The sequence below is a fragment of the Urechidicola vernalis genome (genome assembly GCF_031846385.1).
Lineage (GTDB): Bacteria > Bacteroidota > Bacteroidia > Flavobacteriales > Flavobacteriaceae > Urechidicola > Urechidicola vernalis.
In genome coordinates this window covers 1-230,686 of the sequence record NZ_JAVRHV010000001.1, presented here as the reverse complement: position 1 = coordinate 230,686, position 230,686 = coordinate 1, and the positions used below count along the sequence as shown (strand labels likewise).

Sequence of the window (230,686 nt, the reverse complement as noted above, 5' to 3'; positions counted from 1 at the left end):
TTAATATTCAATTCTTTTGGAACACTATTAAATTTCCCTTGATTATTACTAGCCTTTACTTTTAAGGTGTAATTACCTGGCCTTACTTGTGTATATGAAACTCCGTATTGACCGTCATTTAGAGTTTTCCATTCATAATCATAATTCTCTAAAATATATTGATATTCTACAGTAGATTGTGCACTATAAAACAATGAAGAAAATTCTAATTGGAACGAATTTTCATCATAATTCAATGAGATTGATTCTGTATCATCTATTGAATTTGTACTAATAAACCTTGAATCTATTTCTTTATAAGGCTTCACTACCTCATTACCAATTTTTAAATTTGTCCATCGAACAGTTGTACTGTCTGGCACAACATTTAAATCATTTGAATTAAATGTTGTAAATCCCGTTTTACCTGTCACAAGCAAATTTTTATTTGCCATTAACTCTATTTGCTTTGGATTATCTATGCCCAACAAGTGATTTGGAACAGCCATCAATTTTTCAGAAGCGGAATCATAAATGTAGAATTTATTTTGTGCAATAAAATATACCATGGACCCAATTACTGCGGCACTCGAAAAATTAGTCAAAGATTCTTCTACTCTAGAAAAACTCTTATTAAAACTATTCCAATGAATCAATCCATTATAGGTAGCTGCCCAAAGGTTATTTTGAGCATCGAAAAATAATTGGTTAACGCTTGAAGACAACTCCTCTAGCCCCCCTTCTTCAAATCTGTCAACGACTCCGTTATGCGCATAAATACAGTTAAGTCCAGAACTTGTTCCTACCCAAATATTATCATTTTTATCAATTACAATATCTAAAATAGTGGTGGATGATAATGAATTTACGTTCGCTGAGTTATAGTCGAAATTTATAAAATCTAATTCTCCATTTTCATTTTCAATAACTTTAAACACTCCATTATTTGCTGTCCCCAACCAAACAGAACCTTTTGAATCCATTGCTAAACATGTTAGATAATTGGACTTCAACACATTTTCTCCTGTAGATTTAGATACATGATTCGTAATTTTTCCAGTTTTACCATCATAAATATTTAGGCCTCCAGAAGTTGCAATCCAAGTTTTTCCATTTTTCCCAATAAGAACGTCTTGTACCTTATTATGTAAAATTTTTGGTGGTAAAAATTGCTTAAAATTATTTTTTGCAAAACTATATTGAAACGCGCCTTGTTGGCTTGCGAACCAAATATCTCCATTTTCGCTTTCTGAAAAACCATTAATAATTATACCATCTCTAAATGGAGTAGTAGTATTATTGAATTGGTTGATTAAAATGGCCTCTGATTTCAAATAAATTAAATCAACTCCAGCATCTGTTGCAACCCATAAATTTCTATTGCTATCTAGATAAATATTATTGATAACATTATTACTAATAGAATTTGAATCATTATAATTATAAAATAAATTAGTAAATTTATTCTCCTCTACATCAAATATGTTCAATCCTAAATCGGTTCCTAACCACAATTGATTGCCTACAGGCTGCACAGTTTTAACAACATTGTTACTAATTGAATTCTGAGTGTCAGAATGATTGAATTGCTTAAAATCTTTAGAATATCTATTAAACAAACACAATCCTGTTTCCGTACCAATAGCAAGAATACTATCGTTAGTAGAATCTATAGGTTGTATACTTAAAATAAGGTTATTAGAATTTAATAAAACATCTCTACTTTGCAATTTAAAATGATCAATTTTCTTTTTTCCACGATCTATTAGGTTTAATTGATCATAGGTACCAACCCAAATATTTCCATCGCTATCTTCATAGGAGGTTCTAATAACTTTATTACTTAAACTTTCTGACATTGATGGCTGATGCCTATATAATTCTTTAAAAACACCATCAATGGAATAAATCAAAAGTCCCGTTACGGAACCAATTATAATTTCATCGTTTTTAGTTTTATTCAAGCTTCTTACACTAGCCCCATTTATAAAGTCATCTTCTACATAAATGCTTTTTTCACTTTTAGGGTTATATATATATTGTCCATTTGATGTTCCTATCCATATCTTTCCTTCAGAATCTTCAATTAAAGAAGAAATACTTCCAAATGATCTCGATTCTATATCACTCTTAACATAGAAGATTTCTACTCCTTTATATCCATTAAATAAAATTAGGCCTCCATCAAATCCAAACCACATAAAACCTTTTGAATCTTCAAGAATAGCATTTGCTCTTGTATTCTCAAATTTTGATGGTAACTCTATATTCTTAAATTCGTATTTTCCTTGCGCCAGGGAATGAAATGACACAATTAATAACAAATTAATAATCAAAAAAGTTAATCGATTTTTCAATACTGTAAAAGGTTTTTAAAATTAAACAAACTTAATTCTTAATTAATCAAGGCTAAAATTAAGAATATACTCCATTTCACGTTTTAAACGCTTCTTTATTTTTACATATGTTTTATCTGAGGCCAAATTATTCCATTCAAAAGTATCATTTTTATGGTCATACAATTCTTCTTTACCATTTGAATATCGAATATATCTATAATCGGCAGTTCTATAAGAGAAATTCTGCTCATTCAATGATTTATTATTGCCATAATTCCCTACCATAGTCAGTGCGCCGTTCGGTCCCTTCCAATCTTTAGAGTTTGTATTTTTTAAAAATGGTTTTAAACTATAGCCTCCAAGTTCTCCTCCTAAATCGTTTTTCTTATTAGATCCTTTTAAATTACACAATTCTATTAATGTTGGGTAAATATCTATTAAAGATACGGGTTGAGTTACTTTACCAATAACAGGAGAGTTACCCCTTTTAATTAAAAGCGGAATTCGAGTACTTTCTTCCCAAGGTGAATTCTTAAACAGGTACTCTTTTTCTCCCATTTGCCATCCATGATCACTTGTAAAAACAACAATTGTATTTTTACTTAACGGACTTTGCTCAAGAGCATTTATAACCTTACCTATTTGCTCATCTACAAAGGTTACACAAGCTAAATAGGCCTGTAAAAAATGTTTTAATGCTAATTCTCTATCACCGTTGTATGATTCTAAAAGCGTTCTATAGAGTTTTGGCCCCTTATTTTTTTTATTAAAATTCTCTAACCAATGTAAATCATCTATATCATTTTGCATCCAAGGGCTCAATTCCAATTCTTCAATCGGATACAAATCAAAATACTTATCTGGAGCGTGCAAAGGCGTATGAGGTCTCACAAAACCAAGTCCCATAAAAAAAGGTTGATTAGTCTTTTCTAATTTTTCTAACTTCTCAATAGCCCATTTTGCATGCTTTTCATCTTGCAATAAATCCCTGTCATTTTCATTTATATATCTAAATGGTTTTTTATCCCATCCGTTAACCCAACCAGGTTTTCCTCTTTCTCCTGTTGATACACCTGCTGTAGAAAGCCTTCCATACGAACCATCCACAGAACCAATAGAATTATAAGGTGCCGGAACTTTCGGGTGTGCAACATTATTTTCTCCATCATTATAAACAGGACCATAATTGTGCTTATAGTTTGCTCCCCATTCATCCCATTCCTCTGGAGGTTTTCCATGAGTTAGTTTCCCTGAACCCAAAGTTTTATAACCATTTTCTTGAAACAACTGCATCATCGTTTTATTGTTCTTTAAAACTGGTTGATTATGCAAAGGTGTCCATCCAAAATCTTTAGAATCATGTGCATAAACTCCAGTAAAAAGGCTATTTCTTGAAGGTTGACACACAGGAATATTCGTTTGTGCATTTACAAATTGGATACTAGATTTTGCCAATTTATCTAAGTTAGGAGTAATGGCTTGAGGATGTCCTCCAAAAGAGCCTAAATAATCATTCAAATCATCGCACATAATAAAAATCACATTTGGTTTTTTATCTGATTGTGCATTGACAGAATTAGAAATTATAAAACTTATACTTATAAATAAAAAGCACTGAAATTTAAATATCCTCATTTATTATTGATTTTCTTACAGGAGATGTTAATTCTTCAAAAATAATAGAAAAACGACGAGATAGTTGCACAAATACAACGAACAATAGCACAAATTATACATGGCTCGATCCATTTTATAAATACTCTAACACTTCGTTTTAAACTTTACTTTTTTACATTTTATAGGCCAGTATTGGGTGTTCACTTTTCTGCCGAGACTCCAAATATCATAACAATAATGTTCTTGGAGTTAATTTCTACTCTAATTCGGGTAATTAATTAAGATGCTATTACTTGGTAAGTTTATTATATTAGCCACTTTTACAAAACACATAACACTATAGTATCAATGCGAAAAATTAAATCATCTTCCTTATTCGCTATTTTGTTTGCAAGTGCAACTTTATTCTCTTGCCAAAACAAAAGTGATAAAAAGGAGACAACACAAAAAACAAATAATAAACCAAATATCGTTTTTATTTATACTGACGACCTTGGTTATGGAGATATAGGAGCCAATGGCGCTACAGAAATAAAAACCCCCAATATTGATGATTTAGCAAATGGCGGTGTTAGATTTACCAATGGTTATGCAAGTTCTGCTACATGTACTCCAAGTAGATATGCCTTATTAACAGGTGTTTATCCTTGGAAAAACAAAAGAGCAAAAATATTACCTGGAACTGCACCATTAATTATAGATACGGAACAAATGACGGTTCCAAAAATGTTAAAAGAAAAAGGATACCATACAGGAATCGTTGGAAAATGGCATTTAGGATTAGGAACAGGTAATGTAAATTGGAATGAAACTGTTACTCCTGGCCCGAATGAGGTTGGGTTCGATTATTCTTATATTATGGCAGCAACTCAAGATAGGGTTCCTACAGTGTATATTGAGGACGGAGATGTTGTAGGATTAGATCCTAACGACCCTATTGAAATTAATTACAAGAAAAATTTTGAAGGACAACCGACTGGAAAGAAAAATCCAGAATTACTTTCAATGAAATGGCATCATGGTCATAACAGTAGTATTGTAAATGGTATTCCAAGAATTGGTTATATGAAAGGTGGTGAAGCCGCTAAATGGAGTGATGTTGATATGGCAGATCATTTTTTAAAAGGTGCACAAGACTATGTTAAGAAACATAAAGATGAACCTTTCTTTTTATACTATGCATTACAACAACCACATGTACCAAGAACACCACATCCACGTTTTGTTGGGTCGTCAGGAATGGGACCAAGAGGAGATGTTATTGTTGAGGCTGATTGGGTTATTGGTGAATTTATTAAAACGCTAGAAGCGGAAGGCTTATTAGAAAACACTTTAATTGTATTCTCTAGTGATAATGGTCCTGTACTAAACGATGGATATTATGATAACGCCGTTGAAAAATTAGGAGACCATACACCAGCAGGTGGCTTAAGAGGAGGTAAATACAGTTTATTTGAAGCAGGTACAAGAGTTCCTTTCGTAACTTATTGGAAAGGTAAAATACAGCCTACTGTTTCGGACGCTTTAGTTTGTCAATTAGATTTATTGTCATCAGTTGCAAAACTTGTTGATAGTGAAACACGCGTAGATGATAGTAAAGAATTACTAGATGTATTTTTAGGAAAAAGTAACGAAGGGCGTGAGTCATTGGTTATTGAAGCAACTTCTAGGACTGCATTTAGAAAAGGTGATTGGGCAATGATTCCTCCTTACGATGGTGCCGCTAAAAACAAATTGGTAAACATAGAGTTAGGGAATCATAAAAATTATCAATTATACAATCTTAAAACAGATTTAGGACAAGAAAAGAATCTTGCAAAATCTAATCCAGAGAAATTAGCTGAAATGATTAAAGATTACGAAGCCATATTGGGTGATAATAAATCTAAAGCAGAAGCCTTAGAATTACATTAATAGTAGAATTTCAATTATTAAAAAAGCTGCTTAATTCATTTTAAGTAGCTTTTTTTTATTAGAAATGATTTCGAATATTGAAATTATTCTTTTTAGAATTCAATTTTGTAAGCCCCAGAATTCAACATTAATTGAGTTTCTTCCGCTATAAATTTTCCGTTTGTCTTAATTCTCTTAGAGTTTAAACTTTCAAGATCCAATAAAACTTTTGTGTTTTTTGGTATAGAAATTTCCAGTTCGCTGCTACCTGTAAGATTCCATTTAATAGTTAAACTTCCTTTTGGTGTTGGAAATGCTCCTTCAATGGTTTTTAAACTCGTGTCCGGTTTTTCTAAAGATATGATTTTCATACCTGGAACTATTGGCTTCAATCCAAATACAAATTCCGCTATTAATGCCGGAGGAAATACACTTTCCGTTTGTGCATCACTCCGTGTTCTTCCTCCAACAAAAGTTCCAGAACGACCAGTACCGTCTAACCACCATTCTTCCCATAATGTTTGATTTGTACTCGGGTTAAGCATATGTTTAAAACGATTATAAAGCATTTCTAAAGATTGCGCTTCATATCCATAATTTGCAATCCCTTTATGCAAAAAGTATGACATTGCTGGACTTACCATTGTCACACCATTTGCTCTTTTAATGAAATTATGATTATCTTTTTGTAGCAATTGGGTTATAACTCTTTTGGCTTGAACATCCGTTGCTACATCCTCTGCCAACATCATAGCATTTGCATGCTCGCTAAACTGAGTCGATTGTTCTCCATTTTTAAAAGCATCAGAAAAAAGCCCTTTCTCCTCATTCCATAAATTAGATTGTAAAGATGCAGCGAGCAATTCCGCTCTACTTTGATACTTCATTTCATCATTGTATCCTAACCACTCCAATATTTTTTTAAAGTCTTTTAGAGCCCCTAAATAATGGCCATTTAGGTTTGTATTTGCTCCCGTTCTATCATTTAAAGTATGATCTAACCAATAAGCATAAGGTGGATTATCAATCATTCCATATTCATTTGTAAAACCATGAAGCAATTCCATTAATTCTATGGCGTTGGGAAGTAATTGCCTAACCGTTAATTCGTCACCAGAATACAAGTAATAATTATATAAACTACGAATCCACAAGCAATTAGAATCGAGTATAACCATATAATCCTCCTTAGCAAGCGGTGCATAGGCAGGCATTAAGCCGTTAGGTTCTTGTTCTTGAGCCGTTTGGATTAAATATCTACGTTGAAGTGAGTGATCTCCAAATGTGAAATAATTTCCGAGTGCTGCATAATAACCCGTTTGCGCATATTGTCGGCGCTCTCTATAGTTATCTGTATATGCATCTGTAGTTGCAACATCTATGGTTTTAGCAGAAGCTTTCCAAAGATCTTCTAACCAAGTTGCTTCAGGTATATGAATAGAACCTTTTAAACTAAATGGATATTTTATTGTGTGCACTCCAACTTTGGAAATTTCAACTTCTGAATTATTTTCAATTAAAACTGCTAAATATCGGGTTGGCTTAAAATATAAAGCTTGCCATTTATCTTGCTTTCCGGAGAGCCTAATTTGGTCATGATATTTAGATGCTATAATGTGCTGAGAAAAAACATCATTAACCATATAAGGGGCTGAAAGAATATGAATTTTACTTCCTTCCTTTCCTTTAATTTCTAATTTAGGCATTCCGTTTTGAACCGTTCCAAAATCATATAAGATGAAGTTATGCATATTAGAACTTGAAACCCGCAAGGGAAAAACACTTTCAGTTGGCTTATCTAATTCAATCTTAAGTCCTTTATTAGACATCAAATTATTGAATTCATTCATAGATAAACTTTGACGTTTTACTATTGAGGGTGCTTCAACATAATCTTCTATTAAATAAGGAATATCTCTTGGGATTAAAGAAATCCATGGGTTAATAAATGTCGAAGGAGGATCGCTTTTCTTAGGTGCTGGCCAACCATCATTCCTTTTTAAAGGTGCTGCTTGCTTCCAAGAACTATCGTCAAAATCAATTGCGGTCCAATTTCCTATATCTTTTCTAAAATCAACTTGATCATTCACATCCATTTGAAATCTACTCATCAAATCTTCTTGAAAATTCCAAGTTGGATCAGCAAGTACTTTCCATGTATTATCCGTTTGTAAAACTTTAGCGGCCATATTTAATTGAGCTAACAGCCCTGCTCTACCTTTTTGATGATACGAAAATTTACTGTTCTGAAAATGAACTTTTATGGCGATGGTATTTTTACCTTTAACCAAAACAGAAGAAACATCTAAAATATCAAACGATTGATGATGTGGTGCACTTCTAGCTGGTCCTTGATTAATTGATTTATTGTTTATAACTAATTCATACTTATAACTTGCTGTTAATCGAAGTAATGCTTTTTGAGGCACTTCATCAAGTTCAAAAGATTTCCTCGCCAACATTAATGTAGCTTCATTGTTTTTAGGGAGCCAAATCCAATGTGCCTGCCAATTAAAATCCGGTTCCTCCGACGCATTTGGCAATTTCCAAATTCCTTGAACACCATATGGTAATTCCGAATTTTGAGCATTTAAAGAACTAAAACACCCCACAATTAATAACGCCGCACATAATATTTTAAGTCCTAAAGGATGCTGTAAAGAACTTAAACTATTGTTTAGATGCATAATCAATCATGTTAATTAATACCTTATCTGCAACTGGATCTTTTCCTAAAAATTCTAAGATCTGAAGTGTAGAAAGCAAGAGCATTCCTTTACCCATTGGTGCTTCTAAAACATCGGCGGCATACCAAACATCACCTGTTCCATTAAAATGACGGACCATCAAATCCATACCTGGAAAGTGATCATACCCAATCATTCCTGCAATGTAATTACCTTCTTGCATCGCCATAGAATTCTTTGGGTGTATGTTTTCATATACCCCATGCATAATCTGATTTGTAGGTAACCCCATAAAAATTGGATGTTCAGTTGTGATATGTGATTTAGCGGCCCACCCTCCTCTGGTATCCCAAGGCTGTAATAATTTTATATCAAAAGGTATATTCTCCAACCCATTTTTTACCAATATTCTATCTCTTGCACCAATTGGAGTACCCATTACATCTAACATAATTGCATATCCGCCTTTTTCAACAAATTTATTTACCGAATTCACCAACTCTTTATGTGCTTCGTTTTTCTTTTTAAGATTTCCAACGATAACGGTGGTATTTATGTCTGTACCTTTGGAAAAAAATTCGAATGCAATCCCTTCGTTTTTTAAAAACGGGGCCAATGAATTTTCTGGATCTACAATTGCTACTTTTTCTTTTGCAACGCTTACACTAATTTTCTTAAACACATCAAAAGACTGGTTATTTGAAACGATCAATTCTCCTTTATCGTTCTTAATTGTAACAAAAACCTCATAGGCTCCATCCATGTCTGAAGTGTTTAATTTAGTTGAAAACAATTCAGAAATTCCAGTATTAAAATCTTTTGTTATCGAGTTTTTGAAAACCCTTTTCCCTTTCTCTGATTTAATAGCAATACCTAAAGTTACATTCTCAGACTCCAATTCGCTTACTCCATGAATCTCTATATAAGCACCTTGTTCGGCATAAACATTTCTTGGTAAAATACGAATTGGCGCAATTTGAGGCTGATTGGCTTCCTTGGTTAAATCGTATACCAAAGTTTTAGGGTTTCTCCATAAATCTAGCAATCCTGCGCCTAATACCCAATCACCTCCAGTTAATGCATGTACACAGTACCCACCTACCATATTATTTAAGCGCGTAGCCTCAATCATTCTTTTATTAGCAATGCCATGCATCTTCTGTTGCTCTAAATAGAAATCAGTTACATCTGGGTAAATTTTATCAAAACCTGTTTCTTTTAGAATATTTCTATAGCCTTCATCCAATTCAAAATGATCTCTATAAACAGCAGTAATCGGATTTCCTTTCTTTTTAAATTCTCTTAGATTCTCAGTTAAATTCGGTGTACTTCCATATCCAAGTTCCGAAATATAACTCATAATACCAGGAACTACATTTTTTCCAAATCCTTTTTGAAGGCCATATTTTTTTGCTTCTTCTTTTGTTTTTCCTGTTACCAAATAACCATTGAATTCCTTTTCATTTACTTGTGACCCACTGTAATGATGAATATCATTAAACTTAGTTGGAGTCCTTTCAAAAGGTAGGTAAATATTTGCTCCTTCTCCCCATCCACCAGATTCGTCTAAAATCATTCTAGTTGGATCTAACTCTCTTGCCAAAACAGACATAGAATTAAGCATTTGTGCTAGAATTGGCCTGTTTATCTCGTTAAATAATTCCCACTGGACAATACAAGTTCTATTACGATTACTCAAAATTGTTTGTCGTAGTTCATTCTCCACTACAAAAGGTAATCTTGGTGTAGAAATAGGGCGATGCATACATTCAACAGCCAAACTACCAACCGTTAATACTCCCATTTCATCACATAAATCTAACCACATTTTAGGTGCAGGTTTACGCCAAGGTCTGATCATGTTAAAACCAGCCTCCTTCGCCAGTTTTATTTCTTTTATTGCCATTTCCTTACTGTCTGGATATGCCAAGCCTATAGGGTATAAACCTTCAAAAAACGCTGCCTTTAAATAAAGGGGGTTGTTATTCAAATAAAACTGATTGTTTTTAACAGTAAATTCTCGCATACCAAATCTATGTGACCAAGAATCTGATATTTCATTTTCTTTAATCAAATAAACTTTGGCTTTATATAAATAAGGATTTTCAACATCCCAGTAAATTGCATTTTTAATATTAAAGTTCCAATTCACCACATTCTTACCCGGAAGAGCGGTTAGAGTTCCCTCTTTACGACCGACAATATCACCCTCTTTGCCACTTATTTCTACCACAACCTTTGTATCTTCAGATTGTGCCTTTACGTTTTCAATTTCAATGTTAAACCTTGCTGAATTATTCGAAATATTTGGTTCTATAAATACATCTTTTATACCAACTGTACCTTTCGCCTTTAAACTCACATCTTGCCAAATTCCTCCATTAAGGGCACCACGCCACATCGGAACTTCTTGCCTCCCTAAGCCATCAATATTTTTATCGGTAAGAATAATTGGGCTTATAACCCTTACAATTAAAACATTTTCTTTTCCTGGATTTAAAAGTTTATCAATTCGAAAACTAAAAGGAGTATATCCTCCTTCGTGAAATCCAACCACTTGATCGTTAATCCAAATTTCTGATTTATAATTAACGGCTTCAAAATGAAGTTCCACTATTTTATTTTTCCAATTTTGAGGAGTTTTGAATTTTGTTCGGTAAATACCAACGCCTTCATAATCTTGTTTTATTTGTTCCCAACAACTAGGAACCGCAATTTGTTCTTTGCTTGGATTTTCCTCGAAATTCTCATTTAAAAACCATTTCTTAGAAATGCCTTCATTATTATCATCAAAAATTATATCCCAAGTTCCATTTAAGGAAAATTCATTTTCAATATTAGTTTTTTGACTCATTGCAAAAAAGGGAATTGCAATGAAAAGGGCTAATGCTGTTCTAATGTGTTTCAATCTAGGTATATTCAAAAAATTAAATCTCATTTATGTTGTTTAAATGCTAATTGCAACAAATATGCTAATAATGAAAAAAAACGCACCTTCAAATACTACCAGAACACTTTCAAAAATTAACAAAGCTAAGTTAAAATTAAAGTCTTAATCAGAGACATAAATTAATCTACATTCTAAATTTTCAATTATTTATGTACCTTCCACTTTCTAAAAAACTAGTTCATTTCAGTTTATGATCATTACGCTTTCTTCTATTATTGTTGTTTTAATTTTACTAATTATTTCTATCTCAAAATTCAAGTTACATCCATTTATAGCGCTAATTTTAGCATCTGTAGGACTTGGTTTACTTATAGGATTTGATGGCGTAAAAACTATAGAAGTTCTTTTGAATGGATTTAGCGGCACCTTAAAATGGATCGCTATTGTTGTTATTTTAGGAGCATTTATTGGTGAAGTCTTAAATGAAACTGGGGGTGCAAAACGAATTTCTAATGCAATCTTAAAATTGGCAGGTCAAAAAAGAATTCCTTGGGCAATGGGAATTACGGGATACATTGTCTCAATTCCCGTTTTTGTAGATGTGGCATATATTCTCTTTCATCCTATAGTAGAAGCCCTATCTAAAAAAAGTAAAACACCCGTAATCGTAATCGGGTTGTCGTTGGCCGCTGGTTTAACGGTATCACATACTTTGATGCCGCCAACACCAGGTCCATTGGCTGTTGCAGCTTTGTTAGAAGCGAATTTAGGTAGAATGCTTCTGATTAATTCAATTGTGGCGGTTTTTGCTGTAATTGGCGGGGTACTTTGGGCAAAAACTTATTGTAGAAAATTTACAATTGACTTTGATAAAAACAATCTAAACGAAGAATTAGAAGTCGTACAGAATGAAAGTAAAAAACAACTTATTTTATTGGATCTGCTACCCATTCTCGTTCCCATATTATTAATGGGAATTGGCGCATTTATAGAAAATAATGAAAGTGCATTAGGAAAAATATTTGCCTTTGTTAGTATTCCGATGGTTGCCGTATTCATCGGTGCATTTATTGCAATGCTAAATTATTTATGGAATCATAAAAAATCAAATGTAAATAAACTTGTCGATGCTGCAATTGTAAAATCGGCATTGGTAATAATGATTACAGGAGCCGGAGGTGCTTTTGGATATATTATTAGAGAATCTGGAATACAAGATTCCTTAGGAACTTACTTTGTAAGTATGCCCTATTTGAGTTTTTTACTCCCTTTTATTCTTGCAGCGGTGCTTACTACTTCTACAGGTTCAATCACAGTTTCACTCATTGGTGCAGCCTCGATTCTAGGTCCAATGTCTCATATGATGCCGTATTCTCCTGAACTGATGGGCGCACTTATTGGTTGTGGAGCATTCTGTGTTTTTCATGCGAATTCAAGTTTCTTTTGGCTTTTAAATAGATTACACAATATTCCAGTAAACACCTTGTATAAAACCTATACCCTTCAATCATTAATTATGGGACTTTCAGGATTCATTGGAGTCTGTTTATTATATGCTCTTGGAGTTCGGTAAGAGTAGAAATTTGTCTTTCATACATAAATAATCTCTTTACAAGTCTTACCAAGTAAAGTACTGCTTCATTTTTAATAAGCTAGGGCAGGCCATGTCGTCTTTAAAACAAATCATTGGAAGTAATTTTGAAATCTCAATAAAATCGAAAATGACCAATGGAAAATAAAAACAACATATCAATGGATTTTAAAAAAGATACTGAATTAATTCAACAATCAGGAGACAAAACGGTTTATGCAACCGATATTAAATTTATTGTGTTTATTTTTTTAACAATTCTAATGGGTTTAACCATTTATTCCATCATATAACATTTGCTTCAATAATAGTTTTTTCCGTTTCATGAATTAATTAGGAAGGTTCATCTTAATTCTATCGAGACAAATTCTTGTATTAATTAATATTTGCAAGACGAAACAAACTATTTATATTCGGAAATCATTAACCCCACCGCATATATAGTTTCTTGAGCCTCCTAATTTGGAGGCTCTTTTTTTTTCATTACATTTATACAAACAATTAAAACTTTATTATGAAAATTCGTTTTACACTACTATTCACCTTTATTTGTACCACTTTTATTTTTGCTCAAGAAAACAAACAAGATAATACTACAATTGACAATCTTATTTCTAACCTATACGGCGTAATTTCTGGCGAAAAAGGAGAAGCTAGAGATTGGGATGCTTTTAATAACCTTTACTACCAAAATGCCCGACTAATTCCATCTGGAAAAAATAAAGATGGGATAACTGGAGCCAGATACATGACGCCACAAGATTATATTGATGGCTCTGGAAAATGGCTGGTGGAAAACGGCTTTCATGAAATTGAAATTAGTAGAGAAGTTCAACAATTTGGAACTGTAGCACATGTATTTAGCACTTATGAAGCAAAAAAAAGCAAATCGGATACCGAACCATTTATGCGAGGAATTAATAGTATTCAACTCTTAAATGATGGAACTAGATGGTGGATCTTAAATATTTATTGGACCCAAGAATCTGAAGAGAATCCGATTCCTGAAAAGTATTTGCCTAAATAATTTTTAGACAAATTTAACTTAGATATTTTTCGATTTTATATTCAAATTGTATTTTTGTATCCGAAATGAAGCAAACCTTCCATAAAATATTGTCTACCCTAATGGCTGTTGTAGTATTACTCTCTACAATGTCCTTTACGGTTAGTAAACATTATTGCGGAGACATTTTAGTAGATACTGCCATTTTTGAAGAACTTGAAGGCTGTGGCATGCAAATGGCTATGGAAGAAACTGAAAGCCATAGTGAAGAAGAGAAGTCCTGTTGCATCAATACAGAAGATTTTGTAGATGGCGAAGAAACCGAACAACTTCCGATACAAAAAGTATCAGCACTAGATGTTTTCTTTGTAGCTGCTTTCATTCTAACTTATCAAGAACTAGAATTAACCGATAATTCTAATCTTTATTTTACGCCCTACATCTCCCCTCCTAATCTCGAGGATAGAGTCGTATTATTCGAGAATTTCAGAATCTGATTTTTATTAAACCTTGTTAATCCTCTTTTACGTATACGTAAAAGAAAACGTAAACGTCCTGTTTACAAAACATGTGTATTAATAAAATTTTAAAAATGAAAAAAAACATAATTATATTATTTGTGCTACTTCCTTTGGTATCATTTGCACAAGATACCTTAAAGGGAATGGCAATGATCCAAGAAAATGGACAAATGAGTGGCTTACCAGGGGCTACAGTATATTGGTTAGATACTGATATTGGAACTACTACCAACGACAAAGGTTGGTTCACTATTAAGTACAAACCCGAATACAAAAAACTGGTTATTAGCTATATTGGCTATAGAACAGATACTATCGAAGTTACTTCAGCAAATCAAGAAATTCATCATATTCTTAAAGATGAAAGCGAATTGGAAGAGGTGGTTTTAAACGCAAAAAAGAAAACTACAAGTGTTTCCTATTTATCTACTGCTAACATTTCAACTATTACATCAGATGAATTGTTAAAGGCTGCTTGTTGTAATCTTTCAGAAAGCTTTGAAACGAATCCTTCTATAGATGTGAATTTTTCTGATGCTGTAACCGGTACAAAACAAATTCAAATGTTAGGCTTAAACAGTCCTTATTTATTGATTGCTCAAGAAAACATTCCAACCGTTAGAGGTGCATCACAAGCATATGGCTTAACTTTTACACCTGGAACATGGATAGAAAGCATCCAAATAACAAAAGGTGCTGGGAGTGTAGTAAATGGATATGAAAGTATTGCAGGTCAGATTAATGCTGAATTGGTGAAACCACTTACGGATGATAAATTATTTGTAAACCTATATGGCGCGAATAACGGAAGATTGGAGTTAAATACCCATTTCAATCAAATACTATCTGATAAATGGAGCACTGGTCTTTATATTCATGCAAATGACAGATCTAAAAAGAATGATCAAAATGATGATAATTTTTTAGATATGCCTATTGGAAGCCAGATTAATGTTATGAATCGTTGGCAATATCAGAATGTAGAAACTGGTTGGGTTGGTTTTCTAAATCTTCGATATTTAAATGATGAAAAGCAAGCAGGTGAAGTAGATTTTAATCCTGACACGGATAAAATGACGACCAACGCTTGGGGAAGTGAGATTGAAACGAATCGTTTTGATACTGCCTTAAAATTAGGATATGTTTTTCCTGAAATCCCTTTTCAAAGTGTTGGGTTTCAAACAGCATATAGTAAACACAATCAAGACTCTTATTATGGCTTAAGAACTTACAATATTGAGCAAGAGAGTGTGTACTCTAGTTTAATTTTCAATTCAATTATAGGCGATACAAGAAACAAGTTTAAAACTGGTTTTACTTTTACTTATGATACCTATAAAGAAATGGTAGAACTTGTTGATTACGGTAGAAATGAAAACTCTATTGGGGCATTTTTTGAATATGCTTTTGATAATTTAGATGAATTTAGTTTTACCGCTGGCTTAAGAGCAGATCAACACAATAAATTAGGATTCTTTGTAACACCTAGATTTCATTTAAGATACGCCCCTTGGGAAAAGGCAGTAATTAGAGGTTCCTTTGGAAGAGGAAAACGAAGTGCTAATGTATTCGCTGAAAATCAACAATTATTTGCATCAAACAGAAGTATTAATCTAATTGATGCTGGTGGAAAAGTTTATGGATTAGATCCGGAAACTGCGTGGAATTATGGTGTTAGTTTTTTACAAGGATTCAACCTTTTTGATAAAAAAGGTGATGTGCTTATTGATTTTTTTAGAACTGATTTTACCAACCAAGTCGTTGTAGATTGGGAAAACCCGCAGGAAATTGCATTTTACAATTTAGACGGAAAGAGTTTTGCAAATAGTTTTCAAACAGAAATTAACTATAATGTTATTGAGAATGTAGATGTAAGACTATCCTATAAATTTTATGATATTTCTACCGATTATAAAGATGGAACAAATAGTAAACCTTTGGTGCCTAAACATCGTTTTTTCGCAAATGCAGGATACAAAACAACTGTAAGAAACAATAGTTATTGGATGTTTGATTTAACTTATAATTTAGTAGGGAAACAACGTTTTCCATTCACTGGAACGAACCCTACAGAATATCAAAGGCCAGAATATTCACCTTCAACAAATTTGTTAAATGCACAAATTACTAAGATTTTTTCTCCTAAATTTGAGGTGTATATAGGTGGAGAAAATATTACAGGTACTACACAAGATAATCCTATTATAGCATCGGAAAATCCGTTTAACCCGTATTTTGATAGTACTCTGGTATATGCTCCAATTAATGGAGCAAACTTTTATACAGGATTAAGATTTAAACTTTAATATTATGAAAAAAATAATTTTATTTATTGGAGCAGTGCTTATGGCAACATCCATTTCAGCTCAGAAACCAAAGAAAAACGCAAAAGTATCTTTTGAAGTTGATGGCATTTGCGGAATGTGTAAAAAAAGAATTGAGAAAGCTGCCTTGAATACTAAAGGTGTAAAGTTTGCTAGTTGGGATGTTAAAACTCATGAATTATCATTGATAATTGACGAACGTAAAACCACCGTTTTAAAAGTTCATGAAAGTGTTGCGGCTGTTGGACATAGTACAAAAGAAGTGACGACTACACCTGAAGTGTATAACAAATTAGATCCATGCTGCTTATATAACGATGAGCAAGTCATAAAAGACCATCAAAATTAAAACACTAAATAAAATATGAGTATTCAAACACCTCGTCTGAAAACTCATATTTTTATTTTTCGTATGTTTGTGCATAATATGAAACAAATCATCCACAAAATAATATCACTATCCTTGGCCTTTGTAGTACTAGTGTCTACAATGTCATTTACCGTGAATATGCATTATTGTGGAGACAATTTGGTTGATACTGCCATTTTTGTAGAAGCAGAAACCTGTGGCATGGAAATGGACACTACTGCTGCTGATTGTTCTGTAAAAAAGAAAAATTGTTGTACTAAAAAACAAGTTATTGTAGAAGGTCAAGACGAATTAAAAATTTCTTTTGATACCTTATCTTTAAATCAACAATACATTATTTCATCATTTGTATACACTTTTGCACAACCTGTAGAAATTTTAGATGAATCACCTTTAGTATTCAATAATACATCACCACCCAAAGTCGTCAGGCAACTCTTTAAGATTGACGAATCTTACTTAATTTGATTTTTAAACAATAGATTGTATTATCCTATGGTAATTCCATTAGGATAATTTCGTGCATTCGGTGTTTTACACCTATTCTAATTGTTTAAAATCAAGATCTATGCTAAATAAAAGCATTAAATTTTTAATAGAAAATAAACTTGTTGCAGTACTATTACTCCTTCTATTTATAGGATGGGGAACTGTAAATGCACCTTTTTCTTGGGAAACCGGTTTCTTACCTAGTAACCCAGTCTCAGTTGATGCGATTCCTGATATTGGGGAAAACCAACAAATTGTATTTACCAAATGGAATGGTCGTTCTCCGCAAGATATTGAAGACCAAATAACCTATCCCTTAACCACTTCCCTATTAGGAATACCCGGTGTAAAAACTGTTCGTAGTTCTTCAATGTTTGGATTTTCAAGTATCTATATCATTTTTGAAGAAGATATCGAGTTTTACTGGAGTCGCAGTAGAATCTTAGAAAAACTAAATTCCCTACCGAGCAATTTATTACCAAATGGCGTGAGTCCAACATTAGGGCCAGATGCCACAGGATTGGGACAAATTTTCTGGTATACACTTGAAGGTCGCGACGAGGAAGGGAATGTAACCGGAGGTTGGGATTTACACGAATTACGAAGTACCCAAGATTACTATGTAAAATATGCGCTTTCATCTGCCAGTGGTGTTTCTGAAGTGGCGTCAATTGGAGGATACGTGCAAGAGTACCAAGTAGATGTGAATCCTGAATTGCTACGTCAATACAATATTGGTCTTGATAAGGTTGTAAAAGCAGTAAAAGAAAGCAATTCAGATATCGGTGCCCAAACTTTAGAAATTAATCAAGCAGAATACCTCGTTCGTGGCTTAGGTTATATCGAATCTATTGAGGATATAGAAAATGCAGTAGTTACCTCAGAAGAATTTACCGCCATCAAAATAAAAGATATTGGAAAGGTTTCATTAGGTCCTGCGGCACGTAGAGGTATTTTAGACAAAGAAGGTGCCGAAGTTGTTGGCGGTGTTATTGTGGCTCGTTATGGTGCAAACCCTATGGAGGTTATCAATAATGTAAAAGAAAAAATTAAAGAATTAAGTGCCGGATTGCCATCTAAGGTATTACCAGATGGTAGAACTTCCCAAGTAACCATTGTTCCTTTTTATGATCGCACAGAATTGATTCAAGAAACTTTGGGAACTCTGAATGAAGCCTTATCGTTAGAAATATTAATTACCATTTTAGTAATTATTGTAATGGTTTTTAATTTACGTGCTTCCGTATTGATTTCAGGCTTACTTCCTGTAGCAGTTTTAATGGTATTTATAGCAATGAAACTATTTCATATAGATGCAAATATTGTTGCCTTATCCGGAATAGCCATTGCCATAGGAACAATGGTTGATGTTGGCGTTATTTTGTCAGAAAATATAATTAGACATCTTGATGAAAACAATAACGTCATTCCAACAGAGCTAGGAACGGGAGATGAGAAATCTCATAAAAAGATTCTTCACAATGTTCAGAATGACAAATTACCAATAAACCAAATAGTTTACAACGCAACTTCTGAAGTATCTGGAGCTATTTTAACAGCGGTTCTTACTACTGTAATTAGTTTTATCCCGGTCTTTACTATGATTGGTGCAGAAGGGAAACTTTTTAGACCCTTAGCATTTACGAAAACATTCGCCTTAATTGCCTCTTTAGTGGTTGCATTGTTTTTAATTCCGCCTTTTGCAGCTTATTTATTCAATAAAAAATCTATCAAAAAAACAGGAGCCCTTATGGTTCACGGTGCATTAGTTCTTACTGGAATCATTGCTTTAGTTTACGGACATTGGATTGGAATCGCCCTAATTTCTTTTGGAATTTCTGCAATATTAAAAAGAATCGATATTCTCACAGAGAAACACGCAAACCTAAGCAATATTGCCATTTCTGCGATTACCATTGTCATTTTATTGGCAAGTTATTGGCGTCCTTTAGGCGTAGATAAATCCATCTTTTGGAACTTACTTTTTGTTGGTTTGATTTCCTTTGGTCTATTAGGTGTTTTCACCCTATTTAGAAGACAATATACACGAATTTTAAATTGGGCTTTGGCTAATAAAATCCTTTTTCTATCGATTCCAACAACTATCGTTGTTTGCGGGTTCCTAATTATGAAAAATACTGGGAAAGAATTTATGCCATCATTAAACGAAGGATCTTTCTTATTGATGCCAACCTCTATGCCACATTCTGGTATTGAAGAAAACAAGCGTGTATTACAACAATTGGATATGGCTGTGGCCAGTATTCCTGAAATTAAAACCGTTGTTGGTAAGGCCGGTAGAACAGAATCTGCCTTAGACCCTGCCCCACTTTCTATGTATGAGAATGTGATTCTGTACAAACCCGAATATATGTTGAATGAAGATGGCCAACGTCAACGCTACAAAGTGAATGATGACGGAACATTTTTGTTGAAAAACGGACAGTCATTGCGAGTTGAACAACGTGAAACGTGGCAATCTCTTAATTTAAATCAGCAACTTATTCCTGATTCCAATGGAGAATTCTTCCGTAATTGGCGACCAGAAATAAAAACACCTGATGATATTTGGAATGAAATCGTAAGAGTTACCAAATTACCTGGAGTTACTTCTGCACCCAAACTGCAACCCATAGAAACTAGATTGGTTATGCTGCAAACTGGTATGCGAGCACCTATGGGAATTAAAGTTAAAGGACAAGATTTAAAACAAATTGAGGCCTTTGGTATTGAACTTGAAAGCATTTTAAAACAAGTTGAAGGTGTAAAAGTAGAAGCCGTTTTTGCTGATAGAATTGTTGGAAAACCCTATTTACTTATAGATATTGATCGTGAAAAAATTGCACGCTATGGAATCTCTATAGAAACAGTCCAAAATACATTGAAAGTGGCTGTAGGTGGAATGCAAATTACCCAAACCGTTGAAGGCAGAGAACGCTATGGTGTTCGAGTACGTTACCCAAGAGAGTTGCGATCTGACCCTACCGATTTAAGCACGATTTATATTCCATCAGAAAAAGGTAGTCCTGTACCATTAGGAGAATTGGCAACCATTAAATATGAACAAGGACCACAAGTAATTAAGAGCGAAGACACCTTCTTAGTCGGTTATGTATTGTTTGATAAACTGAAAGGTTTTGCAGAAGTGAATGTGGTTGAAAATGCACAAAAAATCATTCAGAATAAAATTGACACCGGAGCATTGACTGTTCCAAAAGGAATTAATTATCAATTTACAGGAACCTATGAAAATCAGATAAGGGCAGAGAAAACATTATCTATTGTAGTACCGTTGGCACTATTAATCATCTTTTTGATTTTATATTTCCAATTCCGATCTGTATCCACTTCGTTAATGGTTTTCACGGGAATAGCAGTAGCCTTTGCTGGGGGGTTTATCATGATTTGGTTGTACGGGCAAGATTGGTTTTTAAATTTCGATGTTTTTGGGAAGAACCTTCGAGAATTGTTTCAAATGCACACCATAAACTTGAGTGTTGCTGTTTGGGTCGGTTTTATTGCCCTGTTTGGTATAGCAACTGATGATGGTGTTGTTATGGCAACTTATCTAACACAGACGTTTGATCGCAACAAGCCTACCAATAAACAAGCCGTTAGAGCATCTATTGTAGAGGCTGGCGAGAAACGTATTAGACCCTGTTTAATGACCACAGCAACAACAATACTTGCATTACTACCTGTATTAACATCAACAGGAAGAGGAAGTGACATCATGATTCCAATGGCCATTCCTAGTTTTGGAGGAATGTTAATTGCATTGATAACATTATTTGTAGTACCTGTTTTATTCAGTTGGAAGAAAGAGTTGAAAATGAAAAATGAAAAACTAAAAGTGAAAAGTTATGAAGATAAATAATCCTTACATCCAGAAGAACTTCATCCTAATTCTTTGTACTTTGTTCTTTACTCTTTCGGTGAAAAGTCAGGAATTGCAGCGTTTAATTGAGGAGGCATTGGCAAATAATCCTGAAATTCAACAATTTGAAATGCAGTTTACTATTGCTACGGAAAAAGTAAATGAAGTAAATACTATTCCAAACACCGAGTTTTCTACAGGTTATTTTGTGAGTGAACCAGAAACAAGAACTGGTGCTCAAAAAGCAAAATTTTCTGTAAAACAAATGCTACCATGGTTCGGAGGAATTTCAGCACGAGAAAATTATGCTACGGCTTTGTCCGACGCTAAATATGAAGATGTCGTAATTGCAAAACGAAAGTTAATTGCATCAGTATCTCAATCGTATTACAACTTAATTACGATAAAAGACAAACAAGACATATTGGTAATAAACATAGACCTATTAGATACTTATGAGGCTTTAGCCTTGACTTCAGTTGAAGTGGGAACAGCCTCTGCAGTTGATGTATTAAAATTACAAATGCGTCAAAATGAAATGGAGCAACTGCAACAAATTCTTGAACAAAACTACAATGCGGAACAATCGTTGCTTAATAACTTGTTGAACAGAACTACTTCTACCAATATCGTATTAACTCAAGAATTAGAGATTCCATTTCAAGATGAAATTACAAATTCAGAAGATTTAGTGGTTCATCCAGAATTAACCAAATATGATAAGATTTATCATTCGGTAGAACAATCAGAATTATTGAATCAGAAAGATGCGGCTCCTATGATTGGTTTTGGATTGGACTATGTAATTGTTCAAGAAAGACCAGACATGAATTTTAACGATAATGGGAAGGATATTTTTATGCCAATGGTTTCATTGTCCATTCCAGTTTTTAACAAAAAATACAACTCAAAAACAAAACAAAATAAATTAAAACAGGAAGAAATTTCTTTTCAAAAGCAAGACCGTAAAAACAAATTAAAAACAGCACTAGATAAAGCAATTTCTGAACGAAACTCGGCTAAAATTAGTTTTAACACTCAAACAAAAAATTTAGTACAGGCTAACAATGCTGAAGATATTCTAATGAAAGGATATGAATCTGGAATGCTAGATTTTACACAGGTATTAGATATTCAAGAGTTGCAATTAAAGTTTCAAATGAATCAAATTGAGGCAACCAAGAACTATTTTATTCAAAGTAGTATTATTAATTATTTAAGCCACCATAGAAATGATTAAAAGACAAAACGCTTTAAGGATACGTAAAATCCATCGCTATTTAGGGTTATTTATTGGTATTCAATTTTTAATGTGGACTATAAGTGGTCTATATTTTAGTTGGACAGATTTGGACAATATCCATGGAGACCAATTCAAAAACATGAATTATGAAAAAACTCAATTTGATAATTTGATAAGTCCAAGTACGCTAGATTTTAAAGAAGATATATATAGTATTGACTTACGAGATATTAGTAAACAGCCCTATTATTGGGTAAACAACTCCCAACTATTTAACGCACAAACGGGGAACCCCTTGAATGAAATATCAAAAGAAAATGCGTTAGATATTGCAGCCAAAAGAATGAATAGCGGTTTAGAAGTAAGTGGTATCGAAAAAATTTCATCAACAGGGAAACACCATGAATACAGAGAGAAATTATTACCTGCTTATGTAATTTCATACACCGATAACAACGAAGTAAAATCTTATGTATCAATAACTGATGGCAAATTTCAAACTGTTCGTCACAGAGATTGGCGCTGGTTTGATTTTTTATGGATGACTCATACTATGGATTACGAAGGTCGAGATGATTTCAACAATCTTATTTTGAGAATATTTTCGCTATTAGGTTTGTTAACTGTTTGTAGTGGCTTTTTACTTTGGTACACCTCTTCCCTCACAGTTAGAAAAATTTCAAAAAATATTAAAACATCAAAAAAATGAAAAAATACAGCATTTATATTGGCATTTTAGCCATTGGACTATTTATAGGCTGGTTGCTGTTTGGAGGTTCCTCTACAACAGAACCTACACATAATCATAACAAATCAGCACAAGAAAACAAACAATGGACCTGTTCTATGCATCCTCAAATTCTACAACCAGAAGTAGGCGATTGCCCAATTTGTGGCATGGATTTGATTCCTGCAGAAGCCGGAGCAGATGGTCTGGCTGCAGATCAGTTTAAATTAACCAATAATGCCATGGCCCTTGCCAATATTCAAACTACCATTATTGAAGGAGGTAATAGCACTACAAATGCTTTGAAGTTATCTGGAAAAATTGTTGAAAATGCCGATGCTACAGCAACACAGCCTTCGCATTACACAGGTCGTATTGAGAAACTATATGTAAACTCGGTTGGAGAAACTGTAAAATTATATCAGCCTATTGCTTTAGTCTATTCTGCCGATTTAGTTACTGCACAACAAGAGTTACTAACAGCTCATAAACTTAAAGAAACACAACCAAAATTATATGAGGCTGTTCGAAATAAATTTAAAAACTGGAATATTTCAAATTCAGAATTGGATGAAATAGTACGCTCAGGGAAAATTAAAACACGGTTTACACTTCATTCTCATATTGCTGGGACAGTCTCTGAAATTAATCTTAATGTGGGGTCACATATTATGAAAGGACAAGCAATTTTTAAAGTTTCAAATCTAAAAAGCGTTTGGGCAAATTTTGATGTATATGAAAACCAGATTGATCTATTTAAAGTAGGTCAATCTATTTCGGTAACAACAAAAGCCTACCCTAATGAAGAGTTTGAGGCACAAATTAGTTTTATAGACCCTATATTGAATAGTAGTAAAAGAACGGTAAACATAAGAGTGGTCCTAAAAAATAAAGACGGACTTTTTAAGCCAGGAATGTTTGTTGAAGGTCTTGTTGCCAATGAAAATCCTGTAGAAAACACTACCGTACAAATTCCTTCGTCGGCAATTATGTGGACTGGAAAGCGATCTATCGTTTATATAAAGCCAAATTCAAAGGAGCCCGTTTTTGAAATGCGAGAAATTACACTTGGTAATAAATTTGGAGATCTTTACGAAGTAACAAGTGGAGTAAAGCCCGGTGAAGAAATCGTAACTAATGGCACATTTACCATAGATGCTGCGGCGCAATTGAATGGTAAAAAATCTATGATGAACAATTCAAACAGCACAGAAAGTACAGAAGAAACTATTGAACGAATAGAAGTTTCAACAAAATTTCAAGGACAGTTAAAAACGGTGTTTGATAATTACATTGTACTAAAAGATGCTTTGGTACAAGATGATGCGTCAACAGCAAACTCTAATGCTTCTATCTTACTAGAAAGTCTTAAAAAGGTAAACATGAAATTGTTACCCAATTCAAAGTCTCACAAACTATGGATGCCATTAGAAAAAGAAATGAAGGCAATGGGGCAAACAATTGCTTCAACAACTGACATTGAAAAACAGCGCGTACATTTTATGTTATTATCCGATGCTATTACAAAAGCAGTACAAACCTTTGGTATTAATCAATTGGTTTATCAACAATTTTGCCCTATGGCAAATGATGATAATGGTGCCCATTGGTTAAGTTTAGAATCAGAAATATTAAACCCATATTTCGGAGATATGATGCTAAACTGTGGAAGTGTAAAACAAGAAATAGAATAATAAACAATAATTAATTTAAATTTAAAATGATGAAAAAAATAATTTTAAGTATTGCAGTAATTGCAACAATGGGATTGTCTAATGCGGCAATTGCAAACAATGGATCAACTACAATTGAAACTGTAAAATTTAGCGACACAGACATCAGTTTTGGTGTACGCGGTAATTGTGGAATGTGTAAAAAGACCATTGAAAAGGCCGCTTTAGGTGTCGAAGGTGTTTCAAGTGCAAAATGGGATAGAGAAAAAAAGAAAATTAATGTTTCTTTTGATTCTTCCAAAACAGATGAATTAACGATTCATAAAGCAATTGCTGCTTCTGGATATGACACTGAAAAAGTAAATGCACCAGAAGAAGCATATAATTCTTTACCTGGATGCTGCTTATATGACAAAGATATGGTAATGAATCAAACAGGAAACTAGTTTTATTCTAAATAATTTAAAACGCTCTCATTAATTTGGGGGCGTTTTTTGTTTGACTGCATTTAAAGTACGTCTCAACCTAATAAAAAGTTATTTCACTTTAATTGTATGAAAATGAGTGTTTTTACGAACTAATTTTATGTCATTAATAAAACAAATAATCATGACAACAGAACAAAATTCAACTAACACTAATAGATTTTTTAAAAAATTAGATTTTAAAAGAAAATTAAGAACCATCTGGAACAAGGGAAACTTTATTAATTCTCATATAACAAGTGTGGGAGAATCTGAAATTATTAATTTCTATAAACTAAATGATTCTCATGTGGAAATTGTGTATTCAGGAATTGGAACGAAAATAAAGAAAGTTAACTTTTATGAAAAAGGAAAAAGTATGGAAACATTTTTCCCTGTAATTTCGACTTCTTAAGTCTAATTTTTCCATTCTATACTTACAAACTTAATTAAGATGATTAATTTTGTAATATGGATATTCAATTAATCTGCTCCGATATAGACGGTACGCTTTTAAATAAAGATAGAGAACTGTCTAAAGTTACAATTGAACAGGTTAAACGCCTTTCTAGTATACCCTTTATATTGATTTCTTCACGGATGCCAAGAGCAATGACGCATTTGCAAATAGAGTTTGGAAATGAGCATTTACCACTTATTGCCTACAACGGAGGTTTACTTATTGATAATGGGAAAATTATTGATAGTACTGAAATTAATGTAGACATTATTAAAGATTTAAATCGATTTATAGACGGTACTTCCTTACACTTAAGTTTGTATCATAACGACGAATGGTATGTTCCAGAAATGGATTTTTGGGCCAACCGAGAATCGAACAATACCAAAGTAATTCCAATTGTACAAAATATAGATATTACAATTAACAACTGGGAATTATCTAATAAAGGAGCCCATAAAATAATGGTAATGGGCGATGCTTCTTTCTTGGATAATTTGGTTACATATATTACTAAAAACTATTCTGAAGAATTAATTGGATATCGCTCTAAAGACACTTACTTAGAAATAGCGCATAAATCTATTTCTAAAAAAACTGCTATTGAAGTTTTATTAAAAAGTCATTTCCCTGAATTAACAATGGAAAATGTTTTGGCTTTTGGAGATAATTTTAATGATATTGAAATGCTTGATGCCGTAGGTATTGGTGTGGCGGTTGCTAACGGAGTTAAAGAAATTTTGGACATTGCCGATACAACCACTGATACAAACAAAGAAGATGGTGTAGCTAAGTATCTTAAAACTCACTTATAATATGGCGAAATCTGGAAAAGAAAAAAACACAAAAAATAAGGCGAAGCATTCTAGACTTATGGCTCAAAAGAAGAATAAGTTAAAGCGAGAAAAAGCCTTAACTGCTGCACGAAAAAAGGAATTAATTCGCAAAATAAACAAGCAAGAAAAAAACGACTAATGTCAAAAAAAAATAAGAATTCTCTGCATTCAAAAAACCTTCATAATGCTGGTTACGAAATGGAAACGCTATTAGAGGCCTATCCAGAATTAAGCGAGTTCGTTTTTATAAACAAGTTCCAAACAAAAACGATAGATTTTTCAAATCCGAAAGCCGTTAAAGCATTAAACAGTGCACTATTAAAATGCTATTATGGAATCGATTCTTGGACTTTTTCTGATGAAAATTTATGCCCGCCCATTCCAGGGCGCGTAGATTATGTTCATCATTTAAAAGATTTAATAAATGAAAATTCTAATCAACCAACACGTATTCTAGATATTGGCACGGGCGCTACTTGTATTTATCCATTACTTGGAAATTCCGTGTACAAATGGTCTTTTGTTGGTACCGATATAGATAAAGAATCACTTAACAATGCTCAAAAAATTATAGATTCTAATAATCTTTCAAAATCTATTCAATTAAAATTTCAACAAAACAAAGAGAACATTTTTCAAGGAGTTATAGAGCCTGACGAAATATTTGCAGCAAGTATGTGTAATCCTCCTTTTTATGGAAGTCAATATGAAGCTGTTGAAGCCAATGCTAGAAAGTTAAAAGGATTAGGTATAGAAACAACGAAACGTAATTTTGGTGGCAACCAGAACGAATTATGGTATAAAGGTGGTGAAAAAGCTTTTTTACACAACTACCTCTATCAAAGTTCATTAATTAAGGAACAAGTTAAATGGTTCACATCTATAGTATCAAAAAAAGAAAATGTTGCTAGTATGCAAAAGTCTTTAACTAAATTAGGGGCTGAAAAAATTAAAGTGATTCCTATGCATCAGGGTAATAAAGTAACCCGAATTGTTGCGTGGACATTTATAAAATAAGAACGGGCATGAAAAAATCTATTTTGCTAATTACAATTTACGCTATGCTACTATCGTGCAGTGCAGAAAAAGAAAACGAATGGAAGATCTTATTCAATGGTGAAAATTTAAATGGTTGGGTAGAAAAAATGCAACATCATGAATTGGGTGAAAATTACCGTGACACCTATCGTGTTGTTGATGGAAAAATTCAGATTAATTATGATGGCTATGATAAGTTTGAAAATCGGTATTCACACCTATTTTATAAAGAATCGTTTTCTTCCTTCCATTTAAAATTTGAATATAAATTTACAGATCAATGGTTAGATGATGCTCCAGGGTACACTTATAGAAATAGTGGTGTAATGTTTCACTCTCAGGCCCCAGAAACAATTTTAAAGGAGCAAGACTGGCCAATTTCTGTGGAATATCAAATGCTGGCTGAAGCAGAAAAAGGAAAATCAAGACCAACTGGCAATATGTGCTCACCTGGGACTGAAGTAATTTTTGAAGGACAAATGGATCCAAGACATTGTATTAGTTCCTCCTCTCCTACTATCAAATGGAATGAATGGGTACAGTCTGATTTAATTGTTTATGGAGATTCTTTAGTAATTCATAAGGTAAACGGCAAGGAAGTATTACGTTATACAAACCCTCAAATTGGTGGTGGTGTTGCAAACAGGTTCGATTCAATCCAAAAACAAGACGGAAAATTACTAAGCGAGGGATATATCGGCCTACAATCTGAAGGACAGGGAATTGAATTCAAAAACATTAAAATAAAAGAACTTTAAATTTCAATTTCAAACGGGGTCTAGTCCCTTTTTCAACTCCTTAAAAACAGTTTTCTCAAATAGTTTTAATGATGTTTGCTTCATTATTAACACTAAAATTTAAATTATGAGAAAAATTGTAATGATTGCATTATTGCTAGTATCTACTGTAATGGTAGCACAAGAAACTGCTAAAACAGGTGTATTTGAATTCGAAAAGGAAACTGTAGATTATGGTGCTATTGCCAAAAATTCTGATGGGAATCGTGTTTTTACATTTAAAAATGTAGGAGAAGCACCAATTGTAATCAGTAAGGTAAAAGTAAGTTGTGGATGCACTGTTGCATCAAAACCTACGGCGCCTGTCTTACCCGGTGAAACAGCCGAAATTTCGGTTGGTTATGATACCAAAAGAATTGGTGGATTTTCTAAATCTATCACCGTAACTTCTAATGCAAGTGAGGTAACCAAAGTTTTAAGAATAAAGGGAAACGTGCTTAAAGAAGAAAGAAATACTATTGCAAAAAACTAGTAACTAATTTATGAGAAGGAGATTTCAACTCCTTCTCTTTTTTTATAAATTAAGTTTTATATTTGTTTCAGCCAGACCCTTCTATGAAATTTAAAATCTTACTTCTTTTCGTTTTATCTATAACAATTCAAAGTTATAGTCAATTCAAGTTTTCTGGAGAAGTAAACGAAGAATTTTATCATTCAAATGTATACCTAAGCATTATAGATAATTACAAACAAGGAGAAATATTCTTAACCGAAAAAATAATTCAAGAAGTACAAGTTGATGCTACTGGTTATTTTGAGTTTAAAGGTGATTTTCTAGCATCAGAAAACAAGTTCTACAAAATATACATAGACAAATGTTCTAGTGATGTAACGGACTACAATCACTTATTAAATCATTGTAGCAATAGTAATTACCGTGTTTTCATTGCAAATAACAAAGACAGCATTCATTTTCCTCTAAATAATTTGAATCAGATGTTTTGTTCATTTAGTTATTCCAGAATACAAAATGTGGCAACCTTTAAAATTGATTCAATTCAAGAAGTGCTATTACTTAATTTACATGAAGCAAAGAGTGATGAACAACGAAAAATAATTTATAAAAATTACAATGTTGAATTACAGCGCTTTAGTCGCAGTTTAAACGAACCTTTGGCCGAATTGTACAGTTATCAATTATACACCAACGAATCGTCTTTCTCTAGGCCCTATTATTTAAAGGACCTAGAAACCTCGGATTATTATGAAAGATTGCTGCTAAAACTTGAAAAATCATATCCAAACACTTCGTATTTGGATCAATATGAGAATGATATAGCCCGAGACAGGTTATTATTTACAAAAGACAAAGTAGACACTAAGTATTTAATTATTGTTATTCTACTAGTTATTTCTGTTAGTATCAATTTTGTTCTTATCAGGAAAAGGAAACCTAAAGGCACCAAAATTAAATATAGAGAAGTACTATCTAGTCAAGAATTGAAAGTTTTTGAATTGATGAAACAAGACCTAACAAACAAAGAAATTGCAGAGCGGCTTTTTGTAAGTATAAGTACGATCAAAAGCCATATTAATAATATCTACTCTAAACTTAAAATTTCATCAAGAAAAGACATTGTAAAATTTAAATAAGGGCAACAATCTTTAAAACAGCGATTTACGTCAGCTTAAGTTTTGTGATTTTGAAAAAATTAAATTATATTTGTACTGCTATTGAAAAATCTCCACTCTAATATTATCATAATATTAGCATTTTTCCAATTTTCATACCCCTAATAATTAACCTCAACAATTAGAAGCCAAGCCTATTTATTGGGTTTATTTATATTGTTACTAACTAAAATTAATTATTATGAAAACAAAAAAAATCAGTTCTGTAGTTCTAATTGCATGTTTAATTTCTCTTTATGGGTTTGCTCAAGAGTCGAATACAGATTATCAAATGGCATCCATTGTATTTATTGATGCAAAAATTGGGCATGAAAAAGATTTTGAAAGCAAAGTAATTGAGCACAATAACAAATTTCACAATGAGGCACCTAATAAGGGTTATTTGGACCAAGTAATTAGTGGAAAAAATGCTGGTACCTATGTTTGGGTAATGGGACCTTGCACGTTTACCGATCTAGAAAATATGAATCCAGGTGACGGACATGAAGAACATTGGGATACAGAAGTAGTACCTCTTATAAAAGGTTATGGAGCCCAAGAGTACTGGAGATTTAATGAGAAACTTTCTTATTATCCTAATCCTGTTGTGAACAGAAAGTTCGCTAATCTTTGGTTAATTGATTTGAAAAGAGGAGACTACTATAGATTCAAAACTTTAATGGGAAAGATTGCGGAGGCATATGAGAAAAAAGGCACCGGAAATATGCGTGTTTATGACAATCAATTCAATGCTGATGATGGGCGTGATGTTGTGATAATTTGGGATATGGAAAATATGGCTGAATTAGATATAATGGATCCTATAAAACCTGCTTATGAAGAAGTTAATGGAGAAGGTTCTTGGGATACTATGCTAGAAGAATGGGAAGAGATAACATTAAAAATAGACAGCCAATTATGGCGTGTCAACATTACTAAGTAACAATAGTAAGATAGTTACTTAGACTTAATAGGGGTGCCGTTTATGATGGCATCCCTATTATTAATTTTTATAAACGGTATTTAACTGAATCGAAGTCGCTACAGACGCTGCTCTCATTTTTGCTAACTCTGCTTTTTCGCCAATAAATAATTCATCGACAGTTCTTTTAAAAAGAACGAGCCAGTCATCAAAATTTTTCTTTTTCAACTTCTGTAATGAATGTAAATGCAAATGTACTTTCATTGGATTACCTTTATAAGCAGCTTTATGAAAAATCAAAGTCTCCCAAAAGTCATACATTTTTGGTAAATGTGACTCCCAATCTACTTTAGCAACATCATTAAAAAGAGTGTTTAATTCTTCACTTTCGTTTTGTAATGCGTTGTAAAAAGTGATTACTAACTTTATGATATCTTCTCTACTTTCTAAATCTTTCATATTCTATAATTTCGATAATTTTTCTAATATTTCTGCACGTTTTCTAACCGAAACCGGAATATTTACACCGTTACTTAAAATTAAATAACCTCCATCTGATTTTATATATTCCCGAATATAACTTTTGTTAATTAAATGACTTTGATGCGTTCTTATAAAACCGCACTCCAATAATAAATCAGTAAAATATTTTAATGTTTTTGTCACAAATATTTTTTGTCCAGAGCTAAAGTAAAACATAGTATTGTTGTTATCTGATTCGCATCTAATAATGTCTTTAATTTCTACAACACTAATTTTATCCAGTGTACTCAATGAAATCCTTTCCGGAATTTCTGTTGGCTGCTCCAACGTTTTTTTCAAAATACTTAACCGCTGTTTGTCAATACTCAATTGACGTTTTGCCTTTTCAATAGCATTGCTTAAATCTTCGTCCGTATACGGTTTTAAAATATAATCTATTGCAGCAAACTTAAATGCCCTTAATGCAAACTCATCACTTGCCGTTACAAAAACAACCTTTGATGATAATTCTGGTACAATCTCAAGTAGGTCGAATCCGGTTCCATCTCCAAGCATAATATCTAAAAATAAAATATCCGGAGTTTCTATTCTTAATAATTTTGCAGCTTCAATTACACTAGATGCAGTTCCAATAATAGAAACTTCAGGATGATTCAACGCTATGTCGCTTTGTAATAATTCTAAAGCGTTAGACATATCATCAACTAAAACGGCTGTCAACATAATTTAATAATCTGTTATTAGTGGAATTCTAAATATTACTTTTGTTCCGACAACATTAGAATTCAAATCTTTTAACTCTACTATTTTTGTAGTGTTCTGTCCTGCTAATGTAGTAATTCTTTCCTTTGACAAGGCTACTGCAACTGATTGGTGAGAAACATTTTTTAATTTCTTTTTAGAACTATAAAAACCAATCCCATTATCAATAACCTCTATCTCTAGTTCTTCACCTATTTGATTAAAATTAACTTCTATTTTACCTTCATCCTCCTTTGTAGAAATTCCATGTTTAACCGCATTTTCTACAAACGGCTGAATAAGCATACTTGGCAATAAAATTTCTTCAGAGGCCTCTTTTAAATTTAAATTAACGTCAAATTGAAAAGGAGTCTCTCGCATTAATTGTTCAATTTTTATGTAATCGTTTAAAGAACTGATTTCTTCTTCAAGAGAGATTAATTCCTTTCGAGAATTCAATAAGGTATTTCGAAGCAATGTTGAAAATGTATTTATGACTTCGTCCATTTTCTTTGTATTTGTTCTACTCATGGCTTTAATTCCGTTTAACACGTTAAAAATAAAATGAGGATTCATTTGTAATTGTAATGCTTTATGCTCTAAAGAAATTAAATAATTTTCTAGTTCTAATTGCTTCTGTTTGGTTTGAACTCGCTTTTTATAATTTATAAAAATTCGCCAAATACTAAATGAAAGAATTAAAAATACACTAATAAGAACTCCTATTTTAAACCACCAAGTTTCAGTAATTCTTTGGGCAATAAAAAATTGAAAATGAATAGGATCACTAGCTCTATTATCCATAGATTTTGACTCCACCATAAACGTGTAGTAGCCAGAACTTATATTCGGAAAACTAATAGAATTATTTTTAGACCATGAACTCCAAGACTCAGAATTCAATTTCCAACGGTACAAAACTTCATTTGGTCGATCTATATCAACCGAACTATATTCAAACGAAATATGATTTTGATTTGGTTTTAAATACAGTACCTTGCTACTGTTTTCCCAATTTTGTAAATTAATTGTATCTACGGATTCATAAACAACATCCACCTTTTTAAAACCTAATGGTAGTTTAAATTTGGATCCATCATTTGAATAGTATTTATTTACCATTAGGCCATTTCTTGTCCCAAAATACAGATTTCCGAATATATCTAAAGTCGAAGTATTTGCCGTCGTTTCCAAACCAATAAATCCCTCATTATACCCATAATGAGTTGTTGTTTTGACTTTGAAATCAACATGAAATTCAATCTTATAGACACCGTTTAGAGTACCTACCCACAAAGAATTATTTAAATCAAAAACTAACTGTTGACTGTTTTTATAATTCAACGGAGTATCTTCTGTAATATTCACAAAATCTAAATCATCAGAAATACTACTTTTCCAAATACCATTACCTCTAGTATTTATAAACAAAATATTGTCGTGGATTAATAAAGATTGAATCTTTACTTCCTTTGGTAATAGTCTACCTAAATGTTTTAACCTCTTACCCTCAATAAAGCCAAAAAAACCCTGCCTAGACACGTACCAAAGTTTATCATTTGCATCAACATTAAAATCAATTATTTGCACATCATACAATCCGTCATTTTTATCATAAAATATATAATTGTAAACTTCTTTTCTTTCAAGGTCATAAGAAAAACTTGAAATCCCTCCAGTTTTAAAAAGCAGCCAAATCTTTCCATTTCTTTCTAATACTTTCTTAATGTTTACAGATGTTAATCCTTCTTCAATTCCAATGGTATCCTTAATTCCTAATGAATCTAATACCAGCAATCCATTCGAGGTACTCGCTAAAATATTTTTTTTAAATCTTGCAAAAGAACTAATCGGTTCTTTAATAGGAATATTGTCTATTCCTTTGTTTGATACCTTAATGATTTCTTTAGGCGTTGATAGCAACATAAATTCTTTATCATACAACAAACTTTGAATCTGTTTCCCTTTAAATAAATACTCAAATTGATGTTCTCTTAATTTGAAGGCTCCATTCCTTTTTGTTCCTATCCAAATATTCTCTTGATGGTCTTTAAATACTGAAAGTACTCCGTTATTTGGAATACCTGCCGATTGGTTATACCTTCGTTTAACTGAAAAATTTGGAAGTTCAATTTGATGTAAACCTTTATTGACAACCGTAATCCATAATTTGTTATTTATTAGATCAATACTGGAAATCCCCTCTCCTTTAAATAAAGTATCAACTAATATATAGTCGCTATTAAATTTAGAAACACCCCCAGAGTTGTCAATGACATACATATATTCTCCTGAAATTTTAATATCAGAGAAATTTCCAGCTATTATAGGTTTAGGAATCTTCGAAATCGAATCTCCTATATAAATATTAGATATTCCATTATTCGTAACAATCCATAATTTATCATCAAATACTTGAATATCACGAATAGACTTATGTAATATGTAATTCTTAATATCGATACCATCATAAATCATAACCCCTTCAGAGGTTACTAAAAAAACGTCCTCTTTATGCGCCTCTATTTTGAAAACTTTTGAAAAAGGAACATTTATAAAATACCTCCCTTCTTTTATGGACAATCCCTTATCTGTCGCAATATGCAGTCTTCCATTTATCCATCGTAAGTCATTAATAAAATTGGATTGTAAGCCGGTCGAACGGTCAAACTTATTGAAATAAATACCATCAAAATAAGCAATCCCTCCTCCTTCTGTACCAAACCACAAATTTCCTAAATTGTCTTGTTCAATAGAATTTACTTGCGATTGAGGTACCCCTTCTTCTAAACTAAAATTTGTTAACTGAAAGTTTTGTGCATTGCTTGCACATGAAACAATTAATAAAAATGAGAAAACTATTCTAAATATATACATAGACTCAGTGGGCACACAAATATAACTTAATGCTTTGTTGTTTTATTTTAAATTCAATTATTTATAGCAATAAAAATGCCATTCCCGTTTCAATTAAATTACTTCCAGACCAAGGCATGTAATTTAATATCAACAGGAACAACAACGCTTAACTTACTACTACTTTCTTTTAAAAGACAGAAAGGAATGTCGATTTATCTTCCACCATAATTTCAGATCCCTTCTGTCATAAACTAACCACTAATTATAGGTTATTATACAATCTTAAGTTCTCTATGGTCGGTATCATATAATCACTTGGATATGCTGGATTCATTACAGGTTCTAAAACACAAACCACCGTAACCTTACCCTTGATTATAAGCGTTTCGTTTCTAACAGTTTCGTATAATCTAAATTTTTCTAAAGGAATACCTAGTACTTCTAAATCTTTTGAAATTTTCTCATTGTCTTTCATCCACGCTTTTAAATCTTCGGTAGAATTGAAATTTGGTATTTCTTCATCACTCTCAAAATCAATTTCATAGTTTAACGGAATATTGAATTTATAACTGTAAATATCTCCTTGGTACCTTTCTGTTTGATTATTCATAACTGATAACCAATCAACTTCTGCGTTAGGGTACGCTTTTTTAAATTGCTTTGCCAAATCAACTCTACCCGGAGAGTTGGCAGTTGGGTAAAATGTATAATAAGGTTTTGCTAAATAATGTGATGTAAACTCACTGCCAAATACACTCACCATTTCTGCCGCAACAACTGTTGGTGAAACTTCTGTACTAAAGGCCTGTTTAAATCCGTCTAAAAGCGGTGTGTTAGCCCCCAAATTCGACGCATGTAATATTAATTTTGATGCAGGTTGTAATACATTGGAGTTTAAAACTGGTAATGCCCCTGAACTAATTATTTTTTGAATTGATTGAGCATTTACACGCTCACCTTTTATGGTTGTTTCTAATGGCAATTCAGTCCATTTATTATTACTTACAATATGAATTTCACTATACGGTTTATCGTTATAGTTAATATTCAACCATAAAAGCATTTCTTGAAGTGAGTAAGCAGTATCTACAATTTCTACATCTTGACTGGCAAAGTATTCTTTAGCATCGGTATAATACGTTTTACTTCCTGTATCATACCCAGTAATAAATACAACTGATCTGTTTTCAAATGTAACATTATTAGAGCCGTTCTCTACAATTGGGTTTTCGATTGCTTTGTTAATTGCAACGCGGTGTGGTTCTTTTTTTTGAGAGCAAGCCATTAAAATTATGCCTGCCATCAATACGGAAATTTTTACTGAAGTTCTCATATATTATAGGTTTTTGGAATTAATGATACTCCAAAACTACTATGAGACTTCAGTTAAATTTTGACTAAACTAGAATTCGTAGAACCTTATCTAGAATTCGTTAAAAATAAGATTAGATTTTTAAAATTTCTTTCAATGCCACTATTACTTGATCAATTTCATCTTTTGTATTAAACTTACTAAAAGAAAATCTAACTGATGTCTTTTTCGCTTCGTTCTGAGATAATATTGCATTTAAAACATGTGAACCTCCACTTGCTCCACTTTGACAAGCACTCCCTCCAGATGCAGAAATACCTTTAATATCTAATGAGAATAAAAGCATATCACTATTTCCAGGGAATCTAACATTTAGCAAACAATAATTACTTCGTTGCTCATCCTCCGGGCATCCATTAAAAGCCACTCCAGGAATTTCTTCCTTCAACCTTTGTAAAAAATACTTTTTAATATCATTTATATAAGCTGCTTCTTTATCGATGTCTTTATAAACAATTTCTAAAGCTTTGTCCATACCAACAATTCCATGAACATTTTCTGTGCCAGCTCTAGCACCTCTTTCCTGTGCGCCACCTGTTAATAATGGTTTTATACCTATTCCTTTCCTAAAGTAGGCAAATCCAATACCCTTAGGTCCATGAAATTTATGTGCACTTGCTACAATAAAATCAATAGGAATTTCTTGTAAATCTAAATTATAATGACCTATAACCTGCACAGCATCTGAATGAAACAAAGTATCATATTGCTTACACAAATCAGAAACTTTTTTAGCATCTAAAACAGTTCCTATTTCATTATTTACATACATTAAACTCACTAAAGTTTTATGAGTTGTATCAGAAATTAACTGCTCAAAATGATTCATATCCACAGAACCATCTTCATTTAAATTTACATAATCTAATTGTAATTCTTCATCTTCTTCAAGCACATCTAAGGTATGTAGTACAGCATGATGCTCTATTTTAGAAGATATAATTCTTTTTACTCCTAAATGACAAACCGCGTTGCGTAAAATCATATTATCAGCCTCACTTCCTCCTGCCGTAAATACAATTTCACTCGGAGTTACATTTAACAACTTTGCTATGTTTCTACGGGCGCGTTCTATTTTAGATTTAGCCGCCCTTCCATACTGATGTGAAGAAGAAGGGTTACCATAAATTTCGGCCATAGACGCAGACATTGCCTCAATTACAGCACCGTCCATACGACTCGTTGCTGCACTATCTAAGTAAATTCTATTCATGGCACAAAGTAACTAAAATTTATCCAATCAATAAAGGCTAAAAACTGTTAAAAACTATTACTTTTGTCTTCATTAAATAATAGTGATGAAAAAATATATTACCCTTCTTTTATGTCTTGTGTTTGTTGCTTGTGATGATGGAGATATAGCAATTCCGGCATTTGAATTTGAAGATGAAGTTCATAATTGCGAAGTTAGAAATGGTAATTATACATTGTTTAGATTAGGAATAGCTGAAGGCTTGATCGTTACTATTGCCGAAACATATTTTAAAGAAGAAGAAACATCTACAGAATTAGGAATAACTTCTGAAAATGTTATTTATAGAACGTTTAGCAGTGAAGTTTCACCTGCGTATTTCTGCTCAGACATCCCTCCAACTGAACCTACAATTCTATCCAATTGGACAGGTGTTTCTGGTGTTAGCAATCTAATTTTAATCGATACAGTAGAAGAATTGGATGATATGGGTATATTAATTGGATATACACATCATATCTCTTTTCAAAATTTAAAAGTTGAGAAAGGTGAAAATTATTTGGCCTTTGAAGAAGGGACCTTTGGGGAGTTCTTTATTCCATTAAACTAAACACTTTTATTCTGTAAAATATATACCTCTGTTGCTCCCATTCCATATTTTTGATAGGAGGCCTCAGAAACAGATACTGGATATCTATTAAATAAATACATCAATTCATTTTTTAACACTCCTTCACCCACTCCATGAATAAATACTATTCTAGGAATTCTATTTTTTATGGCAAATTCTAATTTGTGCTTTGCCGTATCTATTTGAAAACTAAGCATATCATACTTATCCATACCACGAGTAGATTTTACCAACTTTTGAATGTGAAGGTCTACCTCCATTCCCGGCACCAAATCCTTTGTTTTCTTTTTCCTCGATAGTTTACCTTTTTTATTGCAATCATTCTTTAGTCCTAACTTTTCAGATACAATTACTTTTTTAGCAATTTCAGACTGCTCTTCACGAATTAGTACTAAATCACGCTCTTCAAATTTTAAACTAAAACCATTATCCGAATTTATCGTTATTAGCAAACCATTTACACTTTCTACAACCCCGCTTATGGCATCATCCAGCACTGCAACCTTATCTCCTATTTTAAAACGCATTTATAACTATTTCTTAATTTTCACTTTACCTAATATCGATATATTCTGAACAATTTTGAACAAAAATAGTTCTATGTCTCAAATCATCAAGCAAAAGCCTAAAAAATTCTTTAAAACATCTACTAAAGAAACTATAATATCAAACGACAAAAAGAAAATTCTATCTGAATTAATAGATGTTATAATTATCGAAAGAAAAAAATTAAAGAAGGTAAGAATTAATTATATCTCTACACAAAATTCAACATCTAGCCAATTATATCAAATCTGGACGCACTTCGCTATTCATTTTTTCAAATTAAAACGCATAAAAAGTTATTCGGGAGGATTAACTGTCTCTTCTATTAACGCCGAGGTTGTGAGTATTCTTCAATCGGTAGGGTTTTGCTTTAAACTACTTGAATTTGATCACCAAAACCCAATTTATGAAGTGTCGTACAAGAATATGAAGAAACCACTGGTTATATATTCGAAACTATATGACAGTCTCATCTCGAATAAGCCATTCATAGCTGTATCTTTATCAAAAACTATTGACGAATATTGCCTCTATATACCAGAGGTTATTTCAAAAGTTTATCTCCCATTAAATAATCTTGAAAACACCTATAAATCAAATAAAAGTTTGAAATATTACGCTGATTTAAATCAACAAATTGCTGCTGAAGTATATTTTGTTTTTGAACAAGTTCAAAAGTTATCATAATTGTAGTATTTTTAGCTTTCTAAAAAAATAGATGAGTTTTATAAACTTTCTTGAAAGGAATCTTCTTAGTTGCCCTTGGAAAAAATACCTGGAAGTAGATTGTATGGGATGTGGAATGCAGCGTTCAGTAATCTATATTTTAAAAGGTGATTTTGAAGCAGCTTTTTATATGTATCCTGCAATTTACACGTTAATTTTCATGTTTAGTTATCTTCTTTTACATCTAAAACTCAATTTTAAATTAGGAAGTAAAATACTACTCTATCTATTTATTTTAAATGCACTAATCATTGTAACAAACTTTATAATTAAATCAATTAATTAAACAAATGGAAAAACAACAAGCACCTGGCGCTAAAGCCTCGTTAATTTTAGGGATCTGCTCAATTGTAACGGCGTGCTGCTGTTACGGTATTCCCGGAATAATTTTGGGAATTGTCGGCTTAAATAAAGCAAAAAAAGCCAGAACAGAATTTGCAAATAACCCAGATGTATATTCTGGCATTGGAAATGCTGAAACCGGAAAAATTACCTCTATCATCGGTATTGTTTTAGGGGCCTTGATCATTATCTATACTATTTTCATTGTCTCATCGGGGCAATGGGCTGCTCAAATGGAAGAATTCAGAACGATAATGGAAGACCTGGAGTAAATTAGAAAAGGAGCAATTTTCAATTGCTCCTTTTTTTATATTTCTAATTCCTTATCGTAAGGAATTACTTTTAATATGTGTTCTATTACTGCAATTCTTGCCGAAGTTTTTCGATTGGCCTGAATTATTTTAAATCGAATGTGGTCCTTGGTTAAGTCAAACATCTTTTTCTTATAAAACGTATACTTATCCCATAAAACTTGAGCCGCTTCATCTACAGAAGACATTTTCCATTGTTTTAACGGATCCGATTTTATTTCATTAAATCGTTTTTCTTGTTCCTTTTTAGAAATAGACATATAAAATTTTACCAAACGAACTCCAGATTCTGTAATCATACGTTCAAAATCGTTGACCTGGTTCATGAATATTTCATGCTCCTCATCTGTACAAAACCCATTAACCGGCTCTACTACTGCCCTATTATACCAACTTCGATCAAAAAAGACGATTTCACCTTCTTTTGGAAACTGATTTACATATCGCTGAAAATACCATTGCGTGCTTTCTTCTTTTGTAGGTTTTGGTAAGGCGACAATCCTAAAATTACGCGGATTTATTCTCTCGGTCGCTCTTCTTATAGCACCTCCCTTACCAGCAGCATCTCTACCTTCAAAAAGAATGATAATTCGTTCATTATTCTGAATAGCCCAAGTTTGCAATCGAACCAATTCAACTTGCAACTTTTTTAACTTCTTTTCGTAATCTAAAAACCGAATTGTTTTAGGATAATTAAGCGTTTCTCTAGACAATAGCGCAAACATTCCTTTTTTTGAGTTCAGTTTTTGAACTTGCGAATCTTTAAATTCAAACTCTTCCATATTAATCTAATTGATGGTTAGAACGGAAATACCGCATAACTATATTCGGGTCTGGATATAAGGTTGTAAGCGAGTCATCTTTTCCGTCATAATCAAATTGAGAAAGTACATATCTCATCGCTTCAAGCCTAGCACTCTTTTTATTATTTGCCTTTACTGTTATCCAAGGGCTATAAGAAGTATGTGTCCCACTAAACATTTTCTCCTTAAATTTGGTGTATTCCACCCATTTTTCCTGTCCTTTTTCATCTACTGGGCTGTATTTCCAACGCTTTAATGGGTTCTGCAATCTCGCTTCAAATCTTCGTTGTTGTTCTTCTTTAGATATAGAAAACCAAAATTTAATAATCTTAATTCCATCTTCGTACAACATATGCTCAAATTCAGGCACTTGCGTCATAAACCGCTTATACTGATCAAAAGTGCAAAACCCCATTACCGGTTCTACCACAGCCCTGTTATACCAACTTCTATCAAAAAAAACAATTTCACCTGGGTTTGGTAATTCTTTAATATAACGCTCAAAATACCATTGGCCCAACTCTATTTCGGTTGGTTTTGTTAACGCTACGGTTCGCATAGAACGAGGACTTAAATGTTCTGAAAAACGACGAATATTCCCTCCTTTTCCTGCAGCGTCTCTCCCTTCAAAAATTACTACAATCCGCTTTTTGTTTTTTGAAATCCATTGCTGCAATTTTACCAGTTCTATTTGAAGATTTTTTAATTCTTCTTCGTATTTAACCGATTCAAGAACTCCTTCAATTTCTATCCCTTTTGCTTCAATTTTAGATAGTAATTCTGATTTTGTAGTTATTTCTACAAAGTCCTCCTTTAAAATTTCAGAAGAATTTATTTTTGATTTATTCGTCATAAAACAAATATAAAGAATGTATTTGTATTTATTCAACCAATAACCGCCCTAATAAAAGGAAATTATCTATTTGTAAATATGCTTTATGTCTGGCAACTCAGTACAGTAGTAATGCACCCAAATATAGACATGGCTAAAAAGAGCCACAATTAATGCCAATTCTGATGACCAAATAACTCCAGGCACATAAAAAAAGAGGAACGCAAATTTGTACATGCCATTACTAGTATATTTAAATATGCCTCTTTTTACAAATGGTTCTTTGGATATTTTTTTATCAAAATGATCTAAACCTGCTGCTCTATCAAATCCAAAAAAAATTTTAACCGAATAAAATGCATACAATGCCGGAATAGTTAATAAAACGATTAAACTTACTTTAGCCCATATATCAATTTCAAAACTATTTGCACTAGATAGTGCTAATAATATAACGGTAAAAAAACGTGCAATAAATAACACGAAAAATCCTGTTTTGTACATCTTAAACCCATTGGCACGAAACCTAGTAGTAATGCTTTTATAATACAACTCCAAGCGCCAACAAATAAGGACATATACTTGGTGAATAATAGGAATTAACAATGCAAAAACAAACCAACCATATGTTGTTATTCCAAATAGAGAGCCTTCCAAAACTAGGACTCCCATTTCAATTAAATACCATAGTACACCGCAACTAATTACTAAAAACAACAGGTGCCAAGCTTGGTATTTAAGAAGTTTCATATACTATTTTAATTTAGGATTTATATCGAGGATATTTTCATTTCTATAGGCTTTAATAAACTCATCTGTAAAATAATCGCCCCCAACAATCTTTTCTTTTTGCAACATTTCTTTAATATCCATAGCTTTATATTGCATTAACATTTTTTGAGAAATAGGCTTATAACTAAAATGCCATGGTTCATATTTAAAACCCTTTCTTCCATCAACGCTTGTATAGACCAAATAAAACCCAAAATTATTGGCATTCGCGTCCATCCATTTTTTAAAATTATAAAACACTTTTCCTTCTGAAAAATGGCTAGGTTCTAAAACACTTTTTGGTTGTGGCATACCCCCATCTACAATATCTATATCGGTTCCCCAATGATGGCGTGACGTACCGGGTATTGTAGAATATTCAATAATTTTAGAAATGGCTGTTTGAGGAGACATTCCTTGTTTTGTAAATCTATTGTATTTTCTTGTCCAAATCCCTTTTTGATGTTCAAAGCCTCTATAACTAGAAACAACTCTTATTTTTATGCCATCTTTTAAAGCGGCATTACGCATTTTTTCAAAAGCTTCATGAGCTTCTTTTTGTAGTTTATGATCATCTCCATGAAAAATTGGATTTCCTTTTCCTATAAGGTCTGCTTTTGAATACTCAGATGCCCCTTGGCTATAGCCATTGATTGCAAATAATAAAAACAATATAATAAAACTCTTAGGCATCTTTTAATTTTTTAAACATTACATAATGTGGTCCAACCAAATGGACATCAAACTCTTCTCCTACAATTGACCAACCAGATTTTTTATAAAAATTTAAAGCAATAACACGGGCATTGCACCAAAGTACGTCTACGCCTTTTTTTGTCAAAATGGCTTCGGCGCTGGTTAAAACTGCTTTTCCAAATCCTTTATGCTGATGATCTCTATGAGTACCCATACCTCTTAATCTATATTGAAAACCTTTAAAATGAAAACTTTCATGTGGCATAAAAGTGGCTACGCAACCCAATTCACCATTTTCAAATAAGCCTAAATGCAAGGTCTCCTCGTCAAAATCTCCTTCCATTTTTTCAGTTAACGGAATATTTTCACGTAAAACATCTTTTCGAATGGCATAAGCTTCAGGTGCTGAAATTTCTTTGATTTCGATCATTATATATTATAACTTTACCCAAAAATACTACTTAATGGAAAACATCAAAATAAAAATAATAGAGAAAGATAGAATTCTTGATATTGTTCCATTGATTCAACAGTTAAATGATCAAACTCCCTTTGAATTGTTGAAAGAACGCATTTTGGAAATGATTGAACAAAATTATGAATGCGCTGTTATGTATGATAACGAAAAACTGATAGGTGTTTGTGGTATTTGGTATATGACAAGGCATTATATTGGTAAAAGTATGGAAGTAGATCATGTGATTATTGACAATACTTACAGAGGTCAAGGTTTGGGTCGACTTTTCTTTGATTGGATTTACAAACATGCCAAATCAAAAGGTTGTGAAGCCTCAGAATTAAACACTTACACCGGTAATCCAAAAAGCCATAAATTTTATTACAATGAAGGATATGAAATTAAAGGATTCCATTTCTTAAAAGTAATGCGAGAAGACGGTAAATTTTATTAATTTTTATTCGAAAAATACTTGTTATAGTTTAAACTACTTGTATATTTGTAGCCGGAAATGCGAAAGTAGCTCAGTTGGTAGAGCGTCAGCCTTCCAAGCTGAATGTCGCCGGTTCGAACCCGGTCTTTCGCTCAAAAAAAAGCACTGAAAAATCAGTGCTTTTTTTTTATGCTATAAATTCAATTTCTTTGCAAAAAGGAATATTAACACTATCGGAATTCCTAAAATCACTACTAAAGATAGATTTGTTGTTAATACTTCAGGAGTTAAGGCAATTGTTATTGCATAACCACCAATTGCCCCGCCTAAGTGTGCACTATGTCCAATATTTCCAATACTCTTTTTCATTCCATATACAGAATAAATTAAGTACCCTAAACCGAATACATAACCAGGGATATCTACAAAAGGAAAGAAAATAAAATTCAATTTCATTCCTGGATACAACATAATGGCCGCATAAATAATTCCCATTACGGCACCAGATGCACCAACAGCACTATAGTATAATTGGTTCTTATGATAGGCCAACGAAAACAATCCTCCAAAAAGTAAACATGCAAAATAAATAATTAGAAAATAAGGAACTCCGACTATAGCTATTACATTATCTCCAAAGAAATAAAGCGTAAGCATATTAAAAATCAAATGATTAAAATCTACATGTAGAAAGCCCGAACTTAATAATCTGATATAATCGCCTTGCCGAATTGCTCCGACCTGAAACTTATACTTATTAAAAAATACTTGGTCGTTAAACCCCTTGTATGAAAACAATACGTTAGCAACAATAATTAATAATACTACTTGGCTCATTTTATATTTTTATGCTTTCAAAGATAAAATTATATCCGATATTTGCATCCGAATTATATGCAATTACTCGTTTACATTATCGTTTACCCTCTACTTTGGCTTCTTTCGATTTTGCCTTTTAGAGTCCTTTATATCATTTCAGATTTTCTTTCAATAATCCTCTATTATCTTATTGGTTATAGAAAAAAAGTAGTGATAGAAAACTTAAAATTGGCTTTTCCAGAGAAGTCTGAAAAGGAATTATTAAGTATTCGGCGCAAGTTTTACACGCACTTTACCGATGTGTTTATGGAAATGATTAAATCTATTACCATTAGTAAAAAAGCGGTAAACAAACACTTTGTTTTTGAAAATATTCACTTAATTAATGATTTAGCAAAAAAAGGGAAAAGTATTGTAGTTTTAGGTGGACATTATGCAAATTGGGAATGGCTACTGACTTTAGCCGATAGAATTGAACACCATGCATTCGCCGTTTATTCGCCTATTGGGAACAAATACTTTGATAGAATGATGAAAAAAAATCGTTCTAAGTTCGGGACTAATCTTATAAAACCAAAACTTGCCCGTAAAACGTATCGAGACAACAAGGCAAATGGTGTACTATCTTTAAATGGATTGGTAAGTGATCAATCTCCATTATTAAAAAAAACACGCTATTGGGCCACATTTTTAAATGTAAAAGTTCCTATTCATGTTGGCGCTGAATTGATTGCTAAAGAATTAGATCAATCTGTTATTTTTTATGAAGTTACTAAAATTAAAAGAGGCTATTATAAATGCACCTTTAAAGTTCTCGCAGAAAACCCGAATGAATTTCCAGATTATCAGATTACAGATATGTTCTTACGCGAGGTTGAAAACCAAATAAAAAGAGCACCGCAATTCTACTTTTGGACTCACAAACGTTTTAAACACAAAGATAAGTTTGATGAGTTTTTAACAAACAATCCCTCTTACCCCCATTAATACATGCAACTTCTTATATATATTTTAGTATTCCCTATTCTATGGTTCCTTTCTATTTTACCATTTAGACTCCTTTATTTAATTTCCGATTTCTTATATCTTATTTTATATTATGGTATTGGGTATCGAAAAAAAGTAGTCTATGACAACTTAAAATTAGCACTTCCTAACAAATCTGAAAAAGAACTTTTAAAAATACGAAGACAGTTTTACGTTCACTTTACGGATGTTTTTATGGAGATGATTAAATCTATTAGTATTAGTGAAAAAAACGTACATGAACGATTTGTCTTTGAAGATGTAGATGTTTTACGAGAACTAGGAAATAAAGGAAGAAGTATTGTACTTGTAGGCAGTCATTATGCTAATTGGGAATGGATGGTATCTATGAATAACCTTGTTGACCATGAAGCTTATGCTGTATCTACGCGAATCGGAAATAAATACTTCGATAAAATGATGCTGAAGTATAGAACCAAATATGGAGGACAATTTGTAACTCCAAGAATGGCTAGAAGGACCTATGAGCAAAACTCAAAAAATGGTATCCTTGCCCTAAATGCATTGGTTAGTGATCAATCTCCTCAATTGAGTAAAACACATTATTGGGCTCCCTTTTTAAATGTTAAAGTTCCTGTTCATGTTGGTGCGGAACAAATTGCAAAAAAACTGGATCAGTCTGTTGTATTCTATGAAGTTTCAAAAGTAAGACGTGGCCATTACAAATGTACTTTCAGAGTATTAGCTGAAAATCCTAATGAATATCCGGATTATCAGATCACTGATATGTTCTTACGCGAGGTTGAAAAACAAGTACAAAAAGCCCCTCAGTATTATTTCTGGACGCACAAACGCTTTAAACATAAAGATAAGTTTGAAGAGTTCTTAAAACAAAACCTAGATTATAAATTCTAACCATACTTTTTTTTGATTGTTTACTGAGAAAATTTTCAACCATAATGGAAAATAAAAGGTTTATAAGTTTCGAGAGCGGTAAGATTACGATAATTTAATTAAATGTTACATTTATAGTTTTAATACGTCTATTAACCATAGATTAGAAGATTTTAAACTAGCGATTCTATTATGAACAAAACATTAGTTAAACTATTTCTAAGAATAGGACTTGGAGCCGGATTCTTATCTGCTGTTGCTGACCGCTTAGGTTATTGGCCTGCTAATATTTCGGCTTGGGGAAATTGGGAAAGTTTTATTTCATATACAAGAATTATCAATCCTTGGTTACCTTCTTCTTTTATAGAACCTGTCGGGCTTATTGTTACAGCTTTAGAAATTCTTTTTGGTGTTTTTTTAATAATTGGGTTTAGAACCGGATTTATAGCAAAATTAAGTGGTTATCTTATTTTAATCTTTGGTTTATCTATTGCCCTTTCCACTGGAATAAAAGGGGCTTTTGACTATTCGGTTTTTGCGGCTTCTGGTGCAGCCTTTGCACTTTCTAAAATGAAAGGTAAGTTTTTAGAAATTGATGCTATTCTCAAGATTAATCCATAAAACATGAAACAACAAAATAATGGCTCTTGGAGGCCTATAATTCTATTCTTATCTCTTTTAACCATTTTAAGTGCGATACCTTATATTGCAATTGTAAATTTATATCCTTCTAGTTTATATATCGGAGCCTTAATGTGGTGTCCTACATTTGCTACATTTATAACCTTAAAACTATTAAATAGAAACCTAAAAACGCTTCCTTGGCAATGGCCAAATAAACGGATTCTCTTAAGGGCTTACGGCATTCCTTTACTTTATGTTACCGTTACTTATTTCCTTATATGGATGCTCGGTCTTGGCTCAATTGTTTCTAAAGAAGAAATAAGCATATGGGCTACGGAAATCGGAATTGTTGGAATTGGAACGCTCCCTCCTTATATTTCTCTTCTTATAGCAATTGTACTATTAGCATCTGTTGGTGTTTTAAAATCAATGGCTACGGTAATAGGCGAAGAAATTGGCTGGCGTGGATTTTTTGTTTTTGAATTGCGTAAAAATTTATCATTTACAGGTGTTTCATTATTTAGCGGGTTTATATGGGCCTTATGGCATTGGCCGCTTATTTATTACTATGGCTCTAATATAGTCTTAGAATTCACCACCTTTTTTATCGTAATAATTTCAATGTCATTTGTAATGACCTATTATACTTTTAAGTCGAAGAGTTTATGGCCTGCAGTTATATTTCATACGGTTAGCAATGTATTCATTCAAAAGGTTTTTCCTCCGATAACAAATTCAGTCAAAGAATTTGAGTATTGGCATGGTGAATATGGAATTATGTTTGCTATAGTTACTTGTACATTTGGAATTTACTTTTTGCTAAAAGGTATAAAAGAACAATTATAATATGAAAGCTGCCATCCATAAAAAATATGGTTCTCCAAGTAATTTAAAAATTATTGACCTAAAAAAACCTGCGCCTAAAGAAGATGAACTCTTAATTAGAGTCATGGCAACAACGGTTAATAGAACGGATTGCGCTATGCTTAGAGCAAAACCGGCCATAATCCGATTGATGCTAGGGCTTTTGAAACCTAAAAACCCTATTTTAGGAACTGACTTTGCAGGAGTAGTTGAAGATATAGGTCATAAAGTAACTCGATTTAAAGTTGGCCAAGCGGTATTCGGATTCAATGACACGGGTCTTAGTTCTCATGCAGAGTATTTAACAATTAGACAAAACGATTTTTTGGCAACCATTCCTAGTAAATTTTCTTTTGAACAAGCCACTGCTAGTATTGAAGGGGCTCATTATGCACAAAACTTTATTAATAAAGTTAATTTTAAACCAAACGCTAAAGTATTAGTTAATGGCGCTACAGGAGCCATAGGGTCTGCACTTGTTCAATTATTAGCAGCAATGAAAATTGATGTTACAGCAACGGCAAACACAGAAAATATTAATGTAATTAAAACTTTAGGTGTTACACAAGTAATAGACTACACCAAGATAGAATTCACTCAATTAAATGAGAAGTTTGACTTTGTTTTTGATGCCGTTGGAAAAAGTGCTTTTGGTAAATGCAGGCGTATTTTAACAAAAAAAGGCATTTATATTTCATCAGAAATGGGGCCTTGGGGTCAAAATTTAGTCTTTGCTATTTTCACTCCTCTTTTCAAAGGGAGAAAAGTCGTATTCCCTTACCCAAACAAGCATCAATATAGCATTGACTTGGTAAAACGATTAATGGAAGAAGGTAAATTTAATCCACTAATTGATCGGATATACGCTCTCGATAATATTGCATCTGCCTTTTCTTATGCAGAGACTGGTGAAAAAGTTGGAAACCTTGTCATTAAAATGAAAAATGAATAGCGCCTTTTTTTTTATAAATTCTTAGTTCTTCTTGTAACAAAAATTATCTTTATACTACTTATACATAAATCTCTTAACCAGTGACGCAAGCTTTAGAGCAGCAATTTGTACAACAACTCGAAGAAAACCAGAACATTGTTCATAAGGTTTGCCGTGTATACACTACAAATTCAGATGCACATAAAGACCTTTTTCAAGAAATCACTATTCAACTTTGGAAAGCTTATCCCAAATTTCGTGGTGAAGCTAAGTTTAGTACTTGGATGTATCGAGTTGCGTTAAACACAGCAATTACCTTATATAGAAAATCGAAACGTCAAATTAAAACAAATGATATTTCTGATTTTCATTATAAACTAGAAAGTGAGGAATATGATGGCGAGATTGAGGAACAAATGAAGTTACTCTATCAAGCAATACATCAATTAAGCGATGTAGAAAAAGCCTTAATCTTACTTTATTTAGAGGACAAACCATATAAGGAAATTGCAGAGACAATCGGTATTACTGAGGTAAATGCTCGTGTTAAGGTGAATAGGATTAAGACAAAATTAAAAACAATATTAAATCCGTAAGTATGGATGATTTAGATAAGTTAAAAGGAGCCTGGAAAAAACAGGACTATTCCAAACATAAAGTTTCGATCAACGAAATTTATAAGATGTTACATGCAAAATCTTCTTCTTATGTAAAATGGATATTCTATATAAGTATAATAGAATTTGTGCTTATGAATTCAATTATGTTTTTTAGAGATATGGATAAAGACATGGCTTTCTACAAAGAAATAGGATTATATGGATTCATATCCATTTCGTCTTATGCAACCTTTGCTGTGGTTATTGGCTTTATTTATGCTTTTTATAAAAATTACCGTAGTATAAAAGTAGATAGTAATGCTAAACTTCTAATGGCTAACATTTTAAAAACTAGAAAAACAGTTAAATATTATATTTATTTTAATGTTGGTGCCATGACTATACTAATGGGTATCATGTTTTATTATATTTTTTCAAACCCAAATAGCATTGCATTATATAAAGAAATAAGTAATATTCCTCAAGACTTTGACTCAAATACATTTTTAATTTTCGTTGTTGTCTTTACGGCGGCATTAATTGGAGTTGTTTTACTTATTTACAGAGTTATTTATGGAATTCTTTTAAGACGCTTAAACAGAAATTACAGAGAGTTGGAACAATTAGAAAGTTAAGATGTTATTTCTTTGTTAAACAGTCTTTTTAAATCATTTAAATTTATGTTTATTTAACATAAGTACTATCTTTGCAAACTCAATAAAAAAGATAGAAAATGAATAACGGATTATACGCAAAATTCAACACTTCAAAAGGTGAAATTTTAGTGAATTTAGAGTTTGAAAAAACTCCTGGAACAGTCGGTAACTTTGTTGCTTTGGCTGAAGGAAATATGGAAAATGATGTTAAGCCTCAAGGCACTCCATATTACGATGGTTTAAAATTTCATAGAGTTATTGCAGATTTTATGATTCAAGGTGGTTGTCCACAAGGAACCGGAACAGGAAACCCTGGATACAGTTTTGATGATGAGTTTCACCCTGAATTGAAGCACGATAAGCCAGGTGTTTTATCTATGGCAAATTCTGGACCTGCTACAAACGGATCTCAATTTTTTATTACACACGTTGAAACTCCTTGGTTAGATAACAAGCATTCCGTTTTTGGAAATGTAGTTGAAGGACAGGATATTGTTGATGCGGTTGCTCAAGGAGATGAGTTAACATCAATTGAAATAGTCCGTGTTGGTGATGCTGCAGAAAAATTTAATGCTATTGAGGCTTTTAGAAAATTTGAAGGAGCACGTGAAGCAAGAATTGCTGAAGCACTAAAGGAACAAGATGAATTATTAAATGGTGTATCAGCTGGCTATACAATTACAGAGAGTGGTTTAAGATATACAATCCTTCAAAAAGGAGATGGAAAACAAGCAACAAAAGGTGTGATGGTTTCTGTTCATTATAAAGGACAATTATTAGACGGAACTGTATTTGACTCTTCTTACAAAAGAAAACAACCTATCGATTTTAACGTTGGTATTGGTCAAGTAATTTCTGGTTGGGATGAAGGAATTCAATTGTTAAAAGTTGGAGATAAAGCTAGATTTGTTATTCCATCTGAATTGGCTTACGGTAGTCGAGGTGCTGGCGGTGTCATTCCACCTGATGCTCCATTAATTTTCGATGTAGAACTGATGAATGTTAAATAATACAAACGCTCCTAATAAGGAGCGTTTTTTTTTACTTTTTTTGTTACCTTTATCATAACTTAAACAATACCAAAATTGCCATGAAATATTTCGTTTCATTAATTGTTGTTACTTGCTGTTTGATTTCTACAAATCTATTGGCGCAAGATTCACTTGCCAAACATCCAATATTAACTAAGAAGTTTTTCATTAGTACAGGCGTTTTTCTTCCTTCTAAAAATATTAAAATTAAAGCCAACGGTAGCACACCTAATGAAGAAATTGATTTTGGAAAAACATTTGATTTTAATGATAGTGAAATAACCTTTGCAGCGTCCGTGAAATGGCGCTTTGCTAAAAACTGGAATTTAGGAATGGAATATTATAGCATCAAGAATGGCGCTACGCGTTCTATAGAACAAGACATAGAATGGAATGATTATACTTTTAAAGCAGGCTTAAGTGTTGGTGCAGGGTTTGATCTAGATTTATATCGGGTTTTCTTTGGTAGAAATATTTCAACCGGCCCTAAACATGAATTAGGCGGAGGAATAGGTATTCATGCTATGGATATCACAACATATCTAGAAGGTGAAGCGTTTTTAGACGATCTAAACACTGGATTTAGAAGAGAATCCATAACTGCGCTTGCCCCTCTTCCAAATATTGGTTTTTGGTATTTTTGGGCCCCCTCAGAAAAATTCTTAGTAACGGCAAGATTGGATTGGCTTTCCGTAAAAATTTCAAATATAAAAGGGTCTTTGCTAAATCTCGCTCCAGGTATACAGTATCAATTGTTTAAAAATATTGGTGTCGGAGCCAGTTATCGCTATTTTAATTTAAACGTAGATATTGAAGATAATAATTGGGATGGTGGAGTTGCCCTGAGTTTCCATGGCCCTATGTTTTCTCTTACTGGTAATTTTTAGGATTATGAAAATGAAATTTTTTAGTTGCGCTCTCTTGCTATTATTTATATGTTCTTGTGGCTCATCAACGGAAGACCCTGCCTTTTTAAATGATATATCTGGTAGATACCTTTTTAACGCAGATGAAGAATTAGAAATTTATATTGAAAATGATTCCTGGTTTATGAAATGGCGTGGTGCTACAAAAATTAAACCTTTAAAAGTAGGTGATGGTGTTTATTTTGTAAAAGAAATGAATGAGAAAATTCAATTTAGAAAAAACCCTACAGATAATAAATATTATATCTGTTTGGTTCCAAAGACAGATGACTCTCAAATGGCATATGATTTTATGAAATTAGAGAAAGACGAATTTACAGCGAGTTATTATTTAAAAAATGGACAATTTAACAAAGCCTTAGAAGCATATAAATCTATTAAAAGTAACGATTCTTTAAGCCCAATAATTGAAGAAGCACATTTAAACAGAATGGGGTATCGAGTTATGAATAATGAAAAAAATATGGTTCATGCAATTAGCATATTTAAATTAAATGCGGCTTTACATCCTGAAAGTGACAATGTTTATGATAGTTTGGGAGAAGCCCTTTTAAGAAATGGAGACACTCTTGAATCAATTACAAATTATAAAAAATCTCTTGAGATAGATTCTGGAAATAGACGGGCTCAACAAATTGTAGAAAAATACGGTAATTAAAATGTACGCATTAAAGTATCCTATTGGTATTGCAAATATCCCAGAAGATATTTCGACTGAGAATATTCAGGATTGGATTCAAATTATTGAAGAACTACCTAAAAAGCTCAAGGACCTTACTTCAACATTATCTGAAAACCAATTAAATACTCAATATAGACCAGACGGCTGGACTATAAGACAGGTTTTGCACCATATTGGTGATAGCCATACAAACAGTTATATTCGTTTTAAATGGGCCTTAACCGAAGATAAACCAATTATAAAAGCCTATTTTGAAGAGCGTTGGGCCGAATTGGATGACACAAAGAATGCTCCAATTACTTTGGCATTGGACCATATTACTGCACTACATGCAAAAATGGTTTATCTTTTTAAAAATCTGTCTCCTGATCAATTAAATAAAACTTTTATTCATCCAGAAACAGGAGATAAAATATCCTTAAAAAAGAATATCGGAATATACGCATGGCATAGTGAACATCATTATGAACATATCAATCAATTATTGATTCGAAATAACTGGAAATAATGATTCGTAAGGTTCAACTAAAAGATGCCAAACAAATTGTTGCTATTTACAATTACTTCGTTCTAAATTCTATTGTTACGTTTGATAAAACTCCTTTCTCGGAAAGTGATTTTGTAACCAGAATAAAAAATATTCAAAAGAAATACCCTTTTATAGTTTTTGAAGAAAACGGCGCCATTCTAGGATATGCTTACGCCAACAAATGGAGGGAAAAACCGGCATACAAACAAACAATTGAAAGTACCGTATATGTTAAACACAACATACACAACAAAGGGATTGGCTCTAAATTATATAAAGAATTATTAAATAATCTTCGTGAAAATAATTACCATACCGTTGTAGGTGGCCTATCTTTGCCGAATGATGCAAGTATAAAATTGCATGAAAATTTCGGCTTTAAAAAAGTGGCTCATTTTAAAGAAGTAGGATTTAAATTTGGTGATTGGGTTGATGTTGGTTTTTGGCAATTAAAACTTTAAAGCACAAATTCCTTATACTAACTACATTTTCCACTTTATATTACAGCCTATACTTGGTTTTTGGGGCTTTGTGTTCTCTTTTTCTGCTAATAAACAATCCAATGCATTTCGCATATCTACTCCCGTAACTGGCATTCCGTTTCCCGGTCTTGAATCGTCCAATTGTCCTCTATATACTAATTTTAATTCGTCATCAAATAAATAACAATCCGGTGTACAAGCGGCATCATAGGCCTTAGCCACTTCTTGTGTTTCGTCATATAAATAAGGGAACGGATATTTTAATATATCTCCTTGCATTTTCATTAATTCTGGACTATCCTGTGGGTAATTCTCTACATCATTAGAAGAAATGGCAACAAATTGAATTCCTTTTACCAGGTAATCATTCGCCAATTTTACCAATTCATCATTCACATGAATTACAAATGGACAATGATTACAGATAAAAAACAAAACCGTTCCTTTTGGACCCTTCAAGTTATTTAAATCTTTAAATTCACCCGAAATTGTGTCTAGTAAATTAAAATTTGAAGCCATCGAATTTAATGGAATCATATTTGATGGAGTTCTAGCCATTATAAGATTTTATTTGTAAGTTTATATCATCAAAATTAAGAAATAATGAAGACTCTCAATCAATGGTTTGATGAATATGCAGTTAGTCATCAAAATAAAACAAATCAATTAATCCATTTTGTTTGTGTACCGGTTATTTATTTTAGTATAATTGGTTTGATCATGTCGATTCCTGCCGGAATAATTGAGAATACTCTTAATTTAAATTTACCTGTTTTTGAAAATTGGGCAGTCGTCTTTTTAGTTTTTAGTTTGTTTTTCTACTTACGACTATCATTTAGTATGTTTTTAAAAATATTAGTGTTTTCTATACTTTGCCTCTATGGAAATTATTATCTGAGTACTGTAGCCAATTTATTATACACGTCACTCGCTCTTTTTGTAATTGCATGGATTGGACAGTTTTATGGTCATAAAATAGAAGGTGCAAAACCTTCATTTTTACAAGACCTTCAATTTTTATTAATAGGTCCGGCTTGGGTTATAAAAAAGGTGACCAATAAAAAATGAACCAGATAAAAATTGCTTGCTTTTGTAGCACCCTCCTATTCTTTGTTGCGGTTAACAGTCAACCTTTGAAACCTCTCGAGGTTAATAACCTTTCTGTTAATTCTGAGTACGCAGAATTAGGAGTTAAATTTTACAAAAATGGAAAAGTAATTTTTGCATCATCTAAAATTAACAAAACTGAAAATAAAAGAGATCGAAGAAACAACCGTCAAATGGGACTTCGATTGTATTCAGGTGAGATTTCAAATGATGGAACCATAAACAATGTGACTCTTTTTAGTACAGAAGAATTCAATCCAATTTTAGAAGCCAATCTTGCGTTTACATCAGATTTTAAAACAGTATACTTTACACGAAACGGCTACATCCAAGACGATTATAGAAAGTATTTCAAAAAAGAAGCGAAAAAAACTCACTTTCTAAAAATTTACAAAGCTAATATTAATGAAAGTGGTGTATTATCTAATGTAACACCACTTCCTATAAATAGTGACTCACATTCCGTAACAAATCCCGTTTTAAACAAATCAGGAAACAAATTATATTTTGCATCAAACATGGAAGGTTCCTATGGTGAATTCGACTTGTATGCAATTTCCATTAATTCAGATGGGAGCTACGGAAAACCAGTAAATTTAGGAAGTAAAGTAAATACGAGTAGAAATGAGTTATTTCCATTTATTAGCGAAGATGACTTCCTATATTTTTCATCTGATGGTCATGGTGGTATAGGTGCGCTAGATGTGTTTAGAATTCCAATATATGAACTCTTTACAAATACATCAAAAAATTTGGGAGCACCAATAAACAGTGAGGCTGATGATTTTTCACTTATATACAGCAATTCAAAAAACATTGGGTACTTAACCTCTACCAGAAAAGAAAGTGTAGGTGATGCCGATATATACACTTTTAAGTATACAATTAATGAGGAACCAATTCTAGAAGAGAAAGAAGTTGAGGAAATTGTGAGTGCTGAAGATATAACTGCGAATACTATTGTAGAAATTGAAGATTTCAAAACGATTGATGAGGAATCAAATGTTGCGATCCTCACTAAAGAAGCACAATTAGATACAATAAAGGTAGACACGGTTTCTATAGCTAAAAAACAGGATACTGCGGTTACTAAAATAAATTCAGATAGCATTACGCCTACTGTAATTGTTGCTACTGCAGTGAAAGTTGAAGATGATAATGAATGTGTACAAACCGTTGAAGGGACTATTCTAAACGAAAACAATAGTATTATGGCGGATGCTAAAATTACGCTCTATGAAAATGGTCAAAACATTGGAACCTATGATTTAAAACCGGATGGAAAATATTCGTTTCAATTAAAATGTAACAACCATTACCGTGTTACAGCACGCCTTAACAATTTTGAAGAATCTTATTTTGAGTTAAAAACTACACGTTTTACAGGTGGAAAAACTACCCAAAATATAATAATGCCTAAAATACCATGTGATGTTATTCTTCTGGGAACACTTAAAGATATTAATTCTAAAACAGTTTTAGGCGGAGTTAAAGTTTATTTGGTTGAAAATAACAAACAGATTAACGCCACAGAAACAAATGAATTAGGTAACTATACTTTTACAGCCCCTTGTGATGGTAATTATAAAATTGCTACGGAAAAACTTGGATATGAAGAAATTTTAGTCAGCGTTAGTAAATCTCCGATACACAATGAGAAATTCTTTTTAGGTAATGAATTAACCCCTATTGCTTGCGAACAAATTGTACGGGGAAGAATTAACAATGAGTTGGATGGATTACCTATAGTTAATGCAACGGTAAATTTATATGACGAAAGTAGTAATATCATAACCACTGTCAATTCAAATTCAAATGGAAACTTCCATATTAATATTAAATGTGAAACCGATTATAGATTAGAAGTCTCTATGACCGACTTCGAAACTGGCATTACTGAGTTTACTTCTACAGATGTACAAAAGGAAAATCACCGAATTGATTTTAACTTGAAATCTACTATTTGTGCACAAACAATTACTGGAATGGTTACCAACTCAAGAACAAAAATACCTATGTCTAATGTAAGCGTGGACCTTTTAGAAAACGATCAAGTAATTTCTAATTTAACAACTGCTTCTGATGGAACTTTCAGTTTTGAAGTAGATTGTAGTTCTAATTATAAAATTAGTGCAACAACCAAAGATTATTCTATTGACTCAAAAATAATAAATACCGATAATGTCCATGGGGCAAATACAACAGTTTCCATAATATTAGAAACAAAGTTAGATTTTGAAATGGTCCGTGACAACCTTATGATAATAACAGATCAAATAGATTTTGACTTAAATGAATCTGACATACGTGAAGATGCGGCAATAGAACTGAATAAAGTGGTTGCCATAATGAATAGAAATCCAGAAATAAAAGTAGATATCGGTGTTCATACCGATAGTCGTGCACCAGATAATTACAATTTAACCCTATCTGAACAAAGAGCGCAATCTATATTATCATTCTTAATTGAAAGAGGTATAAATTCTGACAGACTAACTGGCAAAGGATATGGAGAAACGGAATTGCTAAATAGATGTGCCAATGGTGTAAATTGTAGTGAAACGGAGCATTTAGAGAATAGAAGAATTGAATTTATTGTAACGAGATAAGAACTTATGAAACCAATTATTTCATTTGAAGATTTCACAAAAGTGGATATAAGAATTGGCACAATTCTGGAAGTGAATGATTTTCCTAAGGCAAGAAAACCTGCCTATCAATTAATTATTGATTTTGGTGCATTAGGTATTAAAAAATCTAGTGCGCAAATAACAACCTTATATTCAAAAGAAGAATTGATTGGCAAACAAGTATCAGCAGTTGTAAACTTTGAGCCTAGGCAAATTGCTAATTTTTCTAGTGAAGTTTTAGTGTTAGGAATACAAAATGGTGCCGATGTTATTTTATTGCAAAGTGCAACACTACAAATTAAAAATGGAGAACAAATAACCTAATGAAATACGTATTATACATTACTACACTCCTAATTTTTGGGTGTGCAAGCGGTAAACAGCAAAATTACCCACAAAAAGTACAATTTGAGACTTTAGTTCAAGGAAGTAATGGTGGCTATTTAAATAGTCAATTCATTGTTGTTAAAAATCAAGATGAATTAAAAACCGTTTATACACAAATAAATAAAGTTCGTAAACCTGGCTTTCCAATTCCTAAAATTGATTTTGAAAAAGAATTAATTCTTGCCTTATTTTTAGGAGAAAAAACAACAGGCGGTCATTCTATTTTAATTTCGAAAATTATAGAAACTAAAGATGAAGTTCAGGTATTTGTACAAACAAACGCACCAGATGGCATGGCTACTAGTGCAATGACACAACCTTATTACTTTTGTAAAATTCCTAGAACTGAAAAATCGATTGTTTTTAAATAGTTGTTTATTTTTACCCAATGCAAAGCAACGACCATTTATCACAACTTTCTGCTAAACTTCGGGGAGAATTACATTTCGACAATCTTCATAAGGCTATTTATGCTACCGATGCTTCAGTTTACAGAAAATTACCATTAGCAGTTGCTTATCCTAAAAACAAAGAGGACATTAAAATCTTAATTGCTTTTGCGCATCAAAATGAAACAACACTAATTCCTAGGACGGCAGGAACTTCTCTTGCAGGGCAATGTGTAGGAGATGGAATTATAGTTGATGTTTCTAAGCACTTCACTAATATAATTTCAGTAGACAAGGAAGCCAAAACTGTAACGGTTCAACCTGGAGTAATTCGTGATGACCTTAATAGATTTTTAAAGCCATTTGGATTGTTTTTTGGACCAAATACTTCCACATCAAACAGATGTATGATTGGCGGAATGGTAGGTAACAATTCATCTGGAACAACTTCTATTCAGTATGGAACTACTCGAGATAAAGTACTCGCATTAAAAACTATACTCTCGGATGGCTCTGAGGTAACCTTTGAGACTATTTCGAATGAAAGGCTCATCTCCAAAATAAAGGGAAACACTCTTGAAAATAAGATTTATAAATCCATTCATGATGAATTAATTGTTGAAGAACATCAAATAGAAATAAAAAAAGAATTCCCTAACGAGCCCATTCATAGAAGAAACACAGGTTATAATGTAGATGGTCTATTAAAGTCATCTTTGTTCGGAGGTTTAGAACCAAATGTAAATCTTTGCGATATATTATCCGGAAGCGAAGGCACATTAGCATTCACAACAGAAATTACACTGAAGTTAGATCCTCTTCCACCTACTCAAAGTTTATTGGTTGCGGTACATTTTGAAAGTATCCATGAAAGCATGGAGGCCGTAGTTGTTGCAATGAAGCACAATTTATACATGTGTGAATTAATGGATAAAACCATTTTAGATTGCACCAAAAACAACAGAAAACAATTAAAAAATCGTTTTTTTATTGAAGGAGATCCAAAAGCGGTATTAATGCTAGAGGTATCTTCTGATAATATGGGAAAAACCAAAAAACTTGCCTTAAAACTAATTGATGATTTAAAAACACATAAATTTGGATATGCATTTCCAGTTCTAAAAGGAAATGATATTGCGAAGGCCTTTGAATTAAGAAAAGCTGGCTTAGGGCTATTGGGTAATATTGTTGGAGACGACAAAGCTGTGGCGTGTATTGAAGATACTGCCGTTGAAGTAAGCGATTTACCGGAATATATTGCAGAGTTTTCTAAAATGATGGAAGACTATAATCAAGAGGCAGTCTATTACGCGCATGCAGGAGCTGGAGAAATTCACCTGAGACCTATTCTAAATTTAAAGAAGAAAGAAGACGTTGTTTTATTTAGAGAAATAACTACAAAGACCGCAAAACTTGTTAAAAAATACGGTGGCTCTTTTAGTGGTGAACATGGAGATGGTATTGTACGAGCGGAGTTCATTCCTTTAATGATTGGTTCTAAAAACTATGAATTGTTAAAGCGCATAAAGCATAGTTTTGATCCAGATAGTATATTTAATAAAGGGAAGATTACAGATGCCTTCCCAATGGATCAGTCTTTCAGATATAAAGTTGGAAGAGAAGAACCAACAATCGCGACTATATTCGATTTTTCTGATTCTGAAGGAATTCTAAAGACAACTGAAAAGTGCAATGGGTCAGGTGATTGTAGGAAATCTGTAGAAGCAGGAGGAACCATGTGTCCTAGTTATCGTGCCACAAAAAATGAAAAAGACACCACAAGAGCTAGAGCAAATACTTTGCGAGAATTTTTAACCAATTCTAATAAAACCAATAAATTTGATCACAAAGAACTCAAACAGGTGTTTGATCTTTGTTTAAGTTGTAAGGCTTGTGCTAGTGAATGCCCAAGTAATGTAGATGTAGCAACTTTAAAAGCGGAATTTTTATTTCAATATCATAAAGAAAATCGCCCAAGTTTAAGAGATAAATTATTTGCCTTTAACAACAAATACAATCAACTAGGAAGCAAATTTCCAAATATTACAAATACCATATTACAAAGTTCAATCTCTAAGAACTTACTTGGTTTACCGAAAGGTAGAAGTATTCCAAAACTAGAAAAAACTACTTTTAAAAAATGGCTTTCTAAACAATCAACTTCTAGTCCTTCGAACAAACAAGTATATTTATTTGTTGATGAATTTATCAATTATAATGAAGTTCAAATAGGAATTGACACGTATAAATTACTTAGTAAATTAGGTTATAATGTTTTAACCGTTCAACATGAAGAAAGTGGAAGAAGTTTGGTTTCAAAAGGATTCTTGAATGAATTTAAAAAGGTAGCCAACACCAATGTTTCAATTTTTAAAGAACTCATTTCAGAACGGACACCTTTAATCGGAATTGGTCCATCGACCATACTTACGTTTAGAGATGAATATCTTCGAATAGTAGATGATAAAGCTACTGCAGAAAAATTGGCAAAGCATTGTTTAACTTTAGAAGAATTCCTTTCTAAAGAAATCGATAACGACCAAATATCTCCTACCCTGTTTACTACAGAAAAAAGGGAAATTAAAATTCACGGTCACTGCCATCAAAAATCATTAGTTGGTATGCGTCCAGCATTTAATATGTTAAACCTTCCAGCCAATTATAAAGTGTCTATTTTAGCAACAGGGTGCTGTGGTATGGCAGGATCTTTCGGATTTGAAAAAGAACATTTCGATATCAGCATGCAAATTGGAGAAGATTCTTTATTTCCTAAAGTCAGAAATCTTCATGAAGACGCTATTTTGGTTGCGTCTGGTACAAGTTGTCGCCATCAAATAAAAGATGGAACGCAACAAAAAGCCGTTCATCCTGCTACGGTTTTATTAGAAGCTTTGCTGTAGTATTTTTTGTATATTTACAACTACCACTAGAAACCGTAGTTAACCTAACGAAACTAATTGAACTATGCATCAAGATAAGCTATGTCTTTGCACATGCTATTCTACCATATTTTCAGATCGAATTTATAACTGTTTCCAAAACCCAGTAAAATGAAAGAACAAGACGAAGGTCTAAAAAGGTTCGTTGGTCCCTTAGGACTCGCCGCTAATATTATAAATATCATTGTTGGAGCAGGAATTTTTGTAATTCCGGCCATTGTTGCAGAAAACATGGGAGCAACAAGTATTGTTGCTTATCTCTTTTGTGGAATATTGATCGGTTTAATTATGCTTTGTTTTGCAGAAGCAGGTAGTAAGGTGACCACTACTGGTGGTGGATTTGCTTATGTAGAAGCCGCTTTTGGTAAATATCCAGGCTTTATTGTTGCTATCATTGCAATAACAGGAAGTTTACTTGCAGGAGGTACAGTTGCAAATGCTCTTGTTGACATCCTAAGCAATACTTTCCCTGTTTTTGAAAATGGAGTTGTACGCATATTATTCTTTGCACTTGTCTTCTTTGGATTGGCTTTTATCAACATTCTTGGCATTAAGCAAGGGATTGGAATGGTAAAAACAATAACACTTTTAAAATTATCGCCATTATTGCTGCTTATTATAGTTGGTTGGAAGAATGTTGATTTTGCCAATTTGGTTTGGGAATCTGCACCTACAATTAGTGAAATTGGTGCCACATCACTCTTTCTTATTTTCGCTTTTCAAGGTGGAGAAACTGGACTTGTTATTGGAGGTGAGATTAAGAACCCAAAAAAAACTGTTCCTAAAGGTGTATTTATAGCGATTGTTACAGTGCTTATTTTATACATGTTAATTCAGGGAGTTGCACAAGGAGTTTTAGGAGATTCCTTGGCCAATTATACCGAGGCTCCTTTAGCAGAAGTTGGTAATGTTATTTTTGGTCCAATAGGTTTCTCTATATTATTCACAGGCGCAGCAATATCAATGTTCGGTTACTTTATTGGAGACCTTCTAAATTCTCCACGCCTATTCTTTGCACTCTCTAAAGATAAAGTGTTGCCCGCTCCTATTCTTGAAAAAATACACTCAAAATTTAAGACTCCTTATGTAGCCATATTACTCTATGCTACAATCGGCTTTTTGATTGCCTCCTTTGGAGGCTTTAAAACACTAATTAATATTGCAAGTGCTGCTATTTTACTCGTTTATTTAGGAGTTGCATTATCTGTAATACAACTAAGGCGAAAAAACAAAACAGCACCTGAGGAGTTTGAAATTCCTGGAGGAATTACAATTCCAATTTTGGCCTGTATAATTATACTATACCTATTATCACATTTAGATAGCAAACAACAAATAGGAATTTTAATGTATATCGTAGGCCTTTCCATAATTTATTGGATAATCGAAAAAATTCCGAGAACTAAATCTTAGTTTTAAAATTAATTAATCGAAATATTAAGAAATCACCTTGATACTTGAATTAAAAGAATAAATCCATGATTAAAATCCTTCAAAAAACAAAACAATTCATATTGTTATGTACAGTGTCGATTGTCTTTTATAATTGTAATCAAAATTCTATCGAATGTGTTATTGAAACCGATAAAGGAGATATCATTATTGAACTTTACCCCGAAAAGGCACCTATTACCGTTGCTAATTTTCTAAAATATGTAGATGCAAACAAATATGAGAATAGCGCTTTTTTTAGAGTCTGCAACACACAAAATGAAGCTGAAAGAACTATACCTATTGAGGTTATTCAAGGTGGATTAGACGAGAATGCTGGCGGATTCCCTCCCATTAAAATAGAAACAACAAAAGAAACTGGATTAAAGCATGAAAACGGGACTTTATCAATGGCTCGGCTTGAACCAAACACAGCAACTGATAGTTTTTTTATTTGCACAGGAAGCCAACCTGAATTGGATTTTGGAGGAAAACGAAACCCAGACGGACAAGGATTTGCAGCCTTTGGAAAAGTTACAAAAGGAATGGACGTAGTAAAAGCCATTCAACGAATGAAAGATACATCACAATATTTAGTGGAACCGGTTGTAATAAAAAACATAAAACGAATTCAATAAAATGATTTCTCTATTCAGAAAAATTAGGAAAAAATTGGCAGAAGAAAAAAAATTCAAACAGTACCTTCGCTACGCTATTGGTGAAATTATTCTTGTTGTAGTAGGTATCCTTATCGCGCTTCAAATTAATACATGGAATCAAGATCGCATCAGTAATAACGAAGAAAAAGCAATACTTAAAAATATTTATACTGAATTTTCTAAAAACAAATTGGAAATTGACGAATCCGTTATTTCGCTGTCTGAGTGTATTAAAACCAACAAAGTTTTAATGTCTCTATTTGGAATAAATTATGAAGAATTAAAAAAAGAACAGACTGATAGTCTTATTTTTTATTCTTTTGAACAAAGAAGATTTACCCCATCAGAAAACGCTATTCAAGATTTAATTCAATCCGGTAAAATGAGAAGTCTAAATAATGAAAATTTAAAATATCTTATTTACGAATGGTCTAGTCGTAAAGATGCAATGATAGAATCTTATAACGACATGGATGATAAAATAAATAATTCCATTGTTCCGTTCCTAGCAGATAAATACCCCCTTAAAGATATTGACATCTATTCTAATATTGGTTGGGGAAAACGGTCAACACTAAATCATGATAAATTAACCATTTTTCATAATTTAGAATATGAAAGCCTAGTAGATGATTTCTTATACCATCTTTTAGAATATGAAACGGATTTAATTAACCTACAACAAACGATTGATAAAATTATTATAGAGACTAAATAAATGGAAGGATTTGATATTGTTATGGTTATTGCCATTATTTTGTTTGCTCGTTTAGGCGTTCGTTTGTTTATTGGGTATAAAAACTCTAAAAAAGAGGATGAAGATGACTAAACCCCAACTCTATTTCGAAAGGGATATTGAATGGCGAAAATGGTTGCATGAGAACCATAAGAAATCAACGGGTGTTTATTTAATTTTCTACAAAGTTTCTAGCAGCAAACCAAGTATGCGTTGGGAAGAAGCTGTAAAAGTTGCCTTGTGCTATGGTTGGATAGATTCTACGGTAAAACGTTTGGATGACGAACGTAGACAACAATATTTTTCGCCACGCAAATCAACAAGTGTTTGGAGTAAATTGAATAAAACATACATAAAGGAATTAACAAAAGAAAAACTACTGCAATCCAGTGGAATAGAAAGTATTTCTATTGCAAAACAAAATGGAAGTTGGGACGCGTTGAATGATGTAGATAATGAAGTAATTCCTCCCCTTTTATTAGCAGCATTTAAAAACAATCCGATTGCCTTCAGCAATTATAAAAATTTCGCACCTTCCTATAGACGAGGGTATTTGTATTGGCTGTATGCCGCAAAAAGAGAAACTACCCAACAAAAAAGAATTTTAGAAATAATAAAATATTGTTCTACTAATAAAAAACAGCGTGATGGGAATTGGTAATTCTCCCCTAAATATGCCATCTTAAAAGAATCTTTTTTTTAAGTAAATTCGCTTCATGAATTTCACAAAGTTTCAGCAACTATTACCAAAATTAAAATCGGCAAAATTACCTGGATTAGATGCGCAGTTTAAACTAGCTCCAGAAATTAGAAAGCGCTATTCTGAGGATATGATTCAACTTAAAAATCCAAGGCAAGCTGGTGTATTGGCCCTATTCTATCCTGATGTACAAAATGAAACAAGGTTTTTGCTGACATTAAGAGCAAGTTACAATGGCACCCATTCTGCACAAATTAGTTTCCCTGGAGGAAAAATAGAGGAGCAAGACAAAAATTTAGAACAGACTGCTACTAGAGAGACTTATGAAGAAATTGGTATCACTGTTGATTCCATAAAGGTTATCAAAGAATTTACGGATGCCTATATTCCGCCTAGTAACTTTCTAGTTACTCCTTTTTTAGGGTATTTAGATTATATCCCAAAATTTAAAAGCAATCATGAAGTTGCCGAAATAATTGAGGTCAAACTTTCCGATTTATTAGATGAATCCAAACTTGTTATGCGTAAAAGGGACACCTCTTACATGTCTAATGTTGAGGTTCCCTGTTTTCAATTTGAGAAACATATAGTTTGGGGAGCTACAGCAATGATCCTAAGTGAAATCAAAAGTACATTCGAAAGGCTATAGCCAATAATTTTCGTAAATTTGCAATCCTAATAAAGATTATGGGCCTATTTAAAAAGAATCCTTTTGGACATATATTATTCATTAAAAAATGGATTATTCGTGTATTCGGTGTGATTTCTCACGGAAGGTACCAGCGATTCAATGATTTAAAGATTGAAGGTTCTGAAATTATAAGAGATTTACCCGAATCAAATGTACTATTTGTTTCAAATCATCAAACATATTTCGCTGATGTGGCGGCTATGCTTCATGTATTTAATGCATCTTTAAAAGGTCGAATAGATTCTCTTAAAAATGTAGGATATATCTGGAATCCAAAACTGAATATCTATTATATCGCGGCATCTGAAACGATGAAATCTGGATTACTTCCTAAAATTTTCGCTTATACAGGTTCTATTTCTATACAACGTACATGGAGAAGTGCAGGTAAGGATGTAAACAGACAAGTTAAAATGTCTGATATCACTAATATTGGAACTGCTTTAAACGATGGCTGGGTAATTACCTTTCCTCAAGGTACTACAACCCCTTTTAAGCCTATTCGTAGAGGAACAGCGCACATTATAAAGACTTATAAACCCATAGTAATTCCTATCGTTATTGATGGATTCAGAAGATCTTTTGACAAAAAAGGATTGATGATTAAAAAACGTGGAGTACTACAATCATTTGTTATTAAGAAACCTATTGAGATTGATTATGAGAATGACTCTATGGATGAAATTGTGAAACAGATTGAGCATTCTATTGAGCAACATAAATCATTTTTAAAGGTTGTTTCTGAAAAGGAATATCAAAAGTCTGAAGAAGAATTGAACAAACAACGAACATTCTGGAGAGATTAAATAAAAAAGGCTACCAAATTGGTAGCCTTTTTTATTAATTATAATCCTAGTTTATCCCAACCAAGATTGTAACATCCAAATCGTTTTTTCTTGTTCTGCTATAAAATCGCTCATCATAGAGTTTGTACCTTCATCTTCAGCATCATCAGATAAATTCAATATTTCTCTCTCTATTTTTAACAATTCACTTAAAGAATTCATTACCAAAGTAACAGCTGCAACATCCTCACTTACGTTTTTACCTATGGGAACTTTTGCTTTAGCACTATAATCACCAAAAGTATGTAATGGTGTTCCTCCCAATGTTAAGATTCGTTCCGCTATCATATCAATTTTCTCCTGTGAATCGGTATAATACTCTTCAAACTTAACGTGTAATTCAAAGAAATTCTTTCCTTTGATATTCCAATGCAAACCTCTTAAATTCTGATAATACACTTGAAAGTTTGAAAGCAATCCATTTAAATTTTCAACTAATACTGTCGACTTTTCTTTATCTAATCCTAAAATTGTAACGCTCATTTCTTTTGTTTTTAAGTTCTAAACAAATTTACCTTAAAAAAGAAGGGATTTATTATAATTACAATTGATAGTTTTAATATCTTTATCATCAAAATTTATACAAATGACGATTACTCAATTAAAATATGTTTTGGCTGTTGCAGAGCACAAAAACTTTACCATTGCTTCTGAGCATTGTTTTGTCACCCAGCCCACATTAAGTATGCAAATACAAAAATTAGAAGACCAATTAGATGTAAAAATATTTAATCGAAACAAAAAACCTATACAACTTACTCAAGTCGGAGAAAAAATTGTAGAGCAGGCGAAAATAATAGTTGATGAAAGCAATCGAATTACAGATATAGTTGATCAACAAAAAGGATATATAGGTGGTGAATTTAAATTAGGGATTATACCTACGGTAATGCCAAGTTTATTACCTATGTTTCTAAAAACTTTTGTAAAAAAGTACCCTAAAGTAAACTTGATTATTGAGGAGTTAACTACGGAAGAGATCATTAAGAAATTAACAGACGGCCACATTGATGCCGCTTTGGCTGCAACTCCTCTAGAAAATGAAGCTATTAAAGAACGTGTAATATATTATGAACCTTTTGTTGGGTTCATACCAAAAGGGCATCGTTTACATGATCATAAAACAATTGATGTTAATGAATTAGAATTAAATGACATATTGTTATTAGAAGATGGGCATTGCTTTAAAGAAAGTGTTTTAAATTTATGTAGAACATTTAAGAATGAAACTGGAAGTCATTTTAGATTAGAAAGTGGAAGTTTTAATACCTTAATTAAACTAGCGAAAGAAAATTTAGGAATGACGCTACTACCCTATTTACACACATTAGATTTAAGTGAAAATGATCAAACATATTTAAGGGAATTCAATGCTCCAGTACCAGCCAGAGAGGTGAGTTTAATTTACCATAAATCGCAACTTAAAATGCAATTGATAGAAGCTTTAAAGGATGTAATAGATAGTTTAGTAAGAGGTGCAATTGCCTTTAATGATGTCGAAATAATCAGTCCTTTACAACACAAAAAAGGAGCCTAAGTCTCCTTTTTTTTAATTTTTAATAAGTAGTAAACATCCGTTTAATTCAGGCTTTCCATGCACGAATTCATTCAACCAAATCTTCAATTCATTTATTTCGTGTGGAAGCAATCTTTTTACAGCTTTTTTTAGTTCTAAACAGAACAATTCTGAATTAAAACTAACTTTTTTAAGTACCGTTTTGGTGTACTCGAACATTGCTCTTGCCATTGTAATATAAGTAGTTTTAAGGGTTCAACATTTATAAAACGGATAGTATCCGTTTTTAGTATAAACTGTTTTATAGTTTATTTACTTTGTCTAGTAAACCACCAGCCAAAGTTTCTAATTCTGCCTTTACAGCTTTAAAATGTGCCTTTTTATTTTCCACATCTTTTGCGTGTAATTTTGCTATTAAAGTATCAAAAGTATTAATCGCTTCATCAACTATTGCAGACGATTTTTTTGTGTCAGAATCAGGATTCATTAATTCCCATGAATAGCATTCTTCAATAACATCACCTAATACAAAGTTTATATCTTTCTTCAAATTCTTTACACTTGCCATTGTTTTATTTTTTTAGTTCGTTGCAAATTTAAGTAAATTATATCTAGAGAAAATCTAAAATTTCCGTTAAATTATTAACGGTTTTATAATTTTTATTAACCAAATCGGATCGTTTCACTTCTTCATGTGCCCAAGTTGTGTGATAAGGTACATGTATAGCATTTGAATTAAGCGCTACCAATGGCAAAATATCAGACTTTAAAGAATTACCTATCATTAAAAACTCCGAAGGTTTTACATCTAAAAAATCAATCAATCTTTTATAATTCACTTGTTTTTTCTCACTCAAAACTTCTATATGGTCAAAATAACTTAACAATCCAGACTTTTCCAATTTTCGTTCTTGATCTAGCAAATCTCCTTTTGTAGCGACAATAAGTCTGTACTTCGGACTCAGTGTTTTTAAAACTTCTTCCACTCCATTTAAAAGTTCAATCGGTTTTTTAAGCATCGCTTTACCAATTTCCAAAATTTTACCAACTTCATTGGGCGTGATTGAGTTGTTAGATAATTCTAAAGCTGACTCCATCATAGAAAGTACAAAGCCTTTTACACCATAGCCATACAATTCCAAATTTCGTAATTCAACTTTAAGTAATTCCTGATTGATTTTATTCTCTGTTTCAAAAGATGCTAATAATTGAGCAAATTCATGTTCTGCCTCTCTAAAATAGGGTTCATTCACCCATAAGGTGTCATCAGCATCAAAGGCTATAACTTTTAAGTTTTTGTACATTGATTCAATTTTGAATTCAAATTTAATCAAATAATGTAACACCCTAATCAATTGATATTATAGCAATTAGTAATTTTAATTCTAAATTTTTCCGATATTTGAATGAAATACTACGAACAAAAAACCAAACACTATGAAAATTTCAAAAGGAATACTACTCGTTTTTTTTGCGGGCTTATTAGTAACTGCATGTAAAAAAGAAAAAAAATCTGAAGAACATTCAACCAAAGAACATATTGAGTTAGTTGAAGATCATTCAGACAATTCAGAAACACATTCTAATTCAGAATCAAAAGCACCAAAAGAGCATAGCAAGTCGAAATCTGATAGTTCAATTGAACATCCAGAATCTAATGAAGAACATAAAAATAGTGAAGTTCATAAAGTTGAAGAAATTGAAAGCGAAAGTGCCGAAATAAGTACCATTGATACTGAAGAAAAAGAACCTCGATTATCTGTTAAAACAGTAGAGCAACCTCCTGTTTATCCAGACTGTAAAGGAAATAATGACCAATTAATGGAATGCTTTAATAAAAAGATAGTTGAATTTGTCGACAAACATTACAATCCTATTGTTTCAGCAGAAGATGGAATTACAGATGATAATTATAAAGTAGTTGTACAATTTGACGTGAATACTTCTGGTGAGATTGTAGATGTGCATGCACAAGGCCCGAATAAAGAAACATCTGACGAAGCAGTTAGAGTTATTAAGTTACTCCCAAAAATGGAACCCGCAACGCATAATGGAAAGCCAGTTAGAGTCGTTTACAATGTTCCTATTAAACTTAAGGTTAGAACATAAACCAATTTGATTTTGGAAGATTATTAGAAAATTAACTTGGTTTGCAATAAAAAAAGTTTAATTTTGATTCATCAAATGAATAAAATGCAACACATTATTTCAACAATTATTATCACGTCCAAAACGATTCTTCGTAATCTATGGGCAGATATGTGTATGCATAAAGTGCAAAAGCAATATATCTATGTAGAAAAGAGCACCAGAAATCATTTGAAAAAACGATGAAAAACCAAAAATAATCAATAACTATTCAAAGGTGCTTTTTTAACAAAAAGCACCTTTTTTTTATTTCAATAAATAACAATTTAATCATTAAACAGTAACATTATGAAAACCATGAAATCCATTATTAGAATTAGCTTAGTCAAACGCTTAAACAACATGAAACTAAACAATAGTTCACTTTTATTTAAAAATCCAATACCATTGAATATTAATCCATAGCGTTATGAAAAACAGTAAATTAAACACAATAAAAAACACAGAATTTATAGTAGCAGTAGATCAAATAAATAATAGCAGAGCGCTATTACCATTTGTCTTATTTAAAAAAATGGAGAGTTATTCTCTTTATGCTACTCTTCCCTATAAAGAATTCATTAGTTCTAAACCAAACCTTACAAAATTAGAAATATTGAAAAATGCATTTTTAAATGACAAACTTCAAATAAAAAGTCATCTTAAAAAATTAAATGAAAAAGAAATTCATCTATCTGTTCAGGTAGTAAAAGAATTAAACGATTGCACAGATATCATATGTAAAGCCACATTTAGTTTTACCGTAAATGGGTTAAACTTATATAAGGCATCGTAAACAACTTGGTTAGTTGGTAGGCTATGAGGATAGCCACTACGGCAGGTTTTCTAATCTTAGAAGGCCTGTTTTTTATTTTCTGTTTTTCCTAAATTCTTCAAAAATCTCTTGACAAATTCTACATTATTCTCCTGAATAAACTACGTAGTTCCTTGGTGTTTCGTAAAGTGTAACTGCCAATTCTAAATCTGTCTCAATCTTTGCTCTTAATATGTTCCAAATGACTACAGCAATATTCTCAGCCGTAGGATTCAAATCCTTAAAATGTGAAACTTCTTCGTTTAAGTTTTTATGATCGAATTCTTCTTCTATTTCAATTTCTACTAATTTTTTCAACACCTTCATATCCATTACAAATCCGGTTTCAGAGTTAATTTCACCTTTAACAGCAACTATTAATTCATAATTGTGACCATGATAATGAGGGTTGGCACATTTACCAAAAACGGTCGCATTTCTCGCATCGCTCCATTCGCCATTATACAACCTATGTGCCGCGTTAAAATGAGCTTTTCTATGAACTGTAACTTTTGCCATTAATTTCGAATATGTGAATAGTATTTTTGAAATATAATTTTAAACCATGCCGTATACGTTTCTGGATGCAATTCCATGTCATTTTTCACGTGATCAACAGTCATCCATTTAAACGCTTCTACTTCGTCTCTGTTTATTACAGGATCATTTTCATAACTTCCTACCATCACATGATCTAATTCATGCTCTGTTAAGCCATTATCAAATGGTGCTTTGTAAATAAAAGAAAATAACTCTTTTAATTCACAAACAAATCCCATCTCCTCACGCAATCTGCGCTTACCTGCTTCAATATTACTTTCTCCATCTCGTTGATGACTGCAACATGTGTTTGTCCATAACAACGGCGAATGATATTTACTTGCTGCTCTTTGTTGCAACAACAATTCACCTTTCTTATTAAATGTAAACACTGAAAACGCTCTATGCAACAACGCTTTTTCATGAGCTTCCATCTTCTCCATCAAGCCTATTTGCTCGTCCTTTTCGTTTACTAAAATTACTTGCTCTTGCATCTACTGTAAATTAAATATATTCTTTTTTAGAGGACGTGAAATTACAAAGAATTGGTCGAATAATTTATCTTTGCTTTTCAAAATAATTCTTGTTTAGTTTCTTATGAAATCAATTTATGCATTGTTAAGTTTATTTGCAATTTTTGCAATATCATGTAGTAAGCCTGTAAAAAAGAAGGCTAACCCAATAATTCAAATTGAAGAAACCATAAATGAAGAAGTTGTAGAAAAAAGATGGGATAGTTTAAAACATCACAACGTTGTTCCTTTTTTTGAAACCTACGGGCCAATGAACAAGGAGACAAAAGTGAAGATTTCTACCAAGTTTGGGGACATTAAAATTAGATTGTATGAAGACACTCCAATACATCGAGCAAATTTCATCTTTTTGACTAAAATCCGTTATTTTAATACAACCGTGTTTTACAGAGTAGCTCCAAATTTTGTAATCCAAGGAGGGAATTCAGATAATATGGATACACGCAGAATTCGATATAATTATGGAAACTATTTATTGCCTCCTGAATTTAAAAAACATAGAAAGCACAAATACGGAGCATTAGCGGCTGCCAGAGATTGGGAGAGAAACCCAAATAAGTTATCAAGTCCTTTTGAATTTTATATCATCCAAAACAAGAATGGAGGTCATCATTTAGATATGGAACATACCGTTTTTGGAGAAGTTTATTCAGGGTTTTCTGTAATGGATAAAATTGCAAATTTAGATGCAGGATTAGACGAATGGCCTAAAGTTGACGTGTATATGAAAGTTGAGATAATAGATTGAAAATTGCCGTTATAACGGTATATTTGCCAACTAATTTTTAAGAATGGAATTTTTAGACGAATTACAACGTAGACGAACCTTTGGAATTATTTCTCACCCCGATGCAGGTAAAACAACATTGACTGAAAAGTTACTGCTTTTTGGAGGTGCAATTCAAGAAGCTGGTGCCGTAAAAAGCAATAAAATCAAAAAGGGAGCAACTTCTGATTTTATGGAAATTGAACGTCAGCGTGGTATTTCTGTAGCAACTTCCGTATTAGCCTTTATTTACAAGGATAAAAAAATTAATATTCTTGATACGCCTGGACATAAGGATTTTGCAGAAGATACTTTTAGAACATTAACAGCTGTAGACAGTGTAATTGTTGTGATAGATGTTGCAAAAGGAGTTGAAGCACAAACTGAAAAATTGGTCGAAGTTTGTAGAATGCGTAATATTCCAATTATTGTTTTTATCAACAAATTAGATAGAGAAGGAAAAGATGCTTTTGACTTACTAGATGAAGTAGAGCAAAAATTAGGATTGAAAGTTACACCTTTAAGTTTCCCTATTGGTATGGGGTACGATTTTAAAGGTATCTACAATATTTGGGGAAAGAAATTGAATCTTTTTTCAGAAGAAAATAAACAGACCATTTCTGAAGGAGTTGAGTTTAGTGACTTAGATGATCCTGAATTGGATAGAATCGTTGGTGAAGATGCCGCAGAAACGTTGAGAGAAGAATTAGAATTAGTATATGAAGTTTATCCTAAGTTTGATAAAGAAGAATACTTAAACGGAGCTTTACAACCTGTCTTTTTTGGATCTGCCTTAAACAACTTTGGGGTAAAAGAATTACTAGATTGTTTCACCGAAATTGCTCCTACTCCACAGCCTAAAATGTCTGAAGAGCGTTTGGTAGATTCTAAAGAAGATAAATTAACAGGGTTTGTATTTAAAATCCACGCCAATATGGATCCTAAACACAGAGATCGTCTAGCGTTTGTTAAGATTGTTTCTGGAACGTTTAAAAGAAACGCACCTTATTTACACGTGCGTAACGGTAAAAAGATGAAATTCTCAAGTCCCAATGCTTTCTTTGCAGAGAAAAAAGAAATTGTGGAAGAATCATTCCCAGGAGATATTGTTGGTTTACATGATACCGGCAATTTTAAAATTGGAGATACATTGACGGAAGGAGAAAATTTAAACTTTAAAGGGATTCCAAGTTTCTCTCCAGAACATTTTAGATATGTAAACAACGCCGATCCAATGAAATCTAAACAATTACAAAAAGGATTGATACAATTAATGGACGAAGGTGTAGCGCAATTGTTTACATTAGAAATGAATGGTCGAAAAGTAATTGGTACTGTTGGAGCATTGCAATATGAGGTGATTCAATATCGATTAGAACATGAGTATGGTGCCAAATGTACTTATGAAAACTTACCTATGCATAAGGTTTGTTGGGTAGATCCAGAAGACGCCAAGAATGACGAATACAAGGATTTTAAGCGCACCAAGCAACGTTATTTAGCGAAGGATAAACAAGGACAACTGGTATTCTTTGCAGACTCAGCGTTTACAATTCAGATGACGCAAAGCAAATACCCTTCTGTGAAATTGCACTTCACGAGTGAGTTTAAATAAAAATTATGCAACAAGAGCAACCAAATAATCCATTACATGGTGTAAAACTATCTGAAATACTTCAGTATTTGGTTTCTTATTATGGTTGGGAGGAATTAGGCAATCAAATTAAAATCAATTGTTTTAGAAGCAACCCTACTATTAAATCGAGTTTAAAATTTTTACGTCGTACACCTTGGGCTCGGAAAAAAGTAGAAGACCTTTATTTAAAATCAATAGATTAAGTAATTTCTTAATAACTCGTTCATATCTTACCATTTTGATAGCATGTAAATATTCGTGATTTCGCAAAAAAATTGTACATTGTAAACGAACCCTAATATTGATATGCTATGACATCAACTATTAACGACACTAAAAAACTTCGAAAAGCACATAGAGCAGAATTAAAAATAATTGTGTCTTTGGCTAATAAAACTTTCAGTACTTTTTATCGCCCATTTCTTGGCGATCATAATGTAGACTGGTATGTAAATAGTGGAGAATTGAAACGAGAAATTGTTAAACACGCAAACGACTTATACGTTCTAGAAATGAATGAAGAAATCAATGGATTTATTATATATTTTGATGATTTTATTCATATAATGATGGTAGACGAAGATGCACATCGCGCTGGAATGGGCTCTTATATGCTAGCCGCAGTTGAAAAAATCTTGTTTAAAAAGAACGATACTATAAAATTACAATCGTTTGCCAATAATGAAATCGCAACAAAATTTTATCTTAAAAATGGATGGAAAAAGGGTCAAATTAATAACGCCCATAACAATGTTGCAATGATGTATTTTGAGAAATCTAAGTAGTTATTTTATTTCAAAGTCAAAATAGGTATCTGGAAAAGGCTCTTCCTTTAACGTAAAATGCCACCATTCCTTATCGTATTTTTTAAAATTATGTTTTAACATTACTTTTTGCAATTGCTTACGATTCTTTTTTTGCTTAGGCGTAAGTCTTTTATTTTCAATCCAAGATTCCACTCCAAAAAAATCCCAAGGAGAACCCATATCTATTTCTTTTCCTGTTTTTAAATCGATTAATGTAATATCAACAGTACTTCCTCTCGTATGTCCGGATTTATAAGCTATATATCCTTCCTCAAAAAGATTCGATTTTCTAACACTTGGATAAAACTGCTTTTTCATTAATGTGTCATTCAATTTCAATGCCCATTCGGCAAAATGATTCACAGCTCGCTGCGGTCTATACGCATCAAAAACTATTAACCCCAATCCTTTTATATTTAATTCCAACTGAACACTTTTTAACGCTTCAGTTGCTTTTTCCGAAAGAATTAATTTATCAGAGTTGTAGCCTCTAATGGTATCACCTACAAAATTATTTGAAGAAAAATAACGCAAATCAACCTTTACAGATGGAATTGCCTCTTTTACATAAACAAAACCATCTTGCAATTGACCAAATGAACTAACAAAACAGAATGTTAGCATACTGAAAACAATTTTTCTCATAATGTGAAAATACAAAAATACCGCCTATCACTCTAAAAATTTAAATTGTATTTTTATAGCAATTAATTAAAATTGTATACATGAACAAAAGACTTATTTTCATTTTCTTTATAATAAATTCATTTTGTTTTTCACAAAAAAAAAATATATCCAATACTTCTGCATATATAAAAAAGAACAAATTAGACAAAGCACAACTGGAAATTGATGCAGCAGTCCTACATGAAACTACTAAAAATCTAGCCAAAACATGGATGTATTATGGCGATGTTTATTATCGAATTTCAACTTCCAATGAAAATCACTTTAAAAATTTAGATCAAAACCCAGGTATAAAGTCGTTAAAAGGCTATCTAAATACAATGAACCTAGACACGAAAAAAATCAACACAGTTCGCATCGAAAAAAATATAAAGCTACTTCAAAAAATGCTTCTAAATTCAGGTATTCAATATTTTAATGAAAAAAATTATATGGTATCTGCACAAAAATTTGAAGCAAGTTTGGAGGCATCTAAATATTTTAATCAAACTGATTCTATCGCCATTTACAACACAGCATTAACATATGAACGTCTTAAAAAATTCGATCGCGCAATAAATTATTACGAAAAATTAATATCGATCAATTACAAGGCAGAAACATCTTGCAATGCAATAGTCAACAGTTTAAAAAAGCAGGAGAAAGATGAAGAGGCTCACGAAATTGTTAAACAATGTAGAATTCAATTTCCAAAAAATCAATCACTATTAATAACCGAATTAAACTACTATTTGACTAAAAATGATACTGAAAGCGCACTCACTGTTGTTTCTTTGGCGCTAGAAAATGATCCGAAAAACGCACAATTAGCTTTTACTAACGGAACACTTTTAAGCCAATTAAATTACGTCGATAAGGCGATTCAAAATTATCAAAAAGCGGCTGATTTGGACCCTAATTACTTTAACGCCTATTACAATTTAGGGACTTTATACTTTAACCTAGGTATAGATAAAATGAACGAGGCTAGAGAAATTGATGATGATAATGAATATGATCAAATTAAGAATGAAGCGGTTTTAATTTTTAAAAAAGCAATTATACCATTAGAAAAAGCATTTCATCTAAGACCTAAAGATGTTAATACAATGAATAGTTTACGTCAATTATATGCAAAAACTGGACTAAACCAGAAATATAAAGAAATGACATCAAAACTTGACAATCAATAATTCAAATTCTAAATACTTTATCAAAATTTAAAAAATATAACATATGCTTACCAAGAAAAAATATTCTATTAAAGACATGGTAAAATGGACTCGTTGGGAAACTGCGTCTTTTCTAGCCCATACTGCCATTGTTGTAATCCTATTTCACGTATTAGAATTTTCTTTTTTACATGTTCCTTGGACTCCGGTAGCATTGGTAGGTACTGCGGTAGCATTTATAATTGGTTTTCAGAATAGTGCAGCCTATGGACGAATTTGGGAGGCTCGCAAAATTTGGGGAGGTATTGTAAATTCTTCACGTACTTGGGGAATGAAAGTAAAGGATATGGTTACCAATGAATATGCTAGCGATAAAGTAAACCAGGAGGAATTAGATAAGCACATTAAAGCCCTTATTTATCGTCATATTGGCTGGATAACTTCATTACGATACGCTATGAGAGAACCTAGAACTTGGGAAGTATTTAGTCAGCATAGAACCAATAAGGAATGGTCTGATGCCATTTGTATACCAGAGGTAGTTCAAGAGCAAAGCAAAGAACTCTCTAATTATTTAAGTGATGAGGAGCTAAAATATGTATTGAGTAAGAAAAACAAAGCTGCCGCTTGTTTATATTTACAATCAACGCATCTTAGAAAGTTAAAAGAAAAAGGCTTGATTTGGGAATTTTCTTTTTTAGAATTGGAAAATTTATTAGAAGAGTTTTTCACATTACAAGGAAAGTCAGAACGCATTAAAAATTTCCCTTACCCAAGACAATATGCTACGCTTTCTTATTATTTTGTTTGGATGTTTTTGATATTGATTCCATTTGGGTTGGTTCCAGAATTTGCTGAAATAGGTAGAAAAATGACGTCTAGATTTCCAGAAATTGGCCAATATTTCATTTGGGCAGCAATTCCTTTTTGCGGTATTGTTTCATGGATATTTCATACCATGATGCGAATTGGAACGGTTGGTGAAAACCCATTTGAAGGAACTGCGAATGATGTTCCTATTTCTACAATATCTAGAGGGATTGAAATAGACTTAAGACAGTTAATGGGTGAAGAAAATGAAAGCATCCCAGATCAATTCCCTCAACAATATGATGTTCAGATGTAAAAAAGTAGCATTACCAATTTACTTCTTTTAACCCATTGGACTTTAAATAAGCATTCGTCTTAGAAAAATGTTTATTTCCAAACCAGAATCCTCTATTAGCACTTAATGGTGATGGATGTCCTGTTTCTAGTACTAAATGTTTAGTCCTGTCTATTTTCTTTCCTTTTTTCTTAGCATATCCTCCCCATAAGAGAAATACAACATTTTCTTTTTGATCAGATATTTTCTGAATAACAGCATCGGTAAAAGTCTCCCACCCTTTCTTTTGGTGACTACCAGCGTTACCCGATTCTACAGTAAGTGCTGCATTTAATAACAAAATACCCTGATCTGCCCAATGCCTTAAATTACCACTAATAGGATACGGTTTTTGTACGTCCATTTCTAATTCCCTATAAATATTTTTTAACGATGGCGGAAATGTAATTCCATCATTAACGGAAAAACACAAACCGTGTGCTTGTCCTGCTACATGGTATGGGTCCTGACCAATTATGACTACTTTTGTTTTATAGAAAGTGGCTGCTTCAAACGCAGCAAAAATTTCTTTAAAAGGCGGATAGCAAATAGAAGTTTCATACTCTTTCGAAATAAATTCGGTCAAATCATTAAAATATGATTTCTCAAATTCATCTTTCAATACTATTTGCCAACTAGGGTGTATGTCTTTGTTCATAATTATTTGATTGAGATTTTCTTCACTCCCAACTCTGAACAACTCTAAAAAAATGTCAAGTTGAGTAAGTTTGAGCCCTATTAAATTTAATTAATTCTAACTACATTTGTCTGCGATTCAAAAATACAATTTTGGCAGTTAGCATTTCAGAAAAAACCTTAGACGATTTAGAGTTTGACACTATTTTACAACGTGTTCAATCTTTCTGTATATCAGATTTGGGAAGAGAACACAGTGTTCGAATAAAACCCTTTGAATCGAAAACCAAATTATTGTCTTCTCTGAAGAAAACGGATGAATATTTAACTTCATTCGAAAACGATAACCGCATTCCAAATCACTATTTTGATGAAATTTCTAAGGAGATTAGCCTGTTGCATGTAGAAAACTCATACATTGTACCTGAGGGTTTTCTAAAAGTTCTTAATACAACAGAAACAACCAATGAATCTCTCAAGTTTTTTAAGAAATTCAAAGAGATTTACCCTATTCTATTCGAATTTTCGAAAGAAGTTGAATACACTACAATTGTAGCCGATTACATCAAAAAAGTTATTACTCCGTTTGGTGAAGTTGATGATAAAGCATCTGTGCAATTAAAGAGCATACGCAAGGAAATTGCAGAAGTTAGAGCGCTTATTGACTCAAGCTTTACAAAGGCCATGAATAAATTTCATAGTTCTGGCTATCTTGATGATATCAGAGAATCTGTTGTTGAAAATAAACGTGTATTGGCTGTTCAGCCTATGTATAAGCGCAAAATAAAAGGAACCCTTTTAGGAACATCTAAGACAGGAAGTATATTATTTATTGCTCCGCAAGCAACGCTACAACATGCAAGGGAACTTGAGAACCTTTTGTTTGAAGAGAAGCAAGAAGTTATACGTATTCTAAAAAAACTTACAGAGGAATTAAAACCATTTCAAGTACTATTAGTTGCCTATCAAAGATATTTAGTTGGACTTGATATAATTGGTGCAAAAGCCAAATACGCTTTAGATATTAAGGCTGTACTTCCTAAAATATCAAAAACAAAGACAGTTTCATTAATAAATGCCTACCACCCTATTCTTCTTGAGAAGAATCGAGAAAAGGAAATTGAAATCATTCCTCAAACTCTTTCTTTAAATGAAACCCAACAAATTATTGTCATTTCTGGACCGAATGCAGGTGGAAAAAGTATCACATTAAAAACTATTGGCTTACTGCAAGTAATGCTTCAAAGTGGTATTCTAATTCCTGTTAACGAAAAAAGTGAAGTCTTCTTATTTGATAGAATCTTAACTGATATTGGCGACAATCAATCTATAGAAAATCAATTAAGCACCTATAGTTATCGCTTAAAAAACATGCGTCAATTTTTAAAAAGATGCAATGAGAACACCTTGTTTTTAATTGATGAATTTGGAACAGGATCTGACCCGGAGTTAGGTGGTGCTTTGGCCGAAATTTTTCTCGAAGAGTTTCATGCTAAAAAAGCATTTGGAATTATAACAACTCATTATGCGAACTTAAAAGTTTTGGCAGATGAACTAGACAATGTTTCCAATGCAAATATGCAGTTTAATGAACGAACTCTAGAGCCCATGTTTCAATTATTTATTGGACAAGCCGGTAGTTCTTTCACATTTGAAGTAGCACAGAAAAACGGGATTCCATATAGTTTAATAAATCGCGCTAAAAAGAAAGTAGAACGGGAAAAAATACGCTTGGATAAAACGATTTCTAAATTACAGAAAGAGCGCAACAAATTGCAGAAAAGCACTGAAGATCTAGAAAAAGAGCAAACAAAGGCAAAAGAACAAACAGAGAGTTTATCTGATAAGCAATCTAAAATTGAATTAAAACTATCTCAGTTTCAAGAATTGTATGATGGAAATCAGAAAATGTTAGTCTCCGGTAGAAAGGCAAATGATTTATTGAACAAGTATTTCCAAACAAATAATAAAAAAGAGTTAATTGCTGAATTCTTAAAATGGGCTACTATAGAGCGTACCAAGCATTTAAAGAAGAATCCTCCAAAAAAGAAAACCAAGGCTGAAAAAAAGCAACAAAAAGTTGTTGCTAAAAAGAAACAAGAGGTCATTAAAAAAGTTGAAAAAGAAGTATTACAAAAAGTTGAAAAAGTGCGTGAAGTTAAAAAAGTAGAAGCAAATAAAATTGCAAAAGCAAAAGCAGACTACGTTTTTAAAATAAATGATCGCGTAAAAATTCTTGATGGAAATACAGTTGGAACCATTGAATCTATTGAAAAGAAAACCGCTACTATTAACTTTGGATTCTTAACTACCAAAACAAATGTCGCTAAACTAGAGTTGGTAGAAAAAGGGAAATAAAACTTCTACTCCTCTTGGTAACGTTCCATTTCTCGATCATAAAAGGCACTGGCATCTTCAATTAATCTCGCTACTTCACCTGCTAATATATCTTCATCTGCCTCTTTAAACACTTCTAACCATTCTATTTCATCATCAACCAAATTGATAATAAATCTTGGGTATTCAGTATGTATTACAAAAATATCGTCCTTATGATCTGTATTGTCTCCCATTAAAAATTTAGGTAGTTCCATGATGTTCTCTAATTAGTTTATTTGTTAAATAATTGAATCTCCAAAATAATAAAATTCCTGCTGCTGTTAGGCCAGCTAATAATCCTATCCATATTCCAAAACTTCCATAACCTGCCTTTAAACCCAAATAATAACTTACAGGAAAACCTATTGCCCAATATGATATAAATGTTAACACAGTTGGAATCATAACATCTTGCAATCCTCTTAAGGCACCTAGCGCTACAACTTGGAGTCCATCTGAAATCTGGAATATTGCCGCTGCTAATAATAATTTGGCAGCTATAGACACTACTTCTGTATTATCCGCCAAATTCATAGCATCGCCCATATCTACATATAAAGTTGGAAGTATTTGATGGAAGGCCAAGAAAAACAGTGCAAAAATCACTTCAAATATGGTGGTCAAAAAGAAAATTGAAAAGGCTATTCTTCTTAAATCTTTATAATTTTTAAACCCTTTCTGGTTCCCCACTCGGATCATTGCTGTTACACTTAATCCCATAGCGACCATAAAGGTCATTGACGCCATATTCAATGCTATTTGATTTGCTGCTTGTGGATTTTTTCCAAGAACTCCACTCAACCATATGGCAGCAGTAAAAATACCTACTTCAAAAAACATTTGCATTGCACTTGGAAACCCAAGGCTTAATATTTTTTTTATCATGCTTAAGTCTAACACAAACAACTTAATATTGGTAACCAATGCTTTTGATTTTTCTTTACCACGAAGCAACCACCAAAGATAGAACCACATTACAAATCTCGAGACTAATGTTCCAACAGCGGCCCCTACAATTCCCATTTGTGGTAATCCAAATTTCCCAAAAATTAGTGCATAGTTTAATGCTATATTAACAATGTTCGCTAATAAGGTAGCATACATTGGGTATTTTGTCAACGACAATCCATCAGAAAATTGCTTTATTCCTTGAAAAACAATTAATGGAAATAAAGAAAATGCAACTAATTCTAAATATGGTATTGCCAATGCAACAACTTCTTCTGGTTGCTCCATATGATACATTAATGGCTTGGCCAATAAGGTCATTAAAAACAAAGCTATTCCCAAAGCGGAACAAAGAAACAATCCATGTTTAAATGCGGATTTTGCTCGTTTGGGGTCGTTCGCAGCATCAGCCTCCGCAACTAAAGGTGTTATGGCTGTCGAAAAACCAATACCCAATGACATTGCGACAAAAATGAAACTATTCCCTAAAGACACAGCTGCTAATTCTGCAGTACCAAGTTGACCAACCATTATGTTATCTACCAATCCTACAAATGTATGTCCCAGCATTCCTAACATCACTGGCGATGCTAGTTTTAGATTTGCTTTAAATTCTGACGTGTATTGTCTTAAATTCAAGATAGAATGGTTTAGGACTTGCGAAAATACAACTATTCTATGAAGTTAATTAAACTATTATTTACTTCGTTTAAAACCTAAGTAAAATCAGACAAGCCAAATGAACATGCTAAACTAAAAACCGACTCTAAATGCCGTGTTTTTAAAGAATATAAATGGTTATTTTTGTAGTATAATCTTAAATAATAGTTAGCACCCATTGCAATAAATAATATTTATAATTAGATAAAATATTAGAATGAATACAAAAGATAAATACTAGAGATATTAAGTAAATTTGCAGTAGAAAAATTATAAATCATTAAAATATAAAATTATGGCATTAGTTGGTAAAAAATTTCCAAACATTGAAGTAGACGCAATCTCAGAAATGGGTGATAACTTAAGAATCAATGTTTTTGAAGAAGCGACTAAAAAAGGTAAAAAAGTATTATTGTTTTGGTACCCAAAAGATTTCACTTTTGTTTGTCCGACAGAATTACACGCATTTCAAGCAGCTTTAGGTGAATTTGAAAAAAGAAATACGATTGTTATCGGTGCTTCTTGTGATACAAATGAAGTTCACTTTGCTTGGTTAAATACTGCAAAAGATAACGGTGGAATTGAAGGTGTAACTTACCCATTATTAGCAGATACAACTAGAAACTTATCTAGCGTTTTAGGAATTTTAGATATTGAAACTGAAACTTTTGATGAAGAGTCTAACACCATCCAAATTTCTGGTTCTAATGTTACATTTAGAGCAACTTATTTAGTTGATGAAGATGGAAAGATTTTCCACGAAAGTGTAAATGACATGCCACTTGGAAGAAATGTAAACGAATACTTAAGATTGATCGATGCATATACACATGTTCAAGAAAAAGGTGAGGTTTGTCCTGCAAACTGGGAAGAAGGAAAAGATGCTATGAGCGCAGACAGAAATAGTACTGCTGAATATTTAGCAAGTCACTAAAAATAATTATTGCCAAACTCTTGGTTAAACAACCAAGAGTTTGGATTCGATACATCGAAACAACCCTTAAAATTAAAAATTATGTTAACAGAATTGAATCAAGATAATTTAGAGCAAATCATTTCAGAAAATGATAAAGTAGTTGTGCAATATTCTGCCACCTGGTGTGGAAATTGTAGAATTATGAAACCAAAGTTTAAAAAATTGGCTTCAGAAAATGAATCTACAACTTTTGTAATTGTGGATGCCGAAAAATTTCCAAATTCACGAAAGTTAGCATCTGTAGATAATTTACCAACTTTTGCAACATTTTCTAATGGTGCCAAAGTAAATCAAATTCAAACAAACAAGTTTGATGTATTGAAAGAATTAGTTACAGAAGTTGTTTAATTTATAAATTAGGAACGATGAAAATACCAGTAATAAAACATTTAACAACTTTTATTGAAAATAATGACGAGGATTATATCAAAGAAACCTTAGAAGTTCTAGAAGATTTGACAGAAGTATCTTCTTTAAAAGATGAGGAATTGGATGTAATTGGAGAATTGATATCTAATATGTATGGAGCCTTAGAGGTTCATGGAGAAATGAAGAATGGAGTATCAAAACGTGATGCGATGAATGGTTTTATGAAACGTGTATTGGGTTCTATAGATCAGTAATATTTGATTAAAAAAACTTTAAAACTCTCAAAGAAATTTGGGGGTTTTTTGGTTTAGGTCAGACCCGAAACATTAACGATTCAATCTAAAGATATCTAATTTAATATCGTCCAACCCATTATCATCAAAGGGATATTCTAATTGATCCTGGATATTATACAATGAAATCAAAATATATTCCGTTACCAAAACAATAAAATACACAATCCATTGCGACTTGTCTAAGCCGACATTATCTATAATTATTGGAGCATAAATTAAAGGGAAAATATAAATGAATATTTTGCAGTATGCTTTTAAACTAATCGGTGTTCTATGAACGTGAATAGCATGTAAATTATCTACCGCCTCGTGTAAATCACTCATAAATCTAAAGATCTTACTTCTAAATCTTTCACTAATTACTTCAGCCCTTCCGTTGATAAAAATAGTTACTTTATGCAGCGTCTCATCAAGTTGTGAAGTATCATAACTACTCCTCTTAAGATGTTTTATTGTTTCGTCACTAATTTCTTGTAGCACATTTATTATCCGTGTTTTCTCCTCTTCATTTAAAGAATTATTTTCTTTTACTAAATAATTAAGCGTTTTAAGTGCACTCCTAAACTGGCTTAAATGCTCCAATGCTTTTTCCCTTCTTCTAAAAGAACCTCGAATGGTAAATACCAAAGGGAAAATGATTGCAATACTTATCAAAGTAATGTCAATATTAAAATGAATGTTTAATTCAAACGCAAAAAAAGTCGTGGCAATTGCCATAACCATTGCAATAATCGTTCTATGGTTTAATATGGAAGTATATCTATTAATAACAATGTAGTTTGGTGACATTAAATATAGGAAATATTTTAAAACCTTGTTTTATTGGTAATTAACTCTACTAATTTAATAGAATAGATTCAATTGAAATTCTGATTATAAAATACTACTTTGCACGTATCAAATAATTAAACAAATGAAACATTTTATCCTAAGTTTATTTTCGATACTTCTATTAATTAGTTGCGCGGAAAATGAAACCAAATCAAAACCAAAAACAAACAAAGAAGCATTCGGAATTGTAATTCATGGTGGTGCCGGAACCATCTTAAAAAAGAACATGAGCGATTCTTTAGAAACTGCTTACAAAAACAAACTTAAAGAAGCCATAACAACCGGTCATGCTATTTTAGAGAATGGTGGCACCTCTGTTGATGCAATTACTGCCACAATTAATGTCATGGAAAATTCTCCATTATTTAACGCCGGAAGGGGAGCCGTATTTGCAAATGACGAAACTAATCAATTAGACGCTTCAATTATGGAAGGACATACATTGAACGCCGGCGCCGTTGCTGGAGTTAGCAATGTTAAAAACCCAATTAATTTGGCTGTTTCTGTAATGAACGATTCACCTCATGTAATGCTTGCAGGCAAGGGCGCAGAAACTTTTGCTGCGGAACAAGGTGTTGAGCAAATCAACCCTTCTTATTTTTATACCGAGCGACGATTTAATTCATTGCAACGAGTAAAGGAAAAAGAGAAAACATCAAACGCCAAAGAAATTGCTTTTATGGATCCATTTATTAAAAATAACAAGTTTGGAACTGTAGGTTGTGTGGCGTTGGATAAAAATGGAAATCTTGCTGCTGGAACTTCAACAGGTGGAATGACAAATAAAAAATGGGATAGAATTGGAGACGCACCAATTATTGGAGCAGGAACTTATGCCAACAACGCAACTTGTGCCGTATCATCTACCGGTTGGGGAGAATATTTTATAAGAGGAATGGTAGCATATGATATTTCTGCAATGATGGAATATAAAGGAAGTACCTTACAAAATGCCGCTTCAGAAGTAATTCAAGAAAAATTGACTAAACTAGGTGGAACTGGTGGAATTATTGCAATTGATAAAGATGGTAATGTTGCTATGGAGTTCAATACAGCAGGAATGTACAGAGCACATATGAATGCACAAGGTGAGATTGAAATTGCTATATACAAGTAAACTCTATCAAATATTAAAAAAAAAAGCATCCAAATTGGATGCTTTTTTTTTCCAAAAAACTAAACTAGTTATTGTTATTATCGTTGTCTTTTGATGCTTTATTCCAAACTTTAATTTCATCCTCTTCAGTAACACCGCTAATTAATTCGGCGTTTATACCATCCGACAGGCCAATTTCTACATCCCTTCTTTCAAATACACCTTCTCCAGTTTTAATCTCAACATATGGCTTTTCCGTTTTTTTGTCAAATTGTAAAAGCGATTCCTTTATTGCTAAAATACTATCCTTTTTTTCTAAAACAATATCAGCATTTGCACTATAATTAGCACGGACAAAGTAGTCCTCATCTAATTCAACATCCGCTTTAATCTTAAATTGTACTGCACCATTTTCCTCAGTTCCTTTAGGAGCAATAAAAGTTAATTCTGCCGGGAATTTTTTCTCTTCAATAGCCCCTAATCCAACTTCTAAATCAATTCCTACAGAAAGTTTACCTACTTCAGCTTCATCAACTTTTCCTTCAAAAATCATTTTACTCATATCTGCAATAGAAGCTATCGTAGTTCCGGCATTAAAATTATTTGCTTGAATAACTTGATATCCTTCCTTTACTGGGATTTCTAAAATCATCCCCGTTGTTGTAGCTCTTATATTAGTGTTTGCCATACCAGAAGAACCAGCCGACCCTTTTAGAATAATCTGATAATCTGATTGAGCATTGGCTAAATCTTGTTTAGAACGGTCGTAGGCCAATTCTGAATTTTCAAATTCTTGACGGGGAATTACACCTTTATCAAATAATGACTTACTTCTTTCGTAAGAGATTCTTGCATTATTAACTTGAATTTCAACACTACTAATTCTTCCTTTTGCAGCATTTAAAGACTGTTCGTTTGGAACGACTCTAACCGTTGCAATTAAATCACCTTTTTTCACGATAACACCTTCTTCTAAGAAGATTTCATCAATAATTCCTGAAATATTTGGCTTTATCTCCACTTCCTCTAAAGGAACAACTTTACCAGTAGCAACTGTTTTATTCTCTATTGTAGCAGTTATTAATTTATCTGTAGTATATTCTATAACAGAGGCTTTATTCTTTTTTCCAAACCAAAGAAGTACGACTATTAACAATACCGCAATTGTACCAAAGATTAAAATTTTTTTCATGTGCTTGATTATTTATTCTTGTTGATTATTTATATTCAATTTATATTTATTCGTCTCTTAAGGCTTCTATTGGCCTAACACTTACAGCAACTTGAGCAGGAATTAGACCTATCATTGTTCCCATAACTACTAAAAATCCATAGGCAATCATTACTACCGGTATGTTCACTGTTGGGTTGTTTAATACAGGGTTTTCTCCTCCAGTTAATGTCGCATCAATTATCATTAAAATTAACCCTCCAAAAATAATTCCTAACGATCCGGCTATTGTTGTCAAAAAAATAGACTCCAAAACAATTTGCTTTCGAATCTCTCCAGGCTTTGCTCCTAAGGCTCTTCTAATCCCAATTTCCTGGGTTCTTTCTTTAACCGTAATTAATAATATATTTCCAATGGCAAATACACCTGCTATTAAGGTTGCTATACCAACAAACCAAGTAAGAAATTGCATTCCAGTTAAAAAACCAGTTATTTTCTTGATTTCATTTCCTAAATTAAAACTACCAAATGCGCGCTCATCTTCTGGATGCACTCTATGCAAATTTCGCAACATTAACTTAGCGTCGGCTTCCATTTGCTTAATATCATAATCCATTTTCCCTGTTACCATCATCCATCCAATACCATCTCCTCTATTGTAAACTTGACTGAATGTAGAAAATGGGATGTGAATACCACCTCCAGGGCCTCCCATTTGCATTTTATTTTTGTAATGACCTACAACTAAATAATTTACATCATTAATTTTTATGTATTGTCCAATCGCTTGCTCTCCAACGTCAAACAATTGCTTATACGTTTCATCCTCAATAACACAAACTTTTCGTTTATTTAAAATATCATCATCATTAATAAATCGACCATATTCTAAATTTACCTTTTGAACCTTGTCAAATTCTGGAAAATCTCCAAAAATCCCAATATTTCCTGATTTAAAGTCCTTTACAACTAAACTTTGAGAACGATGCCTCGGAACTACCATTTCAATACCGTCAATTTCCCTTCTTAAGTTTTCTACATCAGACATTTTAAGGTCAATCCTTTTACCCGCTTGAAATCCTTTAAAAGGCTCACTGGTTTGCTGTCCCCAAATAAAAACGCTGTTAGTAGCAAAATTTCCGAACATTTTATTGAAATTATTCTCCATTCCTTTTGCGGCTCCTAAAAGAACAACTAAAAGAAATATTCCCCACATTACACCAACGATCGTAATTCCTGTGCGCAATTTATTTTTACGAATACTTCCGTAAATTTCTTGCCATGTATCTCTGTCAAAAATAAATATCTTCATACTACTCGTCTCTTAAGGCTACAATTGGTTTAATTCTGGCCGCTCGTTTTGCAGGTATATAGCCAGCAATCATTCCTGCAATTATCAATACTATTGTTGCTCCAACAACAACATATGTTTCTACACTTGGATTTATTATAAAATACGATTCTAAACCATTTCCAATACTTTCTAAAATTGTAGTTCCAATTAATAGCCCAACATACCCAGCAATTGCCGTAATTAGAACCGACTCCATCATAATCATAGTTATTATAGATCTAGGAGTGGCACCCAATGCCTTTCTGACACCTAATTCCTTAGTTCTTTCTTTAACTATATAAACCATAATATTACTAATGCCAATTACACCGGCTATTAGTGTTCCAATTCCAATAAACAAAATAATGAAATTTAATACCATCATAAATTGTGATACATTTCGATTTCCTTCGGCATAGTTATTCACCCTAATTCCTCTATTATCATTAGGACTTACCATGTGCCTCTCCTTCATTTTCCTCTCCAATCTATTACCAAATGTAATCGCTTCATCAACACTCATTTTTGGATTATAAAGTAACCCGAAAGCATCAACATGATCAGTATTCCCGTATAAATGCTGAATAGTAGAGAAAGGCGTATAAATATAGCGTTCATCATTATCTCCTCCCGGGTCTGTAAATACACCTATAACTTTAAATGAAATTCCATTTACATTTATGTTTTTACCCATACCGCTTAATTGGCCGAAAAGATCAATCTCTACTAACCTTCCGATTATGGCAACCTTAGACCTTCTATCCAAATCTAACATATTAATAAATCTACCATCTCTCATCTCTAAAGACTCCAATCCCTGATAACTCGGGTAAACTGCTCTTACTTGATAAGAGTTCTGATTATTTTGATACGTAACTTGGGATTGTCTTATAATTCTAGGACTCATGGAATTGATACTGCTTTCATATTCATCCATAATAAATTTATAATCATCATTTCTAAATTGAATACGTCTTCCACTTTGTAATCCTTTATATGGCTTAGTGGTTCTACCTGGCCATAAATAAATTGAAAGCATGGAGTCCCCTGCAAACTCTCTTTCAAAAGTATGTTTTAATCCATTTCCAATTCCAAAAAGTAAAGTGAATATTAGGATTGCAAATGCGATTGTAAAACCAGATAAAATGGTTCTAAGTTTATTCTTGTTTATGGCTTCAAAGATTTCTCTCCAGCGATCTATATCGAACATAACTAAACGGTTACTTTTGGCGTTATAACTTCATCACTTATAATTACACCATCTTTTAAACGAACCACTCGTTTCGTCTGTTCCGCTACCTCTTCTTCATGCGTAATTACAAACACGGTCATTCCTTCATCATTAATCTCTTTTAACAAATCCATTACAGAATCTGTAGTTGTTGAGTCCAATGCTCCAGTAGGCTCATCAGCCAAAACAACTTTAGGCTTTGTAACTAATGCCCTAGCAATTGCTACACGCTGCTTTTGTCCTCCAGATAGTTCATTTGGCAAATGATTTGCCCATTCTTTTAATCCAACTTTGTCCAAATAATCCATTGCCGTCTTTAATCGTTCTTTCCTACTAACTCCTGCATAATACAAGGGTAAAGCAACATTTTCTATAGCAGATTTGTAAGAAATCAAATTAAATGACTGAAATACGAACCCCAAGAATTTATTCCTAAGAATTGCTGCCTTTTTCTCATCTAATTTTTCGATAAGTTGACCATTTAGATGGTATTCGCCTTCATCATGAATATCTAATAATCCAACAATATTTAAAAGTGTAGATTTTCCAGAACCGGAAGAACCCATAATAGAAACAAACTCCCCTTCTTTTATATGTAAATCCAATCCTTTTAATACATGTAAAGAATCTTTCCCCATTGGGTAGGATTTATGAAGTCCTTTTATTTTGATCATAGTTGATTAGTTTATTAAAAAACGAAAATAATATTTCGAACCTCACTTTATATTAAGGTTTTGTTAAAAGACGAATGGAAAAAGCTTTTGTAACTTTGTAATGTGAAAAAAATTACTCCACAACCATTAATCCTCTTTGACGGTATTTGCAATCTTTGCAATTCATCCGTACAATTTGTCTTAAAAAAAGACAAAAACAAACAATTTATATTCGCTTCTATACAATCAGACGCCGCGAAGGAAATATTGTTACAGTTTTCAAAAAATAATTCTGATTTAGGTTCGATTTTTTTAATTCATAAGGACCACCTTTACACAAAATCATCTGCCATATTAAGAATTGGCAAACTTTTGGGTAGGTTTTATTCTTTAGCAATTATCTTTTGGGTTGTGCCTAAACCAATTAGAAATTGGGTATATGACTATATTGCTAAAAACCGATACAAGTGGTATGGTAAAAAAGATGAGTGCATGATACCAACTCCAGAAATAAAGAGTCGATTTTTAAATTGACCTACTTAAAATTATCTAATATATAGGTTAGTGTTTCCTTACTGTTGTCATTTTTAGCGTAAGAATCAGTAATATGTATAGACTCTTTAGCATAGGAGTTTTTGATTAAATAGTTAATCTCATTCAAGTATTCCAACGTTACCTTACCCGTTAAAAGAGGACTTAAATCTTTACCTGATTTATAATATGCGTATACTTTTTGCAACCCCGTTAGATACAAATAGTCTTTTGTAAATCCACCTCCTCTATGAACGCGAACACTAACGGTAAAGGCATCTTTCTTTTTCATACCATAATTTCTAAGCATTCTAAAAGTTTCTGAAAAAGAATACCCTTTAGCCAAAGAATCCACAGCCAAAACGCGATAGGCTATGCGCTTTAATCTTCTCATATTTAAACTGTCTGACATGTATTCTGAGAACACAGCCAAGCCTTCTTGCGTCTCCGTATTATTTGGAAATCCATGTGAAAATATCTTTAATGGATTTAGAAGTCCATTCATAGTGGTTACCATATGCACCCCTATTTCATGATTGGTTAAGATATCAATGTCATTTTGTGTAAATAAATGCCCTGAATTTAATACTAAGGTCTGGTCATTGTTTAATACCATAGCAATAGCTGATAATTTATCAGAATGTTTTATGGTGTAGGTGAAATCATATCGCTCTGAGTAATTTCTAAACTGTTCTTCCGTTTTGCAAACATCGAAAGTAGCCTCTTCATTTTCAGCTTCTTCATCTTTAAAATGAAGGATGAATTTCGCGTTTTCTACATCCTTTTCAGTAGGAGTTCCGAAACTTCTTAAACTGTTATAGTAAAACTTCTTGCCTTGCCCAATTGTATCTATACACTCAATTAAACCAGAATATTCATAAATAATATCTTCATATAACTTCCTAACAACCTCATCTTCAATATCATTTATTTCAATTGCAAATAAAGAACGTTGCAATTCAAATGTGTCAAAATCGACTTTCGGATATTTGAACTTTGGCTCAATTGTGAAATTTGACTTGAAGAATTTCTTTCGTTGTTTTTCAATATTTAGAGGATTGATATAGTTGAGTAATTCAATTTTCTTAACCAATTCATCAATCTGCTTATCAATTTTCAGTAATACTTTTTCCTGTGTCATACTCATATAATCATCCTTGTTTCAACCTAAAATCGGAAACAAACTTAGGTAGTATTTCTTTCAATCCCTCTTCAATACCACGTACCACTTCAGGAAACATAATTTGATCTAATTCGTCACAATAAATCTTCTTAACTTCCGTCGCTAAGACTAAACTATTGCTGAAATTTGACGTAATATATTTCAAAAAATAACCATTACCTTGAAAGGTGTCATTAATTAATGAAGTACTTTTAATTCCATTTGGTAAAATCATTTTACTCAATAATTCTCTCCATAATTGAACATCTTCACCAAAGCGATCGTTATCCACATTAGCAGAACCAATATTAAAAGTAGGTACTTCCCTATCCCATCGTTTCCAATTATAAGAATGCATATCTACCACTAAAACAGACTGAAACATCATTTCTAATTGATTCAATAATGCGTGAACAACTTTATAAAAACTAGTATGTTTTGCCAAACTCAAGTCTCGTTCCTTTATTGGAAGTTGCTTTTTCCAAAGTTTTTTTCCCCAAGCATCATCATAAATTGCTGCTTCCGGTGCCCTATTTAAATCATATTCGAACCTAGAATCACAACCGGCAATTACAATAGGAAATGTTTGAATCATTTCTTTAGTGCATGGATCTTCTTCGAACCAACGATCATATTCAGAATGCAAACAATTACTCCATAAAGACTTCCTAAACTGATGGCCATCATGTACAGCAGCGCAAACTAAATGAACGTATTGTTCAATTTTAATAGTAAACGAATAATCATCAGTTACAGCCTCAAAAGTTTCTTTTGAGTTAATTTTATTAATGATCTCATTTATTGAAAGGCGTAGCATATTATGGAATTTGTCAGTTTTAAGTCTAACAATTATTTTTCAATTGGTAATTCAGTTAAACTCCCCCATTCTGTCCAAGAACCATCATAAACAGATTTGTTTTCAATTCCTGCTATTTCAGCTCCTAAAGCCAAAACACAGGCGGTTATACCAGAACCACAAGAAAAAATTATCTGTTTATTCTTTACCATTCCAAACAATGTTTTCAATTCGTTTTCTGATTTCATTTTAACTCCATCTAACAAATCGGTATAAGGTAAGTTCTTTGAGTTTGGAATATGTCCACTTCTTAATCCTGGTCTAGGCTCTTCAACCAGGGCATTAAAACGACTTGATCCTCTTGCATCAATTATCCCTATCCCAAAATCATCTATTGCTTTTAAAACAGGTACATGATCATGAATCATTCCTGGTTTATATTTTGCGATAAAATCTCCTTTTTTAATAGCAGTATTCGCTTTACTTTGAATAGGTAATTTGGCTTCATTCCAAGCCGGTAAACCACCATCTAATACGGCAATATTTTCAAATCCCATAGACTTAAACATCCACCAAACTCTTGCGCATGAATAATATCCATACCTATCATATACAACTATGCAACTGTCATTATTAACGCCGTATGATCTAGACTTCTCTTGAAATTCCTTAGCAGTTAACATTGTATTTGGGAATGCTACTCCTTGTACCGAAAATTCTTTTTTAATATCGAAAAACAGTGCGTTTTTTATATACGACAAGTCACCATTTGTACTCGATTTATCGGTAACTTTTTGAATAGTGGCATCAAATACAATCAAGTTTGGTTGATTCAAGTTCTTTGACAACCATTCTACAGAAACTATTGGAGACGACACTTTAAGCATCCTCTACTGTTTTTCTTAATCTTGAACGCCTGTCAAATGCCTGTAGTTTATCCAATACTTTGCTTTCTACAAAATCTACCACTTTTATCTGTAATTTTGTTTTGTATACTTTATTGATATAAGTTATTCCGCCTGGACTCATTACGTTAACTTCTACTAATTTCCCACCAATCACGTCAATCCCAACAAAATACAATCCATCATTTACAAGTTTTGGGCCTATTTGCTTGCACAATGCTTTTTCTTCTTTTGACAATGCATGCTTTTGCACCGAGCCACCTGCCGAAACATTTGATCGATGATCGTCTGATCCAGGAACTCTTCTCATCGCACCAATTGGCTCGCCATTTAACAATAATATTCTAATATCTCCTAATTCGGCTCCTTCAATATAATCTTGCAGAATCACGTAATTAGACTTTCCGTCAACGCTGTTTATATAAAAATCTAATAAAGAGTTGATATTTAACTTTGCAGATTTTTCGATTAGAATAACACCAGAACCACCAAATCCATTCAATGGTTTTAATATCATTTTATCAGATTTCGACTCCTTAATTTGCCTAATTAAATCACGCTTATTTTTAGATACATGCGTGGGTGGTATTATATTGCTATGTGAATCTCCAAATGCGGCTGTATACAATTTGTTATTTGCTTCTCGCATTCCTTGTAAAGAATTTACAATAAATACATCGTCCTTTACAGAGTCTAAGAAATTAAGCATGATTGGGTCTAGCGGAGGATTTGCCCTAAAAAATATGACATCAAAACCAGCCAAAGGCAGCACTTCTTCTCTAAGTTTTGCTTTATTGTAAAATGATTTCATAGAACCTGGAATTTTATCCATCCTATTTACCACATTGCAAAAAGCATTGGTAACACTATTCTGAATCATTAAACTTTCTGGAGTGCACATCGCAACTCCATGATTTCGTTTTACACATTCATGTATAAGTGTTAAACTCGTATCGTTTTCCGGGTCAATGTCTTCCCAAGGATACATCAAAAAGCAAATATTCATAATCCTTAAATTTTGTTCTTTTTATCTTTTATTTCACTGCATCATAATTATCATCCCACTCTTCAACATGAGGATCACCTAATTTACCTACAGATTTGGCAACCAACATAGAAACCGTTGCATCACCAGTTACATTAATAACTGTTCTTAACATATCTAACGGTCTATCAACTGCAAAAATTAATGCCAATCCAATCGCTAGTTTTTCTGGAGGAAACCCAACAGATTCTAAAACTATTACCAACATCACCATTCCTGCTCCAGGAACTGCGGCAGAACCAATAGATGCCAATAGGGCGGTTAATATAATTGTTAATTGATCGGCAAAGGTTAAATCAAAACTTAAGGCCTGAGCTATAAACACCGCCGCCACAGCTTGGTACAAACTAGTTCCGTCCATATTAATTGTAGCTCCAACAGGCAATACAAAACTCGACACTTCTTTATCTACGCCAATATGTTCCTCTACACGTTCCATTGTTACTGGTAACGTTGCTGCACTAGAACTTGTAGAAAATGCTAACAATTGCGCTGGAGATAATTCTTTTAAAAACCAAAATGGATTTTTCTTAGTAATTACTCCCACTAAAATACAATAGAATACTATCATCAACAGTAATCCTCCAACAACAGTTAAAGCATACCATAACAAGGCTATTAAAATATCCGGATCATCTGACGACACAACTACGTTAGCCAATAAGGCAAAAACTGCAATTGGTGCTGACAACATAATTAAATCAACCATTTTTAACACCACATCATTCATGGAGTCAAAGAAATCCTTTAACGGTTTTGCGCGTTCTTCTCCAATTAATAGCATTGAAATACCTAAGAAAATAGTAAAGAAAATAACTTGTAACATTAACTTATTTTCGCTCATGGCTTTCATAGCATTGTCCGGAACCATGTCTTCCAAAAACTGTAATGGGCCTGAGCTAATTTGTTTGGATGCCTCTGCAATTTTTGCTTGCACGCCGCTATTGTTTGCGTATGTATTGGTTAATTTTGTTATTGTTTCTTCCGAAATTCCATTACCAGGCTGCACTACATTGACCAACAACAAGCCAATAGAGATCGCAATTACTGTCGTTCCAATATAAATTGAAATGGTTTTAAGACCAATATTCTTAAACTTAGATATATCCTTTAAATCTGAAATTCCTTTTACTAAAGAAGCGAGAATTAACGGAACGGCAATTAACTTTAAAAGTTTTACAAAGATGCTTCCTATTGGTTTAATCCAATCAGAAACAAATCCTTGCCCCCAATCGAATGATGTCATTAACAATCCAAAAAGGATTCCTAGTACCATCCCAATCAATATCTTCCAATGTAGTGCCATTTTCTTCATTCCGTTGTTTATTTATTTTAAGCCTTGAAAGGTAACAAAATATTTAAAATTTCAGATAGAATTGAAACTAAAAAAGGTTGACGAAATTCTTTCAATATTTATTTGAAATCGTATTTTTGCGCATCAAAATTTATCAATGGAAAAATTAAAACAACGTTGGGGTATCACATCTAATTTGCAAATCATCGCAATTTTAGTCGTTTTTTCAATCAATGGTTCATTTGCTGCTTGGGTCGCTGGCCCTGTTACAAATTTTTTCGGAATAAATGCCGAAACCACGCAGCCATACGCTTGGTATATATTTTTAAGAATTGTTTTAATATTCCCAATTTACCAATTGACCCTTCCATTAGTTGGTTGGTTATTTGGTCAGTTTAACTTTTTCTGGAGTTTTGAAAAGAAAATGTTACGAAGAATGGGCTTTAAACGCTTTTTTCCTGAAGAGGAAGATTAACACGCTCCTAATTTCTTCCTCAAGAGAGAACCCTAGAGTAAAATACCTTGTCTTTCCTGCAATACTAGGAATCTTTATTTTTTCCTTAATTAATACCATTTTTTTGCGTTGAACTATTGTCACCTTGAGCGCAGTCGAAAGGTCTCATTACATATAAGGAAAATACAATTATCAAATCTAAAGGGGTTGAAATTTACATTAAGTTGTTTGAAACATCCACCTCAATCCTCCCTAGAGGGAGGAAACTTGAATATTATATTTCATCACTTTTATGTGCAATTCTTCTTACTCTTCTATTAAAGGAGGTGTTTTATTTACAAAGACCTGTTCATAAATCCATGACAATGTAAAAGTTGGAATGATATCCGTTCCAATAAACCCGGCTTCTTCGCCAAATGAAATAAGACTCGCTACTTTTGCAAAGGTGCCTTTATATAATTTTAAAATCAGATATGCTGATAACGGCGCCCAAACAATATCCATAAATTCACCTGCACCTGGAATTACGAAAGACAGCATACCAATACCATCTAATAAAATACTAAGTAAGAGTTTTTTGTATTTCGGATTCATATTAGAATAAAAACGAAAAGTACTGTTATTAATTGTACTCTACAGACATCCATTTAACTAAATTTCTCAAACTAAAAATCCAACAACATCCAACTACACTATTGTTTCTTCAACTTGTCTTTGTATTGCTTTTGAAACTTCTCTAATTTCGGATTGATAACATATTGGCAGTAAGGTTGACTTGAGTTGTTAATGAAGTAATCTTGATGGTAATCTTCCGCAACATAAAAGTCATCAAATTCCGTTACTTCAGTAACAATCTTATTTGGAAAGACCTCTGCATCATCCAAAGCCTTAATCATTGTATTCGCAGCCAATTGCTGTGCTTCATTATGGTAAAAAACAGCAGATCTGTATTGTGTACCTTTATCATTTCCTTGCCTGTTTAGCGTTGTTGGATCGTGTGTGTTAAAGAATATCTCTAACAATTCTTCAAAAGATAAAACAGTTGGGTCATATGAAATCTGAATTGCTTCTGCATGTCCAGTCCTACCCGACACTACTTCTCTATAAGCCGGATTTTTTATATGCCCTCCAGAATAACCAGACTCTACTTTAAATACCCCTTCTAATTGTTCAAAAATTACTTCTGTACACCAAAAGCATCCTCCGCCGAAAGTGGCATACTCTATATTCTTCATAAATTTATTGTTTGCTTCAATTACTTCCTTTTTCAACTCTTTTTCGCTCGATAATCCAAAACAAGAAATCGTTAAAAAGGCTATTAATAAAATTGATACGTTTTTCATTCTAATAAGATTTCGTCATTAAGTCGATAAGAATTACACCATATTACAAACTTACATTTAAATTAGCAATGCTGTTTCAAATTCAAGCGGAGTTCTAATCTGTTCTCGATACATTTCCCCTAGGAAAACACTAGAACTGACGGTTAATTTTGAGATATTCATTTTCATTAACTGAATAATTGTATTTTTAATCCCCAAACTTTAACAATTCATGGAAAACTCAATTCTAACTACTGTTGTTCTACCTATTTCACTTGCCATTATAATGCTTGGCATGGGACTCTCTTTAACCATCAACGATTTTAAAAGAGTTTTTAAGCACCCAAAGGCTGCATTACTAGGCTTAACAAATCAAATGATCGTATTGCCAATAATTGGATTTTCAATGGCCCTTTTATTTGATTTAGACCCTGTTTTGGCCGTAGGTTTAATGTTAATTGCCGCTTGTCCAGGTGGTGCTACTAGTAATTTAATTACCCATGTAGCCAAAGGAGACATTGCCTTATCTATCTCTCTAACTGCAATTACAAGCATTGCTACGGTATTTACGATTCCTATTATTTTATCCTTTGCTTTAAACTATTTCATGAATGAAACTGGAACCAACATAGAATTACCAATAGGAGAAACCATGCTGCAGATAACCGGAATTACTATAGTACCCGTTACCATTGGAATGCTAATAAAACATTATAAACAAGACTTTGCGCTTAAAATGGAAAAATCGATGCGTATTGCATCAACTGTCATATTTGTTGCGGTACTTCTAGGTATTATAATGGCAAATAAAGAAATAATTGTTGATTCTTTTAAGCAAATTGGGCTTGTTGCTTTAGGCTTGAATTTAGCTACGATGGCAGTTGGTTATTTCTCGGCAAGAGGATTTAAACTTGACCTAAAACAATCTATTTCTATTACTATAGAGAGCGGCATACAAAACGGAACCTTAGCCATAGTAGTAGCGCTTTCTATTTTGGGCAGATTAGAATTAACTGTACCAGCGGTAGTTTATTCATTAACTATGTTCTTTACCGCTGGATTCCTAATGTGGTATTTTGGAAGAAGAAAAGATTAATTTCAAAATAAGTGTAAACAATAAATGCCCATTTCTGGGCATTTATTGTTTCAATATGTAAGAATTCAATTAATTACTACCGTGCCATTGCGCCCAATCTTTCATATCCCCAAATAAAACATTTCTACCTGATTCTCCATTTGTAAGAATAATAATTCCTGATTTGGATTCAAAGTCAAGCATGAAACCAGCATGCCAGCCTTCGTTAGACCCCCCATGCCCGTGTAAGGTAAAATCTCCAAAACGATTCATTTCCATATACCCCATTCCGTAATTTCCTTTAGAAAATTCAGTTGGATTTGTTAAAAGTTGTATACTTTTTTCAGACAGCACTGGATTGGGAGCATAAGATGTCTTTGCAAAAATAATTAGATCGTCTAGTGTTGTATGTAACCCGGCTGCTGCTTGTGCATTAAATGAACGTAACGCAATTTCTTTTCCGTTCTCATCATATGGCTTGGCAGATTTTTTTAACAACTGTTTATTTATATTAAAACTTGTTTGGTTCATTTTAAGAGGTGTAAAAATGGTTTTTTGCATATAGTCTGCAAAAGACCTACCGGTAACTTCTTCAATTACCAATTGTAAAATAGTATATCCTCCTCCAGAATATTTCCATTCGCTTTCAGGTTCCATAATTTGTATTACTGCCTCCTCTTCACGGCTCGTACCTAAAAGAGATTCAACTGTAGAGCTTAACTCTTTTCTAGACTCATAACCATTATATCCATGAACAGATAATCCTGCTGTGTGCTGCATTAAGTTTCGAATCGTAATTTTATCCGTATCAAACTCGCTTTCTGGCAGTTGCCATTTTGTAATATAGGTTGCTGCAGGTGCATCCAAATCTAACCTTCCGTCCTCTACCAGTATCATTATACCCCATGCGGTGAACATTTTAGAAATAGAACCAATATTAAAGCCAGTTTCACTATTAACCTCAATTTTCGCTTCCACATCAGCAAATCCATAGCCTTTTTTAACAATCACTTTTTCATTTTTAATAACTGCAATTGCCAAACCTGGCACTTTATGTTCTTTTAACGCCTTTGGTGTATTTTCATCTAAAGTACTTAGCAACTCTTTTTCAGATGCTGACTTTTGTGCATTGGCAAATGAGATGCTTAATGCCATTGTAATAATTGTAATTAAAGTTTTCATATGTATTATGTTTTAAATTTGATGCAAACCTAGAATGGTCACTCCATCATTTCTAAACATTTTGACAAACCCTACCAATGACATGACATACGTTTATTTATGATATTTAAAGTACCTTTATCATCTCATTGGAATCGTTTACATTAAAAAAAGTGACGTTCATAAAATAAAAGTAATCATCTTGAATTCACACCATAGCTTTGTGTCAAAATCATAAACAATTAGAAGACATGACACACAAAAAACTATTTAAAAACGCGGCTATATTATCAGGAATAATCATTACATTAATGATCATTTTTAGATATTCTCAGAGTGAACTTTATACAGTACTTTCAGCATCTCTAGGCCTAGTTATCTTTTACACCATTTTGTATTATTTATTTCAAACAGAAAAGGTGAAATTTGGAAACTCTACCCCAATCCTTAAATACTTGTTTTTAGGAATTAGTATCCCCGCATTGATTTTTGCAGTACAAATAACAAGCGGAACTGACGGGTTTATTACAAATGCGGTTAGAATCCTTTTGGCAATTGAAATTGCATACTTAATATTTTACTGGGTTTACACATACAGAAAGGGTATTCAAAAACTTAAAAGCGATAAATTAGAGGCTGAATTAATGCTTTTAAAAAACCAGATAAACCCTCATTTTTTCTTTAATACTTTAAACAATTTATATTCTTTAATAAAGAAAGATACTGATGTAGCACAGGACTATGTATTAAAGTTATCAGACTTAATGAGATTCACCATCTATGATAGCGGAAAGGAAAAAGTACAATTAAAAGATGAAATTCAATATTTGATAAATTACATCGAATTACAAACTGCTAGATACCATAAAGAAATTGATGTCAATTTTGAAAAGACCATTCAAAATTCAGAGACAATGGTTGCTCCATTATTGTTTATTATCTTATTGGAAAATGCGTTTAAACATGGTGTAGAAAAAGCAACTGAAAATGCATTTGTTCATATCCAATTAATTGAAGATGATCAAAAAATATGTTTTACGGCTAAAAATAATTTCGATTCAGAAGAGTCTACAACAAGCAATGGCATTGGATTGAAAAACCTAAAAGATCGTTTAGACTTATTATACCCTAACTGTTATAAGTTAGATGCGAGTTCGAAAGAAAACGTATATTCAACAACCTTGGAAATAGTAAAGCAATGATAAAATATATAATTGTTGATGACGAAACGGCCTCGCATGATAACATCAAAGATTATGCGAGCAACCTTTCGTATCTCTCTTTTCAAAAAAGTTGCTACAATGCTTTTGAGGCATTAGAATTTCTAAATAAACACGCAGTCGATCTAATTTTTCTAGACATTAATATGCCAAAACTTTCAGGTCTAGATTTTTTGAAAACACTCTCTAATCCACCTAAAATAATTATTACAACAGCATACAAGGAGTTTGCTTTAGAAGGCTACGAACTAAATATTGACGATTATTTATTAAAACCATTTAATTTCAGTCGCTTCTTAAAAGCGGTAAGTAAAATTTCCGATGCATTGGCCATTAATTCCAATCCTATTCGACATTCTGAAACGGTAGCAGACAAAAAGATATTTGTAAAGGAAGACAAGAAATATTATCAAATTAAACTACATGACATTCTTTTTATAGAAGCCTATGGAAACTATGTAAAAATCAATATGGCTGATAAAATGATCGTTTCGCATCAAACCTTAACTTCCCTATCGCATCATTTACCCGAAAATGAATTTATAAGAGTCCATAAATCGTTTATCATTTCTATTGATAAAATTGAACTTATAGAGGGTAATAGAATCCATATAACGCATCACAAATTACCAATAGGTAAAATGTACAAACTCAATGTAAACCGATTGATAAAATAGAGATCGCACATTACAAATTGAATCCTTACATTGACAAACTTCCACTAAAACACAATTAAATGTGTTTCTAAAGGGATAAAGTCACTTTGTACCCATATACTACTTTTGTACCCCTAATAGTTTTGTATTCATCCCTGTTGTTCAAATAAAAAGTAAACTAGATTTAGTTTTGTCACATCAATTTTAAAAATCGATAAAGATGAAAACCAAACTATTCAATTATTTAAACAAACCATATGCAGTAGTATTTATAATGCTCATTGCTCCTCTATTTGGGTTCATGGACCGGAACTTTGTTTTTTTCTTCGGCCTTGGCGTTGTTTTTCTATTATTAAAAGGAAGCAAGTATGACTGGTCAAAGTTTGGAATTGGTGAGAAAATCACCAAAAAAACCATTACAAAGAGTATCCTTATAGCACTCGTTCTTTTTCTTGTCTTTACAGTTATTATAGATCCCCTACTTCAAAATTTACTAGGCACATATGATTTATCGTCTATTGATGATATTAGAGGAAACCTTTCCGGATATGTTATTTTAATGCTTGTGATGTGGGTATTTGCTGCCTTTGGAGAAGAAATTCTGTTTCGAGGATATTATATGAAAGGATTGGCGGAATTATTTGGCAATAGTAATAAGGCTTGGATGTACTCAGCAGTAATCACCTCGCTTTACTTCGGAATTTCTCATGCATACCAAGGATTTATTGGTGTTGTGTCCGTATTTTTATGGTCTTTGCTTATTTCATTGCTCTTTAATAAAAACAGAAACAATCTATTGCTATTGGTATTGATCCATGGTATTTATGATTCTATTGGAATTACGCTCATCTATTTAAATAAAGACACTGTTATAACTGATTGGCTATTGCAATTACTTTAACAAGAAGCAAAAGAAATTGTTAACATGTTTATAAGTTCATTTGATTCGTGTACTTAATTTGACGAACTTCGCTTTACGCTGATGTAATATTTTAAACAGTAGAACATCAACCAATTATATCGTCATCAAAAAATCAGTACTAAAGAAAAGGTCGAATGAAAAAATTAAAAAAAGAAGACATTCATCAAGAGGTTTTTGACTTGTACGATGAGTATGCTCATAACAAAATTGAAAGAAGGCAATTTGTAAAGAAATTATCAATGTACGCTGTTGGTGGTATAACAGTTTCTTCATTGCTTAGTTTTATCATGCCTAACTATGTTGAGTCTGTTACTGTTAATCAAGATGACGAAAGATTAGATTCAAAGTTTATTACCTACAATTCTAAGAAAGGTAACGGAGAAATTAGAGGCCTTTTATCTAAACCCAAAAACGCTTCTAAAAAATTACCTGGAATTGTAATTATTCATGAAAACAGAGGGCTTAACCCATATATTGAAGATGTTGCAAGAAGAGCAGCCTTAGAAGGCTTTATAACCTTGGCCCCCGATGCACTAACACCTCTTGGAGGCTATCCTGGCAATGATGACGAAGGTAGAAGTATGCAACGTAAATTGGATAGAAATGATATGCTAGAAGATTTTATTGCGGCTTTTGAATACCTTAACTCACATGAAGGCTGCACAGGTAAAATTGGTGTTGTTGGTTTTTGTTTTGGAGGATGGATCTCTAATATGATGGCAGTTAAAGTACCTAATCTTGGAGCAGCGGTGCCGTATTATGGAAGCCAACCAACTAAAGAAGATATAATAAAAATAAATGCGCCTTTAATGATTCATAATGCTGGTTTAGACAAAAGAGTAAATGCCGGATGGCCTGCTTATGAAGAAGGGCTTAAAGAACACAACAAAGTTTATGAAGCATATGTTTATCCAGAAGTAAATCACGGTTTTCATAACAACACTACTCCACGCTACGACAAAGCGGCGGCGGATTTATCATGGAGTAGAACCTTATCATTCTTTAAAAAACATCTAAACCAATAACTGAGTTTATACAATCAACCACAGAATTTAAAATGAAAAAATCAGACGAGCAATTAGGCATGAACAAGAGCATTGCTCGAAGAGATTTTATACAAGCAACAGCATTAACTTCATTAGGATTAATGTTGTCTACATCCTGTGTTTTTACAAATAAAGAAAAAGAATCGCTTGTAAAAGACTACCCTCCTTTAAAAACTGGAATGCGAGGCTCGCATGACGGTTCTTATGAAACCGCGCATGCGTTGGCTCGGCAAGGTGTTCAATTTAAAAACCCGGTTGATACGGATGAATATTATGACCTGATTATTGTAGGTGCAGGTATTAGCGGCTTAACGGCTGCATATGAATATCGGAAAAAATTTGGGGATGAATCTAAAATACTCATACTAGATAATCACGACGATTTTGGTGGACATGCAAAACGCAATGAATTTGATCAATCTTCTTGTATGCGTTTGTCTTGGGGTGGCACTATGAATTTGGAATACACTTCATTCAGCCAACCAGTACTTGATTTTATTGCTGAGTTAGGAATTGATGTAAATGCCTTACACAAAAAAATTAAGTTCGATTACGGAAATGACAAACCTGCAATTTGGTTTGACAAAGACACTTTTGGAGAAAACATCTTAATTCCAGGGTTCTCTATGTATAGTAGAAATGAAGATGTGATTGATCAAATAGATAAATTCCCTCTTAGTGAACAAGGGATTGAAGCGCTGAAAGCCTTTTATACAAAAGATGACAATGTACTCGAAGGTTTATCAGAAAAGGAAATTGAAAACGTACTCTACAAAACGAGTTACACGGATTTCTTAGAACAGCATTGCCAACTTCCAAAAGAAGTTGTAGAACTGTTTATTAAAGCCACGGACGGTTATTGGGGTGTGCAACCTCATAGTTTATCCGTAGCAGAAGCAGTAAGTGCTTGGTTGCCCGGAGATCATAGAATAGGTGAATCGGGAAAGGAAGTACGTGGTAATAATGAATCTGAAGAGGTAGCAATGTTCCCAGATGGCAATGCCTCCATTGCACGTTTATTGGTTTGCTCATTGATTCCGGATGTCTGTCCAGAAACGACTGCTAAAACCATTGCCATGGCTGAGTTTGATTATTCTAAATTAGACCTGCCTAACAACGCTACTAAAATTCGCTTATCATCTACAGTCGTGAACGCTAAGAATGAAGCCAATGAAGTGGCAGTGACCTATGTTAAAAATGGAAAGACAATTCGCATACGATCCAAACATAGCGTATTGGCTTGTTACCATGCCATCATTCCTCATATTTGCCCTGAACTACCCGACCACCAAAAGAAAGCACAGCAATACCAAGTAAAACATCCAATGTTGGTGACAAATGTGCTGGTTAAAAATAGTACGGCACTAGATGCCCTTGGCATTTCTGGTGCATACTGCCCTGGACGTATGCATGCCAAGGTTTTTATGACCAAAGGCGTTAACACTGTTGGCTACCAACCAGATTATAATAAAGATGAGGCGGTGCCTTTGATGTTTTGGGGCATGATGGAACCACCTGCACGAGACATTCCTATTCACGCTCAATTAAGAGGCGCAAGAATGACGCTTTTCCAAAAGAAATTCGAAGACTTTGAAAGAGAAGTAAGAACGGTGCTCGATGGCTTATTAGGGCCTGCTGGGTTTGATGTTGCTGAAGATATTTTGGCAATAACTGTAAATAGATGGTCTCATGGATATTCGTATAGTTATTTAGATCTATGGGATAAAAAGTACAAGCTAAGCGAAGCCCCTCATGAAATTGCAAGACAACCCATTGGCAATATAAGTATTGCAAATTGCGATGCTGCTGCCTCCGCATACAGCCAAGCAGCCATAGAAGAAGCTTTTAGAGCTGTGAGAGAACTTAAATAAATTTACACCTACTATACTTTGTTTTTGTATTTTTAATATTAAGCATATTAGATTGTTAATATGTTTATAAGTTCTTTTTAATTGTAAAGTATATTTAACGAAATTCGCTAAACAAATAGAATATAGCATCACTATTGATAATAGCCAATAGTTAGCACCAATATTGAAAAAAACTAATTCTAATAAATCTTGAATCCCAATTCAACATCTAATCTTTTAAATGCACTAAAAGAACAAACTGAAAAACTGAAATTCATAACTCAAAGTATGAATTTTAATTTACCAGATTACACATTTGAAGAAACAGAACGGATCTTTTCGGAATATGGATGGTATATCCCTCCATTTATAGAAATTAGAATTGTATTTGAACTTGTCGAACTTTTTGACAACAAGAATGTACTCGAGGCTGAAAACCATCTAATTAATTATTTTAAAAAAAATCTTAAAAAAATTGAATCAGAATTAATAGAAAGCCACCCCGAAAGAAAAGACATTTTAACTGAAGCGTTTAAGGCTCACCGAAAGAAACTGTTTTACTCCTCGACAATACTGTTTTTATCGCAAGCAGACGGTGTGTGTGATTCAATTATTTTTAGAGGAAGAGAAATAGGTAAAATTAAAAATAACGATGAGAATCATCCGATAATTAATATCCTCGCAGAAAAAAATTCTCTAACAGACTATTATAATAACGAAACCAAAAATTCGAATTATTTTAGTGACTTAAATCGTCACGGTGTTATGCACGGAATTTCGAATAATTATGGTAACGAATTGAATAGTTTAAAAGCATTATCATTGGTATGCTGTGTTTCCGACTTTAAAAGATATAATAAGAAATATTACAGCTGCTAACAATGGCTATAATTGCTTGCGCCAGTTCGCTGCGCTCGTGACATTGTGGGATTTGAACAAAAAATCATAAATTTAACAGCCTAAACGTAATTCTAAACATTCTTTACTAATGAAATTCCCTTTATATTCAGTACTGCTAGTCCTATTCTTTTCCTGTTCTCCTTTTTCTGAAAAGAAACAAAAAAAATCAGATTCAGAATTAAAAGGCTATTTTGTAGATGCTAATAATGGTGATGACAGTAACGACGGTAAGCACCCCAATAGTCCTTGGAAAACGGTAGAAAAAATTAATGCCATCATTTTTGAACCTGGCGATAATCTCTATTTTAAAAGAGGTACAAGTTATTCGCATGGGCTACGAATTAATGGTGATGGAACAAAAGCCAAACCAATTACGATTTCGGCGTATGGAGAAGGTGATGCTCCAAAATTTACAAATACAGATGACAGCATATTTGATGGAAATGCTATTCAGATTAACGGAGATTATCAAATTGTAGAAAATCTATATGTTTATGGAACCAATCCAGCCAAGAACGGTTTTTTTATGACCGTGTGGAAACTAGGGGGCATAAAAGCCAATTTAGGTGCCGATCATACGATAATTCGCAATAATGAAGTAGTAGACTGCCCTATTGGAATAAATTCAGAAAGTGATTTTTGCCTTATCACCAACAATACGGTACGTGATTGCAACCGCCCAATTTTCCCTCCAGGTTGGGGGCCAATTGGTATAAGAATAGGAACGGGCAACACGGAGATATCGTACAATACCATACACAACTACCACAGTTTTGGTGGCACTTGGGGTGGTGATGGCGGCGCCATAGAAATTGACGATGGAAGAAACCCGAGAAACAATATTTCTATTCATCACAACAAAAGCAGTTTGAACATGGCTTTTTGCGAAATTAGTTATGGGTTTGATATTTGTGAAAAGAAACACCTAAAAAGAGCTTGTAAATTGGGAGATTGTCGCACTTGTAAACCAGAAGACCGCATCATAGAGAATTTGGTGATGGCTTATAACGAATCAAGAGACTACAGTTCATTTACACAAATATTTGCTCCTGTGGTAAACGGATTTATCGAAAACAATACGATTATAAGAACCTTAGAACATCCAGATATTGATTCGAATGTATTTCGCGAGCACGACCCTAATAGCCAAGCAGCCGACAGCCCAACAACCTACAGAAATAATCTTGTTGTGGTTGTGAATGAAAAAGTACGATCCGGAGTGGGCAATCAAGTATATTTAGGCTGGCCCATGGCAGAATTCAATCATTCTAACAATCTCTTTTTTAATTTGGATAGCCCAACCGTTATATTTAGCGATAAGCCAGATGAGAACAAAGAAAATGCTGAAGGAGAAATTATTGCAAATCCTCTTTTGGTAAATTTAGCTGAAGGAGATTTTCGTTTATCAGTCAAAAGTCCTGCTATAAATAGTGGAACAAATGAAGGCCACTATTCTTTAGATCTTGATGGAAATCCTATTAACAATACAAGAGATATTGGCGCTTATGAATTTCAGATAAAATAAACCACGTAACTCACTTCTTAAATCTGGTTTTGCCAGAAGCAAGTTGTAATTTACAGTTCAGATCGCATCGATAAAGGATTTAAAAATTGCATTAAATACTAAAAAACTTTGAACAACACCATGTATTATTAATTACTTGGTTCTGGTCTACTCAAAATTCTTTAGTTAATTTATTATCATATCTTTAAAGAAACTAAGCTATGATAAAATTCTTTAGAAAAATTAGACAACGATTACTGACTGAAAACAAGTTCGGAAAATATCTAACTTATGCAATTGGTGAAATTATTCTTGTTGTAATTGGAATATTGATTGCATTACAAATTAATAACTGGAATGAAAACAATAAATATAGGAAAGCCGAAACTCAAACCCTCATAAATCTAAAAACAGAGTTTAAGAAAAACCATGAAGGCCTATTAGAAATAATAAAATTTAAAATTAGACATGAAAATCAAGGTCGTGCTTATATAGAAATGATAACCAATGATACAGTTCCCTTATTTAGTAAAATACAAGCAAAAATTCCAACATTAAATACATCGCGATGGAATGCTAAATATCCTGTTTTAAATAGCCTTCTTAGTTCGGGTGACATAAAAAGAATAAAAAATGACTCTTTAAAACTTATGCTGATGAATTGGAATATGGAAATAGAAAAATTCCATGATATGGATAACCGTCATCTTGATGTAACAATTGAAAGATCTAAATATATAGACAACCATATCTATGGACCAATTGTAAAACTAGCGAAACATGATAGTATTTGGCCTGGAGGTTATTACCCAAATAATATATCGGACAAATTATATGACCAAAAGGCAACTATAATTAATGATGTTGCTTTTTATAATCATACTAAACTTATTATAACCCAATCATTTATTATGATAAAAATGGCTAAACAAAATATTAAATATTCCGAAAAAATTATGAACGAATTAGATTCTGAATTAAGAAATAGAACTGAATAACGGAAACACAAAAACATCTGGTAAACCTTTGTTCTTGGCTAAAAAAAGCACGAATTTAAAGCCGTACGAATCTTATAAAATACTGTTAGCCTTAATTATGACCAACAATTAAACAATGATAAAATTCTTTAAAAAAATTAGACAAAGACTAATCTCAGAAAACAAGTTCAGTAAATACCTACTCTACGCAATCGGAGAAATTATACTTGTAGTTATCGGGATTTTGATTGCTCTTTCAATAAATAATTGGAATGATAAAAGCAAAGAGAACTTAAAAGAAAAATTAGTTTTATTGGAAATTTCAAATTCGCTATTGGCCAATCTTGATTGGTTCCAAGATGTATCGTACAAGCGATTAGAGAGAAAGACAGAAGGTATTTCTAGGCTAACTAAAATGATTGGTGAGAACGAAAAAACTGTTTCGTTCGATTCAATAATTAAACTTTTTAATAAATCTCAAACGGACATAAGTATTATCTATGACTCCGGACCATATGAATCATTAAAAACATATGGTTTTGAAATTATTTCAAATGACACATTGCGTAAATTAATTATTAATAGTTACGAGGTAACATTTCCTTCAATGAGAGTATTTGGAGATAAAACTCAAAAAATATTAGATCCCCTTATTGAAGAAATAAAGATTAAAATATTTAAAAAAGAGGCCGTACAAAACGAAAAAGGTGTATGGCAATTAATTAACACACCAAAAGACAATAAAATATTGACCAACCCTGATTTTAAAAACCTTTTAGACCTAGAAAATCAGAAATACAATAATTATATTAACAGATTAAATTATGTAAAAAGAAGAATGACTAATCTTAATAAGCAGATTGTTGAGGAGTTGGACTATCTGAACGAAAAATAAGGAAAGCACGACACCGTTTAAAATATATACTTACTTAAAAGAAAAAAATTAACGTTTGTATTAGGCTAAAAATACTACAGATTTTAAGTTTATAAATATTATGCATAAAAGCTGGCAATACTAAATCAAAATGCAATTAAAGGAAGATTACACTAGTGAAATCATTAAACTTAATCCTGACTATGAAGGTGACGTAAAAGCTGTTTTGGTAGCCTCAAATAAAAATAGAGGAAATAGAAAGAGTGTATTATACCTGCATGGATATATCGATTATTTTTTCCACCCGCATTTAGGTGAAAAGTTTAATCAAAATGGTTTTGACTTTTTTGCCCTTGATCTCCGCAAGCATGGTAGGTCTTTAATGAGGCATCAGCATCCTAATTATTGCAAGGATTTAAGAGAATATTTTGAAGAAATTTCAATTACGATAAAAAAAATAAAACAAAAAGGAAACCCTGTGTTTTTACTAGCTCATTCTACAGGTGGCTTAACAGCAAGTTATTACATGAACTATGGCAAGGAAAGAGACTCAATTAACGGTTTAATTTTAAATTCTCCCTTTTTAGACTTTAACCAATCTCCACTTTCAAAATCAATAAGTTTATTTGTTGCAAGCCTCATTTCAAAGATGTCAACCTATGCAAAGATAGAAGGTGCTCTTTCTTCTGCATATGCTGAGAGTATTCACAAAGATTATTTCGGAGAATGGGACTTTAATCTTGAATGGAAACCTATAAAAGGATTTCCAACATATTTTATATGGGTATTAGCAATTGCTAAAGCGCAAACAGAAATGAAAACATCAGACATCCAAGTGCCTATTTTATTAATGCATTCCTCTGGGTCTAAGAAAATTAAGAAATATTCAAAAGAGGCAATGACTAATGATATTGTTTTAAACATTGAAGATATCAAAAGAGTCGGAGAAAAATTAGGAGATAAAGTAGAACGATTGGAAATTAAAAATGCCCAGCATGATATTTTTTTATCTCCTAAAGCAGTAAGAGATATTGGTTTCAATAAAATGTTTTCTTGGTTAGAAAGCACTGATTTTAAGAAGTAAAACTTCCGCCAATAAGATATATAACATTTACTACAATTAAAGAAAAAATGTAAAACCAAAACAACCAACTATTGTTGGTATTAGGTTGAAAATCATCAAAATTATAAGCCGCATAAATCTTATACGATACCGCTGAAAAACACCTCAAATCAACTACTCCCCTCTAGGAATCAAACCATACGGGAAAGCCACTAAACTTTCTGCACCATTTTTACCTATAGAGGCTACGCCAAATAAGAAATTGTCGATAACTATATTTTCTAATGTAAAGTCATTAATGTTCCCCACAAATCGGCTATACTCCCATTGCGCACTTGTGGTATTGCGCCAATAGACTTTATAACCAACAATATTCGCATCTGTAGAAGCGTCCCATTTTAAACGCGTAGAAGGTTGCACTGCTCCTGCAATTTTTACATTTTGAGGTGCTACTGGAGCCATGGCTAAAGCCGCTAAGGTTAAACAGTTTACAGCGGTCAGTTTTGAAGCATAGTCAAAATCTACACCTTCAATTACATCACCATATGCAATGCCATTTTCTGTTCTAATATCTTGGTGCTGTCTGTTGTAGTTTTCGTGCGTTTCCATAATCCGGACGCCTGTAAACCCAGCATCGTTAAAAGGTCTATGATGTCCTCCTCTACCAAAACGATCTAATCTATAAATCATAATAGCATCTAGGTTGGTCATATAAGCATCGGTTAAAGTATCAATATAACGGGCCAATTGTCTAGAAGGTCCGTCTACCTCTCCACCATAGTATCGCATCATGGCCTTTTGTCTATCAGTAGCATCCATAGAAATGGCTTCGGAAAATACTCTAAAAGAGGTATTATCTATAACCCCGTCAATTCCATGAATATTTCCAATCATGTCGTTGTTTAAGACTCCAATAATATTCCAATTGTTCTTTTTAGCATGTTCGGCTAAGATTTTACCTCCAAATAAACCCTGCTCCTCTCCAGACAAGCCTACATAAATAATAGAAACCGGAAATGAATATTTAGACAAAACGCGGGCTGCTTCCAATGCTCCTGCCATACCTGAGGCATTGTCATTAGCACCTGGAGAATCATCGGTAAAATTATTAGAATCACTAATTCTAGAATCAATATCTCCTGACATGATTACGTATTTGTTCGGATATTTTGTTCCTCTTTGAACCGCTACCACATTTACTATTTTAGTATCATGAACAATGCGTCTACCATCGGCTTTTACCACTTCACTGTTATAACTTACTTCCAAGCAATTGTCACAGTTTTCAGAAATAGTTTCAAACGCTGCTTTAATCCAACGCCTTGCTGCACCGATTCCTCTGGTTTCTGAAACCGTATCAGATAAGGTATGCCGTGTTCCAAAATTGGCAAGTTTTCGAATATCGTGTTCCAAGCGATCTGCAGAAGGAGCGGTTGCAATTTCTTGCAATCTTAAATCGGCTTCCGATTGTGAATACCCAATGGTACTAATTAGTACAAAACATACTAGAAGAATTCTCATAATTTTAAATTTTTAATTGCAATAACTACTTTAGAAAGCATGTCGTTGGTAAAATCTAAATGGGTCACCATTCGCAATTTCCCCTCTCCCATGCCAATAATTAAAATACCTTGTCTTTCTAATTCTTTAACAAATTCGTTTTCATCAATGCCATCTGCCGCATAGAAAATAACAATATTGGTTTCTATCGGTTCTACCTTTTTAACATATGATGAATTTTCTAATGCTATTCCCAAGGCTCTGGCTTTGTTATGATCTTCAGCCAAGCGTGCTACATGATTATCTAATGCATAAGAAGCTGCGGCTGCCAAATAACCCGCTTGACGCATACCACCACCAAATAACTTTCGAATACGCAGTGCTTTGGCAATATGTTTTTCAGAACCTAATAGCAAGGAACCCACAGGTGCGCCCAATCCTTTGGACAAACAAATAGAAATGGTATCTAAGATTTTGCCATACTGTTTTGGAGTTTCTCCTTTAGCCACTAAGGCATTGAACAAACGCGCTCCATCTAAATGAAAACTAAGTCCATGGTCCGTAACCACTTTTTTAATGCGTTTTATTTCTTCAAAATCCCAACAAGCTCCACCTCCTTTATTCGTGGTGTTTTCAATAGCTACTAGACTCGAATGTGCCAAATGAATATTATCAGAAGGATGTATCTTTTCCAATACTTGTTCAGCCGTAAACATACCCCTATCTCCATCAATCAATGCACAGGTTACGCCCGAATTGAATGCAGCGCCACCACCTTCAAAATTATACACATGCGCCCATTTATCGCAAATCATCTGGTCGCCAGGTTGCGTGTGTAATTTTATGGCAGTTTGATTGGCCATAGTCCCTGATGGAAAAAACAAGGCCTTTTTCATACCGAATAAATCTGCCACTTTTTGCTCTAAGGCATTTACACTTAGGTCTTGCTTAAACACATCATCGCCTACTTCGGCGTTAAACATGGTGGTTAACATGGCAGGAGTTGGCTTGGTAACCGTATCGCTAATTAAGTTTATTGTCATATTATTCTGTAGTTCCAATTGGTGAGCCATCTGGAATTTTTGGAGCACTTACTCTTTTAAACTTAGATGGATTGGATTTAAAGTTTTTAATCATTTTCTGTAGTTCTGCATTGTACATTTTCTGAACTCCAGTTGCGGAACTAGATTTTAGCAAACCTTCAATTTCATCAATTTTAAAGTTTACAATAGCCTGTACTTGAAAATACGTACGATCATTAGCGGCTAAATAAAACAATTGATTCAACACCTGATTGTTCACTACATTCTGTAATTCAGTAAAATAAGTATCTTTATGTGTTTTCTTATAAGAATTCGAAATTAGCGCGTCTATTACTTCAATCAAGCCTAACTGACTCTCATCTAAACTTTTATGTTGCACCATACGAGTTGCTCTTTCTGGATGCAATAACAACGCTAAAGTTAATTCAGATGCTGTATCGACTGCTCCGTATGGATCAAAAGCTACACCACTTTTACCTCTAAATGATTCACGCGATCTTCCATACCCAATGGCTCTTGGCGGAAATAATTCCAATAAACTTGTTGGAATTGCAATCTCCTCGACATCAATTGTTTTTAATAAGGTTTTCAATGCTCTGCGCTCCACATCTCCATCAACTCTAGACACAATATCTTGGCTTCCATCTTTTACCGCATAATTGTAATGCAAACCTCCAATCTGTTTTACAACGGCCTCAGTTTGGTATCTATGAAAGAAATACAAAGGTACGAAGACATCCTCTAAAACAGAAAATGGTTCATTTGATTTGATGTTATCTGCTGAGAAATTGTCGATTGCTAGTTTTCTGACCTCCAGTACATTTTCCAATTCTACTGTAACATCACTTCCATTATCCCATAAATGTGCATCTGCACTTGCAGAACCTTTAGGTCTTGCATCAGAATCAGATAAGTATTTTAATCCACTGCTAAAGGCATCATCTAAAATACGTTGTAATTCATATTTTTCGCTTCCTTCAAATTCTTGGTACGCATAGGCAACCGTTACCTTATCCCAATCGCCAATACCTACAGCATAGGCATTCGAAAAATCTATTTTCTTATTTTCAATTGAAAACTGTGGATGTGGATAATCCATTACCGATGCTCTGTTATTTGTACTTGCTGCAAAATTATGTGCAAAACCAATGGTATGTCCAACTTCGTGCGCAGACAATTGTCTAATTCTAGCCAACGCCATTTCCATGGCAAATTTGTCATTGACTTGATCGTTTCCAAAAGGAGCCTGTAATGCTTGTGCTATTAAATAATCTTGTCTAATTCTTAAAGATCCAAGACTTACATGTCCTTTAATAATTTCTCCTGTTCTAGGGTCAGAAATACTACCACCATAAGACCAACCTCTTGTGGACCTATGCACCCATTGTATAACATTATATCTTAAATCTAAAGGATCTGCACCTTCTGGTAAAATTTTTACTTGAAAAGCATCTTTATACCCAATGGCTTCAAAGGCTTGGTTCCACCAACGTGCACCATCTAGTAATGCAGAACGAATAGGTTCTGGTGCTCCAGGATCTAAATAATAGATGATAGGTTCTACTGCCTCACTAATCGCTGCCTTTGGATTTTTCTTTTCCAAACGATGCCTATATATAAAGCGTTTTACAATTGGTTCGTTTACCGGAGTAGCATAATCCATATAAGACATTGGATATCCTCCAGAACGCGGGTCGAAAATTCTAGGTTCATAACTATCATCTGGCAACTCAACAAATGAATGGTGTTGGTGCACTGTAACAGAAGTGGCATCCGGTGCTACACTACGAATCATACCTCCGGGAGACTTCCCTTTAAAAGTTAAGGCTACTTCAAACTCAACATTCTTGGAGAATGCCTTTGTTCTTTCTAAATAGAAAGCACTCTTACTTTTATCAACAGAAAAAGAGCCTTGCTTATTTCTACTTAATTTACCCGCTACATTATGTGCATCTCTTACAAAGAAATCAGTCGCGTCTACCAAATAAACTCCATTTTGCGTATCAATAATTTTAAACCCATGCAAGATTGATTTTGCAAAAGCTTCTTTAATAGAATTCTTTTCATTCGAATTTTCTGTTATTGCTCTAAATTTTTGATTTGGTTGTAGCAGTAATATTTTATTTCCTGCTTTTTGGAATTTTACAACAACTCCATTACCTAATTGTCCACGGTCAATTCCGATATCATTAGAACCAAGTCCTTGAGCCATAGCATGCACGTATAAAAACTCTATATCGAGTTTATCAATTTCTAAATAGACCTTGTCTTCTGAGGCTACATAATGAAAGTTAAAATATCCTTCAAAATTGGTCACTTCCTTTTTATCTGTTAGAAACTGCGAAAACACAGTAGATATTGAAGCACAAAATAATAAGCTGAGTAGTAATTTTTTCATGAAAATAAATTTTCATAAAACTAAACAAAACCTCCGACAAATTCAATGCTTATTCCAATTTCAAATCAGAAATAAACACTTATTTTTGTTTTATGATTACGAGCGAACAATTAAAAGATATTTCTGAACGCATTGATAAACTAAAGGGCTATTTAGATATTGATAAAAAGTTAATAGAAGTAGCGAATGATGAGGAACAAACTGTAAATCCCAATTTTTGGAATAATCCTAAGGAAGCAGAGGCTTTTATGAAGGTGTTAAGAGGGAAAAAGAAATGGGTAGACGATTATAAAAAGGTAAAAACTTTTAGTGAAGATTTAGAAGTCCTTTATGATTTTTACAAGGACGAAGGAGCGACTGAAGAAGAAGTAAAAGAGCAACACTCAAAAACGATACAATTATTAGAAAATATTGAATTTAGGAACATGCTCTCTGAAGAAGGTGATAATCTAAGCGCCGTATTGCAAATTACCGCAGGTGCAGGTGGAACTGAAAGTTGCGATTGGGCAGAGATGCTCCTTAGAATGTATATGATGTGGAGCGAAAGTCAAGGCTTTAAGGTGCGTGAATTAAATTATCAATCGGGGGATGTAGCCGGAATTAAAACAGCCACTATAGAAATTGAAGGTGAATTTTCCTTTGGATATTTAAAAGGTGAAAATGGGGTGCACCGCTTAGTTCGCATCTCTCCATTTGATAGCAATGCTAAACGTCATACCAGTTTCGCTTCTGTATATGTTTACCCTTTGGTTGATGATACTATAGAAATAAAAATAAATCCAGCAGATATAGAAATTGTTACAGCTCGTTCCTCAGGTGCTGGTGGTCAAAATGTAAATAAGGTAGAAACCAAAGTTCAGTTAACGCACAAGCCTACCGGTATTAAAATCTCCTGCTCTGAAACACGTTCGCAGCACGAAAACAGAGATAGAGCGATGCAAATGCTACGTTCGCAATTGTATGAAATTGAATTGAAGAAGCGACAAGAAGCAAGGAGCGATATTGAAGATGGAAAGATGAAAATTGAATGGGGAAGCCAAATAAGAAACTATGTTATGCACCCATATAAATTAGTAAAAGATGTAAGAACTGGTTATGAAACAGGTAATGTAGATGCCGTAATGAATGGCGATCTAGATGAATTTTTAAAAGCCTTTTTAATGTTAAACGGACAAAAAGATGAAAGCAATGAACTCTAAAATAAAAACAATCATATTTGACCTCGGTGGTGTATTGGTAGATTGGGATCCAATGAACCTTTACAAAAATGTTTTTGAAACGGAAAAAGAAGCGCGTTGGTTCTTAGATCACGTGTGCACTTCAGATTGGAATATAGAACAAGATGGCGGTAGATTGATCGCCGATGCTGTAGCATTAAAAATTGCTGAATTTCCGGGTTATAAGGAACAAATAGAATTATTTTATACCCGTTGGGAAGAAATGTTTAAAGGCATAATTGAAGAAAATGTGGCTATTCAACAAGCGTTAATTAAAAACCCAAATTATAACGTCTACGCTTTAACAAACTGGAGTGGAGAAAAATGGAAACGCTCTTTAGAATTATTTCCTTTTTTCAAAGATTTTGAAGGCGTAGTGGTTTCAGGAACTGAAAAAACAAGAAAGCCATTTGATGCTATTTATCAGTTGATTCTTTCTAGATACAATATTGAACCAACCACTGCTCTTTTTATTGATGACAATTTAGATAATGTGAATGCAGCCATTAAAAATGGTATTAATGCGGTACAATTTACAGGTGAAATCTCGTTAAAAAACATGCTGTCAAGGTATTATATCAATTTTTGATTATCCACCGAATAGTATTCATTTATCGACAAACGGATCGTTTCTTCAAACAAACGGTGATTTAAGCTAACAAATTGTTAATTTATATATCAAATTTCTATATATTAGCTCTTTAAAGTAAAATTTACTTTAAATTAAATGCTGGAAAAGAAATTAAAATCAACCCTTCCTACTAAATGAAAAGAATATTAATCTTAATATTTTTGACAGTTTTCTGCATGCACAATTCTTTTTCACAAGAAGAGCAAACTGTTACGTTTTCAGGAAAAATTGTTGATACCAATACCAATTTAGGTTTAGAATATGCGACAGTAATTCTTAATAAAAATAAATCCGACGTGCTTTTTGGTTGTATTACTGACAAAAACGGTGAATTTAAAATTGATATTTCCACTGGTGAATACACCATAAAATTTGAGTTTTTATCATATGAAACTAAGATCTTAAAGAACATAAAGATTACTCATGACACTTCTTTTGGAAATACAAAACTAACACCTTCTACTGAGGCGCTTAGTGAAGTTGAAGTCTCGTCTGAATCAACTAAAAAAACTTCGATTGAATTAGGAAAAAAGACCTACAATGTTTCTAAAGATATCATTGCTAAAGGAGGAACAGCTACCGATGTATTAGAAAACGCACCATCAGTATCCATTGAAAACGGCGTACCAACCATTAGAGGAAATGCGGCTACAGTGTTAATAAATGGACGTATCTCTGGACTTACGAAAAACGAAGCTCTTCAAAACTTACAAGCATCCGCGATAAAAAAGATTGAAGTCATAACCAACCCATCATCTAGATATAGTGCAAATATGAGCGGTGGTATTATCAATATTATCTTAAAAAAAGGATTAGACAATGGATGGAACGGTTCAATTACTGGTTCTGCAGGTATTGAAGAAATTTATGGAACTGGAGCAACCTTAAATTATAGAAAAGATAAAATCAATTTCTATACCAACACCAGTTATTTTAGTAGAAGGCCAAAATCTAAAACTACTATAGAAAACAAATATTTTGAAAATGGCATAACTACTGGCTATTTAAATGAAGATAGATTAAACACGCGTAAAAACAATGTGTTTAATACTACCCTTGGTTTGGATTTTTATGCCACCGATAACGCTTATTTTAATATTGAAACAGTATACGGAAAATATAATGGCGATTTTAACTCTAACAATATTGGTGATTATTTTGATGCTTCAAACACATTAACGAGTTCAATTGAACAATCGTTGCTAACAGATCACAACGATAATATTTTTGATTTATCTACTACTTATTACCAATATTTCGAGAAAAATGGGGCAGAGTTATATTTTAATTTAACACATAACTTCGATAATGAAGTAAATAACAGTAGGCTATTTTTCAACGAATTGTTTCCTAACGAAATGCCCTTACCTGATAAAGATGAACTTATCAATGATGAAGTTAAATTTAATCTAACAAGATGGCAAACCTATTATACGTTATCTACAAGCGAAAAAGGGACCTTGGAAATTGGAACTGATGGAGAACTAGGGAATATAACCTCTGACTTCAAAAACTATATCGTAAAAAATGGAGATTTTGTGAACAATCCAAACAGAACAAATTATTTAGATTACACAGAAAATTGGATTGGATTTTACGCAGATTATATTCAAAACTCTGACACCTTCTCTTTTATCCTTGGTCTGAGAACAGAAATAACAGATTTAGATGTAAATCTTGTTACTACAGGAGAACGTAACACAAAAAATTATACCGATATTTTCCCAACTATTCAATTAGAATATAACTTAAAGGAAGACAAAGTACTTGCATTAAATTATTTAAGAAGCATAAAACGTGTAGGATATCCAGATATAAATCCTTTTGAACAACGAATAAGTGAAACTACATCTTATGTAGGTAATAAAGATTTATTGCCATTTTACCCAAATCAAGTAGAATTTACTTTGTTGAATAAAAGTGAAGCCAAACTTACCTTAAACCCAACATTGTACTTCAGAAACTATGACAATATTTGGCAAAACATTACTGTTGAAACAGGCGAAATAATTAATGGAGTACCTAAACTAATTACAACCCCTATTAACTTAGGATATTTGAATTTTACTGGATTAGAGTTATTGACATCTTATAGCCCAAATGACAAACTTGAATTATCTTCTACATTAGACCTTAATTACGTAATGCAAGAAGGTAATTATGAATATACGGACAGTAATAATGAAGTTGTAGTTTTAGATTATGGAAATACTAACTTTGGAGGCTCAGTAGATTTAAATGCTACTTTAAAACTACCGTTGGACTTAGATTTTCAAACCTTGATAAAATACAATCTTATATCTGAAGGTGCTTATTCTAAACGTTATGATTATGTTTATATGGATGCTGCTCTTAGTAAAGATGTTTTTAATAAACAAGCATCTATATCAATTAACGCAAAAGACATCTTCAATTCTAACAAGACCAAAAGGCTACGTTGGAATGATGATTTTAATTCTATGAGTAATTTTCAATGGAGAGAACCATCTGTTGTTCTTAACTTTACATATAGATTTAATCAAAGTAAAAAAGATCGAAGTATAAAAATTAATAAAAAAGACGAGGAAATAAAATATTAGTATGATTCAGATTTATCACAATCCTCGCTGTAGTAAGAGCAGACAAGGTCTTCAAATTCTTGAAGCATTAAATTTAGATTTTGAGGTAGTAAAATATTTAGACGCTCCACCTACCGAAAAAGAATTAGCACATATTATAAAATTGCTTAAGATTACTCCTATGCAACTTGTTAGAAAAGGAGAAACTCTTTGGAAAGAAAACTACAAAGGAAAAGACTTAAGTGATAAAGAACTAATTAAAGCCTTGAGTGAGCATCCAAAACTTATAGAACGTCCTATAGTTATTGCTAACGGGAAGGCTGTTATTGGCAGGCCACCAGCGCAAATAAAAGAATTGTTTTAAAGTATAAAAAATAAAAAAACCGCATTTAGCGGTTTTTTTATTTTACTTTTTAACTGTCAGAATCTAAATAATCTGGAATACCATCTCCATCGGTATCGTCATTTGTTGGATCACCATCTCCATTTGCATCTTCATCTATGGTATTAGTTCCATCTCCATCATCATCTACATCTAAATAATCAGGAATTCCATCACTATCGGTATCATCATTTAATAAGTCACCATCTCCATCAATATCTTCTAGGTTTGAAGCAACATTATCAGAATCATGGTCTTCAGGAACTGCATCATGTAATCCAACCGTAAATACCAAAGGTGCATTCGGAGGCACAGCACCAGAACCACTATTTAAATACGCTAAACCAGAAGGGATAAATAAAAACCCTTCTCCAATATCTTCAAACTCAATAGGTGCACCCGGCATTGAAATATTATTTCCAGCCTTAAAATGAGTAAATCCATACGACCAACCTTTAATTACACTTTGCAAGCTAAACCAAGGGTTTCCTACTGCAATTGAATTTCTAAAATCAAAAACAGTTCCGTCTAACAATTCGCCTCTATAAGTTGTTAATACCCTATCAATTTTAGATGGTTGATAGCCTACTCCTTCTTCAGTAACAATATAATATAGATTATAGGTAATTTCGTTTTCTTCTACAACCATAGTTGAAATATTGTCAAAAAATGGTGTTTGGCTATTATCAACCTCCTTAATAGAATCTAAGTCTTCATTATAATAATGCGTCTTCAAATAATTCACCAATGCTTCATCATCAATAACAGCCTGTGCAGCATGATCGAATGGCTGGAAATCGTCATCATCATCACACCCAACAATCACGGTGCTTAGCACACCAATAAAAAGGCATAGATAAAATAGTTGCTTTAATCTCATTATATCATTTAATTTAAGCGTGCAAGATACAATTTTGTTACTTTTGTGGAAAGACTATTAAGAAAATTTAACTTTTAATATGAGGATAGATAAATACTTATGGTGTATCCGTTATTTCAAAACTAGAAGTATTGCTACTGAGGCCTGTAAAAAAGGGCATATAAAGTTAAATGGGGCCTCTGTAAAACCGTCGAAAGATGTGTTTAACGGTGAAGAAATTACTATCAGGAAGAATCAAATAAACTATCAAATTATTGTTTTAGATTTACCTCCGAATCGGGTTGGTGCTAAATTGGTCGATTTGTACAGAAAAGATACGACACCGAAAGAAGCATTTGAGCATAAGGATTTACTTAAATTTTCTAAAGATTACTATCGAAAGAAAGGAACTGGAAGACCCACTAAAAAAGACCGGAGAGATATAGAAGATTACACGAATGAAATTTAAATTATGGCAGACGCAATTATTTTAACCAACGAACAAATCAATCATAAAATTAAACGTATTTCGTTTCAAATTCTTGAAGAGAATGTAAATGAGAATGAAATTATCATTGCCGGAATTGCTGCAAATGGATTTATTTTAGCAAAAAAAATAAAAGAAATTTTAGAGGAAATATCTAGTGCATCAATTGTATTATGCGAAGTAATTATAGACAAGAAAAATCCACTTAACGCTATAAAAACATCTTTAAAATCTGAAGACTACAAAGGAAAACCATTGGTTTTGGTAGATGATGTTTTAAATTCGGGAACTACACTTATCTATGGAATTAAGCATTTTTTAGATGTACCATTAAAAAGTTTTAAAACGGCTGTTCTGGTAAATAGAAATCATAAAAAATACCCAGTCAAAGCAGACTATAAAGGTATCTCTCTCTCAACTACACTACAAGACAATATAACAGTAGAATTTAACGGAGAAGAAGCTTTAGCCTATTTAGATTAGAATTCTAAAATGTGCTTTACAAGATCTTCTACTGATTTTTGGTCTGTATCTATAACATGATTCGATTTTTCATAGAAAAATCGTCGCTCAAATAAATGCTTTGCTATAAATTCGGGTAACTTTTCAGTTGAAATTTCTGATACTAACGGACGTTTATTTGTTTCGTTCAATAACCTTGAACATATTGTTGCAATTCCGGTTCTTAAATAAATAGATTTTGAATTCTTAAGGATGGTATCCATATTATTTCCATAACAAGGAGTTCCTCCACCTAAAGACAATACAATATCATTCTTTTCAGATAGTAATTCATTTAAACAATCCGATTCTATTTTCCTAAAATAAATCTCTCCATTATCCTTAAATATCTCAGCAATAGTCTTTTGTTCTTTTTGCTCTATATAGTTATCTAAATCTATAAAATTAAGACTCAATTCTTTTGCCAATTCAACTCCTACAGCGGACTTACCGCTTGCCATATACCCTATTAATACTAATTTCATGCTTGTCAAAATTGAAAAAACAAATATCGATTAATTTTTTATAAAAATGTATTGTGAAATAAATAATTGATAGTATATTTGCACTCGCTAAAGGAAAGAAGGACGACTTGGTAGCTCAGTTGGTAGAGCACCTCCCTTTTAAGGAGGTGGTCCTGGGTTCGAGCCCCAGCCAAGTCACAAAAAAAAGTTAAGTATTTTACTTGACTTTTTTGGTTTTTAGGAATTACCTAAAAGCGCGTATGGCGGAATTGGTAGACGCGCAAGCTTGAGGGGTTTGTGTCCATTTGGATGTGCTGGTTCGACTCCAGTTACGCGCACTGTTAGATGCTTAATCTAATACTTAAAACAGCACTTTTTATGTGCTGTTTCTTTTTTCAAGAATCTGCACTAAAGTATCATTATATAAGGATGGATTAAATTCAATTGAAATGGTTATTTTTGAACCTAAATTAATTGCTTCATTTTTTTGCAATAAAATTGATTTTATAAACTCATGGTTTTACTTCTTGCCTATTTATTTCTTGCTCTATTTGTATCATTTGTATGTTCAATAATGGAGTCTGTTTTACTTTCTACTCCTCAATCTTACTTAATAGTAAAAAGTGACGAAGGCAACAAGTGGGCTACAAAGTTCATGGAATTAAAAAACAATATAGATAAACCGCTTTCAGCAATTTTATCGTTAAATACGGTCGCTCACACTATTGGAGCTGCTGGGGTTGGTGCACAGGCTGTTGAAGTTTTTGGTAAATCTTCTTTTGGTATTGTTTCTGCTGTCTTAACAATTTTAATTTTAGTTATTACCGAAATAATTCCAAAAACAGTTGGGGCAAACTATTGGAGAGGCTTGGCAAAAATTTCATTTCATACCATTAATGTAATGATATTCTTAACCTACCCTCTTGTATTTGTGTCTTCAATAATAACTAAGGCTTTTTCTAAAAGTGAAAAAGAAACTTCTACAAGTCGTGAGGAAATAGTGGCACTCACAAGTTTAGGTGCAGATGAAGGTGTCTTTACAGAAAAAGAGCACAAAGTTATTCAAAACATCATTCGACTAAAGGATGTAAAGGTAAAAGAAGTGATGACACCTAGAGTAGTCGTTGCTGTTGCAGATGAAAACCTCACGTTGACAGAATTTCTACAAAACAAGTCTTATTTAAAGTTTTCTAGAATTCCTGTGTATTCAGAAAATGATGAAAATATTACCGGATATGCATTTAGGCAAACTGTATTAGAACATATTGCTGAAAATAAAGGGAACCTCAAATTAAAAGATATTAAACGTCCTATAGTTATGGTTCCAAACACCAAAGTTCTATTTACACTTTGGGATGAGTTGTTAAATGATAAAGAGCATATTGCAGTTATAGTAGATGAATATGGAGGTTTAGACGGTATCGTAACCATGGAAGATATTATTGAAACCTTGCTTGGTTTAGAAATAATGGACGAAAGAGATACAGTAGACGATATGCAAGAATATGCACGGCAACGTTGGAAAGCAAAACAAATAGAGTTTAATATGTTGGATCAAATTAACTCAGGAAAAAAAGAAGAATCCTAAACTAGTTTAGTCTTTAACCGTTGGAACCACTTTCGAGGAAAACAACTGCCCGTCTTTATAAATTTCCCAAACACCAACTCGTAAATCTTCTTCATAAGAGCCTTTTTGTTTAAGCTGCCCTGAGGTTTCATAATAAATAGCAGGCCCATGAAGTTGCCCTTGAACATAATTTACATCTTCAATCAGTATTCCAGAATCAGAATATTGTTTGCAATTTCCATGTTCTCTTCCATTTTGGTAATGTGTAAGCTTGGTTAACTTCTTATTTTCATAAAACAATTTATATTCACCAGATAATTTTCCGTTTTCATAATTTTCTTCAATCATTACAGTCTTACCATCTTTATGAAAATACAACCATTTTCCAATCCGCTGTTTATCAATTATTTTACCTTCACTTTCTAACACACCTTTAGCTGTAAAAAATTGTACTAAAGATTCGCCAGAATCAACTGCAAAAGTTCTTATCACCATCGGGTTATCTGAAGAATTCATTGAGTAAAATTTAAACACCCCTACTTCTTTCCCATTTTCAAATGTACCTTCGTATCTAATTCTTTTGTTTGGATAATACTTCTTCCATAATCCATGACGTTCTCCATCCGAATTTACTTGGTTAATATCTTGACCGTAAATAGAGTACAACCCTAGTTGTAGGATTAATATTAAAAGTGTTATTTTTTTCATCAATCTATTAGAATTAATTCTTTTAATCTATTACAAGAATACTACTTTCTTTGTAAACTATAATAATTACTAATTATTGTATTTTTGAGTTGTATGACACACGATGAACTAACAATCCTTTTAGAAAAGAAAGTTACTGCCTCTCGATTGCATAGAGATTCGGTGGCGAATAGCATACTTACAGACTTAGAAGCTTTTGAGCCTTTATTACAAATTACTTTAGATCCTTCAAGTCCATTAAGTTTTCATGCGGCTTGGGTCTTGGAATATGTTCTAGACAAAGATTTAAATCAACTTTTACCATATTTAGACTTTTTTACGGCCAATTTAAAACACGCAACACACGAAAGCACTATAAGACCGCTCGCTAAAGTTTGCCAGTTCTTAGCAAAATCTTATTCCGGTAAAAAAAACACTTTAACCAAAGAAGTTTTAACAAACCAACAGATCGATACAATCATAGAAACTGGCTTCGATTGGATGATTGCACAACACAAAGTCGCCGTAAAAGCATATACAATGACTACTTTATTTTTATTCGGTAAAAAACGTGATTGGGTGCATCCCGAATTAAAATTGATATTAGAAGATTCTATTATGTATCAAAGTCCAGCCTACAAAGCTCGAGGAAGAATTACCCTAGAATTGATTAAAAAACATGAAAAGAAAAAATTAGGACATAATTAATATTTTCTAAGTAGTAAAAATTAGATATGATGTACTATTTTTGCGTTTTGAACACAACACATTATGACATTAAATACACTAAACGCAATTTCTCCAATTGATGGACGCTATAGAGGAAAAGTTGAAAACTTTGCTCCTTATTTTTCTGAAAAAGCCTTAATTAAATATCGTGTACAAGTAGAAATTGAATATTTCATTTCTCTATGTGAAATTCCTTTGCCTCAATTGGTAAATTTTGATCATAACTTATTTACTCAGCTGAGAGCAATCTACAAGTCGTTTACTGATGAAGATGCTCAAAAAATTAAGGATATTGAAAAGGTAACCAATCATGATGTAAAAGCTGTTGAATATTTTATCAAAGAAAAATTTGATGCAATTGGTGGTTTAAATGCTTCGAAGGAATTTATTCACTTTGGGTTGACATCTCAAGATATTAACAACACGGCCATTCCTCTTTCTTTAAAAGAAGCCTTAGTTGATGTATACTATCCTCTTTTAGAGGAATTAAAAACGAAATTAGCCTCTTTAGCTGAAGAATGGGGTGATATTTCTATGCTAGCTAGAACCCATGGACAGCCTGCCTCTCCTACCCGCTTAGGAAAAGAAATAAATGTATTTGTAGAACGAATTAATCAGCAATTAGATGGTTTATTAAATATCCCACATGCTGCAAAATTTGGCGGGGCTACCGGCAATTATAACGCCCATAAAGTAGCATATCCGAAAAATGACTGGAAAGCATTCGGAACTAACTTTGTAGAAAACTGTTTAGGGCTGCACCACTCTTTTCCTACTACTCAAATAGAGCACTACGACCATATGGCCGCTTTGTTTGATGCTTTGAAAAGAATCAACACCATAATTATAGATTTAGATAGAGATATTTGGACGTATATATCTACTGATTACTTTAAACAAAAAATTAAAAAAGGAGAAATTGGTTCTTCCGCAATGCCGCACAAAGTAAATCCAATTGATTTTGAAAATTCAGAAGGAAACTTAGGAATTGCCAATGCCATATTTGAACATTTAGCCATAAAACTACCTGTTTCTAGATTGCAACGCGATTTAACAGATTCAACTGTTCTTAGAAACATTGGTGTGCCATTGGCACATACTGCAATTGGTTTTTCTTCAACATTAAAAGGATTGAATAAATTACTCTTAAATAAAGAGGCTTTTGAAAGAGATTTAGAAAATAACTGGGCAGTTGTTGCTGAAGCGATTCAGACTATTTTACGCAGAGAAGCATATCCAAATCCATATGAAGCTTTGAAAGGCTTAACGCGTACCAATGAAAAGATAAACAAGCAATCAATTGCTAATTTTATTGAAACCTTGGATGTAAGTGAGGATATTAAACAAGAATTAAGAGTTATTACACCAGCAAACTTTACTGGAATTTAATTGTTAATTTTATGAAGGTTTCATTCAATTTATTTTTCCTAGCCGTACTTGTAGCAGCATGCTCCTCTGGAGGAAATGTAGATGTAAAAAGCTTTAGAACGGGGACTTTTGAAATACCCGCAGGACAAGGATTTGATAAGACTAAATTTGTTAGGACAGATAGTCTCCAAATAGAGTACTATCAGAATAGAACGGATTCGTTAAAAATCGTTTGGAAAGACAATTTCAATTACACATTGTACATGTTACAACCAAAATCGAAATTAGACAAAGAACCGATTCGTGTTAGAATAACTAGTGTTAAGGCAAACTCGTATGAATTTGAGGCCATTATTGGACACTCTAATTTTAAACAAAAAGGGACCGTAAATAAAATAGAAGATTAATTATGGAAATATTCTTGCAAGGTGGAACTTGGATCGCACTATTAACACTTACTTTTCTTGAAATTATTTTAGGAATAGATAATATTGTTTTCATTTCTATTACAGCAGGAAAACTACCTGAAAATCAGCAAAAGAAAGCCACCAGAATCGGATTGTTATTGGCCATGATTTTCAGAATCTTGTTATTATTTGGTGTTTCCTTCTTAATTGCAATGCAAGACCCCTTTTTTACTATTGACCTTTCATGGCTTAAAGTTGGTGTAACAGGCCAAAGTTTAATCTTAGTTTTAGGGGGTATATTCTTACTATACAAAAGCACTAAGGAGATTCATCATAAAATAGAAGAAGTAGAAGAAAGTCGTGCTTCAAATACGAGCAAAAAGTTAGCTTCAACAATGAGCATGGTGGTTCTGCAAATTGTGATGATTGACTTGGTCTTTTCTTTTGACTCGGTTTTAACCGCAGTTGGTATGACAAACGGTATTGAAGGAGCCTTAACTATTATGATTATTGCAGTTGTTATTTCCATTTTAATAATGATGATCTTTGCAACACCAATTGGTAAGTTTGTAAATAACAACCCGACTGTACAAATGCTTGCACTATCCTTTCTAATTTTAATTGGATTTATGCTTATTACTGAAGGAGCACATTTATCGCACGCGGAAGTATTTGGTCAACAAGTTGGTGCAATTCCAAAAGGTTATTTGTATTTTGCGATCGCATTTTCATTGGGTGTCGAGGCATTAAATATGAGAATACGTAAAAGAAAAAAATAAGATTGAATACAAAAGGTTTACATAAAATAATTTCTATTTGGTGCGTGCTCATAGCACTGCTTCCAATGACTGTACAATTTGTACATGCCATGGAAAACCATAGTCATGACGTATGTGAACTTGATTACATAAAGCATTTCCATAACAACGATTTAGAATGTGAATTCAACCACTTTCTTTTTGACACCAGCACTACTACAAATTGTGATGAGGCTGGAAATCAAGTACTTCGTTCTTTTGTGCTAAAACCGAAATTCTATTCTGTAAATCACTTCAGAATAGCTTTATTAACTTCCAAAACCAGAGGCCCTCCTGTTGATATTATTTAACTCGCTTATCACGTATTAATTAAATAATATTATCATGCAAAAAATTATTCAAGCCCTATTTTTAATAGGCACTAGCCTTGTCGGCTATTCTCAGGTTACCATTAGTGGTACCATTTCAGATTCAGAAAAAAACTCACTCTTTGGTGTAGAAATTTATGCTAAAGACTTACATATTGGAACAACATCAGACATTGATGGAAAATATACATTGAAAAATGTTCCACATGGCCACATAGAACTAATATTCTCATTCATTGGGTATGAACCCGTGATCAAAGAATTAGATATCCATAAAGATATTACCGATTTAAATATTGAACTTACGGAAGGTGTATTTCATATGGAGGAGGTGATAATTTCCACTCCGTTTAATAGATTACAATCTCAAAACGTAATGAAGGTGGAAGTTGAAACCCTTAAAGAAATGCGTAAAAAGGGTGCTCCTACTTTAATTGATGGTTTGACAAATGTTGCTGGAGTTTCTCAAATTTCGACAGGAACTTCTATCGGCAAACCTGTTATTAGAGGTCTAAGTGGAAACAGAGTTTTAGTATACACACAAGGTGTTCGACTCGAAAATCAACAATTTGGAGGTGAGCATGGCTTAGGATTAAATCAATCTGGAATTGAAAGCGTAGAGGTGATAAAAGGTCCTGCTTCTTTATTATATGGTTCAGATGCTTTAGGCGGAGTCATCTATTTCAATCCTGAGAAATTTGCGGCTGAAAATTCATTTGTAAGTTCTATAAATCAACAATATTTCAGCAATACTCAGGGCTCTAGTACTTCATTTGGTCTTAAAAAATCCTTTAATCAATGGAAGTATATTCTTAGAGGAACCCATGACAATCATTTAGATTATAAAATTCCGAATGGAGACAGGGTTACAAATACCAGGTTTAACGAAACCAATTTAAATGCAGCAGTAGGATACAACAATGAACTTATTTCTAGTGAATTAAGATACAACTATAGTCTTTCAAACCTTGGTTTAACTGAAGGAATTGAGCATCAAGAAAAATCTAGGACTCCAGAATTACCTAATCAAAAAATCAACAATCATATTGTAAGTTTACACAATCATATCTTTTTTGATAAATCGAAACTAGACATTAATGTAGGCTATATTTTTAACGATCGTAGTGAGTTTGAGGATGAGCACGGGCATGACGAACATGATGACCACGATGATCATGATGACCATGAAGATGAAGAAGATCATGATGACGAAGAGCACCATGAAGATGAGGCAGCCTTACAGATGGAATTGAGTACCTTTAACTATGACATAAAATATCATTTTCCAAAAAGCGAATCAGTTGCCATAATTGCAGGAGCACAAGGAATGATTCAAACCAATCGAAACTTTGGAGAAGAATTATTGATACCAAATGCGCGAATTAATGATTTTGGAATATTTACAACCGGTATTTTAGATTTTGACAAAAGTAGTTTAATGGCTGGCCTAAGGTTTGACAACAGATTGTTAGAAACAGAATACCATGCAGTAGAACATGAAGATGAAGTTCATGAATTCCCTGCTCTTGACAAGTCATACAACAGTTTTACCGCATCTTTAGGATATAAATTCGATTTATTCAAAGACATAACAACAAGAATTAATTTAGCTTCAGGTTTTAGAGCGCCTAATTTAGCAGAATTAACTTCAAATGGTGTACATCATGGAACTAACAGATTTGAAATTGGAAATCCAAATTTAGATACTGAACAAAACTTCCAAACTGATGTTTCTTTAGAATACGAAAACAAACATTTCGAATTCTTCGTGAATGGCTTCTACAATAACCTCAACAATTATATTTATTTGAACCCAACTGGTGAAGTTGAAGATGGTGCAGATGTTTTTGAATACACTCAAGAAAATGCTAAATTATATGGAGGTGAAGTAGGAATTCACCTACACCCTCACCCAATAGATTGGCTACATTTAGAAAGTGCATTTGAAATGGTCATTGGCGAGCAGAATAATGGTGATTATTTACCGTTAATTCCTGCAAACAATTGGACCAACACTTTTAGATCAGAATTTGATATAAAGGACTGGATGAAAAACGCCTATGCATCTATTTCTGTTGCGACTACTTTTGAACAAAATAATGTAAGTGGATTTGAAAATAATTCCGCTGGATATTCCTTGGTAAACTTTGGAATTGGAGGAAATTTAAATATTAAATCCGTAAAATTTAATTTAACGGCTAATTTAAATAATGCTTTTGACGAATCTTACATCTCTCATCTTTCTCGATTAAAAGGTGATGGAATTCCAAATATTGGTAGAAACTTTATTATTGGGGTGAATTTTAATCTATAATTTACTACAATAAACAATATCACTTCCAGCATTCGATTTAATAGATTCAATGCTGGATTTTTCTTTTCAAAAAGTTACAAAAGCGTTAATCCCAAAAATTCCGTTACTTAAGTTTAATTCATTGCTATTCATCAATAAAATTTCATCAATACCCAAATAAATTAATATCTTGAACACGCTTCTAAAAGAAGTATTAATTATAATTACTATCATATGAAAAAAATACCCTTCTTATTTATTGCACTTGCATTTGTAGCGTGTAAAAAAGAGATCGCTAAAAAGGCAGAGCACAAAGAAGAAAAAAGCGAATGGATCTATTTATTGGATGAAACAAATGCACAAAATTGGCGCGCTTATAAAGGTAAAGGCTTACCTCCTGGATGGACAATTAGTGATAGAGTTTTAAAATTTGATACTGAATTAAAATCGGAAGATGAATATACTGGTGGAACAGACGTAGTCTATGGAGCCCAAGAATTTGAGAATTTTGAGTTTTATGTTGAATGGAAAATTCCAAAGGGTGCGAATAGCGGTATCTTTTATCACATAAATGAGGCTTATAAACTTCCGCAATATTCGGCCCCAGAATATCAGATTATTGATGATATAAATTATGCAGCAATGGATCCCGGTCTTGCCGCATATAACAAAAGTGTTGGTTTTGAAAACCCCTCTCAATTACATCCATTGCAACAAACGGCATCAAACTATGCCATGTATGCTGCAGATCCTGAAATAAAGAAATTTAATCCTGCTGGAGAATGGAATTCAACAAAAATTGTATTCACTCAAAAAAAAGTTGAGCATTGGTTAAATGGAGAAATGGTTCTTTCATATGTTCCTTGGTCAGAAGATTGGCAAAAACGCAAAGACGCTAGTAAATGGGACGACGCCAAAGCATACGGAACATTTAAAACAGGACTTATAGGATTTCAAGATCATAATGGTCCTATAAGTTTTAAAAACGCAAAAATTAAACAATTATAAACGCAACATATAATGAATAAAAGAGATTTTTTAAAAAGTGCTGGAATTGTTACTCTAGGCGCAATGATGCCATCAACAGTTTGGGCAATGGGAAAAGGCAAAAAACTTAGAACGGCACATATTGGTGTTAATAATATGGGGTATGCCGATTTAAAGGCTATTTCATCTCATGCAAATGTTGAAGTTGTTGGTTTGTGTGATGTCGATTCTAATGCCCTTACAAAAGCGTTAAAAGATCATCCTAACGCAAAAACATATGCCGATTATAGAATCATGCTAAAAGAAATGAAAGATGATATTGATGCGGTGATCATTTCTACTCCAGACCATACACATGCTCCGGCATCTTTAATGGCAATGGAACTGAACAAGCCTGTATATTGTCAAAAGCCTTTAACACATCATGTTTCTGAAGCAAGAGCCATGGATGCTTTAGCGAAAAAGAAAAACTTAGTTACCCAAATGGGAATTCAAGTACATTCCTTTTACGATTATAAATTAGCTACACTATTAATACAATCTGGTATTATTGGAAAAGTACATACCGTGCGCGCATGGTCTCCAAAAAATTGGGGGTACGACGGACCAGAACCGGAAGGGTCAGATACAGTACCTGAAAATTTAGATTGGAACTTATGGCTTGGAACCGCTGCTGATAGACCTTACAAAGAAGGCGTTTATCATCCTGGGAACTGGCGTAAATTACTAGATTATGGCTGTGGAACTTTAGGTGATATGGGAGTTCATATTTTTGATACACCCTATAATGCCTTAGCTTTAGATGTTCCAAGAACCATTAAAAACGTTTGTAGAGAACCAAATGGATTTGGCTTTCCAGAACACAATCAGGTTACTTATGAGTTTCCTGGCACACCATATACAGCGGACACATTAACATGGATTTGGTCTGATGGACCAGGAGCACCTGCTGCTCATGAAGATTTAAAATTACCAGGCTCTAATAACCAATCTGACGAAACATCGGAAAAAGAAGCGAGTTTGGAAGATAAAATGTCTCTAGATGCTAAAGTAGCAAAGGAAGGGAAATTACCTGATCAAGGTGCTATGTTTATTGGAGAAAAAGGGCGTTTATTATTACCTCATTTTATGCAATTACCTAGAAAAATTGTAGATGGCAAATATGTTGATATTACTGATGAAATCGCAAAAGTTGGCAAGGTCAATAACATGGGTAAACCTATTCGTAATTACGATTCAGAAGGTGAAAAACACTACCATCAATTTGTTGATGCCTGTTTAGGCGAAGCTGAATGTAGTGCACCATTCTCTTATGCTGCCCGTTTAACAGAAACTATTTTATTAGGTGTTATTGCAGGTAGATTCCCAAATAAGACCTTACATTGGGATAGTAAAAAAGCAAAATTTAAAGAAAAAGAAGCAAACCAGTATTTAGATGGAAAATACCGTAAGTTTTAATAAATAATAATTAATTATTTCCTAAAGGTCCGTAGCATGTTTTTGTTACGGGCTTTTTTAGTTTAGAACATTTCCAATTGTGACAATTTATTTCAACCAAGTCAACACTCCTAGGAACAAAAAGAGTAGACTTAAAATATAGTTGATATTCTTGGCGATAAAGTTTGCACGTTGAATGATAACTTTGGCAAATACGATATAGGTTAAAAATAACAAATAAGCCCCCACACCTGCGCCAAACACAAATGACAACTCATAAGTGTTTTCCATAATCAACAATTCATTTGAACTTAAATAGGTGCCAACTGCCAAGAAAAAAGGAATAGCCAACATATTCATGGTTGACATTAAAAAACCTTGAAAGAAGTAATTGTTCTTTTTTTCTTTTTTTACCTTGAATTTAAAAGTTGATCGCGTCTTAATAAAAAAGAAAACCGCTAATACAAAAAAAACTACAATTCCTGCCACTTCTATATTCTCCAACAATTTTGGGTTTCTATTCAATTGTTTAGCAAAAAACAATGCGATTCCTGCTTGAATAAAAACAACCAATGCAGCGCCCATCGAAAATAGCTGACTCTCTTTTTGTCCTTTATCAACTGTTAATTGTACAGCAGTCATATTCAACATACCAGGCGGTAATAGCCCAATAAAAATACTAATGATTCCGAGTAAAACATGAGTTATATATTCCATTAATTCTCAATTAATAATTATCCACATCAATTATAAACTTTATAGGTCTAAAATCTTTGACTGCCTGAAATGTATTCTTAATTCTATCTATATTTTTTTTTGTTGCTTTTAATGACTGCTTTGGCGGAATCTTAATTGCAATGGTTCTGATATATTCATTCCTAACTCTTGCAACTCCCGGCACCGTTGGTCCCAAAACATGTTCTCCAAAAATATTGGCCAATGATTTCCCTAACCATAGAACTCCAGAATCAACTTTTAAGAAGTCACGATGTTTCAATGTAATCTTTATAATACGATAATATGGAGGGTATTTAAACTGCCATCGTTCTTGCAATTGTTCTTTAAACATTGTTTCATAATCGTTTATTGAAACTTGCTGAAGGATTTGATGATATGGATTAAAGGATTGAATTGCCACCTTTCCTCTTTTTTTCGCTCTCCCTGCCCTACCCGAAACTTGAACTAACATTTGAAAGCTACGCTCGTGTGCTCTAAAATCAGGGAAATTGAGCATATTATCTGCGTTTAAAACACCAACCAAAGTTACATTACTAAAGTCCAATCCTTTAGATAACATTTGCGTACCTACTAATATATCAATTTCTTGTGCTTGAAATTGTCCAATAATTTTCTGGTAGCCATATTTACCTCGGGTTGTATCCAAATCCATTCGGCCAATATTTACATTTGGGTACAGTTCATTTAACTCCTGCTCTATTTGCTCGGTTCCAAACCCTTTATTGTTCAGTTTTTCACTACCGCAAGCGCCACAATTATATTGCATAGCTTGAAGATGACCACAATAGTGGCATCGCAATTCATTTTTATATTTATGATAAGTTAAACTCACGTCGCAATTAGGGCATTGCGGAGCCACACCACATGTTTCACATTCTACAATAGGAGCAAAACCTCTGCGGTTCTGAAATAATATAATCTGTTCTTTTTGCTCTAAGGCCTCTTCTATCAATTTTAACAAGCGATCAGAAAAATGACCCTTCATTCGTTTTTTACGATGCTTCTCTTTGATATCTACCAGTTCAATTTCGGGCAGTAACACATTTCCATGTCTACGCTTTAATTCTACAAAACCGTACTTATCCTCTTTCGCATTTTGATAACTTTCAATTGAAGGTGTTGCAGAACCCAATAGCACTTTGGCTTTATGCAAATGAGATAGCACAATTGAAGCATCTCTTGCATGGTATCTAGGTGCAGGATCGAATTGCTTATAAGACGTTTCATGCTCTTCATCAACAATGATCAATCCCAAATTTGAAAATGGCATAAACAAAGAGGAACGCGCGCCTAATACTATTTGTGCCTTTGATCTATTCTCAAGTACATTATTCCATACCTCTACGCGTTCATTCATTGAGTATTTAGAATGGAAAACAGAAACTTGTTCTCCAAAATACTCCTGTAATCTATCAATTAACTGAGTTGTTAAGGCTATTTCAGGCAGCAGATACAATACTTGCTTCCCTTTTTTTAATTGCTGTTTAATTAACTCAGCATAAATTTCAGTCTTACCGCTACTGGTAATTCCATGTAATAAAGTTACTTGCTTACTTTTAAATGATTCTTGAATCTCTTCTAGGGCTTTAGACTGAAATTCATTCAAAGTTTTCAGTTTGTTCGTTTCTCCTTTAAAATTGATTCGGTCTTTTTGGATAAAATAAAATTCAAAAATACCTTTAGTTACTAATGCTTTAATAATTGCAGATGAACTTCCAGATTCTGTTTCTAAATCTTTCGCTTTAATTGGCTTTTTTGAAGCATTTAATTGAAAATATGTCAATACAGCGTCTCGCTGTTTTTTTGCCCTGTTTAAACTTTCCAACAAATCATTTAGCTTGTTATCAGTATAGATCGGATTTAATCTAACATATTTCACCAATTTTGGTTTGTACTGCTCATAAATCCGCTCTTTTAATAAAATCGCCTCCTTATCAATCATCGATTTTAGAATTGGAAACACCGTTTTCTTTTCCAAAATATTAATCACCTGATTTACATTCAATTCGGAATGATGTTGCAAGGCCTCAAAAATTAAGAATTCCTCATCGGTCAATACAGTTTCGTCTGTAAACTCCTCATTTTTTAAAACTGCCGTTTCACTTTCTAATAAAAACGCTGATGGCAGTGCTGCACGAAAAACATCACCCAAAGTACACATATAATACTCTGAAATCCATTGCCAATGATTTAGTTGCGTCTCATTTACAATTGGAGTTTCATCTAAAATTTGATGAATATCCTTAGCGTCATACCCTTTTGGTGCATCTTGATGAATCTCATACACCAATGCTGTATACATCTTGCGTTTTCCAAACTCAACAGCCACACGCACTCCTCTTTTAAGAAATCGGGATTCGGCCTCCGTTATTTTATACGTAAATAACTTTGGTAAAGGAATGGGTAATATGACGTTGATAAAATGAATTGGCTGAATTCTTAGTGAAGGATTTGTTTAATTTTATCTAACATGGCTCTTTCATCTTTATTGGTTCCATGGAACGAATCTGCAATAGTTAACACCGTACGCCAAATAGTTCTATTGATTTTAGAATTAAATAAACTCTCATGATCACTCTTAAAATCTGCAAATTGCTGAAAGCAAGTTTCGGCGTCTAAAAATTGCTCTTTTAGCCACTCAAACACAATTTCAATTTGGTACGATGCGTCCGTACCAAAATCATCTTTAACATCATCCAAATCACGCCAATGTGAAACAACTAGATTGCTCAGAGCGTTAAATTCTTCATCTCTAACTTCATTGTCGGCTGCCGCAACTGCAAAAAACAACTTTCCTAAATTTTGATATAAATGATTGCTTGAGGTTTCCATAATCTTACATTTTAAGTCTATTCAAATTTACAATTATTAAAGAAATTTACCTCTAAAAATAACTGGTAATTTAATTCTCAAATCAGAATAACCATTCCTTAAATTATTTTTTGGCATGCTGTTTGTAAATCTAAGAATAACATCTTAACCTGAATTTTACGAACCCTTAAATCCAGTAATTATGAAAACAATCAAATTATTTTTTGCAATTGCAATTATTGCAATATCGTTAAAGCCTTTTGAGGCGCAAGCAACTGTTTATTACAATAATTCTAAGGCGATTACTTTTATTGAAAATGGAATTACTTTTTCTGTTTTTCAGAATGGTGAATTTGATTTTTATATGAATTCATTCGCTAATGGTATCAATGCAAGTTACAGCAATCAGAATGTAAATATCAGTTTTAATGCTGGCTACAATTACAACGCTTATGTTCAATACGATCAATACGGTGCTGTAATTCAAGTTGAAAATACACCTATTTATTATGATAATTATGGCAGAATTACTCAAGTAGGTCCTGTAAATATTCGCTATAATTCAGGGCGATTGTTTAGGGTTGGAGGATTATATGTTCACTATAATAATTATGGGCATTATAGTCATTATACCGGCTATATAAATCCTTACAACAGGTATTATGTTTATCAACCTTACCATAGCTATTTTATTAGGCCATACAGCACTTATAGCGTTGTAAGATACAAGCCATATAGATATAATTATCATCCACGTAGATATCATTATTACAGAGATCAAAGGTATGCTTATAAACACAGACCTACTCATTATGATAGTCATTTAAAAAAAAGAAACCATCATAAGAAACACTACAAATCACATAAAAATTATAATAACAGTGATTATAGAAGACAAAAAAGTGTTGCAACTAGAAATACGAAGATTGAAAAACCATCGTCAAGAAAATCTTATGCTAAAACATTAAAGAAAACTAATAGAAGTTCGAAGTCTAGTTCATCTAAATACAAAAGAAACACTTCGTACACGAGAAATCCGAAGGCAACGGCAACTAAATCTTCTAAAAATTCTAGAACATACTCATCAAAAAGAAGTGTTGCGAAACAAACATCTCAAAAATCAGTTCAGAAACGAAACTTATCTATTTCTGGTAAAAAAAGGAGTACGAAAAGAAGTGTTGCAAGTGCACCGTCAAAGCGAACAAGTAAAATAACTGAGCGAAAATATAATAACAAGAATGAGAGAGTTTCAAAAACATCTCGAAGATAATTCACTCTTTAGTTAAACGAAAAATGCCAACGAAATCGTTGGCATTTTTTATATGAATTTTGACTAATTAATTAAGCCAATACTTCCTGAACCTTATCAGCCGCTTCTTGGAACTCTACAACCGAATGCACCGGCAAACCACTTGCATCAATTAATTGCTTCGCCTCGATAGCATTCGTTCCTTGTAAACGCACAATAATAGGGACTTGAATTGCATCTCCCATATTTTTATAAGCATCTACAATACCTTGTGCTACTCTATCACAACGAACAATTCCTCCAAAAATATTCACTAAGATTGCTTTTACAGCTGGGTCTTTTAAAATAATTCTGAATCCTTTCTCAACGCGCTCTGCATCTGCCGTACCTCCTACATCTAAAAAGTTTGCAGGCTCTCCTCCAGATTGCTTAATTAAATCCATTGTACCCATTGCTAAACCAGCACCGTTTACCATACATCCAACATTACCATCTAAATCAACATAATTTAAACCTGCTGCATTTGCTTCAACCTCAATTGGGTTTTCCTCACGTAAATCACGCATTTCAGCATAATCTTTATGACGGTATAATGCACTATCATCTAAAGTTACTTTAGCATCTACAGCCATTATCTTATTATCAGACGTCTTTAAAACTGGGTTGATTTCAAACATTGAAGAATCCGATTTGATGTATGCCGTATATAAAGCAGAAACAAATTTCACCATTTCTTTTAATGCCCCTCCAGATAAACCTAAGTTAAAGGCAATTTTTCGGGCTTGAAAAGCCAATAAACCTAAACTTGGATCGATTTCTTCTGTAAAGATTAAGTGTGGAGTTTCTTCCGCAACAGTTTCAATATCCATTCCTCCTTCAGTAGAATACATAATCATGTTTCTACCAGTTTCTCTGTTTAATAAAACAGACATATAATATTCTTCAGTTTCTGATTCACCCGGATAATATACATCCTCACAAATCAAGACCTGATTTACTTTTTTTCCTTCTGCTGATGTTTGCGGAGTTACCAACATCATTCCAATAATATCATTCGAAATAGACTCTACTTCTTGTAAGTTTTTAGCCAATTTCACTCCACCACCTTTTCCACGTCCACCGGCGTGAACTTGTGCTTTAACCACGTACCAACTTGTACCTGTTTCATTGGTTAATTCTTTGGCTGCATCAACTGCTTCTTTATGATTATGGGCTACAATTCCTCTTTGAATTCTAACTCCAAAACTGCTCAAAATTTCTTTTCCTTGATATTCGTGTAAGTTCATTTTAAATGCTATTTTAAATGCAATGCAAATGTACTATAATCTCCAAATAAAATTGCAGGTATTTATTTAAAATTGTAACAATTAATTTTTCCGATTGTCATTAGTTCTAAAGAGAACTACTTTATGATTTATTTAAGAGTTTTAATATAACATATTTAAAACTTTGTCATTAGTAATAAGAACTAACTACTCCATTATGAAAAATCTATATTTAGTAATTTTATTACTATCTACAATCCTGTCTCATTCACAGTCAGCAAAGAAAACTATAAATTCAAAACGTGTTGTTAAAGCCCCTAAAATCGATGGAGTTTTAGATGATGAAGCATGGCAAAATACAGATGTAGCAAAGGACTTTGTAATGTTTAGGCCTGAATCTGGAACTCCTGAAACATATAAAAACAGAACTGAAGTCAAAATTGTATATGATGATGAGGCCATCTATTTCGCTGCCTATATGTATGATGAGGACCCTGAAAATATTCCAAGTCAATTTGCAAGTAGAGATAATTTTGGAACCACCGATTGGCTGGGAATTATGATTAATCCTAACAATGATCAGATTAATGATACTGAGTTTTTCATACAAGTAACCGGAAATCAAGCAGACGCCAAGGCCACACCTCAAGATGAAGACTTTAGCTGGAGCGCCGTTTGGCAAAGCAGCACTAAAGTTGTTGAAGATGGTTGGATTGCAGAAGTAAAAATACCTTATTCAGCATTACGTTTTTCAAACAAAGAAGTACAAACTTGGGGATTGAACTTTCATCGTCGATTTGCAAATAACAGAGATCAATATACATGGAATTTTATAGATAGAAGTGTTGGGAACATAGGTCAGTATTCAGGTCTTTTAACAGGTATTGAAAACATAAATCCTCCAACGAGACTTAGTTTTTCCCCGTATGCTTCGGCTACCTATGATTCGTACGATGGCGAAGATACTTTTGATAAAAGTTTTGGATTGGATGTTAAATACGGAATAAGTGAAAGTTTTACGTTGGACGCTACTTTAATACCTGATTTTGGGCAAACAGGATTTGATGACGTAGTTTTAAATTTAGGTCCTTTTGAACAGCAATATCAAGAACAACGTCCATTTTTTACAGAGGGCGTTGAATTATTTACAAAAGGAGATCTTTTCTACACCAGAAGAATCGGTAATTTACCGATAAATTATTTTGACGAAGATTCCTTAGGCCCTAATGAAGAGTTAATAGAGAACCCAGATAAGGTTAACATGTTGAATGCCGTTAAGGTTTCTGGCCGAACGGAAGGCGGTTTAGGAATAGGTTTTTTTAATGCCATTACTGAAAAAACCGAAGCAAAAATTAAAGACTTAACAACAGATGAAATTACCAAAGTTGTTACCGAACCAATTGCAAATTACAACGTTATTGTTTTGGACCAACAATTCAATAAAAACTCTTATATCTCTTTAATAAACACCAACGTAATTAGAGATGGAAGTGTGAGAGATGCCAATGCTACAGCATTAATGTGGGATATAAACGACAAAAAAACATCTACAATATAAATGGCGGATTCAAAGCTAGTAACATTCGAGAAAATGGAGAAAACACAGATGGATATTGGTTCGATACTAGTTTTGGCGATGAAGCAGGAAATTGGCAATATCAAGCTGGTTATGAATTTGCAGATGAAAACTATGATATTAACGATTTAGGGTTTCAGTATTTTAATGATTATCAAAACGTGTATTGGAATGCTTCTTATCGAATTTTTGAGCCTTCAAGAAAATTCAACCGATATAGTTTTTTTCATTTTGGTCGTGTTCAATATAGACATAGTGATGGCGCTTATACCGGAAATCACATGGGCGTGAACTTTAATGCTACTACGCTAAAGAACTTTTCGTTTGGAACAAATATTAACGGGAACATTGGGAAACAATATGATTATTATGAACCTCGAGTAGCAGATAGATATTTTACAGAAGCCCCTCGATTAAACTTTAACGGTTGGATATCAACTGATAACAGTAAAAAACTTGCTGCAGAAGTTTATGGGTTTTATGGAATACGTCACAACGACCCCTATAAAGTTTATGAAGTTGGCACAGAATTACGTTATCGGTTTAGCGACAAGTTTTCGTTAGAATATGAATTGGAACTTTTTAAAGCAAATAACGATAGAGGATATGTGACAGAACTCAGTGATGGTACGATTATTTTTGGAAATAGAGATCGGAAAAGTATTACTAATGAAATATCTGCAAGACATAGTTTTAACACGAAATCTTCCCTTGCCCTTAGTTTCAGACATTATTGGTCTCCCGTAACTTACGACGATCAATTTTACCAATTGGAAGATAACGGAACCTTAACGGAAAACCCTTATTTTGACGATCACAACATAAATTACAATGCTTAGAATTTAGATTTGAGTTATTCTTGGGAGTTTGCTCCAGGTAGCCAATTAATTACACTTTATAGAAACAATATATTTAACGCCGACAATCAATCAACTTTAGATTTTAATGAAAATTTAGAAAATCTATTTAACAATGCTCTAGGACATAATATTTCTGTGAAATTCATCTATTATATAGATTATAATAACGCGAAATACTGGTTTAAAAAGAAAGCGTCATAACCATAACCAATTTACTTCTAAAACAGCAATTATTCATTTATCTAACCTTTGAGGTCCTTCATCTTAATTAACATTTTTTTAAGAGTTTTTTAACATTCGCTTAATAAATTCGCGACGATTGATAATTAAAGAGTTACGAGGCTTAATGAAGAATATCCCACTACTATGCATCTTGCTTTTAACGAGCGTTTTATATAGCCAAAACGCAAAGAAAAGCACCAACGCTCAACGTGTAAAAAACGCACCAAAAATAGATGGAAAACTTGATGACGCAGCTTGGCTAAATGTTGAGCCAGCAAAAGATTTCATGATGTTTGAGCCTTCTTCTGGTATCCCTGAACCTGAAAACAGAAAGACAACGGTTAAAATTGTTTATGATGATAAAGCAATTTATATCGGTGCGTATTTATTTGATGATGCACCAAGTGAGATACCTATGCAATTTGGGAATAGAGATGAAATTGGGCAAGTAGATTATTTACAAGTCAATTTTAACCCAAACAATGATGGGCAAAATGATACCGAATTTATTGTAATGAGCACTGGAGTTCAGGCTGATTCTAAATCGAGTAATTCTGGTAATTCAAGAAGAAAAGACATGAGCTGGAGTACCGTTTGGTATAGCGATGTTTCTGTAGTTGATGATGGATGGATTGTAGAGATGAAAATACCTTATGCTGCCCTTAGATTTTCTAATGATGAAGTGCAAACATGGGGATTAAATATTTTAAGGAATTTCAAAAAGCAAAACGAATCATATTCTTGGAACTTTATTGATAGAACCAAAGGAAATTACCCTCAATACGCCGGGGAAATTAAAGGTATTGAAAACATAAAACCGCCAACAAGAATAGAATTTTATCCTTACGCGGCTGGGGCTGTTAATTTTTACGATGGTGAGACATCATCTATTTCTAGTATAGGTATGGACTTAAAATATGGTCTGGATGAAACGTTTACATTAGATGCTACTCTTATTCCAGATTTTGGCCAAACTGCGTTTGATAATCAAGAATTAAATCTTGGACCATTTGAACAACGTTTTGAAGAAAGAAGAACCTTCTTTACAGAAGGCACCGAATTATTCAATAAAGGTAGTTTATTTTATTCTCGACGAATTGGAAACCGACCTACAAAATATTCTGAGGCCGAAGATGATTTGGAGGAAAATGAAGAAGTTATAGAAAACCCTAGCACTGTTAAAATGCTAAACGCTGTTAAGGTCTCTGGTAGAACTAAAAAAGGGCTAGGAATTGGGTTCTTTAATGCTATTACTGAAAGAACTTATGCTAGAATAACTGACACTATCACCAATGAATCTAGAAAATTCATGACAGAATCTCTTACAAATTACAATGTCATGGTTTTAGACCAACAATTCAACCGAAATTCTTCAGTTAGTTTAATCAATACAAATACCTTTAGAGAAGGTGATTTTAGAGATGCCAATGTTACTGGTCTTACATTTGATCTTGCCGATAAAAACAATCTTTACAAAGTTAGGGGTAATTTTAAACTAAGTAATGTAAATGAATTTGATGAGCTCACAACAGGAATGAGTACATTTTTAAATTTTGATAAAAACTCTGGAAACGTACAATACGGTGTTGGTGCTTGGATGGTTGATGAAAAATACGACATAAGCGATTTAGGGTTTTTAAGAGAAAATAACACGCAACGCTATTGGGCTGACCTTTCATATGAAATTTTTGAACCCACGAACGCATTTAACTCTTATCGATTTAGTATAAATCCAGGAATTAAATACCAGCACAACCCTCATGAATTTTCTTCCGCAGACATTGAATTTGAATCATTCTTTGTTACGATAGATAGATTTGCCTTTGGCGCTGATTTTACGACCCTACTCGGAGATGAATATGATTTTAGAGAAGCGCGTTCTTCAGACCCAAGTGTTTATTTTAGACAGAATGGAGGATTTCAGGCTGGCGTAATGGTATCTTCAGATTACAGAAAGAAATTCGCATATGATATTAGACCTAATTTTGCAAAAAGATACGATGATCATTTTGAAGAATATGAAGTAAGCATCTCTCCTAGATACAGGTTTACCGATAAATTTAATATGATATACGAATTAAATCTTGGAAAAACTTTAAATGAAAAAGGACGTGTTACAGAATTAGATGACGAAACAATTATTTTCGGAAACCGAGACAAAAAGACTATTGAAAACGTTTTAACTAGCAATTTAAGTTTTAATAGAAAATCTACAATGGCATTAGCCTTCAGGCATTATTGGTCTACAGTCCGTTACGATGAGCAGTTCTATAGTTTAAATAATTCCGGATTACTAGACCCTCATCCATACGATGAGAATAGCGATATCAATTATAATGTTTGGAATTTAGACTTGAGCTACGTGTGGGAATTTGCACCTGGAAGTCAGTTAATAGGTCTATATAGAAATAGCATTTTTGATTATAATGATCAATCTTATTTAGATTTTGGAGAGAATTTAGATGAATTATTCAGCCAAGAAATTGGACATAACATCTCCTTAAAGCTAATTTATTATATCGATTATAACAACGCAAAAACTTGGTTTAAGAAGAAAGCCTAAGGCATTTTTCTACTAAAATAACTTTTTGGAATTAGCATTAATTCCGATTACTTTTGAAGTATGATAAAAGCGGAAAATATTCATAAGTTTTACGGAGAACTCGAAGTTTTAAAAGGTGTAGATTTACATATTAAAAAAGGAGAAGTTGTTGCAATTGTAGGTCCTTCGGGAGCGGGTAAAACAACACTTCTTCAAATACTAGGCACATTAGACAAGCCCAGTTCTAGTGAGAAAACAAGTCTCTTTATAAATTCAAAAAGTACGTTATCATTAAAGGATAAGAATTTATCCAATTTTAGAAACGAGCATATTGGATTTATTTTCCAATTTCATCAATTACTGCCTGAGTTCACGGCATTAGAAAATGTTTGTATTCCAGCCTATATTGGAAATAAAAATTCTAAAGAAATAGAACCTGAAGCAAAGAAACTACTAGAATTCCTTGGGTTGAAAGACAGAATACATCATAAACCCAATGAACTTTCTGGCGGAGAACAGCAACGTATTGCTGTAGCTAGAGCACTTATTAATAAACCTGCTGTTATTTTCGCAGATGAACCTAGTGGTAATTTAGATTCGGAATCTGCAGAAAGCCTTCACAAACTCTTTTTTGAATTAAGAGATACATTCGACCAAACATTTGTAATTGTAACGCACAACCAAGCATTAGCTGAAATGGCAGACCGTAAATTGGTAATGAAGGACGGTAAAATAATTTAATCACAGAATTATGATAGGGATTATAAGTGCCATGCAAGAAGAAGTGCAAAGTTTGCTAGACGCACTTCAAAATTGCAATACCGTAGAAAAGGGAATGCGTACTTACTATACTGGCATGCTTTACAACAAACCTGTTGTAATTGTTTTTTCTAGATGGGGAAAAGTAGCCGCTGCCGCTACAACAACACAACTTATAAACGATTTTGATCTAGAGGAACTTATTTTTACTGGAGTTGCTGGTGGTATAGACCAACAATTAAATATTGGTGATGTAGTCATTGGAAAAGAATTGTTTCAATACGATGTTGACGCCAGACCTTTTTACCAACAATTTCATATACCTATTCTTAATTTAAAATCAGTATCTACAACCAATAACGACAAACTGAACCATGCAGTTTCCTTTTTCTTAAATAATTACGATACATATATTCTAAAAGAAGAACGCATTAACTTTAACATATCTTACCCAAAATCAGTCATAGGAGATATTGCGAGTGGAGATCAATTTATCTCTAGCATGGAAAAAATAAAATCCTTAAATTTAAATCTACCAACGGCAGTTTGTGTTGAAATGGAAGGTGCTGCAGTAGCGCAAGTATGCTATGAGTACTCAATTCCTTTTTCAATTATCCGTGTAATTTCAGATAAAGCGAATGATAATGCTCATATAGATTTTTCTCGATTCGCAAATACAATCGCGAGCAACTACATCTTAGGAATTTTAGAATACTATTTTGCTTAAGTGAGTTTATTTTTTCTATTTTTGAGAAATTCTATTTTGAACAATGCAATTTAAGCACCCTGAAATTTTATACGCTTTACTGCTTTTAATTATTCCAATTATTGTTCATTTATTCCAATTACAACGCTTTGTAAAAGTTCCATTTACAAACGTTAAATTTCTAAAAAAAATAGCACTAGAAACACGTAAAAGTTCACGCTTAAAAAAGTGGTTAATTCTAACAACTCGCATGCTTCTTTTTGCATCCATAATCTTTGCTTTTTCTCAACCATATTTCTCACAAATTGATACTCAAAAAAACACACATACAATCATTTATTTAGACAATTCTAAAAGTTTAAGTTATAAATACAACCAACAAGAAATATTAAAAAACAAGGCTCAAGAAATTATTGAAATTTTACCACTTTCTGGTGATGTTTCTTTTTTTACAAATGATCAATCTTATAAAAAGATAAAACCAAACGATCTAAAAAACATCCTTATAAACCTTGATTATTCTGTAAATGATTTATCATTTAAAGCTATTGAACTCAAAATTGATCAACTAAAATCGAGTAATACTAACACTTTGAATAACATTGTGTTAATAACTGATTTTCAGAATAATAAGAATTTTAAAAATTCTAATGTTACAAATGTAAACTCTAATATTTCCTTTATAAATACCGCTTTTAATGGTCAAAATAATATTTATATAGACAGTGTTTACGTTTTAAAGAAAACAACAACAGAAGTTGCACTTTCGGCGGTAATAAAAAGTAACAACTCAATCAGTAAGAACATCTCCATTTCATTATTCAACGAAGAAAAACTAATAGGAAAAACTACCGCCCTATTCGATAATAATACGGAATCTAAAGTTGATTTTGAAATTCCAAGCGCTACTTATTTCGAAGGAACTCTTCGATTAGAAGATGAATATTTGGCATTTGATAATTCATTCTTTTTCACTCTTAATAATCCAAAAAAAATAGATGTTTTATCATTAGGAAATAAAGATGATTTTCTAGTGAAAATTTATACTAAAAACGAGTTCAATTATAGGCATCAAAACTTGAATGAATTGAATTTTGATCTGATTAAAAATCAACACCTAATTATTTTAAATGAATTGATAAAAATTCCGGAAAATTTATCCGCTGTCCTTTCAGAATTTTCGGAAAATGGTGGTTCAATTGTTATAATTCCATCCAGAGATTCGGAATTAGTTACGTACAACTCATTTTTTAACCGATTAAAAATTGGAAAAATTAACAGTATAGATGACGATCTTTTAGAAATAAATCAATTAATGTTCGATCATCCTATATTTTCTGGCGTTTTTGAGAATGAATTTACAAATTTCCAATATCCTTATAGTAACAAGCAGATTAACTCGAATTTCTTTAATGAAAATCCTATTATTAAACTTGAGAACGGAAATTTCTTTTTATCACGAGTAAATTCAACAATAGGCGCGACCTACTGGTTCAATACACCATTAAATCGGAATTCATCAAACCTTCAGTCCTCACCTCTTATTGTACCTATTTTTTACAACTTTGGAAAATATAGTTTCACGGGCTCAGAATTAACGTATACCATTGGAAACGATTCATATATAGATATCGCTGTTTCCCTTCAGAAAGATAGAATTTTAAAAATACAGGGAGTAAATGAAGAATTTATACCCTTACAACAAGTTCTTTCTAATAAAGTGAGAATACAGACAAAGAACACCCCTTCCACACCTGGATTCTACAAAATCAAAAATGGAAATGATATAATAAAAACCATCGCTTTTAATTATAGTCGAAAGGAGAGTAAATTAGATTTTACTGATATTAACGAAATTCTTAAAGACAATTCTTCGGTTAAGGTTTCAAACTCAATCAAACAAACATTTACCAATCTTAAAGAACAGCAAGAAATCAAATCACTTTTTAGATGGTTTTTGACACTATCTATACTATTTTTGCTGTTAGAAATATGTATTCTAAAATATTTTAAAGTATGAATGTGCTTCTTAAATCCGCCACTATTGTTCAGTCCAACAATCCACTTAATGGTAAAACCAGAGACTTACTAATTGAAAACGGAGTAATTACTAAAATAGATTCGTCTATTAATGCTGAAAAAAATATTAAGGTAATTGAATTAGAAAATATGCATATTTCTTCTGGTTGGTTTGACAGCAGTGTGTCTTTTGGAGAACCTGGCTATGAAGAGAGAGAAACTATTAATAATGGTTTAAGAACTGCGGCATACAGTGGATTTACATCCGTTGCAGTAAACCCCAATACCAACCCGAAAATAGACAACAAAGCAACTGTAGAGTTCCTTAAAAACAAATCAAGCAACAACGCGGTTAACTTACATCCAATCGGCAATTTAACTATGAATGGAGAGGGTAATGACCTTGCTGAACTATTCGATATGCAAACTTCTGGAGCAATCGCTTTCGGAGACTACAAGAGATCTATATCTAATGCTAATCTTTTAAAGGTTGCTCTACAATATGCACAAAACTTTAATGGTCTTATCTTAAGCTTTCCTCAAGACAACTCCATTGCTAGAGATGGATTAGCCAATGAAGGAGAGAATAGTACGCTATTAGGCCTAAAGGGACTTCCTGCCCTGGCAGAAGAGTTGCAGATTGTTCGTGATTTGTTTTTACTTGAATATTCCGGTGGAAAATTGCATATCCCTACAATTTCTACTGCTAAATCAGTTTCTTTAATTAAAGATGCAAAAGCGAAAGGACTAGATGTTACATGTAGCGTTAGTGCTCATCATCTAAGACTGACAGATGAAGAACTTCATGGATTCAATGGTAATACAAAAGTATCACCTCCATTACGTACCAAAAAAGATATAAAAGCATTGATTAAAGGATTGGAAAATGGAACGATTGATATGATTACAAGTGATCATAACCCAATTGATATTGAGCATAAAAAAGTTGAATTTAACAATGCAAAATCTGGAACAGTTGGACTAGAAAGTTTGTTTGGAGCAGTAAACGGCGCAATAGATTTAAACCTTTTTATCGATTGCCTTACGATAAATCCAAAATCTAGATTTGGACTTCAAAATTATTCAATACAAGAAGGTGAGCCAGCGGACTTGACTCTTTTTACACCTAAGGATCAATATACGTTTTCAGAATCCGAGATAAGCTCCACCTCCAAAAACACAATATTTAATGGTAAAAAAATGATAGGGAAAGCCTATGGAATTATTGCCAATAATCAACTAATACTAAAGCCATAAAAAGTATGAATAATAATTCTGTAAATGAAGGGAAAACCGCTGCAATTCTAAGTTATTTATGGTGGGTTGGGTTGATCATAGCATTTATTATGAACCAAAGCAAAAGAAATTATTTTACTTCTTTTCATATAAGACAATCAATTGGGTTATCAATTGTATTATTCGTTATAAGTATTTTCACCAAATATGGAGTCCCTGTTTTTGGTAGTATTCTATTTTTAGGTTGGTTTGTATTGTGGGTAATTGGAATTCTTGGTGCTATTAAAGGAGAAGAGAAAGAAGTTCCTTTCTTAGGTGAAAAATTTCAAGAATGGTTTAGAAATATCTAAGAAAAAATTCATGAAAAATTTATCACTAGAACATGTTGTTCGCTCTGCTAAAAACAAAACAGACAAAACACCATTGTTAATCTTACTACATGGATATGGCAGTAATGAACAAGATTTATTTTCTTTTGCCTCAGAATTACCTGAAGATTTATTCATTGTTAGTGCTCGGGCACCTATGACCATGAACCCAGGATCTTACGCTTGGTACACCATACATTTTGATATGAATAATGGCAAGTTTTCTGATACAGATGAAGCGAAGGAATCAATTTCGAAAATTTCCACTTTTATTGATGAAGTAAAAGAAGAATACCAAGTTGGAATCGAAAACACTTTTTTACTAGGCTTTAGCCAAGGTACTATATTGAGTTACGCCATAGGGTTAAACTATCCCGAAAAAGTACAGCATATCATTGCATTAAGTGGATATATAAATCTAGATCTTTTAGAATCAGGGCATAGAATAAACAACTTTACTAAATTAGATTTTTTCTGTTCACATGGAACTGTAGATCAAGTGATCCCTGTAGAATGGGCTCAAAACGCGACACCCTACTTAAATGAATTAAGTATAAAAAACACCTACAAAGAGTACATGGTGGGGCATGGTGTTGCTCCGCAAAATTTTTACGATTTTAAAAAGTGGATCGAAGATAGAATCTAAACGTCAAATTAATTTTATGATTCTTAGACCTCTATCTCTAACTCATCATAAGCCAAGAAAACATTTTTAGGCAATTGTTTTTCAACCTCCGCATGAAATCCTAATTTATGACTAATATGTGATAAATATGCTTTCTGAGGCTTTAGTTCATCAATTAATTGCAGCGCCTCTTCAAGGTTTAAATGTGAATAATGTGGTTCAATTCTAAGAGCACTTAAAACCAATACAACTAACCCTTTCAGTTTATCCTTTTCATTCTCTGAAATTGTTTTTACATCGGTTAAATAAGCGAAATTTTCAATCCTATAACCACAAACTGGTAGTTTACCATGCATCACTTCAATTGGTATAACTGTTTTATTTCCTATTTCAAACGGAGATAAGTCAATTTCATTAACAACGACTTTTGGTGCTCCGGGATACCGATTCTTTGTTTCAAATATGTACGCAAACCGCCGTTTCAAGTCGTCTAAAACCCTTTTAATACCAAAAATTGGCATTGCTCCTATTTTAAACACAAAAGGCCTTATGTCATCTAAACCAGCTACGTGGTCTGCATGTTCATGTGTAAAAAGAACTCCATCCAAGTTAGAAACTTGGGCCCGTAACATCTGATAACGAAAATCTGGACCGCAATCTATCACAAAACAATTTTCATCCCATTCTAACAATACCGAAACTCGCAATCTTTTATCTCTCTTATCTATTGATAAACAAACTGGATGCGTACTGCCAATAATAGGAATTCCTTGAGAAGTTCCCGTTCCTAAAAATGTGATTTTAATTTTTGACTTTTTCTTCAATTTTAACGAATAAATACAATCTCAAATATAGGAAATTGTTACTTTTGTACAAGAAATAAAACTTTACATACTATGTCTTCAGTTTCTAAAGGTGATAAAAAAATAGACAGTGCTCCTTCTTCGAAAAGAAAGGCCTTAAGGGTTAATTTAAACGACAATATTTACGGAACGTTTGCTGAGATTGGCGCGGGCCAAGAAACTGTTCGTAACTTTTTTAGGGCAGGTGGCGCTTCTGGAACAATTGCGAAAGCAATGAGTGCTTATGACAAAGACTTTTCTGATGCCATATATGGTATTGAAGATGATCAAAGGTATGTTACCGAATCTCGTTTAAAAAGAATGTTGACGCACGAGATTCACTTAATGGAAGACCGTTTAAGTCGAAAAAAATACCAAAACACTTTATTCTTTTCTTATGCAAATACTGTTGCGACAATTGATTTCGCTAAGAAATTTAAAGGTCACGGATGGGTAGGTGTTAAATTTCAATTAGATCCTCTAGAGGATTACAATGAAATAATTTTGCACATTCGATTTAAAGAAAATGATGCTAAACTACAACAAGAAACCCTTGGTACACTTGGTGTAAACCTTGTATATGGTGGTTTTTATCTGCATGACACTCCGAAGGATTTATTAAAATCTCTCTATGATAATTTGGATAAAGATCAGATAGAAATTGATATGATTAATTTCTCTGGACCTCGATTTGCTTATGTAGACAATAGATTAATGAGTTTACAACTGGTAAAAAACGGCATGACAAATGCCGTAATGTTTGGTCCAGACGGAAACAATTTATTACCTGCACAACAACTTTACAAGAAGAATATCCTAACTCTTAGAGGTAGTTTTAGACCTGTAACTAAGGTAAATATGGATATTTTCGAGCGTGCTACTGAACTCTTTTATGCTGAGAAAAGTGTAGACGAAAAAAACACAAAAATAATATTTGAAATTACGCTTAGTAATCTTTCAGCAGAAGGTGAAATTAACGAACGTGATTTCTTAGACCGTGCAGAATTACTCTGTTCTCTTGGACAATACGTAATGATATCAGACTTCTCTGAATATTACAAATTGGTAGAATACTTCTCTGAATTTACTAAAAAACGTATGGGGCTTGCCATGGGCGTATATAACTTAGTTCAAATTTTTGATGAAAAATACTATAGAAATTTAAGTGGTGGCATATTAGAAGCTTTCGGAAAATTATTCTTTAAAGACTTAAAGATTTATTTATACCCATTAAAAGATGCCGAAACAGGAGATACCATTACAAGTGAAACCTTAAAAGTTCATCCTAGAATGAAGGAATTGTATAAATTCTTTAAATACAATGGTAAAGTTGTAGATATAGATAATTACGATCCAGAAATCTTAGATATATTCTCTAGAAAAGTGTTTGAAATGATTAAGAACGGGGTTGAAGGTTGGGAAAAAATGCTTCCTGAAGGAATTTCTGAAATCATTAAAGACGAGCGTTTATTTGGGTATTCTAAGAGAAAATTTTTAACGAAAAAATAAAGCTAGATTAAACTTTCTGTATTTTTTTTCGTCTAAAACAAAAACTAATCAAGAATTTTGTTGGAAGAACAAGAATTAATACAAGCACTAAAAAACAAAAGCACTCAAGAAAGTGCTTTTCGTTCTTTAATGTCGCTTTATAAAGAGCGCTTATATTGGCATATTCGAAAAATTGTAATCTCTCATGACGATGCAGACGACGTTTTACAGAACACCTTTGTGAAAGTTTATCGAAATATTGACAATTTTAAAGAAGATAGTAAAATCTATTCTTGGATGTATAGAATTGCAACCAATGAATCCATTACCTTTATTAATAAACGTGCAAAACAAAAAGCAGTAGATATTACAGAATATCAGCAACAACTTGCAGATTCATTACATGCTGACTCCTTTTACAATGGATCTGAAATTCAAATTTTACTACAAAAAGCAATTGCCACGCTGCCACAAAAACAACAACTCGTATTTAACATGAAGTATTTTGATGAAATGAAATACTCAGAAATATCAGAAATTTTAGACACAAGTATTGGAGCTTTAAAAGCCTCTTATTTTCATGCAGTAAAAAAAATTGAAAAATTTGTTACCTCAAATTAAACCGTTTTACAATATAAAGGTCTAAGTATTAAGATGAAGAAAAAAGAATTTAAAAATATCGCTCCAGTACTATATGAGTTAAAAAGTCTTGACAAAGGCTTTAGCACTCCTGTCGATTATATAAATTCTTTCGATTCCAATTTTAATGAGACAAAAATTCTTGCAAGATTTAATAAAACAAATTCATTTAACACACCATCTTCTTATTTTACAACTATTGAAGATACTGTTATTGACAGAATTGATCAAGAGAACAATTCAGTTCCAAATGGGTATTTTGATACTTTAGAATCCAACGTATTTGAAAAATTAAACAAAGAACCTAAGGTAATAGAACTAAACACTTCTAAACGAAAGTGGATTGCAAGTGTGGCTATTGCTGCTAGTTTAGCCCTGTTGTTTACTTTACAAATATTCACTAGTTCAAGTAATTTAGATTTTTCTTCCTTGAGTTCTACCGAAATTGAAAATTGGATTTCAGAAGGAGAAATGGAAGTTAATAGTTATGAAGTTGCAACACTTTACGAGGATTTGAACCCAGACAACTATGATATTTATGATTCTTATAACGAAGATGATCTTTTAGATTATTTGGACAATGTAAACATAGAATCACTAATTTTAACTGATTAAATAAACGAACATGAAATTTAAGACCCTCTTCATTTTAGTACTCACTTTTTCTGTTGGCGTATCTTCATTTGCTCAAGAAAAGAAGATGAGTAAATTTAAATCGCTTAAAATTGGCTACATAACGGAGACCTTAGAATTAACAACAGATGAAGCCGAAAAATTTTGGCCTATCTACAATTTGCACTATGATAATATTCATAAAATTAGGCATAGTGTTAATCGAAAATTAAGGGGAGATTTAAATAATCCGGAAAAACTGAATGCTATGAGCAATGAAGAAGCACAAGTGATTTTAGATAAATTATTAAAACAAGATTCTGAAATGCAAAAAGAACAAGCTTTAATGTTTAGCAAATTAGAAGACATATTACCTGCCAAAAAATTATTAAAACTGCATAAAGCAGAAGGTGATTTTAATCGTAAAATTCTTGAACAATACAGAAAACGGCGAGAGGCCGCAGCGGCAAAAGAAAAGAAATAAAAAAGGGAAGCAAATGCTTCCCTTTTTTATTTATGAATACATCTTCTGTCTCATTTCTTTTATTTTTGGATCTTCCAAATACTCATCGAATGTAGCTAATCTGTCTATAACTCCTTTTGGCGTTAACTCAATGATTCTTGTCCCTACAGTTTGAGCAAATTCATGATCATGTGTAGATAATAACACCGTTCCTTTAAAGTTTTTCAAGGAATTATTAATCGCCTGAATTGACTCTAAGTCTAGATGATTCGTTGGTTCGTCTAACATTAAAACATTTGCTCTGGTCATCATCATTCTAGAAAGCATACAACGTACTTTTTCCCCTCCTGATAATACATTACATTTTTTCAAAGCCTCTTCACCACTGAAAATCATTTTACCTAAGAATCCACGTAAAAAGACCTCTTCTCGCTCCTCTTCAGTAGTTGCATATTGTCTTAACCAGTCTACCAAGTCTAATTCGGCATTCTGGAAAAATTCTGCGTTTTCTAAAGGTAAGTACGACTGTGTAGTTGTAACTCCCCAAGAAAACTTGCCATTATCCGCCTTTAAATTACCATTTAAAACTTCGTAAAATGCAGTTATAGCCCTAGAGTCTTTTGATAATAGAATTACCTTATCTCCTTTATTTAGATTAAAATGGATATCATTAAATAAAACTTCACCATCTAATGATTTGGACAATCCTTCAACATTTAAAATCTGATCTCCAGCCTCTCTATCTCTTTCAAAAATAATGGCTGGATACCTTCTACTCGATGGCTTAATATCTGCAACATTTAATTTTTCAATCATTTTTTTACGGCTAGTTGCCTGTTTACTCTTCGCAACATTCGCAGAAAAACGACGGATAAACTCTTCTAATTCCTTCTTTTTATCCTCCGCTTTTTTGTTTTGCTGTGCTCTTTGCTTAGCCGCTAACTGACTACTTTCATACCAAAACGAGTAATTTCCACTATAGTGATTGATTTTACCAAAATCAATATCAGATATATGTGTACATACCGCATCTAAAAAGTGTCTATCATGTGAAACAACTATTACGGTATTGTCATAGTTTGCCAAGAAATTCTCTAACCAACCAATCGTTTCAAAATCCAAGTCGTTGGTAGGCTCATCCATAATCAAAACATCTGGAGAACCGAATAATGCTTGTGATAACAGGACTCTCACCTTAGATTTACCATCCAAGTCTCCCATTAAAGTATAATGCATATCGTCTTTTATTCCTAAAGATGATAACATGGTAGCTGCATCGCTTTCAGCAGTCCATCCCCCCATTTCTTCAAACTTCTCACCAAGCTCTCCTGCTTTTATACCATCTTCATCAGAAAAATCTGGCTTGGCATAAACAGCATCTAATTCCTTTTTTAAATCGAATAATGGCTTATTACCCATCATTACCGTTTCAAGAACAGGAAACTCGTCAAACGCAAAGTGATCTTGAGACAGTACAGACATTCTACGCCCAGGCTCTAAATGAATACTTCCAGATGTAGCCTCTTGTTGCCCTGAAATAATTTTTAGAAAAGTAGATTTACCAGCACCATTGGCACCAATAACTCCATAACAATTCCCTTGAGTAAACTTAGTGTTCACTTCATCAAACAAAATTCTCTTCCCGAATTGTACGGATAAATTTGAAACCGATAGCATATTAAATATTTTATTAAATTTTTGCAAAAGTACAAAAAATTACCACTTTTTTAAGACTCCATTGACTCTCATTTGTATACTTTCACATCGAATTCTCATTTAAATTCATTTGTATATTTTTAACATCTGTTTAACACCATGACATCGACTAAATTGTATTTTTGTATGTTAAACAACATTACAATTTACTAAATGCACTACAAAAACCTCATAGCGATTACCTGTGTTCTTATTACACTCTTAAGCTGTAGTAGCGCCAGCGAAGTTTGTGAAGCCACATATTTTGGCGGACAAATTGTAAATCCGCGTCAAAAATTCGTGACTTTAACAAAAAATGAGGTTGCCATAGATACTTTTTACCTAGATAAAGACAATACCTTTCTTGCGGAAATAATAGTTGATAAAGAAGGCTTATATGGGTTTAAACATGCGATAGAATTTCAATATGTTTACATTGAACCAAAAGACAGTCTTTTGATACGATTAAATACTTGGGATTTCGATGAATCTTTGGTTTTTAGTGGACGCGGATCTGAAAAAAATAATTTTCTAATTTCTTTGTACCTACAAAATGAAAAGGATGAACATATGTTTGGTCCTTATTATAAATTAGAAAGCAAACAATTTGAAGAAAAGATTGCGCAAGCAGAGTCATTAAATAACTTCTTATATGAGCAACTTAAGGAATCTGGAGTTCATATTAGCAAGAAATTTGACGAATTAGCCGAAGTAGCGATTAACTACCCCTTATATCTAAGGAAAGAAAAATATTCTTGGAAATTTGATAATCCTCATAAAGTAGAGGATAAATTAGCACTTTCTAATACATATTTCGATTATAGAAAAAAGGTTGATTTAAATAGTGAAGATTTAGCATCCTACGCTCCTTTTTATAATTATGTAAACAATTATTTATATGGTTTAGCATTAACTGATTCTGACAATAGACGTATCACATTAAAAAATAGGCTAGATGTTATTATTGAACATATTTCTTTTGAACCAACTAGAGATATGTTAATGTATCATGCATTGTACAACGATTTTAGAAGAAGTAGTCAGTCTTGCTCTGTAGACCCTATAGGGTTAGAGATTTTTATGGAAAATTGTACCGATAAAGAATATATAGATAAGGTAAATGTTCTTATTGATGATTGTAATAAAATTACACACAATACTAGTTTAGATAATTTCGAAGTAACAGACAACAAAAACAATATACTAAACATCAAGAAATTGATTAAAAACAAGGAGGCTGTTGTTTATTTTTGGTCTCCAGAAATTATAAGTCCAAACATGTTAATTAAACGTGTAAAATATTTAGAAAAGGAATTTCCTAATATCCACTTTATAGGAATTAATTTAAATCCTTCGCCTTATAGTAAAGTAGTTGATCATAAAATTGGCAATCAATACTTCTTAACAGAAACTAGTACAGCTCATAATTTTGTTAAAAGTTCAGAACCAAGAACAATTCTAATTGATAAAAAAGGAGTTGTCTCTAATAGTTTTACGTATTTATCATCTCCATACTTAGCAAAGCAGATAAAAAAACTAAATTCTCAATAAAAATAATCAAGTTGTTTAGAAATAGGTTTTACTCCGTAATTCCATACATTTGCACCCATGCAAGCAAAGATAAATATCCAGAATAAAAAAGCGCGTTTCGAATATGAAACCCTGGATGAATATGTTGCTGGAATAAAATTAAGCGGTACAGAAATAAAGAGTATCAGGCAAAGTAAAGCACGGATTACTGAGAGTTTTTGTGAATTTAATGAAGCCGGAGAATTGTTTGTTATTAATATGTTTATAGAGGAATATTCTCATGGTAATTTTTACAATCATAAGCCAAAAAGCGCCCGTAAACTTTTACTGAACAAACGAGAATTAAAAAAACTTCGTAAAGAGATTCAAAATGTTGGTTTAACCATTGTTCCGTTAAAACTTTTTATGACGGATAAAGGTTGGGCAAAATTAAATATCGCTTTGTGTAGAGGAAAAAAACTATACGATAAGCGAGAAACTATGAAAGACCGCGATAACAAGCGAGACTTAGCGCGTATTAAAAAGAATTTTTAATGAACTCTAAGGTTTTTTTTCAATTAATTAGATGGAAAAACCTTGTACTTGGCATTGCTACTTTGGTATTAATTAAATACTATTTAACACCAATCTTTGTTGAAAATTCGAGACTATCCTTACTAAATTTTATTTTACTCACGTTAGGAATCACGCTTATTTCTGCGGGCGGCTATATTTATAATGATATTGTAGATATAAAAGCAGACCACATTAATAAACCTGAAAATGTCTATATAGGTACTTATATTTCTGAAAAAACTGCCTATAAGGTTTCCTTTATTTTTTTCTTAATTGGAAATTTATTAGGGATTATCTCTGCCATAAATAACAACTCCTCTAATTTAACAATATACTTCTTTGGTCTTGCGCTATCTTTAGTCTTCTATTCTAAATATTTAAAATCAATTGCACTTATAGGAAATTTGGTTGTTGCTCTGGTCATTAGTTCGAGTATTTTTGTTATTCCGATATTCGAGAAAATGGAATTTAGTTCCATAGAATTTCAATTAATTAGTGGCTATGCTTTGTTCGCTTTTTTAATAAATTTTATGCGAGAATTAATAAAAGATATTGAGGATGTTAATGGCGATTTCAAATTAAACTACGCAACACTTCCGATTATAATCGGTGTTAAACGAACACGAAATATAACTATAGGAATTAGCATAATTTTATATATAAATCTAGTATTCTTACTATTTCAAATTAAAGGATTTAATGAATATTTATTCTATTATTCTATGATTGTAATTTTACCGACAATGCTTTATTTTATGTACAAGTTGTACAATGCAAAAACTAAAAAGGACTACTCTAATTCCAGTCTTATTTTAAAATTAATTATGCTTCTAGGAATTCTATCTATTTTTACATTTTAATTCAAGAATCGAAAAATTGAAACTTAATAAATACAACATTATACTTGCTTCTGGTTCACCAAGAAGACAGCAATTTCTACAAGACCTACAACTCGATTTTACAATTGACGTAAGAGAAATTGAAGAAGTATTCCCTAACATTCTCAAACGGACTGAAATAACAGATTTTCTTGCCAAATTAAAATCAAAACCTTTTACTGACTTAAATGACAATGACTTATTAATAACTTCAGATACTATTGTTTGGCTGAACAATGAGGCAATTGGAAAGCCAAAAGACAGAAACGATGCAATTAAAATTCTAAATCAACTTTCGGGAAATATGCATGAGGTAATAACCTCTATTTGTTTTAAAACAACAAAGTCTATGAAATTAATAAACGATGTTACTAAAGTTTATTTTAAGGATTTAAGTAAAAACGAAATAGAATATTATGTTGATAATTTTCAGCCATATGACAAAGCCGGGAGTTATGGAATACAAGATTGGATAGGTTATATTGGTGTTGAAAAAATAGAAGGAAGTTACTTCAATGTAATGGGATTTCCTGTTCATAAGTTCCATCAAGAAATGTTAAAATATTAAGGTAAAATGTAAACACAAACACTTACATTTGTGCCATCACAACTATTAATAAAGTCATGAAAAAATACACTTTTACCGAAAAGAAAGATACACGCTCTGGATTTGGAGATGGATTAACAATTTTAGGAAGAACAAACCCTAATGTCGTTGCACTTTGTGCCGATTTAATTGGGTCTTTAAAAATGCAAACATTTATCGACGAAAATCCTGATCGTTTTTACCAAGTAGGTATTGCAGAGGCCAATATGATGGGTATTGCTGCGGGATTAACAATCGGTGGTAAAATTCCTTTTACTGGAACATTTGCCAACTTTTCAACGGCAAGAGTTTATGATCAAATTAGACAATCTATAGCCTATTCAAGTAAAAATGTAAAAGTTTGTGCTTCACATGCAGGTTTAACACTTGGTGAAGACGGTGCGACACATCAAACGTTAGAAGATATTGGTTTAATGAAAATGTTACCAGGCATGACTGTAATTAACCCTTGTGATTACAATCAAACCAAAGCAGCGACTATTGCGATTGCAGAGCATGAAGGCCCTGTTTATTTAAGATTTGGACGTCCTGCGGTTCCAATTTTTATGCCGGCAGACCAGGAGTTTGTGATAGGAAAAGGAATTCAATTAACAGAAGGATCTGATGTAACCATTGTTGCTACCGGACATTTAGTTTGGGAGGCATTGCAAGCATCTGAAACGCTAGAAGCAAAAGGTATTAGTGCAGAAGTTATAAATATTCATACAATTAAGCCTTTAGATGAAGAAATTATCCTTAAATCTATTGCTAAAACAGGTTGTATCGTTACGGCTGAAGAGCATAATGTAATTGGTGGTTTAGGGGAAAGTGTTGCTAGAACCTTGAGTTTAAACACCCCGGTACCACAAGAGTATGTAGCGGTTAACGATAGTTTTGGTGAGTCTGGAACTCCAGCGCAACTAATGGAAAAGTATGGTTTAGATGCGAAGGCTGTTGTAAAAGCAGTAGAAAAAGTGATAGCAAGAAAATAAGCATTCACTTCTTTCGTTATTAAACTAACTATATCGAAGCAAATTTTTATGAAGAAAATAATTGTATTTGTTGTACTTTCGCTAAGTACAACGTTATTCAGTCACGCCCAAATTATAGAATGGGGACTTAAAGGAGGACTCAATTTTAACTCTAACGGAGACCTCACCAATGAAATAATAAATATTTCCGAAACCACTACTATAAAGTCTAATAATAGTACAGGGTTTCATATAGGAGCATTTGCTAAAACTAAAGGGTCACTTTATGTTCGTCCTGAGATTATATATACTCAAACTCAAAGTGATTATGATTCTGAAGGAAGTTTTAAAATGAAGAAAATAGATATGCCCATATTAGCGGGTGTTAAAGTGTTTAGCATACTTAATATTTTTGCAGGCCCATCATTGCAATATATAATAGACACTGATTTAGACGGATTCAATATAAGCGATGTTGAAAATGATTTTACTGTGGGATTGAATGTAGGAGTTGGTGTTCAATTAGGGAATTTGGGGGTTGACTTGAGGTACGAACGTGGACTTTCAGACAATGAAGCAGCCATTTTTAACAACACAGATTTTGAAGGAAAAATTGACACGAGGCCAGAGCAAATAATCTTAAGTCTGTCGGTTAAAATGTAGATATTTAGGTTTTTATCCATTATTAATCAACTTTTTTTAATAATAAAATCAATGCTTTTGGGTTAAAGTTTATATATTTATCTTTTATTAAAATAAATTAACCAACTTGAGTTATGAAAAGAAAGTCCCTACACTTGTTATTTATTTTATTGAGTATTAATGCGGTATCGGCACAGGATTTCACTTTTGGTATTAAAGGTGGATTAAACTTTAACTCAATAGGTGAATTGTATCATTATGGCCCTAGAGGAGGTAACGGAGTTATACCCAGTGAAGACACATACTATACTGCGGATAAAGCCAGTAGTTATCATTTTGGAGGTTATTTAAAATTAAATTTTGATTATTTTTATTTTAGCCCTGAAGTTGTTTATACTTCCCTTACTAGCAATTATGAATTAGCACTTGAAACTTCAGAATGGACTCAATCTAATATTGATATAGGTTTATTCTTCGGTTATAGAGTGTTTGGTCCTGTAGCCGTTTATTTAGGCCCTTCGATAAGTATGATTAATGATCGTCAATTAGAAGGGAATGAAGAAAAAGCTTCCACTCCATGGACTTATGAAAAAACCAATTTAGGTGTTGGTGCAGGTTTAACGTTTCAATATAATAGATTTGGTATTGATGCAAGGTATGTATATGGAATGACCAAAGTAGAACATGTAGAAATTGATATGGTTAGAGCAAAATATGGGACGAATAGAGGAGCTATGCTAGAATATAATCCTAGCCAATTTATTATTAGCGCTACGATTGACCTTTTTTCCTTTGGTGGTGAAAAGAAGAAAAGAAGATCTAATTCTAGTTGGAATGATCACAGAAACTTATAATGAGTTATTACAAAGAAATATCAAGAAAAAGAAAACTCATCAGTTTCCTTTTTTTGGGGCTTTTTACTTGGTCAGCCTATATTCAATTAAACGACCCCGATCCATATCATTGGTTTGCCATCTATCTTCTGGTTGGACTTCTTCATGTACTTTCATTATTTAGGCCAATTTCAAAGAGAATTTACTGGTTTATTTTCTTTCTACTTATAGCCTATTCATTATATCATTTCTCATATTTCATGGATTGGATTGAGATTGATAATAAAAATGAAATCTTTGGAGAAATGGTATATGAAAAACCTTATTTAGAAGGAACTAGAGAATTCTTAGGGTTACTTATTTGTGCTTTAAGCTTATTATATCCTTTAAATATTTCGAAAAAAAATCTAGAGAATAATTAATTATCCTCTAGATTTTCAACTATTATAAATTTCTATTATTTAGTTAAACTGAATCATAATTAGTCCAGCCATTGCGGTTTTGGTTGGATCTTCCGATGTGTAAGTAAAATACACTTTTCGATTACTTATGCTTTTTGAAGTCATCAATTTTAGTTGAATACTTGCCATTTCTTGACCCGAAACTGGTTTTTTCATACTCCCTTTACCTAACAATTCCCCATCAGGTGTATCCAAATGCGCTTCAAAACTTGCTCCCATAGGAAATTCTCCTTGCCAACGCATTAAAATTGAAGCAGTTTTTACATCAGATAAATCAAGATTATTTATCTTAAACCACCCTTTATCTCCTGGCAAGATTAAAAGAGGAGTCCCTTCAAAATTAAACTTCATAAACCCTTCTGTTTCAATGTCTCCAGAAAAATCAACCATATTACTAGGCAATACAGTTCTTGTAGAGCCAGTTAATGGTTTCACAGTTCCTTCACCTTTGTCTGTATAACTTGCAGAAATTACCAAGGACTCACCGAGTTTAGATTGTTTAGGTATAATTACTCCTTTAGAAGGCAATGATTTTTTCTTTGTATCATTTCTTTTTAAGGATAAAATATATGCAGTAATCTGTCTTAAATCTTCATCAGATAGATCTGGATGAGCCGCCATGTTTGTTTCTCCCCATACTCCACCACCACCGGCTTTTATTTTATTTGCTAAATAAGTAGCCGCATTTTTATCATTTTTGTATTTCTCAGAAACCTTAGCATATGACGGGCCAATAGATACACCATTTTCCTTATGACATGCCTTGCAATCTAAAGATTGCGTTAAAGCCTTACCAGTAACAGTTGCTGCTACCTGTTTATGACCTTGATTTAAATTAACCTGGTCCATTCCACTTAAATAATCTACAGATACATATATGTTATTCTCATCAATTGGACCACTATTTTCAGAGTCCTTAACGCTTACCTTATAATTTAAGGCTTTTCCTGGGATAAAAAATGAACTATTCCCATTCGTAATTTCAATTGAAACTAAAGGTTCTTCATTGCCCGCTACAATTGATATTATATTGCTCTTCACCATAGATTTATCTGAATCTAAAACAGTAACTTGTGCTTTAAATTCTCCACCTGAATTATAAACATAACTAATAGTTGGAATACTAGTATCTTGAATATCTCCATTCCCAAAATCCCAAGAATACGTTAAGTTTTCGCTTTCCACGTCTGAGGCCGTCACCTTAAAATCAACTTTTAATGGCAACAATCCTGAAGACTTATCCGCTTCCAATGCTTCAACTTCTGGTGGTAAATTTCCTCCGTTATATTCGATAACACTTAATCCTGAATCATCATTCTTTTGGAACCAACCAGAGCCATATTCCAATAAATAAATTTGGCCATTAGGCCCAACTTCCATATCGATTAGATTATTTAAATCAATATTCTCAGCAAATGGTTCCATTGTATTGAAATCTCCATTATCAAATAATGAAACTGCTTTCATCCAACCTCTCATCCATTCATAAATAATTACCTTTCCGTTATAATATTGAGGTAGGGCTTTCTCCTTAGGAAACATGTCATTATAATAAACAGGGCCTGCCATAGCGTTTCTACCACCTGTTCCAACCTGTGGAAACTCTGTAGACTTTGCGTATGGATACCAAATCATTGCTTCTTTTCCAGGAGGTAATTCTCTAATTCCAGTATTATTTCTGGAATCGTTTATTGGTGCATTTACATCAAATTGCGCGCCGCTTTTACCCGTTTCATAATCGTAATCATAGTAGGATTTGTTATCAGCAATAAAATATGGCCATCCATAATTACCTGCCTCTTTGGCTTGACCAACTTCATCATAACCTCTTGGTCCTCTCGTTTTTAAACTGTCTGCATTGGCATCAGGACCTACTTCTCCCCAATACAAATACCCTTTTTTTGGATCGACAGAGATTCTGTAAGGGTTCCTATGCCCCATCGTATAAATTTCTGGTCTCGTTTTCTCTATTCCCTCTGGAAACAAATTGCCTTCAGGTATCGAATACGAACCATCCTCGTTAACTCTTATTCTTAAAATTTTACCTCTTAAATCATTGGAGTTCCCAGATGACCTTCTTGCATCAAATTGCTCCTTACCAGGCAAATCATTTAAAGGTGCAAAACCACTATTTACGTATTTGGCCTCTGGCTCATCGAATGGTGTAGTATTATCTCCTGTAGAAAGATATAAGAGACCATCACCTCCAAATGCTATAGAACCGCCAGTATGACAGCAAATTTCTCTTTGAGATTCTACATCTAAAATTTTAACTTCAGAACTTAAATCAAATTCTCCATTTTTAAATGTAAATCTTGACAATCTATTAACCCATTCGTCACCAGTTGGTGAATAAAAGGCATATACCCAATTGTTTTTCTCAAAATTTGGATCACGTTGCAATCCCATTAAACCCTCCTCAGCATTAACACCTGGAACGGAAGTCTTATGGTAAACATCTAATAGAGCAACTTGTTTAACTTCTTTGGTGGAATGACTATAATGCATAATTTCTCCTCTACGCTGAGCAATTAGCACATCTAAATTAGGTAAAATTGTCATTTCGGTTGGCTCAAAAAATTCTCCTAAGGACAAATTTTTCTTGGAAAATCGTTCTGCTGAAGGAGGAAACTGCGAACGAACTTTAGAATAATTTAAATTTAAATTCTCTCCAATAGCATACTGAATTCCGCCTAGCAAATGTTTCAAAAATAACTCTTCCTCAAAACTTTCATCTGTATGCCCTAACCCTGTATAAAATGCTCTACCTCCGTCGTACTCATGATACCAAGCCATAGGATGATCTTCACCATTTTCACCACCTTCATAGGTTGATTCATCGATATTAATTAGCACGTTAATATTAGGGTTGATTTTTTTATAATTATACAATTCATCTCTACGTACCCAGTTTTTATCTTCGAAGAAATTTGTAGCAATAAAATTAGAATCTTCTATGACAAATGTTGCCTCTTGCTGATGCGGATGACTTAAAAAATAGGCCCCAACTAATTTCCCATACCAATTCCAATCATATTCAGTATCCGCCGCAGCATGCACTCCAACAAATCCACCTCCTGCTTGAATATATCTTTCAAAAGCAACAGATTGATTAGTATTTAATACATCACCTGTTGTACTTAAAAAGACAATGGCGGAATATTCCTTAAGAATTTCATCTGTAAATTCAGATGCATTACCCGATTCAACAACCTCAAAATTATGTTCCTTTCCTAATTTTTGAATTGCTTTTACCCCTTCAGGTATAGATTGATGTACAAAACCTGCAGTTTTAGTAAAAACTAATATTTTGGGAGAACTTGAACGTTTTTTACTACATCCAACAACAATAAATAATACGGCAAAAATAAAAATGGCTATTTTCCTCATTCTAAGTGTTTTTTTTGAAATTTTAATTAAAATTTTAAACGTAAAAATAGTTTTATTAATTAAAAATCTAGGAGTCAAATATTTAAAAATTTGCAATTAATATTGAATAAAGTGTAAAATTTACACAATAAATATAAGTCATTACTAATACCATAAACCTAATTGAGTATTGACCATTCCATTCAGTTCTTCACATATTCTCAAAGAAAGTTGAATTAAACTTACAAGGCCTAATAAAACACCTCTTGATAGACCTCTTTGGGTATCGTATATAATTTACTTTACAACCAAATAATTTTTAATAATTCTTATATTTGTTAGATAACTCTTATAGTCTATGAGTAAACAAATTTACAGTATCATTACAGGTACAGGATGTTACATTCCTACCGGAAAAATTCTTAATCAGGATTTCTTATCTTCCACTTTTTACGAAAAGAACGGAAATTTAATTAATAAAACCAATAAAGAGATTGTTGATAAATTTGAAGAAATTACGTCCATTTCCGAAAGAAGATATGTTTCCGAAGAATATAATACTTCTGATATTGCTTTTTTTGCGGCTGAAAAGGCAATTAAATCAGCAGGTATTGATAAGGAAGAGTTAGACCATATTATTATTGCTCACAATTTTGGGGAAGTAAAAATTGACAATAAGCAGTTGGATATATTACCCAGTTTGGCGGCCCGAGTTAAATTTAGACTAGGCATAAAGAATCCGAATGCCGTAGCATATGATGTTACCTTTGGTTGCCCAGGATGGATCCAAGGTGTTATTCAAGCCAATTACTATATTAAATCTGGCGATGCCAAAAAGGTCTTGGTTATTGGAGCAGATGTGCTTTCTCGTGTTTATGACCCGCATGATCGTGACGCTATGATATTTGCCGATGGTGCTGGTGCTGTTATTTTGGAAGGTAAAGAAAGTGAAACGCCAATTGGATTACTTTCGCATGCCACAAGATCGGATACTCTAGAGTTTTCAGAAATGTTAGTAATGGGTGACTCATTTCATCAAAGTGCAGCTACAAAAGGACTTAAATACATGAAAATGAATGGGAGAAGACTCTATCATTATGCATTGTCTACGGTACCTTCTGCTATGAAATCATGCTTGGATAAATCTGGGATTCCAATAGATCAAATTAAAAAAATCTTAATCCACCAAGCCAATGGCAAAATGGACGAAGCCATCTTAGAACGCTTTTATAAATTATACGAAAGTACGCCACCGAATGATGTGATGCCTATGACTATTTCTTGGCTGGGTAATGCTTCTGTAGCTACGGTCCCTACACTTTTAGACTTAATATTAAAAGGAGAGTTAAAACCACATTCGATCAATTCTGGAGACAGTTTAATTTTTGCCTCTGTCGGAGCAGGAATGAATGTTAATGCGTTTATTTATCAATATTAATTTTTCTTCTTTAGCATCGGTACAAATCTAAAGTCTCCAAATTCGTGTTTTTCAAATTCTTTGGCCGATTTTCTTTTAAGCAAGGTCATTATTTGAGTTTCATCACCAACGGGAATAACAAGCCTACCTCCTATTTTTAATTGACTCAGTAAAGGTTTAGGAACGAAAGGAGCACCTGCTGTTACAATTATTCCATCAAAGGGAGCTTCTTCGGCCAATCCTTTATATCCATCCCCGAAAATTAGTTTTTTCGGTTTATAGTTCAATTTTGGCAAAAAAAGTTTTGTCTTTTTATAAAGTTCACGTTGGCGTTCGATCGTAAACACTTTTGCTTTTAATTCTAACAACACAGCCGTTTGATACCCTGATCCTGTACCTATCTCCAACACTTTACTTCCTTGTTTCAAATTCAACAATTCAGATTGAAATGCCACAGTATAAGGCTGAGAAATTGTTTGATCTGCCGCTATTGGAAATGCTTTATCTTGATAAGCAAAAGCTTCAAAACTAGAATCCATAAACAAATGACGTGGAATTTTCTGCATTGCGGCTAATACTTCAGGATCCTTTATTCCTTTGTTAATGAGCATGTTTATTAACTTATTCCGAAGCCCTTGATGCTTTAATGTGTCTTTCAATTTGAAAAAATTTGGATGGCTAAAAGTAATCATTTACCAACAAAAAAATTCTTATTTTTGAACAAAACAAAGTACATGTTAAAAGTTGGAGTATTAGGTGCTGGACACCTTGGAAAAATACATTTAAGATTGCTAAATCAATCTTCTAAATATGAATTAGTTGGGTTTTATGACCCTCTAAAAGAGAATGCGATAAAGGTTTCAGAAGAATTTGGATATAAAAATTTTGTAACAATTTCTGAACTAATAAAAGAAGTCGATGTGGTGGATATTGTAACTCCAACACTTTCTCATTTTGAATGCGCAAAAGAAGCCATTGAAGCTGGCAAACATGTTTTTATTGAAAAACCAATAACCAATACTGTTGAAGAAGCACAGGCTATAAGGGTTTTGGCTAGTCAAAATCATGTATTAGGGCAAGTAGGCCACGTAGAACGATTTAACCCAGCATTTACAGCAGCCAAAGATAAAATTAAGAACCCTATGTTTATTGAATGTCATCGATTGGCTGAATTTAATCCTAGAGGTACAGATGTTCCAGTAGTTTTGGATTTAATGATTCATGATATTGATATTATTTTAAGTGTTGTACCATCATTCGTTAAAAATATTCACGCCAGTGGTGTTTCTGTAATTTCTGATACACCAGATATAGCAAATGCAAGAATCGAATTTGAGAATGGATGTGTTGCTAATTTAACCGCGAGTAGAATTTCTTTAAAGAATATGCGTAAAACGAGGTTCTTCCAAAAAGATGCCTATATCTCTGTAGACTTTTTAGAAAAGAAAAGTGAAGTAGTTCGGATGAAGGATGTTCCTGAAAATCCAGATGAATTTGCAATGATTCTTCAAAATGCTGAAGGTGTTAAAAAGCAAATTTATTTTGAAAACCCTCCTGTAGAAAATAATAATGCTATTTTAGATGAATTGGAGACATTTGCTGATGCTATAGTAAATGAAACCAGACCAATCGTAACCTTAAATGATGGAACTAAAGCATTAAAGGTTGCGCATCAAATAATTTCAAATTTTTAATCGATTCACAATGAAAATTGCTACAACATATGGAATCAAAAGTTACTACAGAACATAAAAAAGGGAAGGCAGAAATATTTAAAAATCCCTTTTTAGAAAGTTTAACCAAAACTAGTTTAAACTCTAATATTATTATCTATGGATTAACTGTCATTCTCTTAATCTATATTGCTTTAGTAGTTAAAAACATACCAATAAACACCTTTATTAGTTTGTTTATTGTTTCAATATTTAGTTGGACGTTGACAGAATACTTATTACACAGATTTATATTTCATTGGATTAATGAAAATAAATATGTACAACGGTTTCATTTTATTATGCACGGCTCTCATCATCAATACCCAAAGGATACTGAGCGTTTATTAATGCCTCCGGTTCCAGGGTTGATCATGGGGTCTCTTTTGTTCGGATTACAATATGTACTATTTAGTATTTTTGGTTATGGAGTGCTTACATGGGGCTTTTTCCCTGGGTTCTTTTTAGGGTACCTCCTGTATTCATTTTTGCATCGTGCAACACATGTATACAGTCCTCCAAAGAAATACTTTGGTTGGATTTGGAGACATCATCTTTTACATCATTATAGATATCCTAATAAAGCATTTGGGGTATCAAACACAATATGGGATCGTGTATTTGGTACGATGCCTCCAAAACGAAAAACACAAAAACAATGAAGAAAATAGCAGTAATAGGTGCAGGAACTATGGGAAATGGTATTGCTCATACATTTGCACAATGTAATTTTTCAGTTCACCTAGTCGATATTTCTGAAGAAGCACTTGCAAATGCCAAGGTAACAATTGAACATAATTTAAATCGATTGTTGTCAAAAGATAAAATTTCTGAAGCACAAAAGAATACAACATTAGAAAACATAACTACTTTTACAAATTTAGAAGAGGGCGTTTCTAATGTAGATTTGGTAGTTGAAGCCGCAACAGAGAACCTAGAGTTAAAGTTATCCATTTTTAGAATGTTAGACAAAGCCTGTGCTCCTAACACCATATTAGCAACAAACACCTCGTCCATTTCTATAACTGAAATTGCTGCTGTAACCACAAGGCCTGCAAAAGTAATTGGAATGCACTTTATGAATCCAGTCCCTATAATGAAACTAGTAGAAATTATTAGGGGGTATTCTTCTTCTGATGAGACGACAAAAGCAATTATGGCGTTATCGGAACAACTAGGAAAAGTTCCAGTAGAAGTCAATGACTACCCTGGCTTTGTTGCCAACCGCATATTAATGCCAATGTTGAATGAGTCCATCGAAACATTATACAATGGTGTTGCTGGTGTTAAAGAGATAGATACTGTAATGAAACTAGGAATGGCACACCCAATGGGTCCATTGCAATTAGCAGATTTTATTGGGCTAGATGTTTGTTTATCTATTTTAAATGTAATGTACAACGGGTTTAAAAACCCAAAGTATGCGCCATGTCCATTACTGGTAAATATGGTAAACGCTGGTAAATTAGGTATAAAATCTGGTGAAGGTTTTTACGATTATTCTGAAAGTAAAAAAGCTGAGAAAGTTTCTAATCAGTTTTCTTAATTGAAAAAACACAAATAAAAAAGCCGCTCAAAGAGCGGCTTTTTTATTTGTACAATATTAATTTTAGTTATTTCCCAAAATTAAAGGCATTCCATCTTTTCCTCCAACTACTACAACTTTCGTATTCGGTGATTCTGCTAATTTTAATGTAGCTTCAATTCCTTTATCTCTTAAAATTTGATCATTTAAAGAAGCACTTAAAATTCTATTTGCATCTGCTTTACCTTGTGCCTCAATAATTACCTTTTCAGCCTCTTTTTGTGCAGTAACAAGCCTAAACTCATATTCTAGTGATTCTTGTTCCTGTCCTAATTTGCGTTCAATCGCGTCCTTAATTGCAGGTGGTAAAGTAACATCTCTAACTAAAACTTCCACTAAATCAATATATTGATCATCTACAATCTTTTTAGTTTCATCGTAAATCTCTTGCTGAATTGCATCTCTTTTAGAAGAATAAATTTGCTCCGGCGTATATCTACCAACAACACTTCTAGTTGCAGATCTTATTGCAGGCATTAAAACTCTAACTAAATAATTTGCACCCTTCTCTTGGTGTAGTTTTCCTAAATTCGCAACTTCTGGCATGAACCATGCCGTTGCTTCTAATTGAATATCTAACCCATTAGAAGATAACACCTTCATTTTTTCAGTAAGTTCTTGTTGACGAACTTCATAAATAAACACTTTATTCCAAGGTAGCACTAATTGAAACCCTTCACCCAATGCTGGTTGATCCGTTACAACACCTCCACCGAAGGTTTTGTATAATACTCCGGCCTCTCCAGAATCTATGGTAATTGCAGATTTAGAGACCAATACCAAACCAGCTATTGCGATTGCTATGATACCAAATAATCCCTTTGGTAATTGTAATTGTTGTTGTGCCATTTTTATTTTATTTTAAATTAATCCGTTATATTTTCTAATAAACCATTCAATGCTCAAAGATAGGATAATTAGCCCTAAAAACCACTGCCATTCTATGACGGATTTGGACTTGCTTTCTTTGCTTTCTACAGGTCTAAATCGTGTATCGGTTAGAAGATCTTCTAATATGTTATTTGCATTTATCAAAGTATAAAATACTCCATTACTTCGCTCGCTTAGATCTCTCAACTGCTTGATATTTGCACTTTTAAATTGAGCTTCTATATCCCAGTTCAACATTCTAAATGTTCCGTTAAATGTTTCTTTTTGGTTTTCTACGGTAACTTTATAATTAAATTCTCCTTCAGTTACATCAACAAGTTGAGCGCTATATGAGTTTCCAACAAGAGAAAAGGGTATTCTTTTTGTTTCTTTAGTTTGTTTGTTTGTTAATTCTAACCAAATAGTGGCGCCTTTATTTAATTCATAATTCTTATTTAAAAAACTAGCTCTTATTGTATTGTTACCATTCAAATAAAACAGTGGTTCCGATTCTACCATCAACCTTTTCTTACTATTAGAAACAGACAAATATTGGGTCAATTTACTCATGAACCCGTCGAATTTCTCAAAGGAGTCTGTGTTTGAATAAGAAGCCATACGCCATCGCCAAATACCTTCTCCTAATAGAATAAACTTTCTTAAATTATCATCCTGATAAGTTGCTAATAAAGGAGTTTCTTTAACATAATCACCTATTTGTTGCCACATTAAAATATCAGTTTTTACTATAAACTCAACTTCTCCAAATTTATCTACTAACGGAGGAAAAGATTGTACATCTATATCCGTTACATTAAAACTAGAAAAACTAGGATTTAAAAAGGCACGATAGTTCTCTGTTTGATTGATAACATTTTTTCTAAAATCAGATTGAACTGAATTTAAAAAATTCCAATCCGTTTTTGCCCCAGTAATTATTCCATAATTGAATTTCATTAAATTCAATAAATCAAATACTGAAGCAAACGCTTGTGTTGGTTGATACAACAGCACCGATTGATAATCTTCTAAATCTAGATCATCGCCAATAATTTTAATTTCGGCTTTACGCTGTTTATTTTGTTCAATACTTTCCTTTAAAGCGCCTAAATCTGGATGTAGAAACGATGCCAATATTAAAGTTTTAGATTGTTCATTTATAACCTCAACCGCAAAACTTTTTTTATTATTTACAAGGTTCTTCTCATTTGGCAGCGGATCAATCTCTACTGAGTAATAATGCAATCCAACCGCAGTTCCTTCTAAAAAAAATGAGACTTTATTCGATGTGTTGTCTGCGTCAAAATTTAAAATCTCGCTGTGCACCCTTCTTCCTTTTGTAAACACCGAAAATTGTTGTGAAACGCTTTTTGTTCCAGAATAATTTATAAATACCTCTACCGGAAACTTATTCTTTAAATATGTATATCTATTTACATTTAATTGATAAATATTTAAGTCTTCGTATTTTACAGTATCACCCACAACCACAGAATAAATAGGTTGATTTGTACTTAAATATTCATACGGTTTTCCAATAGTCTGATTACCATCTGAGACTAACAAAACCGGAGCATTGTCATTTTTATACAGTCGTTTTAATTCTGATAAGGCTTTCGAAACACCCGTATTTGTATGAGAAAAGGACAAAGAATCTAGAGTTTTAACTTCTGCTCCAAATGAATAATAGTCAATATTAAATTTTTGATTCAAGGCGACATCCGATTTTATTTGATCTAAGAAATCTAAAACTTGCTGCTCTTGATTAAAATTTGCAATAGATTTAGAATCATCAATAGCAACAACTAAAGAAGGTTTCGTTGTCTTTAATTCAATTTGATCCACCTTAGGGTTTATAAGTAAGATTCCAATTAAAAAAATGGAAATAAAACGCAAAAAAGTCAGTAAATAACTGACTTTTTCTTTATTCTTAATAGCGTTAACATATTGAAAAATTGCTATTGAAAATGCAACAACAAACGCTAAAACTAGATATATAATTGTAATACTTGGCAAGTGCTAATCTTAAGTCAACATTCCACCATCAACGCTCAATGTTTGTCCTGTGATATATGTACTCATATCCGAACCTAAAAACACGCATGCATTTGCAATATCTTCAGGTGTTCCTCCTCTTTTTAAAGGAATGGATTTCCTCCAACCATCAACAGTAGCTTCATCTAATTTTGCCGTCATTTCAGTTTCAATAAATCCAGGAGCAATTACATTACTTCTAATATTTCTAGAGCCTAACTCTAATGCGACTGATTTAGAAAATCCAATGATTCCAGATTTCGATGCAGCATAATTCGATTGACCAGCATTTCCTTTTAACCCAACTACAGAACTCATGTTAATAATTGAACCTCCGCGTTGTTTCATCATAGGTCTAATAACCGCTTTGGTTAAATTAAATACCGATTTAAGATTGATTTCAATTACTTTATCAAAATCATCTTCAGAAATACGCATCAACAAATTGTCTTTTGTTATTCCTGCGTTATTAATTAAAATATCAATACTTCCGAATTCTTTCAAAACATCTGAAGCCAATTCTTGAGCAGCATCGAATTTTGCAGCATTAGATTGATATCCTTTTGCTTTAACACCATAGCCTAACAATTCTTTTTCTAAAGCAATTGCTGCATCTACAGAAGAACTATAGGTAAACGCTACATTTGCGCCTTGTTGTGCATACATTTGAGCAATTCCTTTTCCAATTCCTCTAGTTGCTCCAGTGATTAAAGCCGTTTTATTTTCTAATAATTTCATTTTACAAAATCGTTTAATTCTAATATCAAAGATATAAAAAGATATGGTGGCAAATAAATTCTTCGAAAATTAATTTTTCCACTAATTCTAGTGCAATAATATTGATAGCTTCTCCAATCTTAGTTATCTTTGCAGTGATGAATATATTACAGAAAAAATACGTTACAGCTTGGCTATATTCTGGTCTAGTATTGGTTGCCTTAATGGTAATTATAGGAGGTATTACGCGTTTAACCCAGTCAGGACTTTCAATGGTAGAATGGAAGTTGATTAGTGGTGCCATACCTCCTTTAAATGAAGCGGAATGGCTAGAAACATTTGCCAAATACCAGCAATTTCCAGAATATCAGAAAATAAATAAGGGCATGACATTGGCCGAGTTTAAAATGATTTTCTTTTGGGAATACTTACATCGGGTATTAGGTCGCTTAATTGGGATTGTATTTATCATTCCATTCGCATTTTTTTGGTTTAAGAAATGGTTCAATAGTAAACAGAAAAAGCAATTAATAGTTCTACTAGTTTTAGGTGGATTTCAAGGTTTTTTGGGATGGTTTATGGTGAAGAGTGGATTGGTAGACAATCCACATGTTAGCCATTATAGACTTGCAATACATTTATTAGCTGCCTTTGGTTTAATGTGCTATATCTATTGGTTAATATTGAGTTTTAACAGCGTTGCTGTAAAAACAAACACTTTATTAAATAAATTAAGTAAATGGTTTATTGGGTTACTTATCATTCAAATTATTTATGGTGCTTTTGTAGCCGGATTAAAAGCAGGGTATTTACTGCAATTGAGTAATTCTGTTTTAAAGAATTTAATTGGGTATACTGTAAGAGGAACTAATGATTTCGATATTTTAAACAATCCTTTTGATGTTCAGGCATTTCATAGAATATTTGCCTGGATTGTTTTTGCCTTTGCAGTTTATATATTCAAAAAATCGAGAAACACAGCAATGTCAGGCATAGGGAATGTTCTTTTTGGACTCGTTCTTCTCCAAGTTACATTGGGAATAGCAACCTTGTTATTAAGAGTTCAAATTCATACTGCTGTAACACATCAATTTGTTGCAATTCTTCTGTTATTAGCCACAATACGAATGACCTATCTTTCTCAATCAAAAGCATAAAAAAAGCCCTTTATTAAAAAAATAAAGGGCTTTTTGTATTTTCCAACAAGAATTTTTTATTTCTTAATTTCAGTTGGTGTATAATTGAATAGATAATCAATGTCTAATTCATGAACCTCTCCTAATTTTTCAAGAGCCTTCATATCTAAGTCCTTTTTGTTGCCAATAACTGAAATACTATAATCCTGGCCTTTCACATTGTTCTTAAAGAATGCATCAACATCTTCAATAGTCATATCCTGAATCGCCTTATACATCTCTTCCCTATTGTCATAATCAAGTCCTCTACGTTTCAAACTCTCATAAGTCCAAAATATATTTGATTTAGTAATACGTTGTGAAGCAATTTGTTTTAACGCAGCTTCTTTCGCTGAATTGAATTGACCTTCTGACTTAGGCATATTATTCATTAGTTCCATCATTGCATCTACCGCTTGTGGTAGTTTATTTGCTTGTGTACCTATATAAGCAAATACATTATCACTTTCCCCTTCTTTACTAGCTGAACCATAACCAGCCTGAGCCGCATATGCCAGAGATTTAGATTCTCTAATTTCTTGGAACACTATCGAAGACAGTCCACCTCCGAAATACGAATTAAATACAGTTGCCAAAGCCATTTTCTTAGGATCAAATTCTTGTCCCTTAGCGTCAAAAACCATTTCTGCCTGTACCATATCAAAATCTACTAAATTAACACTGTTACCTGTAGCTAATTGCTCATATTTTTTAGGTTCAGGATAATCCTTTAATTCTGATGGAACCTGATGCAATTTGTTTAATGAAGCCAAAGATGTCTTTGGTTCATTACCATAATAAAAAATTCTATGTTTGTATGAATTCAATCCTTTTATAATTGTTACCAATTCCGAAGGATCTTGAGTTCGTAAATCTTCTGCAGTTATTATATCTCTTAATCTTGAATTTTCGCCATATCTAGAATAATTTCGCAATCCTGTAAATAAAATATTTCCTTTCTGCGTTTTTCCGTCTTGTCTAGATTTTAAAATACTTGCAACATAATTATCATAGGCATCTTGGTCAACTACAGCATTGCTCATTAAATGTTCCAATAATTCCAATCCTGACTCTAAGTTTTCTTGTAACCCAGAAATAGAGACATAAGATCTATCACTGCCAGTATTAACACTATAACTAGCCCCTATCTTATAAAATTCTTTCGCTAATTGTTCTGCTGAATATTTATCAGTTCCTAGGTATTTCAAATACCCTACAGCCAATGCTAATTTCTTATCATGATCTTTGCCCATATCAAAAATGACATTTAAATTGAATAAGTCATTTCTCTTATTTTCAATATATGCCATTTCAATTCCGCTGGATAATTTATCTGATTTTATTTCAGAATTGTAATCAACATACAGCGGTTTTATTTCTTCAGAATCTATCTTATTAAAATCTTCTACAAACTTAGATTGATTTCTATTTATTTGTATTGGTGTGATACCTGGATTTTGAACTTTTACTACATTTTTATCTTCTCCTTTACGTTTATAAACTAATACATAATCATCCGTAAAAAAATCATTTGCAAATGCTATTAAATCTTCTTTACTTATTTCTCTTAATTCATCAATAAAACGAACCTCATCATTCCAATCTTGTCGTTCTATGTAAGCAGACATATAGGCCCATACCAATGACCCTGCACTTTCTTGCTCTCTAGTTTGACTTAATTTAAGGTCATTTATAACCGCATCTAACATCCAATCGTCAAATTCTCCTTTCTTTATTAATTCAACTTGCGCTAGCATCAATTCTTTCACTTCATCTAAAGATTGACCTGCTTTGGGCACACCATTAAACCTTAAATAACCATATTCATTTAAAAAACTTTGAGAAGAAGATGCCCTTTGAACTAATTGCTTCTTATTTAAATTTAAATCCATTAAACCTGCACTGCTATTCGCTAAAATCATATCAATTAGAGTAATGTACTTTTCATCCTTAGTCCCTACTCCATCTGTTCTATAAGCTACGGTAACATTCTCGTTACTGGGACCAAACACTTCTTTAACAACAACCCCATCTAATGGTTGTTCTACTGGTAAGACTGGATGCTCTACCTCCTTCGCTTGCATCTTTCCAAATGTACTATCAACCATTTTTATAGTTTTGTCGAAGTCAAAATCTCCAACCAAAATCACTGCCATATTACTTGGCACATAGTATTTATCGAAATAGGCATTTATTTCTATCAATGATGGGTTTTTTAGATGTTCTGCAATTCCTATCGTAGTTTGTTGTCCGTAAGGATGTGTTGGAAACAAACCGTCCATCATAGCTGCGCTAGATTTTCTCCCATCACTATCTTGAGTTCTATTAAACTCTTCAAAAACAGCTTCTAATTCTGTATGGAACAAACGCAGTACTAGTTTACTGAATTTTTCACTTTCTAATGTTAAAAACTTTTCCAATTCATTCGCAGGAATTTTATTCATATAAACTGTTAGTTCATTCGAAGTCCCAGCGTTAGTTCCGGTTGCACCTAATGAAGCAACCATTTTATCATATTCATTTGCTATTGAATATTCGGATGCCTTGTAAGAGACACTATCTATTGTTCTATAAATAGTTTCTTTCTTAATTGGATCCGATTCATTCCTATGCTTTTCATATAGTTCAGATATTTGATCTAGATATTTTTTCTCTTCTTCCCAATTAGATGTACCATATTTATCGGTTCCCTTAAAAACCATATGCTCCAAGTAATGGGCCAATCCAGTACTTTCCTTTGGGTCGTAAGTCGACCCTGCTCTTACCGGAATTAAGGTTTGAATTGTAGGTTCATCATTATTTTGTGATAAATATACTTTTAGGCCATTATCTAGAGTATACAATCGTAATCCAGTTGGATCATTAGCCACAGTTTCGTAAGAATATCCATTTTCATCTGTATGGTTTGATACAGCATACTTATTCGAATCAGACGAACAACTAACAATAAATAAAGTAATGGCAATTGCCATAAATAAATTTAGTCTTTTCATTTCAATTTTGATTTGGTTTATAAAAAAAGTCTGTACCAAATATAACATGGTACAGACTTTTAAAAAAATTAAATATTGTTATTAGTGTTAATTTAACACCTCTGCTACTTTTTTACCGATTTCCGCTGGAGATTGCACAACATGAACTCCGTTCTCAGCCAAAATTGCCATTTTTGCTTGGGCTGTATCATCGGCTCCTCCAACAATTGCACCTGCGTGCCCCATAGTTCTACCTGCGGGAGCAGTTTGACCTGCAATAAATCCAACAACTGGCTTTTTATTACCTGTTGCTTTGATCCATTTTGCAGCATCTGCCTCTAATTGACCACCAATTTCACCAATCATTACGATTGCTTCAGTCTCTTCATCATTCATTAATAACTCAACTGCTTCTTTAGTAGTCGTTCCAATAATTGGATCACCACCAATACCAATTGCTGTTGTAATTCCGTATCCTTGCTTTACAACTTGGTCAGCCGCTTCATAAGTTAACGTTCCAGATTTAGAAACAATTCCAACATTTCCTTTCTTAAAGATAAATCCTGGCATAATTCCAACCTTAGCCTCATCTGGTGTGATGACACCTGGGCAATTTGGTCCAACCAAACGACAATCTTTACCAGAAATATAGTTCTTAACTTTTACCATATCAGCAACTGGAATTCCTTCAGTAATACAAATTATTACCTTAATTCCCGCTTCTGCTGCTTCCATAATTGCATCTCCTGCAAATGCAGGTGGTACAAAAATGATAGATACATTGGCCTCCGCTTTTTCAACTGCTTCTGCAACTGAATTAAAAACCGGTCTGTTTAAATGTGTTTGTCCTCCTTTGCCTGGAGTAACACCACCAACAACATTGGTACCGTATTCAATCATTTGTGAAGCGTGAAAAGTACCTTCACCACCAGTAAAACCTTGAACTATTACTTTTGAATCTTTGTTTACAAGAACACTCATTATGACTCTATATTTAGTATATTATTAATCTAATTTTGCCCTGCAAAAATACGTGAATATTCGGATATTCGGAAAAAATGAAAGTCTATTTTTAAGATTTTAATTGTTTTCTTAAAAATGCGATTTCTTTTAATTGTTGACGTGCTTCTTGAATAGGATTTCCTGAGTATACTTTTCCTCCTTCGACTGATTTAGTTACACCCGTTTGCCCAAGGACTACCGCTTTTTTCCCAATAGAAATATCGCTACGAATCCCAACTTGACCCCACAACGTTACCTCATCTTCAATACGAACACATCCTGCAATTCCGACTTGTGAAGCAATCAAACATTTTTGCCCAATTACTGTATCATGGCCTACTTGAACCAAATTATCTATTTTGGTTCCTTTACCAATAGTCGTATCGCCAGTTACACCTCTATCAATGGTGCAATTTGCTCCTAAATCGACAAAGTCCTCAAGAACAACTCTTCCTCCAGATATCAATTTATCAAATCCTTCTGGTCTATTTTTATAATAAAAAGCGTCACCTCCTAAAACAGTTCCAGAATGAATGGTTACATTATTTCCGATAACACAATCATCATTAATAGTTACATTGGCATGAATAACACAATTATTTCCAATGGTAACATTGCTACCAATAAAAACATTTGGTTGAATGATTGTATCCGTCCCAATCTTAGCAGTTAAAGCAATTGAATTTGAAGCTTTATTAAATGTATTGAAATGTAACATTAACCTATTAAAGTCTCTAAAAGGATCTTCAGAAATTAAAAGAGCCTTTCCCTCTGGACATGCTACTTTTTTATTAATAAGAACAATAGTTGCTGCAGACTCCAGAGCCTTATCATAGTATTTAGGATGGTCTACAAATACAATATCCCCTGGTTCGACAACATGTATCTCATTCATTCCCAAAACAGGAAAATCACCGCTACCAACAAATTCGGTATCGATGATTTCTGCTATTTTTTCTAAAGTCTGTTTCTTTTGAAACTTCATTATGACTTGATTCTTTCTTGATATTGCCCCTTCTCTGTAGTAATCTTAATCTTATCACCTTCGTTAATAAATAAAGGAACATTTACTCTTGCCCCAGTTTCTACAGTCGCAGGTTTTGTAGCATTTGTTGCCGTATTCCCTTTAACACCTGGCTCCGTATGTGTTACTTCTAAAATAACACTTAAAGGCATTTCAACAGCCAATGGTAATTCATCCTCAGCACGGACAATTACTGTAACTACTTCTCCTTCTTTTAATAAATCAGGTGCATCTAATACTTCTTTCTCAAGCGTTATCTGATCATAGTCAACCGTATTCATAAAATGAAAGGTATCTCCTTCACTGTATAAATATTGATATTTACGAGTTTCAACACGAACTTCTTCAATTTTGTGACCTGCAGAAAAGGTATTATCTATTACTTTTCCACTTGTTAAACTTTTTAATTTAGTTCTAACAAATGCGGGGCCTTTACCAGGTTTTACATGTTGAAATTCTATAATTTTAAATGTATCGTTATTATAAACAATACACAATCCGTTTCTAATATCTGATGTACTAGCCATTATATCTTTTTTTAATTTGAAAAGTATCCTTTCATGATACCTCTTTGTGAATTTTTAATAAACTGAATGATTTCATCGCGCTCATTCGTAGCTTCCATCTCCGCTTCAATAATTCCTAAAGCCTGAGAATTGTTATAATTTTTTTGATATAAGATTCTGTAAATATTCTGAATCTCTCTAATCTTTTCTGTTGAAAAACCACGTCTTCTTAATCCGATTGAATTAATCCCTACATATGATAAAGGTTCTTTCGCTGCTTTTGTATAAGGTGGTACATCTTTTCTAACCAATGACCCACCCGAAACCATTGCATGATCTCCGATATGAATAAATTGATGTACTGCCGATAATCCACCTAATATTGCGTGTTTACCAATAATTACATGACCTCCTAAAGCAACTCCATTAACAATAATAGCGTTGTCTCCAATAACACAATCATGTGCAACGTGTGCCGTTGCCATTAACAAACAATTATTACCAATTACGGTTTTACCAGAAGCACTTGTTCCTCTATTTATGGTAACACATTCTCTAATCGTAACATCATTTCCAATTACGGTTAAAGAATCTTCTCCCTCAAATTTTAAATCCTGAGGAATCGCGGAAATTACTGCTCCTGGAAAAATTCTACAATTTTTTCCAATTACAGCTCCTTCCATAATAGTCACATTAGAACCAATCCAAGTCCCCGATCCAATTTTTACATTATTGTGAATAGTCGTAAAAGGTTCAACAACTACGTTACGAGCTATCTTTGCACCCGGGTGCACATATGCTAATGGTTGATTCATATTAATTCTTTTTTGCGATTTGAGCCATTAATTGCGCTTCTGCAACTAACTTATTATTAGAATATGCATATGCCTGCATATGACAAATTCCTCTTCTTATAGGTGTAATTAACTCACAGCTAAAGATTAATGTATCTCCTGGCAATACTTTTTGCTTGAATTTAACATTGTCCATTTTCATAAAATATGTTAAATAATTTTCAGGATCAGGAACAGTACTCAATACCAATATACCTCCACATTGTGCCATTGCCTCTACTTGTAATACCCCTGGCATTACCGGAGCCCCTGGAAAATGACCAACAAAAAAGTCTTCATTCATCGTCACATTCTTCATCCCTACAACTTTGCTATCCGTCAACTCCAAAATTCTATCAATCAATAAAAATGGAGGCCTATGTGGCAGAATACTCATTATTTTATGAATATCCATTAATGGCGGTTCATTTAAATCGAATTGGGGTACTTTATTTCTATTTTCCGTTTTAATAATTTTAGCCAGTTTTTTAGCAAATAAAGTATTTACCATGTGGCCCGGTTTGTTCGCAATAATTTTACCTCTAAAACGAGTCCCAACTAAAGCTAAATCTCCGACAACATCTAATAATTTATGTCTTGCTGCTTCGTTTGCCCAACGCAAAGTTAAATTATCTAAAATTCCGTTTGGTTTAACTGAAATAGATTCTTTATTAAATATTTTCTTTAATTTCTCAGTTGTAGTTTCTGAAATATCCTTATCAACATAAACAATAGCATTATTTAAATCTCCTCCTTTAATCAGATCATTATCCAATAACATTTCAATTTCATGCAAAAAACTAAATGTTCTGGCTTCAGCAATTTCTTCTTTAAAATCAGAAAGCGTATCTAATGATGCATTTTGAGTTCCTAAAATTTTAGTTCCAAAATCTACCATTGTTGTTACTTGATACTCATCAGAAGGCATTAAAATAATTTCACTTCCAGATTCTGGATCTTTATATGAAATAATGTCTTTAACAATATACTCTTCTCTTGGAGCGTCTTGTTCTTCTATTCCCACTTTCTCTAACGCCTCAACAAAAAACTGTGAAGACCCATCCATAATTGGAGGTTCTGGTGCATCAATTTCAATTAAAATATTATCAATTTCTAATGCATAAACGGCGGCCAATACATGCTCTGACGTATTCACTACAACCCCATTTTTCTCTAAATTGGTACCTCTCTGAGTATTTACTACGTAATTTACAGTTGCTGGAATAATCGGTTGCCCTTCTAAATCTATTCTTACAAAAGCGTAACCATGATTCACTGGTGCGGGCTTTAAAGTCATTGTTACTTTTCTACCAGTATGCAATCCAACACCTGATAATGAAATTTCACTTTTAATGGTTCTTTGATTCTGAATCATTTTTGTTCTTTTAATTCTTTTAATTCTTTCTCTAATTTATACATTTTGTTCACAATAGAAGGTAAATTCTTAAAATGAACATATGATTTCGTATAATTTGAATACCCAATTGCCGGTGAACCGTACAATACTTCATTATCTTTAATATTACCTCCAACTCCAGATTGTGCTTGAATTCTAACATTGTTTCCAATTGTTAAATGTCCTGCAATTCCAACCTGTCCTCCAATTTGACAATTTTCACCAATCTTACTTGATCCTGCAATACCTGTCTGCGATGCAATAACCGTATTCTTTCCTATTTCAACGTTATGAGCAATTTGGATTTGATTATCCAATTTTACTCCCTTTCTAATAAATGTAGAACCTAAGGTTGCTCTGTCAATAGTTGTACAAGTACCAATATCAACATTATCCTCGATAATCACATTTCCTATTTGAGGTATCTTGTTATATTCTCCATTTTCATCTGGAGCAAAACCAAAACCATCTGCGCCAATTACGGAGCCCGAATTTATCATACAATTAGAGCCTATCTTAGTTTCGTGGTAAACTTTAACCCCACTATACAAAGTTGTATCATCTCCAATTACTACATCATCTCCAATAAAAACATTTGGATGAATTTTACAATTCTCTCCTATTCTTACACGCTCACCAATATATGCAAAGGCACCGATGTATTCACCGTTTCCAATGCTTGCCGAAGAACTTATAAAATGCGGTTCTTCTCTCCCAGATTTTGCACCTTTGTATTCATTATAAAATGCTAATAATTTTGAAAAAGACTTATAAGCATCGTCAACTTTTAACAAAGTAGATGCGATCTCTTTTTCAGGTTCAAATGTTTTATTTACAACAACAACACTTGCATTAGTACTATAAATAAAGGATGTGTATTTTGGGTTGGATAAAAAAGTAAGAGATCCCTCTGCACCTTCTTCAATTTTAGATAATGTAGAAACCTCAATATCTGGGTTTCCGACAATTTCCGCTTCTAAAATCTCCGCAATTTGGCTAGCTTTAAATTTCATGAATTGCAAAAGTATGAAAATTCTTCTCCTTATTAAAACTCTCCTTTAGGATAACAAATAAAATGTTTAACAACAGGAGTAGATAATGCTTGTAAATTTAATTGATCAGAAGCAGCCGCTGTTTCTTTCAGTTCACCATTTTTATACAAAATATGTATTTGGTTCTTCACGGAATTATACGCTTGATTTGAAATGGTATCATGAATAAAGAAGTATCCCAACTCTTCATCATTTAAATTATACCTAAGTTTTACTTCATTTTCAATTTGACTTATCTTTTTTGTACTAAAAGATTCGTTCTGAATCTCAATACGCATTAATCGTCTATCAACTAACATTCTAGACAATCTTGACAAAACTTTATCTTCATTGTTTGTCCATTCTTTTATAGCAGATAAAATATCATAATCATCTAATTGAGAAAAAATAGACAAGGTTTCATCATCGAAATTAGAACTATTAATATCCTTATAAAGAAAATAATTCAGTGCAGTACTTGTTTTTAATTCTATACCCGTAAAAGCCAATTCCTTCGCTCTTTTCAGTATTTTAACCAATATATTTTCTGCAACAATTCCAGTTTTATGCAAATAAACCTGCCAATACATTAATCTTCTAGCAATAATAAATTTCTCTACAGAGTAAATACCTTTTTCTTCAACAACTAATTCTTCATCCTTAACATTTAGCATAACAATCAATCTTTCTGAATTGATATTTCCTTCAGAAACACCGGTATAAAAACTATCTCTTTTTAAATAGTCTAAACGATCCATATCTAACTGACTACTTATTAATTGGTGTAAGAATTTTCGGTGATAGTTCCCTTTAAAAATTTCTATAGCCAAGGATAATTTACCATTAAACTCAACATTTAATGATTCCATAAATTTTAACGAAATCTCTTCGTGGCTAATCCCTGAAACAATACTATGTTCTAAAGCATGAGAAAATGCACCGTGTCCAATATCATGCAATAAAATGGCTATATAAACGGCTTCTTCTTCATCTCTAGAAATATTGACATTTTTAAATCGTAGTACTCGAACTGCTTTTTGCATTAAATACATAGCGCCTATAGCATGTAGAAACCTTGTGTGGTGCGCACCCGGGTAAACCATATAAGACAGCCCCATTTGTGAAACACGCCTTAATCGCTGAAAATAAGGGTGTTCTATCAAATCAAAAATTAATTCATTTGGAATCGTAATAAAACCGTAAATTGGGTCGTTTAGAATCTTGAGTTTGTTCGTGTTTTTAGCGGTCAAAGTCGATAATTTAAATTAAATCGTCTCGACAATTCGAGAACAAATTCGTTAGATTAAACAAATATAGAAATTAAGTATGAGCAAAATACACATTTTATGGGTTGATGATGAAATTGATTTACTAAAGCCACACATCATTTTTTTAGAAAAGAAAAATTACCAAGTTACAACCTGTACTAATGGTGCCGATGCCATTGATATGATTCAGGAAGAAAATTTTGACATTGTATTACTTGATGAAAATATGCCTGGAATTTCAGGGCTTGAAACCTTATCGGAAATCAAATCTAAAAACGCCAACCTTCCAATAATAATGATTACTAAAAGTGAAGAGGAGTATATCATGGAAGATGCTATTGGCAATAAAATAGCAGATTATCTTATAAAACCTGTTAATCCTAATCAGATTTTGCTCAGTTTAAAAAAGAATTTAGATCATTCGCGATTGGTTTCCGAAAAAACCACTTCTAACTATCAACAAGAGTTTAGGAAAATTGCCATGGATTTGTCTATGGTTAACTCATATGAAGAATGGGCAGAACTCTATCAGAAATTAGTGTATTGGGAAATTGAGTTGGAGAATATTAATGACCAAGGAATGATGGAGATTTTAGAAAGTCAGAAACAAGAAGCCAATACGCAATTCTTCAAATTTATTAAGAAAAACTATCAAGATTGGTTAGAAAATGACGATAACCCTGTTCTTTCTCATACCTTGTTTAAAGATTGTGTTGTACCAAATATTGACAAAAACAAAGGAACACTTTTAGTTGTAATAGACAATTTAAGGTATGACCAATGGAGAATGATAGAACCGCTAATTAGTGATTATTATAAAAAGGCTGAAGAAATTCCGTTTTACAGTATTTTACCAACTGCAACGCAATATGCACGAAATGCCATTTTCTCTGGTCTAATGCCTTCTGAAATGCAAAAAATGCATCCAAATTATTGGAAAAATGACACGGATCAAGGCGGTAAAAATTTATATGAAAATGAATTTTTAACTGAACAGATAAGAAGACTAGGCTTAACTTTAAAGCACGAATACTATAAAATTACGAACTTAAAAAGCGGGAAACAACTGGCAGATTCATACAAATCAACAAAAGAAAACGATCTAACTGTTATCGTTTATAACTTTGTAGATATGCTCTCGCATGCCAAAACAGAAATGGATGTGATTAAAGAATTGGCTGATGATGATAAAGCATATAGATCTCTAACTAAAAGTTGGTTTCAAAATTCTCCACTCGTAGAAATTATTCAGAAAGCGCATGAATTAGGACAAAAACTAATCATAACTACAGATCATGGAACTATCAATTCTAAAGTCCCGTCAAAAGTTATTGGTGATAAGAACATTAGCTCTAACCTAAGGTATAAAACCGGTAAAAGTTTAACTTACAATGATAAGGAAGTATATGCGGTAAAAAACCCGAAGGACATTCATCTGCCTTCTATACACATGAACAGTTCATTTATCTTTGCAAAAGAGGACTTATTTTTTGCCTATCCAAACAATTACAATCACTTTGTAAAATATTACAAGAACACCTATCAACATGGAGGAATATCTTTGGAAGAAATGATAATTCCTTGTGCTATATTGGACCCGAAATAACCCGATATTATGAAACAAGAATATGTCTTAAATCAACTACCAAATGTAGCAAAAAGTGTAATTGCAAATGCAAAACACAAAATCTTGTTATTTAATGGTGAAATGGGGGTAGGAAAAACTACTTTAATAAAAGAGGTTGTTAAGCAACTAGGTGTTGATGATGTTGCCAATTCTCCTACTTTTTCATTGGTAAACGAATATCATTCTGACAAAGGGGAAATCATCTATCATTTTGATTTTTATAGAATCGAATCTGAAGAAGAAGCATTAGATATTGGTATTGAAGACTATTTTTATAGTGATGCTTGGTGTTTTATTGAATGGGGAGAGAAAGTTCAAAATTTATTACCTTTAGACATTACAAATGTCAATATTGATATTTTGGACGAAAATCGACGAACCATTCAACTAAAAATTGATGAGTAAAAAAACTACCTCTCCATTTAGCAAAGAACAATTAATGCCTCAGGCTGAAATGCTTGAAATACAACATAAAAAAGGCGATTTATTTATCGGGGTTCCTAAGGAGTCTTCTACACAAGAAAAACGAGTTTGTTTAACACCAGACGCTGTTTCAGCACTTACACAACACGGTCATAAAGTTGTAATTGAAAGCGGAGCCGGCTTAGGTTCCAATTTTACGGATATTGAATATTCTGAAGCAGGTGCGAAAATTTCTAATGATATTAAAGAAGCGTTTGGTTGTAATATTGTGTTAAAAGTAGGACCTCCTACCTATGACGAAATTGATATGATGCATCCCCAAAGTGTCCTATTTTCCGCATTGCAATTAAAAACGCAAACAAAAAAGTATTTTAAGAGTCTCGTATCAAAAAGAATTACAGCCGTAGCCTTCGACTTTATTAGAGATGATCAAGGTACTTACCCTGTTGTAAAATCATTAAGTGAAATAGCCGGAATCGCCTCCATTTTAATGGCAAGTGAAATTATGAGTTCTCATGAACATGGAAATGGATTACTTCTTGGAAACATAAGTGGAGTACCCCCAACAGATGTTGTAATTTTAGGTGCAGGAACCGTAGGTGAATTTGCCGCAAGATCTGCATTAGGCCTTGGAGCACGTGTTAAAGTTTTTGACAATTCCTTATCTAAACTTAGACATATTCAACGTAGTTTGGGCAGTTTAATTTATACCTCAACCATACAGCCAAAAACACTGCAGAAGTCTTTAATGCGATGTGATATTGCAATTGGCGCAATACGAGGAAAAACCCGTTCTCCGATTATTGTTACTGAAAACATGGTTGAGAAAATGAAACCTGGTTCTGTAATTGTAGACGTAAGTATAGACCGTGGAGGTTGTTTTGAAACATCCGAAGTGACGAGTCATAAAAAACCAACATTTGAGAAGCATGGTGTTATACATTATTGCGTCCCAAACATTCCATCTAAATATTCTAGAACTTCCTCTGTTTCAATCAGTAACATATTTACCCCTTATCTTCTTAATATTGCCGAAGAAGGTGGTTTTGAAAATGCTGTTCGTTTTAACAAAAGTCTGCAAAAAGGTATGTATTTTTACCACGGAATTCTAACGAATAAATCGGTCGCTGACTGGTTTAATTTACCGTTTAGAGATATTAATTTGTTGATTATATAATGAAATTTATTCATCGTTTCGGATACTACCTTGGTGGTCTTTTAATTGGAAGTATTTTTGTTTATTTTATTTGGGGTAAAAAAAAGGTGCAATTTGACTATTTACCAAATGCCCGTGTTTTGAAAGACATCAGGACCGATGTACGTTTATTTTCAGACAATGCAAGTAATAGCATGAATACTATTGGTTTAGACTCTACTGACATCGCATCGATTTTAGAAAATGGAGAGGTTGATTTTAAAAAAAGTGAACCACGAAATGAACCTTGCAAAAAATATGTAATAGATGGAATAACTAAGGAAAAGAACATCACTCTAATCGTAAAAAAGTGTGATACCATTTCTACTATTAATGAGATACTCCTTAAATAATTTAGGGAGGTTTAAAGTTTAACCGTTTTCTAAAGCATACCTTTCCTTAATCTTTTTAATGCTTTTGATGGTTTTTTCCATCCAATCAACCTTTTTAAAGAATTTTTCCTCGTCGGTTAATTGCCAAGCAATATCAGAGTTATGCAATCTGCTAGAAACAGACTGTAAAACAATTGCTGCGGCCACTGAAACATTTAAACTTTCGGTAAATCCGACCATTGGGATTTTAAGAAAACCATCCGCTTGAGACATCATGGTTTGTGAAACACCCTCTTTTTCAACACCGAATACGAATGCCGATTTTTTAGAAATATCAAAATCATGCAACAAACAAGAATCATTATGTGGTGTAGTAGCAATTAACTGATAGCCTTTACTTTTTATATCATCAATACAGTCTTGAGTATTTATTTGTTTATCTCGGTATCTCTGAAAATCTAACCATTTTTGGGATCCCTTCCCTACTTGATTAGACATATAACTCTTGTATTTATTCTCAATAATATGTACATCCTGAATACCAAAAATATCACAACTTCGAACCACGGCACTTGTGTTATGCTTTTGAAACAAATCTTCTAAAATTACAGTAAAATGCTTGGTGCGCTGATCTAAAATACGATCAAAAGTTGCTTGACGTTTTTCAGATAAAAAAGCCGTTAAATAATTTGAATAGTGAATGTCTTCTTCGGTCATTGAACAAATATATTGATTTTAGGAAATGATTTTTAAAACAGCTTCGAACAATTTTCCATTGCTAATGGCACTGCCCTTTTCAATTAAATCGAAAACTTCTACATTTCGTTCCTTTAAATAAGGCTTCTGACCTTTAAAATATTCTATGGCATCATCTTTAGAGTTATCCATAAACCAATTAAAATCTTCTTTAGACGTAAAGTCGAATCCCTGTTTATGGACTTTTACAACAATACGTTCTACGTTTTCAGGATTACATCTAAATAAGTTTAAATTATCCTTAGAGAAATGTTCTAAATAGTTCGCTTTGCTTAAAACACGATCCCAAACAAAATCACTAAAAACATTCATTTCATCTTCCGCAACGTTTGGTTTGTTTTTTTTAATTTCATTCCATTCGTTTACATCAATTTGTTGAGTTGCTAAAAACGTTGCAAACTCTTTATGCAACTCTTCAAATTGCTCCTTTGTAAGTTGTCTATACTTCATATATTTACTAAAAAAAAACCGTCCATAATAAAATATTAAGGACGGTTCAAAGGTATTACTTTTCTATGTTTTAGAAGATGTATCTCAATCCAAATTGAACTTGCCATCTAGACAATAAACTTATATCGTATACATATGTATTATCTAAGTCTGAATTAAAACTATATGTTGGTGTTCCAGTACCATCTACAGACACACCAATAGGCTGTACTGCTGATGGTTGTTGAATTAACCCCCAATCAGAACTCAATAAGTTTCCGAAGTTTAAGATATCAGCACTAAACTGAATAGCATTATCATTCGACAATTTTAATTCTTGAATAAATTTAACGTCCCATTTTCCTCTCCATGGAGCAATAGCACCATAACGCTCAAAATACTCACCTCTGTTTTCACTCATATAATCGTCTTGCTGAATAAATGCTTCTAATTCTGCGGCCATTCCTGGAGCAGCAAACTGCATCTGTCCTATTTCTTCAGAAGTTGGTATATAAATTAAATCATTTAAGTTCGATCCATCACCATTTATATCTCCTGCATATGTATAATTGAAACGTCCTCCTTGAGCATATTCAAACACTGTAGAAACTGTAGAGCCCCATTTATCATTTGCACCATATTGCCATGCTTTTGAAACAACACCAATAACTCTATGCTGATCTCCATATTTAGAATATGCCAATACATCATCATTTACGTTATTTAAAGCTGGATTAAACGCAAATGCATCTCCAGTAATTTCTGCTTCAATAGAATTTACATCTTTAGAATTCAAGAAGTTATATGCTAAACTAGTATATAATCCGTTGTCGAATGTTTTTTTAGCACTTACAGTTGCGTTAAATGTTCTTCCCTTATCAGAATTCGTAAATACATAAGCGTTATTTCCAATATCGCTTGCGGCATAAACAGATCTATTGTCAACACCTTGCAAAGTTGCAGATGGCTCCATTAATCCCCAGTTTTGTACATGCGCTCCGTTGATATCTTTAGTGTAAGACAAGTCTGCAGTTAAAACAACTCCACTTTTTTCTAAGCGCTTGTCAAATCCAAGACTTGTTCTCCAAACTGTTGGAAACTTGAAGTCAGGATCAACTACTTGATAAAAGAATGAATTTGGGTTTGCTATTTGGTTTCCTAACCATACAAATGGAAAACGCCCCGTAAATACTCCTGTTCCACCTCGTAATTGTGTTGTTCTATCTCCTTTAATATCCCAATTAAATCCAACTCTAGGTGATACAATAATCTTATCGCTTGGCATTTGTGTAGAATCAAAGAAAACTTGTTCTCCAGTTTCAGGATCTGTGTAAGGAATAGAAGGGTCATAACAACATTCTCTATCAATTACCTCTTGTGCTTTATCCGCAGAATCGAAAAATAATGGCTTGTCAAATCTAATTCCATATGACAATTTAAAGTCGTCATTTACATTCCATTCATCCTGTAAATAGAATGCTACCTGGCCTACATTTGTCTCAGCTAATGCCCAAGAATCATTTGCATTTTTATCAGCAAAAACCCCTTCTGCATTTGCCATAGCATCAGCTAGCATACCACTAGAAATAGCAGTGTTAAATGCCGCCATATCAGCAAAATCACCAAAGAAAGCACCTACATATCCACCTCCTGGATATTCAGGATACATTCCAGGTCCGAAACCATAACCATATGCACCTAAGTTAAAAGAGTTATCAAATTCAAATTTCTCAAAATTAAATCCTGCAGTAAAAACGTGATCACCTAAGAAATAATTGAAGTTGTCTGAAATTTGAAAAACTTTTTGATCTAATTTATTATTGATCGAAAATGGTTCATGTCCTGCAACTATATAATTAGATCCTGCTCCATCTTGAATTCTGAATGCTGGCATAGGTGAAGACATTGGATCTCTAAAGTCGTCGAAATGCGTATATCCTGCTTGGAATTTATTCGTCATATTATCAGAAAAATTAGAGTTTAATTCTACCAAAAATGACTGAATTTTATTATTTATTTGGTACCCGGCGTTCTGAAATTGTAAAATTTGAGAATTTGGCCCTCTAAATCCTAAAGCAGTTGGATGTGCAGGCTTATCTTTTGATGCATCTAAAAAGTTGTAAATAAATGCCAATCTATGATCGTTATTAATATTCCAATCTAATTTAAAAATTCCTTTTGTACTTTCAGATTTATGTGTAAATCCTTCATAAGCACCTGGATCATATCCTATACTTCTTAACCCTGCTTGGACATCCATCAAATCCTGAACATCAACTCTAGATTCATTAATAGCTCCAGAGCCCGTATTTGGTGCCCACACTTGACCTAAATCAGTTCTTTCGTCTTTTTCAAAATTGGCAAAGAAGAATAATTTATTCTTAATAATTGGAGCTCCAACACTAAATCCATATTGAACTTGCTCTAATTTTGGAACAAAAATTTCGTCACCTTTAATTTTACTACCTGTTAAATCCTGATTTCTAAAATAACCGTAAACCGTACCAGAAACTTCATTCGTTCCACTTTTTGTAACGGCATTTACTGATGCTCCTGTAAATCCAGATAATGAAACATCATATGGTGCTCTTGAAACTGATATTTGCTCAATTGCATCTAAAGATACTGGTTGAGCATCAGTTTGACCTCCTGGAGTTGCAGCATCTAATCCGAAAGGGTTGCTAAAGATAGATCCATCTAATGTAAAATTATTGTATTGATCGTTTCTTCCTCCAAAAGACCCTCCACTTGCTGTTGGATCTAATCTTGTAAAATCTGAAGCTGATCTCGAAATTGTAGGTAATTTAGTAATCTCTCTTTTTCCTACGCTTGTTTCAGCGCCAGTTCTGTCGCTTCCAAAGGTTCCAGAAGTGTTTGCTGTAATAACTACTTCCTCTAATTCTTGGCTTGCGCTCACCAAAACAATATCTAAAGTTTTAGATTGTCCTAAATCTAAAAAAACATTGTTAATCACTTGTTCGTTAAAACCTACAAATGTAATGGTAACCGCATAAGGTCCACCTACTCTTAAATTAAGTAAGTTAAACCTTCCGTCTAAGTTTGTTGCAGCACCATAGGTAGTCCCTGTTGGTGTGTGAACAGCTACAATAGTTGCTCCTGGTAAAGTTTCTCCAGTATTATCAGAAACAACCCCTTTGATATTGGAAGTTGTGACTTGAGAAAATGCTGATAAAACTGTAAATAAACATACTACGAAAAATAATTTTGTTTTCATTTAATTGAATTAATTTTAGTTAAATTTTGAATTATAAAAATAAAAAAAGAATCCATAAAATATTATGGATCCTTTAAATTGTTATTAACTTTCTACTGATAGTTAACTACTTAGCTTCTGCAATAACTTCAAATGTTAAGTCAACAATTACAGCTCTGTGTAAACGCACAGCTGCATTATATTTTCCTAATCTTTTTACATTACCACCTTCAACTTTAATAAATTTCTTATCAATTGCATTACCTGCTTTTTCTAAAGCTGCAGCAACATCAATATTATTAACTGAACCGAATAATTTATCTTTTTCTCCTGTCTTAGCTGAAATCTTAATCTCTAATGCTTTTAAAGCATCAGCAATCTTAGTTGCATCTTTGATTAATTTTTCTTCTTTAAATGCACGTTGCTTTAAAGTCTCTGCTAATACTTTCTTTGCTGATGTAGTTGCTAATACCGCTACACCTTGAGGAATTAAAAAATTACGTCCGTAACCATTTTTAACAGTAACAACATCGTCCTTAAATCCTACGTTTTCTACGTCTTGTTTTAATATAAGTTCCATATCTTCCTCTGTATTATTTTAATAAATCACCTACATATGGCATTAACGCTAAGTGACGTGCTCTTTTAATAGCAACAGAAACCTTACGTTGGTATTTCAAAGATGTACCAGTTAAACGACGCGGTAAAATTTTACCTTGCTCATTTACTAAATACATTAAGAAATCTGCATCTTTATAATCAATATACTTGATACCGTTCTTTTTAAAACGACAGTATTTTGCTTCTTTTTTAGTATCTATGTCAAGTGGAGTTAGATATCTAACATCTCCTTGCTTTCCTCCTTTTGCTGATTGTTCTAAATTTGCCATGCTAATTATTTTTTAGGAGATTTAACGCGTGCTTTTCTCTTTTCAGCCCAAGCAGCAGCGTGTTTGTCTAATTTCACAGTTAAATAACGCATAACGCTATCATCTCTTCTAAATTCAAGTTCAAATGGAGCTAAAGCTTCACCTGCTACTTTGTACTCAAATAAGTGATAAAAACCACTTTTTTTGTGTTGGATTGCGTAAGCTAATTTTTTTAAGCCCCAATCTTCTTTGTGGATCATTTCGGCACCTTTGGAAACAAGATAGTCTTCGAACTTCTTTACTGCTTCCTTTATCTGAGTTTCAGATAAAACGGGATTCAAAATGAAAACAGTTTCGTAATGATTCATAATTAATAATTTAAATTTTACTTTTTAAGGCTGCAAATATACAGTTATTAAGCGAATTGACAAGCGCTTATTCAAAATATAATTACCTCTTTTTTTGTGATTAAATTCTAGGATCAAAAACTCTAAGGTTCAGAATTAAAATAAGTGTTATATTTATGACAATTATCATACTTCATCATTTTCTGTTTGAAGTATCTTTGCAAAAAGTTTAGCATGAACAAAGCAGTATACATCGCAACTAGCGAGCCCAGTAGTGGAAAGTCTATAGTAGCACTTGGACTTATGAAATTAGTTACAAGTCGTACTCCAAAAGTTGGATATTTTAGACCCATTATTGATGATATTAAAGAAGGTCAAAAAGACAATCATCTAAATACCGTTATATCTCATTTTGATTTAGACATAAATCATGAGGAAGCATATGGTTTTATGAGAAGTGAATTCGTTAAGAAAAAAAATCAAGGTAAGGAAGGTGAGATAATAGATACAATTATAGATAAATACAAAAAATTAGAATCTAAATACGATTTCTTAATTGTTGAAGGCACTGATTTTTCTGGTGAAGGAACTGCGATTGAGTTAGACTCAAATATTTTAATTGCTAAAAACTTAGGAATTCCGGCAATCATAGTTTCAAGTGGAATTGGAAAAAACATGGATGAATTTATAGGTGATCTTCATATTGCATATGATTCATTTAAAGAACGAGATGTTGAAGTGCTTTCCGTCGTTGCGAATAAAATATCTACTCAAAATGTAGAATTAGTAAAGACTGGAATGCCTAAGTATTTTCCAGAAGATGTTCTGATAAATGTTATTCCTTTAATAGAGTCCTTAAAAAACCCATCTATAAAAGAAATTGCAACTGCAATAAATGGATCCTTTTTATTGGGTAACGAAGAAAAGAACAATCAAGTGGCTACAGTTAAAGTGGGTGCTATGCAATTGCGTAATTATTTAACTCGTTTAGAAGAGAATTGTTTAATTATAACACCGGGAGATAGAGCAGATATTATTCTCGGCGCCTTACAAGCAAATCTTTCATCTAACTACCCTACTGTTGCAGGAATGGTTCTAACTGGAGGATTGGTTCCGGAAGAGCCTATTCTTAAATTAATTGAAGGACTCTCTCAAATTGTTCCAATATTAAGTGTAAAAGAAGGCACTTTTGAAGTAACTAATAAAATTGGAGCAATTGAATCACACATATATGCAGATAACAAAAGAAAAATAGTTTCTTCTATTGAAACATTTGAAAAAAACGTAAATGTAGATGCCTTAGCCAATAAACTGATTCAGTTTAAATCAGAATCAATAACACCAAGGATGTTTCAATACCATCTGCAACAAAAAGCAAAAGTCACAAAAAAACATATTGTATTACCTGAAGGAAATGATGCTCGAATTTTAAAAGCGGCAGCCCAATTATCAGCGACCAATATTGTAGGTTTAACGCTCCTCGGTGATGAGAGCGTAATTAGACCCCTAGCTGAAAAATTAAATTTGGAATTGAATGACATTGCAATTATAAATCCAATTGAATCTGAACATTTTGAATCTTATGCTCAAACTTTTTATGAATTAAGAAAGCATAAAAATGTAACCATTCAAATGGCGAGAGATATTATGACGGATGTTTCTTATTTTGGAACAATGATGGTTTATAACAACCATGCGGACGGAATGGTTTCTGGTGCTGCGCACACTACACAACATACCATTAGGCCTGCTTTGCAGTTTATTAAAACAAAACCCAATGTTTCTGTGGTATCATCCGTATTTTTCATGTGTTTAGAAGACCGGATTTCTGTATTTGGAGACTGCGCTATTAACCCAAATCCAAATGCACAACAATTAGCCGAAATTGCTATTTCCTCAGCAGATTCAAGTAAAGCTTTTGGAATTGATCCAAAAATTGCGATGCTTTCTTATTCTTCAGGTTCTTCTGGCAAAGGCGCTGACGTTGATAAGGTGAGAGAAGCCACCGAAATTGTAAAACAAAAAAGACCGGATTTAAAAATAGAAGGACCTATTCAATACGATGCTGCAGTTGATATGAATATTGGAAAAAGCAAACTCCCAGATTCTGAAGTAGCTGGCCAAGCATCAGTATTAATCTTCCCAGATTTAAATACAGGAAATAACACTTACAAGGCTGTTCAAAGAGAAACAGGTGCCTTAGCAATCGGTCCAATGCTACAGGGCTTAAACAAACCAGTAAACGATTTAAGTCGTGGGTGCACTGTAGAAGATATTTATAACACTGTAATACTGACTGCAATTCAGTCTCAAGATTTTTAACAAATGAAAATATTAGTTCTTAATTCAGGAAGTTCTTCTCTAAAATATCAATTATTTCAAATGCCCGAAGCAACCGTTATTTGTTCCGGACTGGTTGAAAGGATTGGTCTTGACAATGCCGAAATTCATTACAAATCAAAACAATTTAAATATGATGTAATTGAAAATATTCCTGACCACAATACGGGATTAAACCTTGTTGTGAATTTATTGTTAGATGCTAAAAACGGTGTGATTAAATCTACTGACGAGATCGAAGCTGTTGGTCATAGAGTTGTACATGGCGGAAGTACTTTTTCAAAAACAACCTTGATTACAAATGAAGTAAAGGATAAAATAAAATCTTTATTTTCTTTAGCACCATTACACAACCCACCAAACTACGAAGGTATTGAAGTTGCAGAAAGTATATTCACCAAAGCGAAACAAATCGCAGTATTTGACACTGCTTTTCACCAATCAATTCCTCAAAAGGCGCATTCTTATGCCATTCCGACAAAATTTCTAGAAGAAGATAAAATACGTTTATATGGCTTTCATGGAACTAGTCATAAATATGTTTCAGAAAAAGCGATTGAATTTTTAAATACCCAATCATCCAAAATAATTTCCATTCATTTAGGAAATGGATGTAGTATGACCGCTTTAAAAGATGGAAAAAGTATTGACCATACTTTAGGGTTTAGTCCTGTAAATGGTTTAATTATGGGCACTCGAAGTGGGGATATTGACCACAGCATCATTTTCCACTTAGTAAACAACTTGGGTTATTCTCTAAAAGAAGTAAACACAATGTTGCAAAAAGAAAGTGGCATGCTCGGTTTAACCGGATTTAGTGATTTAAGAGAAATCGAAAGTGAAGCATCAAACGGGAATAAAACATGCCAATTGGCATTGGAAATGAATGCCTATAGAATAAAAAAATATATTGGTAGTTTTACAAGTATTATGAATGGTCTTGATGCCATCATTTTTACGGCAGGTATTGGTGAGAATTCAAGTTATATGCGTCAATTAGTTTGTGCTGATTTAGATTTTTTAGGAATAGCAATAGATTTGGCTAAAAATAATTGCAGGCCAAAAGAATTAACTGAAATACAGACTGATAATGGTAAAGTTAAAATTCTTGTAATTCCGACAAATGAAGAAATTGAAATAGCAAGACAATCTTTTAATTTAGTAAATAACTAAGTACTTTTACCATCTAAATTCGGACTTAACATCAACTATGAAACAACTATTTTTTTGGATTCTATTAGTACCAATTGCTTCTGTTTTTTCTCAACAGCAAGAAGCAAAAGATAGCGTAACATTGCCATTTAAATATATTGAAGATTACACAAATCAATTAAATATTAAGTTAGAGTTAAGTAATGAAATTCCGGCATATAAAATTCCATTTGAGGGCAGTTCGATTAAAATAAAACCCAATTTAGGATTGCGATATGCCTTTGTGTTTAACTACAAATGGGCTTCTTTACGTCTTGGAATAAGACCTAATAATGCTAACGATGAAGAAAAAGGAGACCCAAAAACGTTTCGATTAAAGTTTAAACTAATTTTTCCAAGATGGTCGCATCATTTCGAATACAACCAAGTGAAAGGGTATTATGTCTCTGATGAAGATTTCGTGCAAAACTACAACAATAACCATTTTATATTTCCAGATTTAAAAACGAAAGTATTTTCGGGCGTAACTGCCTATAAATTCAATAGTAAATATTCTTTAAGAGCCACAGAATCCCATACAGAGGTTCAACTTAGAAGTGCTGGAAGTTTTATTCCTAGCATAACGTATATGATATACGGTATAAATGGGTTAGACAATTACATCGATGAAGATGGTAATCCACAATTTAGAGAAAACTTTAGTGACAACAGTGGTTTTACAGGAATCTTAAATTTAGCCTATTACTATACTTTTGTTTATAAAAAATGGTATGCTTCTATTTTTGCAGCACCTGGTTTTGGATATGATTTTAGAAAAGTTACAGAATATAATAACAGTCTCTATGAAAAATCAAATCACAACGCGTTTCTTACCTCATTAAATGCAGGCTCTAGTATTGGTTTCAATGATAAGAAAATATACTTTGGACTATCCTTTAAACACAGCGCAATGGACTTTAAGCATTCTGAGGAAAGAATAGAATATTTATCTTCTCAAAATGCCTATTTTTTGTTTTTTGGATATAGGTTTAAAGCTCCTAGACTTGTAACAAAACCTATTAACAAGATAGAACAAACTATTCCCGTTTTAAAACAGGATTAGATTTAATCAATTCCAATTTTTCAATATCTCAATTTTACAATATCTCAATTTTACATCCTTTTAATTATTTAATTATCAGTATATTCGTTGAAATTTTTACTTTCCTTGAAAGTTCGCTAACTTAAATCAATTAACGTTTATGAAAAATTATACGACAAAACTAGCAAGCTTATTGAGTTTGCTTTTAGTGGTTTCAATTACTTTAACATCAAATTCTGTTAATGCACAGAAGAAGAAAAACAAAAAATCAAAAACCGAACAAACTGCCAAACCAGTTCCTAAAAAAGACAAAAAGAAAACTATTGCAGATTTGACCAAATCTAGTAAAGAAATCGATGGTCTATTTAAAATATACCAAGATACTTTAACAGGGTCTGTTAATATGCTTATAACAAAAGAACAACTTGATAAAGAATACATTCACTTTTCTCAAGTGGCGAATGGAGCAACAGATTTTGGAGTTTTTAGAGGAGCCTATGGAGGTTCTACTGTTTTTAAAATTTCTAAATATTTTAATAAAATTGAGTTCACGAAACAAAACACTTCATTTTACTTTGATCCAGAAAGTGCATTGTCTAAATCAGCCGATGCGAATAACACAGAAGGTGTAATGGCCAGTTTAAAAGTTGAGGCTAGCGATGATAAAAAGGGATTGTATCTTATAAAAGCTGATGACCTATTTTTAAAAGAAACATTTACGCAAATTAAACCATCGAAACGACCAGGAACTCCTCCTACTGCATTTTCTTTAGGCAATTTAGACAAAAATAAAACTAAAATTAATGCTATTAGAAATTATCCAGAAAACACAGATCTTGCTATTGAATATGTCTACTCTAAATCGTCTACATTAAACGGTGGTTCTAACGCCATAAGTGACGGTAGAAATGTAAGTATAAAAATATTTCATAGTCTTATTGAAATGCCTGACAATGATTATGAGCCCAGATTTGATGACCCGAGAGTTGGATATTTCTTAACACAGGTTGATGATAAAACTTCTACAGAGACTGCAAATTATAGAGATTTAGTACATAGATGGAACCTAATAAAAAAGAATCCAGAGGCAGAACTTTCAGAGCCTGTAGAGCCCATTACTTGGTGGATGGAAAATTCTACACCTGTTGAATGGAGAGAAACTATTAAAGAAGGTGTTCTACGTTGGAATATAGCGTTTGAAAAAGCAGGATTTAAAAATGCCATGGTAGTAAAAATGCAACCAGACGATGCAGATTGGGATGCCGGTGACATTCGATACAATGTTTTGAGATGGACCTCATCGCCTAATCCTCCATTCGGTGGTTATGGACCTAGTTTTGTAAATCCTAGAACTGGTGAAATTATGGGGGCCGATATAATGTTAGAATATGTGCATTTTACAAATAGATTAACTATTGATAAAATGTATAATGAAGCATCGGACAATATAGCTTACAATAGTTATAATAATGAAAAATACAATTGTATAGCCGGAGAACTAATGCAAGAAAGTTCGTTTTTTGGAAAAACTGTTATCTCGGCCTTTGGTGATTCAAAATTAGAATTGGACAAAATGCTATATGATAATATGATGCGACTAATTATGCACGAAGTTGGTCATACTTTAGGATTAAATCACAACATGAAGGGCAGTCAACTATTCAGTCCAGAAGAACTTGCAACTCCAGAACTTATTGAAGGAAAAGCACTATCTACTTCAGTAATGGAATACCCTTCAATAAATGTAACTGTAGATAGAAGTAAACAAGGTATTTATTATGATAATTCTGTTGGGCCATACGATAAATGGGCAATAGAGTTTGGATATAAGCCATTTAAATCTGACCAAGAACGAGAATCATTACTAAGTAAATCAACACAACCAGAATTGGTTTTTGGAAATGACGCAGATGATATGAGGAGCACTGGTAAAGGAATTGACCCAAGAGTGAATATTTACGATCATTCGAATGATCCAATTACATTTGCCCTAGATAGAATAACACTTTCTAAAAATACCTTAAAAACCATTAAAAATACCTTTACTGAAGATGGAAAATCTTATCAAGAGTTAAAAAATGCTTACTTAATATTAACCAATCAAATTGGTGGTTCTGGCACTATCATTTCTAAATATATTGGTGGAGTTTATGTAGATAGAGCCATGGTTGGTCAAGAAGGAGCCACTCAGCCCTATACGCCTGTAAGTTTAGAAGATCAAAAAAGAGCAATGAAAGGATTAGAAGATCATATCTTTGCTCCAAATGCATTTGATGCTCCAAACGAATTATACAATTTTATAGCAAGTCAAAGAAGAGGTTTTGGTTTTTTCGGTGGACCCGAAGATCCAAAAATCCATGGTCGAATTCTTAATTTCCAAAAACGAGTATTAGCTCAATTATTACACAGAAATACGCTGCAAAGAATTAGTGATTCGGAATTATATGGAAATGAGTATTCATTAACTTCTTTTATGACAGATTTAAATAAATCTATCTTTAGTACTGATATTTCAGGCAACGTTAACTCATTTAGACAAAACCTTCAAGTTGAATATACGAATATGTTAATTAACATGCTTACCGGAAAAAGTTCTTCATCATATACGCATACAGCGAAATCTATGGCTTTATATAATTTAAAATCCATAAGAACAATGTCTTCAAATTCCGGGAACATTTCATCTAAAGCCCATAAACAGCATTTAAGAATCTTAATAGATAATGCTTTAAAAGAAATTAAATAGTTAGAATAATATTAATAAAATAAAAGCGTCTCTACAGACGCTTTTATTTTTTTACCATCGAAAACTCTACAATCCCTCCTTTTACCTCCACTTTTTCCAGATTACCATCTTTATAATAGTATTGGTTTTTATGACCCGATTTTGCAGTTTTCACATACAAATCAGTTTCCTTCTCTATTTTCTGAAATTCACCCGTCTCTTCAGCATAAATTTCTTTTATACCAATTGGTTCATCAAAAAATAGTTTTACTACACTATTTGTTATTTCTTTTTTAAACTCGCGTAACTTCTTTCCATCTGAATAATAGTTGTAATTGTTATTCATTCCTTCAGTTTTTACGTTCGTTTTTTCTTTTCTGTGAATAGTTACAACAACAGTTCCTTTTTGTAATCTTTCATTTAAATAACTCACTTCATAATCGTAAACAACATTTATTTTTGTTAAGATATGTAGTTCTATCTCTGTACGACTCGAATAATCTGTGATATCATCATTAATTACTTTCTCCGCAATTAACTTTCCGACATTTTTCCCTTTATGAAAAATATCAAACGTTCTTATTTCTTTTTGAGCATATGAAACAATGCTAAAGGCTAAAAACATTCCTGAAATTAAATTTCTCATATCTTTTGAATTATTTGATCTGCAATAGCCAAGCAAGAAGTAGCGGCTGGAGATGGTGCGTTTAAAACATGAATTACATTACCTCTTTCTACAATTTTAAAGTCATCTACTAAACCACCCTTACTATCCAATGCTTGTGCCCTAACACCTGCCCTAGCCGGCTTTACATCATCCATTGTAATACTTGGCATCATGCCTTGTAATTCTTTTACGAACATTTTTTTAGAAAATGCCCGTTTGTACTCTTCAATTCCTTTTCTCCAATGCCTAAAAAACAATTTCCAAGTACCTCTATACGTTAAGGCTTGCCAGCTGTCTTTTAAGTTAAAACTAGTTGTGGTATACCCTTCTCTTTTAAAAGAGAATACAGCATTTGGTCCACATTCTACCCTACCATCAATCATTGGTGTAAAATGAACTCCTAAAAACGGAAAGTTTGGATCTGGAACCGGATATACCAAATTTCTAATTTTAAATTTTGATGCTTCCGTCATTTCATAGTAATCTCCTCTAAACCCAACAATCTGCAATTTAGGATCTACTTTGTTCTTTTTAGCAATCCTATCCGCTTGTAGCCCTGCACAACAAATAGTTTTATCACTATTAAACGAACCTAAAGAAGTAACTATTTCTCCATCTAAAATAGATTCAACCTTACAATTGGTAACTATTTTACTTTGTGAGTTTATGGAAGCAATCTGCTCCATAAACTTTTTGCATAAGCCTACATAATCTATAATTCCTGCCGTCGGCACCCAAATTCCTTTTACCCCCCTAATATAAGGCTCTTTCTCCTTTATTTGATCACATGTTAGATAATGAATACCGGGCGTACCATTCTGTATTCCTTTTGCAAAAATAATGTCCAAAAGACCTTCTTCGGCCTCTGAAGTTGCGACAATAATTTTTCCACAAGTTTTATAATCAACATCAAACTTTTCAGCAAATGAAACCAATTGTTCTCTGCCATTTTTACAATTCTTTGCTTTGAAAGAATCTGGTGTATAATAGATTCCAGAATGAATGACACCTGAATTTCTTCCTGTTTGATGTAAGCCAATTTCGGGCTCCTTCTCGAGAATTACAATTGTTTTACTCGGAAATTTACACTGCAACTTATAAGCCGTTGCCAATCCAATTATCCCAGCACCAACAACAATGAAATCAAATTTATTTGACATGTTCTGTCCTTTTCATAATGCTTAAAACAACAAAGGATAACACAAAGAAAATTGCTAAAAACAACACACTCCATTGCATTGAACCTGTAAGTGCAATTAATAGTCCAAAGACAATCATACCAAAAACAATGGCTAATTTTTCGGTAACATCATAGAAACTGAAATATGTAGCATGGTCATCTGTCTCAGGTAATAATTTTGAATACGTAGATCTAGAAAGCGATTGAATGGCACCTAATACCAACCCAATAAGCCCCCCTAAACCATAAAAATAATGGCCTACATTTGGTTGTGATTTATCTAGCATAAAGGCAATTAAACAAACCAATCCCCAAATAATAATAGCGAGTTTCAATGCTTTTATATTTCCCACTTTTTCAGATAATCGAGAGAATAAAAATGCTCCAAAAATTGCGACTACTTGAACTAATAAAATAACGGTAATAAGGTCGGCTGTTGGTAATTCCAATTCTTTGCTTCCAAAAATACCCGCCATTAAAATAATGGTTTGCACGCCAACACTAAACATAAAGAATGAAATTAAAAATATTTTCAATGCAGGATATTCTTTTATCTCCTTAGCAACTTTTCTCAATTCCTTCAATCCATTCCAAAAAACTTCTTTTTTTAACTTCTCTTTTTTCTCAACAACTGGCAATCTTCTATAAGTAATTTGTGCAAACCCTAACCACCATAAGCCAACTAAAATAAACGAATATCTCGTGGCAACTCCTGTAGATTCAATTCCAAACCAATCGGGTTTTTGAATTAACATTAAACATAAAATTAGCAAAATTATAGAGCCAACATAGCCATTAATAAAACCTTTTGCACTTACTCTATCCTGATCTTTTGGATGTGCTACTTCTGGTAAATACGCATTGTAAAAAACAATACTTCCCCAAAAACCGATACTAGCCAAAACCGTAAAAAGTAAGCCTATCCATAAGGTTTCTTCACCTTCAAAGAAATACAAACTCATAACAGAAATGGAACCTAGCAAACAAAATCGCTTTAAAAATTTTAGTTTATTCCCTACATAGTCTGCGATACCAGATAAAATTGGTGACAAAAAAGCGACAATTAAAAATGAAAATGCAAGGGTGTAATCGTACAAGGTAGTTGGGTCCCATTGGGTGCCTAAAAAAGTTACTTTACCTTCAATATTTACAAATGATTCGGTAAGTGTTGTATAATATATTGGAAAAACTGCTGTGCTTATGACCAATGAATAAACAGAATTTGCCCAATCATAAAATGCCCAAGCATTTATGAGTTTTTTATCTCCTTTTTTTAACATAAAATGTAAAGATTAGTTTGAAAAATCATATAGTAGTACAATATATAATAATTTGTAGCTAAATAACAATTCGACTATTGTGCTGATACTTCTTTTTTAATTCGTTCTGCATGCGCCTTTGCTTCTGGTAAATAGGCACGTAAATTTGCAATTCTAGTTTCATTTGACGGATGCGTACTTAAGAATTCTGGAGGAGCGCTAGCATTGCTTCTTTCACTCATTCTTACCCAAACCTGAACTGCTTCTTCTGGATTGTATCCAGCCATGATCATAAAAACCATACCTAATTTGTCCGCTTCATTCTCATGTGTTCTACTATAAGCTAACATTCCAACTTGTGACCCAACACCATAAACGGTGTTCCATAAAATCTGTGACTCTTCAGATTCACCAGATGTTCCTATCGCTACTGCCAATCCTCCCAATTGTTGTCCATATGCACTTGTCATTCTTTCTTGCCCGTGTTTTGCAAAAGCATGTGCAACTTCATGTCCCATTACCGCAGCAATACCATCCGTATTTGCGCATATTGGTAGAATACCTTCATAAAATACCACCTTTCCTCCTGGCATACACCAAGCATTTACAACATCATCTGCGATAAGGTTAAATTCCCAACGGTAACTATCTGCTTCTTTAGTCATTCCGTTGGTTCTCATAAACTGATCTACAGATCTAGATATTCTTCTTCCTACAGCTTTTATCTCTGCAGTTTTCTCAACATTTGATGAGATTGTGTTTTCTTTTAAAAATCCTTCATATTGTGCAAAACTTGCAGGTAATATCTCTTCATCTGAAACAATGTTTATACGATTTCGATTTGTGATTGGCACGGTACTACAGGCTGCGAACAAAAATGCAACCAAACTTAAAGTTACTAACCTTTTCATAATTCTAGTTCTTATTTTCATCAAAGTTATGTATAAATTTAAAACCAAAATGTAAGCACAGATTAATTATTCGTCAAACTAATTATATTGTAATTTAGTAACATAATTTCAAAAGGGAAATGAGAGCATATTTAATTTTAAGTTTATTTTTATTAGCCGCATGTTATCCAACAAATGCGCAAAAAAACGAAACTAACAAGTCTAAAATAAAATCGATGAAAAAAACCGATGCTGAATGGAAAAAAGAGTTAACACCGCAAGAGTATTACGTTCTTAGAGAAAAAGGAACGGACCGAGCAGGAAATGATGGCTATACCAAACATTTTGAAAAAGGGACGTATCTCTGTGCTGCATGTAACTCCCAATTGTTTGAATCGAATAGTAAATATGAGAGTCATTGTGGTTGGCCATCTTTTGATGACGCCATTCCAGGTACAATAGAAATGACACCAGATTATAGTCATGGAATGATTAGAACAGAAATCACTTGCAAAGCCTGTGACGGCCACCTAGGGCATATTTTTGACGATGGTCCGAAAGAAACAACTGGAAAAAGATATTGCGTAAATACAACATCAATCAAATTTGTAAAGTCAAAAGATGAAAAATAACTTTTTAGAAAGTGCAATCCGACAAATTGAATCTTACAAAGCAGTCGGAGAAAAAGCAATTGATCAATTAACAGACGAGCAAGTCCTTTGGCAATATAATGAAGAATCTAGCAGTATTGCCGTAGTCGCAAAGCATGTTGTTGGCAACCAATTTTCTAGATGGACCAACTTTCTTATTGAGGATGGTGAAAAAGAATGGCGCGAAAGAGATGCCGAATTTGTAAATACTTATACCTCCAAAACAGAAATGCTCAATGCTTGGGATAAAGGATGGGATTGCTTCATAAGTGTTTTAAAAAATCTAAGCGAAGATGATTTAAAAAAAACAGTTTATATCCGTAAAGAACCTCATTCGGTAATAGATGCTATAACAAGACAATTGTGTCATTACTCTTATCATATTGGTCAAATTGTATATGTGGCTAAAATGCTACGAAATGAAGAATGGAAATCGCTATCTATACCAAAAAATAAAAGTGCTGAATTTAAAACCAAAAAATTCTCTCCAAAGTAGTACTTACTTTTATAAGTATTTACGAAGTTCCTTCTTAAAATAAAATGCGGAATCTGATGCACTTCTCATTGAATTATGCGTAAAATTTCCTCCTTGCTCTAAATAATAAAACTCCAACCCGGACTCTACAGGATCTGGAAGTATTACATGGTAATTTATAGAGCCATTCCCTAATTCTGTATAATCTCTAGAAATCTTATCCATGTCCTTAATATGCCACATTACATACCTGCCTGGCTGCTGTTTTATCAACTCTTTCGGCGTATATTTAGAAGAGTGCATAACCCAATACAAATCCATTTGCAACTTAACTAAAGAACTGTCAGTTTCTCTTATAATAATTTCAAATCCATTCTCTCCTTCATGGTCTATAAATTCAAATCCATGATTATGATATGCAAACCCAAGACCCGCTTTTGTTACCTGTTCTCCAATAATATTTAATTTATGTGCCATCAATTTATAATTCTCAACATTACGTTGCTCAGGAGAAATCCAAGGCCATGTAACGTAAGAACTACCAAGAGTTGTCGCACCTATTATGCACTTATCAACAAAATGTTTTAGTTTATCATTTGACCCCTCTAAATAAGAAGAAAAACCATAATGACCACTACTAACAGAGAGGTTCAAATCATCTAATATTTGCTTAAACTCATTCGATTTAAACCCATAATAAGATTCTTTAACTGGATCAAATCCATAAATTTCAAAATCTTCATACCCCAACTTTTTCAAATATCGTAAAGTTCCTAATGGGTCTTTAGCCATTTCGTCTCGAATCGAAAATAGCTGATACCCCATCTTATATTTTATTTTTTTATCCATAGCAAAAGAAGAAAATGGAAACATTGAAGCAGCACCTAAAGTACTGGTATTTTTAATAAACTTTCTCCGATTCATCGTATAATATTTTTTACATTGTTTATTTTTAATTAATCTGAAATAAAGCTAAGATTTTATATAAAACTTTCACACGAAAATAACCTTTTACATTGATAAAATAAAAACAATCAAAATTCAATTTTACTTGTCTCTTCTTTTATTAAACTTCAAACTTTTAAGTATCTTTGTCACTTCTAAAATTTTGATGAAAGATTTATGTTTAATAATTTAAGTGATAAGTTAGATAAAGCGTTTCATGTACTTAAAGGACATGGAAAAATTACCGAAGTAAATGTTGCTGAAACTTTAAAAGAGGTTAGAAGAGCCCTTTTGGATGCCGATGTTAACTTTAAAATTGCCAAAGAATTTACCAAAAGAGTTAAAGAGAAAGCCTTAGGACAAGATGTACTAACTACATTAAACCCGGGTCAATTAATGGTGAAACTTGTTAAAGACGAGTTAACCGAATTGATGGGCGGCGAAACCGTAGGTGTGAATCTTGGAGGTTCACCAACGGTAATTTTAATGTCTGGGTTACAAGGATCTGGTAAAACTACTTTTTCTGGTAAATTAGCTAACTACTTAAAAACCAAGAAAACCAAACAAGTTTTATTAGTTGGTTGTGATGTTTATCGTCCTGCCGCAATAAATCAATTACAAGTTGTTGGAGAACAAATTGGCGTAGAAGTGTATGCCGAAGTTGGAAATCAAAATCCTGTAGAAATTTCTCAAAATGCCATTAAACATGCAAAGGCTACTGGAAAGAATGTAGTTATTATTGATACCGCTGGTCGTTTGGCAGTTGATGAAGAGATGATGACTGAAATCTCTAATATCCATAAGGCTGTTGAACCACAAGAAACGCTATTTGTTGTTGATTCTATGACAGGGCAAGATGCTGTAAACACAGCGAAAGCCTTTAATGACATCTTAAACTTTGAAGGTGTTGTTCTTACAAAATTAGATGGTGATACTCGTGGTGGTGCTGCCCTTTCGATCAAATCTGTAGTAGATAAACCTATTAAGTTTATTGGAACTGGAGAAAAAATGGAAGCAATTGATGTATTCCATCCAGATCGTATGGCTGAGCGTATTTTGGGAATGGGAGATGTTGTATCTCTTGTTGAACGAGCACAGGAACAATACGATGAAGAAGAAGCAAGAAAAATTCAAAAGAAAATTGCAAAGAATCAATTTGGATTTGATGATTTCTTAAAGCAAATTCAACAGATTAAGAAAATGGGTAATATGAAAGACTTGGTTGGTATGATACCAGGTGCTGGGAAAGCCATGAAAGATGTTGATATTGATGATGATGCCTTTAAGGGAATTGAAGCCATTATACATTCTATGACGCCATCAGAAAGAAGCACTCCATCTACAATAAATTCTAGTAGAAAAAAGAGAATTGCAAAAGGATCTGGTACCAGCATTCAGGAGGTGAATCAATTGATGAAACAATTTAACCAAATGAGTAAGATGATGAAAATGATGCAAGGTGGTGGTGGCCAAAAAATGATGCAAATGATGAAAGGAATGGGTCGATAATTCTATTTAACCAAATAAAAAAACTTAAACAATGACGCTTTTAGACGGTAAAAAAACTTCACAAGATATTAAACAAGAAATCGCTGAAGCGGTTCAAAAACTAAAAGCAAAAAATAAAAAAACACCACATTTAGCGGCTGTGTTAGTCGGTACTGACGGAGCGAGCATGACATATGTAGGTGCAAAAGTTAAAGCCTGTGAATTAGTTGGATTCAATTCTACACTAATTGATTTACCTGAAGAAACTACAGAAACCGAATTATTAAATGAAATTAAGGCATTGAATGAAAACAATGACATTGATGGATTTATAGTTCAGTTACCTTTACCAAAACATATTGACGAGCAAAAAGTTTTAATGGCTGTTCACCCCGATAAAGATGTTGACGGATTTCACCCAACCAACGTCGGGAAAATGGCTTTAGATCTTCCTACTTTTCTACCGGCCACTCCTTTTGGAATTATGGAATTATTAGAACGATATAAAGTTCCTACATCTGGAAAAAACGTTGTGGTAATTGGAAGAAGTCATATAGTAGGCCGTCCGATGAGTATTTTAATGAGTCAGAAACGTGCTGCTGGAGATGCCACTGTTACTGTGGCACATAGTAGAACTCAAAATTTATCTAAAATTACCAAAGATGCCGATATTATCATTGCAGCTTTAGGTATCCCTGAATTTTTAACTGGCGATATGGTTAAAGATGGTGTTACTATTATTGATGTTGGAATTACACGTCTTGAAGATGCCACAAAAAAACGTGGTTATAGATTGGCCGGTGACGTTCACTTTGAATCGGCGAGCAAAAAATCTGAATTTATTACACCTGTACCTGGTGGTGTTGGACCAATGACTATTGCAATGCTTTTGCAAAACACTTTATTAGCTTGCAGTAGAAAGTAATTAATTTTATTAAATAACGTAAAGAAGAACCCGATATATTGGTATCGAGGTTATTTTATTAAGCTGCTTTCGGAAATTTTGCTATCTGCTCCAGTTTAATTTCATTCTGTACTTGTTTAATGGTTAAAGTACTTCCATCATGACTCCAACCGGGAGGCCCAAATAAATACATAAACTTATCACCCCAATTTTTAGATTTTTTCATATCCTTCCAAATATCACCATATTCATGCGTTAAAATTACCAATGGATTATATGAATTTGGCGGGTGGGTTACACCGTATTTAATATCCAGCGTTTCATCTAACTCTTTCCAAGTTCCAAATATTTTATCAAATATATTTAAGAAGCCCCCGTGATTCATATCCATATATTCAATATTTTGAGCATGATGGACTTGATGCATTGTATGCGTATTAAATATCTTTTCCAATAACCCTAATTTAGGCACGTACTTTGTGTGCAATTGAAATTGCCAAAGTGCCTCTATACCTAAACAAACGACCAACATTTCTGGCGCAAATCCTATAGCTGGAATCCACATGTAGAAAAATGGCTTATACAATATAGTAAACCAACCGTTTCTCACTGCCGTACCAAGATTAAAATTATCTGATGAATGGTGCACTATATGTGCTGCCCATAAAAATCTTACTTTATGATTCTGTCTATGAAACCAATAATAACTAAAATCATCTAACAATTGACAAGCAATCCAAACATACCAGGCGTATCCAAATGATTCCCATCCAAAAATATTTGTTCGAACGCCATCTACAAATGGGTTAAACAATTCATATACGAAGTAGAATATAACAATGGCTGAAATTGTTTTAATCAAGGGCGCAATAATTGCTGACCCAATTCCCATTGCTAAACTTGCTCCTAAATCTTTCCATTTATAAAGGTTCTTAGTAGACTTATGATGCCTACTGTATAATAATTCTAATAAAATAAGACCTAGAAAGCAGGGCACACCGTAAACTAAGGGGTTCGTAAAATCCATCAACTATTGTTTAAAAAAAGGAACTAAAGATGGCAATATAGTCAAATATGACTACCCTAAAGATTTAATACAGAAAACTTTAAAAATATATTAAATATCTACAGTGAAAGGGAAAATACTTAGATAGATTCTTAAACAAAACGATTAATGAAATGCACTAATTACCTCTCTATAACTGACATTTTAGAATGTACTAAAACACTTCATTAACCAGTCTTAATCGAACCAGATAGTTAAATATTTTATTTTGGCCATATCAGGAATTTGCTCAATTTTAATCTCTTGAGTACTAAATGGGTTTACACCTATTTCTTTTTTATCAAGAGCAATTGTTGCGTTCAATTCATCAATATATAAGGTAGCAGATGAGAGTGAAGTTTCTACCTTATTAATCATATAATTTACATTTATATCTTTAAAAGGTGAACTTAGACTTAATCCTTTTTCAGTTATAAATTGCGGGTCCACAATCTGTACATATTTAATTGTAGATGTAGAATCGTGCTGCTCGTTTGGAACAATGGTCATCAAATGTTTTCCTTGCTTAGAATAGACTAAATATTCATCATTATCCTGAACATACTTCGTATCTCCACCTCCAAGTGCTCCTTCGCTTAGGTTTTTAACAATAGAATCATTGGCGAAAATTGTTTCTATTTCTCCAATTAAATCTTGGCTACAAACAAGGCCTACTCTATTCCTCTCAATAATTGTTTTGTTTTCTCTAGAACAAGAAGTAATGGTTAAAACGACTAAAAGCAATCCTAAAAATGCGTTTATCTTTTTCATAAAGGTGTTAGTTCAGTTTAGTTCAGTATTGGTTTAACGAACAACATTAAAAATTATTTTACTGTTCATTTTAAATTTCAAAAATAGCAACAAACTTTATACCAAAATGAAGATTTAACATATAAAATTAAAAATAATTGTAAGTTACTATATACCAACAATTAGAGGTTCTAAATCTTTTATTTTTTTTCAAAATGAATCTTTTATTTATACCTTATAACATGAATATATCCTAAATTTGCAAACTAAATTTAGAATAGTGGATTCAAAAACGCAACAATTAGTAGATTCAGGATTAATGCTTCCTCTAATGGAAGAATTTTATACCATTCAAGGTGAAGGTTATCATACAGGAACCGCTGCCTATTTTATCCGAATTGGAGGTTGTGATGTTGGTTGTCATTGGTGCGATGTGAAAGAGAGTTGGGATTCTAACTTACATCCTCCAACACTTACAAAAGAGATCGTTCAAAGAGCAAAATCCTATTCGAATATTGCAGTAATTACGGGTGGAGAACCGCTAATGTGGGATATGAAATCACTTACTAATTCGTTACAGAATAAAAATGTAAAAACTCATATAGAAACATCTGGGGCTTATAATCTTTCTGGATCTTGGGATTGGATTTGTTTATCTCCAAAAAAATTAAAACTCCCATTAACAGAAGTTTATCAAGAAGCCAACGAATTAAAAATTATTATTTACAATAAAAGTGATTTTAAATTTGCCGAAGAACAGGCCGCTAAAGTCAATAAAAATTGTCAATTATTTCTTCAGGCTGAATGGAGTAACAAAGATAAAATGACTCCTCAAATTATTGATTATGTAATGCAAAACCCTAAGTGGAAAATTTCCATTCAAACTCACAAACACTTAAACATACCTTAAAATAAGATTGTAAACGCGATCAAATTGCTCTTCTAAGCCCATGTCAGAATTATCGATTCCAATGGCATCATCTGCTTTCACTAAAGGCGAATCCTCTCTCGTTGAATCAATATAGTCTCTAGACTCCACATTTTTTAAGACACGCTCGTAGGTTATATTTTCTTCACCTCTATCAAGCAATTCTTTATAACGTCTTTTTGCACGTTTATCAGCTGAAGCTGTCATAAAAAACTTAATATCTGCATCTGGAAAAACGACTGTTCCAATATCTCTTCCATCCATCACTATTCCATTGTCCTTACGCATTTCTTGTTGCTGTTGAACCAATTTAGTTCTTACCTCAGAAACGGCCGAGACTTGACTTACTAATTGAGAAACTTCCAAGGTTCTAATTTCTTTTTCAACATTAACATCATTCAAAAACACTTCAGCAAACCCCTTTCTAGAGTTAAATACAAAATGAATTTTTATAGAATCCAGATCAGCGATTAATGCTTTTTCATCAAAAGATGAATTATCTATAAACCCATTTTGAAAAGCATAAAGTGTAACCGCTCTGTACATTGCACCGGTATCTACATAAACATATTTCAACTTCTTTGCCAATTGTTTGGCAAGTGTACTTTTTCCAGTTGATGAAAACCCGTCTATTGCAATCGTAATCTTTTTCATAATTTAAAATGTTTGTTAATATCTCTGATCCCCAAAATTAATCAATAATCTAAAAACACCTGTATATTCTGCAATTTTAAGTTACAATATAAGGCAACGCTAAAATCTTAAAAATATGATTCGCTTTTCAATTATTCAGGAAAAAGAGATGCGTCTAATTTTGGGACAATCCTAAGTGCATTTTTATAATATACTTTCTTTAAAACTTCATCAGAAAGATCTAACCCATACATTGCCCAAAAAGCATGGTATTTTTTATGATATGGGAAATATTCGTCTGCTGTTTCCAGAACTCTAAAATAGGTAGGAAACTCTTCGGGCTTCCAACTATCCTTACCAAACAAAACTCTATCTTGGTATTTTTCAATAAACTGTTTTGCAAATCTTGGTTGTCTGCCCAATTCTGCTATAATCGCTCCAATACCAACATTCATATTTGGAATTTCATCAAGCAGTGTTCCAAGTTTTCCTAAATCGTTGGCATACCAGCCCATATGAGCGTTAATAAATGTAGTTTTTGGATGCTTTTTAAACATGTTATGCTGCTCTCCAATTATTTGTTCCCAAGGAGCAGGATCATGGGCACTTCTTTTTCGTCTCGGTTTAGTTTTTAATTCCAACCAGCGTTCGTTAGCTCCATCAAATTCATCCCAAAATGATTTTGGATCTGCCGCATGAATTAAAACAGGTATTCCTAGTTCACCACATAAAGCCCAAATGGGATCTAAACGAACATCGTCAATGGCAAGTCTATTTCCATCTATATCTTTATTATACATTCCTAAACTCTTGTAAACTTTTAACCCAACTGCCCCGTTCTCTACATCATTTCTAAGTTGAGCAACAGTATTCTCTGTCCAGTTCTCCCCTCCTGCTCCATCAAAATTTACATTTGCAAAAACGACAAACCTATTTGGATAATTATCATTGATGTTCTTTACCGATTTTTGCAGCAATTCTCCCGATCGACCACTTAAATTAACCATTATAGCCATATTCAATGTGTCCATTGCGGCCACTACAGGTGCTAAATCCTGTTCTGGCATTCTATATTGATGTCCATGAACATCAATAAAAGGAAATTTAGCCTTTATGACCGGATTTTTTGGCACTACAAGTGTTGATGTTGGGTTGTATTCTTCAAAAGTTAAATCTTGAGAAAAAATGAATATAACATTAGATAAAAGGAGTACTATAAATAAGATTGATTTTTTTTTCATAAAAAAACTATAAATTAAAACGAGTGAGACTACTGATTTTCAGCATACAATAATAACCAAAAAATAGTGATTTTTGAAAAATGATTTTTATCATAATTCAAACCCTTTTTTATTTGTTATATTTGGATAACCAAATTTAGATCAATTGCTAAAAAGATTTATACCATACAATTCTAGATGGCTTCCCGTTTCCATCGTAATTATGGGGAGTATTGTAGGGCTTTCACTATTTCTTGCTAAAGAATCTGAGGTTGTTTCATATATGGGAGACAATCCTCAAACATGTGTAAACTGCCATGTTATGACATCCGAATATAATAGTTGGATGCATAGTTCGCATCGAGAGGTAACTACTTGTAATAGTTGTCACGTTCCGCATGATAATATTGCTAATAAATATTATTTCAAAGCAAAAGATGGATTATACCATGCTACCGTTTTCACCCTTCGAAATGAACCACAGGTCATACAAATGAAAGAGGCCTCACAAGAGGTGGTGCAACAAAACTGTATTCGTTGTCATCAGCAACAAGTCAAAGATGCGAAATTAGATGGCTGGGTTGCCAATCATGCGGAAAGTAGAACGGATCGACAATGTTGGTCTTGTCACAGGGAAGTACCTCATGGAAGAGTTCATGGTTTATCAAGTACAGAATATACGTTGGCTCCAAAACCAACAGATTTAGATAAGGATATTGTTCCTAAATGGTTAAAAGAAGAAATAAACAACTAACAAAAATAAGTATTATGAAAAATTGGGTCCTATTTGTTATTACTGCGGTTGTAGTATTTTTACTCGGTATGTTGGCTTCAAATGTTATCAACAGAAAAAATGAAGCTAAATTTGCTTATACTCCAAAAGTAACCATCGGCGAAAATGAGCCTAGAAATGATGTTTGGGGAAAAAATTTCCCAAAGCAGTATCAATCGTATATCCAAACCTTAGATACAACTTTTGCATCGTATCAAGGCGGAAGTAAAATGGTAGATTTATTGGAGCATGACCCCTTGCTAGTTGTTCTTTATGCCGGATATGGTTTCTCTAAAGATTACAACCAAGGTCGTGGACATTATTACGCTATTGAAGATTTACAAAATACCTTGCGTACAGGTGCACCTGCTGGACCAGATGATGGACCAATGCCAGGGACTTGTTGGGCATGTAAAAGTCCAGATATTCCAAGGTTGATGAATGAGCAAGGTATAGCAGAGACTTATGCTGGTAAATGGGCAAGTAAAGGTCATGAAGTTGTAAACAATATTGGATGTGCAGATTGCCACAATCCAAAAGATATGAGTTTACAAATTACGAGACCTGCTCTGATTGAAGCATTTGAAAGTATGGGTAAAGACATTTCAAAAGCAACACATAATGAAATGCGTTCTTTAGTATGTGCTCAATGTCACGTAGAATACTATTTCAATAGCAAAACTCCAAAGGAGGGTGTACCATATTTAACTTTCCCATGGAAAAACGGTATGTCTGTTGAAAATATGGAAGAGTACTATGACAATATTGATTTTAAAGATTGGGAGCATTCTATTAGTAAAGCCCCTTTATTAAAAGCACAGCATCCAGGATACGAAGTTTATATGACGGGTATTCACGCAGATCGTGGTGTATCTTGTGCCGATTGTCATATGCCATATAAGAGTGAAGGTGGACAGAAATTTACAGACCACCACATTCAGTCACCTCTAAACAATGTTGCTAATTCTTGTCAAGTATGTCATAGAGAGGAAGCGAATAAGTTGATTGAGAATGTGTATACACGTCAAAGTGCAGCAAACGAAAATAGATTAAAATTACAAGAGCAATTAGTGAGAGCACATATTGAGGCTAAAAAGGCTTGGGATTTAGGTGCAACTGAAAAACAAATGGAACGCATTATGCAAGGAATTAGACATGCGCAATGGCGCTGGGATTTTGCAGCTGCTTCTCATGGAGGATCTTTCCATGCTCCAGTTGAAACTGCTCGTATTATTGCATCGGCAATGGATGTTGCTCAAACTACAAGGATAGAATTGACGCGTTTATTAGCAGAATTAGGATATACGGATGCAGTACCAATGCCAGACATCTCTACGAAAGCAAAAGCACAGGCTTTTATTGGCTTAAATGCTGAAAAAATGTTGGCTGATAAAAAAGTATTTAAAGAAAATGTAATTCCGAAATGGTTAGAAAAAGCGAAAGAACGTGAATCTAAAATGGAAATAAAATCTGGTGTAACTCCGAAATAAACACCTTAAAAACTTAATGAAAAAACTCATTACTGATCACAATCGGTTTTGAGTTTTTTTTAAGCCATACTTAAACTACTATACCATGTCAAAAATTATAAAAATACTTTTCTCCCCTAAATTAGCAGTACTGGCTTTATTTTCATTTGCCGTTGCAATGGCAACAGCAACATTTATTGAAAATGATTTTGGAACTCAAACGGCCTTTACTGTTATATATAAGGCATGGTGGTTCGAAATGATTATGGTAATTTTAGGATTGAATTTTTTAGGGAATATGTTTAAATACAAACTATTCCGAAAAGAAAAATGGAGCGTTTTACTTTTTCATATATCATTTATTGTAATTCTGATTGGAGCTGGAATAACAAGATATGTAGCTTATGAAGGTATTATGCGGATTAGAGAAGGTGCAACATCTGATGTGATTATTTCGGATAGAGTATTTGTTCAAGCACATATTACAGATAGTAATGGCAAGACCATTAATATTCATAAAGAAAAAACCTTCTCTCCCATTCAAAAAACATCATTTAGTATAAAAAATGATGAATTATCAAAACCAGTTCATTTAGAATTTAAAGAGTTTATTACTGATGCTATTCCTGAGGTTATTGATTCTGAAAATAAAGGAGAGCCCCTGATTCAAATGGTGGTGTCCGCTGGAAATGGGCGTGAATCTATGTATCTAAAAAAAGGGGAAATAGAACGTTTAGGTGGGCATGGTCATGAGTTGGCCTTTGAAAATGAAAATTCTAAAGAACTTAATATAATTGAAGAAGATGGTGTTTTAAAACTAAAACCCAAACAACAAGTTACCTTTTTTGAAATGCAAACTCAAAATGCAGGAAACCTTGTATTAGATAGTTTACAAGTCTTAAAAGAACGTGTTTTATACCGATCTGCGGATTATTCTTTTGTAATCATGTCTTACCATCCGAATGCAGAAATTAAAATGGTATCTGGCGCTGAAAAAAAGAAAGACAATGATGAACTGAAAGATGACGTGTTAATTTTAACAGCAACAGTAGGGAATACAACTGAAGATGTCTCCATATTGTATAGACATGGTGCCTTGCCTATTTCTGAACAAGTAGAAATTGAAGATGTCAGCTTAAACCTTGCCTATGGTGCAATTCCACTTAAAACACCATTTCAAATAAAACTAAATGATTTTCAATTAGAAAGATATCCAGGCTCAACCAGCCCATCTTCGTATGCAAGTGAAGTAACCGTTATAGATAATAACGAAGAAACTCCTTACCGAATCTTTATGAACAACGTATTAGATTATAGAGGTTATAGATTTTTTCAAGCCTCGTATGATACCGATGAAAAAGGAACGGTTTTGGCTGTCAACCATGATAGAGCTGGTACATTAATTACATATTTAGGTTATTTTTTAATGACTTTAGGCATGCTTTGGACCTTGTTTGGAGCGAACTCTAGATTTGGAATTATTCGCAAGAAACTTCAAAAAATTAATGCAAAAACAACTGCAATTATTGCATTGCTCGTATTTTCAGCATTACAATCAGGTTTTGCCCAAGAATCTAAAAATTTAGATAGTTTAGTACAATCACAGGTTGTATCAAAAGAACACGGCGCAATTTTCGGAAGAATATTGGTACAAGATTTAGATGGACGTATAAAACCTATTAATACACTAGCTTCTGAATTTTTACGTAAAATTTCTAGAAAAACAACGTTCAAATACAACGATACGAAATTAGATGCCAATCAATTGTTTATTGCATTACACGGTAATCCAAGATTATGGACAGACATTCCTTTAATTAAAATTGACAGGCAAAAAGGCGGGAAATTATTTGATAGTATTCCATATCATAATAATAACCTAGCGGCATTTAATGATTTTTTAGATCTGCAATCTGGATATATTCTAGAAAAACAAGTAGAAGAAGCCAACACTAAAAAACCCGCAGAGAGATCAGAATTCGACAAAGAAATTTTAAAAGTTGATGAACGCTTTAATATACTTTTCAATATTTTCTCCGGAAACTACTTGAAAATATTCCCTAAACGAAATGATGCAACAAAAACTTGGTACAGCCAAAATCACACTTTTGAAGATTTTAACGAAGAAGACGCCGGTTTTGCTCAAGGAATCTTAACACAATATTTTGCAGAAGTAAGTGAGGCCAAAATTTCAGGTGATTGGGCTCATGCGGAAGATAAACTAGCCTACATTCAAAAATTTCAAGATGTATTAGCTGAGGATATAATTCCATCAAAACAATTAATTGAAGCGGAGCTATGGTATAACAATATGAACCTATACTTATGGTTATTTATTACATATTTTGTATTTGGTACTGCATTACTATTGTTAGCCGTAACTCGAATATTTTCGCAAAGTAAATTTGTTAAGACTTTATTTAACCTACTCTTATTAATAATATTTTTAGCATTCTTACTACATACTGGTAATCTCATTTTGAGATGGTATGTAGCCCAACATGCACCATGGAGTAATGGTTACGAAATGATTACGTTTGCCGCATGGTCATTAATGCTAATTGGAATTATTTTCTATAAAAAATCTGACTTTGTATTGGCCTTGGCTACAATCTTTACGGGAACACTTTTATTTGTAAGTTATTTAGATTGGCTAAGTCCTGAAATTACAAATCTAATGCCCGTGTTAAAATCGTATTGGTTAAAAATACATGTTGCCACAATTATTAGTAGTTATGCTCCATTAGCACTATCAGCACTTTTAGGTTTAATGGCGTTGATTTTAATGATCATTAGAAATGATAAAAACAAAAAAATAATTGATATTAAGATTAAAGAATTGAGTTATATCAATGAGTTATCTATGATTATTGGATTATTTATTCTATCAATAGGGACATTTCTAGGAGGCGTTTGGGCAAACGAATCTTGGGGTCGTTATTGGGCTTGGGATCCAAAAGAAACTTGGGCATTAATTAGTATGATTGTGTACGCTGCTATTTTACACTTTCACTTAATTCCTGGATTGAAAGGAAGATTTACACTAAACGTGGCAAGTGTATTTGCATTCTATTCTATAATTATGACTTCTTTTGGAGTGAATTATTATTTAACCGGATTGCACTCCTATGCGACAGGTGACCCGGTTCCAATTCCAAAATTTATTTATGTTGTTACTGCAATTGTAATTGCGCTATCGATTACCGCATATTATAGACAAAGGAAAACATCAAAATAAACCCAATTGACCTGTTGGATTTACATCAATTGGTGTCGCTATTAAATTTTGACTATACGGAAACTTATATTTTTTATAATCATTCCCGTTTAACCAATTATGCTCATCTTGTCGGTTCAAAATAATTGGCATTCGTTGTTTGGTATTATGAATTTTAGACATTAAGTCATTGGCTTGCGTGGTTACCATCGTATAACTCCGTAGAATATCTCCGGTGTCATCTGTCCATTGTGTATACAGTCCTGCAAATGCAAATAGTTCTTGATTTGGTAAGGTAATCTCGTATTTCTGTTTTTTAGAACCACTTTTATTTAACCATTGCCATTCATAAAACCCATCCGCTATAATTAGGCAACGGTTTTGTACTACATCTTTAAAAGATGGCTTTTCATCTAAAGTCTCAATTCTTGCATTTAAAGTATAGTGTCTAAATGATGTGTCGCTAGCCCACTCTGGTACCAAACCCCAATTATACATTGAGATTTTTTCAGGATTCTTATTAGTAATAATAGGTGTTTCAGGGTATTCAAAAGCCTTATTCAATTCCAATTCCTCTATATGAAGTAAGTCTTCTACATTTACTCTGAAGCGTTCTTGAAGCTCTTCTTTCTTTTTAATTAAACGCGTTTGATAGCACATTTTCTTCAAAATTTATATTCTCAAATTCAGTACCTAAACTTGTTAATGTAATTTCTTCATTCTTTAAATACGAATTTAGAATGCGCTTTACATCTCCATTATCACGTTGCATTAAAAGTGCATCTTTATAATCCTTTGGCCTATATATACCGTTTACTGGCAAATAACCGAAACCTCTATATATACTATTGGTTATCAATACAAAGGCTATTTCTTCTGATGATCTTCCCTTTTCTTGAATGATAAAATTATCGGCTTCGTACTTAACCGAAGCAATGGCTTCTAGCACTCTATCATTATAATCTTCGACAGCTTCTTCTTCTTTACAAATTCCTTTGCATTGTTTAATTTGATAATGAAAACAACGTTCTACATTAGTTTGCAAATGACAATACTTTGGACACAACTCAAATTCCTCACACAACTTCTCTAAAAATTGTCTACATGCTGCGTTATTATAAAACTTTATCAATGGATTTTTAACCAATTTTAAGGAGTTATAGGCTAAATGAAGTATGCCCTTACGATCTTCATAAGCAAATAAGCCAATACTCTCTCTTGCTCTTCGTTGTGCGCGATTGTATTTTGGAAAGAAATGTTTAATCTCTGATGATTCTAACAACAACGCCAATAATTCACTTCCTGTTTCCTTAAAGGTAATATTTGTAATTTCTAAACACATGGCCACTTCCTTCTTGGCTTTGTCATAAAAATGACTCAATACTCGTTGCTTTATATTATTGGCTTTACCGACATAAATTATAGCTCCCTTGGAATCATAAAAATAATAAACACCTTCTTTAGTTGGCAAACCATCAACAATATCTTTGCTTAGTAGCGGCGGTAATGTTGCTTGTCTAGATCTGGGATTCAAAAAGGATTCAAACACACGTTTATCATCCAAGTTCAATAATTTCTCAAACAAAATAGTAGTAGCCTCTGCATCCCCTCGTGCTCTGTGTCTATCAACAATTGTAATATTTTCAGCAGCACAAATGGCTCCTAAACTATAAGATTTCAATCCTGGTATTAATTTTCGAGACAAACGCACAGTACAAAGTTTCTTTCGTTTAAAGTCGAAGCCCAAATCTTTAAACTCACTATGAATAATATTATAATCAAAATTAACATTATGTGCTACAAAAATGGTATCCTTAGTAATCTCTGCCACCTTTTTTGCTATTTCATAAAACTTAGGTGCATTCTGTACCATAGCACTATTAATACCGGTTAAATTGGTAATAAATGGCGGAATGTAAGCCTCGGGGTTTACAAGGGTTGTAAATTCATCTATTACCTTTTCTCCATCAAAAATAAAAATGGAAATCTCTGTAATTTTAGTTCCTCCGGTAGTTTCTATGTCAATTATGGCGTAATTCAACTTACCAGTCTTTCTAAAGATTTTAACTCTACTCCTAACTCATTAAACATATTAGCAATGCTGCTTATTTTTAGTTCATGTTCCTCATATTCTTGGGTATTGATACTACAGGTAAATTCCCATAATTCCATTATTTCATCAACTGGTACATGATAAGGGTCATACTTTTTGTTATCTGAGGCCAATAGCAATGTACCATGCTCTTCAATATGGTCGTATACACGTTTATACACTAACCCATCATTCAATGTTAAAACAATATATGTTTTCCCATTTCTAACATCACGTACATCCTCAATAAAACGCGCTACTACATAAGAACCGCTTTTTACAGGTAACATAGAATCTCCTTTAATAGGAAATGCTCTATGCGTTCCTGTAGGCAAAAAAGGCAATTTAATTTTATTTAAATGCTCTATATATTCTGGATCTGCATACCCTCTTAAATAACCTGCCGATGCTTCTACCGGCACAATTTCTATCAAATCTTCATCGGTACCATCCACAGTAATCGGAAATAAAACACGGTGTTGCCCTATTTCTATAAAAGAATCATCTTCCGATTTTGACAAATCATTCTTAATTAAAATATCTATCGGAATCTTAAAATAATCCGACAAGCCCACCAAAAAATCTACTGGAGGTGTAGCTCTGTTTTCTTCATACGAACTAATGCGCGAACGCGACACACTTAAATCATCTCCAAACTGTTCTTGCGACAAGTTTTTAAGGCTTCGTATATGTTTTATGTTTCTTGCTAAAAAATTCATTATGCTAATTTAGTGAGCAAGACTTGCTCATATATTTGGCTAATTTAGCAAAAAATATTTTTCCTACCCTATTTTTCTAAAAAATGTATTTAAACACGCATACATATTATAGTTTACGCTATGGCACTATCGACTCAAAAACCCTTATAAAACAAGCAATAGACAGCCATTTAGAAGCAATAGCACTAACAGATATTAATAGTACAACGGCAGCATTAGATTTTGTGCGTTTGGCACAAAAAAATGGGCTTAAACCTATTCTAGGCGTCGATTTTAGAAATAATACCTCCCAAAAATTCATTATGATTGCTCAAAATGATAACGGCTATTTTCATATCAATAAGTACCTGTCAGGATTCTTACATCAAGCAAATTTTAAAATTCCAAATCGTGCTAAGTTTTTGCCAAATACCTACGTAATTTACCCCTTTCAAAATGATTTTTTTGAATTAGAATCACATGAATTTATAGGCGTATGTCCGCAAGATTTAAACACCCTTAAATTTTCTAAATGGAAACAGTACTTACATAAATTAGTAATTCTAAAAACAGTTACATTTTTAAATAAAAAAGGATTCAATACACATCGCCTATTACGCGCTATAGATAACAACACTCTACTCAGCAAACTCCCTGAATCTGAACAAGGCTCTGAAACGGATATCATGTTACCAATTGAAACACTTAAAAGTTTATATGCCGAGTTTCCAAAACTTATAGAAAATACCCAACATATCTTAGACACTTGTAGCATTACCATTGATATTACCGCAACTGTTTCTAAAAATCAACAGACATACACCCATAATGCATCATTAGATTTTAAACTTTTGAAGAAATTGGCCTATGAAGGCCTACATTATCGGTATAAAAGAATTGGAAGGCGTGTTTTTAATCGATTAGAAAAGGAATTGTCAATCATTAAAGAAAAAGGCTTTGTTTCCTATTTTCTCATCAACTGGAAGATCTTAAAATATGCCCAAAGCAAAGACTATTTTTATGTTGGTCGTGGTAGTGGTGCCAATAGCGTGGTGGCATATTTATTACGTATTACCGATGTAGACCCTATAGAGTTAGATTTGTATTTTGAACGATTTATTAATTTATACCGTACCAATCCACCCGATTTTGACATCGATTTCTCTTGGCGAGATCGTGATGATATAATGCATTTTATTTTTAAGCGTTTTAAGCACACTGCACTTATTACCGTATACAACACCTTTAAATATAAGGCTTCTGTGCGTGAATTAGGTAAAGTCTTTGGTTTGCCAAAATCAGAAATAGACAAACTCTCTAGTGGTGCTTTTCAGGTAGAACAACTCGATAAACTTTCAAAACTGGTATTGATTTATAGTAAATACATTCAAGGTTTTCCTAATTATTTAGGAATTCATGCAGGTGGCATCTTAATTTCTGATAAACCCATACATAACTATGTTGCAACATTTATGCCTCCTAAAGGTTTTTCTACCGCTATGTTTGATATGGTGGTGGCAGAAGATATTGGTTTATACAAATTCGATATTTTGAGTCAACGAGGGTTGGGAAAAATACGTGAAACTGTAGATATTATACACTACAACAACCCTGAGTTACCACCCATAGATATTCACGATATCAAACGCTTTAAAGAAGATGTCAGAATTAAAAATATGCTTAGAAAAGCAAAAGCCATTGGCTGCTTTTATGTGGAGTCTCCTGCTATGCGGATGCTTTTGAAAAAATTAGAAGTAGATAATTATTTAGGTTTGGTTGCTGCTAGTTCTGTAATTAGACCTGGGGTAGCTAAATCTGGAATGATGCGCGAATATATTCAACGCTATCGCGACCCCAAACGACGTAAAGATGCACATCCTATTTTATTAGATATTATGCCAGAGACCTATGGCGTAATGGTTTATCAAGAAGACGTGATTAAAGTGGCGCATTATTTTGGTGGTTTAAATTTAGGAGAAGCCGATATGCTACGTCGTGGTATGAGTGGTAAATTTAGGTCTCGAGAAGAATTTTTAAAGGTCAAAAATCAGTTTTTTGAGAATTGTAAAAATAAAGGGCATAGTTCACAACTCACCACTGAAATTTGGCGACAAATAGAAAGTTTTGCTGGCTATGCTTTTGCAAAAGGACATTCGGCTTCTTATGCTGTAGAAAGTTATCAAAGCCTGTTTTTAAAAGCCTATTACCCCTTAGAATATATGGTAGCCACACTCAATAATGGTGGTGGATTTTATCGCGCAGAATACTATGTACATGAAGCACGCATGAATGGAGGGGTTATTCATTCAGTACATATTAATAAATCATATTATCAAAACTATATAAGAGGAAATGATATTTATTTAGGCTTTATGAACTTACATTCGTTTGAATCTAACAACGCGCAAAAATTAATTACAGAACGAACTAAAAATGGTTCATTTATAGATTTAGATGATTTTATAGACCGCGTGACTATTTCATTAGAACAACTCACCATTTTAATTAAAGTGAATGCTTTTGCTTTTATGCAGCGTAACAAACGTGAACTGCTATGGGAAGCCTATATGAAAGTAAACAAAGTACCAACCGAAGAGCACGTGGTTACACTTTTTAAATCAGAAAAAATAACGTTTGATACGCCTGAATTAAGTGCTGCTCAATATGAAGATGCCTTTGACGAATTACAATATATTGGTTTTCCGTTGTGCAATCCATTCTTGTTATTGAAGAATCCAATTGAAAATAGACTATTAGCCAAAGATTTACTCCAACATCTTAATAAAATAGTTACAGTATATGGTTATTATGTAACGGCAAAAAAGACACCCACTTCTAAAGGCGATTTAATGTATTTTGGAAATTTTATAGATTTTGAAGGTGATCATATAGACACGGTGCACTTTCCTCCTATTGCTAAAAAGCACCCATTAAAAGGTCGTGGTGTGTATGAAATAACAGGGAAAGTCATTGCTGAATTTGACTGTGTAAATATAGAAGTTTCCTACTGTGAAAAACTTGCCATTATTCAAGATCCTCGATATGTTGATGAAACAAAAATCATAACAACATGACACAGTTAAAGAGATCTATAGTACATATGGATTTAGACACTTTTTTTGTGTCTTGTGAACGCTTGATGGATAGCAAACTAAATAATAGGCCGGTACTAATTGGTGGTACCTCTGATCGCGGTGTGGTAGCATCTTGTAGTTATGAAGCACGTAAATATGGAGTGCATTCTGCTATGCCTATGCGTATGGCAAAACAATTATGTCCTGAAGCCATTGTACTTAGAGGAAATTCTGGAGTGTATACCAAGTATTCTAAACTAGTTACTGACGTTATTAACGATAGTGTTCCATTGTATGAAAAATCTTCTATAGACGAGTTCTATATCGATTTAACTGGAATGGATCAGTTTTTTGGCTGCCATCAACTAGCATCTGAATTGCGAAGTAAGATTATGAGCGAAACAGGATTGCCTATTTCATTCGGGCTCTCGGTTAACAAAACAGTTTCTAAAATTGCTACGGGCGAAGCCAAGCCTAATAATGAACTCAAAATTGATACCGGTACCGAAAAACCATTTTTGGCTCCACTTTCAGTGCGTAAAATTCCGATGGTAGGCGAAAAAACATATACTACACTGTGTGATTTAGGTATTAAACGCATACAAACCGTACAAGAAATGCCTGTAGCAATGATGACCAAAGTATTTGGAAAATCCGGTGGAACTATTTGGAAAAAAGCCAATGGTATAGACAATACACCAGTAATAAAATATCATGAGCGTAAATCTATTTCAACCGAGCGTACGTTTGACAAAGACACTACAGATGTAGCAAAACTGAAAAGTATTATTGTGGCTATGGCAGAAAATTTAATTTATCAATTACGCAGAGGTGATAAATTGACTGCCTGTGTAACCTTTAAAATTCGTTATTCCGATTTTCAAACCTATACCAAACAAAAACGAATCCCATACAGTTCTTCTGATCATACTATTTTACCTATTGTAATGGATTTATATGAAAGCCTCTACCAACGCAGGTTATTGGTGCGGCTAATTGGAGTGAAATTTAGCCATTTGGTAAGTGGTGGGCATCAAATTAACCTATTTGAGGATAATGATAAAATTATGAGTCTCTACCAAGCCATGGATAAAATGCGTGAACGCTATGGAGATCGTAAAGTAATGCGTGCTGCTGGCATGGATGCCAAAAGTATTAGTCGGTGGAACCCTTTTAATGGCGAGCCTCCACCTTTATTAGCAAATCGCAGAAGATAGATCAATTCTTAATCAAACGTAAAGCCTCTCTCCTACTTAAATTATTTAATTGGACAAAATTAGCAAATTCAACCACCCATTTAGGATTTGTTCTACTATATTCCCTTAATACCCAACCAATCGCCTTATTTATAAAGAACTCTTTACTACCTAATAATGAAACTATTGTAGTTCTCAACAATTCCCTATCCATTTCTGATTTGTATTTTAATTGAAATAACAATGCTGATCGTTGCAACCAAATATTATTCGACTCCAACCATTTTCGAACATAAATATTCCGTTGTTCAGGAAATTTCTTAAAATAAGTTCCCAACAGTTTAACTGCGATAAAATCAACTGTATCCCACCAAGATTTATGAGTTATCATATATTCGTATAAAACAACGTCATTCCTTTCTTGAACTTTTACATATTTAAAAGCCAACTCTTGTCCAAAATACTGAAATTCCCGCTGCGGTCTACCCCATAACTCACTTACGAGATCAGCAACTTCTCCTTTCTCAGGCAAATATGCTTTTACTAAAAAAGGTTTTTGCAACTCTCTTCTTAGAGGTGTCTTTAGCCCAAAGCATTTAAACTGATTCCGCATATAGGCCATTTGCTGTTCCGCAATAGCAACATCAGCATTACGCTTAAATTCAGTTTCTAATGTATTTAAGTATCCAGATTCTGACATTTTGAATAATTTAAATATTCGTGAAGATCATAATAAAATTAGTCTATTTATACCAACTAATCACAATCACTATTCAATTCATGTGAGTCTGACTTTGATACCATCGGAATATTTTGAACTGTACCAATCTTAATACAAGACAACTCCGGGTTATCAAATACTCTTAGATCCTCTAACATCATATTATTACTCACATCAAGATACGTAAGGGAATTACTCGTAATATATAAGTGCGTTAATTTTACATTATTCTCTAAACCAATATTTTCAATGTTATTTCCAGAAATCAATAATGTTTCTAAGGAAGAGTTTGTACTAAAATCGACAGATTCTAGTTGATTACTTGGCATAAATATATGTTCTAGATTAATTGCACCATCCGTATCTAGAGATACCAAATTATTATGGCTAAAGTGTAATATTTCAAGTGATTCATTATGAATACTAAACTCTTCAAAATTGTTCCAAGATAAATCCAAGTCTTTCAAATAATCCAAATTAGCAAGGCCATCAATGGAATTGAGATTGTTTGATTGAATGTCAATAAAAATCAAATTTCTATTGTGGCTTAAATCAATGCTCGAAATACTATTTCCAAGTAGATATAAAGTATCCAACGAAACATTCTTACTTAAATCAACACTTTCAATATTCTGATTTGCTGATGATAAGAATTTCAAATTTACAAAGCCTTCAATTCCCGATAAATCATCAATCCTTTCAAATTCTGTTGCTACATTCAAATCTAAATAGGTTGCTTTTTCCGCATCTTTTCTTAACATCTTCTCATTTATCAATCCATCAGTATCAATTCCTTGCTCTATAAGTTTTCCTTCAAAATTATTATCAGGAATATGTATGTACAGATCGTTTGTAGGTTCTAGATCATCATTTGAACAAGAATAGAGTGCTAAAAAGAAAATAATTAAAATACTGGTATTTAATTTAAGTTTGGTCATAGTTAATTTTTTAAGACCACGAACTTAGCGCGAAAAAACGAAATCAAATTCTTAAAATACGTTAATGTTTTTATAAATAAAACTAAAAACTAAATACTCATAATTCTCTAACAATAAGC

General features: G+C 32.9%; 219 protein-coding genes, 3 tRNA genes and 1 pseudogene (1 of these 223 cut by a window edge). 138 read left to right on the top strand and 85 right to left on the bottom strand.

Features of this window, described 5'->3' with window-relative positions:
• Both RM519_RS01120 and RM519_RS01115 read right to left on the bottom strand, forming a co-directional pair.
• Positions 1–2,291: the 5' portion of a hybrid sensor histidine kinase/response regulator transcription factor gene (locus tag RM519_RS01120; protein WP_311591639.1), read on the bottom strand. The gene continues 1,717 nt to the left of window position 1, outside the view; 2,291 of the gene's 4,008 nt are visible here — the first part of the coding sequence; the start codon lies at positions 2,289–2,291; the stop codon falls past the left edge of the window.
• An 87-nt stretch (positions 2,292–2,378) separates the two neighbouring features.
• Positions 2,379–3,953, bottom strand: a complete 1,575-nt coding sequence (locus RM519_RS01115) for a sulfatase (protein WP_311591638.1) — start codon at positions 3,951–3,953, stop codon at positions 2,379–2,381.
• Positions 3,954–4,283: 330 nt separating this feature from the next.
• On the opposite strand from RM519_RS01115, the gene RM519_RS01110 reads away from it, so the two are divergent.
• Complete coding sequence (locus tag RM519_RS01110) at positions 4,284–5,849, top strand: sulfatase family protein (RefSeq protein ID WP_311591637.1); 1,566 nt, start codon at positions 4,284–4,286, stop codon at positions 5,847–5,849.
• Between the two features lie 92 nt (positions 5,850–5,941).
• On the opposite strand, the gene RM519_RS01105 is transcribed toward RM519_RS01110, so the two are convergent.
• Positions 5,942–8,515, bottom strand: coding sequence for an alpha-L-rhamnosidase-related protein (locus tag RM519_RS01105; protein WP_311591636.1), 2,574 nt, complete (start codon positions 8,513–8,515; stop codon positions 5,942–5,944).
• Positions 8,499–11,453 (bottom strand): glycoside hydrolase family 2 protein, encoded by a 2,955-nt coding sequence (locus RM519_RS01100; RefSeq protein WP_311591635.1) that lies wholly within the window; start codon positions 11,451–11,453, stop codon positions 8,499–8,501. Before RM519_RS01100 ends, RM519_RS01105 begins: the two co-directional genes overlap by 17 nt.
• Positions 11,454–11,655: 202 nt before the next feature.
• Here RM519_RS01100 and RM519_RS01095 point away from each other — a divergent pair, with 202 nt between their 5' ends.
• From RM519_RS01095 to RM519_RS01000, 20 genes are all read left to right on the top strand, one after another.
• Complete coding sequence (locus tag RM519_RS01095) at positions 11,656–12,978, top strand: GntP family permease (RefSeq protein WP_311591634.1); 1,323 nt, start codon at positions 11,656–11,658, stop codon at positions 12,976–12,978.
• 155 nt (positions 12,979–13,133) lie between these two features.
• Positions 13,134–13,289, top strand: coding sequence for a hypothetical protein (locus tag RM519_RS01090; RefSeq protein WP_311591632.1), 156 nt, complete (start codon positions 13,134–13,136; stop codon positions 13,287–13,289).
• Between the two features lie 221 nt (positions 13,290–13,510).
• Positions 13,511–14,023 carry a hypothetical protein gene (locus RM519_RS01085; protein WP_311591631.1) on the top strand — a complete coding sequence of 171 codons (513 nt, stop codon included), beginning with the start codon at positions 13,511–13,513 and terminating at the stop codon, positions 14,021–14,023.
• Positions 14,024–14,088: 65 nt separating this feature from the next.
• Positions 14,089–14,499 (top strand): HYC_CC_PP family protein, encoded by a 411-nt coding sequence (locus RM519_RS01080; protein ID WP_432280171.1) that lies wholly within the window; start codon positions 14,089–14,091, stop codon positions 14,497–14,499.
• Between the two features lie 95 nt (positions 14,500–14,594).
• A complete protein-coding gene (locus RM519_RS01075; protein ID WP_311591629.1) occupies positions 14,595–16,829 on the top strand; it encodes a TonB-dependent receptor in 2,235 nt (744 codons plus the stop codon).
• 4 nt (positions 16,830–16,833) lie between these two features.
• Positions 16,834–17,196: a heavy-metal-associated domain-containing protein gene (locus RM519_RS01070; RefSeq protein ID WP_311591628.1), complete on the top strand. Its 363-nt coding sequence runs from the start codon at positions 16,834–16,836 to the stop codon at positions 17,194–17,196.
• A gap of 78 nt (positions 17,197–17,274) precedes the next feature.
• The gene (locus tag RM519_RS01065) at positions 17,275–17,685 is read left to right on the top strand and encodes an HYC_CC_PP family protein (RefSeq protein WP_311591627.1); all 411 of its coding nucleotides are present in this window, start codon (positions 17,275–17,277) and stop codon (positions 17,683–17,685) included.
• A gap of 100 nt (positions 17,686–17,785) precedes the next feature.
• The gene (locus tag RM519_RS01060) at positions 17,786–21,583 is read left to right on the top strand and encodes an efflux RND transporter permease subunit (protein WP_311591626.1); all 3,798 of its coding nucleotides are present in this window, start codon (positions 17,786–17,788) and stop codon (positions 21,581–21,583) included.
• A complete protein-coding gene (locus tag RM519_RS01055; RefSeq protein ID WP_311591625.1) occupies positions 21,570–22,823 on the top strand; it encodes a TolC family protein in 1,254 nt (417 codons plus the stop codon). Before RM519_RS01060 ends, RM519_RS01055 begins: the two co-directional genes overlap by 14 nt.
• Positions 22,816–23,535: a PepSY domain-containing protein gene (locus RM519_RS01050; RefSeq protein ID WP_311591623.1), complete on the top strand. Its 720-nt coding sequence runs from the start codon at positions 22,816–22,818 to the stop codon at positions 23,533–23,535. Before RM519_RS01055 ends, RM519_RS01050 begins: the two co-directional genes overlap by 8 nt.
• A complete protein-coding gene (locus RM519_RS01045; protein WP_311591622.1) occupies positions 23,532–25,247 on the top strand; it encodes an efflux RND transporter periplasmic adaptor subunit in 1,716 nt (571 codons plus the stop codon). Before RM519_RS01050 ends, RM519_RS01045 begins: the two co-directional genes overlap by 4 nt.
• 29 nt (positions 25,248–25,276) lie before the next feature.
• A complete protein-coding gene (locus RM519_RS01040) occupies positions 25,277–25,672 on the top strand; it encodes a heavy-metal-associated domain-containing protein (RefSeq protein WP_311591621.1) in 396 nt (131 codons plus the stop codon).
• 163 nt (positions 25,673–25,835) lie between these two features.
• A complete protein-coding gene (locus tag RM519_RS01035) occupies positions 25,836–26,105 on the top strand; it encodes a hypothetical protein (protein WP_311591620.1) in 270 nt (89 codons plus the stop codon).
• A gap of 56 nt (positions 26,106–26,161) precedes the next feature.
• A complete protein-coding gene (locus tag RM519_RS01030; RefSeq protein ID WP_311591619.1) occupies positions 26,162–26,965 on the top strand; it encodes a Cof-type HAD-IIB family hydrolase in 804 nt (267 codons plus the stop codon).
• Position 26,966: 1 nt separating this feature from the next.
• Positions 26,967–27,125, top strand: coding sequence for a hypothetical protein (locus tag RM519_RS01025; protein WP_311591617.1), 159 nt, complete (start codon positions 26,967–26,969; stop codon positions 27,123–27,125).
• Entirely contained in the window at positions 27,125–28,003 is an 879-nt protein-coding gene (gene rlmF, locus RM519_RS01020; RefSeq protein WP_311591616.1) for a 23S rRNA (adenine(1618)-N(6))-methyltransferase RlmF, read from the top strand. The genes RM519_RS01025 and rlmF overlap by 1 nt, the downstream gene beginning before the upstream one ends.
• 8 nt (positions 28,004–28,011) lie before the next feature.
• Positions 28,012–28,782 (top strand): 3-keto-disaccharide hydrolase, encoded by a 771-nt coding sequence (locus tag RM519_RS01015; protein ID WP_311591615.1) that lies wholly within the window; start codon positions 28,012–28,014, stop codon positions 28,780–28,782.
• Positions 28,783–28,888: 106 nt separating this feature from the next.
• Positions 28,889–29,293, top strand: a complete 405-nt coding sequence (locus RM519_RS01010) for a DUF1573 domain-containing protein (protein WP_311591613.1) — start codon at positions 28,889–28,891, stop codon at positions 29,291–29,293.
• An 83-nt stretch (positions 29,294–29,376) separates the two neighbouring features.
• A complete protein-coding gene (locus RM519_RS01005) occupies positions 29,377–30,414 on the top strand; it encodes a response regulator transcription factor (protein ID WP_311591612.1) in 1,038 nt (345 codons plus the stop codon).
• Between the two features lie 220 nt (positions 30,415–30,634).
• On the top strand, positions 30,635–31,375 hold the full coding sequence (locus RM519_RS01000) for a hypothetical protein (RefSeq protein WP_311591611.1): 741 nt from the start codon (positions 30,635–30,637) through the stop codon (positions 31,373–31,375).
• 60 nt (positions 31,376–31,435) lie between these two features.
• On the opposite strand, the gene RM519_RS00995 is transcribed toward RM519_RS01000, so the two are convergent.
• From RM519_RS00995 to RM519_RS00975, 5 genes are all read right to left on the bottom strand, one after another.
• Positions 31,436–31,813 (bottom strand): group III truncated hemoglobin, encoded by a 378-nt coding sequence (locus RM519_RS00995; RefSeq protein ID WP_311591610.1) that lies wholly within the window; start codon positions 31,811–31,813, stop codon positions 31,436–31,438.
• Between the two features lie 3 nt (positions 31,814–31,816).
• Complete coding sequence (locus tag RM519_RS00990) at positions 31,817–32,560, bottom strand: LytR/AlgR family response regulator transcription factor (protein ID WP_311591609.1); 744 nt, start codon at positions 32,558–32,560, stop codon at positions 31,817–31,819.
• A 3-nt stretch (positions 32,561–32,563) separates the two neighbouring features.
• Positions 32,564–35,455: a sensor histidine kinase gene (locus RM519_RS00985; RefSeq protein WP_311591608.1), complete on the bottom strand. Its 2,892-nt coding sequence runs from the start codon at positions 35,453–35,455 to the stop codon at positions 32,564–32,566.
• Between the two features lie 244 nt (positions 35,456–35,699).
• A complete protein-coding gene (locus tag RM519_RS00980; RefSeq protein ID WP_311591607.1) occupies positions 35,700–36,770 on the bottom strand; it encodes a hypothetical protein in 1,071 nt (356 codons plus the stop codon).
• A gap of 112 nt (positions 36,771–36,882) precedes the next feature.
• Positions 36,883–38,022 (bottom strand): cysteine desulfurase family protein, encoded by a 1,140-nt coding sequence (locus RM519_RS00975; RefSeq protein ID WP_311591606.1) that lies wholly within the window; start codon positions 38,020–38,022, stop codon positions 36,883–36,885.
• A gap of 85 nt (positions 38,023–38,107) precedes the next feature.
• Here RM519_RS00975 and RM519_RS00970 point away from each other — a divergent pair, with 85 nt between their 5' ends.
• Positions 38,108–38,611 carry a hypothetical protein gene (locus tag RM519_RS00970; protein WP_311591605.1) on the top strand — a complete coding sequence of 168 codons (504 nt, stop codon included), beginning with the start codon at positions 38,108–38,110 and terminating at the stop codon, positions 38,609–38,611.
• Here RM519_RS00970 and RM519_RS00965 read toward each other — a convergent pair.
• The gene (locus tag RM519_RS00965) at positions 38,608–39,159 is read right to left on the bottom strand and encodes a DUF8465 domain-containing protein (protein ID WP_311591604.1); all 552 of its coding nucleotides are present in this window, start codon (positions 39,157–39,159) and stop codon (positions 38,608–38,610) included. The genes RM519_RS00970 and RM519_RS00965 overlap by 4 nt on opposite strands.
• Positions 39,160–39,232: 73 nt before the next feature.
• Here RM519_RS00965 and RM519_RS00960 point away from each other — a divergent pair, with 73 nt between their 5' ends.
• From RM519_RS00960 to RM519_RS00950, 3 genes are read left to right on the top strand one after another with little or no spacing between them, the layout of a single operon-like run.
• The gene (locus tag RM519_RS00960) at positions 39,233–39,865 is read left to right on the top strand and encodes a hypothetical protein (RefSeq protein ID WP_311591603.1); all 633 of its coding nucleotides are present in this window, start codon (positions 39,233–39,235) and stop codon (positions 39,863–39,865) included.
• A gap of 31 nt (positions 39,866–39,896) precedes the next feature.
• Entirely contained in the window at positions 39,897–40,190 is a 294-nt protein-coding gene (locus RM519_RS00955) for a DUF2752 domain-containing protein (protein WP_311591602.1), read from the top strand.
• A gap of 4 nt (positions 40,191–40,194) precedes the next feature.
• A complete protein-coding gene (locus RM519_RS00950; protein WP_311591601.1) occupies positions 40,195–40,518 on the top strand; it encodes a CCC motif membrane protein in 324 nt (107 codons plus the stop codon).
• Positions 40,519–40,553: 35 nt separating this feature from the next.
• On the opposite strand, the gene ppk2 (RM519_RS00945) is transcribed toward RM519_RS00950, so the two are convergent.
• The 5 genes from ppk2 (RM519_RS00945) to RM519_RS00925 all read right to left on the bottom strand — a co-directional run bounded on the left by ppk2 (RM519_RS00945) (position 40,554) and on the right by RM519_RS00925 (position 44,089).
• Positions 40,554–41,339: a polyphosphate kinase 2 gene (gene ppk2, locus RM519_RS00945; RefSeq protein WP_311591600.1), complete on the bottom strand. Its 786-nt coding sequence runs from the start codon at positions 41,337–41,339 to the stop codon at positions 40,554–40,556.
• A 1-nt stretch (position 41,340) separates the two neighbouring features.
• The gene (ppk2, locus tag RM519_RS00940) at positions 41,341–42,213 is read right to left on the bottom strand and encodes a polyphosphate kinase 2 (RefSeq protein ID WP_311591599.1); all 873 of its coding nucleotides are present in this window, start codon (positions 42,211–42,213) and stop codon (positions 41,341–41,343) included.
• A 66-nt stretch (positions 42,214–42,279) separates the two neighbouring features.
• A complete protein-coding gene (locus RM519_RS00935) occupies positions 42,280–42,942 on the bottom strand; it encodes a methyltransferase (RefSeq protein WP_311591598.1) in 663 nt (220 codons plus the stop codon).
• 3 nt (positions 42,943–42,945) lie between these two features.
• On the bottom strand, positions 42,946–43,656 hold the full coding sequence (locus RM519_RS00930; protein ID WP_311591597.1) for a M15 family metallopeptidase: 711 nt from the start codon (positions 43,654–43,656) through the stop codon (positions 42,946–42,948).
• A complete protein-coding gene (locus RM519_RS00925) occupies positions 43,649–44,089 on the bottom strand; it encodes a GNAT family N-acetyltransferase (protein WP_311591596.1) in 441 nt (146 codons plus the stop codon). Before RM519_RS00925 ends, RM519_RS00930 begins: the two co-directional genes overlap by 8 nt.
• A 34-nt stretch (positions 44,090–44,123) precedes the next feature.
• On the opposite strand from RM519_RS00925, the gene RM519_RS00920 reads away from it, so the two are divergent.
• Entirely contained in the window at positions 44,124–44,570 is a 447-nt protein-coding gene (locus tag RM519_RS00920; protein ID WP_311591594.1) for a GNAT family N-acetyltransferase, read from the top strand.
• 59 nt (positions 44,571–44,629) lie between these two features.
• Positions 44,630–44,702: transfer RNA gene (locus RM519_RS00915), tRNA-Gly, on the top strand.
• Positions 44,703–44,741: 39 nt separating this feature from the next.
• On the opposite strand, the gene RM519_RS00910 is transcribed toward RM519_RS00915, so the two are convergent.
• On the bottom strand, positions 44,742–45,386 hold the full coding sequence (locus RM519_RS00910) for a rhomboid family intramembrane serine protease (protein WP_311591593.1): 645 nt from the start codon (positions 45,384–45,386) through the stop codon (positions 44,742–44,744).
• 42 nt (positions 45,387–45,428) lie between these two features.
• Between RM519_RS00910 and RM519_RS00905 the strand changes: the two genes are divergently transcribed.
• From RM519_RS00905 to RM519_RS00850, 12 genes are all read left to right on the top strand, one after another.
• Entirely contained in the window at positions 45,429–46,355 is a 927-nt protein-coding gene (locus RM519_RS00905; protein ID WP_311591592.1) for a lysophospholipid acyltransferase family protein, read from the top strand.
• Positions 46,356–46,358: 3 nt separating this feature from the next.
• Positions 46,359–47,270 carry a lysophospholipid acyltransferase family protein gene (locus tag RM519_RS00900; RefSeq protein WP_311591591.1) on the top strand — a complete coding sequence of 304 codons (912 nt, stop codon included), beginning with the start codon at positions 46,359–46,361 and terminating at the stop codon, positions 47,268–47,270.
• Between the two features lie 171 nt (positions 47,271–47,441).
• Entirely contained in the window at positions 47,442–47,870 is a 429-nt protein-coding gene (locus RM519_RS00895) for a DoxX family protein (protein WP_311591590.1), read from the top strand.
• A gap of 3 nt (positions 47,871–47,873) precedes the next feature.
• The gene (locus RM519_RS00890) at positions 47,874–48,719 is read left to right on the top strand and encodes a CPBP family intramembrane glutamic endopeptidase (RefSeq protein ID WP_311591588.1); all 846 of its coding nucleotides are present in this window, start codon (positions 47,874–47,876) and stop codon (positions 48,717–48,719) included.
• Position 48,720: 1 nt separating this feature from the next.
• Complete coding sequence (locus RM519_RS00885) at positions 48,721–49,689, top strand: NAD(P)-dependent alcohol dehydrogenase (protein WP_311591587.1); 969 nt, start codon at positions 48,721–48,723, stop codon at positions 49,687–49,689.
• Positions 49,690–49,769: 80 nt separating this feature from the next.
• Positions 49,770–50,264 carry an RNA polymerase sigma factor gene (locus RM519_RS00880; protein ID WP_311591586.1) on the top strand — a complete coding sequence of 165 codons (495 nt, stop codon included), beginning with the start codon at positions 49,770–49,772 and terminating at the stop codon, positions 50,262–50,264.
• 2 nt (positions 50,265–50,266) lie between these two features.
• Positions 50,267–50,902, top strand: a complete 636-nt coding sequence (locus tag RM519_RS00875) for a DUF8845 family protein (RefSeq protein ID WP_311591584.1) — start codon at positions 50,267–50,269, stop codon at positions 50,900–50,902.
• 98 nt (positions 50,903–51,000) lie between these two features.
• Positions 51,001–51,933, top strand: coding sequence for a peptidylprolyl isomerase (locus tag RM519_RS00870; protein WP_311591583.1), 933 nt, complete (start codon positions 51,001–51,003; stop codon positions 51,931–51,933).
• Positions 51,934–52,013: 80 nt separating this feature from the next.
• Positions 52,014–52,841, top strand: a complete 828-nt coding sequence (locus RM519_RS00865; protein WP_311591582.1) for a hypothetical protein — start codon at positions 52,014–52,016, stop codon at positions 52,839–52,841.
• Positions 52,842–52,845: 4 nt separating this feature from the next.
• Complete coding sequence (locus RM519_RS00860) at positions 52,846–53,538, top strand: tetratricopeptide repeat protein (protein ID WP_311591581.1); 693 nt, start codon at positions 52,846–52,848, stop codon at positions 53,536–53,538.
• 1 nt (position 53,539) lies between these two features.
• The gene (locus RM519_RS00855; protein ID WP_311591580.1) at positions 53,540–54,070 is read left to right on the top strand and encodes a YfiT family bacillithiol transferase; all 531 of its coding nucleotides are present in this window, start codon (positions 53,540–53,542) and stop codon (positions 54,068–54,070) included.
• Entirely contained in the window at positions 54,070–54,552 is a 483-nt protein-coding gene (locus RM519_RS00850; protein WP_311591579.1) for a GNAT family N-acetyltransferase, read from the top strand. Before RM519_RS00855 ends, RM519_RS00850 begins: the two co-directional genes overlap by 1 nt.
• 21 nt (positions 54,553–54,573) lie before the next feature.
• Here RM519_RS00850 and RM519_RS00845 read toward each other — a convergent pair whose 3' ends face one another.
• Positions 54,574–55,131 carry a thioredoxin family protein gene (locus RM519_RS00845; RefSeq protein ID WP_311591578.1) on the bottom strand — a complete coding sequence of 186 codons (558 nt, stop codon included), beginning with the start codon at positions 55,129–55,131 and terminating at the stop codon, positions 54,574–54,576.
• 45 nt (positions 55,132–55,176) lie between these two features.
• Here RM519_RS00845 and RM519_RS00840 point away from each other — a divergent pair, with 45 nt between their 5' ends.
• The 11 genes from RM519_RS00840 (at position 55,177) to RM519_RS00790 (ending at position 67,048) form a co-directional block, all read left to right on the top strand.
• Positions 55,177–55,641: an Mpo1 family 2-hydroxy fatty acid dioxygenase gene (locus RM519_RS00840; RefSeq protein WP_311591576.1), complete on the top strand. Its 465-nt coding sequence runs from the start codon at positions 55,177–55,179 to the stop codon at positions 55,639–55,641.
• Positions 55,638–58,289, top strand: coding sequence for a carboxypeptidase regulatory-like domain-containing protein (locus RM519_RS00835; RefSeq protein ID WP_311591575.1), 2,652 nt, complete (start codon positions 55,638–55,640; stop codon positions 58,287–58,289). Before RM519_RS00840 ends, RM519_RS00835 begins: the two co-directional genes overlap by 4 nt.
• A 6-nt stretch (positions 58,290–58,295) precedes the next feature.
• On the top strand, positions 58,296–58,634 hold the full coding sequence (locus RM519_RS00830) for a tRNA-binding protein (protein ID WP_311591573.1): 339 nt from the start codon (positions 58,296–58,298) through the stop codon (positions 58,632–58,634).
• Positions 58,634–59,068 carry a protease complex subunit PrcB family protein gene (locus RM519_RS00825; protein ID WP_311591572.1) on the top strand — a complete coding sequence of 145 codons (435 nt, stop codon included), beginning with the start codon at positions 58,634–58,636 and terminating at the stop codon, positions 59,066–59,068. Before RM519_RS00830 ends, RM519_RS00825 begins: the two co-directional genes overlap by 1 nt.
• A gap of 17 nt (positions 59,069–59,085) precedes the next feature.
• On the top strand, positions 59,086–61,986 hold the full coding sequence (locus RM519_RS00820) for an FAD-binding and (Fe-S)-binding domain-containing protein (protein ID WP_311591571.1): 2,901 nt from the start codon (positions 59,086–59,088) through the stop codon (positions 61,984–61,986).
• 150 nt (positions 61,987–62,136) lie between these two features.
• Complete coding sequence (locus RM519_RS00815) at positions 62,137–63,438, top strand: APC family permease (protein ID WP_311591569.1); 1,302 nt, start codon at positions 62,137–62,139, stop codon at positions 63,436–63,438.
• Between the two features lie 65 nt (positions 63,439–63,503).
• Positions 63,504–64,094: a peptidylprolyl isomerase gene (locus RM519_RS00810; RefSeq protein ID WP_311591568.1), complete on the top strand. Its 591-nt coding sequence runs from the start codon at positions 63,504–63,506 to the stop codon at positions 64,092–64,094.
• Between the two features lies 1 nt (position 64,095).
• Positions 64,096–64,833 carry a DUF6090 family protein gene (locus tag RM519_RS00805; RefSeq protein ID WP_311591567.1) on the top strand — a complete coding sequence of 246 codons (738 nt, stop codon included), beginning with the start codon at positions 64,096–64,098 and terminating at the stop codon, positions 64,831–64,833.
• Positions 64,834–64,936: 103 nt separating this feature from the next.
• Positions 64,937–65,512 carry a YdeI/OmpD-associated family protein gene (locus tag RM519_RS00800; RefSeq protein WP_311591564.1) on the top strand — a complete coding sequence of 192 codons (576 nt, stop codon included), beginning with the start codon at positions 64,937–64,939 and terminating at the stop codon, positions 65,510–65,512.
• 55 nt (positions 65,513–65,567) lie between these two features.
• Positions 65,568–66,200, top strand: a complete 633-nt coding sequence (locus RM519_RS00795) for an NUDIX hydrolase (RefSeq protein WP_311591562.1) — start codon at positions 65,568–65,570, stop codon at positions 66,198–66,200.
• Positions 66,201–66,238: 38 nt separating this feature from the next.
• Positions 66,239–67,048 carry a lysophospholipid acyltransferase family protein gene (locus RM519_RS00790; protein WP_311591561.1) on the top strand — a complete coding sequence of 270 codons (810 nt, stop codon included), beginning with the start codon at positions 66,239–66,241 and terminating at the stop codon, positions 67,046–67,048.
• Positions 67,049–67,099: 51 nt separating this feature from the next.
• On the opposite strand, the gene RM519_RS00785 is transcribed toward RM519_RS00790, so the two are convergent.
• Positions 67,100–67,570: a Dps family protein gene (locus tag RM519_RS00785; protein ID WP_311591560.1), complete on the bottom strand. Its 471-nt coding sequence runs from the start codon at positions 67,568–67,570 to the stop codon at positions 67,100–67,102.
• A gap of 103 nt (positions 67,571–67,673) precedes the next feature.
• Here RM519_RS00785 and RM519_RS00780 point away from each other — a divergent pair, with 103 nt between their 5' ends.
• Positions 67,674–68,624 carry a LysR substrate-binding domain-containing protein gene (locus RM519_RS00780; RefSeq protein ID WP_311591559.1) on the top strand — a complete coding sequence of 317 codons (951 nt, stop codon included), beginning with the start codon at positions 67,674–67,676 and terminating at the stop codon, positions 68,622–68,624.
• A 12-nt stretch (positions 68,625–68,636) separates the two neighbouring features.
• On the opposite strand, the gene RM519_RS00775 is transcribed toward RM519_RS00780, so the two are convergent.
• The 3 genes from RM519_RS00775 to RM519_RS00765 form a co-directional block, all read right to left on the bottom strand.
• Complete coding sequence (locus RM519_RS00775; protein WP_311591558.1) at positions 68,637–68,834, bottom strand: hypothetical protein; 198 nt, start codon at positions 68,832–68,834, stop codon at positions 68,637–68,639.
• 70 nt (positions 68,835–68,904) lie between these two features.
• Positions 68,905–69,171 carry a hypothetical protein gene (locus tag RM519_RS00770; RefSeq protein WP_311591556.1) on the bottom strand — a complete coding sequence of 89 codons (267 nt, stop codon included), beginning with the start codon at positions 69,169–69,171 and terminating at the stop codon, positions 68,905–68,907.
• A 43-nt stretch (positions 69,172–69,214) separates the two neighbouring features.
• The gene (locus RM519_RS00765; protein WP_311591554.1) at positions 69,215–69,907 is read right to left on the bottom strand and encodes an HAD family hydrolase; all 693 of its coding nucleotides are present in this window, start codon (positions 69,905–69,907) and stop codon (positions 69,215–69,217) included.
• A gap of 133 nt (positions 69,908–70,040) precedes the next feature.
• On the opposite strand from RM519_RS00765, the gene RM519_RS00760 reads away from it, so the two are divergent.
• Entirely contained in the window at positions 70,041–70,712 is a 672-nt protein-coding gene (locus RM519_RS00760) for an energy transducer TonB (RefSeq protein ID WP_311591553.1), read from the top strand.
• A 448-nt stretch (positions 70,713–71,160) separates the two neighbouring features.
• Complete coding sequence (locus RM519_RS00755; protein WP_311591551.1) at positions 71,161–71,526, top strand: hypothetical protein; 366 nt, start codon at positions 71,161–71,163, stop codon at positions 71,524–71,526.
• Positions 71,527–71,649: 123 nt separating this feature from the next.
• Here RM519_RS00755 and RM519_RS00750 read toward each other — a convergent pair whose 3' ends face one another.
• Both RM519_RS00750 and idi read right to left on the bottom strand, forming a co-directional pair.
• Positions 71,650–72,063: a 6-pyruvoyl trahydropterin synthase family protein gene (locus RM519_RS00750; RefSeq protein ID WP_311591550.1), complete on the bottom strand. Its 414-nt coding sequence runs from the start codon at positions 72,061–72,063 to the stop codon at positions 71,650–71,652.
• Complete coding sequence (gene idi, locus RM519_RS00745) at positions 72,063–72,578, bottom strand: isopentenyl-diphosphate Delta-isomerase (protein ID WP_311591549.1); 516 nt, start codon at positions 72,576–72,578, stop codon at positions 72,063–72,065. Before idi ends, RM519_RS00750 begins: the two co-directional genes overlap by 1 nt.
• Positions 72,579–72,681: 103 nt before the next feature.
• Between idi and RM519_RS00740 the strand changes: the two genes are divergently transcribed.
• From RM519_RS00740 to RM519_RS00725, 4 genes are all read left to right on the top strand, one after another.
• On the top strand, positions 72,682–73,365 hold the full coding sequence (locus tag RM519_RS00740; RefSeq protein ID WP_311591547.1) for a peptidylprolyl isomerase: 684 nt from the start codon (positions 72,682–72,684) through the stop codon (positions 73,363–73,365).
• Between the two features lie 43 nt (positions 73,366–73,408).
• Positions 73,409–74,998 (top strand): peptide chain release factor 3, encoded by a 1,590-nt coding sequence (locus RM519_RS00735; RefSeq protein ID WP_311591546.1) that lies wholly within the window; start codon positions 73,409–73,411, stop codon positions 74,996–74,998.
• A gap of 5 nt (positions 74,999–75,003) precedes the next feature.
• Positions 75,004–75,222, top strand: a complete 219-nt coding sequence (locus RM519_RS00730) for a VF530 family protein (protein WP_311591545.1) — start codon at positions 75,004–75,006, stop codon at positions 75,220–75,222.
• A 108-nt stretch (positions 75,223–75,330) separates the two neighbouring features.
• Complete coding sequence (locus RM519_RS00725; RefSeq protein WP_311591544.1) at positions 75,331–75,804, top strand: GNAT family N-acetyltransferase; 474 nt, start codon at positions 75,331–75,333, stop codon at positions 75,802–75,804.
• Here the strand turns inward: RM519_RS00725 and RM519_RS00720 are convergent, their stop codons facing one another.
• Complete coding sequence (locus RM519_RS00720) at positions 75,805–76,449, bottom strand: M15 family metallopeptidase (RefSeq protein WP_311591543.1); 645 nt, start codon at positions 76,447–76,449, stop codon at positions 75,805–75,807. It abuts the gene before it with no gap.
• A 101-nt stretch (positions 76,450–76,550) separates the two neighbouring features.
• Here RM519_RS00720 and RM519_RS00715 point away from each other — a divergent pair, with 101 nt between their 5' ends.
• Entirely contained in the window at positions 76,551–77,684 is a 1,134-nt protein-coding gene (locus tag RM519_RS00715) for a tetratricopeptide repeat protein (RefSeq protein ID WP_311591541.1), read from the top strand.
• A gap of 43 nt (positions 77,685–77,727) precedes the next feature.
• Complete coding sequence (locus tag RM519_RS00710; RefSeq protein WP_311591540.1) at positions 77,728–78,789, top strand: bestrophin family protein; 1,062 nt, start codon at positions 77,728–77,730, stop codon at positions 78,787–78,789.
• A gap of 10 nt (positions 78,790–78,799) precedes the next feature.
• On the opposite strand, the gene RM519_RS00705 is transcribed toward RM519_RS00710, so the two are convergent.
• Entirely contained in the window at positions 78,800–79,465 is a 666-nt protein-coding gene (locus RM519_RS00705; RefSeq protein WP_311591539.1) for a uracil-DNA glycosylase, read from the bottom strand.
• Positions 79,466–79,596: 131 nt separating this feature from the next.
• Between RM519_RS00705 and RM519_RS00700 the strand changes: the two genes are divergently transcribed.
• Positions 79,597–81,801: an endonuclease MutS2 gene (locus RM519_RS00700; RefSeq protein ID WP_311591538.1), complete on the top strand. Its 2,205-nt coding sequence runs from the start codon at positions 79,597–79,599 to the stop codon at positions 81,799–81,801.
• A 5-nt stretch (positions 81,802–81,806) separates the two neighbouring features.
• On the opposite strand, the gene RM519_RS00695 is transcribed toward RM519_RS00700, so the two are convergent.
• The gene (locus tag RM519_RS00695) at positions 81,807–82,037 is read right to left on the bottom strand and encodes a DUF8828 family protein (RefSeq protein WP_311591537.1); all 231 of its coding nucleotides are present in this window, start codon (positions 82,035–82,037) and stop codon (positions 81,807–81,809) included.
• Positions 82,024–83,409 (bottom strand): MATE family efflux transporter, encoded by a 1,386-nt coding sequence (locus tag RM519_RS00690; protein ID WP_311591536.1) that lies wholly within the window; start codon positions 83,407–83,409, stop codon positions 82,024–82,026. Before RM519_RS00690 ends, RM519_RS00695 begins: the two co-directional genes overlap by 14 nt.
• Positions 83,410–83,725: 316 nt before the next feature.
• On the opposite strand from RM519_RS00690, the gene RM519_RS00685 reads away from it, so the two are divergent.
• The 3 genes from RM519_RS00685 (at position 83,726) to RM519_RS00675 (ending at position 85,029) form a co-directional block, all read left to right on the top strand.
• Positions 83,726–84,364, top strand: coding sequence for a peroxiredoxin (locus tag RM519_RS00685; protein ID WP_311591535.1), 639 nt, complete (start codon positions 83,726–83,728; stop codon positions 84,362–84,364).
• An 81-nt stretch (positions 84,365–84,445) separates the two neighbouring features.
• Positions 84,446–84,754: a thioredoxin family protein gene (locus RM519_RS00680; protein WP_311592543.1), complete on the top strand. Its 309-nt coding sequence runs from the start codon at positions 84,446–84,448 to the stop codon at positions 84,752–84,754.
• A gap of 17 nt (positions 84,755–84,771) precedes the next feature.
• Entirely contained in the window at positions 84,772–85,029 is a 258-nt protein-coding gene (locus RM519_RS00675; protein ID WP_311591534.1) for a DUF6952 family protein, read from the top strand.
• 72 nt (positions 85,030–85,101) lie between these two features.
• Here RM519_RS00675 and RM519_RS00670 read toward each other — a convergent pair whose 3' ends face one another.
• A complete protein-coding gene (locus tag RM519_RS00670; RefSeq protein WP_311591532.1) occupies positions 85,102–85,860 on the bottom strand; it encodes a hypothetical protein in 759 nt (252 codons plus the stop codon).
• Between the two features lie 124 nt (positions 85,861–85,984).
• Here RM519_RS00670 and RM519_RS00665 point away from each other — a divergent pair, with 124 nt between their 5' ends.
• Positions 85,985–87,019: an isoaspartyl peptidase/L-asparaginase family protein gene (locus RM519_RS00665; RefSeq protein ID WP_311591530.1), complete on the top strand. Its 1,035-nt coding sequence runs from the start codon at positions 85,985–85,987 to the stop codon at positions 87,017–87,019.
• Positions 87,020–87,083: 64 nt separating this feature from the next.
• Here RM519_RS00665 and RM519_RS00660 read toward each other — a convergent pair whose 3' ends face one another.
• The 4 genes from RM519_RS00660 to RM519_RS00645 are packed head-to-tail and all read right to left on the bottom strand — an operon-like array spanning position 87,084 to position 91,407.
• Entirely contained in the window at positions 87,084–88,190 is a 1,107-nt protein-coding gene (locus RM519_RS00660) for an efflux RND transporter periplasmic adaptor subunit (RefSeq protein WP_311591528.1), read from the bottom strand.
• Between the two features lie 46 nt (positions 88,191–88,236).
• On the bottom strand, positions 88,237–89,481 hold the full coding sequence (locus tag RM519_RS00655) for an ABC transporter permease (protein ID WP_311591527.1): 1,245 nt from the start codon (positions 89,479–89,481) through the stop codon (positions 88,237–88,239).
• A gap of 1 nt (position 89,482) precedes the next feature.
• On the bottom strand, positions 89,483–90,712 hold the full coding sequence (locus RM519_RS00650) for an ABC transporter permease (RefSeq protein ID WP_311591526.1): 1,230 nt from the start codon (positions 90,710–90,712) through the stop codon (positions 89,483–89,485).
• A gap of 2 nt (positions 90,713–90,714) precedes the next feature.
• Positions 90,715–91,407 carry an ABC transporter ATP-binding protein gene (locus tag RM519_RS00645; RefSeq protein WP_311591525.1) on the bottom strand — a complete coding sequence of 231 codons (693 nt, stop codon included), beginning with the start codon at positions 91,405–91,407 and terminating at the stop codon, positions 90,715–90,717.
• 102 nt (positions 91,408–91,509) lie between these two features.
• Between RM519_RS00645 and RM519_RS00640 the strand changes: the two genes are divergently transcribed.
• On the top strand, positions 91,510–91,920 hold the full coding sequence (locus tag RM519_RS00640; RefSeq protein WP_311591523.1) for a thiol-disulfide oxidoreductase DCC family protein: 411 nt from the start codon (positions 91,510–91,512) through the stop codon (positions 91,918–91,920).
• A gap of 1 nt (position 91,921) precedes the next feature.
• On the opposite strand, the gene RM519_RS00635 is transcribed toward RM519_RS00640, so the two are convergent.
• From RM519_RS00635 to RM519_RS00615, 5 genes are read right to left on the bottom strand one after another with little or no spacing between them, the layout of a single operon-like run.
• Positions 91,922–93,064, bottom strand: a complete 1,143-nt coding sequence (locus tag RM519_RS00635; protein ID WP_311591521.1) for a peptidase MATCAP family protein — start codon at positions 93,062–93,064, stop codon at positions 91,922–91,924.
• 4 nt (positions 93,065–93,068) lie between these two features.
• Positions 93,069–93,896, bottom strand: a complete 828-nt coding sequence (locus tag RM519_RS00630; RefSeq protein ID WP_311591520.1) for an N-formylglutamate amidohydrolase — start codon at positions 93,894–93,896, stop codon at positions 93,069–93,071.
• 32 nt (positions 93,897–93,928) lie between these two features.
• Positions 93,929–94,762: a sulfurtransferase gene (locus RM519_RS00625; RefSeq protein WP_311591519.1), complete on the bottom strand. Its 834-nt coding sequence runs from the start codon at positions 94,760–94,762 to the stop codon at positions 93,929–93,931.
• Positions 94,755–95,786, bottom strand: a complete 1,032-nt coding sequence (gene gshB, locus RM519_RS00620; RefSeq protein ID WP_311591518.1) for a glutathione synthase — start codon at positions 95,784–95,786, stop codon at positions 94,755–94,757. The genes RM519_RS00625 and gshB overlap by 8 nt, the downstream gene beginning before the upstream one ends.
• Before the next feature lie 28 nt (positions 95,787–95,814).
• Positions 95,815–97,140 carry a dicarboxylate/amino acid:cation symporter gene (locus RM519_RS00615; RefSeq protein ID WP_311591517.1) on the bottom strand — a complete coding sequence of 442 codons (1,326 nt, stop codon included), beginning with the start codon at positions 97,138–97,140 and terminating at the stop codon, positions 95,815–95,817.
• Between the two features lie 136 nt (positions 97,141–97,276).
• On the opposite strand from RM519_RS00615, the gene RM519_RS00610 reads away from it, so the two are divergent.
• Positions 97,277–97,594, top strand: coding sequence for a DUF6787 family protein (locus RM519_RS00610; RefSeq protein ID WP_311591516.1), 318 nt, complete (start codon positions 97,277–97,279; stop codon positions 97,592–97,594).
• Between the two features lie 285 nt (positions 97,595–97,879).
• Here the strand turns inward: RM519_RS00610 and RM519_RS00605 are convergent, their stop codons facing one another.
• Both RM519_RS00605 and msrA read right to left on the bottom strand, forming a co-directional pair.
• Entirely contained in the window at positions 97,880–98,167 is a 288-nt protein-coding gene (locus RM519_RS00605) for a hypothetical protein (RefSeq protein WP_311591515.1), read from the bottom strand.
• Between the two features lie 98 nt (positions 98,168–98,265).
• Positions 98,266–98,916: a peptide-methionine (S)-S-oxide reductase MsrA gene (msrA, locus tag RM519_RS00600; RefSeq protein WP_311591514.1), complete on the bottom strand. Its 651-nt coding sequence runs from the start codon at positions 98,914–98,916 to the stop codon at positions 98,266–98,268.
• Between the two features lie 211 nt (positions 98,917–99,127).
• On the opposite strand from msrA, the gene RM519_RS00595 reads away from it, so the two are divergent.
• Positions 99,128–99,991, top strand: a complete 864-nt coding sequence (locus RM519_RS00595; protein WP_311591513.1) for a bile acid:sodium symporter family protein — start codon at positions 99,128–99,130, stop codon at positions 99,989–99,991.
• A 69-nt stretch (positions 99,992–100,060) separates the two neighbouring features.
• On the opposite strand, the gene RM519_RS00590 is transcribed toward RM519_RS00595, so the two are convergent.
• Positions 100,061–101,152, bottom strand: a complete 1,092-nt coding sequence (locus RM519_RS00590; RefSeq protein WP_311591512.1) for a serine hydrolase domain-containing protein — start codon at positions 101,150–101,152, stop codon at positions 100,061–100,063.
• 230 nt (positions 101,153–101,382) lie between these two features.
• Between RM519_RS00590 and RM519_RS00585 the strand changes: the two genes are divergently transcribed.
• The 10 genes from RM519_RS00585 (at position 101,383) to RM519_RS00540 (ending at position 112,164) form a co-directional block, all read left to right on the top strand.
• Positions 101,383–102,333, top strand: a complete 951-nt coding sequence (locus RM519_RS00585; protein WP_311591511.1) for a sensor histidine kinase — start codon at positions 101,383–101,385, stop codon at positions 102,331–102,333.
• Complete coding sequence (locus RM519_RS00580; protein WP_311591510.1) at positions 102,330–103,028, top strand: LytR/AlgR family response regulator transcription factor; 699 nt, start codon at positions 102,330–102,332, stop codon at positions 103,026–103,028. The genes RM519_RS00585 and RM519_RS00580 overlap by 4 nt, the downstream gene beginning before the upstream one ends.
• A gap of 199 nt (positions 103,029–103,227) precedes the next feature.
• Positions 103,228–103,908: a CPBP family intramembrane glutamic endopeptidase gene (locus RM519_RS00575; protein WP_311591509.1), complete on the top strand. Its 681-nt coding sequence runs from the start codon at positions 103,228–103,230 to the stop codon at positions 103,906–103,908.
• Positions 103,909–104,063: 155 nt separating this feature from the next.
• Positions 104,064–104,954 carry a dienelactone hydrolase family protein gene (locus RM519_RS00570; protein ID WP_311591508.1) on the top strand — a complete coding sequence of 297 codons (891 nt, stop codon included), beginning with the start codon at positions 104,064–104,066 and terminating at the stop codon, positions 104,952–104,954.
• Between the two features lie 32 nt (positions 104,955–104,986).
• Positions 104,987–106,846 carry a flavin monoamine oxidase family protein gene (locus tag RM519_RS00565; protein ID WP_311591507.1) on the top strand — a complete coding sequence of 620 codons (1,860 nt, stop codon included), beginning with the start codon at positions 104,987–104,989 and terminating at the stop codon, positions 106,844–106,846.
• A 267-nt stretch (positions 106,847–107,113) separates the two neighbouring features.
• The gene (locus RM519_RS00560) at positions 107,114–107,704 is read left to right on the top strand and encodes a hypothetical protein (RefSeq protein WP_311591506.1); all 591 of its coding nucleotides are present in this window, start codon (positions 107,114–107,116) and stop codon (positions 107,702–107,704) included.
• A 109-nt stretch (positions 107,705–107,813) separates the two neighbouring features.
• Entirely contained in the window at positions 107,814–109,250 is a 1,437-nt protein-coding gene (locus RM519_RS00555; RefSeq protein WP_311591505.1) for a choice-of-anchor Q domain-containing protein, read from the top strand.
• Positions 109,251–109,450: 200 nt separating this feature from the next.
• A complete protein-coding gene (locus RM519_RS00550) occupies positions 109,451–110,227 on the top strand; it encodes a DUF6090 family protein (protein WP_311591504.1) in 777 nt (258 codons plus the stop codon).
• 115 nt (positions 110,228–110,342) lie between these two features.
• Positions 110,343–111,101: a DUF6090 family protein gene (locus RM519_RS00545; protein WP_311591503.1), complete on the top strand. Its 759-nt coding sequence runs from the start codon at positions 110,343–110,345 to the stop codon at positions 111,099–111,101.
• A 130-nt stretch (positions 111,102–111,231) separates the two neighbouring features.
• Positions 111,232–112,164: an alpha/beta hydrolase gene (locus RM519_RS00540; RefSeq protein WP_311591502.1), complete on the top strand. Its 933-nt coding sequence runs from the start codon at positions 111,232–111,234 to the stop codon at positions 112,162–112,164.
• A 153-nt stretch (positions 112,165–112,317) separates the two neighbouring features.
• On the opposite strand, the gene RM519_RS00535 is transcribed toward RM519_RS00540, so the two are convergent.
• Genes RM519_RS00535 through RM519_RS00525 form a run of 3 tightly spaced genes read right to left on the bottom strand, consistent with a single transcriptional unit; the run spans position 112,318 to position 117,084 of the window.
• The gene (locus RM519_RS00535; protein WP_311591501.1) at positions 112,318–113,664 is read right to left on the bottom strand and encodes a M28 family metallopeptidase; all 1,347 of its coding nucleotides are present in this window, start codon (positions 113,662–113,664) and stop codon (positions 112,318–112,320) included.
• The gene (locus tag RM519_RS00530) at positions 113,661–114,686 is read right to left on the bottom strand and encodes a threonine aldolase family protein (protein ID WP_311592542.1); all 1,026 of its coding nucleotides are present in this window, start codon (positions 114,684–114,686) and stop codon (positions 113,661–113,663) included. Before RM519_RS00530 ends, RM519_RS00535 begins: the two co-directional genes overlap by 4 nt.
• Before the next feature lies 1 nt (position 114,687).
• Positions 114,688–117,084 (bottom strand): zinc-dependent metalloprotease, encoded by a 2,397-nt coding sequence (locus tag RM519_RS00525; RefSeq protein WP_311591500.1) that lies wholly within the window; start codon positions 117,082–117,084, stop codon positions 114,688–114,690.
• Positions 117,085–117,176: 92 nt separating this feature from the next.
• Between RM519_RS00525 and prfB the strand changes: the two genes are divergently transcribed.
• From prfB to arsC, 4 genes are all read left to right on the top strand, one after another.
• Positions 117,177–118,283: a peptide chain release factor 2 gene (gene prfB / locus RM519_RS00520; protein WP_311591499.1), complete on the top strand. Its 1,107-nt coding sequence runs from the start codon at positions 117,177–117,179 to the stop codon at positions 118,281–118,283.
• Positions 118,264–118,890 carry an HAD family hydrolase gene (locus RM519_RS00515; RefSeq protein WP_311591498.1) on the top strand — a complete coding sequence of 209 codons (627 nt, stop codon included), beginning with the start codon at positions 118,264–118,266 and terminating at the stop codon, positions 118,888–118,890. The genes prfB and RM519_RS00515 overlap by 20 nt, the downstream gene beginning before the upstream one ends.
• A gap of 176 nt (positions 118,891–119,066) precedes the next feature.
• Complete coding sequence (locus RM519_RS00510) at positions 119,067–121,511, top strand: TonB-dependent receptor (protein WP_311591497.1); 2,445 nt, start codon at positions 119,067–119,069, stop codon at positions 121,509–121,511.
• A gap of 1 nt (position 121,512) precedes the next feature.
• On the top strand, positions 121,513–121,854 hold the full coding sequence (gene arsC / locus RM519_RS00505) for an arsenate reductase (glutaredoxin) (RefSeq protein ID WP_311591495.1): 342 nt from the start codon (positions 121,513–121,515) through the stop codon (positions 121,852–121,854).
• Between the two features lie 49 nt (positions 121,855–121,903).
• Here arsC and RM519_RS00500 read toward each other — a convergent pair whose 3' ends face one another.
• Positions 121,904–122,752, bottom strand: a complete 849-nt coding sequence (locus RM519_RS00500) for an FKBP-type peptidyl-prolyl cis-trans isomerase (protein ID WP_311591494.1) — start codon at positions 122,750–122,752, stop codon at positions 121,904–121,906.
• Positions 122,753–122,831: 79 nt separating this feature from the next.
• On the opposite strand from RM519_RS00500, the gene RM519_RS00495 reads away from it, so the two are divergent.
• Together RM519_RS00495 and RM519_RS00490 are read left to right on the top strand one after the other, a co-directional pair.
• On the top strand, positions 122,832–123,200 hold the full coding sequence (locus RM519_RS00495; protein WP_311591493.1) for an RNA-binding S4 domain-containing protein: 369 nt from the start codon (positions 122,832–122,834) through the stop codon (positions 123,198–123,200).
• A gap of 3 nt (positions 123,201–123,203) precedes the next feature.
• Positions 123,204–123,701, top strand: coding sequence for a phosphoribosyltransferase family protein (locus RM519_RS00490; RefSeq protein ID WP_311591492.1), 498 nt, complete (start codon positions 123,204–123,206; stop codon positions 123,699–123,701).
• On the opposite strand, the gene RM519_RS00485 is transcribed toward RM519_RS00490, so the two are convergent.
• Positions 123,698–124,204 (bottom strand): shikimate kinase, encoded by a 507-nt coding sequence (locus RM519_RS00485; RefSeq protein ID WP_311591491.1) that lies wholly within the window; start codon positions 124,202–124,204, stop codon positions 123,698–123,700. The genes RM519_RS00490 and RM519_RS00485 overlap by 4 nt on opposite strands.
• 104 nt (positions 124,205–124,308) lie before the next feature.
• Between RM519_RS00485 and RM519_RS00480 the strand changes: the two genes are divergently transcribed.
• From RM519_RS00480 to RM519_RS00470, 3 genes are all read left to right on the top strand, one after another.
• A tRNA-Lys gene (locus tag RM519_RS00480) sits at positions 124,309–124,381 on the top strand.
• A 56-nt stretch (positions 124,382–124,437) separates the two neighbouring features.
• Positions 124,438–124,521 (top strand) — tRNA-Leu (locus tag RM519_RS00475).
• A gap of 176 nt (positions 124,522–124,697) precedes the next feature.
• The gene (locus RM519_RS00470) at positions 124,698–125,771 is read left to right on the top strand and encodes a CNNM domain-containing protein (RefSeq protein ID WP_311591489.1); all 1,074 of its coding nucleotides are present in this window, start codon (positions 124,698–124,700) and stop codon (positions 125,769–125,771) included.
• A gap of 6 nt (positions 125,772–125,777) precedes the next feature.
• Here the strand turns inward: RM519_RS00470 and RM519_RS00465 are convergent, their stop codons facing one another.
• Positions 125,778–126,458 carry a toxin-antitoxin system YwqK family antitoxin gene (locus RM519_RS00465; RefSeq protein WP_311591488.1) on the bottom strand — a complete coding sequence of 227 codons (681 nt, stop codon included), beginning with the start codon at positions 126,456–126,458 and terminating at the stop codon, positions 125,778–125,780.
• A 93-nt stretch (positions 126,459–126,551) separates the two neighbouring features.
• On the opposite strand from RM519_RS00465, the gene RM519_RS00460 reads away from it, so the two are divergent.
• The 8 genes from RM519_RS00460 (at position 126,552) to RM519_RS00425 (ending at position 134,805) form a co-directional block, all read left to right on the top strand.
• The gene (locus tag RM519_RS00460) at positions 126,552–127,145 is read left to right on the top strand and encodes an adenylosuccinate lyase (protein WP_311591487.1); all 594 of its coding nucleotides are present in this window, start codon (positions 126,552–126,554) and stop codon (positions 127,143–127,145) included.
• A 63-nt stretch (positions 127,146–127,208) separates the two neighbouring features.
• Complete coding sequence (gene purB / locus RM519_RS00455) at positions 127,209–128,555, top strand: adenylosuccinate lyase (RefSeq protein ID WP_311591486.1); 1,347 nt, start codon at positions 127,209–127,211, stop codon at positions 128,553–128,555.
• A gap of 11 nt (positions 128,556–128,566) precedes the next feature.
• A complete protein-coding gene (locus RM519_RS00450; protein WP_311591485.1) occupies positions 128,567–128,941 on the top strand; it encodes a hypothetical protein in 375 nt (124 codons plus the stop codon).
• 2 nt (positions 128,942–128,943) lie between these two features.
• Positions 128,944–129,720 carry a TerC family protein gene (locus RM519_RS00445; protein WP_311591484.1) on the top strand — a complete coding sequence of 259 codons (777 nt, stop codon included), beginning with the start codon at positions 128,944–128,946 and terminating at the stop codon, positions 129,718–129,720.
• Positions 129,721–129,785: 65 nt separating this feature from the next.
• A complete protein-coding gene (locus RM519_RS00440) occupies positions 129,786–130,049 on the top strand; it encodes a hypothetical protein (protein WP_311591483.1) in 264 nt (87 codons plus the stop codon).
• 34 nt (positions 130,050–130,083) lie between these two features.
• Complete coding sequence (locus RM519_RS00435; RefSeq protein WP_311591482.1) at positions 130,084–132,381, top strand: TonB-dependent receptor; 2,298 nt, start codon at positions 130,084–130,086, stop codon at positions 132,379–132,381.
• Positions 132,382–132,594: 213 nt separating this feature from the next.
• Positions 132,595–133,368: a 3-keto-disaccharide hydrolase gene (locus RM519_RS00430; RefSeq protein WP_311591481.1), complete on the top strand. Its 774-nt coding sequence runs from the start codon at positions 132,595–132,597 to the stop codon at positions 133,366–133,368.
• Positions 133,369–133,380: 12 nt separating this feature from the next.
• The gene (locus RM519_RS00425) at positions 133,381–134,805 is read left to right on the top strand and encodes a Gfo/Idh/MocA family protein (RefSeq protein WP_311591480.1); all 1,425 of its coding nucleotides are present in this window, start codon (positions 133,381–133,383) and stop codon (positions 134,803–134,805) included.
• An 87-nt stretch (positions 134,806–134,892) separates the two neighbouring features.
• Here the strand turns inward: RM519_RS00425 and RM519_RS00420 are convergent, their stop codons facing one another.
• The 3 genes from RM519_RS00420 to RM519_RS00410 are packed head-to-tail and all read right to left on the bottom strand — an operon-like array spanning position 134,893 to position 138,354.
• The gene (locus RM519_RS00420) at positions 134,893–135,501 is read right to left on the bottom strand and encodes a LysE family transporter (protein ID WP_311591479.1); all 609 of its coding nucleotides are present in this window, start codon (positions 135,499–135,501) and stop codon (positions 134,893–134,895) included.
• 10 nt (positions 135,502–135,511) lie between these two features.
• On the bottom strand, positions 135,512–137,950 hold the full coding sequence (priA, locus tag RM519_RS00415) for a replication restart helicase PriA (RefSeq protein ID WP_311592541.1): 2,439 nt from the start codon (positions 137,948–137,950) through the stop codon (positions 135,512–135,514).
• An 11-nt stretch (positions 137,951–137,961) separates the two neighbouring features.
• On the bottom strand, positions 137,962–138,354 hold the full coding sequence (locus tag RM519_RS00410) for a tellurite resistance TerB family protein (RefSeq protein WP_311591478.1): 393 nt from the start codon (positions 138,352–138,354) through the stop codon (positions 137,962–137,964).
• A gap of 181 nt (positions 138,355–138,535) precedes the next feature.
• Here RM519_RS00410 and RM519_RS00405 point away from each other — a divergent pair, with 181 nt between their 5' ends.
• On the top strand, positions 138,536–139,603 hold the full coding sequence (locus RM519_RS00405) for a hypothetical protein (RefSeq protein ID WP_311591477.1): 1,068 nt from the start codon (positions 138,536–138,538) through the stop codon (positions 139,601–139,603).
• 71 nt (positions 139,604–139,674) lie between these two features.
• On the opposite strand, the gene sucC is transcribed toward RM519_RS00405, so the two are convergent.
• Positions 139,675–140,868, bottom strand: coding sequence for an ADP-forming succinate--CoA ligase subunit beta (sucC, locus tag RM519_RS00400; RefSeq protein ID WP_311591476.1), 1,194 nt, complete (start codon positions 140,866–140,868; stop codon positions 139,675–139,677).
• A 196-nt stretch (positions 140,869–141,064) separates the two neighbouring features.
• Here sucC and RM519_RS14005 point away from each other — a divergent pair.
• From RM519_RS14005 to RM519_RS00355, 8 genes and pseudogenes are all read left to right on the top strand, one after another.
• Positions 141,065–143,484, top strand: a pseudogene (locus RM519_RS14005) (DUF5916 domain-containing protein).
• 145 nt (positions 143,485–143,629) lie between these two features.
• Positions 143,630–146,068, top strand: coding sequence for a DUF5916 domain-containing protein (locus tag RM519_RS00385; protein WP_311591474.1), 2,439 nt, complete (start codon positions 143,630–143,632; stop codon positions 146,066–146,068).
• A 60-nt stretch (positions 146,069–146,128) separates the two neighbouring features.
• Positions 146,129–146,788: an ABC transporter ATP-binding protein gene (locus RM519_RS00380; RefSeq protein ID WP_311591473.1), complete on the top strand. Its 660-nt coding sequence runs from the start codon at positions 146,129–146,131 to the stop codon at positions 146,786–146,788.
• 10 nt (positions 146,789–146,798) lie between these two features.
• Positions 146,799–147,533 carry a 5'-methylthioadenosine/adenosylhomocysteine nucleosidase gene (locus RM519_RS00375; RefSeq protein WP_311591472.1) on the top strand — a complete coding sequence of 245 codons (735 nt, stop codon included), beginning with the start codon at positions 146,799–146,801 and terminating at the stop codon, positions 147,531–147,533.
• A 43-nt stretch (positions 147,534–147,576) separates the two neighbouring features.
• Positions 147,577–149,532, top strand: a complete 1,956-nt coding sequence (locus RM519_RS00370; protein WP_311591471.1) for a BatA domain-containing protein — start codon at positions 147,577–147,579, stop codon at positions 149,530–149,532.
• Positions 149,529–150,788 (top strand): dihydroorotase, encoded by a 1,260-nt coding sequence (locus RM519_RS00365; RefSeq protein ID WP_311591470.1) that lies wholly within the window; start codon positions 149,529–149,531, stop codon positions 150,786–150,788. Before RM519_RS00370 ends, RM519_RS00365 begins: the two co-directional genes overlap by 4 nt.
• 5 nt (positions 150,789–150,793) lie before the next feature.
• Positions 150,794–151,117, top strand: a complete 324-nt coding sequence (locus RM519_RS00360) for a DUF4870 domain-containing protein (RefSeq protein WP_311591469.1) — start codon at positions 150,794–150,796, stop codon at positions 151,115–151,117.
• Between the two features lie 10 nt (positions 151,118–151,127).
• Positions 151,128–151,781: an alpha/beta hydrolase gene (locus RM519_RS00355; protein WP_311591467.1), complete on the top strand. Its 654-nt coding sequence runs from the start codon at positions 151,128–151,130 to the stop codon at positions 151,779–151,781.
• 23 nt (positions 151,782–151,804) lie between these two features.
• On the opposite strand, the gene RM519_RS00350 is transcribed toward RM519_RS00355, so the two are convergent.
• Positions 151,805–152,566 carry an MBL fold metallo-hydrolase gene (locus tag RM519_RS00350; RefSeq protein ID WP_311592539.1) on the bottom strand — a complete coding sequence of 254 codons (762 nt, stop codon included), beginning with the start codon at positions 152,564–152,566 and terminating at the stop codon, positions 151,805–151,807.
• A gap of 90 nt (positions 152,567–152,656) precedes the next feature.
• On the opposite strand from RM519_RS00350, the gene RM519_RS00345 reads away from it, so the two are divergent.
• The 4 genes from RM519_RS00345 to RM519_RS00330 are packed head-to-tail and all read left to right on the top strand — an operon-like array spanning position 152,657 to position 155,825.
• On the top strand, positions 152,657–154,111 hold the full coding sequence (locus RM519_RS00345) for a TonB-dependent receptor (RefSeq protein WP_311591466.1): 1,455 nt from the start codon (positions 152,657–152,659) through the stop codon (positions 154,109–154,111).
• Between the two features lie 57 nt (positions 154,112–154,168).
• Positions 154,169–154,711: an RNA polymerase sigma factor gene (locus RM519_RS00340; RefSeq protein ID WP_311591465.1), complete on the top strand. Its 543-nt coding sequence runs from the start codon at positions 154,169–154,171 to the stop codon at positions 154,709–154,711.
• Positions 154,712–154,744: 33 nt separating this feature from the next.
• A complete protein-coding gene (locus tag RM519_RS00335) occupies positions 154,745–155,344 on the top strand; it encodes a hypothetical protein (RefSeq protein WP_311591464.1) in 600 nt (199 codons plus the stop codon).
• 10 nt (positions 155,345–155,354) lie between these two features.
• Positions 155,355–155,825 (top strand): sensor of ECF-type sigma factor, encoded by a 471-nt coding sequence (locus tag RM519_RS00330; RefSeq protein WP_311591463.1) that lies wholly within the window; start codon positions 155,355–155,357, stop codon positions 155,823–155,825.
• A 30-nt stretch (positions 155,826–155,855) separates the two neighbouring features.
• Here the strand turns inward: RM519_RS00330 and RM519_RS00325 are convergent, their stop codons facing one another.
• The gene (locus tag RM519_RS00325; RefSeq protein WP_311591461.1) at positions 155,856–157,481 is read right to left on the bottom strand and encodes an ABC-F family ATP-binding cassette domain-containing protein; all 1,626 of its coding nucleotides are present in this window, start codon (positions 157,479–157,481) and stop codon (positions 155,856–155,858) included.
• Between the two features lie 192 nt (positions 157,482–157,673).
• Between RM519_RS00325 and RM519_RS00320 the strand changes: the two genes are divergently transcribed.
• The 8 genes from RM519_RS00320 to RM519_RS00285 all read left to right on the top strand — a co-directional run bounded on the left by RM519_RS00320 (position 157,674) and on the right by RM519_RS00285 (position 163,916).
• Positions 157,674–159,050, top strand: a complete 1,377-nt coding sequence (locus tag RM519_RS00320; RefSeq protein WP_311591460.1) for a TlpA family protein disulfide reductase — start codon at positions 157,674–157,676, stop codon at positions 159,048–159,050.
• 57 nt (positions 159,051–159,107) lie between these two features.
• The gene (gene smpB, locus RM519_RS00315) at positions 159,108–159,563 is read left to right on the top strand and encodes an SsrA-binding protein SmpB (protein ID WP_311591458.1); all 456 of its coding nucleotides are present in this window, start codon (positions 159,108–159,110) and stop codon (positions 159,561–159,563) included.
• The gene (locus tag RM519_RS00310) at positions 159,563–160,444 is read left to right on the top strand and encodes a geranylgeranylglycerol-phosphate geranylgeranyltransferase (RefSeq protein WP_311591457.1); all 882 of its coding nucleotides are present in this window, start codon (positions 159,563–159,565) and stop codon (positions 160,442–160,444) included. The genes smpB and RM519_RS00310 overlap by 1 nt, the downstream gene beginning before the upstream one ends.
• Before the next feature lie 7 nt (positions 160,445–160,451).
• Positions 160,452–161,030, top strand: coding sequence for a Maf family nucleotide pyrophosphatase (locus RM519_RS00305; protein WP_311592538.1), 579 nt, complete (start codon positions 160,452–160,454; stop codon positions 161,028–161,030).
• Positions 161,031–161,086: 56 nt separating this feature from the next.
• Positions 161,087–162,040, top strand: a complete 954-nt coding sequence (locus tag RM519_RS00300) for a transketolase family protein (protein ID WP_311591456.1) — start codon at positions 161,087–161,089, stop codon at positions 162,038–162,040.
• A gap of 48 nt (positions 162,041–162,088) precedes the next feature.
• The gene (locus tag RM519_RS00295) at positions 162,089–162,682 is read left to right on the top strand and encodes a porin family protein (protein ID WP_311591455.1); all 594 of its coding nucleotides are present in this window, start codon (positions 162,089–162,091) and stop codon (positions 162,680–162,682) included.
• A 113-nt stretch (positions 162,683–162,795) separates the two neighbouring features.
• Positions 162,796–163,515, top strand: coding sequence for an outer membrane beta-barrel protein (locus RM519_RS00290; RefSeq protein ID WP_311591453.1), 720 nt, complete (start codon positions 162,796–162,798; stop codon positions 163,513–163,515).
• Entirely contained in the window at positions 163,515–163,916 is a 402-nt protein-coding gene (locus tag RM519_RS00285; RefSeq protein ID WP_311591451.1) for a transmembrane 220 family protein, read from the top strand. Before RM519_RS00290 ends, RM519_RS00285 begins: the two co-directional genes overlap by 1 nt.
• Positions 163,917–163,955: 39 nt before the next feature.
• On the opposite strand, the gene RM519_RS00280 is transcribed toward RM519_RS00285, so the two are convergent.
• Positions 163,956–167,345, bottom strand: a complete 3,390-nt coding sequence (locus RM519_RS00280) for a ThuA domain-containing protein (protein WP_311591450.1) — start codon at positions 167,343–167,345, stop codon at positions 163,956–163,958.
• Positions 167,346–167,682: 337 nt separating this feature from the next.
• Between RM519_RS00280 and RM519_RS00275 the strand changes: the two genes are divergently transcribed.
• Positions 167,683–168,762 carry a 3-oxoacyl-ACP synthase III family protein gene (locus RM519_RS00275; RefSeq protein ID WP_311591449.1) on the top strand — a complete coding sequence of 360 codons (1,080 nt, stop codon included), beginning with the start codon at positions 167,683–167,685 and terminating at the stop codon, positions 168,760–168,762.
• On the opposite strand, the gene RM519_RS00270 is transcribed toward RM519_RS00275, so the two are convergent.
• Positions 168,759–169,400 carry a protein-L-isoaspartate(D-aspartate) O-methyltransferase gene (locus RM519_RS00270; protein WP_311591448.1) on the bottom strand — a complete coding sequence of 214 codons (642 nt, stop codon included), beginning with the start codon at positions 169,398–169,400 and terminating at the stop codon, positions 168,759–168,761. The genes RM519_RS00275 and RM519_RS00270 overlap by 4 nt on opposite strands.
• A gap of 75 nt (positions 169,401–169,475) precedes the next feature.
• Here RM519_RS00270 and RM519_RS00265 point away from each other — a divergent pair, with 75 nt between their 5' ends.
• Genes RM519_RS00265 through RM519_RS00255 form a run of 3 tightly spaced genes read left to right on the top strand, consistent with a single transcriptional unit; the run spans position 169,476 to position 171,999 of the window.
• The gene (locus tag RM519_RS00265) at positions 169,476–170,435 is read left to right on the top strand and encodes a Gfo/Idh/MocA family protein (protein ID WP_311591447.1); all 960 of its coding nucleotides are present in this window, start codon (positions 169,476–169,478) and stop codon (positions 170,433–170,435) included.
• 29 nt (positions 170,436–170,464) lie between these two features.
• Complete coding sequence (locus RM519_RS00260; RefSeq protein ID WP_311591445.1) at positions 170,465–171,115, top strand: sterol desaturase family protein; 651 nt, start codon at positions 170,465–170,467, stop codon at positions 171,113–171,115.
• On the top strand, positions 171,112–171,999 hold the full coding sequence (locus RM519_RS00255; RefSeq protein WP_311591444.1) for a 3-hydroxyacyl-CoA dehydrogenase family protein: 888 nt from the start codon (positions 171,112–171,114) through the stop codon (positions 171,997–171,999). The genes RM519_RS00260 and RM519_RS00255 overlap by 4 nt, the downstream gene beginning before the upstream one ends.
• Positions 172,000–172,062: 63 nt before the next feature.
• On the opposite strand, the gene RM519_RS00250 is transcribed toward RM519_RS00255, so the two are convergent.
• From RM519_RS00250 to fabG, 3 genes are read right to left on the bottom strand one after another with little or no spacing between them, the layout of a single operon-like run.
• Positions 172,063–172,887, bottom strand: coding sequence for a prohibitin family protein (locus RM519_RS00250; protein WP_311591443.1), 825 nt, complete (start codon positions 172,885–172,887; stop codon positions 172,063–172,065).
• Between the two features lie 12 nt (positions 172,888–172,899).
• A complete protein-coding gene (locus RM519_RS00245; protein WP_311591442.1) occupies positions 172,900–174,924 on the bottom strand; it encodes a VWA domain-containing protein in 2,025 nt (674 codons plus the stop codon).
• 9 nt (positions 174,925–174,933) lie between these two features.
• A complete protein-coding gene (gene fabG, locus RM519_RS00240; protein WP_311591441.1) occupies positions 174,934–175,680 on the bottom strand; it encodes a 3-oxoacyl-[acyl-carrier-protein] reductase in 747 nt (248 codons plus the stop codon).
• Between the two features lie 137 nt (positions 175,681–175,817).
• Here fabG and RM519_RS00235 point away from each other — a divergent pair, with 137 nt between their 5' ends.
• On the top strand, positions 175,818–176,816 hold the full coding sequence (locus RM519_RS00235; RefSeq protein ID WP_311591440.1) for a COX15/CtaA family protein: 999 nt from the start codon (positions 175,818–175,820) through the stop codon (positions 176,814–176,816).
• Between the two features lie 56 nt (positions 176,817–176,872).
• On the opposite strand, the gene RM519_RS00230 is transcribed toward RM519_RS00235, so the two are convergent.
• From RM519_RS00230 to RM519_RS00195, 8 genes are all read right to left on the bottom strand, one after another.
• Entirely contained in the window at positions 176,873–179,827 is a 2,955-nt protein-coding gene (locus RM519_RS00230) for a M16 family metallopeptidase (protein WP_311591439.1), read from the bottom strand.
• Between the two features lie 87 nt (positions 179,828–179,914).
• Positions 179,915–180,787: a succinate--CoA ligase subunit alpha gene (gene sucD, locus RM519_RS00225; protein ID WP_311591438.1), complete on the bottom strand. Its 873-nt coding sequence runs from the start codon at positions 180,785–180,787 to the stop codon at positions 179,915–179,917.
• Between the two features lie 91 nt (positions 180,788–180,878).
• Positions 180,879–181,793 (bottom strand): UDP-3-O-(3-hydroxymyristoyl)glucosamine N-acyltransferase, encoded by a 915-nt coding sequence (locus RM519_RS00220; RefSeq protein WP_311591437.1) that lies wholly within the window; start codon positions 181,791–181,793, stop codon positions 180,879–180,881.
• Positions 181,793–182,359 carry an elongation factor P gene (efp, locus tag RM519_RS00215; protein WP_311591436.1) on the bottom strand — a complete coding sequence of 189 codons (567 nt, stop codon included), beginning with the start codon at positions 182,357–182,359 and terminating at the stop codon, positions 181,793–181,795. Before efp ends, RM519_RS00220 begins: the two co-directional genes overlap by 1 nt.
• Before the next feature lie 11 nt (positions 182,360–182,370).
• Positions 182,371–183,153 (bottom strand): acyl-ACP--UDP-N-acetylglucosamine O-acyltransferase, encoded by a 783-nt coding sequence (gene lpxA, locus RM519_RS00210; protein ID WP_311591435.1) that lies wholly within the window; start codon positions 183,151–183,153, stop codon positions 182,371–182,373.
• A 1-nt stretch (position 183,154) separates the two neighbouring features.
• Positions 183,155–184,546: a bifunctional UDP-3-O-[3-hydroxymyristoyl] N-acetylglucosamine deacetylase/3-hydroxyacyl-ACP dehydratase gene (locus RM519_RS00205; protein WP_311591434.1), complete on the bottom strand. Its 1,392-nt coding sequence runs from the start codon at positions 184,544–184,546 to the stop codon at positions 183,155–183,157.
• Entirely contained in the window at positions 184,543–185,580 is a 1,038-nt protein-coding gene (gene lpxD, locus RM519_RS00200) for a UDP-3-O-(3-hydroxymyristoyl)glucosamine N-acyltransferase (RefSeq protein WP_311591433.1), read from the bottom strand. The genes RM519_RS00205 and lpxD overlap by 4 nt, the downstream gene beginning before the upstream one ends.
• Positions 185,581–185,612: 32 nt before the next feature.
• Complete coding sequence (locus RM519_RS00195; protein WP_311591432.1) at positions 185,613–186,848, bottom strand: HD domain-containing protein; 1,236 nt, start codon at positions 186,846–186,848, stop codon at positions 185,613–185,615.
• A gap of 76 nt (positions 186,849–186,924) precedes the next feature.
• Between RM519_RS00195 and porX the strand changes: the two genes are divergently transcribed.
• The 4 genes from porX to RM519_RS00175 are packed head-to-tail and all read left to right on the top strand — an operon-like array spanning position 186,925 to position 190,464.
• Positions 186,925–188,472, top strand: coding sequence for a T9SS response regulator signal transducer PorX (gene porX, locus RM519_RS00190; RefSeq protein ID WP_311591431.1), 1,548 nt, complete (start codon positions 186,925–186,927; stop codon positions 188,470–188,472).
• 9 nt (positions 188,473–188,481) lie between these two features.
• On the top strand, positions 188,482–188,898 hold the full coding sequence (gene tsaE, locus RM519_RS00185) for a tRNA (adenosine(37)-N6)-threonylcarbamoyltransferase complex ATPase subunit type 1 TsaE (RefSeq protein ID WP_311591430.1): 417 nt from the start codon (positions 188,482–188,484) through the stop codon (positions 188,896–188,898).
• Positions 188,891–190,093 carry an alanine dehydrogenase gene (locus RM519_RS00180; RefSeq protein ID WP_311591429.1) on the top strand — a complete coding sequence of 401 codons (1,203 nt, stop codon included), beginning with the start codon at positions 188,891–188,893 and terminating at the stop codon, positions 190,091–190,093. The genes tsaE and RM519_RS00180 overlap by 8 nt, the downstream gene beginning before the upstream one ends.
• Positions 190,093–190,464, top strand: a complete 372-nt coding sequence (locus tag RM519_RS00175) for a DUF4258 domain-containing protein (protein ID WP_311591428.1) — start codon at positions 190,093–190,095, stop codon at positions 190,462–190,464. The genes RM519_RS00180 and RM519_RS00175 overlap by 1 nt, the downstream gene beginning before the upstream one ends.
• Before the next feature lie 18 nt (positions 190,465–190,482).
• Here RM519_RS00175 and RM519_RS00170 read toward each other — a convergent pair whose 3' ends face one another.
• The 6 genes from RM519_RS00170 to rpsF all read right to left on the bottom strand — a co-directional run bounded on the left by RM519_RS00170 (position 190,483) and on the right by rpsF (position 196,079).
• The gene (locus tag RM519_RS00170) at positions 190,483–191,160 is read right to left on the bottom strand and encodes a TrmH family RNA methyltransferase (protein ID WP_311591427.1); all 678 of its coding nucleotides are present in this window, start codon (positions 191,158–191,160) and stop codon (positions 190,483–190,485) included.
• Positions 191,161–191,178: 18 nt separating this feature from the next.
• A complete protein-coding gene (locus RM519_RS00165; protein ID WP_311591426.1) occupies positions 191,179–191,649 on the bottom strand; it encodes a DUF6495 family protein in 471 nt (156 codons plus the stop codon).
• Positions 191,650–191,719: 70 nt separating this feature from the next.
• Positions 191,720–194,863 (bottom strand): TonB-dependent receptor, encoded by a 3,144-nt coding sequence (locus RM519_RS00160; protein WP_311591425.1) that lies wholly within the window; start codon positions 194,861–194,863, stop codon positions 191,720–191,722.
• Between the two features lie 106 nt (positions 194,864–194,969).
• Positions 194,970–195,422 (bottom strand): 50S ribosomal protein L9, encoded by a 453-nt coding sequence (gene rplI, locus RM519_RS00155; protein WP_311591423.1) that lies wholly within the window; start codon positions 195,420–195,422, stop codon positions 194,970–194,972.
• A 13-nt stretch (positions 195,423–195,435) separates the two neighbouring features.
• Positions 195,436–195,732, bottom strand: coding sequence for a 30S ribosomal protein S18 (rpsR, locus tag RM519_RS00150; RefSeq protein ID WP_070235748.1), 297 nt, complete (start codon positions 195,730–195,732; stop codon positions 195,436–195,438).
• 5 nt (positions 195,733–195,737) lie between these two features.
• Positions 195,738–196,079, bottom strand: coding sequence for a 30S ribosomal protein S6 (rpsF, locus tag RM519_RS00145; protein ID WP_311591421.1), 342 nt, complete (start codon positions 196,077–196,079; stop codon positions 195,738–195,740).
• A gap of 213 nt (positions 196,080–196,292) precedes the next feature.
• Between rpsF and pta the strand changes: the two genes are divergently transcribed.
• From pta to RM519_RS00125, 4 genes are all read left to right on the top strand, one after another.
• On the top strand, positions 196,293–198,380 hold the full coding sequence (pta, locus tag RM519_RS00140; protein WP_311591420.1) for a phosphate acetyltransferase: 2,088 nt from the start codon (positions 196,293–196,295) through the stop codon (positions 198,378–198,380).
• Between the two features lie 3 nt (positions 198,381–198,383).
• Positions 198,384–199,571, top strand: coding sequence for an acetate/propionate family kinase (locus RM519_RS00135; RefSeq protein ID WP_311591419.1), 1,188 nt, complete (start codon positions 198,384–198,386; stop codon positions 199,569–199,571).
• Between the two features lie 37 nt (positions 199,572–199,608).
• Entirely contained in the window at positions 199,609–200,652 is a 1,044-nt protein-coding gene (locus tag RM519_RS00130) for a DUF4421 family protein (protein ID WP_311591418.1), read from the top strand.
• A gap of 139 nt (positions 200,653–200,791) precedes the next feature.
• The gene (locus RM519_RS00125; protein ID WP_311591416.1) at positions 200,792–203,377 is read left to right on the top strand and encodes a zinc-dependent metalloprotease; all 2,586 of its coding nucleotides are present in this window, start codon (positions 200,792–200,794) and stop codon (positions 203,375–203,377) included.
• Positions 203,378–203,420: 43 nt separating this feature from the next.
• Here RM519_RS00125 and RM519_RS00120 read toward each other — a convergent pair whose 3' ends face one another.
• The 4 genes from RM519_RS00120 to RM519_RS00105 form a co-directional block, all read right to left on the bottom strand.
• Positions 203,421–204,002: a DUF6134 family protein gene (locus RM519_RS00120; RefSeq protein ID WP_311591415.1), complete on the bottom strand. Its 582-nt coding sequence runs from the start codon at positions 204,000–204,002 to the stop codon at positions 203,421–203,423.
• Complete coding sequence (gene lhgO / locus RM519_RS00115) at positions 203,999–205,183, bottom strand: L-2-hydroxyglutarate oxidase (RefSeq protein ID WP_311591413.1); 1,185 nt, start codon at positions 205,181–205,183, stop codon at positions 203,999–204,001. The genes RM519_RS00120 and lhgO overlap by 4 nt, the downstream gene beginning before the upstream one ends.
• Complete coding sequence (locus RM519_RS00110) at positions 205,173–206,483, bottom strand: MFS transporter (protein WP_311591410.1); 1,311 nt, start codon at positions 206,481–206,483, stop codon at positions 205,173–205,175. The genes lhgO and RM519_RS00110 overlap by 11 nt, the downstream gene beginning before the upstream one ends.
• A gap of 74 nt (positions 206,484–206,557) precedes the next feature.
• Positions 206,558–207,373 (bottom strand): M48 family metallopeptidase, encoded by an 816-nt coding sequence (locus tag RM519_RS00105; RefSeq protein WP_311591409.1) that lies wholly within the window; start codon positions 207,371–207,373, stop codon positions 206,558–206,560.
• A 215-nt stretch (positions 207,374–207,588) separates the two neighbouring features.
• Between RM519_RS00105 and msrB the strand changes: the two genes are divergently transcribed.
• Positions 207,589–207,984 carry a peptide-methionine (R)-S-oxide reductase MsrB gene (gene msrB / locus RM519_RS00100; RefSeq protein ID WP_311591408.1) on the top strand — a complete coding sequence of 132 codons (396 nt, stop codon included), beginning with the start codon at positions 207,589–207,591 and terminating at the stop codon, positions 207,982–207,984.
• Complete coding sequence (locus tag RM519_RS00095; protein ID WP_311591407.1) at positions 207,974–208,498, top strand: DUF1572 family protein; 525 nt, start codon at positions 207,974–207,976, stop codon at positions 208,496–208,498. The genes msrB and RM519_RS00095 overlap by 11 nt, the downstream gene beginning before the upstream one ends.
• Before the next feature lie 9 nt (positions 208,499–208,507).
• Here RM519_RS00095 and RM519_RS00090 read toward each other — a convergent pair whose 3' ends face one another.
• On the bottom strand, positions 208,508–209,401 hold the full coding sequence (locus tag RM519_RS00090; protein ID WP_311591406.1) for a sugar phosphate isomerase/epimerase family protein: 894 nt from the start codon (positions 209,399–209,401) through the stop codon (positions 208,508–208,510).
• Positions 209,402–209,599: 198 nt separating this feature from the next.
• Here RM519_RS00090 and ffh point away from each other — a divergent pair, with 198 nt between their 5' ends.
• Together ffh and folD are read left to right on the top strand one after the other, a co-directional pair.
• A complete protein-coding gene (gene ffh / locus RM519_RS00085) occupies positions 209,600–210,931 on the top strand; it encodes a signal recognition particle protein (protein WP_311591405.1) in 1,332 nt (443 codons plus the stop codon).
• A gap of 31 nt (positions 210,932–210,962) precedes the next feature.
• Positions 210,963–211,835: a bifunctional methylenetetrahydrofolate dehydrogenase/methenyltetrahydrofolate cyclohydrolase FolD gene (gene folD, locus RM519_RS00080; protein WP_311591404.1), complete on the top strand. Its 873-nt coding sequence runs from the start codon at positions 210,963–210,965 to the stop codon at positions 211,833–211,835.
• 58 nt (positions 211,836–211,893) lie between these two features.
• Here the strand turns inward: folD and RM519_RS00075 are convergent, their stop codons facing one another.
• Together RM519_RS00075 and RM519_RS00070 are read right to left on the bottom strand one after the other, a co-directional pair.
• A complete protein-coding gene (locus tag RM519_RS00075; protein WP_311591403.1) occupies positions 211,894–212,841 on the bottom strand; it encodes a sterol desaturase family protein in 948 nt (315 codons plus the stop codon).
• 216 nt (positions 212,842–213,057) lie between these two features.
• Entirely contained in the window at positions 213,058–213,630 is a 573-nt protein-coding gene (locus tag RM519_RS00070) for a hypothetical protein (protein WP_311591402.1), read from the bottom strand.
• A gap of 259 nt (positions 213,631–213,889) precedes the next feature.
• Here RM519_RS00070 and RM519_RS00065 point away from each other — a divergent pair, with 259 nt between their 5' ends.
• Positions 213,890–214,519 (top strand): 7-carboxy-7-deazaguanine synthase QueE, encoded by a 630-nt coding sequence (locus tag RM519_RS00065; RefSeq protein WP_311591400.1) that lies wholly within the window; start codon positions 213,890–213,892, stop codon positions 214,517–214,519.
• On the opposite strand, the gene cmk is transcribed toward RM519_RS00065, so the two are convergent.
• Complete coding sequence (cmk, locus tag RM519_RS00060; protein ID WP_311591399.1) at positions 214,505–215,191, bottom strand: (d)CMP kinase; 687 nt, start codon at positions 215,189–215,191, stop codon at positions 214,505–214,507. The genes RM519_RS00065 and cmk overlap by 15 nt on opposite strands.
• A 131-nt stretch (positions 215,192–215,322) precedes the next feature.
• A complete protein-coding gene (locus RM519_RS00055) occupies positions 215,323–216,411 on the bottom strand; it encodes an amidohydrolase family protein (RefSeq protein WP_311591398.1) in 1,089 nt (362 codons plus the stop codon).
• A gap of 145 nt (positions 216,412–216,556) precedes the next feature.
• Between RM519_RS00055 and nrfH the strand changes: the two genes are divergently transcribed.
• The 3 genes from nrfH to RM519_RS00040 all read left to right on the top strand — a co-directional run bounded on the left by nrfH (position 216,557) and on the right by RM519_RS00040 (position 221,869).
• Positions 216,557–217,144, top strand: a complete 588-nt coding sequence (gene nrfH, locus RM519_RS00050; protein ID WP_311591397.1) for a cytochrome c nitrite reductase small subunit — start codon at positions 216,557–216,559, stop codon at positions 217,142–217,144.
• A gap of 14 nt (positions 217,145–217,158) precedes the next feature.
• Positions 217,159–218,652 (top strand): ammonia-forming cytochrome c nitrite reductase, encoded by a 1,494-nt coding sequence (nrfA, locus tag RM519_RS00045; RefSeq protein ID WP_311591396.1) that lies wholly within the window; start codon positions 217,159–217,161, stop codon positions 218,650–218,652.
• 85 nt (positions 218,653–218,737) lie between these two features.
• On the top strand, positions 218,738–221,869 hold the full coding sequence (locus tag RM519_RS00040; protein ID WP_311591393.1) for a cytochrome c biogenesis protein: 3,132 nt from the start codon (positions 218,738–218,740) through the stop codon (positions 221,867–221,869).
• Here the strand turns inward: RM519_RS00040 and RM519_RS00035 are convergent.
• Genes RM519_RS00035 through RM519_RS00025 form a run of 3 tightly spaced genes read right to left on the bottom strand, consistent with a single transcriptional unit; the run spans position 221,861 to position 224,659 of the window.
• Complete coding sequence (locus RM519_RS00035) at positions 221,861–222,508, bottom strand: SOS response-associated peptidase (RefSeq protein ID WP_311591391.1); 648 nt, start codon at positions 222,506–222,508, stop codon at positions 221,861–221,863. The genes RM519_RS00040 and RM519_RS00035 overlap by 9 nt on opposite strands.
• Positions 222,483–223,889 carry a 3'-5' exonuclease family protein gene (locus RM519_RS00030; RefSeq protein ID WP_311591390.1) on the bottom strand — a complete coding sequence of 469 codons (1,407 nt, stop codon included), beginning with the start codon at positions 223,887–223,889 and terminating at the stop codon, positions 222,483–222,485. The genes RM519_RS00035 and RM519_RS00030 overlap by 26 nt, the downstream gene beginning before the upstream one ends.
• On the bottom strand, positions 223,886–224,659 hold the full coding sequence (locus RM519_RS00025; RefSeq protein ID WP_311591388.1) for an XRE family transcriptional regulator: 774 nt from the start codon (positions 224,657–224,659) through the stop codon (positions 223,886–223,888). The genes RM519_RS00030 and RM519_RS00025 overlap by 4 nt, the downstream gene beginning before the upstream one ends.
• A gap of 83 nt (positions 224,660–224,742) precedes the next feature.
• Between RM519_RS00025 and RM519_RS00020 the strand changes: the two genes are divergently transcribed.
• On the top strand, positions 224,743–227,712 hold the full coding sequence (locus RM519_RS00020; RefSeq protein ID WP_311591386.1) for a DNA polymerase III subunit alpha: 2,970 nt from the start codon (positions 224,743–224,745) through the stop codon (positions 227,710–227,712).
• Positions 227,709–228,929, top strand: a complete 1,221-nt coding sequence (gene dinB, locus RM519_RS00015; protein ID WP_311591384.1) for a DNA polymerase IV — start codon at positions 227,709–227,711, stop codon at positions 228,927–228,929. The genes RM519_RS00020 and dinB overlap by 4 nt, the downstream gene beginning before the upstream one ends.
• 1 nt (position 228,930) lies before the next feature.
• On the opposite strand, the gene RM519_RS00010 is transcribed toward dinB, so the two are convergent.
• The gene (locus RM519_RS00010) at positions 228,931–229,608 is read right to left on the bottom strand and encodes a DNA alkylation repair protein (RefSeq protein WP_311591383.1); all 678 of its coding nucleotides are present in this window, start codon (positions 229,606–229,608) and stop codon (positions 228,931–228,933) included.
• Between the two features lie 56 nt (positions 229,609–229,664).
• Positions 229,665–230,567 (bottom strand): leucine-rich repeat domain-containing protein, encoded by a 903-nt coding sequence (locus RM519_RS00005; protein ID WP_311591381.1) that lies wholly within the window; start codon positions 230,565–230,567, stop codon positions 229,665–229,667.
• Positions 230,568–230,686: the final 119 nt, after the last annotated feature.

Coding starts and splice junctions, on each gene's coding strand:
- RM519_RS01115 (WP_311591638.1), bottom strand. CDS start 3,953: ATGAGGATATTTAAATTTCAGTGCTTTTTATTTATAAGTATAAGTTTT.
- RM519_RS01110 (WP_311591637.1), top strand. CDS start 4,284: ATGCGAAAAATTAAATCATCTTCCTTATTCGCTATTTTGTTTGCAAGT.
- RM519_RS01105 (WP_311591636.1), bottom strand. CDS start 8,515: ATGCATCTAAACAATAGTTTAAGTTCTTTACAGCATCCTTTAGGACTT.
- RM519_RS01100 (WP_311591635.1), bottom strand. CDS start 11,453: ATGAGATTTAATTTTTTGAATATACCTAGATTGAAACACATTAGAACA.
- RM519_RS01095 (WP_311591634.1), top strand. CDS start 11,656: ATGATCATTACGCTTTCTTCTATTATTGTTGTTTTAATTTTACTAATT.
- RM519_RS01090 (WP_311591632.1), top strand. CDS start 13,134: ATGGAAAATAAAAACAACATATCAATGGATTTTAAAAAAGATACTGAA.
- RM519_RS01085 (WP_311591631.1), top strand. CDS start 13,511: ATGAAAATTCGTTTTACACTACTATTCACCTTTATTTGTACCACTTTT.
- RM519_RS01080 (WP_432280171.1), top strand. CDS start 14,089: ATGAAGCAAACCTTCCATAAAATATTGTCTACCCTAATGGCTGTTGTA.
- RM519_RS01075 (WP_311591629.1), top strand. CDS start 14,595: ATGAAAAAAAACATAATTATATTATTTGTGCTACTTCCTTTGGTATCA.
- RM519_RS01070 (WP_311591628.1), top strand. CDS start 16,834: ATGAAAAAAATAATTTTATTTATTGGAGCAGTGCTTATGGCAACATCC.
- RM519_RS01065 (WP_311591627.1), top strand. CDS start 17,275: ATGAAACAAATCATCCACAAAATAATATCACTATCCTTGGCCTTTGTA.
- RM519_RS01060 (WP_311591626.1), top strand. CDS start 17,786: ATGCTAAATAAAAGCATTAAATTTTTAATAGAAAATAAACTTGTTGCA.
- RM519_RS01055 (WP_311591625.1), top strand. CDS start 21,570: ATGAAGATAAATAATCCTTACATCCAGAAGAACTTCATCCTAATTCTT.
- RM519_RS01050 (WP_311591623.1), top strand. CDS start 22,816: ATGATTAAAAGACAAAACGCTTTAAGGATACGTAAAATCCATCGCTAT.
- RM519_RS01045 (WP_311591622.1), top strand. CDS start 23,532: ATGAAAAAATACAGCATTTATATTGGCATTTTAGCCATTGGACTATTT.
- RM519_RS01040 (WP_311591621.1), top strand. CDS start 25,277: ATGAAAAAAATAATTTTAAGTATTGCAGTAATTGCAACAATGGGATTG.
- RM519_RS01035 (WP_311591620.1), top strand. CDS start 25,836: ATGACAACAGAACAAAATTCAACTAACACTAATAGATTTTTTAAAAAA.
- RM519_RS01030 (WP_311591619.1), top strand. CDS start 26,162: ATGGATATTCAATTAATCTGCTCCGATATAGACGGTACGCTTTTAAAT.
- RM519_RS01025 (WP_311591617.1), top strand. CDS start 26,967: ATGGCGAAATCTGGAAAAGAAAAAAACACAAAAAATAAGGCGAAGCAT.
- rlmF (WP_311591616.1), top strand. CDS start 27,125: ATGTCAAAAAAAAATAAGAATTCTCTGCATTCAAAAAACCTTCATAAT.
- RM519_RS01015 (WP_311591615.1), top strand. CDS start 28,012: ATGAAAAAATCTATTTTGCTAATTACAATTTACGCTATGCTACTATCG.
- RM519_RS01010 (WP_311591613.1), top strand. CDS start 28,889: ATGAGAAAAATTGTAATGATTGCATTATTGCTAGTATCTACTGTAATG.
- RM519_RS01005 (WP_311591612.1), top strand. CDS start 29,377: ATGAAATTTAAAATCTTACTTCTTTTCGTTTTATCTATAACAATTCAA.
- RM519_RS01000 (WP_311591611.1), top strand. CDS start 30,635: ATGAAAACAAAAAAAATCAGTTCTGTAGTTCTAATTGCATGTTTAATT.
- RM519_RS00995 (WP_311591610.1), bottom strand. CDS start 31,813: ATGAAAGATTTAGAAAGTAGAGAAGATATCATAAAGTTAGTAATCACT.
- RM519_RS00990 (WP_311591609.1), bottom strand. CDS start 32,560: ATGTTGACAGCCGTTTTAGTTGATGATATGTCTAACGCTTTAGAATTA.
- RM519_RS00985 (WP_311591608.1), bottom strand. CDS start 35,455: ATGTATATATTTAGAATAGTTTTCTCATTTTTATTAATTGTTTCATGT.
- RM519_RS00980 (WP_311591607.1), bottom strand. CDS start 36,770: ATGAGAACTTCAGTAAAAATTTCCGTATTGATGGCAGGCATAATTTTA.
- RM519_RS00975 (WP_311591606.1), bottom strand. CDS start 38,022: ATGAATAGAATTTACTTAGATAGTGCAGCAACGAGTCGTATGGACGGT.
- RM519_RS00970 (WP_311591605.1), top strand. CDS start 38,108: ATGAAAAAATATATTACCCTTCTTTTATGTCTTGTGTTTGTTGCTTGT.
- RM519_RS00965 (WP_311591604.1), bottom strand. CDS start 39,159: ATGCGTTTTAAAATAGGAGATAAGGTTGCAGTGCTGGATGATGCCATA.
- RM519_RS00960 (WP_311591603.1), top strand. CDS start 39,233: ATGTCTCAAATCATCAAGCAAAAGCCTAAAAAATTCTTTAAAACATCT.
- RM519_RS00955 (WP_311591602.1), top strand. CDS start 39,897: ATGAGTTTTATAAACTTTCTTGAAAGGAATCTTCTTAGTTGCCCTTGG.
- RM519_RS00950 (WP_311591601.1), top strand. CDS start 40,195: ATGGAAAAACAACAAGCACCTGGCGCTAAAGCCTCGTTAATTTTAGGG.
- ppk2 (WP_311591600.1), bottom strand. CDS start 41,339: ATGGAAGAGTTTGAATTTAAAGATTCGCAAGTTCAAAAACTGAACTCA.
- ppk2 (WP_311591599.1), bottom strand. CDS start 42,213: ATGACGAATAAATCAAAAATAAATTCTTCTGAAATTTTAAAGGAGGAC.
- RM519_RS00935 (WP_311591598.1), bottom strand. CDS start 42,942: ATGAAACTTCTTAAATACCAAGCTTGGCACCTGTTGTTTTTAGTAATT.
- RM519_RS00930 (WP_311591597.1), bottom strand. CDS start 43,656: ATGCCTAAGAGTTTTATTATATTGTTTTTATTATTTGCAATCAATGGC.
- RM519_RS00925 (WP_311591596.1), bottom strand. CDS start 44,089: ATGATCGAAATCAAAGAAATTTCAGCACCTGAAGCTTATGCCATTCGA.
- RM519_RS00920 (WP_311591594.1), top strand. CDS start 44,124: ATGGAAAACATCAAAATAAAAATAATAGAGAAAGATAGAATTCTTGAT.
- RM519_RS00910 (WP_311591593.1), bottom strand. CDS start 45,386: ATGAGCCAAGTAGTATTATTAATTATTGTTGCTAACGTATTGTTTTCA.
- RM519_RS00900 (WP_311591591.1), top strand. CDS start 46,359: ATGCAACTTCTTATATATATTTTAGTATTCCCTATTCTATGGTTCCTT.
- RM519_RS00895 (WP_311591590.1), top strand. CDS start 47,442: ATGAACAAAACATTAGTTAAACTATTTCTAAGAATAGGACTTGGAGCC.
- RM519_RS00890 (WP_311591588.1), top strand. CDS start 47,874: ATGAAACAACAAAATAATGGCTCTTGGAGGCCTATAATTCTATTCTTA.
- RM519_RS00885 (WP_311591587.1), top strand. CDS start 48,721: ATGAAAGCTGCCATCCATAAAAAATATGGTTCTCCAAGTAATTTAAAA.
- RM519_RS00875 (WP_311591584.1), top strand. CDS start 50,267: ATGGATGATTTAGATAAGTTAAAAGGAGCCTGGAAAAAACAGGACTAT.
- RM519_RS00870 (WP_311591583.1), top strand. CDS start 51,001: ATGAATAACGGATTATACGCAAAATTCAACACTTCAAAAGGTGAAATT.
- RM519_RS00865 (WP_311591582.1), top strand. CDS start 52,014: ATGAAATATTTCGTTTCATTAATTGTTGTTACTTGCTGTTTGATTTCT.
- RM519_RS00860 (WP_311591581.1), top strand. CDS start 52,846: ATGAAAATGAAATTTTTTAGTTGCGCTCTCTTGCTATTATTTATATGT.
- RM519_RS00855 (WP_311591580.1), top strand. CDS start 53,540: ATGTACGCATTAAAGTATCCTATTGGTATTGCAAATATCCCAGAAGAT.
- RM519_RS00850 (WP_311591579.1), top strand. CDS start 54,070: ATGATTCGTAAGGTTCAACTAAAAGATGCCAAACAAATTGTTGCTATT.
- RM519_RS00845 (WP_311591578.1), bottom strand. CDS start 55,131: ATGGCTAGAACTCCATCAAATATGATTCCATTAAATTCGATGGCTTCA.
- RM519_RS00840 (WP_311591576.1), top strand. CDS start 55,177: ATGAAGACTCTCAATCAATGGTTTGATGAATATGCAGTTAGTCATCAA.
- RM519_RS00835 (WP_311591575.1), top strand. CDS start 55,638: ATGAACCAGATAAAAATTGCTTGCTTTTGTAGCACCCTCCTATTCTTT.
- RM519_RS00830 (WP_311591573.1), top strand. CDS start 58,296: ATGAAACCAATTATTTCATTTGAAGATTTCACAAAAGTGGATATAAGA.
- RM519_RS00825 (WP_311591572.1), top strand. CDS start 58,634: ATGAAATACGTATTATACATTACTACACTCCTAATTTTTGGGTGTGCA.
- RM519_RS00820 (WP_311591571.1), top strand. CDS start 59,086: ATGCAAAGCAACGACCATTTATCACAACTTTCTGCTAAACTTCGGGGA.
- RM519_RS00815 (WP_311591569.1), top strand. CDS start 62,137: ATGAAAGAACAAGACGAAGGTCTAAAAAGGTTCGTTGGTCCCTTAGGA.
- RM519_RS00810 (WP_311591568.1), top strand. CDS start 63,504: ATGATTAAAATCCTTCAAAAAACAAAACAATTCATATTGTTATGTACA.
- RM519_RS00805 (WP_311591567.1), top strand. CDS start 64,096: ATGATTTCTCTATTCAGAAAAATTAGGAAAAAATTGGCAGAAGAAAAA.
- RM519_RS00800 (WP_311591564.1), top strand. CDS start 64,937: ATGACTAAACCCCAACTCTATTTCGAAAGGGATATTGAATGGCGAAAA.
- RM519_RS00795 (WP_311591562.1), top strand. CDS start 65,568: ATGAATTTCACAAAGTTTCAGCAACTATTACCAAAATTAAAATCGGCA.
- RM519_RS00790 (WP_311591561.1), top strand. CDS start 66,239: ATGGGCCTATTTAAAAAGAATCCTTTTGGACATATATTATTCATTAAA.
- RM519_RS00785 (WP_311591560.1), bottom strand. CDS start 67,570: ATGAGCGTTACAATTTTAGGATTAGATAAAGAAAAGTCGACAGTATTA.
- RM519_RS00780 (WP_311591559.1), top strand. CDS start 67,674: ATGACGATTACTCAATTAAAATATGTTTTGGCTGTTGCAGAGCACAAA.
- RM519_RS00775 (WP_311591558.1), bottom strand. CDS start 68,834: ATGGCAAGAGCAATGTTCGAGTACACCAAAACGGTACTTAAAAAAGTT.
- RM519_RS00770 (WP_311591556.1), bottom strand. CDS start 69,171: ATGGCAAGTGTAAAGAATTTGAAGAAAGATATAAACTTTGTATTAGGT.
- RM519_RS00765 (WP_311591554.1), bottom strand. CDS start 69,907: ATGTACAAAAACTTAAAAGTTATAGCCTTTGATGCTGATGACACCTTA.
- RM519_RS00760 (WP_311591553.1), top strand. CDS start 70,041: ATGAAAATTTCAAAAGGAATACTACTCGTTTTTTTTGCGGGCTTATTA.
- RM519_RS00755 (WP_311591551.1), top strand. CDS start 71,161: ATGAAAAACAGTAAATTAAACACAATAAAAAACACAGAATTTATAGTA.
- RM519_RS00750 (WP_311591550.1), bottom strand. CDS start 72,063: ATGGCAAAAGTTACAGTTCATAGAAAAGCTCATTTTAACGCGGCACAT.
- idi (WP_311591549.1), bottom strand. CDS start 72,578: ATGCAAGAGCAAGTAATTTTAGTAAACGAAAAGGACGAGCAAATAGGC.
- RM519_RS00740 (WP_311591547.1), top strand. CDS start 72,682: ATGAAATCAATTTATGCATTGTTAAGTTTATTTGCAATTTTTGCAATA.
- RM519_RS00735 (WP_311591546.1), top strand. CDS start 73,409: ATGGAATTTTTAGACGAATTACAACGTAGACGAACCTTTGGAATTATT.
- RM519_RS00730 (WP_311591545.1), top strand. CDS start 75,004: ATGCAACAAGAGCAACCAAATAATCCATTACATGGTGTAAAACTATCT.
- RM519_RS00725 (WP_311591544.1), top strand. CDS start 75,331: ATGACATCAACTATTAACGACACTAAAAAACTTCGAAAAGCACATAGA.
- RM519_RS00720 (WP_311591543.1), bottom strand. CDS start 76,449: ATGCTAACATTCTGTTTTGTTAGTTCATTTGGTCAATTGCAAGATGGT.
- RM519_RS00715 (WP_311591541.1), top strand. CDS start 76,551: ATGAACAAAAGACTTATTTTCATTTTCTTTATAATAAATTCATTTTGT.
- RM519_RS00710 (WP_311591540.1), top strand. CDS start 77,728: ATGCTTACCAAGAAAAAATATTCTATTAAAGACATGGTAAAATGGACT.
- RM519_RS00705 (WP_311591539.1), bottom strand. CDS start 79,465: ATGAACAAAGACATACACCCTAGTTGGCAAATAGTATTGAAAGATGAA.
- RM519_RS00695 (WP_311591537.1), bottom strand. CDS start 82,037: ATGGAACTACCTAAATTTTTAATGGGAGACAATACAGATCATAAGGAC.
- RM519_RS00685 (WP_311591535.1), top strand. CDS start 83,726: ATGGCATTAGTTGGTAAAAAATTTCCAAACATTGAAGTAGACGCAATC.
- RM519_RS00680 (WP_311592543.1), top strand. CDS start 84,446: ATGTTAACAGAATTGAATCAAGATAATTTAGAGCAAATCATTTCAGAA.
- RM519_RS00675 (WP_311591534.1), top strand. CDS start 84,772: ATGAAAATACCAGTAATAAAACATTTAACAACTTTTATTGAAAATAAT.
- RM519_RS00670 (WP_311591532.1), bottom strand. CDS start 85,860: ATGTCACCAAACTACATTGTTATTAATAGATATACTTCCATATTAAAC.
- RM519_RS00665 (WP_311591530.1), top strand. CDS start 85,985: ATGAAACATTTTATCCTAAGTTTATTTTCGATACTTCTATTAATTAGT.
- RM519_RS00660 (WP_311591528.1), bottom strand. CDS start 88,190: ATGAAAAAAATTTTAATCTTTGGTACAATTGCGGTATTGTTAATAGTC.
- RM519_RS00655 (WP_311591527.1), bottom strand. CDS start 89,481: ATGAAGATATTTATTTTTGACAGAGATACATGGCAAGAAATTTACGGA.
- RM519_RS00650 (WP_311591526.1), bottom strand. CDS start 90,712: ATGTTCGATATAGATCGCTGGAGAGAAATCTTTGAAGCCATAAACAAG.
- RM519_RS00645 (WP_311591525.1), bottom strand. CDS start 91,407: ATGATCAAAATAAAAGGACTTCATAAATCCTACCCAATGGGGAAAGAT.
- RM519_RS00635 (WP_311591521.1), bottom strand. CDS start 93,064: ATGAGTATGACACAGGAAAAAGTATTACTGAAAATTGATAAGCAGATT.
- RM519_RS00630 (WP_311591520.1), bottom strand. CDS start 93,896: ATGCTACGCCTTTCAATAAATGAGATCATTAATAAAATTAACTCAAAA.
- RM519_RS00625 (WP_311591519.1), bottom strand. CDS start 94,762: ATGCTTAAAGTGTCGTCTCCAATAGTTTCTGTAGAATGGTTGTCAAAG.
- gshB (WP_311591518.1), bottom strand. CDS start 95,786: ATGAATATTTGCTTTTTGATGTATCCTTGGGAAGACATTGACCCGGAA.
- RM519_RS00615 (WP_311591517.1), bottom strand. CDS start 97,140: ATGAAGAAAATGGCACTACATTGGAAGATATTGATTGGGATGGTACTA.
- RM519_RS00610 (WP_311591516.1), top strand. CDS start 97,277: ATGGAAAAATTAAAACAACGTTGGGGTATCACATCTAATTTGCAAATC.
- RM519_RS00605 (WP_311591515.1), bottom strand. CDS start 98,167: ATGAATCCGAAATACAAAAAACTCTTACTTAGTATTTTATTAGATGGT.
- msrA (WP_311591514.1), bottom strand. CDS start 98,916: ATGAAAAACGTATCAATTTTATTAATAGCCTTTTTAACGATTTCTTGT.
- RM519_RS00595 (WP_311591513.1), top strand. CDS start 99,128: ATGGAAAACTCAATTCTAACTACTGTTGTTCTACCTATTTCACTTGCC.
- RM519_RS00590 (WP_311591512.1), bottom strand. CDS start 101,152: ATGAAAACTTTAATTACAATTATTACAATGGCATTAAGCATCTCATTT.
- RM519_RS00585 (WP_311591511.1), top strand. CDS start 101,383: ATGACACACAAAAAACTATTTAAAAACGCGGCTATATTATCAGGAATA.
- RM519_RS00580 (WP_311591510.1), top strand. CDS start 102,330: ATGATAAAATATATAATTGTTGATGACGAAACGGCCTCGCATGATAAC.
- RM519_RS00575 (WP_311591509.1), top strand. CDS start 103,228: ATGAAAACCAAACTATTCAATTATTTAAACAAACCATATGCAGTAGTA.
- RM519_RS00570 (WP_311591508.1), top strand. CDS start 104,064: ATGAAAAAATTAAAAAAAGAAGACATTCATCAAGAGGTTTTTGACTTG.
- RM519_RS00565 (WP_311591507.1), top strand. CDS start 104,987: ATGAAAAAATCAGACGAGCAATTAGGCATGAACAAGAGCATTGCTCGA.
- RM519_RS00560 (WP_311591506.1), top strand. CDS start 107,114: ATGAATTTTAATTTACCAGATTACACATTTGAAGAAACAGAACGGATC.
- RM519_RS00555 (WP_311591505.1), top strand. CDS start 107,814: ATGAAATTCCCTTTATATTCAGTACTGCTAGTCCTATTCTTTTCCTGT.
- RM519_RS00550 (WP_311591504.1), top strand. CDS start 109,451: ATGATAAAATTCTTTAGAAAAATTAGACAACGATTACTGACTGAAAAC.
- RM519_RS00545 (WP_311591503.1), top strand. CDS start 110,343: ATGATAAAATTCTTTAAAAAAATTAGACAAAGACTAATCTCAGAAAAC.
- RM519_RS00540 (WP_311591502.1), top strand. CDS start 111,232: ATGCAATTAAAGGAAGATTACACTAGTGAAATCATTAAACTTAATCCT.
- RM519_RS00535 (WP_311591501.1), bottom strand. CDS start 113,664: ATGAGAATTCTTCTAGTATGTTTTGTACTAATTAGTACCATTGGGTAT.
- RM519_RS00530 (WP_311592542.1), bottom strand. CDS start 114,686: ATGACAATAAACTTAATTAGCGATACGGTTACCAAGCCAACTCCTGCC.
- RM519_RS00525 (WP_311591500.1), bottom strand. CDS start 117,084: ATGAAAAAATTACTACTCAGCTTATTATTTTGTGCTTCAATATCTACT.
- prfB (WP_311591499.1), top strand. CDS start 117,177: ATGATTACGAGCGAACAATTAAAAGATATTTCTGAACGCATTGATAAA.
- RM519_RS00515 (WP_311591498.1), top strand. CDS start 118,264: ATGAAAGCAATGAACTCTAAAATAAAAACAATCATATTTGACCTCGGT.
- RM519_RS00510 (WP_311591497.1), top strand. CDS start 119,067: ATGAAAAGAATATTAATCTTAATATTTTTGACAGTTTTCTGCATGCAC.
- arsC (WP_311591495.1), top strand. CDS start 121,513: ATGATTCAGATTTATCACAATCCTCGCTGTAGTAAGAGCAGACAAGGT.
- RM519_RS00500 (WP_311591494.1), bottom strand. CDS start 122,752: ATGAGATTAAAGCAACTATTTTATCTATGCCTTTTTATTGGTGTGCTA.
- RM519_RS00495 (WP_311591493.1), top strand. CDS start 122,832: ATGAGGATAGATAAATACTTATGGTGTATCCGTTATTTCAAAACTAGA.
- RM519_RS00490 (WP_311591492.1), top strand. CDS start 123,204: ATGGCAGACGCAATTATTTTAACCAACGAACAAATCAATCATAAAATT.
- RM519_RS00485 (WP_311591491.1), bottom strand. CDS start 124,204: ATGAAATTAGTATTAATAGGGTATATGGCAAGCGGTAAGTCCGCTGTA.
- RM519_RS00470 (WP_311591489.1), top strand. CDS start 124,698: ATGGTTTTACTTCTTGCCTATTTATTTCTTGCTCTATTTGTATCATTT.
- RM519_RS00465 (WP_311591488.1), bottom strand. CDS start 126,458: ATGAAAAAAATAACACTTTTAATATTAATCCTACAACTAGGGTTGTAC.
- RM519_RS00460 (WP_311591487.1), top strand. CDS start 126,552: ATGACACACGATGAACTAACAATCCTTTTAGAAAAGAAAGTTACTGCC.
- purB (WP_311591486.1), top strand. CDS start 127,209: ATGACATTAAATACACTAAACGCAATTTCTCCAATTGATGGACGCTAT.
- RM519_RS00450 (WP_311591485.1), top strand. CDS start 128,567: ATGAAGGTTTCATTCAATTTATTTTTCCTAGCCGTACTTGTAGCAGCA.
- RM519_RS00445 (WP_311591484.1), top strand. CDS start 128,944: ATGGAAATATTCTTGCAAGGTGGAACTTGGATCGCACTATTAACACTT.
- RM519_RS00440 (WP_311591483.1), top strand. CDS start 129,786: ATGACTGTACAATTTGTACATGCCATGGAAAACCATAGTCATGACGTA.
- RM519_RS00435 (WP_311591482.1), top strand. CDS start 130,084: ATGCAAAAAATTATTCAAGCCCTATTTTTAATAGGCACTAGCCTTGTC.
- RM519_RS00430 (WP_311591481.1), top strand. CDS start 132,595: ATGAAAAAAATACCCTTCTTATTTATTGCACTTGCATTTGTAGCGTGT.
- RM519_RS00425 (WP_311591480.1), top strand. CDS start 133,381: ATGAATAAAAGAGATTTTTTAAAAAGTGCTGGAATTGTTACTCTAGGC.
- RM519_RS00420 (WP_311591479.1), bottom strand. CDS start 135,501: ATGGAATATATAACTCATGTTTTACTCGGAATCATTAGTATTTTTATT.
- RM519_RS00410 (WP_311591478.1), bottom strand. CDS start 138,354: ATGGAAACCTCAAGCAATCATTTATATCAAAATTTAGGAAAGTTGTTT.
- RM519_RS00405 (WP_311591477.1), top strand. CDS start 138,536: ATGAAAACAATCAAATTATTTTTTGCAATTGCAATTATTGCAATATCG.
- sucC (WP_311591476.1), bottom strand. CDS start 140,868: ATGAACTTACACGAATATCAAGGAAAAGAAATTTTGAGCAGTTTTGGA.
- RM519_RS00385 (WP_311591474.1), top strand. CDS start 143,630: ATGAAGAATATCCCACTACTATGCATCTTGCTTTTAACGAGCGTTTTA.
- RM519_RS00380 (WP_311591473.1), top strand. CDS start 146,129: ATGATAAAAGCGGAAAATATTCATAAGTTTTACGGAGAACTCGAAGTT.
- RM519_RS00375 (WP_311591472.1), top strand. CDS start 146,799: ATGATAGGGATTATAAGTGCCATGCAAGAAGAAGTGCAAAGTTTGCTA.
- RM519_RS00370 (WP_311591471.1), top strand. CDS start 147,577: ATGCAATTTAAGCACCCTGAAATTTTATACGCTTTACTGCTTTTAATT.
- RM519_RS00365 (WP_311591470.1), top strand. CDS start 149,529: ATGAATGTGCTTCTTAAATCCGCCACTATTGTTCAGTCCAACAATCCA.
- RM519_RS00360 (WP_311591469.1), top strand. CDS start 150,794: ATGAATAATAATTCTGTAAATGAAGGGAAAACCGCTGCAATTCTAAGT.
- RM519_RS00355 (WP_311591467.1), top strand. CDS start 151,128: ATGAAAAATTTATCACTAGAACATGTTGTTCGCTCTGCTAAAAACAAA.
- RM519_RS00345 (WP_311591466.1), top strand. CDS start 152,657: ATGTCTTCAGTTTCTAAAGGTGATAAAAAAATAGACAGTGCTCCTTCT.
- RM519_RS00335 (WP_311591464.1), top strand. CDS start 154,745: ATGAAGAAAAAAGAATTTAAAAATATCGCTCCAGTACTATATGAGTTA.
- RM519_RS00330 (WP_311591463.1), top strand. CDS start 155,355: ATGAAATTTAAGACCCTCTTCATTTTAGTACTCACTTTTTCTGTTGGC.
- RM519_RS00325 (WP_311591461.1), bottom strand. CDS start 157,481: ATGCTATCGGTTTCAAATTTATCCGTACAATTCGGGAAGAGAATTTTG.
- RM519_RS00320 (WP_311591460.1), top strand. CDS start 157,674: ATGCACTACAAAAACCTCATAGCGATTACCTGTGTTCTTATTACACTC.
- smpB (WP_311591458.1), top strand. CDS start 159,108: ATGCAAGCAAAGATAAATATCCAGAATAAAAAAGCGCGTTTCGAATAT.
- RM519_RS00310 (WP_311591457.1), top strand. CDS start 159,563: ATGAACTCTAAGGTTTTTTTTCAATTAATTAGATGGAAAAACCTTGTA.
- RM519_RS00300 (WP_311591456.1), top strand. CDS start 161,087: ATGAAAAAATACACTTTTACCGAAAAGAAAGATACACGCTCTGGATTT.
- RM519_RS00295 (WP_311591455.1), top strand. CDS start 162,089: ATGAAGAAAATAATTGTATTTGTTGTACTTTCGCTAAGTACAACGTTA.
- RM519_RS00290 (WP_311591453.1), top strand. CDS start 162,796: ATGAAAAGAAAGTCCCTACACTTGTTATTTATTTTATTGAGTATTAAT.
- RM519_RS00285 (WP_311591451.1), top strand. CDS start 163,515: ATGAGTTATTACAAAGAAATATCAAGAAAAAGAAAACTCATCAGTTTC.
- RM519_RS00280 (WP_311591450.1), bottom strand. CDS start 167,345: ATGAGGAAAATAGCCATTTTTATTTTTGCCGTATTATTTATTGTTGTT.
- RM519_RS00275 (WP_311591449.1), top strand. CDS start 167,683: ATGAGTAAACAAATTTACAGTATCATTACAGGTACAGGATGTTACATT.
- RM519_RS00265 (WP_311591447.1), top strand. CDS start 169,476: ATGTTAAAAGTTGGAGTATTAGGTGCTGGACACCTTGGAAAAATACAT.
- RM519_RS00260 (WP_311591445.1), top strand. CDS start 170,465: ATGGAATCAAAAGTTACTACAGAACATAAAAAAGGGAAGGCAGAAATA.
- RM519_RS00255 (WP_311591444.1), top strand. CDS start 171,112: ATGAAGAAAATAGCAGTAATAGGTGCAGGAACTATGGGAAATGGTATT.
- RM519_RS00250 (WP_311591443.1), bottom strand. CDS start 172,887: ATGGCACAACAACAATTACAATTACCAAAGGGATTATTTGGTATCATA.
- fabG (WP_311591441.1), bottom strand. CDS start 175,680: ATGAAATTATTAGAAAATAAAACGGCTTTAATCACTGGAGCAACTAGA.
- RM519_RS00235 (WP_311591440.1), top strand. CDS start 175,818: ATGAATATATTACAGAAAAAATACGTTACAGCTTGGCTATATTCTGGT.
- RM519_RS00230 (WP_311591439.1), bottom strand. CDS start 179,827: ATGAAAAGACTAAATTTATTTATGGCAATTGCCATTACTTTATTTATT.
- sucD (WP_311591438.1), bottom strand. CDS start 180,787: ATGAGTGTTCTTGTAAACAAAGATTCAAAAGTAATAGTTCAAGGTTTT.
- RM519_RS00220 (WP_311591437.1), bottom strand. CDS start 181,793: ATGAAGTTTCAAAAGAAACAGACTTTAGAAAAAATAGCAGAAATCATC.
- efp (WP_311591436.1), bottom strand. CDS start 182,359: ATGGCTAGTACATCAGATATTAGAAACGGATTGTGTATTGTTTATAAT.
- lpxA (WP_311591435.1), bottom strand. CDS start 183,153: ATGAATCAACCATTAGCATATGTGCACCCGGGTGCAAAGATAGCTCGT.
- RM519_RS00205 (WP_311591434.1), bottom strand. CDS start 184,546: ATGATTCAGAATCAAAGAACCATTAAAAGTGAAATTTCATTATCAGGT.
- lpxD (WP_311591433.1), bottom strand. CDS start 185,580: ATGAAATTTAAAGCTAGCCAAATTGCGGAGATTTTAGAAGCGGAAATT.
- porX (WP_311591431.1), top strand. CDS start 186,925: ATGAGCAAAATACACATTTTATGGGTTGATGATGAAATTGATTTACTA.
- tsaE (WP_311591430.1), top strand. CDS start 188,482: ATGAAACAAGAATATGTCTTAAATCAACTACCAAATGTAGCAAAAAGT.
- RM519_RS00180 (WP_311591429.1), top strand. CDS start 188,891: ATGAGTAAAAAAACTACCTCTCCATTTAGCAAAGAACAATTAATGCCT.
- RM519_RS00175 (WP_311591428.1), top strand. CDS start 190,093: ATGAAATTTATTCATCGTTTCGGATACTACCTTGGTGGTCTTTTAATT.
- RM519_RS00170 (WP_311591427.1), bottom strand. CDS start 191,160: ATGACCGAAGAAGACATTCACTATTCAAATTATTTAACGGCTTTTTTA.
- RM519_RS00165 (WP_311591426.1), bottom strand. CDS start 191,649: ATGAAGTATAGACAACTTACAAAGGAGCAATTTGAAGAGTTGCATAAA.
- RM519_RS00160 (WP_311591425.1), bottom strand. CDS start 194,863: ATGAAAACAAAATTATTTTTCGTAGTATGTTTATTTACAGTTTTATCA.
- rplI (WP_311591423.1), bottom strand. CDS start 195,422: ATGGAACTTATATTAAAACAAGACGTAGAAAACGTAGGATTTAAGGAC.
- rpsR (WP_070235748.1), bottom strand. CDS start 195,732: ATGGCAAATTTAGAACAATCAGCAAAAGGAGGAAAGCAAGGAGATGTT.
- rpsF (WP_311591421.1), bottom strand. CDS start 196,079: ATGAATCATTACGAAACTGTTTTCATTTTGAATCCCGTTTTATCTGAA.
- pta (WP_311591420.1), top strand. CDS start 196,293: ATGAACAAAGCAGTATACATCGCAACTAGCGAGCCCAGTAGTGGAAAG.
- RM519_RS00135 (WP_311591419.1), top strand. CDS start 198,384: ATGAAAATATTAGTTCTTAATTCAGGAAGTTCTTCTCTAAAATATCAA.
- RM519_RS00130 (WP_311591418.1), top strand. CDS start 199,609: ATGAAACAACTATTTTTTTGGATTCTATTAGTACCAATTGCTTCTGTT.
- RM519_RS00125 (WP_311591416.1), top strand. CDS start 200,792: ATGAAAAATTATACGACAAAACTAGCAAGCTTATTGAGTTTGCTTTTA.
- RM519_RS00120 (WP_311591415.1), bottom strand. CDS start 204,002: ATGAGAAATTTAATTTCAGGAATGTTTTTAGCCTTTAGCATTGTTTCA.
- lhgO (WP_311591413.1), bottom strand. CDS start 205,183: ATGTCAAATAAATTTGATTTCATTGTTGTTGGTGCTGGGATAATTGGA.
- RM519_RS00110 (WP_311591410.1), bottom strand. CDS start 206,483: ATGTTAAAAAAAGGAGATAAAAAACTCATAAATGCTTGGGCATTTTAT.
- RM519_RS00105 (WP_311591409.1), bottom strand. CDS start 207,373: ATGAAAAGGTTAGTAACTTTAAGTTTGGTTGCATTTTTGTTCGCAGCC.
- msrB (WP_311591408.1), top strand. CDS start 207,589: ATGAAAAAAACCGATGCTGAATGGAAAAAAGAGTTAACACCGCAAGAG.
- RM519_RS00095 (WP_311591407.1), top strand. CDS start 207,974: ATGAAAAATAACTTTTTAGAAAGTGCAATCCGACAAATTGAATCTTAC.
- RM519_RS00090 (WP_311591406.1), bottom strand. CDS start 209,401: ATGAATCGGAGAAAGTTTATTAAAAATACCAGTACTTTAGGTGCTGCT.
- ffh (WP_311591405.1), top strand. CDS start 209,600: ATGTTTAATAATTTAAGTGATAAGTTAGATAAAGCGTTTCATGTACTT.
- folD (WP_311591404.1), top strand. CDS start 210,963: ATGACGCTTTTAGACGGTAAAAAAACTTCACAAGATATTAAACAAGAA.
- RM519_RS00075 (WP_311591403.1), bottom strand. CDS start 212,841: ATGGATTTTACGAACCCCTTAGTTTACGGTGTGCCCTGCTTTCTAGGT.
- RM519_RS00070 (WP_311591402.1), bottom strand. CDS start 213,630: ATGAAAAAGATAAACGCATTTTTAGGATTGCTTTTAGTCGTTTTAACC.
- cmk (WP_311591399.1), bottom strand. CDS start 215,191: ATGAAAAAGATTACGATTGCAATAGACGGGTTTTCATCAACTGGAAAA.
- RM519_RS00055 (WP_311591398.1), bottom strand. CDS start 216,411: ATGAAAAAAAAATCAATCTTATTTATAGTACTCCTTTTATCTAATGTT.
- nrfA (WP_311591396.1), top strand. CDS start 217,159: ATGAAAAATTGGGTCCTATTTGTTATTACTGCGGTTGTAGTATTTTTA.
- RM519_RS00040 (WP_311591393.1), top strand. CDS start 218,738: ATGTCAAAAATTATAAAAATACTTTTCTCCCCTAAATTAGCAGTACTG.
- RM519_RS00035 (WP_311591391.1), bottom strand. CDS start 222,508: ATGTGCTATCAAACGCGTTTAATTAAAAAGAAAGAAGAGCTTCAAGAA.
- RM519_RS00025 (WP_311591388.1), bottom strand. CDS start 224,659: ATGAATTTTTTAGCAAGAAACATAAAACATATACGAAGCCTTAAAAAC.
- RM519_RS00020 (WP_311591386.1), top strand. CDS start 224,743: ATGTATTTAAACACGCATACATATTATAGTTTACGCTATGGCACTATC.
- dinB (WP_311591384.1), top strand. CDS start 227,709: ATGACACAGTTAAAGAGATCTATAGTACATATGGATTTAGACACTTTT.
- RM519_RS00010 (WP_311591383.1), bottom strand. CDS start 229,608: ATGTCAGAATCTGGATACTTAAATACATTAGAAACTGAATTTAAGCGT.
- RM519_RS00005 (WP_311591381.1), bottom strand. CDS start 230,567: ATGACCAAACTTAAATTAAATACCAGTATTTTAATTATTTTCTTTTTA.